Source organism: Actinacidiphila sp. bgisy145, assembly GCF_057708125.1.
This window is the reverse complement of the sequence record NZ_JBYIRL010000010.1, coordinates 1-211,372: the sequence shown is the minus strand read 5'-3', so window position 1 is coordinate 211,372 and position 211,372 is coordinate 1. Positions and strand designations below refer to the sequence as shown.

Sequence of the window (211,372 nt, the reverse complement as noted above, 5' to 3'; positions counted from 1 at the left end):
CCCCCCCCCCCCCCCTCCCCCCCCCCCCCCCCCCCCCCCGCGCCAGCTGCCGGGCTACGGCTGGATCTTCGGCCTCGGCGACGGCACCGCCAACGTGGGGCTGGGCATCCTCGACTCCTCGGCGGCTTTCCGCGAGCTGGACTGGCGCGAGGTGCTCAAGGCGTGGGTCGGCTCCATGCCGGAGGACTGGGGGTTCACCCCGGAGAACATGACCGGGCCGATCCGCGGTGCCGCGCTGCCGATGGCCTTCAACCGCCAGCCGCATTACACCCGCGGTCTGCTGCTGGTCGGCGACGCGGGCGGGCTGGTCAATCCGTTCAACGGCGAGGGCATCGCCTATGCGATGGAATCCGGCCAGCTCGCCGCTGACGTGATCACCCAGGCGCACGCCCGGGCCGGCGCCGCGCAGCGCGAACTGGCGCTCGCCGCCTACCCGCGCATCCTGAAGGACACCTACGGCGGCTACTACAACCTCGGCCGCGCCTTCGTGAAGCTCATCGGCAACCCCAAGGTGCTCCAGCTGTGCACCCAGCGCGGCCTGACCCACCCGATGCTGATGCGCTTCTGCCTCAAGCTGCTGGCCAACCTCACCGACCCGACCGGCGGCGACGCGATGGACCGCATCATCAACGGCCTCACCAAGATCACCCCGCGTGCCTGAGGACGAACGCGACAACTGCATACGAATCAGCGGGAGGTGGTCCGCGTCGGCCCGGAAGAGGGCGTGACGGGGCCGCCTCCCGCTGTTCGCGGGGGAGCGGGGGTGCTCAGAGGACGTTGACCGCCCAGTCGGGCTCGTAGTCCGCGAGCTGGTGGATGGCGACCGGCGTGGAGGAGTTGGCCGCGTCGAGGTACTGGCCGTTCCCGATGAAGACGCCGACGTGGTAGGCGCTGCCCTCGCCGCCCCAGAAGATGAGGTCGCCGGGCTGGAGGGCGGAGAGCGAGACGGGCGTGCCGGCGGTCGACTGCTCCTGCGAGGTGCGCGGGATGTCGATGCCGATGGAGGCGAACGCCGCCTGGGTCAGGCCGGAGCAGTCGTACGAGTCGGGGCCGGTGGCGCCGTAGACGTAGGGCTTGCCGAGCTGGGACTTCAGGAAGGCGATCAGCTGGTCGGCCTTGCTGGACGAGGCCGCGGTGGCGGTGGTGCCCGACGTGGTGGCCGCGGTGGTGGCGGCGGTGGTCGAGCTCTGCCCGGCGGAGCCGGTCGAGGCCGTGGCGGCGCTCTGTGCGGCGGCCTTGGCGGCGGCTTCGGCCTTGGCGGCCTTCGCCTTCGCGGCGGCGGCGGCCTTGCGCAGCGCGGCCTTGTGGGCCTTGGCCGCGGACTTCGCCGCGTCGGCGGCGGCCTTCTCCTGGTCGGCGGCGAGCGAGGCGGCCAGCGCCTCCCGCTCCAGCGCGGCAACGGCCTGCTGAGCGGAGGCCGTCGTGGAGAACGTCGCACTGCGGGCCTCGAGCCCGGCCCGTGACGGGGCGGCGGCGGTGGTGGTGGTGTGCGTGGACTCGGCCATGGCCGGAGCGGCCGCGCCGCACAGGGCGAACGCGCTGACGACACCGCCGACGAGTCCGGCCCGGCGAACCCACTTCGGGTCGCGGGGCGCCGCGTGCCGTCGGCGGCCGCTATGGGGATGCGTATCGGACACCTGTGTCCGGGTTGTGTTCGGGGACATGCGTCTCTGGCTATCAGGAACGAATGGTTCCGTTCAATAAAGGTGGGATGCGCCACAGTTGACGTGGCCACGGCCCAATTGCCCGATTATCGATCTTGCTTGACGGGGGCTTTGGTCCGTTTTCATGGCTCAGGTTCGTTATGTACTCGTGCACGCGTTCACGCGCGTCATTCCCGGGTTCCACGGGTCACTCGGGCGAGTTGGGTGGCGCTACCACGCTGTCAAGTCCAGGGCCAATTTGCCTGTAAGGGCCATCGTCTGGTAGTGGAATCGACGCTCTGACCAGCGAGAACACCCTCGGATGTAACGTCCGGTGATCATTTGGGTGCCATCTGGCGCAACATTGGCGTTCATCCGACCTGATGATCGACTGTCAGGTGGTGGAGATCACAAAGTCGGTGCTGACCCCCGTGTCGCAGATCACAGACCGGGAGGCATAGTATGCAGGCGGCTTGGGCTTGTGAACTGCCTCACATGGCCGCGATCTTCGCGATTCTGTGACGGCGTGCGCCGACCCGGGCACGGTCCGTACATCAGTCACAGTCGACTGGAAGGAGCGGGGGACGGTGAACGCCTACGCGCCCATCCTCGTGCTGGGCGGCCTCGCGGCCGGCTTCGCGATCTTCTCCGTTTTCATGGCCTCGATCATCGGGCCGAAACGGTACAACCGGGCCAAGTTGGAGGCGTACGAGTGCGGCATCGAGCCCACTCCGCAGCCGGCCGGTGGTGGCCGCTTTCCGATCAAGTACTACCTGACGGCGATGCTCTTCATCGTCTTCGACATCGAAATCGTCTTCCTCTATCCCTGGGCGGTCACCTTCGACCGGCTGGGGATGTTCGGGCTCGTCGAGATGCTCCTCTTCGTGCTCACCGTCTTCGTCGCCTACGCCTACGTCTGGCGGCGCGGCGGCCTGGAGTGGGACTAGAGCCCGGCGAGTTCCGGCAACTGACGGCGACCAGGGGACCGAGGAGACCAGGAGCAACCCATGGGTATCGAAGAGAAACTGCCGAGCGGATTCCTGCTGACGACGGTGGAGACGGCGGCGGGCTGGGTGCGTAAGGCGTCGGTCTTCCCGGCCACCTTCGGCCTGGCCTGCTGCGCCATCGAGATGATGACGACCGGCGCCGGGCGGTACGACATGGCCCGGTTCGGCATGGAGGTCTTCCGCGGCTCACCGCGCCAGGCCGACCTGATGATCGTGGCCGGCCGGGTGAGCCAGAAGATGGCGCCGGTGCTGCGCCAGGTCTACGACCAGATGCCGAACCCCAAGTGGGTGATCTCGATGGGCGTGTGCGCCTCCAGCGGCGGCATGTTCAACAACTACGCGATCGTGCAGGGCGTCGACCACGTGGTGCCCGTCGACATCTACCTGCCCGGCTGCCCGCCGCGCCCCGAGATGCTCCTCGACGCGATCCTCAAGCTCCACGAGAAGATCCAGCACGGCAAGCTCGGCGTGAACCGCGAGGCCGCCGCCCGCGAGGCGGAGGAAGCGGCACGCAAGGCGCTCCCGACGATCGAGATGAAGGGGCTGCTGCGATGACGGCCACCCCCAACCCGCCCGAGCTGCCCGAGGAAGCGGGCGAGGGCGCGGTACCCGCGCAGCGGCACGACGCCGGCGAGGTGATCGGCGTCCGCACCGGGATGTTCGGCTCCTCCGGCGGCGGTGACACCAGCGGCTACGGCGGCCTGGTGCGCACCGTGCGGCTGCCCGGCGCCGCCCACCGCCCCTACGGCGACCCCTTCGACGAGATCGCCGACGAACTGGAAGGCGCCCTGGAGGAGCAGGGGCTGCCGCCGGCCGAGGCGATCGAGAAGACCGTCGTCGACCGCGGCGAACTCACCTTCCACATCGCCCGCGAGCACCTGGTCCGGGTCGCCCGCACGCTGCGCGACGACCCCGCGCTCCGCTTCGAGCTGTGCACCGGCGTCAGCGGCGTGCACTACCCCGGCGACACGGGCCGCGAGCTGCACGCGGTGTACCACCTGCGCTCGCTCACCCACGGCCGCCGGCTGCGGATCGAGACCAGCGCGCCCGACGCCGACCCGCACGTCCCCTCGCTGGTCGCGGTCTACCCGACCAACGACTGGCACGAGCGCGAGACCTACGACTTCTTCGGCCTCGTCTTCGACGGCCACCCCGCGCTCACCCGGATCATGATGCCGGACGACTGGCCCGGCCACCCGCAGCGCAAGGACTACCCGCTCGGCGGCATCCCCGTCGAGTACAAGGGCGCCCAGATCCCGGCTCCCGACCAGCGGAGGTCGTACTCATGAGTTACGGATACACCGCCCCGCAACCCGCCGACGAGCGGGAGACCACCGAGGGCCGGGTGTTCACCGTCACCGGCGGGGACTGGGACGAACTCGCCGAGACCGTCGGCAAGGCCGACGACGAGCGGATCATCGTCAACATGGGCCCCCAGCACCCGTCCACCCACGGCGTGCTCCGGCTCATCCTGGAGATCGACGGCGAGACGGTCACCGAAGCCCGCTCCGGCATCGGCTACCTGCACACCGGCATCGAGAAGAACATGGAGTTCCGGACGTGGACCCAGGGGTCCACCTTCGTGACGCGCATGGACTACCTCACGCCGCTGTTCAACGAGACCGCCTACTGCCTCGCGGTGGAGAAGCTGCTCGGCATCACCGACCAGATCCCGGACCGGGCCAGCGTCATCCGGGTGCTGCTGATGGAGCTCAACCGGATCGCCTCCCACCTGGTGTGCATCGCCACCGGCGGCATGGAGCTGGGCGCCACCACCATCATGATCTACGGCTTCCGCGACCGCGAGTACATCCTCGACATCTTCGAGCTGGTCACCGGCCTGCGGATGAACCACGCCTACGTCCGCCCCGGCGGCCTCGCCCAGGACCTGCCGCCCGGCGCGGTGGACCAGATCCGCGAGTTCGTGAAGAAGTTCCGGAAGAACCTGCCGGAGTACGACAAGCTCGCCACCGGCAACCCGATCTTCAAGGGCCGGATGCAGGGCGTCGGCTACCTGGACCTGACCGGCTGCATGGCGCTCGGCGCCACCGGCCCGATCCTGCGCGCCGCCGGCCTGCCGCACGACCTGCGCAAGGCCGAGCCGTACTGCGGCTACGAGAACTACGAGTTCGACGTGCCGACCACCGACACCTGCGACTCCTACGGCCGGTTCCGGGTCCGCCTGGAGGAGATGCACCAGAGCCTGCGGATCGTCGAGCAGTGCCTGGACCGGCTCGCCCCCGGGCCGGTGATGGTCGAGGACAAGAAGATCGCCTGGCCCGCGCAACTCGCGCTCGGCCCGGACGGCATGGGCAACTCCCTGGACCACATCAAGAAGATCATGGGCACCTCCATGGAGGCCCTGATCCACCACTTCAAGCTCGTCACCGAGGGCTTCCGGGTGCCGCCGGGACAGGCGTACTCCTCCGTCGAGTCGGCCAAGGGCGAGCTGGGCGTGCACGCCGTCAGCGACGGCGGCACCCGCCCGTACCGGGTGCACTTCCGCGACCCGTCCTTCACCAACCTGCAGACCATGGCCGCGATGTGCGAGGGCGGCCAGGTCGCCGACGTCATCGTGGCGGTGGCGTCCATCGACCCCGTGATGGGAGGTGTCGACCGATGACCGAGCCCGCACCGGCAACCGGCGCGCAGGCGGTGTCCCTGGGCATCCCCGAGATGCCCGCCCCCGACTACCCGGCCGACGTCCGGGCCCGGCTGGAGCGCGACGCCGCGGAGGTGATCGCCCGCTACCCCGGCTCGCGCAGCGCGCTGCTGCCGCTGCTGCACCTGGTGCAGTCCGAGGAGGGGTACGTCACCCGCACCGGCGTCCGGTTCTGCGCCGAGCAGTTGGGCCTGACCACCGCCGAGGTCACCGCGGTCGCCACCTTCTACACGATGTACCGGCGCAAGCCGTCCGGCGAGTACCAGGTCGGCGTCTGCACCAACACGCTGTGCGCCGTGATGGGCGGCGACGCGATCTTCGAGGAGCTGCAGCGCCACCTCGGCGTCGGCAACGACGAGACCACCGAGGACGGCAAGGTCACCCTCGAGCACATCGAGTGCAACGCGGCCTGCGACTTCGCACCCGTGGTGATGGTCAACTGGGAGTTCTTCGACGACCAGACGCCCGAGTCGGCCAAGCAGCTCGTCGACGACCTGATCGCCGGCCGCGAGGTCCGCCCCACCCGCGGTGCGCCGCTGTGCACCTACCGGCAGACCGCCCGCATCCTGGCCGGCTTCCCCGACGAGCGCGCGGGCGCCGTCGAGGCGACCGGCGGCGCCGGGCCCGCCTCCCTGGCCGGCCTGCGGCTGCACCGCGGCGAGTTGCACGCACCGAAGGTGGTCGGCCAGCGCGAGGCCTCGCCGCGCGACGACGCGGGGACGTACGACACCGCCACCTCGCCGTCGCCGGCGCAGCACCCCAGCTCGCACGACGCACCCGCGCAGACCGCGCAGTCCGACCCGGCGCACCCGTCGGACCCGGTCGCGGACCACGTGGACGACCACGCCACCGAGGAGGAGGGCGAGTGATGACCGTGGAACCGGCCGAGAAGCTGCTCGCGCCCGTACTGTCGGCGTTCTGGGACGACCCGCGGTCGTGGACGCTGGAGACCTACCGGCGGCACGAGGGGTACGAAGCGCTCACCAAGGCGCTCGCGATGGCCCCGGACGACCTGATCGCCTACGTCAAGGACTCCGGCCTGCGCGGCCGCGGCGGCGCGGGCTTCCCCACCGGCATGAAGTGGCAGTTCATCCCGCAGGGCGACGGCAAACCCCACTACCTGGTGGTCAACGCCGACGAGTCCGAGCCCGGGACCTGCAAGGACATCCCGCTGCTCTTCGCCAACCCGCACTCCCTGATCGAGGGCATCGTGATCGCCTGCTACGCGATCCGCTCGCACCACGCCTTCATCTACCTGCGCGGCGAGGTGGTCCCCGTGCTGCGCCGCCTGCACGAGGCGGTCCGCGAGGCGTACGCCGCCGGCTACCTCGGCAAGGACATCAAGGGCACCGGCTTCGACCTCGAACTCACCGTGCACGCCGGGGCCGGCGCGTACATCTGCGGCGAGGAGACCGCGCTGCTGGACTCCCTGGAGGGGCGCCGCGGCCAGCCCCGGCTGCGCCCGCCGTTCCCCGCCGTCGAGGGCCTGTACGCCTGCCCGACCGTGGTGAACAACGTGGAGTCGATCGCCTCGGTGCCCGCGATCATCCAGCGCGGCAAGGAGTGGTTCCGGTCGATGGGCAGCGAGAAGTCCCCGGGCTTCACGCTCTACTCGCTCTCCGGCCACGTCGCCCGCCCCGGCCAGTACGAGGGGCCGCTCGGCATCACGCTGCGCCAGCTCCTCGACATGGGCGGCGGGATGCGGCCCGGCCACCGGCTGAAGTTCTGGACCCCCGGCGGCTCCTCCACCCCGATGTTCACCGACGAGCACCTCGACGTGCCGCTGGACTACGAGGGCGTCGGCGCGGCCGGCTCCATGCTCGGCACCAAGGCGCTCCAGTGCTTCGACGAGACCACCTGCGTGGTGCGGGCCGTCACCCGCTGGACGGAGTTCTACGCCCACGAGTCCTGCGGAAAGTGCACGCCCTGCCGCGAAGGGACGTACTGGCTGGTCCAGTTGCTGCGCGACATCGAGGCCGGCAAGGGCCGGCCGGAAGATCTCGACAAGCTCCAGGACATCGCCGACAACATCAACGGCAAGTCCTTCTGCGCCCTCGGCGACGGCGCCGCCGCCCCGATCTTCTCCTCGCTGAAGTACTTCCGCGCGGAGTACGAGGAGCACATCGAGCGCGGAGGCTGCCCCTTCGACCCGGCCCGCTCCACCGCCTGGGCCGACACGTCCCGTACGGAGGCCCACGCGTGACCATCATGACAAACGCACCCTCCGGGGGGCAGCCGGCGCCGCCCCCCGAGGACCTGGTCTCGGTCACCATCGACGGCATCCCGATCTCGGTGGCCAAGGGCACCCTGGTGATCCGCGCCGCCGAGCAACTCGGCATCGAGATCCCGCGGTTCTGCGACCACCCGCTGCTCGACCCGGCCGGCGCCTGCCGCCAGTGCATCGTGGAGATCGAGGGCCAGCGCAAGCCGGTCGCCTCCTGCACCATCACCTGCACCGACGGCATGGTGATCACCACCCAGCTCACCTCGCCGGTCGCCGAGAAGGCGCAGCGCGGCGTGATGGAGCTGCTGCTGATCAACCACCCGCTGGACTGCCCGGTCTGCGACAAGGGCGGCGAGTGCCCGCTGCAGAACCAGGCGATGTCGGTGGGCGACCCCGACTCCCGCTTCGAGGGCCGCAAGCGCACCTACGACAAGCCCGTGCCGATCTCCGCGCAGGTGCTGCTGGACCGCGAGCGGTGCGTGCTGTGCGCGCGCTGCACCCGCTTCAGCCAGCAGATCGCCGGCGACCCGATGATCGAACTCCTCGAGCGCGGCGCGCTCCAGCAGGTCGGGATCGGCGAGGGCGACCCGTTCGAGTCGTACTTCTCCGGCAACACCATCCAGATCTGCCCGGTCGGCGCGCTCACCTCCGCCGCCTACCGGTTCCGCTCCCGCCCCTTCGACCTGGTCTCCTCGCCGTCGGTGTGCGAGCACTGCGCGGGCGGCTGCGCCACCCGCACCGACCACCGGCGCGGCAAGGTCATGCGGCGGCTGGCCGCCAACGACCCGGAGGTCAACGAGGAGTGGCTGTGCGACAAGGGCCGCTTCGGCTTCCGCTACGCGCAGCGCCCCGAGCGCCTCACCCACCCGCTGGTGCGCGGCGCCGACGGTGAACTCGCCCCCGCCAGCTGGCCGGAGGCGCTGGCCGCGGCCGCCGCGGGGCTGACCGCCGCGCACGGCCGGGCCGCGGTGCTGCCCGGCGGCCGGCTCACCGTCGAGGACGCCTACGCGTACGGCAAGTTCGCCCGGGTGGTGCTGGGCACCAACGACGTGGACTTCCGGGCCCGCCCGCACTCCGAGGAGGAGGCCGACTTCCTCGCCGCCCACGTCGCCGGGCGCGGTGTCGACGTCGGGGGCGACGCCGGGGTGACCAACCTGGCGCTGGAGCAGGCGCCGACGGTGCTGCTGGCCGGGCTCGAGGCCGAGGAGGAGGCGCCCGGCGTCTTCCTGCGGCTGCGCAAGGCGCACCGCAAGAGCAAGCAGCAGACGTTCGCGCTGGCCACCCACGCCTCGCGCGGCCTGGAGAAGGCCGGCGGCGTGCTGCTGCCGGCCGCCCCGGGCACCGAACCGGACTGGCTGGACGCGCTGGCCGGTGGGGTCGGCCTGGACGAGGCCGGCCGGCTGGCCGCCGACGCGCTGCGCGCGCCGGGTTCGGTGATCCTTGTCGGGGAGCGGCTGGCGGCCGTGCCGGGCGGGCTGACCGGGGTGCTGCGGCTGGCCGCGGCGACCGGCGCGCGCACCGCGTGGATTCCGCGCCGGGCCGGGGAGCGCGGCGCGGTCGAGGCGGGGGCGCTGCCCGGGCTGCTGCCCGGCGGGCGCCCGCTCACCGACCCGCGCGGCCGCGACGAGGTCGCCCGGGTGTGGGGCCTGCCGGCCCTGCCGACCGGGTTCGGCCGCGACACCGGGCAGATCCTGGCGGCCGCGGCCGCCGGCGAGGTGGCCGCGCTGGTGGTCGGCGGCGTCGAGGTCGCGGACCTGCCCGACCCGGCGCGGGCCAGGGCCGCGTTCGGCAACGTCGGGTTCCTGGTCAGCCTGGAGCAGCGGCCGAGCGAGGTCACCGAGCGCGCCGACGTGGTGCTGCCGGTCGCCGCGGTCGCCGAGAAGTCCGGCACCTTCCTCAACTGGGAGGGCCGGGTGCGGATGTTCGAGACCGCGATCAAGCCCGACCAGGCCACCACCCGGCACCAGCTCAGCGACGCCCGGGTGCTGACGATGCTCGCCGACGCGCTCGACGTGGCCCTGGGCCTGTCGGACGTGCGGGCCGCCCGCCGCGAGATCGACCGCCTGACCGGGTGGTCCGGGCCCCGCGCGCAGGCGCCCGCCGCCGTGTCGGTGCCGCTGCCCCGGCCCGCGGCCGGGCAGGCGGTGCTCGCCGGGCACCGGCTGCTGCTCGACCAGGGCCGGCTCCAGGACGGCGACGACGCGCTGGCCGCCACCCGGCACGCGGCCGTCGCCCGGCTGTCGGCCGCGACGGCCGAGGAGGTCGGGGTGGCCGACGGCGACATCCTCACCGTGACCGGCCCGGCCGGCAGCGTGGCGCTGCCGCTGGCGGTCACCCCGATGCCGGACCGGGTGGTGTGGGTGCCGCTCAACTCCGCCGGCGGCGGCGTCGCCTCGGACACCGGCGCCGGCCCGGGACAGGTCGTCACGCTCGGCGCGCAGCTCACCGCGGAGGTCCAGTCATGACCGCCCTTGCCCCCGGCGGCGTCCGACTCGCCGCCACCACCACGGAGAACCTCTCCTTCTTCGGCACCGACCCGTGGTGGCTGATCGTCGTCAAGGCGGTGTTCTGCTTCGCCTTCGCGATGCTGACCGTGCTCTTCTCCATCGTGTGGGAGCGCAAGGTCGTCGCCTGGATGCAGCTGCGGATCGGCCCGAACCGGCACGGCCCGTGGGGCATGCTCCAGTCGCTCGCCGACGGCGTGAAGCTGATGCTGAAGGAGGACCTCACCGTCAAGCGCGCGGACAAGGTGGTCTTCGTCCTCGCGCCGATCGTGGCCGCGATCCCCGCGTTCATGTCGTTCGCGGTGATCCCCTTCGGCCCGGCCGACAACGAGGTGTCCGTCTTCGGCCACCGCACCGCGATGCAGCTCACCGACCTGCCGATCGGCATCCTCTACATCCTGGCCACGGCGTCCGTCGGCATCTACGGCATCGTGCTCGCCGGCTGGTCGTCCGGCTCGACCTACCCGCTGCTCGGCGGCCTGCGCGCATCCGCGCAGATGATCTCCTACGAGATCGCGATGGGCCTGTCCTTCGCGGCGGTCTTCCTCTACTCCGGGTCGATGTCCACCTCGACCATCGTCGAGGCGCAGCACGGCCGCTGGTACATCATCCTGCTGCCGGTGTCGTTCCTGGTGTACATCTGCACGATGATCGGCGAGACCAACCGGGCGCCGTTCGACATGCCGGAGTCCGAGGGCGACCTGGTCGGCGGCTTCAACACCGAGTACAGCTCGATCAAGTTCGCGCTGTTCATGCTCGCCGAGTACGTCAACATGGTGACGGTCTCCGCGGTCGCCACCACCCTCTTCCTCGGCGGCTGGCGGGCCCCCTGGCCGATCAGCACTTTCTGGGCCGGCGCCAACCACGGCTGGTGGCCGCTGCTGTGGTTCGTCATCAAGGTGCAGCTGCTGCTCTTCTTCTTCATCTGGCTGCGCGGCACCCTGCCCCGGGTCCGGTACGACCAGCTGATGAAGCTCGGCTGGAAGGTGCTCATCCCGGTCTCCATGGTCTGGCTGATGCTGGTGGCCGCGGTGAAGGCGATGCGCAACGAGAACTACGACTTCACCAAGATCGTGCTCTACGTCGGCGGCGCGGTCGTGGCGCTGCTGCTGGTCTCGCTCGTGATCGACGTGCTGCGCGAGCGCGAGGAGAAACGCAAGGAGCCCGCGACCGGCGGGGCGCTCGGCCCGCAGCAGCGGTTCGACCCGATGGCGGGCGGCTACCCGGTGCCGCCGCTTCCGGGCCAGCAGGCCGAGCCGGCGCCGCGGCGGCCCAGCCGCGCGCAGGCCCAACTCGTAGGCGCATCCAGTGCGTCCGGCGCGCCCGGTGCGGACGCCGCGCAGACGGAGAACACGGAGGACGGCGATGCCTGAGTTCCTGGACCCGGTCGCGGGCTTCGGCGTGACCTTCAAGGCCATGTTCAAGAAGCGCCTGACCGAGCAGTACCCCGAGTACAAGAAGCCGACCGCGCCGCGGTTCCACGGCCGCCACCAGCTCAACCGGCACCCCGACGGCCTGGAGAAGTGCGTCGGCTGCGAGCTGTGCGCCTGGGCCTGCCCGGCCGACGCGATCTACGTGGAGGGCGCGGACAACACCGACGAGGAGCGCTACTCCCCGGGCGAGCGCTACGGCCGCGTCTACCAGATCAACTACGCCCGCTGCATCCTGTGCGGGCTGTGCATCGAGGCGTGCCCGACCCGCGCGCTGACCATGACCAACGAGTACGAACTCGCCGACCGCACCCGCGAGTCGCTGATCTTCACCAAGGAGCAGCTGCTCGCCGGGCTGGAGGAGGGCATGGTCGAGTCGCCGCACTCGATCTTCCCCGGCATGGACGAGGGCGACTACTACCGCGGCGCGGTCACCGAGGCGGCGCCCGGCACCGTACGGCAGGTCGCCGTCTCCAAGGGCGAGAAGCCCGAGGAGTCGGTGCCCGTCGAGAACCCGTACACCGGTGAGCCGGAGGCGGCCGAGACCGTCGCGCCCGGCGGCACCGCCCCGGCCGGAACGGGGGAGGAAGCATGACCGGCTCGTTGCAGTCGCTGCCGCTGGCCGCGGCCGCCTACCACACGTCCACCGGCGAGGCCGTGCAGTTCTGGGTGCTGGGGACCGTCGCGGTGCTCGGCGCGCTCGGCACCGTCCTGATGAAGAAGTCCGTGCACAGCGCGCTGTCGCTGGCCGGCACCATGATCGTGCTGGCGGTGTTTTACCTCGCCCAGGGCGCGTACTTCCTCGGCGTGGTGCAGATCGTCGTCTACACCGGCGCGATCATGATGCTCTTCCTCTTCGTCGTCATGCTGGTCGGCATCACCGCCGCCGACTCGCTGAAGGAGACGCTGAAAGGCCAGCGCTGGATGGCCGCGCTGTGCGGCCTCGGCTTCGGCATCCTGCTGATCGCGGGCATCGCCAACGCCTCCCTGGACACCTTCGCCGGCACCGGCGCGGCCAACGCGGTGGACGGCGGCAACGTGCCGGGCCTGGCCCACCTGGTGTTCACCAGGTACGTGTGGGCGTTCGAGATCACCGGCGCGCTGCTGATCACCGCGGCGATCGGCGCGATGGTGCTCACCCACCGCGAGCGGACCGAGGAGCGGCGCACCCAGCGGGAGCTGGCCGAGGCCCGGGTCCGCGAGGGCCGCCAGGTCACCCCGCTGCCGGCGCCGGGCACCTACGCCCGGCACAACGCGGTCGACGTGCCGGCGCTGCTGCCGGACGGCTCGGTCGCCGAACTGTCGGTCAGCTCCACGCTGCGCGACCGCGGCCAGATCCGCGACGTGTCGCGGGACGCCATGCGGCGGCTGGCCGCACTCGACCAGCGCTCCGACGAGTGGCTGGAACGCGCCCCCGAACAGGCCCCGGAACACCCCGAGTTGGCGCAGGACGGCGAGCGGGACACCGAGCCCGCGCAGGAGGGGGCGAAATGAACCCGGTGAACTACCTCTACCTGGCGGCGCTGCTGTTCACCATCGGCGCGGCCGGCGTCCTGATCCGGCGCAACGCGATCGTGGTGTTCATGTGCGTGGAGCTGATGCTGAACGCCTGCAACCTGGCGTTCGTCACCTTCTCCCGGCTGCACGGCAACCTCGACGGGCAGGTCATCGCGTTCTTCACGATGGTCGTCGCGGCCGCCGAGGTCGTGGTCGGCCTGGCGATCATCGTGTCGATCTACCGAACCCGCCACTCGGCCTCGGTCGACGACGCGAACCTGATGAAGCTGTAAGGGGCTGCGAGACGTGGAAACCCTGATCGGACTGCTCGTCGCGGCGCCGCTGCTGGGCGCGGGCATCCTGCTCACCGGCGGCCGCCGGCTCGACCGTGGCGGCCACCTGCTGGGCACCGTGTTCGCGCTGCTGTCCTTCGTGCTCGGCGTGGTGCTCTTCGTCAACATGCTCGGCAAGAGCGCCGACCACCGCGCCCTGCACTCCCACCTGTTCACCTGGGTGCCGGTGGAGGGCTTCCAGGCCCAGGTCGGCTTCCAGCTCGACCAGCTGTCGATGACGTTCGTGCTGCTGATCACCGGTGTGGGCACCCTGATCCACATCTACTCGATCGGCTACATGGAGCACGACGAGCGCCGCCGCCGCTTCTTCGGCTACCTCAACCTCTTCCTCGCGGCGATGCTGCTGCTGGTGCTCGCCGACAACTACCTCCTGCTGTACGCCGGCTGGGAGGGCGTCGGCCTGGCGTCCTACCTGCTGATCGGCTTCTGGCAGCACAAGCCCAGCGCGGCCACCGCGGCGAAGAAGGCGTTCCTGGTCAACCGGGTCGGCGACATGGGGCTGTCCATCGGCATCATGCTGATGTTCACCACGTTCGGCTCGTTCGCCTTCGCCGACGTGCTGCCGGCCGCGGCCGGGGCGTCGGCCACCCAGCACGCCACGGTCACCGGCATCGGCTTCATGCTGCTGCTCGCCGCGTGCGGCAAGTCCGCGCAGGTGCCGCTCCAGTCCTGGCTCGGCGACGCGATGGAGGGCCCGACCCCGGTCTCGGCCCTGATCCACGCCGCGACCATGGTGACCGCGGGCGTCTACCTGATCGTCCGCTCCGGGACGATCTTCAACGCGGCGCCGGACGCGCAGACCGCGGTGGTCACCGTCGGCGCGGTCACGCTGCTCTTCGGTGCGATCGTCGGTTGCGCCAAGGACGACATCAAGAAGGCGCTGGCCGGCTCCACGATGTCGCAGATCGGCTACATGATCATGGCGGCCGGGCTCGGCCCGATCGGCTACGTCTTCGCGATCATGCACCTGGTCACGCACGGCTTCTTCAAGGCGGGGCTGTTCCTCGGCGCCGGCTCGGTGATGCACGGCATGAACGACGAGGTGGACATGCGCCGCTACGGCGGCCTGCGCAGGTACATGCCGATCACCTTCGTCACCTTCGGCCTGGGCTACCTGGCGATCATCGGCTTCCCGGGGCTGTCCGGCTTCTTCTCCAAGGACAAGATCATCGAGGCGGCGTACGCCAAGGGCGGCACCGAGGGCTGGATTCTCGGCAGCGCGGCCCTGTTGGGCGCCGCGGTCACCGCTTTCTACATGACGCGCGTGATGCTGATGACGTTCTTCGGCGAGAAGCGGTGGGTGCCGGACGCCGAAGGGCGGGAGCCCCACCCGCACGAGTCGCCGGCCTCCATGACGGTTCCCATGATCATCCTCGCGTTCGGGTCGGTGTTCGCCGGCGCGGCGTTCAGCATCAACTCCTCGTTCCTGAAGTGGCTGGAGCCGGTCACCGGGCACAGCGAGGGCGACTCGCCGCTGAGCACCGGCACCGTCACCGCCGCCACCATGGTCTGCCTGGTGGTCGGCGTCGGCATCGCCTGGCTGATGTACGGGCGCAGGACCGTGCCCGCGGTCGCGCCGCGCGGCAGCCTGGCCACCCGGGCGGCCCGCCGCGACCTGCTCCAGGACGACTTCAACCACGTGGTGCTGGTCCGGGGCGGCGAGCACCTGACCCGCTCGCTGGTCTACCTCGACCACACCCTGGTCGACGGCGCCGTCAACGGTACGGCCGCCTCCGTCGGCGGGCTGTCCGGACGGCTGCGCCGGCTCCAGAACGGCTACGTCAGGTCGTACGCCGTCTCCATGCTCGGCGGTACCGCGGTGGTGGTCGCCGCGACCCTTCTCATGAGGGCGGTCTGATAGCTCATGTCGTTTCCTCTGCTGACCACCACCGCGGCGCTGCCCGCGGTCGGCGCCGTCGTCACCGCCGCGGTGCCCGCCGCGCGCCGCCTCGCCGCCAAGTACACGGCGCTGGCGTTCTCGCTGGGCACGCTGGTGCTGGCGATCGTGGCGCTGGTGCGGTTCGACCCGCACGGCGACCGCTACCAGCTCACCGAGTCGCACACCTGGGTCAAGAGCTTCGGGCTCCACTACGACCTGGGCGTGGACGGCATCGCGGTCGTCATGGTCGCGCTGACCGCGGTGCTGATCCCGTTCGTGATGCTCGCCGGCTGGCACGACGCCGACCCGCTGGAGGGGCCCGACCCCAACCGGCGCTGGCGGCCCACCCAGGGCTTCTTCGCGCTGATCCTGCTGGTCGAGGCGATGGTGGTGCTCTCCTTCGAGGCCACCGACGTCTTCCTCTTCTACATCTTCTTCGAAGCGATGCTGATCCCGATGTACTTCCTCATCGGCGGCTTCGGCGACCGGGCGCACGCCTCCGGCGAGGAGGAGGCGGCCCGCCAGCGTTCGTACGCGGCGGTGAAGTTCCTGCTGTACAACCTGGTCGGCGGGCTGATCATGCTGGCCGCGGTGATCGGGCTGTACGCCGCGACCGCGGACCAACTGGGCACCGGCACCTTCTCGTTGCAGGAGATCCTCACCGCCCGCGCCGCCGGGCACCTGGACCTGTCCACCACCACCGAGCGCTGGCTCTTCCTCGGCTTCTTCTTCGCCTTCGCGGTGAAGGCGCCGCTGTGGCCGCTGCACACCTGGCTGCCGAACGCGATGGGCGAGTCCACCGCGCCGGTCGCGGTGCTGATCACCGCGGTGGTGGACAAGGTCGGCACGTTCGCGATGCTGCGCTTCTGCCTCCAGCTCTTCCCGGACGCCTCGAAGTGGGCGACCCCGGTGATCCTGGTGCTCGCGGTGATCAGCATCATCTACGGCGCGCTGCTCGCGGTCGGCCAGCGCGACATCAAGCGGCTGATCGCCTACGCGTCGGTGTCGCACTTCGGCTTCATCATCCTGGGCATCTTCGCGATGACCAGCCAGGGCCAGTCCGGCGCGACGCTCTACATGGTCAACCACGGCATCTCCACCGCCGCGTTGATGCTGGTCGCCGGGTTCCTGATCACCCGGCGCGGGTCGCGGTTGATCGACGACTTCGGCGGGGTGCAGAAGGTCGCGCCGGTACTCGCCGGCACCTTCATGGTCGGCGGCCTGGCCACGCTGTCGCTGCCGGGGCTCGCGCCGTTCGTCAGCGAGTTCCTGGTGCTGGTCGGCACCTTCAGCCGGCACCCGGTGCTCGGCATCGTCGCCACGCTGGGCATCGTGCTCGCCGCGCTGTACGTGCTGGTGCTCTACCAGCGCACCATGACCGGCCCGGTGAAGGCCGGCATCGAGGGCATGGCCGACCTGAAAGCACGTGAACTGCTGGTGGTCGCACCGCTGATCGCGCTGCTGCTCTTCCTCGGCGTGTACCCCAAGCCGGTGGCGGACATCGTCAACCCGTCGGTCCAGCACACGCTCTCCGACGTGCACAAGACCGACCCCAAGCCCGCGCTGGAGGCGAAGAAGTGAGCGCCGCACTGCATACGGGACCCGCCGTCCACACCCTGTGGACGAGCGCCGCGTCCACCACGGACCGCTTCCCCACCCCGCACATCGAGTACGCGCAGCTGTCCCCGGTGCTGATCGTCTTCGGCGTGGCGATGGTGGGGGTGCTCGCCGAGGCGTTCGTGCCCCGCCGGTCCCGCTACACCACCCAGGTGGTGCTGGCCGTGGTCGGCCTGGCCGCCGCGTTCGCCGCCGTGGTGGCACTCGCCGAGAAGGGCTACGGCACCACGAAGGCGCACATCGCGGCGATGGGCGCGGTGGCCGTGGACGGCCCGGCGCTCTTCCTCCAGGGCACCATCCTGCTGGTGTCGCTGGTCGCGGTGTTCACCTTCGCCGAGCGACGACTCGACCCGAAGGCCCACGGCCGGCACGTCGACTCCTTCGCCGCACAGGGCTCCGCGGTGCCCGGCGGCGACCAGGAGAAGGCCGCGGTCCGCGCCGGGTTCACCACCACCGAGGTCTTCCCGCTGCTGCTCTTCGCCGTCGGCGGGATGCTGGTCTTCCCGGCGGCGAACGACCTGCTGACGCTCTTCGTGGCGCTGGAGGTCTTCTCCCTGCCGCTGTACATCCTGTGCGCGCTCGCCCGCCGCAACCGGCTGATGTCGCAGGAGGCCGCGGTCAAGTACTTCCTGCTCGGCGCCTTCTCGTCGGCGTTCCTGCTCTTCGGCATCGCGCTGCTGTACGGCTACGCGGGCACCGTGTCGTACTCCGGGATCTCCTCGGTGGTCGACGGCACCGCGAAGATCACCCCGGCGCTCGCCGACACCACCGGGAACGACGCGCTGCTGCTGATCGGGCTGGCGATGGTCGCGGTCGGGCTGCTGTTCAAGGTCGGCGCGGTGCCGTTCCACATGTGGACGCCGGACGTCTACCAGGGCGCGCCGACCCCGGTCACCGGGTTCATGGCCGCGGCCACCAAGGTCGCCGCGTTCGGCGCGCTGCTGCGGCTGCTGTACGTGGTGCTGCCGGGGATGCGCTGGGACTGGCGGCCGGTGATGTGGGGCGTGGCGATCGCCACGATGGTCATCGGCGCGGTGATCGCGGTCACCCAGACCGATGTGAAGCGGCTGCTGGCCTACTCGTCCGTCGCGCACGCCGGGTTCATCCTGGCCGGCGTGATCGCCACCGACAAGGCGGGCGTGTCGTCGGTGCTGTTCTACCTGGCCGCGTACTCCTTCGTGACCCTCGGCGCGTTCGCGGTGGTCACCCTGGTGCGCGACGCGGGCGGCGAGGCCACCCACCTGTCGCGCTGGGCGGGCCTGGGCCGCCGCTCGCCGCTGGTCGCCGCGGTCTTCGCGGTGTTCCTGCTGGCGTTCGCCGGCATCCCGCTGACCTCCGGGTTCGCGGGGAAGTTCGCGGTCTTCAAGGCCGCGGCGCAGGGCGGGGCGATGCCGCTGGTCATCGTGGGTGTGATCTCCTCGGCGATCGCGGCGTTCTTCTACATCCGGGTGATCGTGCTGATGTTCTTCAGCGAGCCCAAGGCCGACGGCCCCTCCGTCGCCGTGCCCTCCCCGCTCACCTCGACCGCGATCGCCCTCGGCGTCGCCGTCACGGTCGTCCTGGGCCTGGCCCCCCAGTATTTCCTGGACCTCGCCGACAAGGCCGGCGTCTTCGTCCGCTGACCCACCACCCCACCCTTGGTGCGCAGGGGGCCCGGCATCCCGGGCCCCCTTCGCCGTTTCCCCGTACGGGATGTCAACTCAGATGAACGGATGGTGGTTTGTTATTCACATCAGTTGACCGGTGGGCGGGGGGTGGGGAATGCTGAACGCCGTCGCCGGCCACGGCGCGACCGCACTGCCGCTCCTCGGCCGGGCGAAGCGGGCCCGCCTCGGGTGGGGCCCGAACGTGACGGCGGCCGGCCCTCAGCGGGCGGCCTCGACCGAAGGAGAACCCCCGTGTCCCCTCTTGCCGCGAAGGCGAACGACAGCACCGAGCTGGCGGCCGTGCCGCTGCGGGCCACCGACGTGCAGCGGCTGGCGAGCACCGAGGTGCAGCCCATCCTGTCCGTCGTACTGGTGACCTGCTCCGTCAGCGTGTCGATCAGCGTCAGCGGCGGCACCCTGCCCGACGCGTAAGGCCCGCCTGCTCGCCCTCCCTCCCACCCCGGCCCGGCGGCGGGAGGGAGGGCGCCCCACGAGCGCCTGCCGACGAACCCGCCAGGAAGGGGAAGACCCGTGCCGAGACTCCAGCGCATACTGCGTGCCGCGGTGGCACCGCCCACGGTGGACCGCGGGACGGCCCTGACCGCGATGGAACGCCTCGGCGCGGTCAACCACCTGGTGGCGAGCCTGGAGTACCTGGCCACCCCCGGCGACCGCCGCCCCGGCGGCCTCAACGACTGGCAGGTCGCCCGCGGGCAGTTCGCGCGCTGGCCGCGCCCGGCCCGCGCCGCGCTCGACGCCGTGGGCCGGCCCGCCGTGACCCGCACCCTGCACGCCGCCCGCGTCGCCGCGGCCGGCGCCCTGCTCCTGCCGCTGCCCCGCCGCGGCCGCCTCGCCGCCGACGCGGTGCTCTGCGCCGCCTCCCTCGCCCTCTACCCGCGCAACCACTACGGCACCGACGGCGCCGACCAGGCCGCGTTCGTCGCCCAGACCGCCGCCGCCATCGCCCGGGCGGCCGAGCAGCGCCGGCCCGCCACGGTCGACGCCTGTCTGTGGTTCGCCGGCCTCCAGTCGGTGCTGTCCTACACCGCGTCCGGCTGGGTCAAGGCGTCCAGCCGGACCTGGCGCAGCGGCCGCGCCCTGTCCGGGGTGCTGCGCACCGTCTCCTACGGCCAGGAGCACGCCTGGCGGCTGGCCCACGACCACCCGCGCGCCGCCAAAGCGGTCTGCACCTGCGTGGTGGCCCTCGAATCGGCCTTCCCCGCGGTCCACCTGGCCCGCGGCCGCCCCGCCGTCCCCCTGGTCGCCGCCGCCGCGGGCTTCCACCTCGCCAACGCCGGCGTGATGGGCCTGGGCCGCTTCCTCACCGGCTTCTGCGCCCTGCACCCGGCGGTGCTCTACGTCACCGGGCCGCGCGAACGCCCCCTGCCCGGAGGGCTGGTGCAGCGCCGCGACGACACCTTCCCGCTCGCCGCGGGCGCCGCCCTGACCGCCGCGCTGACCGCCGGCGCCGTCGTACGCGCCCGCGACCGCCGTACGGTGCTGCGCGGCCGCGGCGACGAGCAGCGCTTCGTCACCACCGCCGGCACCCTCCTCGTCCACCGCCGCGCCACCGCGCTCGGCACGCACCGCCGCAAGAGCACCGCCGCGGCACCGGTCGTGGTGCTCAGCGGGGCGCTGGCCGAGTCGCCCGAGCGCGCGGAGTGGCTGGTGCGGGAACTGGCCGAGCGGTACGAGGTGGTGACCTACCACCGGGCCGGGCAGGCCGGGAGCGGGGCGCGGGAGAGACCCCGGCCGGGCGGCGGGCCGGCGGGCGCCGCGGCGGACCTCGCGGAGCTGGTGGACCACGTCGCGGACGGGCAGCCCGCGGTCCTCGTCGGCCACGGCGTCGGCGGAGCGGTCGCCGCGGCCGCCGCGAGCCGCCTGGAGGACCGCCTCGCGGGCCTGGCCCTGGTGGACCCCTACCACCCGGGCGTGCAGGACGCGGAACCGGAGCACCACCGCGAAGTCACCGCGCTGCTCGACCAGATGACCGTCTCCCTGCGGCTGGGCCTGGGCCAGCTGCTGCGCGACCCGGACTGGCTGCGCCTGCTCCCACCGGACGTACGGGGCCTGGCCCGCGCGCACTACCGCGACGCCGCCGGGTGGCGCGCGGCCCGCGACGAGTGGCGGGCGCTGCGCGGCACCGCCGGCGTCCCGGCCGCGGCCGTCCCCACCTGCCTGGTGCTGTGCGAGCCCGGCGGCCCGCCGCCGGAGGACCGGCGGGCCCGCCAGGAGCAGTACCTGCGGCGCGCCCCGCACACGCAGGTGCACACCGTGGACGCCCCCCGCGAGCATGTGCTCGCCGCCCGCGGCTCCGCCCGGGCCGTCGCCGAACTGGTCGCGGGCTTCACCGCGGGCACCACCGCCGAGCGGGGGAGGGCCGCCGATGTCCCCGCTTAGCGGCCGGCCCGCACCGGGCGGCGCCGACGCGGTCGGCGCGCTGGCGCTCGCGGCGCTCGCCACCTGGTTCGCGGCCACCGTCCTGAGCCAGCACCCGCGCCCGGAGTTCAACCGGCTCGCGGCCCTGGACGGCACCGGCGCCCTCATCCCCAACTGGCGCTTCTTCGCGCCCGAACCGGCCCGCCACGACTTCCACGTCCTGTTCCGGACCGAGGAGGCCGACGGCCGCGCCACCCCCTGGCAGGAGGGCTCCGCGATCACCCCGCGCCGCCCGCTGCACACCGTGTGGTTCCCGAACCGCCGCCGGGAGAAGGCGCTCTACGACCTGTGCCACGAACTCGTCGCCGTCATGCGGCAGTTCGACGGCGACCTCACCCAGGCCCCCGCCTACCGCATGCTGCGCAACTCCGTGGCCCGCACGGTCGCCGAACGGCCCGGACCGCCGCCCCGCGGCTTCCAGTTCGTGGTCGCCCGCCACACCGGCCACGACCCGGCGCACGACCCGGACTACCTGTTCGTCTCGCCGTACATCCCGTTCACCCCGGCCGCACCGTACGCCTGAGCCGGGCCGCCTGAGTCGTACGCCCTGCCCCCGTACGGGCGTCAGGACGTGGTCGCCCAGGCCAGGAGCGCGGAGTGCGGCAGGGACAGCGCACCGTCGGCGGTGCGGAACTGAGCCGCCAACTCGTCGTAGTGGCGCCGTACTTCCGCCACAGCCCCCGGGGGGAGGGAGTGCAGGATCTGGCCGGACGTGGCGATCCCGGCGGCCGGTCCCGACCACCACACCTCGGGGTCGACCACGTGGTCCCAGCTCAGTGTGGTGCAACGCGCCCCGGTCAGCCCGGCTCCCGTCAGCAGCCCGGCCAGGCCCTCCTCGGTACGGGGGAAGTTGTCCTCTTCGGCGATCAGGGGGATGGACGGGGGCCGGGTGGCACCGGCCGCTTCCAGGGCCCGGCCCACCAGCGCCTGCCCCGGCGCGGGCGGCGCGGACCAGATCGTGACCGCGACCCGGCCGCCGGGCCCGGCCACCCGGCGCAGCTCGGCGAGCGCGGCCGCGGGCCGACCCACGTGGTTGACCACGAAGTTCGCCACGACCGCGTCGAACTCGCCGTCGGCGAAGGGGAGTTCGGGCAGCAGCGCGTGCTGGACCCGCGCCTCGGGCACCGCCCGCGCCGCGCGCTCGACCATGCTCGGCTCCGCGTCCACCGCGAAGACCTCCGCGCCCCGGCGCACCGCCAGCGCCGCCGCGGTGCCCGGCCCGGTGCCGACGTCCAGTACCCGCACGCCCGCGCCCACCCCGGCGGCGTCGAGCAGCATGGGCACGGTGTGCGCGCACAGCAGCCCGAAGCTCCGCGCGTACGCCTCCGCCCGTCCGGCCCACGCCTCGCGCTCGAACGCGTCGAAGTCGCCCACCGCACACCTCCGTGCCGTACCCGAATCCGTGCCGTACCCGAACTGTTCGCCCAACGGCTGTAGTCGATCACTCTAGAGGAGAGAAACGACACCTTCCGCCATGTCGGCCGGGCCCCCGATCCGCTTGCCCGATACGTCCAACTCACGCACGTCGCCCCGGTGTTCGCGTCGGTGGACGCGAGCCCCGGGGCGGCTGTGGGCGGGCGGCCGGGATCAGTTCGGCACGGCCAGCAGGAGCGCGAACCGGGCGGCGTCGTCGGTCCACCAGTGGCGGACGGTGAAGCCGCCCGCGTGCAGCTCGGCGGTCAGCGACTCGCGGCGGAACTTGCAGGACAGCTCGGTGCGCAGGTCCTCCCCGGCCGCGAGGTCCACCGACAGGTCGAGGTCGGGGATCTTGACGGTCTGGGCGACCCGTGCGCGCAGGTGCATCTCCATCCGCTCGTCCTCGGCGTTCCAGACGGCGACGTGCTCGAAGGCGTCCGGGTCGAAGTCCGCGCCGAGTTCGCGGTTCAGGACGTGCAGCACGTTCTTGTCGAACTCGGCGGTGACACCGGCCGCGTCGTCGTAGGCACGGATCAGCACCTGCGGGTCCTTCACCAGGTCCGCGCCGAGCAGCAGCATGTCGTCGCTGCTCAGCGAGCGGGTCAGGGTGCGGTAGAAGGCGGCGCGCTGCGGGCCGTCGAAGTTGCCGATGGTGCTGCCGAGGAAGGCGAGCAGCCGCGGCCCCGGCTCGTCGGACAGCGGGATGCCGCCCTCGAAGTCGGCGACGGTGGCGGCGACTTCGAGCCCGGGGTAGTCGGCGCAGATCGCCCGCCCGGCCGCCTCGAGCGCGGACGCGCTGACGTCCAGGGGCGCGTAGCGGCGCAGCGTGCCGCCCGCGGTGAGGGCGTCCAGCAGCAGCCGGGTCTTGCGCGAGGAGCCCGAGCCCAGCTCGATCAGGGTGGCCGCGCGGGTGGCCGCGGCGATCTCCGGGGCCCGGCGGACCAGGATCTCCTGCTCGGCCCGGGTCGGGTAGTACTCGGGCAGTTTCGTGATCTGCTCGAACAGGTCGCTGCCGCGCTTGTCGTAGAACCACTTGGGCGGCAGGGTGCGCGGCGCGGCGGTCAGACCGCCGGCCACGTCGGCGTGCAGGGTGTCGGTGAAGTACCCGGCGGGCAGCCGGTCGTCGAGGGTGAAGCGGCTCTGGTTCTCGTCGCTCATGAGGGTGGTGTCCTTGCGTTCGGGGCGCAGCGCGATGACGCGGACGCCTTCCGTGGTGGCCAGGAGCAGGGAACGGTCGGGGACCTCGCGCCACTCGCCGAGCGCGGCCCCGACCGCGTCGTCGGGTTCTGACGCGACGACCACCGCGCCCGGGCGGACCCGGTACCAGAGCGTGTCGCCCCACGCGCTGGCGGCGATGGTACGGCCGTCGGTGAGCAGGAAGTTGAGCCGCGCGGTCGGCCGGGCGGCGGCGACCTCGCGGACCACGGCGGCCAGCGCGCCGCCCGGCGGCTCGCCCCGGCGCAGCCGGCCGGCGAGCATCGCCCACAGCAGCGCGGAGTCCGACCGCGCCTCCAGGGCGAGCAGTTCGGCCGCGGCGAGCCCGGTGGGCAGCCGGGTCCAGTCCGGTATGGCGCCGTTGTGGCTGAACAGCCAGCGCCCGTCCCGGAAGGGCGCGGCCGCCGCCTCGTCGGGCGCGGTGCCCTCGGTGGCCGAGCGCACCGCGGCCAGCACGGCACCGCTGCGGATCACCCGGGCCAGCTCGGTGAAGTTGGGGTCGGCCCATATCGGCAGCGCGCGGCGGTAGCGGGCGGGCACCGGCACGCCCGCGTCGCCGGGCAGTTCCGCACTGACGCCAACGCCAACGCCAACGCCACCGCCGACGCCCGCACCGTCCGCCGCCGCCGGCGCCTGGGGCGCGTCGGCTGCGTCGGCCGATGTCTCCGCCAGCGGATACCAGCCCACCCCGAAACCGTCGGCGTTCACCGTGCCGTGCCGCTGCCGCCGCGGCTGCCAGGACTGCTCGTACAGGCCCCGCGGCGGCGCCACGAGCAGGTGCGCCAGCGGCAACGGCGGTCCCACGTACGCGAGATGGCGGCACATCAGGCGCTCCCACCGCCCGCCGCCCCCGACGTTCCCGCTGCCCGCGCCGCCCCGGTGCCCGCCTCCGCCTCCGTCAGGTCCCGCGCGGTGCGGAACCCGGCGAAGATCTGCCGGCGGATCGGGTAGTCCCAGTTCCGGAAGGTGCCGCGGCAGGCCACCGGGTCCACCCCGAACGCGCCGCCGCGCAGCACCTTGTACTCCGGCCCGAAGAACAACTCGGAGTACTCCTTGTACGGGAAGGCGGCGAAGCCCGGGTAGGGGGCGAAGTCCGAGGACGTCCACTCCCACACGTCGCCGATCAGCTGGCGGGCCCCGCTGGGCGCCGCGCCCGCGGGGTAGCTGCCCGCGGGCGCCGGCCGCAGGTGCCGCTGCCCGAGGTTGGCGTGCTCCGGCCCCGGGTCGGCGTCGCCCCACGGGTAGCGGCGCGAGCGGCCGGACGCCGGGTCGTGCCGCGCCGCCTTCTCCCACTCCGCCTCGGTCGGCAGCCGCCGGCCGGCCCAGCGGGCGTAGGCGTCGGCCTCGTACCAGCAGACGTGCACCACCGGCTCGTCGGCGGGCACCGCCTCCACATGGCCGAACCTGCGCCGAATCCAGCGGTCCCCGTCGCGGGACCAGAACAGCGGCGCGATGAGCCCGGCGTCCTGCACGTGCCGCCAGCCCGCGGGCGTCCACCAGCGCGGGTCGCGGTAGCCGCCGGCGTCGATGAAGTCGGCGTACCGACCATTGGTGACCGGCACCGTGTCCAGCCAGAAAGGCGCCACCGGCACCTCGTGCGCGGGCAGTTCGTTGTCCAGCGCCCACGGCTCGGTGCTGGTGCCCATGGTGAACGGGCCGCCGGGGACGAGGACCTCACGCGGCAGCGCGGCCGCGTCGGCGGGCGCGGGCGGCGGCGCGGGGGCGTCCAGGACGGCCGGGCCCGAGCGCAGCTGGTGGGTGGCGAGCATCGTCTCGCCGTGCTGCGCCTCGTGCTGGGCGAGCATCCCGAAGACGAAGCCGCCCGCCAGCAGCCGTTCGGGGTGGCCGGGGTCGGTGTCCGCCCCGGCCAGCACGTCCAGGGACTCCTGGCGCACCTCGGCGACGTACGCGCGCGCCTGCGCCGGGCCGAGCAGCGGCAGCGCGGGGCGGTCGGCGCGGGGGTGCCGGAACGCGTCGTAGAGGTGGTCGAGGTCGGGGCGCAGCCCGCCGCGCCGGCCGGCCTCGCGGACCAGCCACAGCTCCTCCTGGTTGCCGATGTGCGCGAGGTCCCACACCAGCGGGGACATCAGCCGGGAGTGCTGGGCGACCAGGTCGTCGTCCGTGACGGAGTCGGTGAGCACGCCGGTGCGGTGCCGGGCGGCCCGCAGCGCGGCCCGGGCCCGGTCGGCGGGGTCAGCCGGGTCACCGGGGTGGCCGGGCCCACCGGGGTGGCCGGGCGGGGCCGTCGGGGCGCCGCCGGCCGAAGCCGCGGGTGCGACGCGGGGGGCCGAAGGTGCCGGAGCGGCTGAAGGGGTCGGCGGGGCCTGGTTCTCGGCAGCGCCGTGGTACGGAGTACGGGGGTCTGTCACGACTAGCCTTCCGGTGGGTCAGGCGCGGCTCAACGCGTCCAACTGGTCGTGGGCCGGACATCGGCCGCGTTCGGGGTAGCGCTCGGCGAAGTCGGAGAGGGCCTGCCGCAGGGCCGGGGAAGCGCCGGCGCGCGACAGCGCGCTCTCGGCGGCGGCGAAACAGGCGCGGGCCGCTCGGGCCAGTTCCGGATCGGCCAGGCCGGTCCGGGCGGCGCGGCGCCAGACGAGATCGGAGGGGAGCAGGTCACCGTCCGTGGCGAACGGTTCGGTGGCGGCGTAGGCGCACTCCGCGGCGACCGGATCGTCCAGGAGGGTTGCCGCGAGCACCGTCGGCACGATCCACTGGTCGCCGTCCTGCGCGTCGGTCATCCGGAGCTCCAGCCAGCCGCGCGGGCGGACCGGGGGGAAGAGAGTGCTGAGGTGGTAGTCGAGGTCGTCGGCGGTGGGCCGCCGCACGCCCGGCGCGCCCCGCACCCACTGGCGGAAGGTGAGCCCATGGGGAGCGGACCAGTCGTCGCGGCGAGCGTGATCCGTGCCGGCGGGGGAGCCCGCCGCAGGGCCGCCGGCCGGGCCCGCACCTGGGCCCGCGGCGGCGACGGCCGCCTGCGCCGCGGGGGCGCCCGCCGGCGCGCCCTCCTGCCGGATGCACAGCACCCGGGCGTCCAGGGCGTACCGGGCCCATGCCGCACGCGGGTCCTCGTCCCGCCCGTCGTGCCGCGGCTGCCGGGTCCGACCGGGGTCCATCAGCGCCCAGTTCGCCTGCCGGGTGGAGACCCAGCCGGTCGGGCGGCCGTCCCGGAAGGGCGAGTTCGCGAAGGCGGCGACCATCACCGGGCCGATCCGGTGGGCCAGCGCCCACCGGCTGCGGTATCCGGTGATGCCCGCGCTGTCGTCGCCGCTGTCCAGGTTGACCTGCAAGGACGCGGTGCGGCGCATCATCGTGCGGCCCCAGGGGCCCTCGCGGTCGAAGAAGCGCTCCATCGCCCGGTAGCGGGGATGGTCCAGGACGCGGGGCGGTTCGCGGTGGGGATCGAGTCCGGAGCCGACGAGCACCAGCCCGGCGCGTTCGACGGCTTCCCGGAGGGCGGCGAGGTCTTCGGCCATCGCCGTGACGCACCCGCTGAGCGAGGGTGCGGGCGGGGAGCTCAGCTCCACCTGGCCACCCGGTTCGCGGGTGAGCCTGCTGCCCCGGGGCAGTGCCCCTGGGGCCTCGACCGGCGCGAGCGCCGCATCGAGCCGTTCGACGGATATCAGTTCGCGCGGATCGGAGCGGTCCTGGACCAGCCACTCCAGCTCCACGCCGGTCCGTTCGGGCGGTCCGGTCTTGAAGCACACGCCGCGTATGTGGGCTTCCGCCTCCTCCTCGGTGAGGTCTTCACCCAGGTCGGCACGGTAGGGGCCCATCGATCCACCTCCTCAGTTCTTCTGTCGGGTGTTCATCCGAAGCGAGGACATGTCACATGGTGCTGCCGAGAGTGTAGTTCGGCATGGTGCGTGGCGATCCTGCCTCTCCTCCGGAACGGCCGCCCGTTCAAGCATTCGATATCGGCCGAGTATTCCCCTGTTCGCGCACTTCACTCTTTCGAGTGGGTCGTATATGAATAAACCCGGGTGATCAGGATTATACGGGCGGTGATCGTCCGTAGCTCGTCGCAGGGCCATGCCCCGGCGGTGATCAACACCTGACCGGCTACCCTGCCGGTAGGAGCAGTCGCAGGTCCCCGTCCCCGGACGGTCTCGTGCGGCGGTTCCCCGCAGTAGCCGCAGCAAGCCGCCAGCCGCCCCGGGACAGACCCGCCAGATGCCAGACCAGCGACAGGAGTACCCCTCGTGACCGTCGTCGGGCCCTTCGGGCTGAGCGTGTGGGACGAGAACCTCGATGCCGACGTCCAGGCCGGTCTCGCAGCCGTGGAGGAAGGGCTGCTGGAGGCGACCAAGAGCGACGTCCCCTTCATCACCGACACCGCGCGGCACCTGCTGCGGGCCGGCGGCAAGCGCTTCCGGCCACTGCTGGTGATGCTCGGGGCGCAGTTCGGCGACCCGCACGCGCCCGGGGTGGTGCCCGCGGCCGTCGTCGTGGAGCTGACCCACCTCGCCACCCTCTACCACGACGACGTCATGGACGAGGCGGACGTGCGCCGCGGGGTGCCGAGCGCCAACTCCCGCTGGGACAACTCGGTGGCCGTGCTCACCGGCGACTTCCTCTTCTCCCGCGCCTCCCACATCCTCGCGGACCTCGGGCCCGAGGCGGTGCGGGTGCAGGCCGAGGCGTTCGAACGCCTGGTCACCGGGCAGATCATGGAGACCGTCGGCCCGCGTGACGGGCGCGACCCGCTCGACCACTACCTGGACGTCATCGCGGGCAAGACCAGCTCGCTGATGGCCGTCTCCGGGCGGTTCGGGGCGATGATGTCCGGCGCCGACGAGTCGGTGGTCCACGTCCTGACGCAGTACGGCGAGCGGATCGGCGTCGCGTTCCAACTCGCCGACGACGTCCTGGACATCGCCAGCGACAGCCACGAGTCGGGCAAGACGCCCGGCACGGACCTGCGCGAGGGCATCCCGACGCTGCCGGTGCTGCACCTGCGCCGGTGGCGGGCGCAGGGGAGCGGCCCGCAGACCCCGCAGGACCGCCGGCTGAACGAACTCCTCGACGGCGACCTGACGGACGACGCGCTGCACGCCGAGGCGCTGCACCTGCTGCGCGCGCACCCCGCGCTCGAACAGGCCCGCCGCGACACCGTCCGCTACGCCGACGAGGCCCGCGCGGCGCTCGCCCCGCTGCCCGAACTCCCCGCGAAGGCGTCCCTCGCCGCGCTCTGCGACGCCGTCGTCCACCGCGCCGGCTGACCGCTCCCCGGATCTGCGCGGCTCTTCCGGCAGCGACCGCAGCGGCCCCAGGGACTCCGGAGTGACCTAAGGGGGTGTCATACCCCAGGGGGACGGGAAGGGCAGCCCGTGGGGGGACTCGGTCGGGGCGCGGCGGGAGGAGAATGGGGCCTGGGAGAGGGTCCGCTGCGAGCAGACCGCCGCTGACGACGGAGGCAGACGCAATGGCACTGACCGAACGGATCGGACGGCCCGAGCCGGAGGAGCCGGAGCAACCGCGGGGCCGCGGCCGGAAGATCGCGCGCTACGCCGTACCCGTGGCGGTGGCGGGAGTGGCGGCCGCGACCATCACGCTGGTCCCGGCGCTCGCCGACGCGGGCACCCCGTCGCTGCCGAAGATCACCGCGCAGCAGCTGCTGACGAAGATCGCGGCCTCGCACACCCGCACCCTGGACGGCACCGTGAAGGTGAGCACCGACCTGGGCCTGCCCGACGCGCTCTCGGGGGGCGCGGCCGACGGCCTGCTGTCGGGCGCGGGCCAGGGCGGCGGCAACGGCGGCAGCGGCAGCGGCTCGTCCGCGGCGCCGCAGACGCAGCTCGTCCAGCTGCTGGCCGGCACCCACCAGTTGCACGTGTCGGTGGACGGCCCGGACCGGCAGAAGGTCTCGGTCATCGAGCCGACCGCCGAGTACAGCGTCATCCACAACGGCACCCAACTGTGGGCGTACGACAGCGCGTCGAACCAGGCGTACCACGCGACGCTGCCCGCGGCGGACGGTGCGGACGGCGCGGGCGCGGACGGGGCCGCGGGCGTGCCCACCACCCCGCAGGCCGCCGCCGAGCAGGTGCTCGCCGCGGCGCGGGGCACCGCCTCGATCACGGTCGACGGCACCGCCCGGGTGGCCGGCCGCAGCGCCTACGAGCTGGTGGTGACCCCCGAGCACGCCGACCGCACCACGGTCGGCTCCGTGCGCATCGCGGTCGACTCCGGCACCGGGGTGCCGCTGAAGTTCACCCTGCTCCCGAAGGGCGGCGGCAAGGCCGTCTTCGACATCGGCTTCACCAAGGTCGGCTTCGGCCGCCCGGCCGCGAGCACCTTCGCGTTCAGCGCGCCCAAGGGCGCCGAGGTGACCGAGGGCAAGGCGTCCGGCGCGTCCGGCGGCTCCGGCTCCGGCGCCCTGTCCGCCCTGGCCGCGCCCACCGTCCTGGGCACCGGCTGGGACTCCATCGCGGTCATCGACACCGGCGGCGCGGGCACGGCAGCCACCAAGGGCTCCGGCGGCCAGGGCGGCGCCGACGCGCAGTCCCTGCTCGACAGTTACGGCACCAAGGTCACCGGCTCCTTCGGCACCGGCACCGTCTTCCACACCCGCCTGGTGAACGTGCTCCTCACCGACAAGGGCACGCTCTACGCCGGCGCGGTCACGCAGTCCGCGCTGACCCAGGCGGCCGCCGACGGCGCGAAGTAGCCGGCCCGTCGCGGGAAGCGCCCGCGCGGCCGCGTGGCCGCAGGACCCCGCCCTGACGACCGGACGACCGGCGACCCCGACGACCCGAGACCGTGAAGGAGTGCGATGGCGGAGCCGGCCCTGGCGGCAGCGCCCGGCGAGGCCGTGATCGAGACCCGCGGCCTCGCCAAGCGCTACCGCGGCACCCTCGCGGTCGACGGCCTCGACCTGCGGGTGCCGCGCGGCAGCGTCTTCGGCTTCCTCGGCCCGAACGGCTCCGGCAAGACCACCACCATCCGCATGCTGATGGGCCTGGTCGAGCCGACCGCCGGGTCCGCCCGGGTGCTCGGCCACCCGATGCCGCGCGCGGCCCGCACGGTGCTGCCCCGGGTCGGCGCCCTCATCGAGGGCCCGGCGCTGTACGGCTTCCTGTCCGGCCGCGACAACCTGCTGCGCTACGACGCGGCCGACCCGACCGCCGACCCGCGCACCCGGCGGGCCCGGGTCGGCGCGGCCCTGGACCGGGTGGGGTTGGCCGCGGCCGCCCAGAAGCGGGCGCGGCAGTACTCGCTCGGCATGAAGCAGCGCCTCGGCCTGGCCGCGGCCCTGCTCCAGCCGCGGGACCTGCTGGTGCTCGACGAGCCGACGAACGGCCTCGACCCGCAGGGCATGCGGGAGATCCGCACCCTGGTACGGGAGTTGGCAGCCGACGGCACGACCGTCTTCCTCTCCTCGCACCTGCTGGACGAGATCGAGCAGGTCTGCACGCACGCCGCCGTGATGGCCCGCGGCCGGCTGCTCACCCAGGGGCCGGTCGCCGAACTGTCGGCCGGCGGCCGGGGGCGGCTGGCCGTCACCACCCCGGACCCGGCCGACGCGGTCCGGGTGCTGGCCGGGTGCGGGGTGACCGCTCTGACCACCGACGGGCAGCGCGTCACCGGCGAGTTGCCGGCGCCGCCGCCGGACCTCGCCGAGCTGAACGCGGCGCTGGTCACCGGCGGGGTCCGGGTGCGCGGCTTCGGCCTGGAACGCGGCACGCTGGAGGACGCGTTCGTGGCGCTGACCGGGGAGGGCTTCGATGTCGCGGGCTGAGACGGCGGCGGACCGCACCGACGGGGCACCGCAGCGGACCGGCACGGCGCCGGGCCCGGCCGCCGCACGGGCGGCGCGGCTGCGGTGGACGCTCGGGCTGTTCCGCTCCGAGCTGCTGCTCGTCTTCCGGCGCTGGCGGACCCTCGCGCTGTTCGGGGTGCTGGTGGGCGTCCCGGTGCTGGTCGGTGTCGCGGTCCGGATCGAGACCCGCGACGGCGGGACCCTCGGCGGCGGCGCACACAGCGACAACGGACCGGCGTTCATCCAGCAGGTGAGCAACAACGGCCTGTTCCTGGTCTTCACCGCGCTCGCCGCGACCCTGCCGTTCTTCCTGCCGATGGCGGTCGGCGTGGTGGCGGGTGACGCGATCGCGGGCGAGGCGAGCGGCGGCACCCTGCGCTACCTGCTGGTCGCCCCGGCCGGGCGGACCCGCCTGCTGCTGGCCAAGTACGCCTCGGTGCTGGCCTTCTGCCTCGCCGCGACCCTGGTCGTGGCCGGGTCCGGCCTGGTCGTCGGGTGCGTGCTCTTCCCGGTCGGGGATGTGACGACCCTGTCGGGCACCACGATCCCGCTCTCCCAGGGCATGCTGCGGGCCCTGCTGATCGCGGTGCTGGTGGCCGGGTCGCTGGTGGGCGTGGCCGCCGTCGGGCTGTTCGTCTCGACCCTGACCGACAGCGGGATCGGCGCCATGGCGGCCACGGTCGGCGTGCTGATCACCGTGCAGATCGTGGACTCCATCCCGCAGTTGCACGCGGTCCAGCCGTATCTTTTCCCGCACTACTGGCTGAGCTTCGCCGACGTGCTGCGCGACCCCGTGCAGTGGAGCGCGACGGGGAGGAACCTGGGCCTCCAGGCGCTGTACGCGGCCGTGTTCGGGTCGGCCGCGTGGGCGCGGTTCACCTCGCGCGACATCACCGCGTAGTGCTGCCCGCGGCGGCCCGGCCGGGCGCGGCGCCGGCCCCGGCCGCGGCGAGCGCGAGCCGGCCCCGGCGGGCGGTGCGCAGCGCGTCCCAGGTGAGCACCACCAGCGCGGCCCAGACCAGGAAGAACCCGGCCCACCGGTCGGGCGGCATCGTCTCGTGGAAGTGGAGCACCCCGATCAGGAACTGCGAGACCGGGGTGAGGTACTGCATCAGGCCGATGGTGGACAGCGGCAGCCGGGTCGCGGCCATCCCGAAGAAGATCAGCGGTATCGCGGTGACCAGGCCGCAGGCGGCGAGCAGCGAGGCGTGGCCGGGCCCGTGGTGGGTGAAGGTGGAGTCGCCGCTCGCGCCCAGCACGATCAGGTAGCCGAGCGCGGGCAGGAACTGCACGCTCGCCTCGGCGGCGAGCGACTCCAGGCCGCCCATCGCCACCTTCTTCTTGATCAGCCCGTAGCCGCCGAAGGAGAAGGCCAGCGTGAGCGCGATCCACGGCAGCCGCCCGTAACCGACGGTCAGCACCACCACGGACACGCAGCCGATGCCGACGGCCACCCACTGCACCGGCCGCAGCCGCTCGTGCAGCACCAGCACGCCGAGGCCGATGGTCACCAGCGGGTTGATGAAGTAGCCGAGCGCCGCCTCGACCACGTGGCCGGCGTTCACCGCCCAGATGTACACGCCCCAGTTCACGGTGACCGCGGTCGCCGCGGCCGCGACCAGCGCCATCCGCCGCGGCTGGCGGGCCAGTTCGGCGATCCACGCCCAGCGGCGCAGCACCAGCAGGATGACCGCGGCCACCCCGAGCGACCACACCATGCGGTGCGCCAGGATCTCCAGGGCGCCGGCCGGTTCCAGCAGCGGCCAGTAGAGCGGGAAGAGCCCCCACAGCCCGTAGGCCGCGAAGCCGTAGCCCAGTCCCACCCGCTGCTCGCCCATGCGCCCGCCCCTCGTGATGCCGTACGGCTCCTCGACCGTAGCGGCCGCGCCGCGGCCTGTCATGGCCATATCGCACTGTGGTCATGACAGGCGGCAGGGGCGGGTCCGGGTCAGCCCTCGAGCTGCCGTACGGCGGCGGCCACCGACTCCGGCATCGGCGTGGTCGGGCGGCCGATCAGCCGGGACAGCTCGCCGCTGGTGCCCGCGAGCAGGCCGCGGCCGATGCCGCGGTCCACGTCGACCAGCACCTCGGCCAGGCCCGCGGGCAGGCCCGCGCCCACCAGCACCTCCAGGTACTGCTCGGAGGAGACGTTCTGGTAGCGGATCTCCCGCCCGCTGGCCCGCGAGACCTCCGCCGCGTACTCCGCGAAGCTCCACGCGGTGTCGCCGCTCAGCTCGTACGCCTTGCCCTCGTGGCCCTCGCCGGTGAGCACCACGGCCGCGGCGGCCGCGTAGTCCGCGCGCGCGGCCGAGGCCACCCGGCCCTCGCCCGCGCTGGCGACCACGGCGCCGTGCTCCAGCACCGTGCCCAGGTTCTGCGTGTACACCTCGGTGTACCAGCCGTTGCGCAGGAAGGTGTACGGCAGCCCGGAGTCGAGGATCAGCCGCTCGGTGAGCTTGTGCTCCTCGGCGAGCGCGATGTCGGCCTCGGGGCCGCCGAGGATGCCCGTGTACGCCAGCAGGCCGACGCCCGCCGCGCGCGCGGCGTCGACGACCGCGGTGTGCTGCGGCAGCCGCCGCCCGACCTCGCTGCCGGACACGAACAGCACCCGCTCGCCCGCCTTGAACGCGCCCTTCAGGCTCTGCGGGTCGTCGTACGTCGCGACGCGCACCTGCACGCCCTGGGCGGCCAGGTCGGCCACCTTGCCCTCATCCCGGACGACCGCCGCGATGTCCCCCGCCCCCACCCCGCGTGCCAGCAGGTCCGCGACGACGAGCCGGCCCAGGTGGCCGCTTGCCCCGGTGACGACGATGCTCATGCTGTGTGCTCCCGTTCTGCGGTGGTATGCGGATCTCTCCGACCTCTCCGCCACCGTAACCCGGGCGCTAACCAGAGGAAAGTACCGACCTTGGCGTACGGTACATACATGAAGGTAAGTGAGATGGGCGCCGTGAAGGGCTGCCCGGAGCGGGCCGTCATGGAACACGTCACCAGCACCTGGGGCGTCCTGGTCCTGCTCGACCTGGCCGACGCGGGCACCCTGCGCTTCAGCGAACTGCGCCGCCGGATCGGCGGGGTGAGCGAGAAGATGCTCACCCAGACCCTGCGCACCCTGGAGCGGGACGGCTTCGTACGCCGCCTGGCCCATCCGGTCATCCCGCCCCACGTCGACTACGACCTGACCCCGCTGGGCGCCCAGGCCGCCGAGATGGTCGGCGCGCTGGCCCGCTGGACCGCCGACAACGTCGCCGCGGTCGCCGCCGCCCAGCAGGCGTACGACGCGGCCCGGTGACGCGCCCGCCCCGCCGCGCCGGGGTGCCGGCGGGACGGGGCGGAGGCAGGACGGTCCGGAGGCGGCGGGCCGGTGCGGCGGTCAGCCGGTGACCGTCCAGGTGTCCTTCCCGGCGAGGAGGGCGGCCAGGTCGCCGGGGCCCTGCCGGGTGGTGGCCGCCTTGAGCTGGTCGGCCATGTCGGTGTCGTAGACGGGGCGGGTGGTGTCGCGGAAGACGCCGATCGGGGTGGCGGTGCCCGGGCCGAAGGCGGTGCCGTCGGTGAGCCGGGAGAGGGCGAAGGCGTTGGTGGGGGAGGGGGAGTGGGCGTCGTGCACCAGGACGCTCGCCTCGTTGCCGGCGGTGACGTCCACGATCTCCAGGTCGCCGGTGCGCGCGTCGCGGACCACGCCGCGCGCGCCGTCCGGGCCGAAGCGGACCGGCGCGCCGTGCTCCAGCCGGATCAGGGCGCTCTCGGCGGTGTCCTTGTCCTTGAGGACGTCGAAGGCGCCGTCGTTGAAGATGTTGCAGTTCTGGTAGATCTCCACCAGCGCGGTGCCCTCGTGGGCGGCGGCGGCGCGCAGCACCGACTGGAGGTGCTTGCGGTCGGAGTCGATGGTGCGGGCGACGAAGGAGGCTTCGGCGCCGATCGCCAGCGACAGCGGGTTGAAGGGCGCGTCGAGGGAGCCCATCGGCGTGGACTTGGTGATCTTCCCCGCCTCGGAGGTGGGGGAGTACTGGCCCTTGGTGAGGCCGTAGATCCGGTTGTTGAAGAGCAGGATCTTCAGGTTGACGTTGCGGCGCAGCGCGTGGATGAGGTGGTTGCCGCCAATGGACAGCGCGTCGCCGTCGCCGGTGACCACCCACACGCTCAGGTCGCGGCGGGAGGTGGCCAGCCCGGTGGCGATGGCCGGGGCGCGGCCGTGGATGGAGTGCATCCCGTAGGTGTTCATGTAGTACGGGAAGCGGGAGGAGCAGCCGATGCCGGAGACGAAGACGACGTTCTCCCGGGCCAGGCCGAGCTCCGGCATGAAGGACTGGACGGCGGCGAGGATGGCGTAGTCGCCGCAGCCGGGGCACCAGCGCACTTCCTGGTCGGACTTGAAGTCCTTGGTGCTCTGCGGGCCTGCTGCCTTGGGCACCAGCGACAGCGAGGTGGCGCCGGCGAGCGGGCCGATGCCGGTACCGGTGCCGCCGAGTACGGGGGTCTCAGACATCCGCGTTCTCCTTCGCGATGGCCTGCGCCAACTGCTCGGCCTTGAACGGCAGTCCGGTCACCTGGGTGTAGGAGCGGGCGTCCACCAGGTACGTGGCCCGGATCAGGTGGGCGAGCTGCCCGAGGTTCATCTCCGGCACCAGCACCTTGTCGTAGCGGGCCAGCACCGCGCCGAGGTTGGCCGGGAAGGGGTTGAGGTGGCGCAGGTGGGCCTGCGCGACCCGGCCGCCCTCGCGCCGCAGCCGGCGGACCGCGGCGGTGATCGGCCCGTACGTCGAGCCCCAGCCCAGCACCAGGGTGCGGGCGGTGCCGTCGGGGTCGTCGACCTCCAGCCGCGGCACCTCGATGCCGTCGATCTTCGCCTGGCGGGTGCGGACCATGAAGTCGTGGTTGGCCGGGTCGTAGGAGATGTTGCCGGTGCCGTCCTGCTTCTCGATGCCGCCGATCCGGTGCTCCAGCCCCGGGGTGCCGGGCACCGCCCAGGGCCGGGCGAGGGTCTTCGGGTCGCGCAGGTAGGGCCGGAAACTCTGCGTGCCGTCGGGGGCGGTGTAGTTGGGGCCGGTCGCGAACTCCACCCGCAGGTCCGGCAGTTCGCCGACGTCGGGGATGCGCCAGGGCTCGGAGCCGTTGGCGAGGTACCCGTCGGACAGCAGCATGACCGGGGTGCGGTAGGCCAGCGCGATCCGGGCGGCCTCCAGCGCGGCGTCGAAGCAGTCCGCGGGGGTGGCCGGGGCGACCACCGGCACCGGCGCCTCGCCGTTGCGCCCGTACATCGCCTGGAGCAGGTCGGCCTGCTCGGTCTTGGTCGGCAGCCCGGTGGACGGCCCGCCGCGCTGGATGTCCACCACCAGCAGCGGCAGCTCCAGCGAGACGGCCAGCCCGATGGTCTCGGACTTCAGCGCCACCCCCGGCCCGGAGGTGGTGGTGACCGCCAGCGACCCGCCGAACGCGGCGCCCAGCGCGGCGCCGATCGCGGCGATCTCGTCCTCGGCCTGGAAGGTCCGCACGCCGAAGTTCTTGTGCCGGCTCAGCTCGTGCAGGATGTCCGAGGCCGGGGTGATCGGGTAGGAGCCCAGGAACAGCGGCAGCCCGCTGCGCTCGGACGAGGCGACCAGGCCGTAGGCGAGCGCGAGGTTCCCGGAGATGTTGCGGTAGGTGCCGGCCGGGAAGGCGCTGGCGGCCGGCTGCACCTCGTACGAGACGGCGAAGTCCTCGGTGGTCTCGCCGAAGTTCCAGCCGGCTCGGAAGGCGGTGACGTTCGCCTCGGCGACGTCCGGCTTCTTCGCGAACTTCTGGCGCAGGAAGGACTCGGTGCCCTCGGTCGGGCGGTGGTACATCCACGACAGCAGGCCGAGCGCGAACATGTTCTTCGCCCGCTCCGCGTCCTTGCGGGCCAGCCCGCTGTCCTTGAGCGCCTCCAGCGTCAGCGTGGTCAGCGGCACCGGGTGCACCGCGTACGCCGCCAGCGAGCCGTCCTCCAGGGGGTTCGCGGCGTACCCGACCTTCGCCATCGCCCGCTTGGTGAACTCGTCGGTGTTGACGATGACCTCCGCGCCCCGCGGCAGGTCGGCGAGGTTCGCCTTCAGCGCGGCCGGGTTCATCGCCACCAGCACGTCCGGCGCGTCGCCCGGGGTGAGGATGTCGTGGTCGGCGAAGTGCAGCTGGAAGGACGAGACCCCGGGCAGGGTGCCCGCGGGGGCCCGGATCTCGGCGGGGAAGTTCGGCAGCGTCGACAGGTCGTTGCCGAAGGACGCGGTCTCGGAGGTGAACCGGTCGCCGGTGAGCTGCATCCCGTCACCGGAGTCACCGGCGAACCGGATGATCACCCGGTCCAGCCGGCGGGTCTCCTTGCCTGAGGGGGGCGGGCCGCCGGGGCCGCCGGGCTCGGGGAGTCCGGCGGCCCGGGCGAGGGCCCCGAGGGCACCGACCTCCGCGGCCGGGGAGCCGAGCACGGTCCCCGAGCCCTCGTGCTCCTCGTTGATGGGGCTGCTGACCTGGCTGGTCACTGAACGGACCTCCTTCGCGGCGGCACTGCTCATCACCGGTCATCGTACGTCGGTAAGGCTTCCCTTCCCGGGACGTTCCGGCAACGGGAACCAAGCCCGGAAAACCCTCCGACAACGACCGCCGGCACCCTTGTGAGACAGCGTGTCAGCAACTCACGAGTTGAGATAGGTCAGTACCGCCAGCACCCGGCGGTGATCTCCCTCACTCGGCGCCAGCCCGAGCTTCAGGAAGATGTTGCTGACGTGCTTCTCCACCGCGCCGTCGCTCACCACCAGCTGCTTGGCCACCGCCGAGTTCGTCCGGCCCTCGGCCATCAGCCCCAGCACCTCGCGCTCGCGCGGGGTCAGCCCGGCCAGCACGTCCTGCTTGCGGCTGCGGCCCAGCAGCTGCGCGACCACCTCCGGGTCCAGCGCGGTGCCGCCCTGCGCCACCCGGACCACCGCGTCCACGAACTCGCGGACCTCGGCCACCCGGTCCTTGAGCAGATAGCCCACCCCGCGGCTGCTGCCGGCCAGCAGCTCCGTCGCGTACTGCTCCTCGACGTACTGCGACAGCACCAGCACGCCTACGCCCGGGTGCTCCTTGCGCAATTGCACCGCGGCGCGCACCCCTTCGTCGGTGTGCGTCGGGGGCATCCGCACATCGGCCACCACCACGTCCGGCGGCACGCCCTGCCCGGCCAGCTCGCGCACCGCCTTGATCAGGCCCTCGGCGTCGCCGACCCCCGCGACCACCTCGTGGCCGCGGTCCGTGAGCAGCCGGGTCAGCCCCTCCCTGAGCAGTACCGAATCCTCGGCGATCACGACCCGCACGCGTTCCTCCACCGTCTCCCACTCCCCCCGTCCGGACTGACTCCCCCAGCATCCCAGCATCGGCGGCCCGATGAGGAATACGGTTCGGGGTGGGCAAGGTTGCGCCCGTCGATCAGCGGCGGCCGCCCGTACAGGCGGCGCCCGGGGAGAGGAGAACGTGTGCGCGCGGTCGGTTTCGACGTCATAGGCGGTCCCGAGGTGCTCAAGGCCGTGGAGCTGCCCGCGCCCGTGCCCGGGCCCGGCCAGCTCCTGGTCAAGGTCGCCTACGCCGGCGTCAACCACGACGAGATGCGGCACCGGCGGGGGGACTACGGCGCCCCGCGGCACACGACCGTGCCCGGCTACGAGGTCTCCGGCGAGGTCGCCGCGGTCGGCCCGGGCGTCACCGGCCTCACCGTCGGCGAGCAGGTCGCCGCCTACCTCCCCGACGGCGGCGGCTACGCCGAGTTCGCGCTCGCGCCCGCGGACTTCGCCTTCCCGCTCGACGGGATCTCGCTGCGCGACGGCGGCGGCGCCGGCCTCACGCTCACCGCCGCCTACGGCATCCTCGCCGGCGCCGCCCGGCTCACCGCGGGCGACACCGTGCTGATCCACGCCGCCGCCGGCGGCATCGGCTCGGCCGCCGCCCAGATCGCCCGCGCGCTGGGCGCCGCCGCGGTCTACGGCACCGTCGGCTCCCCGGCCAAGGCCGAGTACGCCAAGCGGTTCGGCTACGACGCGATCCACCCGCGCGACGCGTTCGCCGAGGCGGTCCGCGAGGTCGACGTGGTGCTCGATCCGATCGGCGGGCCCACCCGGCTCGCGTCCCTGCCGCTGCTGGCCCCCTTCGGCCGCCTCGCGCTGTACGGCGAGGCCGCCCGCCACCCGGACCTGTCGCTGCCGCTGCTGCCGCTGTGGCAGCACAACCGCTCACTGACCGGCTACCACATCGCCGACCTCGCCCGCCGCGCGCCGACCGCCGTACGCTCGCACGCCCTGTCCGCGCTGTCGCTGCTGGCCTCGGGCGCGATCCGGCTGGACGTGACCGCGGAACTGCCGCTGGCGCGGGCGGCCGAGGCCCACGAGGCCATGGCGGCCGGCCGCAGCACCGGCAAGGTTCTCCTGCGGGTCGCCTGAGCGCACCGCGGCGAAGCCGCCCCGGAGCCGCCCGGCCCCGCCCGAGGCCCGGTCAGCCCACCCGGCCGGGGTGCGAGCTGGGCAGGGGGTGTTCGTGCTGCCCGTCCGGCCGCGATGTCTGGTTCGGGACCGAGCGGCCGGCCGGCCGAGGCTCGGTTCGCGATCTGCTGGGGATGGTCCGGCGGGGTGCCGACCCGCGACTCGTTCGGCTCCACGCGCCGCCGGCTGCGGGGCCGGCCCGGCATGGAAGGCGCCCCGGGCCCTCCCCGGGCCCTGCTCCGCCCTCCCCGGGGATCGGTCGGGATCTGCCGGGGCCCTACCCGGGGACCTGCTCGGGCCCTGCCCGGGGCCTTGCCCGGGGATCGCTCGGGCCCTGCTAGAGATCTGCCGGACCCCGCCGGGCGACCTGCTCGGTCCTCGCCAGGGGGCTTGCTCGGGATCGGCCGGGACCTGCCGGGGCGTTGCCCAGGGATCGGGCGGGCCCTGCCCGGGACCTGCTGGAGCTCTGTCCGGGGATCGCTCGGACCCCGCCGGGGGCCCTGCTCGGGATCGGCCCGGACTTGCTCGGGATCGGTCGGGCCCCGCCCGGGATATGCCGGGGCCCTACCCGGGGGCTTGCTCGGGCCCCGCCGGGGGACCTGCTCGGACCCCGCCGGGCGACCTGCTCGGGCCCCGCCGGGGGGCCTGCTCGGGCTCCGACGGGGAATCCTCAGGACTGGGCGATCGCGTCCAGCAGGGACATCGCCTCGATGATCGTGCGCCGCTGCTCCTCGGTGCAGCGGGTCTGCAACTCCCGGGCCAGCCACTCCTGGCGCGAGCGGCGGTCGCCCAGGCGCCGCTGCACGCCCTGCTCGGTCAGTGCCAGCAGCTGGCGGCGGCCGTCGTCCGGGTCGGGGCGCCGGGAGACGAGCCCGGCCTCCTCCAGGCCCGCCACGGTCTTCGCCATCGACTGCGGGCGCACCCGTTCCACCGCGGCGAGTTCGCTGACCGAGGCGGCCTCGCCCCTGGCCAGCCGGACCAGCACCGACGACTGGGCCGGCGTCAGACCGTCCCCGCTCACCTCCCGCAGCCGGCGCCGCAGCCGCCCGACGACGACCCGCACCTCCTCGGCCGCCCGCACCGCGGAGCCGCCGACCGCTCCGCCCGCCCCGTCGCCGCTGCCGTCCAAGGCCTTCGCGTCCATGGCCTTACGGTAGGGCCTCGCCGCGGCCCGTCCGCCGCCGCGGTCAGGACCGCCAGGGCAGTTCGGCCGTGATCCGGGTCGGGCCGCCCTGCGGCGAGTCCACCACCAGCACCCCGTCGACGGAGTCCAGCCGCTCGGCCAGCCCGGCCAGGCCCGAGCCGGCGTCCACCGCGGCGCCGCCGCGCCCGTCGTCGGACACGTGCAGCATCAGCCGGTCCTCGGTCTGCCAGACGTCCACGGCGGCGCGGGCGGCGCCGCTGTGCTTGCTGACGTTCTGGAGCAGCTCGGAGACCGTGAAGTAGGCGATGCCCTCGATCGCGGGCACCGGCCGGGCCGGCAGGTCCACGGTGACCGCGACCGGCACGGTGCAGCGCGCCGCGACCGCCGACAGGGCCGGGCCGAGCCCGCGGTCGGTGAGGATCGCCGGGTGGATGCCGCGGGCAAGGTCGCGCAGCTCCTGGAGCGCCACCTTCACCTCGCCGTGCGCGTCCTCGACCATCGCCGCGCCCACCGCCGGGTCCTGGAGCAGCTTCTCCTTGGCCATCCCCAGGTCCATGGCCAGCGCCACCAGCCGGGCCTGGGCGCCGTCGTGCAGGTCCCGCTCGATCCGGCGCAGGTCGGCGGCCGCGGTGTCCACCACGGCGCCGCGGTCCGACTCCAGCTCACTGACCCGGTCGGCCAGCCGGGACGGGCCGAGCAGCCCGCTGACCAGCATCCGGTCCACGTGCGCCATACCCCGCACCGTCCACGGCAGCGCCAGCACCAGCGCCCCGCCGACGGCCACGCACAGCACCATGTCCGCGGGGGTGTGCAGCCACCAGCCGCCGCCGTGCCCGTCACCGTAGAGCTGGAGGCCGTCCTGGCCGAAGTAGACCGGGAACACCCAGCGCCACAGCGGGTAGGTCAGCAGGCCCCAGCCGTAGGTGAAGAAGCTGATCGACACGGAGAAGGTGAACACCCCCCACGGGAAGTGCAGCAGGCCGTAGATCGCGTGCCGCCAGTTCACGCCGCTGCCCAGCTGGCCGCCCAGCCACGGGAAGAAGCCGCGCTCGCGGGTGCGGACCGGGCCGGGCTCGGCGACGTCGAGCCACAGCAGAGAGCGGGCCCGCGCCCGCTCGGCGTACCCGATCGCGCGGCAGCCGCCCAGCGCCAGCACCAGCACCGGCAGCCCGACGAAGGTGATCAGCAGCCCGGCGCCCAGCGACAGCATCGTCACCGTCCACACGAAGCCGACGACGCCCATCGGCAGGTTCAGCAGCAGGTAGGCCAGCTCCCGCCAGGTACGCGCCTCCACGGGGGCGCGCAGCGCGGTGGGCAGCCGGTGCGCTCGCTCGGCGGGATGGATGCCGTACGCCATGGTCGGGACCGTCCTTTCGGTACTGCTGGTCATACCGACCACCCTGCTCCGGTCCGGCCCGGCCGCCCATGGTGCGGATCGGCGTCTTCGGGGTGGGGATTTCCCTACCCCGGCCGCGGCCCCATCCCCAAACCTGGCCCCGCCCCCGGACCTAGCTCCGGCCCCGGGCCTGGCCGCGGGGTGCCGCGGGGCGGCGGAAGTCCCGGTCCCGCCACGGCAGTTCCGCGGTCACCACGGTCGGCCCGCCCACCGGCGAGGCCACCACGAACAGCCCGTCCACGGAGTCCAGCCGCTCGGTGAGCCCGGCCAGCCCCGACCCGCCGGAGACGTCCGCGCCGCCCTGCCCGTCGTCGCGCACCTGGATCATCAGCCGGTCGTCGGCGCGCCAGACCTCCACCCAGGCGCCGCGGGCCCGGCTGTGCTTGCTGACGTTCTGGAGCAGCTCGGAGACGGTGAAGTAGGCGATGCCCTCGATCGCCTCGGCCGGCCGGGCCGGCAGGTCCACGGTGACCGCGACCGGCACGGTGCAGCGGGTCGCGACCGACGACAGCGCGGCGTCCAGGCCGCGGTCGGTGAGGATCGCCGGGTGGATGCCGCGGGCGAGGTCGCGCAGCTCCTGGAGCGCCACCTTCACCTCGCCGTGCGCCTCGCCGACCATCTTCGCCGCCGCCTCGGGGTCCTCCAGCAGCTTCTCCTTGGCCAGGCCGAGGTCCATGGCCAGGGCCACCAGCCGGGCCTGGGCGCCGTCGTGCAGGTCCCGCTCGATCCGGCGCAGGTCGGCGGCCGCGGTGTCGACGACCACCCCGCGGTCGGACTCCAGCTCCGCGATCCGCCGCTCCAGCTCGTCGGAGGGCTGGAGCAGCCCGCGGGCCAGCGCCCGGTCCACCGTCGACATGCCGCGGGCCAGGAACGGCAGCAGCGGCCACAGCACGAACAGCGAGACCAGCGTCACCGTGAAGGTGAGGATGCCCCACGGCAGCCGGATCGCCAGGTACAGCGCGTGCCGCCAGGCCACCGGGTCCTTCAGCGACGCCCACAGCCAGGGCAGGAAGCCGCCCATCGTCCGGGTGCGCAGCGGCCGCGGCTCCTCGATCCGCACCCCGAGCAGCGAGCGCGCCCGGGCCCGCTCCAGCCGCCCCAGCACCCGGCAGCCGCCCAGGCCGAAGGCGAGCAGCGGCAACCCGACCACCGTCACGGACAGCCCGGCGCCCAGCGACAGCGTCACCACCACGTAGACGAAGCCGAGCAGCGCCATCGGGAAGTTCAGCAGCAGGTTCGCGATCTCCCGCCACGTCACGGGGTCGAAGGCGAAGCGGGGCGGGGGCAGCGGCTGCGGCGCCGATGGCGCCGACGACGCGGGGGAGGTGTCCATGGGTCCAGCCTGCCGTCCCGCCGGGGGCCCGCGCCATGGGGTGCGCGCTCCGGTGGCCGGTGGGGTTATCCCCCCGGCCCCACCGCCCGCGGGCCGCCATCGGTGGACGGCTTCCTCCGCCGCTGAGGCCAGGGCCTAGACTCCCTCCGTATAAATCGTCTAAAGATCCATCCGGATCGCTGGACATCGCTGGTCAACGAGTGAACGAGGGGCGGACGGACGTGGCCTACTTCCACGGCTACTCGGTCGTCGGTCTGGTCGCGGTCGTCGGCGTGCTGTTCGTGACGGTCTCGTTCACGGCCGGGCGGCTGCTGCGACCGGACGTGCCGACCCGCGAGAAACTGCTCAGCTACGAGTGCGGCGTCGACCCGGTCGGCGAGGACTGGGCGCACACCCAGATCCGCTACTACGTGTACGCGTTCCTCTACGTGATCTTCGCGGTGGACGCGATCTTCCTCTTCCCGTGGGCGACGGTCTTCGCCGCCCACGGCTTCGGCGGTACCACGCTCGTCGAGATGTTCGTCTTCCTCGGCTTCCTCGCGGTCGGGCTGCTCTACGCGTGGAAGAAGGGCGTGCTGGAATGGACGTGACCCTGCCCGACCCGGCGCAGCCGCAGCCGGAACCGGCCGGGACGCTGCTGCCCGAGCCGCGCCGGCTCGGCCCGCTCGCCCGGCTGGCGCCCGAGCCGATGAAGGTCGTGCTCAACTGGGGCCGCCGCTACAGCCTGTGGGTCTTCAACTTCGGCCTGGCCTGCTGCGCGATCGAGTTCATCGCCGCGTCGATGGCCCGGCACGACTTCATCCGGCTCGGGGTGATCCCGTTCGCGCCCGGCCCGCGCCAGGCCGACCTGATGGTGGTCTCCGGCACGGTCACCGACAAGATGGCGCCGGCGGTGAAGCGGCTCTACGAGCAGATGCCCGAACCGAAGTACGTCATCTCCTTCGGCGCCTGCTCCAACTGCGGCGGCCCGTACTGGGACTCGTACTCCGTGACGAAGGGCGTCGACCAGATCATCCCGGTCGACGTCTACGTGCCCGGCTGCCCGCCGCGCCCCGAGGCGCTGCTCCAGGGCATCCTCAAGCTCCAGGAGAAGATCGCCCGCGAGTCGCTCGGCGAGCGGTACGGGCGCCGAGCCGGCCGCGGGCAGCCCTCGACCGCCGCGCTGACCAGCTCACTGGTGGCCCCGCCGCCGGCGGAGGCGGAGGAGCGGTGAGCCACTTCGAGCAGCTTCCCCAGGCCGCGGCCGAGGTCTTCGGCGAGGGCGCGACCGCCGAGGAGTCGTACGACCTGCTGACCGTCGACGTCCCGCCCGCCGGATGGGTGGCGGCGCTGACCGCGGCCCGGGACGTGCTCGGCTGCACCTTCTTCGACTGGCTCAGCGCGGTGGACGAGCCGGGCACCGGCTTCCGGGTCTGCGCCCACCTCGTCCGGCTGGAAGGCGGTCTCGGGCGGCTGCTGGTGCGCACCACGGTGCCCCATGACGCGGCCGAGCTGGCGAGCGCCACCGGCGTCTTCGCGGGCGCGGGCTGGCACGAGCGCGAGACGCACGAGATGTTCGGCGTCGCCTTCACCGGGCACCCCGGGATGGCACCGCTGCTGCTGCCCGACGAGTTCGAGGGGCACCCGCTGCGCAAGGACTTCGTGCTGGCCGCACGGGTGGCCAAGGCGTGGCCGGGCGCGAAGGAGCCGGGCGAGTCGCACGACGGCGGCCCGAAGCGGCGCCAGATGCTGCCGCCCGGGGTGCCGGACCCGAACGACTGGGGCCCGTTGAAGGGCCAGTTGCCGCCCGCGCCGGCGCGTCCGGCGCGCCGCGCGGGAGCGGGCGGCGCCGCGGGGGAGCGGCCGGCCCGCCGGACGCGGACGGCGGGGGAGGGTTCGGCGAGCCAGTCCGGCGCGGCGGGCGGCGCGGCTGGTGGCACGGGGGGCGGCGGTACGGAGCGCCCGGCCCGGCCGGCCCGGACGCCGCGCCCGGCCGGCCCGGACGCGCCCTGGCAGCAGCCGGCCGGGCAGCCGCCCGCGGAGCCCTCGAAACCGGTGGAGCAGCCGCCGGCGGAACCGGAGCCGGCCGAGCCGTCGAAACCCGCCGAGCCGTCGAAACCCGCCGAGCCCCCGCGGTCCGAGCCGCCTCAGGCCGACCGGCCGCAGGAGGAGCCGAAACCCGCGCCGCCCGCACGTGACGAACCGCCCACCGGCGAAGGAGAAGGAGGCCGTACCCCGTGAACGACACGCTCCATGTCGTCCTGCGGCTGGTCGCCGTCCTCGTCGCGTTCCTGGTCCTGCCGCTGGCGGTCGGGCAGACCGAGCACAAGGTGATGGCCCACATGCAGGGCCGGCTCGGCCCGATGTACGCCGGCGGCTTCCACGGCTGGGCCCAACTCGTCGCCGACGGCGTGAAGTTCGCGCAGAAGGAGGACGTGGTCCCGGCCGACGCGGACCGCCGGATCTTCCAGCTCGCGCCCGCCGTCGCCCTGCTGCCCTACCTCCTGGTGCTGGTCGTGATCCCCGTCGGGCCGCACGGCTTCGTCGGGGAGGCGGTCGACGCCGGGCTGTTCTTCGTGCTGGCCGTGATGGGCGTCGGCGTCCTCGGCTCGCTGATGGCCGGGTGGGCGTCGGCGAACAAGTTCTCGCTGCTCGGCGGCCTGCGCACGGCCGCCCAGCTGATGGCGTACGAACTGCCGATGCTGCTGGCCGCGGCGTCCGTGGCGATGGCCGCGGGCACCCTGTCGCTGCCGGGGATCGTCGAGTCGTACCACTGGTGGTGGACGCTGTGGCAGCTCATGGGCGGCCTGGTGTTCTTCACCGCCGGGCTCGCCGAGCTGCAACGGCCGCCGTTCGACATGCCGGTGGCCGACTCCGAGATCATCTTCGGCGCGTACACCGAGTACACCGGGCTGCGCTTCGCGCTGTTCCTGCTCGCGGAGTACGCCGGGATCGTGGTGCTGTGCGCGCTGACCGCGGTGCTGTTCCTCGGCGGCTGGCACGGGCCCTGGTCCGGCAGCGTCGGCTGGCTGTGGACGCTGCTGAAGACCGGCGTGCTCGCCTTCGTGGTGATCTGGCTGCGGGTGAGCTACCCGCGGCTGCGCGAGGACCAGTTGATGAAGTTCGCCTGGACCGTGCTGATCCCGATTTCCCTCGTCCAGATCGCCCTGACCGGCGTCGTCAAGGTGGTGACCTCGTAAGCCATGCCGATTCCCGGCTCCGGCCTGGCCAAGGGCCTGGCCGTCACCCTGCGCACGATGACGAAGAAGACCGTCACCGCCCGCTACCCCGACGCGCAACCCGAACTCGCCCCGCGCAGCCGCGGTGTGATCGCGCTGTTCGAGGAGAACTGCACGGTGTGCATGCTGTGCGCCCGTGAGTGCCCCGACTGGTGCATCTACATCGACTCGCACAAGGAGACCGCGCCGCCCGCCGCCCCTGGTGGCCGCGAGCGCAGCCGCAACGTGCTGGACCGCTTCGCGATCGACTTCTCGCTGTGCATGTACTGCGGCATCTGCATCGAGGTGTGCCCCTTCGACGCGCTCTTCTGGTCGCCGGAGTTCGAGTACGCCGAGACCGACATCCTCGACCTGACGCACGAGCGCGACAAGTTGCGCGAGTGGATGTGGACGGTGCCGCCTCCGCCGCCGCTCGACCCTGCGGCCGAGGAGCCGAAGGAGGTCGCGGCCGCGCACAAGGCGGCGGAGAAGGCCGCGCAGGCGGCAGCTCAGGCAGCTCAGGCAGCACAGGCTGCTCAGCAGGCCGAGCAGGCCGAGCAGTCGGGGCAGGCCGAGGGTGCCTCGGAGGACGACCGGCCCGGGGAGGGCGAGGCGTGATGCACGGCAGTGTCGCCAGCCACCACGGCTTCCTCTCGCCGACCGGCGTCGAGATCACCTTCCTGCTCGTCGGCCTCGCCACCCTCGGCGCGGCCGTCGTCACCGTCACCACCCGCCAGCTCGTGCACGCGGCCCTGTGGCTGGTGGTCGCGCTCGGCGGGATCGCGGTGGAGTACCTGCTGCTGACCGCCGAGTTCATCGCCTGGGTGCAGGTGCTGATCTACGTCGGCTCGGTGGTGGTCCTGCTGCTGTTCGGCCTGATGCTCACCAGGGCGCCGATCGGCCACTCGCCCGACGCGGACTCCGAGAACCGCTGGGTGGCCCTGGCGGTGGCGGTGGCGGCCGCGGCCACGCTGGTGTGGGTGGTGGTGGACGCCTTCCGCAGCACCTGGATCGACGTGCACCGCACCGCCGGGGTCAGCGCCACCAAGGTCACCGGCAGCAGCCTCTTCCGGTTCTGGGTGCTGCCCTTCGAGGCACTGTCGGTGCTGCTGCTGGCCGCGCTGGTCGGCGCGATCGTGCTGTCCCGGCGCAGGGCGGGCACCGGAGCCGCCGCCCTGCCCGCCGCCGGGTCCGGCGGCCTTTCCGCCCCGAACGGCAAGGACCGCTGATGCACCTCGTCTACCCCGCCGTGCTGGCCGCCCTGCTCTTCTGCGTCGGCCTGTACGGGGTGCTCGCCCGGCGCAACGCGATCCTCGTCCTGATGTCCGTCGAGCTGATGCTCAACGCCGTCAACCTCAACCTGGTCGCCTTCGACACCTGGCTCGGCGACCGCCTGCACTCCGGGCAGGCCCTCACCCTGTTCACCATCACCGTCGCCGCCGCGGAGATCGGGCTCGGGCTGGCGATCGTGCTGCTGGTCTACCGCAACCGCGGCACCTCCGACATCGACCGCCTCGCCGACCTGGCCGACCCCGGACGGCCGCTCGGCGCGCCCGCGCCCCCGGACGCCGCCGACCCGGACGCCGGTCCGGGTGCGGCCGCCGGCCCCGACGAGAAGGCAGAGGCCACCGCGTGACCCTGACCGCCCTTGCCGCGCTCGTCCCCGCACTGCCCTTCCTGGGCGCGGCCGCCGGACTCCTGCTCGGCCGGCGCGCACCCGGCTTCGTCCGGCCGCTGGCGGTGCTGCCCACCGCCGCGGCCTTCGTGCTCGCCGCCGTCGTCGCCGCCCGCCAGGGCACCGGGCAGGCCACCGACGCCGCCCACCGGCTGACCGCGACCGGCTCGGTGCCGATCGACCTCGCGCTGCACCTGGACGGCTTCTCCGTCCTGATCGCGCTGCTCGTCGGCCTGGTCGCCACCTGCGTGCAGGTCTACTCCGTCTCCTACCTGCGGGACGACCCGCGATACCCGTCCTACGCGGCGCTGGTCTCGCTGTTCACCGCCGCGATGCTGCTCGTCGTCTACTCCGGCGACCTGATGGTGCTGCTGGTCGGCTGGGAGGTCATGGGCATCTGCTCCTACTTCCTGGTCGGCCACTACTGGGAGACCGAGGCGGCCCGCTCCGCGTCGATCAAGGCGTTCCTGGTCACCAAGCTCGGCGACGTGCCGTTCCTGATCGGCGTGTTCGCGCTGGCCGCGGACGCCGGCACCTTCCGGATCAGCGGCATCCTGGCCGCCGCCGCCGACGGGCGCCTGCACCACCCCACGGTGACCGCGCTGCTGCTGCTCGCCGGGGTCGCCGGCAAGTCCGCGCAGTTCCCGCTGCACACCTGGCTGCCCGACGCGATGGCCGGCCCCACCCCGATCTCCGCGCTGATCCACGCCGCGACCATGGTGGCCGCGGGCATCTACCTGGTCGCCAGGCTGCTGCCGGTGTTCACCGCGTCCGCCGCCGCGCTTGCGGTGCTGGCCGCGATGGCCGCGATCACCATGGTCGGCTCCGGCCTGGCCGCGCTCGCCCAGGACGACATCAAACGGGTGCTCGCCTACTCCACCATCGGCCAACTCGGCTACATGGCCGGCGCGCTGGCCGTCGGCGACCGCGACGCCGCCGTCTTCCACCTCCTGTCGCACGCCGCGTTCAAGGCGCTGCTCTTCCTGGGCGCGGGCGTGGTGATCCACGCGGCCGGCACCAACTCGCTGACCGCGATGTCCCGCATGGGCGGGCTGCGCAGGCGGGTGCCCGACGCGATGTGGACCATGGGCCTGGGCCTGGCCGCGCTGGCCGCGCTCCCGCCGCTGTCCGGCTTCTTCTCCAAGGAGTCGGTGCTGCGCGCCGCGGAGCACGCCGCCGGCGGCGACACCGCGCACGTGCCGTCGGCGGTCGGCTGGACGGTGCTGGTGGCCGGGCTGGCCACCGCTGTGCTCACCGGCGCCTACGCCACCCGGCTGTTCCTGCTCGCCTTCCTCGGCAACGGCCCGGCCGTCCCCGACCACGGCCGCCAGCCGCTGCCGATGACCGCGGTGCTGTGGGTGCTGGCCATCCCCACCGTCGCCTTCGGCGGGCTCGCCTACCGCGAACTGCCCGACTGGTTCGGCGGCAGCCCGCTCGGCCCGACCCTGGTCACCGCCCTGCTGGGCACCGGGCTCGCGCTGGTCGGCGTACTGCTCGCCTACGGCGCCTGGCGCGCGGTGGCCGCCAGCCGCCGGGCCGTGCCGATCGGCGCGCTCGCCGCCGAACCGCCGGACACCGCGGGCGCGCTCACCGACCACCTCGACGCGGACTCCGAACCCGCCCTGATCGAGGCCGAGGCCGAAGAGCACCACAAGGAGGTCTACGGCGACGTCGCCGCCGCCCGCGACCCCGGCGACCCGGGCCGGCTGCTGCTCGGCCCGCTGCACACCGCCGCCGCGCACGGCTTCCACCTCGACGCCCTGTACACCGCGCTGTTCGTCCGGCCGGTGCTGGCCGCCGCGTCCCTGGTCCGCTTCCTGGACCGGGACGTGGTGGAGACCTGGGTACGCGGCGCCGCGGGCACCCCGAACCTGCTCGGCGCGGCCGTCCGCAAGGCCCAGACCGGAAACGTCCAGACCTACCTCAGCGCGCTGCTGGCCGGTGCGGTCGTCCTCGCCGTCCTCGTCGCCGTCGGAGGCTGAGCCCGAAGTGAACGACACCGCCCTTCAGTACATCCTCGCGGCGATCCTGGTGCTGCCGCTGCTCGGCGCGCTCGGCGCCCTGCTGCCGGCGCCGCCCGGTCTGCGCGGCCGCGGCCCGGACCAGGCGGTGCTGCGGCACGGCGTGACCGTCACCGGCGCGGTGCTGGTCCTCGCGGTGGTGCTCGCCGCCGGCTTCGACCACTCCCACCCGGCCAGGATGCAGGCCACCACCGACCTGGACTGGATTCCCGCGCTGCGCATCCACCTCCACCTCGGGGTGGACGGCATCTCGCTGCCGCTGCTGGTGCTGACCGCGCTGCTGACCTTCCTGTGCGCGCTGTACTCGTACTTCAAGATGCCGGACGGGCCCCGGCCGCGCGCCTTCGTCGCCCTGCTGCTGCTGCTTGAGGGCGGCACGCTGGCCAGCTTCGCGGTGCTCGACCTGATCCTGTTCTTCCTCGCCTTCGAGACCGTGCTGGTCCCGATGTACTTCCTCATCGCGCGCTGGGGCGGCGCGAACCGGGAACGCTCGGCGCTGCGCTTCATCGTGTACACCCTCCTCGGCTCCGTGGTCATGCTGCTCGGCCTGCTCCTCATCGGCGTGAAAGCGGGCACCTTCGACATGGTGGCACTCGCCACTGACAACGGGTCACACCTCAGTCACACCACGCAACTGGTCGCGGTCCTCGCGATCGGCCTCGGCCTGGCCGTGAAGGCCCCGATGTGGCCGCTGCACAGCTGGCTGCCGGACGCGCACACCGCCGCACCCACCGCCGGATCGGTCCTGCTCGCCGGGGTGCTGCTGAAGATGGGCACCTACGGCCTGGTCCGGGTGGTGCTGCCGATCGCGCCCGGCGGGATGCACACCTTCGCCCCGTACCTGGCCGCCTTCGCGGTCGTCGGCATCGTCTACGGCTCGCTCGCCTGCCTCGCGCTGGCCCGGCAGGGCAACGGCGGCGACCTCAAACGGCTCATCGCCTACTCCTCGGTCGGCCACATGGGCTTCGTGCTCCTCGGCATCGCCTCCATGACCCGCACCGGCGTCAACGGCGCCCTGTTCGCCAACGTCGCCCACGGCCTCATCACCGGCCTGCTCTTCTTCCTCGTCGGCGCCCTGAAGGACCGCTACGGCACCAGCGACCTCGACCGGCTCGCGGGCAGCGGCGGCGCCGCCCTCTACGGCCGCGCGCCGCGCCTGGGCGGGCTGCTGGCCTTCGGCGCCGTCGCTTCGCTCGGCCTGCCGGGCCTGGCCGGGTTCTGGGGCGAGATGCTCGCGATGTTCGGCTCCTTCACCCCCGGCGCCGGCCTCAGCCGCCCCGCCTACGTCACCTTCACCGCGATCGCCGCCTTCGGCACCCTGCTCACGGCCGCCTACCTGCTCGTCGTGGTCCGCCGGATCTGCATGGGCGACCGCGACACCGCCCGGGCCCAGCCGGCCCTCGCCGACGTGCAGGGCTACGAGTTCGCCGCCTGGACGCCGCTCGCCGCCCTCACCGTGCTGGCCGGACTGTGGCCCGCGCTGCTGCTCGGCCTCACCGAACCGGCCGTACGCTCCCTGCTCGGAGGAAGCTGATGACCTCCCTCGGCGCGCTGACCGCGTCCGTCGACTGGACCGCGATCGCCCCGGCCGCGATCCCCGCCGCCCTGGCCGTCCTCCTGCTGGTCGCCGACCTCTTCCTGCCGCCGCGGCACAAGCGGCTGCTGGCCTGGGCGACCGTGGCCGGGCTCGCCCTGGCGCTGCTCTCCCTGATCCCGCTGCGGGCCGGGCACCACGCCACGTTCTGCGGCACCGACCCCGCCGCCGGCTGCTCGTACACCGCGGACCGCTTCGCGCTCGTGGTGCAGGTGCTCGTACTCGGCGGGGCGCTGCTCACCGCGCTGCTGTCCGCGCCCGCCGTCGAGGAGGAGCTGCCGGCCGGCGAGTTCTGGTTCCTGCTGCTGGCCTCCGCGGCCGGCGCCACCCTGCTGCCCGCCTCCCGGGACCTGGCCACCCTCGTCGTGGCGCTGGAGGTCACCACGCTGCCGTCGTTCGCCCTGGTCGGGCTGCGCCGCGGCGACCGGCTGAGCAGCGAGGCCGCGCTGAAGTTCTTCCTCACCTCGGTGACCGCCACCGCTGTGTCGCTGCTCGGCGTCAGCTTCCTGTACGCCACCACCGGCACCCTCTACCTCGACCGGATCGGCCGCACCCTCGGCCACGAACCGGCCCAGCTGCACACCCTCGGCAAGGCCGGCGCCGCCCTGACGCTGGTCGGCTTCGCCTTCAAGCTGGCGGTGGCGCCCTTCCACTTCTGGGTGCCCGACACCTACGCCGGCGCGCCGCTGCCGGTCGCCGCCTACCTGTCGGTGGTCGGCAAGGCGGCCGGCTTCTCCGGCCTGATCCTGATCACCACGCTCGCCCTGCACCCGTACGCCGACACCTGGGGCCCGGCGATGGGCGTGCTGGCCGCGCTGACCATGACCGTCGGCAACGTCGGCGCCCTGCGGCAGCGGCCCGGCGCCGAGCGCGGCGCCGTACGCCTGCTCGCCTGGTCCTCGATCGGGCAGGCCGGCTACCTGCTGGTGCCGCTCGCCGCCGAGTCCTCGGGCCACCCCGCCGGCTACCACGTCGGCACCACCGTGGCGTACGCCCTGATGTACGCGGTGGTGAACCTCGGCGCGTTCGCCGTCGCGGCCCTGGTCGGCCGCAGCGCGCCGCACGGGCGGCTGACGGACTACCGCGGCCTGTACGCGGCCCGGCCCGCGGCCGCCCTCGCGCTCGCCTTCTTCCTGCTCTGCCTGGCCGGACTGCCGCCCGGCCTGATCGGCCTGTTCGCGAAGGTGGCGGTCTTCTCCACGGCGGTCGACGCCCAGCACGGCTGGCTCGCGGTGATCATGGCCGTCAACGTGGCGATCGCGCTCGTGTACTACCTGCGGTGGACGGCGCTGCTCTTCGCCGCGGCAGGCGGGACGAAGGCCGCGGCGGCCGCTCCCGAGCTCTCCGCGGACGGCGGGGGCACGCCGGCGGCCGGTGCGGTCGCCGCGCGGACCCCCTTCGCGCTGGGCGCGGCCATCGCGCTCGCCGCGGCGGCGGGCGTGGTGCTGTCCGGCGCGCCGCAGATCGTGCTGCGCTACGCGGCCGGCGTGCTGCTGTGAGTACCCGCCGCCGACCCGGCCCCGCGGCGGCGAACCGGTCCGCCACGGCCGCGCCGCAGGTGGGGCGGCACGAGGCGCGGACCCGGCCGGTTCCGGCCTCGTTCGCACGGTAGCGCTGCGTACGCACACGGGAACCAACGGCGCCCGACTCGCGTTGACCAGTGCAGGAGGTTTTCCTGAGGGGGAGGTCCCCGCCGCACACCTTGGAGGGCGCACGTGCACCGCCGGCACAACGGGTTGAAGACCGCCGTACTCCTCGGCGGCCTGTCCGCACTCATCCTGGTCATCGGCAGCTTCTTCGGCCGGACCGGGCTCATCGTGGCGCTCGTCATCGCCCTGGGCACGAACGCGTACGCGTACTGGAACAGCGACAAGATGGCGCTGCGGGCCATGCGGGCCCGCCCGGTCAGCGAGTTCGAGGCGCCCGAGATCTACCGGATCGTCCGCGAGCTGTCCACGGCGGCCCGGCAGCCCATGCCGCGGCTGTACATATCGCCCACCGAGGCGCCGAACGCCTTCGCCACCGGCCGCAACCCGCGCAACGCGGCGGTCTGCTGCACCGAGGGCATCCTCCAGATCCTCGACGAGCGGGAGCTGCGCGGCGTGCTCGGCCACGAGCTGAGCCACGTCTACAACCGGGACATCCTGATCTCCTCGGTGGCCGGCGCGCTCGCCTCGGTCATCGTCTTCCTGGCGAACTTCGCCTGGCTGATCCCGGTCGGCCGCTCCGACGACGACGACGGCCCCGGCATCCTCGGCATGCTCCTGCTGATGATCCTCGGCCCGGTGGCCGCCTCCCTGATCCAGCTGGCCGTCTCCCGCTCCCGGGAGTACGAAGCGGACGCCTCCGGCGCCCGCCTCACCGGCGACCCGCTCGCCCTCGCCTCGGCGCTGCGCAAACTCGACACGGGCACGAGGCAGCGTCCGCTCGCGGCCGAGCCTAGGCTGGAGACGACGAGTCATCTGATGATCGCCAACCCGTTCCGGCCGGGTGACGCCTCCAAGCTGTTCTCGACGCACCCGCCGATGGCCGAGCGCATCGCGCGCCTGGAAGAGATGGCAGGTCGCAACCGATGAAAACGATCCTCAACATAATCTGGCTCATCCTGTGCGGGCTGTGGATGTGCCTGGGCTACTTCCTGGCCGGGCTGCTGCTGTGCATCACCATCATCGGTATCCCGTTCGGTATCGCGGCCTTCCGCATCGGCGTCTACGCCCTGTGGCCCTTCGGCTACACCACCGTCGAACGCCGTGACGCCGGCGCCGGCTCCCTCGTCGGCAACGTCCTGTGGCTGATCCTCGCCGGCTGGTGGCTGGCGCTCGGCCACATCGTCACCGGGATCGCGCTGTGCGTCACCATCATCGGCATCCCCTTCGGCATCGCGAACTTCAAGCTGATTCCGCTGTCGCTGATGCCGCTGGGCCGGGAGATCGTGCCGACGGATCAGCCGTTCGCCACCCGCTGAGCGGTTCCGGGCCCCGACGGAGAAGGCGCGCGTCACCTGACGCGCGCCTCGCGCTTTTCCGGCCCCTCCCCGCCCCCGCCGGCCGCCCGTACGCTCTACTCCGGCCGTTACCGACCGTACCGAGGAGATCGCGATGACCCTGCAAGTCGGCGACAAGGCACCGGACTTCACCCTCCCCGACCAGAACGGGGCACCGGTGGCGCTCAGCGAGCGGCTGGCGCGCAACACCGTCGTCCTGTACTTCTACCCCAAGGACAACACCCGCGGCTGCACCGCCGAGGCGTGCAGTTTCCGCGACGGCTACGAGAGCTTCACCGACGCCGGCGCCGAGGTGATCGGCGTCAGCTCCGACAGCGTCGCCTCACACGACAAGTTCGCCGGGCGCCACGAACTCCCCTTCACCCTGCTCTCCGACGCAGACCGCGCCGTCCGCAAGCAGTACGGCGCCACCACCCTCGGCGTCGTCCCCGCCCGGATCACCTTCGTCATCGACCAGGCCGGCACGATCCGCCACGCCTTCTCCTCGATGAGCAACGTCGGCGCCCACGTGGACGACGCGCTGGCGGTGGTCAAGCAACTCAAGGGCGACGACGCGGCCCCCGCCGACCCGCCCGCGAGCGACCAGTAACCCGAGTCCGGCAACCCCCGTCCCCGCCTCCTGCCCCCGCCCCCGCTGCAACGCCCGAGGCCGGCGGGCCGCCCCCCCGGGCACCCGCCGGCCTCGTACCGCGTGCTGCTCGTTCCCCCGTCCGCGGGCCCGCGGAGCTCAGCGGTAGTTGACGAACTGGAGCGCGAAGTCCAGGTCCTTGCCCTTGAGCAGGGCCTGCACGGACTGGAGGTCGTCACGGCTCTTGGAGCTGACCCGCAGCTCGTCGCCCTGGACCTGCGCCTTGACGCCCTTCGGGCCCTCGTCCCGGATGATCTTCGCGACCTTCTTGGCGTTCTCCTGGGAGATGCCCTCCTCGATCGACGCGAAGATCTTGTACTCCTTGCCGGACAGCTGCGGCTCGCCCGCGTCCAGCGCCTTCAGCGAGATCCCCCGCTTGACCAGCTTGCTCTCGAAGACGTCCAGGATCGCCTTCACGCGCTCCTCGGAGTTCGCCTCCAGCAGGATCTTCTCCCCGGACCACGAGATCGACGCGCCGACATTCTTGAAGTCGTAGCGCTGCGAGATCTCCTTGGCGGCCTGGTTGAGGGCGTTGTCGACCTCCTGCCGCTCGACCTTCGAGACGATGTCGAAACTGGAGTCGGCCATCTTCAGTGGGCTCCTTGACTGTGTTCATCGGTACGTCGGTTCCATCACATCGGCGGCGGCCCGACCGGGCACCGCCACCGGCCCAGCCTAGCCATCCCCGCCGCCGATGCCCTGATCAATCCGGTGGCGAACCACCCCTCTGCATCAGGTATCGTTTACCCCGTCGCCACGACCCCCGGCCCACCAGGCCGGCCCGCGGCGCCATCCCATGGCGGTATGCCCGAGTGGCCAATGGGAGCGGACTGTAAATCCGTCGGCTTAGCCTACCGTGGTTCGAATCCACGTGCCGCCACACCCCGAAGAGGGCCCCCGACCTGCATCTGCGCGGGTCGGGGGCCCTCTTTGCGTGTGCGGGGCGGATCGGTCGGTTATGCGGGCTCGCTGGGGTTGTCCACAGGGGTGTGGATAACGGGGGCGGGGGCGGTGGCGCGGATGAGGGTTTTGCCGGTGGTGCGGCCGTGGAGCATCGCGAGGAAGGCGGTCACGATGTGGTCGAAACCGGTGACGACGGTCTCGTCGGGGGTGAGGCGGCCGGACCGGAGGTGGGGGACCGCGAAGTCGTACAGCTCCTGCTGGAGTTCGAGGTGGTGGGTGACGAGGAAGCCCTCCATCCGCAGGCTCTTCTCCACCAGGTCGGCGTGGTTGAAGCTGGGCGGCGGCGCGTCGGGGGCGTTGTACTGGCTGATCGTGCCGACCCGCGCGATCCGGCCGAACGGGCGCAGCGCGCCGATCGCGGCGGCGAGCTGCGGGCCGCCGACGTTGTCGACGAAGACGTCGAAGCCGTCGGGGGCCGCGGTGGCGAGCAGTTCGGAGGCGGGGCCGTCGTGGTAGTCGAAGGCCGCGTCGTAGCCGACCTCCCGCGTGAGGTACGCGGCCTTGTCCGCCGAGCCCGTGCTGCCCACGAGGCGTCCGGCGCCCAGCAGCCGGGCGAACCGTCCGGCGGCCGTGCCGACGCCGCCCGCGGCGGCGGAGACGAACAGGTCGTCGCCGGGCCGGAGCCGGGCGATCCGGGTCAGGGCCACGTAGGCGGTCAGACCGGTGCCGCCGAGGATGCCCAGGTAGGCGCTCAGCGGCACCCCGTCGTAGCGGGGCAGGCGCCGGACCTGCCCCGGCGCGACAACCGCGTGCGTACGCCAGCCCTGCCGGTGGAACACGACCTCGCCCTCGGCCAGTTGCGGCGTGCGCGAGGCGACGACCCGTCCGAGGGCGCGGCCTTCCAGGGGCGCGCCGAGCGCGAAACCGCCGGGCCCGCCGTCCATCATCTCGCGGTGGTACGGGTCGACGGACCAGTAGAGGTTCTCCACCAGCGCGGTGCCGGCGGCGGGGGAGGGGAGCGCGGACTCGACGAAGGCGAAGTGCTCGGGGCCGGGGAAGCCGTGCGGGCGGGCGGTCTGGTGCACGGTGAGCGCGGTGTCGTCCATGGCCGGACCGTACGGCGGGAATGGGGCCGGCCGGCAGCGGGTTGGGCTCATGTGACGGGCGGTTCCATGAGCACTATTCATACGTCGAGGTGATCGCCGGTGGCCCGGACGGCCGACTCCGATCTCGCGCCGCACGAACTGCGCGTGCTGGTCGCGGTCGCGGACGGCGCGGGCTTCTCGGCCGCGGCCGCGGCGCTCGGGCTGACCCAGTCCGCGGTGTCCCACTCGGTGCGCGGCAGCGAACGCAAGGTCGGCGCGGTGCTGTTCGTACGGGGCCGGACCGGCGCCCGCCCGACCCCCGCCGGTGAGCGGGCCGTCGCGCACGCCCGCCGCATCCTGCGGATGCTGGACGTGCTGGCCGCCGAGGCGCGCGGCGCCGCCTCGCCGGACCCGGCGCGGGGGGAGCTGCGGGTCGCGGCGTTCCGCAGCGCGGCCCTGCACCTGCTGCCCGCGGCCCTGAGGCGGCTGCGCGACCGGCACCCCGGGATCGAGCCGCGGGTGCGGATCGTCCGCGAGGTGGGCCGCGGCGCGGCGGGCGAAGTCGCCGACGGGAAGGCCGATCTGGCCGTCGCGACGCTGGGCGGCAGCGCGCCGCTGCCCTCCGGCCTCGTCGTCGGCGGGCTGTTCGAGGAGCCGTACGTCCTGGTGCACCCGCCCGGTCACCGGGCCGCTCCAGGTGCGCTGCCGCTGGTCGACTGGGCCGAGAACTGCGGGTCGTACACCCGCTCCTGGTGGGCCGCGCAGGACTGGATACCGCCGGCGACGGTCGAGGCCGAGGACGACGGAGCGGTCCTGGCGCTGGTCGGCGCCGGCCACGGCATGGCGATCATGCCCGCGCTCTCCCTGACCGCCGCCCCGGCCGCGCTGCGCACCACCGACCTCGGCCCGGACCGCCCCACCCGCCGCGTCGGCTACGTCACCACACCCGAGCTGGCCGCCACGACCGCGGTCCGCGCACTCATCCGCGAGTTGCGGGCCGACCTTCCGCACGGGACCCTGCCGGCGCGGGGTTGACCGCGGGAACGGCAGCGCCGCGGACGGTGAGCCCGGCCGGAGCGTGAGCATCGGCACCGGCCGTACCGGGACGGCATCGCCGGCGCGCGGTCAGACCCCGGGGATGCCGTCCTGCTCGACCTCGAACCGCCCAGGGCGGCGGACCGCCCTGTCACCGCCCAGCTTGCGCCGGCAGTTCTCGCCGAGCCCCCACGCCCTGCTCTCCGCGTCGGACAGCGGCTGCCCGCACATCCCGCACCGCACCACCCGCCGCCCCGCGGCGAGTTCCTCGTCCGTGGCCAGCCCGGGCAGCGGCGCGTCACCCTTCATGCCCCCAGTGTGCGCCACCGCGACGGGCCGCCCCCGCGCCGGAAGCGCGCCCCGCCGTTCCCGCACCGGAAGCGCGCCGCCCCCGCCCCGGAAGCGCGGCCCCGCCTCACACCGGCGTGCCGCCACCGGTGGCGACGGTGTGGCGGACCTTGGTGACGGCCTTCTGGTAGAGGCTGCTGGCCAGTTGGGGCGAGGTGTCGGAGATCTGGAAGAACATGTAGCCGACGAGGACCTGCCCGACGCGCCCGAAGGCGAGGTAGCCGTTGACGGGTACGCCGCTGAGCTGCCCGTCCATCCGGGTCGCGGTGGTCTGCGCGCCGGAGGCGGTGACCAGGTGCGTCGGCGTCAGCCTGAGGGCGAGCTTGGTGCCGTCGGAGGTGAGGGTGAGGTCGCGGCAGGAGGTGAGCGCGGCCTTCTCCTGGGCGTACACGCCCGCGACCCGGCCCGCGGACCCGGTGGTCAGCTGCTCGCTGAGCAGCGGTCCGGACTGCCCGCCGGTGAAGTCCGCCTCCTGGGTGCCCGGGCCCGGCGCGGCCCGGAGCACCTTCACCAGCGCGGCGCAGCCGGAGACCCCGTCGCCGCCGACCCCGCCCCCGGCGGCCGACTGCGCACCGGTCATACCGGTGTCCGACGGGCTCAGCAGCGCCGACTTCAGTACGGCCGGGCCGGGCGTCGCCGCCGCCGCGGTACCGGTCAGCGCGGTACCCCCGGCGACGGCGAGCGCGGTGGCCGCCGCGGCCGTACCGACCAGGCGGGCCCTGCGCTCCGTGTACCGGCGACACGTCCTCAGCATGGCGGCTCCCTAGGGCTCGGCTCCGGTCCGCATCTCCCGGCCAGTGTGCGCCGGGCCCCGCCGCGCCGCATTGTCAGCGGCCGCACCCCACCCCAGAGGGTGACCGTGTGCAGCCGCCCGCTCGCGCACAGGTCGGTCCGAGCCCGCCCGGGGGCCAGGACACGTACGTGCCCGCTGGCAGGTCAGGACGCGTACGTGCCCGCCCGCGGGTCACGACGAGGACGTGTCCTGCGCCGCCTTCTGGACGTACGCGTCGGTGTACGTCTTCGCCAGGTCGATCGTGTGGCCCTTGACGGCCGGGTCGACCGCGTCCAGCACCCGCAGCACGGTCTGCGGCGCGTCCGCCGGCATCTGGCCGGTGGGGTTGTACATGCCCATCTCGTTCGCCAGCGCCTGGATGTACTGGTCCTTGCCGCTGCCGGAGTAGAAGTCCGCCGGGACCTGCGCGGTGATCTGCGCGGCCGAGTGCGACTCCATCCACTGGAGCGTCTGGTAGATCGCGTTGACCATCTTCTGCGTGGTCGCCTTGTGGCTGTTCGCCCACGCCGTCTGCACGGTCAGCGCGGTCCCGGGGTACGGCCCGCCGAGCGCGGCCTTGGTGCCGGCGAGCGTGCGCATGTCGGCGACGATCGTGCCGAGGTGCTTCTTCAGCAGCGTGGAGATCGTCGGTTCGGTGGTGACGCCGGCGTCGACCCGGTCGTGCTGGAAGGCCGCGACGAAGGTGGGGCCGGCGGCCACGGCCACCAGGTGGGTCTGGGCGAGCGGGATGTTGTTGTGGATCGCCAGGTAGGAGCCGATGGTGGAGCTGGCCGAACCGAGCGAGGTCACCCCGACGGTCTTGCCGCGCAGGTCCGCTGGGGACTTCAGCGACGACTCGTTCGCCCGGGTCATCTCGACCATGCCGGGCGCCTGGAGCAGCTGCACGACCGCCTCGGTGCTCTTGCCCTTGGCCTGGAGGTCGAGGTTGTGGTCGAAGAAGCCGATCATGCCCTGGACGTCGCCCTTGAGGAGCGCGTCGGAGACCTGCGGGGTGCCCTGGAGGTTGTCGATCTTCACATCCAGGCCCTGCTTGGTGAAGAAGCCCATCCGCTGCGCCAGGATGAGCGGCAGGTAACTCTGGTTCGCCTGGTTCGACAGCGCGATCGTCACCTTCGTCGCGGAGCCGTCACCGGCCGCGCCGGAGCTGCCGGACGAGCTGTCCGAGCAGGCCGTCAGCCCCGTAGCCAGGAACGTCGTCGCGGCTGTGAGAACGATCTTCTTGTGCCACATGAGCCTTGCCTTCTCCTCGGGAGCGGGCGCGCCACCGGCCGTCTTCGGCCGTGCCGCGGTCCGCCGGTCAATGCGGGGCGGGCGTTCGTCGGGAGGTGCCGCACGGGGGCCGCCGGGGTCACGCGCCGGCGTCGGACCGCTGCGGGCGCGGCTGCCACCGCAGCAGGCGCCGTTCCAGCAGCGTGATCAGGCCCTCCGCGGCCAGCGCGTACGCGGCGGTGATGACCAGCCCCGCGTACACGCCGTCGGGGTCGAAGTTGGCCTGCGCCTGGAAGATGAGCAGCCCGAGGCCCTGCTGCGCGCCGAGCAGCTCCCCGACGATCGAGCCGGTGACGGCGAAGCCGAACGCCACGTGCAGGCTGGTGGTGATCCAGCTCAGCGCGGAGGGGATGACGACGTGCAGCGTCACCTGGGCGTTCCCGGCGCCGAGGATGCGGGCGTTGGCGATCAGGTTGCGGTCCACCTCGCGGGCGCCCTGGAAGGCGTTGAAGAACACGCCGAAGAAGACCAGCACCGCCGACAGCGTCACCTTGGAGCTGATGCCGAGGCCGAACCAGATCGCGAACACCGACCCGAACAGGATGCGCGGGATGGAGTTCAGCGTCTTGATGAAGGGGGAGAAGACGTCGGCGAGGAAGCGCAGCCGGCCCAGCAGGATGCCGAGGACGACACCGCCCAGCACACCGATGCCGAAGCCCATCAGCGTCTCTTCGAGCGTCACCCACACCTGGTCCCACAAGGAGCCCTGCGAGGTGCCGTGGCGCACCCAGTCCCACAACTTCGAGCAGATGCCGGAGGGTTCGCCGAAGTAGAAGCGGTCGATGGTCTCCGACGACGCGAGCACCTGCCACAGGCCGACGAACAGCACGAGGAGGGCGGCCCTGGTGAGGTTGACCAGCACCCGGCGCCGTATCCGCGCCCGCCGTACGGCCTGCCCGCGCAGTTCCTTGGCCGACGGGGACTTGGCCAACGGGTTCATGCCGCGGTCCCGGGCGTCGCGGTCGCCGTACGGCGGTGGGCGACCTGCACCTCGTCCCGCAGGGACTCCCAGATCCGCTCGTGGAGCCGGACGAACTCCGGGGTGTGCCGGATCTCCCGCGGGTTCCGGGGCCGCGGCAGGTCGATCGGGAAGGTCTCCTTGACGGTGGCGGGGCCCGCGGTCATGACGACGACCGTGTCGGCGAGCGAGATCGCCTCCTCCAGGTCGTGGGTCACGAACACCACCGACGGCCGGGTCAGGTCCCACAGCGCGAGCAGCTCGTCGGACATGATCTGGCGGGTCTGCACGTCCAGCCCGGCGAACGGCTCGTCCATGAGCAGCACCCGCGGCTGGTTGATCATCGTCTGCGCGAGGGCGACCCGCTTGCGCATGCCGCCGGAGAGCTGGTGCGGGTGGTAGCGCTCGAACCCCGCCAGGCCCACCCGGCGTATCCAGTCGGCGGCCAGCGCGTGCGCGTCCTTCCGCGACGCGCCGCGGAAGCGCGGTCCTGCGGCCACGTTGCCCAGCACGGTCTTCCAGGGGAACACCGCGTCGGTCTGGAAGACGAAGCCCACGTCCCGGGCCGTGCCGTCGACCGGGCGACCGTCGAGCAGCACCTCGCCGGTGTCCGGCCGGGCCATGCCGCTGATCAGCGAGAGCGTGGTGGACTTCCCGCAGCCGGTCGGCCCGACCACCGCGGTGAACTCGCCGGCCGCCACCGAGAAATCGACGTCGTGCAGGACATCGTGATTGCCGCCCTGGGGCGTGCTGAAGGATTTCGTCACATTGCGCATCACGATTGGAGGCGTCTTGGGAGGCGTCGTCGGTTGCGGCGATGTGACCGACCCATTGGGTTCACGCGGGGATTCGCTCGTCACGCCGGTGAGGCTGCCAGAACCCGGCGCGGGAGAACAACCTTGCCCATCCGGAGCGCACTGACTTAAGCGCGGAAGCGGCCGGAAAACCGTCGCCGCGCCGTGTCGCCGCCTCTCCCGTGTCCGGAGAAAAACGCCGATGTTCGGCTTCTGCGGATTGTTGGAGGCGGTTAGACGTGATGCGTTCTTCGGGGGTAACTTCTGGTTGGTGACATTCCGTTATCCCGACATACCCGTCGAAATCGCGCTTCCGGATCGGTTGGCGCTGCGCATGCTCGTCCGTACTTTCCGGCCGGAGTTGATGGACCGGCTGGTGGACCGGGCTGAGCGGCGGGAGCGGCGCCGACGGCTGCTGCCCGCGCAATTGATGATGTATTTCGCCCTCGCCATGTGGCTCTTCGGGACTTCCTCGTACGAGGAGGTGCTCGCCAAACTGACCGGCGGGCTGCCCGAGTTGTTCGACGACGTCGGCAACGTGGCCACCGCCGCCGCCATCGCCCGGGCCCGGATGCGGCTTGGCGTCGAACCGCTCAAGGGGCTGTGCGCGCACGTCGCGGCGTCCGCCGCGCAGCCGGGCGCCGAGCGGGTGTTCGTCCTGGAGAGCGTTGCCATGGAGGCGCCGGACACCCCCGCGAACCGGGGGGCGTACGAGGCGTTCGGCGCCGCGTACGGGGAGGGCGCCGCGGGCCGCCAGGTGGTCGAGCGAACGGCGCGGGGGCGCGCGCTCGACGTCTGGCTGGTCTCCCTCACCGAGTGCCGGCTGCGCCTGTCCGCGGCCGCGGCCGTCGCCGCCGGCCCGCAGGCGGGCATCGACAGCATCGTCGCCGACTGGCAGCACGACCTCCTCGGCGCGGGGGCGCTGGTGGTCGGCGAGCAGGACGCGGTGCCGCTGGCGATGTGGGACGTGCTGGCCGCGGCCGGCGCCCAGCAGATCTGGCGGGTGGGCGGCCGCGGCGGGGCCGGCCGGGTGCTGCCGGTGCTGCGCGAACTGCCCGACGGCTCCTACCTGTCGGTCCTGCCGCAGGACGGCGGCACAGGCGGCACGGGCGGCACGGGCGGCATGGACGGCACGGGCAGCACAGACGGCGTGGGAGCCCCGGAAGGCACAGGCGGCCAGGTCGGCCAGAGCGCCGAAGGCGCGGCCGGGCGGCTCGTCCGGGTGGTGCCGTGCCGGTCGGCCCCGGAAACGGCGGTGCTGGTCACCTCGTTCCTCGACGAAGCGGTGACCGCGGCGGAGATCGCCGCCCGCCATCGAAATGTGGCGGAGATGTGCAGAAGCGGTGTCGGTGCCTTTGTGGCGCAGCTCGCCGGTATGCGGGTGGCGCTGCGCTCGAAAAGCCCGGAACTTGTTCAGCAGGAAATATATGCGATGCTCTGCATGTATCACGTCGTGGGCCATCTGATGACCCCGGCATATTCAGCGGACGGTATTGCGGCCGAAGCGGGCGATGCGGTCCTGTGACCGGGCCGATCGCCTTAAGTCAGTAGCGGAACCCTTTGCTCCGGTGGGCTTGCGTGTGCTGAAATGTGGTTCCCCGACCGGTGCGCGGGAGCGGGCGGAAGTACGGCGGCAATGTCTTTGCAGCCGGAAAGCGCGTGCGACGTGGTGTACCTGAGCCGACTGGTGTGCGCCCGGATCGGGCACTCGTTGTGGTGGACCGAATAACCGGGCGTCGCCGCGTCATGCCTGCGACGTTATCGAGGGTTGAGGGTTGGCAAATGGCAGACCAGGGGTCCCGCGAAGCCGGAAATCCGCCGACGGGCGGGGACCGCTTGGAGCGTCACCGTGTGGTGGTGCTGTGACCGCGGCACGCAGGTCCCGTTCGGCTCGCGCACCCCGGCGCGGCGCCGCCGTACCCGGCAAGGTCCTCGCCCTGCTGCGCGTCAAGCACCTGGGCGACTGGCGGCTGCGGAGCCGCATGATGCTCCTGGTGCTGGTCCCGCTGGTCGCGATCATCCCGCTGGTCGGCGTACGCGTCGTCTCCGAGGTCGGCAACCTGCACTCCGCGGCCCGCGTCCAGGGCCAGGCGCAGCTCGCCCGCCAGATATCCACCCTGGTCAGCGCCCTGGACGACGAACGCGACCGCACCGAGGTCGCGCTGCGCGGCCCGGGCGCGGCGAAGGACCAGGACCTGGCGGCGGCGCAGAAGGCGACCGACGTCCAGGTACGGGAGTTCGGCGCGAGCCTGCGCGGTCACCAGGACAGCGTCGACGCCCTGCCGGCCGCGGTACGGCAGCTCGGCGCGCGCGGCGAGGCGCGGCTCGGCGATCTGAGCCCGCTGCGAGCCTCCGCACGCGGCCTCGCCGCCGGCGCCGGCACCCCGACCTTCAGCGCGTACAGCACGATCATCGACGACCTGCTGGACTTCAGCGAGCAACTCGCCGCCGTCACCTCCGACCACGCCCTCGGCAGCCTGGTCGCCACGCTCGCCTCGATCGAGCAGATCGAGCAGCAGACGTCCAGCGAGCGCGGCTACCTCGTCGACGTGCTGGACAGCGGCGACTTCACGCTGGAGCAGAAGGAGGACATCGAGCAGGCGCAGTTCGAGACGGCCGCCGAGTCCCTTGCCAACAACGCCCCGACCTCGCTGCTGAACCTCTACCAGTCCACGGTCAGCGGCGACAAGGTCGGCGCCGCCGACGGCACCGTCCAGGAGGTCTCCACCGCCGCCCAGGAGGACATCCCCCTGGCGGACCTCGGCATCGGCAAGGCCACCGCGTTCCGGCAGCTCACCGACAAGCTCGACGCGGTGCGGACCGTGGAGCGCCAGGCCGTCGCGGACATGAACCGGCGCGCCTCCGATCTGCTGTCCGCGGTGCGCACCCAGCTCTACGAGAACATCGCGATCATCGTCGTGGTGGTCGCGCTGTCCTTCCTCGGCGCCCTGGTGCTCGCCCGCTCCGTGGTGCGGCCGCTGCGCCGGCTGCGCGCCTCCGCGCTGGACGTCGCCGACCACCGGCTGCCCGCCGCCGTCCGCCGGCTGCGCGACCTGGCGCCCTCGGACACCGACGAACCGGTGCGGGTCGAGCCGATCGAGGTGCGGACCGAGGACGAGGTCGGCCAGGTCGCGCGCGCCTTCGACCGCGTCCACGTCGAGGCGGTCCGGCTCGCCACCGAGCAGGCGCGGATGCGCAGCAACGTCAACGCGATCTTCACCAACCTCTCCCGCCGCAGCGAGAGCCTGGTGCTGCGGCAGCTCCAGCTCATCGACGACCTGGAGAACAGCGAGCAGAACCCGAGCCAGCTGGCGAGCCTGTTCCAGCTCGACCACCTCGCGACCCGGATGCGCCGCAACAACGAGAACCTGCTGGTGCTGGCCGGTGAGGAGCAGGGCCGCCGCTGGCACGAGCCGGTGTCGCTGATCGACCTGGTCCGCGCCGCCACCGCCGAGGTCGAGCAGTACGAACGCGTGGTGCTCTACGAGCTGCCGGACGTCGCGGTGGCCGGCCACGCCGCGACCGACGTCGTCCACCTGCTCGCCGAACTCATCGAGAACGCCACCTCGTTCTCCGGCCCCGAGACCCAGGTGCTGGTCGGCGCGAAGTTCCTCACCTCCGGCGACGTCGTCCTGGACGTCGCGGACGCGGGCATCGGCATACGCCCGGAGGAACTGGACCGGATCAACCGCCGGCTCGCCGAGCCGCCCCTGCTCGACGTGGCGACCTCCCGCCGGATGGGCCTGTTCGTCGTCGGGCGGCTGGCCGCCAAGTACGGCATCCAGGTACGGCTGACCAGCTCCGGCCGGACCGGCCTCAACGCCCTCATCCGGGTGCCGCCCGCCCTGCTGGTCTCCCCGGACCAGGGGGGCGCCGACGCGGCACCGGCGTTCGGCCGGCCGGCGCCGCAGCCCGGCAGGCAGGACGACCCCCGCGAACCCGTCGGCGCGTACCGCTCCGCGGCGGCGGGGCCGGCCGGCGGTTCGGGCTTCGGAGCGGACTTCGGCCCTGACTTCGGCCCGGGGCCGATGACGGCGCCCGGTACGGGCCAGGGCCGGCCCCGCGGCGCAAGCGACCCGCACTACGACCAGGCACCCGCCGGACGCCACTCCGGCCCGCCCGACGGCGGCTTCCCCTGGTTCAACGACCCGGAGCCGGCCCCCGGGCAGCCCGGCCACGCGTTCTCCTGGTTCGCCCAGCAACTCGACGAGCACCCGCCGCCGGACCCGCCCCACCCCGCGCAGCCGCAGGCACGCCCCCACCCCCAGCCGCCGGCCGCGCCCCAGCCCCTGCCCCCGCGGGACGCCCACCAGGCGCCCTCCTGGGCGCGCCCCGACCGCGCCCCGCACGCCGCTCCGGGCGGGCCGGGCGACCCGGGCCGCCAGCCGAGCGCGGGACCGACCGCCCAGGGCCTGCCCCGGCGCGTGCCGTTCGGCAACCTCGCCCCCGGCACGGCCGCCGACCCCCGCCCCGCACCCGGGAGCCCGGCCCCCCACGTCCCGGCCCCCCACGTCCCGGCCGCGCCCCGCCAGGCCGACCTGATGCGGGAGCGGCTGTCGAGCTTCCGCCAGGGCGTCCGGCGCGGCAAGGACGGGACGGAACGCGGCGGCGGACCGGGCCGGTCACCGGGCGGAACGGGTCCGGTATGAGCCGGACGCCCGCCCCTCCGCCCGCGGCCGCGCCGCACGACGCCCCCAGCAGCATAGGAAGCAGCCCCAGCCATGAGCGATCCGAGCACCGAAGTACGGAACCTGAACTGGCTCATCGCCAACTTCGTCAAGCAGGTGCCGGGAGTCGCCCACGCCGTGGTCGTCTCCTCGGACGGCGTCCAGCTCCTCGCCTCGGCCTCCATGCCCAAGGACCGCGGCGACCAACTCGCCGCCATGGCCTCGGGCCTGGCCAGCCTCACGCAGGGCGCGGCCCAGCTCTTCGACGCCGGCGCGGTCACCCAGACCGTGGTGGACATGCTGAACGGCTTCCTCTTCCTCACGTCGATCAGCGACGGCTCGATCCTGGCGGTGCTCGCCGCGCCCACCTGCGACATGAAGGTCGTCGGTTACGAGATGACGCTGCTGGTCGAACGGGCCGGCGACGTGCTCACCCCCGACGTGCGCCGGGAGTTGCAGAGCGCGCTGGCCGGCTGAGGCCCCGCGCGGCCCGCCGGCCGACCCACCCCCGGAAGGACGTGTGCTCGTGAGCGAGGACCGCAGGCGCAACTCGTCGCCCTTCGTACGGCCCTACGCCGTCACCCGCGGGCGTACGGCGGCCCGGACCGACTTCGCGCTGGAGGCGCTGGTCGGCACCACCGCGCACGCCTGGGAGAGGGGGGTACGGCTCTTCCCCGAGCAGCAGGCGATCTGCCGGCTGTGCGTGAACCTGACGTCGGTGGCCGAGATCTCCGCGCTGCTGAACATCCCGCTCGGCGTCACCCGTGTGCTCGTCGGCGACCTGGCCGAGGGCGGCTTCGTCATCGTCCAGCAGCCGGGCTACGCGGGCGGCCGGCCGGACGTCACCCTGCTGGAACGGGTGCTCACGGGGCTGCGCGGCCTGTGAACCGCCGCCCGGCGGCAACCGGGTGAGCGCCCGCCTGTCCCCCCGACCCGCGTCCCCCCACAACCCACGGAAGTGCCATGACCGACCAGCCCGGCCTCGCGGTGTCCTTCGGCGCCGCGGCACAGGACTACGACCGCTACCGCATGGGCCCGCCCGCTCAGGCGCTGGACTGGCTGCTGCCCGCCGGCCGCCCCGACGTGCTCGACCTGGGCGCCGGCACCGGCCTGCTGACCCGTCAACTCGCCGACCGCGCCGGGCGGGTGGTCGCGGTCGAACCCGACGCCCGGATGCGCGAGGTGCTGGCCGGGAACTGCCCGGGCGCGGACGTCCTCGACGGGACCGGCGAGCACATCCCGCTGCCCGCCGCCCACGTCGACGCCGTCACCGTCTCCGCGGCCTGGCACTGGATGGACCCGGCCGCCGCCCTCCCGGAGATCGCCCGGGTGCTCAGGCCGGGCGGCACCTTCGGCATCCTCTACACCCGGCGCGACCGGCGGGTGCCCTGGCTCGACGCCCTCGACGGGTACGTCCACGACGAGATGGGCACCGACGACCGGATCGGGGACCTCATCACGCGGATGAACAGCGGACCCTGGCTGCCCGTCGGCGCGCCCTTCACCGAGCCGCGCACCCGCACCGTCACCTGGACCGCCGAGGCGACCACCGAGGAGGTCGCCGCCATGTTCGCCACCTACAGCAGGTTCATCGCGCTGCCCGCCGACCGCAGACGCGAACTCACCGCCCGGATCGAGGCGAAGGTCCGCGCCACCGCGGAGTTCCGGGACGGCCGCGTCCGCCTGCCCATGGCCTGCTACCTCTGGCGCGCGCGGCGCGCCGGCTGACCCGTCCCGGCCCGGGACCCTCGACGCCCCGGGCCGGGCCCGGCACCTCACACGCGCCAGGCGAGGAGGGGACCTACGAAGCCGCCGCCCGCACCGCCGAAGCCACCGGGTCGCGCCCCGCGACCAGCTCCAGCGTCAGCCCGGCCGTCTCCGGCGCCGTCAGCAACTCCGCCAGCACCGCCGCCACGTCGTCCCGCGGCACCGAACCCCGCCCGGTCGAAGGCGCGAGGTGCACCTTCCCCGTGCCACTGTCGTTCGTCAGGGCACCCGGGCGCAGGATCGTCCACGCCAGCGCGTCCCGCGCCCGCACCGCGTCGTCCGCCTCGCCCTTCGCCCGCAGATACGCCGTGAAGACCGGGTCCCGCCCCTCCGCCGCCGCGTCCGCGCCCATCGACGAGACCACCAGGAAGCGCCGTACCCCGGCCCGTTCGGCCGCGTCCGCGAGCAGCACCGCCGCGCCCCGGTCCACGGTCTGCTTGCGCGCAGCCCCCGAACCGGCGCCCGCGCCCGCCGCGAACACCGCCGCGTCGGCGCCCGCCAGCACCTCCGCCACCTGCTCCACCGTCGCCGACTCCAGGTCCAGCACGACCGGTTCGGCACCCGCCGCCCGCAGGTCGTCCGCCTGGGCGGGGTCGCGGATCAGCCCCACCGCGCTGTCCCCGCGCCCGCTCAGCAGCTTCTCCAGCCGCAGCGCGATCTGTCCGTGTCCACCAGCGATCACCGTACGCATGCCCCGACGCTACGCCTGGCGGTGCGCCTGGCGCGGGAGGTCGAAGGCCGCGTCGCCCGCCGAGTCGCAGTACTCGCGCACCGCGCTGGTCCGCGAGACCACCCGGCCGCGGTGGATCACGATCCGGCTGTAGGCCAGCGAGAGCACCCCGGCCAGGCTCTCCCCGCGCACCGCGAGCAACTCCGCCGGGAAACCCGCCTCGACGCGCACCTCCGGCAGCCCGAGCACCGCCCGCGCCTCCGCGCTGACCAGGTCGTAGGCGAGCAGGGGAGCGCACTCGCCGTGCGAGGCCAGCAGGAACGCCGCCTCCAACGGGTCGCCGCGGCCGACCGGGTTGGCCAGGTCGCACAGCGCGCCACTGCCCGCGGTCACCCGCACCCCGGCCGCGCGCAGCGCGCGTACCGCGGTCAGCGGCGCCAGCGGGCGGACGGCGGCGGCCGCGTAGGCCGCGGGGGAGGCCGGCGCGGGCGAGCCGCGGTCCAGCGCGCCGCAGCCGCCCTGGGGGAGCGCGACCACCGAGACGCCCGCCGAGGCCAGCCGGTCCGCGGTGCGCGCGACCCCGTCCGGGCCCTGCACGGCCAGCCGGTGGCAGGGGCCGAGGGTGACCCCGGGCCGCAGCCCGCCGGCCATCGCGGCGAGCCGGGCCATCCGCGCCGGGTCGTCGGCTGCGGTGTGCAGGTCCACCGGCAGCCCGAACTCGGCGGCCAGCGTGAGCACCGCCTCGATGTAGCCGCTCGGGTCCGGATCGAGGTCGGGGCAGCCGCCCACCGCCGAGGCGCCCATCTTCAGCGCGTCCCGCAGCATCGCCAGGCCGTCCGCGCCCGCCGCCCCGGTGAGCACCCGCGGCACGGCCACCGCCTGCACCTCCAGCAGCCCGCGCAGCGACTGCCGCGCCTGGAGCACCGCCTCCAGCGAGCGCAGCCCGCGTACGTCGCCGATCCGTACGTGGCTGCGCACCGCGGTGGCGCCGTGGCCGAGTTGGAGGAGCGCGGCCTCGGTGGCGCGGCGCTGCACGTCCTCGGTGTCGCCCGCGGGCGGGCCGCCGGCGGTGAGCGCGAAGTCCAGGTGCGCGTGCGGTTCGGCGGGAGCGGGCAGCAGGAGGTAGCCGCGCAGGTCGATCCGGGTACCGCGATCGGCACGGTCGGTCCGGCCGGCCCGCTCGCGGTCGACCGGGCCCGCGGTCCGTTCGCCGCCGCCCCCGCGGTCCGCGGGCAGCGCGAGGCTTCCCGCGGTGCCCACCGCCTCGATCCGCGCGCCGCTCAACCGGACGTCGACGGCCCGGCCGTCGGTGAGGCGGGCGCCGCACAGCAGCAGGGTGGCGGTCTCCGCGGTGGTGCCGCGAGAGCTGTCGGTCATCGCGCTCCTCCGGTACGGGCTCTACGGACGGTGGGAGGCAGGATCACGGGACAGGAACAGGATCACGGGACAGGAAGCAGGAGAAGCACGGCGCCCGGAGGCGGACGGCCACCCGTGGTTCACCAGGGGCGCGCACGGTGGATGGCCGGAAGCGGGACGTACGGCGCGATCACGCGGTTCAGAGCCTAGGGCGCCCGGTGCCGAGGTCCCGGGAGGAGCGCATTAGTCGTACCGGCAGGGGTCGCGGCGGGGCCGTGGCGGACCCGCGGCGCCCTTGGGTACGGGCCGGCCCACGCGGCGCCGACAGGCCCCGGGGGAGCCGCGGTTCGGGTGTCCGCCAGGTCCGATGTGCCCCGCCGGATACGGATTTCACGTATCGCTGCGGAGCGTGTAATGTCTTCCTCGCTCGCCCCAATAGCTCAGTCGGTAGAGCGTCTCCATGGTAAGGAGAAGGTCTACGGTTCGATTCCGTATTGGGGCTCTGATGGATCGGTCCCCCGTCGCCACGACGGGGGTCAGTCCGTCGAGGCGGCGTAGCTCAGTCGGTAGAGCAAGCGGCTCATAATCGCTGTGTCACCGGTTCAAGTCCGGTCGCCGCTACTCTCCGTAGCCGATTGCGGGTTCGGTCCCTCGATCGGCTACTCTTTCTGTGTTCATCACACCCGTTCGTCAAGGAGCACTCACGTGGCCGCCACCGACGTCCGCCCTAAGATCACGCTGGCCTGCGTGGAGTGCAAGGAGCGGAACTACATCACCAAGAAGAACCGGCGCAACGACCCGGACCGTCTTGAGATGAAGAAGCACTGCCCCCGCTGCAACGCGCACACCGCGCACCGCGAGACCCGCTGACGCTGTCGGCGGCCCCGCGTGCCGCCCGGCCGGGACCGTACCCGACGCAACGCCGGAGCCCCAGGGTTCCGGCGCACTGCGGCGCCGTGTCCCGCGTCGGCAGCTGACCGGACTGTGCCGGCACCGTCCGGCTGAAGCCCTACCGTGAGGCCGCTCCCGTACCCCGGGGGCGGCCTCATCGCATGTCCGAGCCGCGCGGTCCGCGCCGGCCCGCCCGCACCCGGAGGTTCACGATGGCCCTCGACCCGTCCTTCGTCGGGCGGAGCTATCCGCCCGGCAGCGCCTACGAGGTCGGCCGGGAGAAGATCCGCGAGTTCGCCGAGGCGATCGGCGACCCGAACCCGGTGTACGTCGACGCCGACGCGGCCAAGGCGCTCGGGTACCCCGACGTGATCGCGCCGCCGACCTTCCCCTTCGCGATCAGCTACAAGGCGGCCGGCCTGGTGATCCAGGACCCCGAACTGGGCCTCGACTACAGCCGGGTGGTCCACGGCGACCAGCGCTTCACCTACACCCGCCCGGTGCGGGCCGGCGACCGCCTCACGGTCACCTCCACGATCGACTCGATCAAGTCCCTCGCGGGCAACGAGGTGCTGGAGATCCGCGGGGAGATCCACGACGAGTCCGGCGAGCACGTGGTCACCGCGCTGACCAAGCTGGTGGCCCGCCCGATCGAGGCGGCCGACGCGGGTGACGCGAAGAGCCCCGCCGGTGACGCAAAGGCCGCTGCCGGCGCCGCGAGCAGCAACGACACGAGCGGGGACGGCCGATGACCGCGGCAATCGCGTACGACGACGTCGAGGTCGGCACCGAGCTGCCCGCACAGGAGTTCCCGGTCGACCGGGCCACCCTCGTGCAGTACGCCGGCGCCTCGGGCGACTTCAACCCGATCCACTGGAACGAGCGGTTCGCCCGCGAGGTCGGCCTGCCCGACGTCATCGCGCACGGCATGTTCACGATGGCGGTCGCCATCCGCGTGGTCACCGACTGGACGGTGGACCCCGCAGCCGTCGAGGAGTACGGCGTCCGCTTCACCCGGCCCGTCGTGGTGCCCGACGACGGCGTCGGCGCCACCGTGCACGTCTCCGCGAAGGTCGCCGCCAAGCTCGACGACCACCGCGTGCGGGTGGACCTCCTCGCCACCAGCCAGGGCCAGAAGGTGCTGGGCATGTCCCGCGCCGTCGTCAGGCTCGCCTGAGTCCGGGTCCGGGTCCGAGTCCGCCGCGAGTCTCCTGTTCTCCCTTTCGACGGGGCGCGGGGGCCCTCGTGCCGACCGCTCGCCGCCCCGGGCTGCCCCCGGCTGCCCGCCCGGCCCGGCGGGCAGCCAGTCGGCACCGCTGCGGCGGAGACGGTCCAGCCCTCCCGCTTGACCACGTAAGTAATTGACCACTAACTTGACGCCATGGCAAGGATGAGCGCCGAGGAGCGACGCGCCAGCGTCATCACCGTGGCCATGAGCGAGTTCGCCCAGGGCGGCTACAACGGCACGTCCACGGAGGCGATCGCCCGGCGCGTGGGCGTCTCCCAGCCGTACCTGTTCCGCCTCTTCCCCAACAAGCAGGCCATGTTCGTCGCGGCCTGCGAACGCAGCCTCGTCGAGGCCCGCGCGGTCTTCGCCCGGGCCGTCGAGGGCGTGCCCGTCGAGGAGCGCCTGGAAGCGATGGCGTCGGCCTACCAGCGGCTGCTGCGGGAGGAACCGGAGAAGCTGCTGCTCCAGATGCAGATGTACGCGGCGGTCGCGGCCGCCGAGGCCGGCGGGGACCACGAGTTCGGCGCCCCGCTCCGGGTCGCGTGGCAGGAGATGTGGGACGAGGCCCGCGCCGCACTGGGCACGGACGTCGACGAGACGACGGAGTTCTTCGCGTACGGGATGCTGATCAACACCCTGGTCTCCATGGGCTTTCCGGCGTCCCACCGGAGTTGGGAGGGCTTCCATGCGGCCGCCTGCCCCGAGTGACCCGGGGCCGACCCGGCCCGGTGGTCCGCCCCGAGCGGCCTCTTTTTTTGGGGTCGAAACTTAGTGACTGATAACTCACCGAGGTGCCGGCCAGCACCACGAACCAGCAGGGGGTAGTACCGATGAGTACCGAACAGCGGCCACCACGGGACCGGATACCGGCGCCGGCGACGGCGTTCGAGGGGAAGCGGAAGGGACCGGGCGTGGGCTGGGCCCTGGTCATCACGAGCGTGGCGGGTTTCATGGCGGCCCTGGACAACCTGGTGGTCACGACCGCGCTGCCGTCCATCCGCGAGAGCCTGGGCGGCGCCCTGTCGGACCTGGAGTGGACGGTCAGCGCCTACACCCTCACCTTCGCGGTGCTGCTGATGTTCGGCGCGGCGCTCGGTGACCGCTTCGGCCGCCGCCGGCTCTTCCTCGTGGGCATCAGCGTCTTCACCGCCGCGTCGGCCGCGGCCGCGCTCTCCTCCGGCATCGGCGAGCTGATCGCCGCGCGGGCCCTGCAGGGCGTCGGCGGCGCGATCATGATGCCGCTCACCCTGACCCTGCTGACCGCGGCGGTGCCCAAGGAGAAGCGGGGCATGGCGTACGGGATCTGGGGCGCGGCCAACGGCCTCGCGGTCGCCTGCGGCCCACTGATCGGCGGCAGCCTCACCCAGCACATCTCGTGGCACTGGATCTTCTGGCTCAACGTGCCGATCGGCCTGGCGCTGCTGCCGCTGGCCCGGCTGAAGCTGCGCGAGTCCTCCGCGCCCGACGCCCGGCTGGACTTCCGCGGCACCGCCCTGATCAGCCTCGGCCTGTTCGGCGTCGTCTACGCCCTGGTCAGTGCGACCGACCACGGCTGGAGCAGCGTCCGGGTGCTGTCCGGACTGATCGGCGGCGGCGTTCTGGTGGCGGCGTTCGTCCGGCACGGCTTCACCGCCGCGCGCCCCATGGTGCCGATGCGGATGTTCGCCAACCGGGGCTTCGCGGCGACCAACGCGACCAGCATGCTGATGTTCGTCGGCATGTTCGGCTCGGTCTTCCTGCTCAGCCAGTACCTGCAGACCGTGGTCGGCTACAGCCCCACCGAGGCGGGGCTGCGGATGCTGCCCTGGACCGGTATGCCGATGATCGTGTCGCCGGTCGCCGGCTACCTGTCCGACCGTATCGGCGGCCGGCTCGTGGTCGCCGCCGGGCTGGGCTGCCAGGCCGTCGGGCTCGGCTGGTACGCGGCGCTGATCTCCACCGACCTGTCCTACACCGCGCAGCTGCCCGCGCTGATCATCAGCGGGGTCGGCATGGCGCTGTTCTTCGCCCCGGCCACCAACTTGCTGATGGGCTCGGTGCCGGAGTCGCAGCAGGGCATCGCCTCGGGCACGAACAACGCGTTGCGCGAGGTCGGCGGGGCGCTGGGCATCGCGCTGCTCGGCACCATCTTCTCCTCGCACGGCGGATACCAGTCCCCGGCCGCCTTCGTGGACGGCCTCACCCCGGCGCTGTGGGTGGGCGCGTCGATCCTGGTGGTCGGGATGGTCGCGGCGCTGTGCAACCCGACGCGGCGCGCCCAGGCCGCGCGGCAGGAGGCGGTGGCGGGGCAGCCGCGGGCGGCCGACGGCGCGCTGGAGACCAGTGCGCGGTAGCGCCCGGGACGGTGGTCCGCCGGGCCGGCGCGTTCCCCGGCCCCCTCGCGGGCGCGGGGAACGTAGGCTTTCCGCGTGGATGTGACCGAGAACGCCGAACTTGCGCCGCTGACCACCTTCCGGCTGGGAGGCCCGGCCCGGCGGCTGGTGACCGCCCGCACCGACGCGGACGTGGTCGCCGCGGTGCGCGCGGCGGACACGCGCGGCGAGCCGGTGCTGCTGGTCGGCGGCGGCAGCAACCTGGTGATCGCCGACGAGGGCTTCGACGGCACCGCCGTCCGCATCGCCACCGGCGGGGTCGCGCTGCACGGCAGGACACTGGAGCTGGCGGCCGGCGAGGTCTGGTCCGACGCGGTGGCCCGCACCGTCGAGGCGGGGCTGGCCGGGGTCGAGTGCCTGGCCGGCATCCCCGGCTCGGCCGGCGCCACCCCGATCCAGAACGTCGGGGCGTACGGCCAGGAGGTGTCCGCCACGGTCAGCGAGGTGGTCGCCTACGACCGCGGTCGCGACGAGGTCGTCACCCTGCCGAACGCCGAGTGCGGCTTCGCCTACCGCCACAGCCGGTTCAAGGCCGAACCCGACCGGCACGTGGTGCTGCGGGTGCGGTTCGAGCTGGAGGACGCGGGCGGGCTGTCGGCGCCCCTGAAGTACCCCGAGACGGCCCGGGCACTCGGTGTCGAGGCCGGCGACCGGGTGCCGCTCGCCGAGGCCCGTACGGCGGTGCTCGCGCTGCGCGCCGGCAAGGGCATGGTGCTGGACGCCGCGGACCACGACACCTGGTCCGCCGGGTCGTTCTTCACCAACCCGGTGCTCAGCGCCGCCGAGCACGCGCGGTTCCTGGTCCGGGTGAAGGAGCACCTCGGCCCGGAGGTCATCCCGCCCGCCTACCCGGCCGACACCGACCACGTGAAGACCTCCGCGGCCTGGCTGATCGACAAGGCCGGCTTCACCAAGGGCTACGGTTCCGGGCCCGCCCGCATCTCCACGAAGCACACCCTCGCCCTGACCAACCGCGGCACCGCCACCACCGCCGACCTCCTCGCCCTCGCCCGCGAGGTCCGCGACGGCGTCCACGCCGCCTTCGGCGTCACCCTCGTCAACGAACCGGTCTTCGTGGGCACGGCCCTGTAGCTAGGGCGCCGCCCAGGCGGTGATGTCGGCGAGGAGGCGGTCGCGGACCTCCTTGGGGGCGCGGGAGGCGCGGACGGACTGCCTGGCCAGCTCCGCCAGTTCGAGGTCGGAGAACCCGTGGGCGTCCCGCGCGATCTCGTACTGGGCGGCCAGCCGCGCGCCGAACAGCAGCGGGTCGTCGGCGCCGAGCGCCATCGGCACCCCGGCGTCCCACAGCGTCCGCAGCGGCACGTCCTCGGGTTTGTCGTAGACGCCGAGCGCGACGTTCGACGCCGGGCAGACCTCGCAGGTGACCTCGGAGTCCGCCAGGCGCCGCAGCAGGTAGGGGTCCTCGGCAGCGCGCACCCCGTGCCCGACCCGCTGGGCGTGCAGGTCGTCCAGGCAGTCGCGGACGCTCGACGGCCCGGCCAGCTCCCCGCCGTGCGGGGCCGCGAGCAGCCCGCCCTCGCGGGCGATCGCGAACGCCCGGTCGAAGTCCCGCGCCAGCCCGCGCCGTTCGTCGTTGGACAGCCCGAAGCCGATCACCCCCTGGTCGGCGTACCGGACCGCGAGCCGGGCCAGGGTACGGGCGTCCAGCGGGTGCTTCATCCGGTTCGCGGCCACGATCACGGCCATGCCCACGCCGGTGTCGCGCGAGGCGCTGCGCACCGCGTCGAGGATGATCTCCAGCGTGGGAATCAGCCCGCCCAGCCGGGGCGCGTACGAGGTCGGGTCGACCTGGATCTCCAGCCAGCCGGAGCCGTCGGCGGCGTCCTCCTCGGCGGCCTCCCGGACCAGCCGCTGGATGTCCTCGGGGGTGCGCAGGCACGAGCGGGCGATGTCGTAGAGCCGCTGGAAGCGGAACCAGCCGCGCTCGTCGGTGGCACGCAGTTTCGGGGGCTCACCCGAGGTCAGCGCCTCGGGCAGCCGCACCCCGTGCCTGTCGGCCAGTTCCAGCAGAGTCGCGGGCCGCATGGACCCGGTGAAGTGCAGATGCAGATGTGCTTTGGGCAGCTCGCGGATCTCGCGCGCCGTCGTCCCTACCTCGCGTGCCATCTATAGATCCTGCTACAGGTCGGCCCCCGCCCGGTACCACTTTCACCGAACGGGGGCTTGCCCGAAAGGGCGGTCGGCCGTACAAGGCGGCCGGAGCGTCCTAGGCGGTGGCCTCCGCGAGCAGCTTCTGGAGCCGCGAGACGCCCTCGACCAGGTCCTCGTCGCCCAGCGCGTAGCTCAGCCGCAGGTAGCCGGGTGTGCCGAACGCCTCACCGGGCACCACCGCGACCTCGGCCTCGTCGAGGATGAGCGCGGCCAGCTCGACCGAGTTCTGCGGGCGCTTGCCGCGGATCTCCCTGCCCAGCAGCGCCTTCACCGACGGGTAGACGTAGAACGCGCCCTCGGGGACCGGGCAGACCACGCCGTCGATCTCGTTGAGCATGCGGACGATCGTCTGCCGGCGGCGGTCGAAGGCGGCGCGCATCTCCGCGACCGCGGACAGGTCGCCGCTGACCGCGGCGAGCGCGGCCGCCTGCGCCACGTTGTTGACGTTGGAGGTGGCGTGCGACTGGAGGTTGGTGGCCGCCTTGACGATGTCCTTGGGGCCGATGATCCACCCGACCCGCCAGCCGGTCATCGCGTAGGTCTTCGCGACGCCGTTGACCACCAGGCACTTGTCGCGCAGCTCGGGCACGACCGCGGGCAGCGAGGTGAAGGCCGCGTCGCCGTAGACCAGGTGCTCGTAGATCTCGTCGGTGAGCACCCACAGGCCGTGCTCGACCGCCCAGCGGCCGATCGCCTCGGTCTCGGCCGGGCCGTAGACCGCGCCGGTCGGGTTGGACGGGGAGACGAAGAGCACCACCTTGGTGCGCTCGGTGCGGGCCGCCTCCAGCTGCTCGACCGACACCCGGTAGCCGGTGGTCTCGTCGGCGACGACCTCGACCGGCACGCCGCCGGCGAGCCGGATCGACTCCGGGTAGGTGGTCCAGTAGGGCGCGGGCACGATGACCTCGTCGCCCGGGTCGAGGACCGCGGCGAACGCCTCGTAGATCGCCTGCTTCCCGCCGTTGGTGACCAGGACCTGCGAGGCGTCCACCTCGTAGCCGGAGTCGCGGAGCGTCTTGGCGGCGATGGCGGCCTTCAGCTCGGGCAGGCCGCCGGCCGGCGTGTAGCGGTGGAACTTCGGGTTCCGGCAGGCTTCCACGGCCGCGTCGACGATGTAGTCGGGGGTGGGGAAGTCGGGCTCGCCGGCACCGAAGCCGATCACCGGGCGCCCGGCCGCCTTGAGGGCCTTGGCCTTGGCGTCCACGGCCAGCGTCGCGGACTCGGAGATCGCCCCGATACGGGCCGATACCCGCCGGTCGGTAGCAGACTGTGCGGAGGGAGTGGCTGCGCTCATGGGTGCATCGTCCCATTCCCCGGGCGGCCCCGGCACCCGAGTTCACCGGGCCGGTTTTGATCTTTCGCGTGCAAGGCGTTCGACGGGGCGGCCCGGACCACGTACACTCATCGGTCGTGGCCCTCCTGTCGTACCGTTGCGGTACGTTGGGGGTGTCTACGTAGGGTCGTAGCTCAATTGGCAGAGCACTGGTCTCCAAAACCAGGGGTTGTGGGTTCGAGTCCCTCCGACCCTGCTCCACACGTCCGACGGTGGGCGTGGGCGCAGGTAGCAGACAGAAGCACTCGCCGTACCGCGCGACGGGCGCGGCATGGCCACGACCCGGAGTCAGGTGAGGACGAGTGACTGAGATCACGGACTCCGTTGAGGTCCCTGCTGAGGACGACAAGGAGACCGGCAAGAAGCCCCGCCGCGGTGGTAAGCGCGGCAAGAAGGGCCCGCTCGGTCGTCTCGCGCTCTTCTACCGTCAGATCGTCGCCGAACTGCGCAAGGTCGTCTGGCCGAGCCGCAATGACCTGTCGACGTACACCACTGTGGTGATTGTGTTCGTTGTCGTCGTCATCGCGTTCGTCAGCGTGGTTGACTACGGTTTCGAGAAGCTTGTCTCGTACGTCTTCGGATGAGCCTTCGCTCGAACCCACGGCCCGCGCCGGTGTCCTCGGCGGCGAGCCGTATGTCCCACCCTTTGAGAAGTCAGGAAGAGCAGTCACGTGTCTGACCCCAACGCGCACGATGCCGACGTCACCGACGAGTCCGCGGCGGACGAGGAGTCCGCGCTCGACATCGTCGACGCTGCTGACGGCGACATCGACGAGGCCGAGGCTGCGGACCTGGCCGAGGGGGAGCCGGCGGAGCAGGAAGCCGTGCACACCGAGGACGCCGACGGCGCCGACAGCGCCGACAGCGCCGACGACGTAGCGGACACCGACGAGGCCGCGGACGAGGAAGCCGCTGACGACGAGGCGGCGGACGAGACCGCGGGCGACGAGGCCGCGGAGGACGCCGACGAGGCCGATGAGGCCGAGGCCCCGGCCGCCGAGCCGGTCGACGCGGTCGCCGCGTTCCGCGAGGAGCTGCGCACCCTGCCCGGCGAGTGGTACGTCATCCACACCTACGCCGGCTACGAGAACCGCGTGAAGTCCAACCTGGAGCAGCGCGCCGTCTCGCTCAACGTCGAGGAGTACATCTACCAGGCCGAAGTGCCCCAGGAAGAAGTAGTCCAGATCAAGAACGGCGACCGGAAGACCATCCGGCAGAACAAGCTCCCGGGCTATGTGCTGGTCCGCATGGACCTCACCAACGAGTCCTGGGGCGTCGTCCGCAACACCCCGGGTGTCACCGGCTTCGTCGGCAACGCCTACGACCCCTACCCGCTGACGCTGGACGAGATCGTCAAGATGCTCGCCCCCGAGGTGGAGGCCGCGGCCGAGGCCGCCGCGATCGCCGAGGGCACGGCCCAGCCGCGCAAGGTCGAGGTCCAGGTGCTCGACTTCGAGGTCGGCGACTCGGTCACCGTCACCGACGGCCCCTTCGCCACCCTCCAGGCGACGATCAACGAGATCAACCCGGACTCCAAGAAGGTCAAGGGCCTGGTGGAGATCTTCGGCCGCGAGACCCCGGTCGAGCTGAGCTTCGACCAGATCCAGAAGAACTAGGTTCCACGGGGACGCGGTTCCCCGGCTTCCCAAGAAGCCCCCGGTCGGCGGTTCTCCCGTCGGCCGGGGGCTCTTGCGTGTGCTGGGGGTGCGGGTCAGGACGCGTCGGTCGTCAGGACCGGCAGGTAGCCCTTGGAGTGGCCGGTGGCGGTGGGGTGGTAGGACTCCCAGGTCGGGCTGATGACCAGGGAGTGCAGGTAGTCGTCGCCGGAGCACAGCTCGTGGCCGCTGAACGTGGTGCGCACGTCGCCGAAGGTGAAGCCGTGCGCGGAGGCGCGGGCCGAGATGACCGAGTCGATCAGGTCGGCGGCCTCGTTGAGCTTGTTGTGCTTGGTCGAACTGAGGCCGAGGCAGAGCGTGTTGAGCTTGTACAGGTGCGGGTAGTCCAGCACGACGACCTTCGCGGAGGGCGCCTTGGAGTGGACCGCGTTGTACACCGCGTCCAGCCGGGCCGGAAGGGTGTTCGTGATGTACGACTCGGCGGTGTTGACCCGGCTGACGCAGGTGTCGTCGGAGCCGGTGACGCAGGTGGTGATCACGTCGGAGAAGCCCGCGTCGTCGCCGCCGACGGTGAGGCTCACCAGGCCGGTGGACGAGTTCAGCGCGCTGAGCTGGTTGTTGATCACGTCCGTGGTCACCGCGCCGGAGCACGCGGCGAACGTGAACGAGGAGGGGCTGTGCGCGCTGGCCCACAGGGCCGGGTACGCGCTGTTGCTGCGGTGGCAGTCACCGCTGGAACTGATGTAGTTGCCGGCCCCGTTGCCGGCTGCGTACGAGTCGCCCAGCGCGACGTACGCCGGCCCGGCGGCTTGTGCCGGAGCCGCCAGCAACATCGCTGTCACCAGGGCGAACCCCGTGGCGGCAAGAGCGGTAAGGGACTTTGTGAGTCTCACGAAACCTCCAAGGGCGGGATCGCTGCGTCACCTTGGTACCGCGCGGTAGCTTCCCTTGGGAAGTGTCCATGCCAAGAATTCTCCACGCGTAGACCTGAGTGTCAGTCAGTGGTACCCAGGAATCAGGTGTGTTGGACAGCGACACGTGAGACACCCCGGGGCGCACTGGCGTGCCGAGGGGTTGTGCGGGGGTGAACGGCCGTCCGGCCACGGCGTGGAGCCGTCGTTCAGCCGCAACGGGTGAGTTCCAGGACGAGTTGGGAGGCCAGGAACCAGGGCGCCGCCTCCCGGTCGCCGTACGGCATGTACGTGTCCGCGGAGTTGACCAGGCCGCCGGTGGGGGAGGGCGTGACGAACCCGCCGAACACGCCCCAGACGCGGGGCTTGCGGGAGTGCACGAAGAGCGGTGCCGCGAGGTGCGGGCAGTGCCGTACGGCAACCTTGGCGCAGGGGCCGCAGACCGGCGGCTTCGTGGTCAACGTCCCCTCCAGATCCTCCGTTTCGCCTCCACCCGGCATCAGGAAGAGCCAGCCCTTGGCGCTGCGGTCGGCCGGCTTCCCGCACACCTGGCACAACTTGCAGAGTGCGGCGACGCGTTGGCGGTGTGAGCTCATGGCCCGGTAGTCGGGCCGCCCGACCCCCACCGCCTCGCCCATCCGGGCCCACAGCACCCCGTGCCCGTCCCGGTCCGCCGCCACCTCGTCCTCGACGGTTCCTTCGCGGAGTGCGGACTGTCCGTTAAACGCTCGGGGCTCTCGCGTCGAGCTCGTAGACTCGGTACACGGGGAGGCAGACTCATGGCGGCACCGACCGGACCCACTGTTCGGCGCATGCAACTCGGCTCGGAGCTCCGCAGGTTGCGCGAGAAGGCGGGGTTCACCCTCGCCGAGGCGGTCAGTGAGCTGGACCTCTCCATCACCAAGCTCTACCGGGTGGAGAACGGCCTGACGGCCCTCAAGTCCACCACCGAGCTACGGGTTCTCCTGGAGCGGTACGGAGTCGGGAGCCAGGAGGACATCGACTTCCTCGCGGAGATCCACCGGGACTCCCTCAACCGCGGTTGGTGGTCGCAGTACCGCAGCGTGATGCCGTCCGGCATGGCGATGTACGTCGGGCTGGAGACGGGCGCCCGCGCGATCCGTGCGTGGCAGCCGAACGTCGTGTTCTCACTTCTCCAGACCGAGCGCTACGTCCGCGAGATGCTCCAGGTCGCGAAGCCCGTTGAGGAGCACACCACGGAGTTTGTCGAGCGCAACATCCAGCTGCGTATGGAGCGGAAGGAACGCCTCACGGGCAGGGAAGGTCCGCTGGAACTGTGGTGCATCCTCGATGAGGCTGCGCTCCGGCGGACGATCGGCGGCCCGGATGTCATGCGGGAGCAGTACGAAGAGATCATCCGGTTGACGAAGCTCGATAATGTGACCGTCCAGATCCTGCCGCTGGATATCGCTACGTACCGCTCCAGCACGAACTTCACCTTGCTGGAGCTGGAGGCGCCGAAGCTCACGGTCGTCCAGTCCGACATGCCCGACAGCTCCAATGTCAGCGACAAGGACACCACCATCTGGGCGTTCAACCGCAAGTTCGACGCCCTCAGCGCGGGCGCACTCGCCCCCGGCGAGACGCCGACCTTCTTGCACCGACTAGCCGGAGAGATCTGATCCACATGACGCACCGCACGGCTCCACACCTTGTGGCCGAAGACGCCTGGTTCAAGTCGTCGTACAGCCAGGAGAACGGCACCAATTGCGTCGAGGTCGCCGATCTGACCCCCACCGGGCAGGTGGCCGTGCGGGACTCGAAGGACAAGGCCGGTCCGGCGCTGGTGTTCCCGGCGGACTCGTTCGCCCAATTCGTGGCGGCTGTGCGCGGGGGCCGTTTCGACGGGTGAGCGGCTACTTCCGGGACGGGGCGGCGAACCTCTCGCGGGCGGCTGCCGTGACCGGGGTGAAGAGGTTGACGAGGGTGCCGTCGGGGTCGCGGAGCAGCAGGGAGCGGTTGCCCCAGGGCATCGTGGTGGGCTCGTTGACGAAGTCCGAACCGGCGAGGTCGCGGTAGGCGGCGTCCACGTCGGGCACGAGGAACTCGATGATCGCGCTGTGGTTGGCGGCGGGCCGGGCGGAGCCGGGTGCGAAGAGGGGGACCGTGCGGGTGCTGCCGATCGCCAGGGTCGCCCCCGGGGTGCGGATCTCCGCGAAGTCCTCGGTGGCCCAGTCGGCCCGTACGCCGGTCACGCGCTCGTAGAAGCCGACGAGGCGGGCCACGTCGTCGGTGATGATGCGGGTCGAGGCGAACTCCATGGGGTGCTCCGTACGTCGTCGGGTGCTGTTCTCTCCACCGCACGTTAGGACGGATACCGGGCAGAACCCGCCCGGTATCCGAGGCAGAATCGCAGGTATGTCCCGCCCCACCGCCCGCGTGCTCACCCTGCTGGAACTCCTCCAGTCCGGCGGCACCCGCACCGTCGCCGAACTCGCCGACCGGCTCGGCGTGGACGAGCGCACGGTGCGGCGGTACGCCGACCACCTCCTCGACCTCGACGTGCCGGTCGAGTCGGTCCGCGGCCGCTACGGCGGCTACCGGCTCGCCCCCGGCTACCGCCTGCCCCCGCTGATGCTCAGCGACGACGAGGCCCTCGCCGTGCTCCTCGGCCTGGTCGCGGGCCGGCGCCTCGGCCTGGCCACGGAAGCGGCCACCGCCGGCGAGACCGCGGCGGCCAAGATCCGCCGGGTGCTGCCCGCGCGGCTGCGCGCCCGGCTCGACACCGTGCTGGACACCCTCGCCCTCACCGCCCCGGGCGGCGCGGAACCCGCCGCGCCGGACAGCGCCGTGCTGCTCACGCTCGCCGACGCGGTGCGCCACCACCGCCCGGTCGCCTTCCGCCACACCGCCGCCGGCGGCCGCGCCACCGTACGGACGCTGCACCCGTACGGCCTGGTGGTCCACTCCGGCCGCTGGTACGTCACGGGCGCGCTGGTGCCCGGCGGCGAGGACCGTACGTTCCGGCTCGACCGCGTCGCGGAGGCGCGCACCCTGCCGGGCTCGTTCTCCCCGCCCGCCGGCGTCGACCCGGCCGAGCGCGTGCTGACCGGGTTCGCCACCGCGCGCTACCGGTACGAGGTGGTGCTGCGGATCGCCGGTAGCGTGGAGGAGGTCCGCACCCGCCTGCCGGCGTCCGTCGCGGTCGTGACGAAGCCCCCGGCCGCCCGGGACGGCGAGCCCACCGACCCGGACGACCCCGCCGGCTGGCTCCACGTGGAACTGCATGTGGAGCGCCTGGACTGGCTGCCCGGCGTCCTGGCCGCGCTCGACCTGCCGTTCGCCGTCGAGCGCCCCGCCGAGCTCCGCGACCTGGTCGCCGCTCTCGCCGGCCGCCTGCACCGGTCGGCGCTGCGCGACCCGTGGTGACCTCGCGATTTCAGGGCGCGGCCCCGTACCCGTTATCGTGGTGCGGTATGCCTGCTCGCAGGCATGAACACTCTCAACAAGACCCGGAGAGAGCAATGCCTCCCAAGAAGAAGAAGGTCACGGGGCTGATCAAGCTCCAGATCAACGCCGGTGCGGCCAACCCGGCGCCGCCGGTCGGCCCCGCGCTGGGCCAGCACGGCGTGAACATCATGGAGTTCTGCAAGGCCTACAACGCGGCCACCGAGTCGCAGCGCGGCATGGTGATCCCGGTGGAGATCACGGTCTACGAGGACCGTACCTTCACGTTCATCACCAAGACCCCGCCGGCCGCGAAGCTCATCCTGAAGGCCGCGGGCGTGGACAAGGGCTCCGGCGAGCCCCACGTCAAGAAGGTCGCCTCGCTCAGCCGTGAGCAGGTGCGGGAGATCGCCACCACGAAGCTCCCCGACCTGAACGCGAACGACCTGGACGCCGCGGAGAAGATCATCGCGGGTACCGCCCGTTCCATGGGCATCACGGTCCAGGGCTGAACCGCCGACCTGGCCACACCCGGCAGTGAGTGGAAGGGCCTGCTCGGCTCGGACCACGACTCCAAGACAACGTAGGAGCAGCAAGTGAGCAAGCGCAGCAAGTCTCTCCGCGCTGCGGACGCCAAGATCGACCGGGAGCGCGTGTACGCGCCCCTGGAGGCCGTCCGTCTCGCGAAGGAGACCGCGACCACCAAGTTCGACTCGACCGTCGAGGTCGCCTTCCGCCTGGGTGTCGACCCGCGCAAGGCCGACCAGATGGTCCGCGGCACCGTGAACCTTCCGCACGGCACCGGCAAGACCGCCCGGGTCCTGGTCTTCGCGACCGGTGACCGTGCTGCGGCCGCGGAAGCCGCGGGAGCCGACATCGTCGGCTCCGACGAACTGATCGACGAGGTGTCGAAGGGCCGGCTCGACTTCGACGCCGTCGTCGCCACCCCGGACCTGATGGGCAAGGTCGGCCGGCTGGGCCGCGTGCTCGGCCCGCGCGGTCTGATGCCGAACCCGAAGACCGGCACGGTCACCCCGGACGTGGCGAAGGCGGTCACGGACATCAAGGGCGGCAAGATCGAGTTCCGCGTCGACAAGCACTCGAACCTGCACTTCATCATCGGCAAGGTCTCCTTCGACGAGACCAAGCTGGTGGAGAACTACGCGGCGGCGCTGGACGAGGTCCTGCGGCTCAAGCCGTCCGCGGCCAAGGGCCGTTACATCAAGAAGGCCGCCGTCTCCACCACGATGGGCCCGGGCATCCCGCTCGACTCCAACCGCACCCGCAACCTCCTCACCGAGGAGGACCCCGCCGCCCTCTGACGGCGGTGCGGCCGGCAGTACGACGGCACGACAGCACCACGGCGCCCCGCTCCCCCCGGCACCCCCGGACGGTCGCGGGGCGCCCGCTTTTCCCGTGCCGGGGCCCGGGAAAACCTTCCTTTCGGGAAGGATTTGCCCTCCGGGCCTCGGGTCCCGTACTCTCAACGCGAAGCCAAAGACCGCAGGTTGTCGCCGTGCCCGGGAACGGGTGGGGCGGCCGAAGGATTCCGCTCGGTGCGGACGGCCCGCGTAGGTGATCGGATGAAGATCTCCGGGAGTGCTGACGCCCTCTCGTCGAGTTCCGCCCCGTGCGCCTGCGCCCGGGGCGTTTGTGTTGCTCGCGCCAGTCACGTCCCCTTCGTCAACCGGGCGGTCCGCAATCACCCGGAAGGAGGCCGAGACTCATGGCGAGGCCCGACAAGTCTGCCGCGGTTGCCGAGTTGACGGACAAGTTCCGCAGCTCGAACGCCGCAGTGCTGACCGAGTACCGCGGTCTCACCGTGGCGCAGCTCAAGACGCTGCGCCGTTCGCTCGGTGAGAACGCCACGTACGCCGTGGTGAAGAACACGCTGACCAAGATCGCGGCCAACGAGGCCGGGATCAACACGCTCGACGACCTGTTCGCGGGTCCGTCGGCCGTCGCCTTCGTGACCGGTGACCCGGTCGAGGCGGCGAAGGGTCTGCGCGACTTCGCCAAGGACAACCCCGCTCTCGTCATCAAGGGCGGTGTCCTTGACGGCAAGGCGCTGTCCGCCGACGAGATCAAGAAGCTTGCGGACCTCGAGTCCCGCGAGGTTCTGCTCGCCAAGCTGGCGGGTGCCATGAAGGCCAAGCAGTCCCAGGCTGCCGCGCTCTTCCAGGCGCTCCCGTCGAAGTTCGTCCGCACCGCGGAGGCGCTTCGGGCCAAGAAGGCCGAGGCCGAGGCAGAGCAGGGCGGTGCCGAGTAACTCGGCTCGCACATTGACCGCCGCCTGACCCGGCGGGGCGCCCGGTACCCGTACCGGTCGCCCGCGGAGCGGGAGCGGTCGCCGCGGGCCCGACGTACGCCCGCCGACATGTACACCACGGCACCAGCCGAATGAATGGAAGGACGCCAATCATGGCGAAGCTGACCCAGGACGAACTGCTCGCCCAGTTCGAGAGCCTGACCCTCATCGAGCTCTCCGAGTTCGTGAAGGCGTTCGAGGAGAAGTTCGACGTCACCGCCGCCGCTCCGGTCGCGGTCGCCGCCGCCGGCGGTGCCCCGGGCGCCCCGGCCGAGGCCGTCGAGGAGAAGGACGAGTTCGACGTCATCCTCACCGGCGCCGGTGACAAGAAGATCCAGGTCATCAAGGTCGTGCGTGAGCTGACCTCGCTGGGCCTGAAGGAGGCCAAGGACCTCGTGGACGGCGCCCCGAAGCCCGTCCTGGAGAAGGCCACCAAGGAAGCCGCGGACAAGGCGAAGGAGTCCCTCGAGGGCGCCGGCGCTTCGGTCGAGGTCAAGTAACACCTCGCTCCGCAGCTGCTCCACCCGCCGTAGGGCGGCCACCCGAACGGGTGGCCGCCCTCGGTCGTTTTCGATCTCCGCGAGGCTTGGGCCTTGACGGATGGCACGCGGCGCGCAATTCTCAGGACGCGCCGCCACCCGCGGTCACCCGGTCCGGTGCCCGCCGGCCCCACACTTCGTCAGGGGCCGGATGCATGGATCGCCGGCGAAGCGGGAATGGATGCGTTGGTGGTCGGGTGGACCCGCTTGCGGTGGTCCGCGTGGCAGGCAGGACATGATGGATGACGGACGCGGGACCCGGGCTCCGAGGGCCGGGCGGACGCGGCCGTGAGACGGGCGGAGGGGGCGACGATTCGGTACTCCGAATCTCAGCCTGGACATCAGTGGGCCAAGTGGCTACACTGACCCTTTGCGCTGCCTGTTAGCTGCTGCCTGGCCCGTCACCAGGGGTATGCCCGTGTCCGAGCACTCGTGAGGAAGCCTGTCATCAGGGCTTTTCTCGTCAGCTCGGGTTCGGTCCGGTACGCGCGTAGTGAGTCCGAGCCCTCGGAAGGACCCCCTCTTGGCCGCCTCGCGCAACGCCTCGACCACCCATTCGAACAACGGCGCAAGCACCGCCCCGCTGCGCATCTCTTTCGCGAAGATCCGTGAACCGCTCGAAGTTCCGAACCTCCTCGCGCTCCAGACCGAGAGCTTTGACTGGCTGCTCGGCAACGCGGCATGGAAGGCCCGGGTCGAGGCGGCCCTGGACAGTGGGCAGGACGTCCCCAGGAAGTCCGGTCTGGAGGAGATCTTCGAGGAGATCTCCCCGATCGAGGACTTCTCCGGGTCGATGTCCCTCACGTTCCGTGACCACCGCTTCGAGCCGCCGAAGAACTCGCTCGACGAGTGCAAGGAGCGCGACTTCACCTACGGCGCCCCGCTCTTCGTCACCGCCGAGTTCACCAACAACGAGACCGGCGAGATCAAGTCCCAGACCGTCTTCATGGGCGACTTCCCCCTGATGACGAGCAAGGGCACCTTCTGCATCAACGGCACCGAGCGTGTCGTCGTCTCGCAGCTGGTCCGCTCGCCGGGTGTGTACTTCGACAGCTCCATCGACAAGACGTCCGACAAGGACATCTTCTCCGCCAAGATCATCCCGTCCCGGGGTGCCTGGCTGGAGATGGAGATCGACAAGCGCGACATGGTCGGCGTGCGCATCGACCGCAAGCGCAAGCAGTCGGTGACCGTGCTGCTCAAGGCGCTCGGCTGGACCACCGAGCAGATCCTCGAGGAGTTCGGCGAGTACGAGTCGATGCGCGCCACCCTGGAGAAGGACCACACCCAGGGCCAGGACGACGCGCTGCTGGACATCTACCGCAAGCTGCGCCCGGGCGAGCCGCCGACGAAGGAGGCCGCCCAGACCCTGCTGGAGAACCTCTACTTCAACCCGAAGCGCTACGACCTGGCCAAGGTCGGCCGCTACAAGGTGAACAAGAAGCTCGGCAGCGACGCGCCGCTGGACGCCGGCGTGCTCACCACCGAGGACATCCTCGCCACCATCAAGTACCTGGTGAAGCTGCACGCGGGCGAGACCGAGACCGTGGGCGACTCCGGCCGGTCGATCATCGTCGAGACCGACGACATCGACCACTTCGGCAACCGCCGCATCCGCAACGTCGGCGAGCTGATCCAGAACCAGGTCCGTACCGGCCTGGCCCGTATGGAGCGCGTGGTCCGGGAGCGGATGACCACCCAGGACGTCGAGGCGATCACGCCGCAGACCCTGATCAACATCCGGCCGGTCGTCGCCTCCATCAAGGAGTTCTTCGGCACCAGCCAGCTCTCCCAGTTCATGGACCAGACGAACCCGCTGTCGGGCCTGACGCACAAGCGCCGGCTCAACGCGCTCGGCCCCGGCGGCCTGTCCCGTGAGCGGGCCGGCTTCGAGGTCCGCGACGTGCACCCGTCGCACTACGGCCGGATGTGCCCGATCGAGACCCCCGAAGGCCCGAACATCGGCCTGATCGGCTCGCTCGCCTCCTACGGCCGGGTCAACGCGTTCGGCTTCATCGAGACGCCGTACCGCAAGGTCACCGACGGCCAGGTCACCGACCACGTCGACTACCTGACCGCCGACGAGGAGGACCGCTTCGTCATCGCGCAGGCCAACGCGCCGCTCACCGACGAGCTGCGGTTCGCCGAGTCCCGCGTGCTGGTCCGCCGCCGTGGCGGCGAGATCGACTACATCCCCGGCGACGACGTCGACTACATGGACGTCTCGCCGCGCCAGATGGTGTCGGTCGCGACCGCGATGATCCCGTTCCTGGAGCACGACGACGCCAACCGCGCCCTGATGGGCGCGAACATGATGCGCCAGGCCGTGCCGCTGATCAAGGCCGAGGCGCCGCTGGTCGGCACCGGCATGGAGTACCGCTGCGCGGTCGACGCCGGCGACGTGATCAAGGCCGAGAAGGACGGCGTGGTCCAGGAGGTCTCCGCCGACTACGTCACGGTCACCAACGACGACGGCACCTACACCACCTACCGGGTCGCCAAGTTCTCCCGCTCCAACCAGGGCACCTCCTTCAACCAGAAGGTCGTCGTGGACGAGGGCGCCCGCGTGGTGGCCGGCCAGGTGCTCGCCGACGGACCGTCCACGGACGAGGGCGAGATGGCCCTCGGCAAGAACCTGCTGGTCGCGTTCATGCCGTGGGAAGGCCACAACTACGAGGACGCGATCATCCTGTCGCAGCGCCTCGTGCAGGACGACGTCCTGTCCTCGATCCACATCGAGGAGCACGAGGTCGACGCCCGCGACACCAAGCTGGGCCCGGAGGAGATCACCCGGGACATCCCGAACGTCTCCGAGGAGGTCCTCGCCGACCTCGACGAGCGCGGCATCATCCGGATCGGCGCCGACGTGGTCGCCGGCGACATCCTGGTCGGCAAGGTCACCCCCAAGGGCGAGACCGAGCTGACTCCGGAGGAGCGGCTGCTGCGCGCGATCTTCGGCGAGAAGGCCCGCGAGGTCCGCGACACCTCCCTGAAGGTGCCGCACGGCGAGGTCGGCAAGGTCATCGGCGTGCGCGTCTTCGACCGCGAGGAGGGCGACGAGCTGCCGCCCGGCGTCAACCAGCTGGTGCGGGTCTACGTCGCCCAGAAGCGCAAGATCACCGACGGCGACAAGCTCGCCGGCCGGCACGGCAACAAGGGCGTCATCTCCAAGATCCTGCCGGTCGAGGACATGCCGTTCACCGAGGACGGCACCCCGGTCGACATCATCCTCAACCCGCTCGGCGTCCCGTCCCGGATGAACCCCGGCCAGGTACTGGAGATCCACCTCGGCTGGCTCGCCAAGCAGGGCTGGGACGTCTCCGGCATCGCCGAGGAGTGGGCCCAGCGGCTGGACGGCATCGGCGCCGGCCGGGTCGAGCCGGGCACCAACGTGGCCACGCCGGTCTTCGACGGCGCCCGCGAGGACGAGATCGTCGGTCTCTTCGAGGCCACGATCCCCAACCGCGACGGCGACCGGATGGTGCGGCCCTCCGGCAAGGCGCGGCTGTTCGACGGCCGCTCCGGCGAGCCGTTCCCGGAGCCGATCTCCATCGGCTACATGTACATCCTCAAGCTGCACCACCTGGTGGACGACAAGCTGCACGCCCGCTCCACCGGCCCGTACTCGATGATCACCCAGCAGCCGCTGGGTGGTAAGGCGCAGTTCGGCGGGCAGCGGTTCGGCGAGATGGAGGTGTGGGCGCTGGAGGCGTACGGCGCCGCCTACGCGCTCCAGGAGCTGCTGACCATCAAGTCCGACGACGTGCTCGGCCGCGTGAAGGTCTACGAGGCCATCGTCAAGGGCGAGAACATCCCCGAGCCCGGCATCCCCGAGTCCTTCAAGGTGCTCATCAAGGAGATGCAGTCGCTCTGCCTCAACGTGGAGGTGCTGTCCAAGGACGGCATGTCCATCGAGATGCGGGACACCGACGAGGACGTGTTCCGTGCGGCGGAGGAGCTCGGCATCGACCTGTCCCGGCGCGAGCCGAGCAGCGTCGAAGAGGTCTGACGGGCCGGCCCGTCCGGTCTCCCACCGGACGGGCTCTCCCGCGACCCGTTCAGACCATTTGAGAATCAACCCTGAGAGGGATTGACGACACAGTGCTCGACGTCAACTTCTTCGACGAGCTGCGGATCGGCCTGGCCACCGCGGACGACATCCGGACCTGGTCGCACGGCGAGGTCAAGAAGCCCGAGACCATCAACTACCGCACCCTCAAGCCGGAAAAGGACGGGCTCTTCTGCGAGAAGATCTTCGGCCCCACCCGGGACTGGGAGTGCTACTGCGGCAAGTACAAGCGTGTCCGCTTCAAGGGCATCATCTGCGAGCGCTGCGGCGTCGAGGTCACCCGCGCCAAGGTGCGGCGTGAGCGGATGGGCCACATCGAGCTGGCCGCCCCGGTCACCCACATCTGGTACTTCAAGGGCGTGCCCTCGCGCCTGGGGTACCTGCTCGACCTCGCCCCGAAGGACCTGGAGAAGGTCATCTACTTCGCGGCGTACATGATCACCTGGGTGGACGACGAGCGCCGCACCCGCGACCTGCCCTCCCTGGAGGCCCAGGTCTCCGTGGAGCGCCAGCAGGTCGAGCAGCGCCGCGACGCCGATGTCGAGGCCCGGCAGAAGAAGCTGGAGGCCGACCTCGGCGAGCTGGAGAACGAGGGCGCCAAGGCCGACGTCCGCCGCAAGGTGCGCGAGGGCGCCGAGCGCGAGATGAAGCAGCTGCGCGACCGCGCCCAGCGCGAGCTGGACCGGCTCGACGAGGTGTGGGCCCGCTTCAAGAACCTCAAGGTCCAGGACCTGGAGGGCGACGAGCTGCTCTACCGCGAGCTGCGCGACCGCTTCGGCACGTACTTCCAGGGCTCGATGGGTGCCGCGGCGCTGCAGAAGCGCCTGGAGTCCTTCGACCTGGAGGAGGAGGCCGAGCGCCTCCGCGAGATCATCCGCACCGGCAAGGGCCAGAAGAAGACCCGCGCCCTGAAGCGGCTCAAGGTGGTCTCCGCGTTCCTCCAGACCACCAACAAGCCCGGCGGCATGGTGCTGGACTGCGTCCCGGTGATCCCGCCGGACCTGCGTCCGATGGTCCAGCTCGACGGTGGCCGCTTCGCCACCTCCGACCTGAACGACCTGTACCGCCGCGTGATCAACCGCAACAACCGCCTGAAGCGCCTGCTCGACCTCGGTGCGCCCGAGATCATCGTGAACAACGAGAAGCGGATGCTCCAGGAGGCCGTCGACGCGCTCTTCGACAACGGCCGCCGCGGCCGCCCGGTGACGGGCCCCGGCAACCGTCCGCTGAAGTCGCTCTCCGACATGCTCAAGGGCAAGCAGGGCCGGTTCCGCCAGAACCTGCTCGGCAAGCGCGTGGACTACTCCGCCCGCTCGGTGATCGTCGTCGGCCCGCAGCTCAAGCTGCACCAGTGCGGCCTGCCCAAGGCCATGGCGCTGGAGCTCTTCAAGCCGTTCGTGATGAAGCGCCTGGTGGACCTCAACCACGCGCAGAACATCAAGTCGGCCAAGCGCATGGTCGAGCGCGGCCGCACGGTCGTGTACGACGTGCTGGAAGAGGTCATCGCCGAGCACCCGGTGCTGCTCAACCGCGCGCCGACCCTGCACCGGCTGGGCATCCAGGCGTTCGAGCCGCAGCTCGTCGAGGGCAAGGCCATCCAGATCCACCCGCTGGTCTGCACCGCGTTCAACGCGGACTTCGACGGCGACCAGATGGCCGTGCACCTGCCGCTGTCCGCGGAGGCGCAGGCCGAGGCCCGCATCCTGATGCTGTCCTCGAACAACATCCTCAAGCCCGCCGACGGCCGCCCGGTCACCATGCCGACCCAGGACATGGTGCTCGGCCTGTTCTTCCTGACCACGGACTCCGAGGAGCGCGAGGTCATCGGCGAGGGCCGGGCGTTCGGCGCGACCGCCGAGGCGATCATGGCCTTCGACGCGCGCGAGCTGTCCATGCAGGCCAAGGTGGACATCCGCTTCCCGGTGGGCACCGTCCCGCCGCGCGGCTGGACCCCGCCGGAGCCGGTGGAGGGCGAGGAGCCGTACCAGGTCGGTGACAGCTTCCGGCTGCGCACCACCCTGGGCCGGGCGCTCTTCAACGAGCTGCTGCCCGAGGACTACCCGTTCGTGGACTACGCGGTCGGCAAGAAGCAGCTCTCCGAGATCGTCAACGACCTCGCCGAGCGGTACCCGAAGGTGATCGTGGCGGCGACGCTCGACAACCTGAAGGCGGCCGGCTTCCACTGGGCGACTCGTTCGGGCGTCACCGTGGCCGTCACCGACATCGTGGTGCCCGAGGCGAAGAAGGGCCTGATCGCCTCCTACGAGGCGCTCGACGAGAAGGTCCAGAAGCAGTACGAGCGCGGCCTGATCACCAAGCAGGAGCGCTCGGACGAGCTGATCAACATCTGGACCAAGGCGACCAACGAGGTCGCCCAGGCGATGAACGCCAACTTCCCGAAGACCAACCCGATCTTCATGATGGTCGACTCGGGTGCCCGCGGAAACATGATGCAGATGCGTCAGATCGCGGGTATGCGCGGCCTGGTGTCGAACGCCAAGAACGAGACGATCCCGCGTCCGATCAAGGCGTCCTTCCGCGAGGGCCTGTCCGTGCTGGAGTACTTCATCTCCACCCACGGTGCCCGTAAGGGTCTGGCCGACACCGCGCTGCGCACCGCCGACTCGGGTTACCTGACCCGTCGTCTGGTGGACGTCTCGCAGGACGTGATCATCCGCGAGGAGGACTGCGGCACCGACCGCGGTCTGAAGCTGCGGATCGCCGAGCGCGCCGAGGACGGTTCGCTGCGCAAGGCCGAGGACGTCGAGACCAGCGTGTACGCGCGGATGCTCGCCGAGGACGTCGTGGTGGACGGCAAGGTCATCGCCCCCGCCAACGTCGACCTGGGCGACGTCCTCATCGACCAGCTGCTGCGGCACGGCGTCGAGGAGGTCAAGACCCGCTCGATCCTCACCTGCGAGTCGGCGGTGGGCACCTGCGCCTACTGCTACGGGCGTTCGCTGGCCACCGGCAAGCTGGTGGACATCGGCGAGGCGGTCGGCATCATCGCCGCCCAGTCGATCGGTGAGCCCGGCACCCAGCTGACGATGCGTACCTTCCACACCGGTGGTGTGGCCGGTGACGACATCACGCAGGGTCTGCCGCGTGTGGTCGAGCTCTTCGAGGCGCGCGTGCCCAAGGGTGTCGCGCCGATCTCCGAGGCGGCCGGCCGGGTCCGGATCGAGGAGACCGAGAAGACCAAGAAGATCATCGTCACCCCGGACGACGGTGCCGACGAGATCGCCTACCCGATCTCCAAGCGCGTCAAGCTCCAGGTCGGCGAGGGCGACCACGTCGAGGTGGGCCAGAAGCTCACCTACGGCGCGACCAACCCGCACGACGTGCTGCGCATCCTCGGCCAGCGCCAGGTCCAGATCCACCTGGTGCAGGAAGTGCAGAAGGTCTACAACTCGCAGGGCGTGTCGATCCACGACAAGCACATCGAGATCATCATCCGGCAGATGCTGCGCCGGGTGACGATCATCGAGTCCGGCGACGCGGAGCTGCTGCCGGGCGAGCTGGTCGAGCGCGGCCGGTTCGAGACCGAGAACCGCCGCGTGGTCTCCGAGGGCGGTCACCCGGCCTCGGGCCGCCCGCAGCTGATGGGTATCACCAAGGCCTCGCTGGCCACCGAGTCCTGGCTGTCGGCCGCCTCCTTCCAGGAGACGACCCGGGTGCTGACGGACGCGGCGATCCACGCGAAGTCGGACTCGCTGCTGGGTCTGAAGGAGAACGTCATCATCGGCAAGCTCATCCCGGCCGGTACGGGCCTGTCCCGCTACCGCAACATCCGGGTGGAGCCGACCGAGGAGGCCAAGGCCGCGATGTACTCGGCCGTCGGCTACGACGACATCGACTACAGCCCGTTCGGCACCGGCTCCGGCCAGGCGGTGCCGCTGGAGGACTACGACTACGGCCCGTACAACGGCTGAGGCGTGGGCCTGACGGCCTGAGCGGTCATGGAGGGCGGCCGCCCCGGGGTTCCGGGGCGGCCGCCCTTTCGCGTGCGCGCCCGGGGCCGCCCGCCCGGCCCCGTTCGGGGCCGAGATAGTTGCGTGATACCGTTATCTCCAGTTGTCATCATCTGATGACATCACCGGGTGACATCGCCCGGTGACATCCGAACCCGGGGAGAGCGGCGGCACCGTGTCCAGCAGCGCACACATAACAGGCGGGGCCACCGGCCCCGGGGCCCTACCGAGCGGGCTGCGGCTGCGGCTGCTCGGGCCGACCCTGATCATCGTCGGCTCGCTGATGTCGGTCGTCTCCAGCCTGGGCGCCCCGCTGATCCCCACCATCGCCGACGCCGACGGGGTCTCGCTGAGCACCGCGGAGTGGCTGCTGACCATCACGCTGATGACCGGCGCCCTCGCCACCCCGCTGATGGGCCGGCTCTCCGACGGGCCCCGGCAGCGCGACGTGATCCTCGCCGCGCTCGGCTCGGTGGTCGCCGGCTGCGTGGTCGCCGCCCTGTCCAACGGCTTCGCGATGCTGATCGTCGGGCGCGGCCTGCAAGGGGTCGGCCTCGGACTGCTGCCGGTGGCGATGGCCGTCGCCCGGCGCAACCTCACCCCCGAGAAGTCACGGCAGGCGATCGCCACGCTCTCGGTGACCGCCGCGATCGGCGCCGGCCTCGGCTACCCGGTCACCGCGCTGATCGCCGAGACCTTCGACTACCGGGGCGCGTACTGGTTCGGCGCGATCACCGTCGGCGCCGCCTTCCTGCTCGCCGCGTTCGTGCTGCCCGGCCGGGCGGACGTCCCCTCGCGGCGGTTCGACACGGTGGGCGCGACCCTGATCAGCCTGGTCGTCGTCGGGCTCTCGGTGGCGCTCAGCGAAGCCGGCGGCTGGGGGTGGACCTCGGCCCGCACCCTGGGCATCTTCGCCGCCAGCCTGGTGCTGCTCGCGGCCTGGATTCCGTACGAGCTGCGCACCACCGACCCGCTGATCGACCTGCGCCAGGTGAAGAACCGCTCGGTGCTCACCGCCGACACCGGCGGCTTCCTGATCAGCGTGGCGATGTACCTGCTGCTGCCGGTGGTGGTCGAGTTCGTCCAGGTCCCGACGGACCGGGGCTACGGCTTCGGCGCCTCGCTCGTCGTCTCCGGCCTGGTGCTGATGCCCTACGCGGCGGCGAACTTCGTGGCCAGCCGCTTTCTCGGGATCTACGAGCGGCGGTTCGGCACCCGCAGCATGATCCCGCTGGGCTCGCTGATCTTCGCCTTCGGCACCGGCTTCTTCGCGCTGGAGCACTCCCACCTGTGGGAGGCGTTCGTGGTCACCGGGATCGCCGGCTTCGGGATGGGCTTCACCTACGCGGCGATGCCCGGCTTCATCGTGCGCGCGGTGCCGGCCAGTGAGACCGGCAGCGCGACCGGCTTCTACCAGGTGCTGCGCAGCATCGGCCTGACGCTGGGCAGCGCGCTGTCGGCCGCGGTGCTGATGGCGCACACTCCGGCGGGCAGCGCCCTGCCGAAGGTGTCCGGCTTCGAGACGGCACTGCTCTTCGCGTCGGCGCTGGCCGTGGCCACGGCCGTGATCAGCTTCGTGCTGCCCGGGCTGGGCGGCGGCAGCCGGGTGCGGGCGAAGGCCGAGGAGGCCGCGGCGGTCGTCCCTATGATGGAGGAGGAGGCCGAACTCGCCGGCTCCGGCTTCATGACCGTCGACGACCGGGCTTCGGACACCCGCTGAGGAGGACCACGGTGGGCGTCGCGCAGACGGGGCCCGGGCGCCCCCGCGATGCGGCCGCCAGCAGGCAGGCACTGCTGCGGGCCGCCCAGGAGCTGTTCGGGCAGAAGGGCTTCGAGCGGACCACGATCCGGGAGATCGGCGAACGCGCGGGCGTGGACGCCGCGTTGATCGCCCGCTACTTCGGCAACAAGGCGGAGCTGTATGTCGCCGCGGTGGTCGCCGAGGACGCCGCGGTCAGCGGGCCGGCCGAGTTCAGCGGGCTGGCGCAGATCGCGGAGACCCTGGTCCGGCGGTCTGACGAGCGCGGACCCGGGCCCATCATGCAGGCCCTGATCCGGTCCGACACCTCGCCGGAGATCCGGGTGGCCGCCCGCGACCGCCTCGCCCGCCGCGTCGTGGAGCCCTTGGCCGAGGACATCGCCGGCCAGCACGTCGACCGGCCCCGGCTGCGCGCGGAGATCGCGGTCTCCGCGCTCTACGGCATCACCCTCAGCCGCTCGCTCGGCTGGTTCGAGGACATCCGGTCCGTCCCCCGCGCCGAACTGGCTGCCCTGGTCACCGAGGTCCTCACCCACCTCACCGCGACGCCACCCGGCACCGACGGCGAACAGGCGTAGCCGCGCCGCTGTGTCACAACTTCTCGACACCGCACGGCAGTCGCGGCTGATCGGCGCCTGCCGGGGCATGCATCAACGCATGCTGGCGAGCGACGGGGACCGTGAGCGCGCGGTGGACATCCTCAAGGAGGCGTACACCCAGGGCCGGTTGCGGCCCGAGGAGTACGACGAGCGGGTCGGCCGGGCCTACCAGGCCCGCACCTACGACGACCTCGACCGGATCACCGCGGACATCCCCCACCCCGCCGCGCCGCCCTACCCGCTGCCGCCCTTCCCCCCGGCGCCCCCGCCCCCAGCCCCGGTCTTCGTCGCCGCGGTCCGGCGCACCAACACCGCGGCCACCGCCTCCCTCGTCTGCGGCGTCCTGGCCGCCTTCACCCTGGGCGCCACCGCGATCCCGGCGGTCATCTGCGGGCACGTCGCCAAGACCCAGATCCGCCGCACCGGCGAGTCCGGCGACGGCCAGGCCACCGCCGGCCTGGTCCTCGGCTACGCCTGCCTCGCCGTCATCACCGCCTTCATCGCCCTGGTCGCCGCCTTCATCGCCACCGCCCCGGGCCCCTGAGGCCCCTCGACACATCGGACCGCACCGGGAGCGCCGGGCCGCCGCCCCCCTCCTGCGGCTGCCCGGCGCCGTTCATCGGGCCGGCTCCAGGTAAGGCCGCAGGTGGTGGAGCCGGGTGTGGTAGTCCGGGTGAGAGGAAAGCAGCTTGCCGGGCAGGCCGCCGTGCGCCGTCGCGGCCGTAGTGCCGTGCGCTGTCAGCGCGAGACCCGCGGTGCGGGGGTCGGCCCACTGCTGCGACTGCATGACGTGCAGGACCTGGGCGAGCATCGGCGCGAAGCCCAGGGCGGCCGCGTGCCGGTCCGCCCGCAGCTCGGCTCGGCGACTGACGGCGGCCAGCAGGTACGGCGCAGCCAGGAGCGGTACGACGACGAACCAGTACGCGAGCGCGAGCGCTGCCACCGCACCGACCACCGCGATCAGCAGGAGGAAGGTGAGACAACTGCTGAACCGTCGGCAGAAGCGGGTCACGGCGCGGACCACGGCCCACGCCAGCCGTCCGGGGGCCGCGTACCAGGAGCCGAGCAGGGACGACCAGGCGTGACCGTCGGTGTGATGGCCGAGTTCGTGCGCCAGCACAGCGGCGAGCTGGTCCTCGGGCAGGGTGAGCGCGAAGCGCGTGATTCCGACGATGTGGCCCGCTGCCGAAAGGGCGTTGAGGTCGTCGCTGTCCTCGACCCAGAGCCGGTAGGCGCGCCCTTCCACACCGGCCCGCGCGGTCACCTTCCGCCACTGCGGCTCCAGGCGGGCCGACTCCCACGGGGTCGGGTAGCGCAGTCGCAGCAGGTAGCGGGCGATGAAGTCCTCGGATGGCGGGTGGAAGGCGAAAGCCCCCGAGGCGAGCCAGGCCACCACGACGACCCAGCCCTCGTGGGGGAGCACCGCCTGCGCGAGACCGGCGACGAGAACCAGGCTGACCACGAAGCTCGGCAGGTAGAACACCAACTGGCCGATCGCGGTGGCGTCCAGCCCGCGCTGCCGTTTGGCGATGTGCACCCGGCCCGGCGCATCGCCCGTCATCCGTTGCCGTGGAAACGGTGCCGAGTCCTGCGCAGGAGGGGGAGGAGGTGCGGTCTTGGTGGGGCCCGGCGCGGGGCGCGGCGGTCCGCCGCCGGGGTAGTCCGGCGGTACCGATCGGGAGGAGGTGGGGTATCGCGGTGGTGCCGGCTCCGCGGCGGTGGGGTACTGCGGCGGGACCTTGGCCGGGCCGCGGCTGTCGGCCGGGCCCTCGCCGGCAGCGTCGGACGGGGTGGTCATGCGGTTATGCCTTCCGGTGGGGCGTCGTGGGCGTCGTCAGCTCAGGAGCAGGGCGCTGGGTAGCAGTACCGCGCCCGCGGCGTAGGCGATCAGCCCTACGCGTATCCAGGCGTGCTTGGTGCCGACGATGCGGCTCGTGGCGGAGAGCGCGTCGATCAGACCCGCGTTCGGGGCGGCGTCGGTGTCCGCCAGCGCGCGGGCCAGCACGTCCTGGGCGACGGCACGCCGGATGTCGTCGAAGTAGGTCAGTGGGCGGCCGAGGGTCCAGAAGGCCCTGCCGTACCGGGGGGCGATCGCAAGGAGAAGGGACAGCAGACAGCCGCCGAGTGAGGCGACACCGGCCCACCACACGCATTGGGCCGCGGTCGGGAGACGTTCCGGCGTCCAGCCGTGTGCGGCGAGCAGCGCGCCGACCAGACCCGCCGTCATGCTCAACGCACCGAGCAGCACAGACGCCTTGTTGTCAGCGTGCGCGATCTCCGCGCGCAGCTCCGCGAGTAATCGGTGGCCGGCGACGGACGCGGTCACGGCTCGTCCGTCTTCGGCGGGGTCGGACCGTCGGGCGGTTCGTCCTGGGACCCGGCCCACGGCAGGGTGCCCGGTGCGGGAGAAACCCAGGTGGCGCCCGGCAGGTTGCGGGTGAACATGTCCTCGAAGAACTTGAGCGACTGCTTGGTCACGCCCTCACGTTGGTACTCCTCCAGACTCGGGCCTTTCAGAACCTCCATGGCGACCTGAGCCTGGCTCTGGATGAGGGCGATCTGGTCCTTGCGCAGGTTCTCCATCACCAGGCGGGAGTCCTCCGGGTGCTGGGCGAGGTGGAACGCCCAGGACGCCACACCCTCCTGTTCGAGGTAGTACTGGTAGTACTTGATCTTCTCGGCTTCCAGGCTCTGGCGTTCGATCTCGCCGCGTGCCTTGAGCATCGCCAGGTCGTGTTCCTGCTCGGCCTGAGCCGTCATGCGGTCCGCCTGGAGCCGGTCCTCACGCATGGCGAGCGCGTGCGAGACGCTGAGCTGCTCGTCGGCGTAGCGCTTCTGCCGAAGGCCACGCTGGTGCTCCAGGGCTTCGTCGTCCACGTGCAGGCGCAGGACCGAGTGCACCCGCAGTCCGGTCTCGCCGCCGAGCGGTCCCGCTGTCTCGACCGCGCGCCGCACAGCTTCCTCCGCGGCCGAGGCGCGGTCCACCGCGAACAGCCGGGTGTGCGGGCGGGCGAGTTCCTCGACCCGGCGGGTCAGCAGTGCCGGCACATCGCGTTCGCCACTGGAGACGAACAGGTCAGGACGGACGACCTGCCAGCTCAGCTCGGCTTCCGCCGTGAAGTGAAAGGCGTCGTTGTCGCTCGGCAGGCGCAGCGACGTCGCGCAGCGGTGAACACCGATGTCGACCTCGTACACGGCGGAGTACCGCTTCGTCGCCAGGTCCGAGCGGCTCGGCCGACGCGGCGGCATGAAGACGTCGTAGCCGCCCTTGCTGGTGGTGAACACCAGGGCGTCGTCGATCCGGGTGTACAGCTTGCGGTACTCGAAGCGCGCGAGCTGGCGCACCCGCAGCACGGGGTCGGGCACGTCGCTGTGCCGGTCGGCGCCCTGGTCCCAGTCCGGCGGGCGGGAGAAGTCCGCCATGGTCGTCACTCCAATTGGTCGCGGGGTGGATGGGGAGGTGCTGCGCTCTTTCCGCACGCGTGGATCGTGGTGCGGACATCTCGTGCGGATGAGCCGGCCTACAGTGCGGCGAGCAGCCGGCCGGCCGCCTGCGGCGGCTGTTCGCCGGGCGAGGACGGCAGGGTGCGCAGCAGATGGCTGAGACGTTTGCGGTCGTCGGCGGTCACCGCGATCGACGGCAGCAGGCACAGGAGGGCGGACTCGACGGTGGGGTCGGTGTCCGCCTGCCGCACCCACCGGCGAAGCGCCTGCAAGGCGCCCCCGGTGTGTTCCAGGTCGCCGAGAACCGCTCGCCACAGCGCCGCCAGGTGCCGGTCGTCCGCGGTACCGCTCGACGCTGCCGCTGCGGCGTGCCAGCGCAGCAGCAACAGGTTGTCGTCCGTGTGCTCGCAGGCCAGGACGAACGCACGGAGCACCACACGTCGGACCGGCGGCTTGTCGTGGACCAGGCCGGCCAGATCGGACAGTACCTGGCTGCGGGCCTCGGCGGCGGGCCCCGTGAGCAGCAGCGCCATGGACTCGGCGATCGGGCCGGCGGCCTCGTCATCGCCCTCGGCCCGGGCGGCGTCGCTCAGTGCTTCCACCGCTGCTTCCGGCATCTCCGCGCCGACGAGCCCGTATGCCCGGATCGCCGTCCAGCGCAGCCACTTGTCCGGCTGCGACGGATCGCACCAGGCGCGCAGGATGCTGGGGATGTTCGGAGCGCCCAATCCATGTGCAAGTGCAAGCGTGTTGGCGGCGACCAGGCAGCGGCGGTACCGCTTGGCACCGGCCCAGCCCTGTACGACGAGCGCCATGGCCGAGGGCAGGTCGGCGTATGTCAGCACCGCCGCGGTCGCCGCCGCACGGGTGCGGACCAGCGGCCGGCCGTCGTCGGCGAGTCGACGCAGCCAGCGGATCAGCGCGGGCCGGGCCGAGGGATAGCCGGTCCACACCTCGCGCAGCATGACCAGAGCGGCCAGCGGCTCACAGAAGCGGGCCTTGTACTGGCGGACCTCGCCCCACTCGGTGTACTCGACCTCCTCGTACCCCTGCGCGCGGGCCAGTTGCAGCCGCTTGTCGATGGAGGTGCCGAAGACCGGGATCACCGGTCGGACCGCGGGGTGCTCGGTCTGCTGGAGGGCGGCGTACAGCTCGTCGCTCAGCTCGGCGGCCAGGGCGTACGGGGCCTCGTTGAAGGCGGCGAGGGCGATCAGGAACGCCTTGTCCCGCAGCGGCGTCTCCTCGTCGCCGAACCACTCCTGTACCTGGTCGGTCACGGCCGCAGCCTGGAACGAGCCGAGCTTCTGCTCGGTCAACTCGCCCCGGGCGTAGGCCGCCAGCGCCTCCGCGAACCTCGCGGCCTCGCGAAGCTGGTGGTGGGCGTGGGCGACGAACTCCCGGACCGGCGCCATCCCGAGCAGCAACCGCTCGCGCTGAGCGTCACCGACCCGTCGGGCCAGATGGGACCGCAGGACGGCATCGGGCGCCGGCGGCTTCCACTCCGTGGGCCGTACGCCGGACAGCGACGCGGCCAGACCCACGGTGACGACGAGGTAGGCGTTCTCCTCCGTCAGCTTCTCCCGCAGGCCCAGGAGGTCGATGTCCCGCAGCGGATGGTCCCGGTCGGTGATCAGGTCGCAGATCAGGTAGCCGCGGGCGCCTGCGCCGAGTTCGTCCTTCAGCGCCGTGGGGCGGGTTTTCGGGTCGAGTTCGCGCACCGGAGCCGCGCCCAACGTGTGCAGCAACATGAGCGCGGCGCTGCGGCGGCCGGTGTAGGGAGCGCCGGACAGCACCAGCACACGGTCTTCGCGCAACCGGGCCAGGGCGGTGTCGACACGGTCGGCGTCCGCGACGAAGACCTCGGCCAGCTCGGCCAGTTCGGCGGGCGGGAGCAGCCCCGAGGTGTGGGTGGCGGACCCGTACCGGAAGTGGTTCTCCACCTTGCTGCCCATGATCAGGTCGCCGTGCACCCGGCCGCCGGACATTCCGATCTGGTCGCCCGCGGTCAGTCCTCCGCCGAACGCGCTCGGGGCGTGGAAGTACAGCTCGCGGCGGGCGACCCAGGGGTCCTGGGGGAGGTCGTCCTCGATCTCCTGTTGTTCCTCGCCGGCTTCCTGCCCGTCGGCCGAAGCGTCCTCCGCCTGCTGCTCCTCGGTCTGGTCCTGCCGACCGTCCGGGTCGCTCATCGGTGATCACCTTCCGGGTCCCGCCGGATGCCGCCCATGATCACGTCGCCGGTGACCTGGCCACCGCTCACCCCGATCTGGTCGCCCGCGACCTGACTGCCGCCAAAGGTCTGGGAGCCGCCGTTGAAGGTGAACTGGACGCTTCGGCCGGCAGCGTCCTGCGGGCGTGCCGTGCCCTGCGCAGGCGCCGGCACCGGCTCGGTCGAAGGCGTGGGACCCTCCGCCGCGCCGCCGGCGTCGACCGGTGCGCTGTGACGGCTCCCGGGCATGTCGGGCACCGGTCCGTGCAGCCAGGCGGTCAGCCGGTCCTCCTTCACCGCCACGGCGACCCGGTGGAACTCCTCCTTGTCCAGACCGCGGTGGCCGTGCCGGACCACGCCCTCGTAGACGGACGTCGACACGCACAACACGCAGTCGGCTGACTCCCGCTGCTGGAGCGCCGCGCGCAGTACGTCGGCGTCGAGCAGCCGGCACGCCTGGTTGAGGTCGTGTCCGACAAGGCCGCCGACCGTGCTGCCCTGCGGGTCGTGCGCGACCTCACCGGCCGCCAGGACGACGCGCAGCCGCATCTGGGTGCTGCTGGCGGCGAAGCGGTTGTACGCGTGAAGCGCGTCCGGCGTGGTCGTCAGCAGCGCGCGGAGCAACCGGGCTTTCGAGACGTCGCCGCTGATGAGGATGATCAGCCCGTCGCCGCGGTCCTCGCGGTACTGCTGGGTGCGCTCCACACCGGCCGCGGCGAGGCTGTCCTCCACGACGGTGTCGAGACCCCGCCGTAGGAACGCCTGCTCCACGTCGTCGCGCCGGCTGAAGCGCTCGATGTCGAAGAGCAGGATGGTGCGGTTCACTGGTTCCGTCATGGCCGCCTCTCAAGGACTCATCCGTGCCGCCTGACTCTCCCGCACCGCACTGACAATCGGGAGGGCCGCTGGCACAGACGGTCTGTGACCGAATGCACACAACGGGGTGCCGCTGCGCGGCAGTCCCGACCGCTACTCGCCGCGCCCGATCCGGCGCAGCTGCTCCGGCCGCACGATGACCAGGCTGCGACGGCTGGTACGGACGATGTCCCGTTCGCGAAGTTCCTTCAGCAGCCGCGCGACTGCTTCCCGCGAGGCCCCCACCGACCCGGCCAGGTCGTGCTGGCTCAGCCCGGTGGTGAGCCGCAGTCCCTCGGGCACCTGCGTGCCGTGGGTACGGGCCAGTTCCAGCAGGAGGATGGCTAGCCGTTCCCGTACGCCGAGCGCGCCGAACTCCACCCGTCGGCGGTCGCTGGCCCGGGTGCGGTCAGCCGTGAGCCCCAGGAGTTTCAGCGCGGTGGCAGGAGAGGAGGCCAACTGGGCCAGAAACCGTTCGCGTTCGATGGCCACGGCCTTGACCGCCTCCAACGCGGTCACCGTCGCCGAGCGCGGCCGCCCGCTGACCGCGGACGCCTCCCCGACGATGTCGCCCGGGCCGCGGAGCGCGAGCAGTGCCTCGTATCCGTTGACCGCGGAGTGCGTGACCTTGGTCCAGCCGCTGAGGATCAGCAGGACATGCGCGGGAGGCTCGTCCTGGTAGACGAGGGTCGCTCGTGGCGGGTAGACCAGCGGACGGCCGAGGGCGAGCAAGGCGACCCGGTCGTCGTGTTCCAGACGCGCGAGGAAGGGAATCCGGTCGTCCAGCGTGTTCGGCGGTTCGGGCCGGCCGGGCGGGCCGCTTCGATCGGTGGCACCAGTGACCGTCATGAGCGAAGCTCCCCCTCGATTCGCTGCGGTACGAGGCCGCATCACCTTAGTGCAGCGGCCCGCCGAGGGGGCCGGAACGGCCGCGCCGACCATGCGGTGCCAGCCACCCGTCCACGGGTCAAGGGGCCCGGCGCATTTGTTTTGACCGTAGCCGATGCGGTAGGTACGCTCTCATCTGTGCCTGGGGTGTGCCCGGGTCCTTGTGCGTGCCGTGTGACCGGACGAGGACATCGAGGCCGCGGCGCCCGACCATACGCGCTTTCCGATCTTCTGGACGCGGATGCGTGTGGGGTCCGCGACACACCCGACCGCGTGGGTCGGGTCCCAGGTTAGATTTATCGAGATCGGCACACAGAAACCGGAGAAACGGTGCCTACGATCCAGCAGCTGGTCCGAAAGGGCCGGCAGGACAAGGTCGAGAAGAACAAGACGCCCGCGCTGAAGGGTTCGCCCCAGCGCCGCGGCGTCTGCACGCGTGTCTACACGACCACCCCGAAGAAGCCGAACTCGGCCCTCCGTAAGGTCGCGCGTGTCCGTCTGACCAGCGGTATCGAGGTCACTGCCTACATCCCGGGCGAGGGCCACAACCTTCAGGAGCACTCCATCGTGCTCGTGCGCGGCGGCCGTGTGAAGGACCTGCCGGGTGTTCGCTACAAGATCATCCGCGGTTCGCTCGACACGCAGGGCGTGAAGAACCGTAAGCAGGCCCGCAGCCGCTACGGCGCCAAGAAGGAGAAGTAAGCATGCCTCGTAAGGGCCCCGCCCCGAAGCGCCCGGTCATCATCGACCCGGTTTACGGCTCCCCGCTGGTGACCTCGCTGGTCAACAAGATCCTCCTGCACGGCAAGCGCTCCACCGCCGAGCGCATCGTCTACGGCGCCCTGGAGGGCCTGCGCGAGAAGGCCGGCGCCGACCCGGTGATCACCCTCAAGCGCGCGCTGGAGAACATCAAGCCGACCCTCGAGGTCAAGTCCCGCCGCGTCGGCGGTGCGACCTACCAAGTGCCGGTCGAGGTCCGTCCGGGCCGCCAGAACACCCTGGCGCTGCGCTGGCTGGTCGGGTACTCCCGCGCCCGTCGCGAGAAGACCATGACCGAGCGGCTGATGAACGAGATCCTCGACGCCAGCAACGGCCTGGGCGCCTCCGTGAAGCGCCGCGAGGACACGCACAAGATGGCCGAGTCCAACAAGGCCTTCGCGCACTACCGCTGGTAGTCACCACCCCCATCGAGACCGAGAGAAGACTGAGCCACATGGCCACCACTTCGCTTGACCTGGCCAAGGTCCGCAACATCGGGATCATGGCCCACATCGACGCGGGCAAGACGACGACCACCGAGCGGATTCTGTTCTACACCGGTGTCTCCTACAAGATCGGTGAAGTCCACGACGGCGCTGCCACCATGGACTGGATGGAGCAGGAGCAGGAGCGCGGCATCACCATCACGTCGGCCGCGACGACCTGTCACTGGCCGCTCGACAACGTCGACCACACCATCAACATCATCGACACCCCCGGTCACGTCGACTTCACCGTCGAGGTGGAGCGTTCGCTCCGCGTCCTCGACGGCGCCGTGACCGTGTTCGACGGTGTCGCCGGTGTGGAGCCGCAGTCCGAGACGGTCTGGCGCCAGGCCGACCGCTACGGCGTGCCCCGTATCTGCTTCGTCAACAAGCTGGACCGCACCGGCGCGGAGTTCCACCGCTGCGTCGACATGATCGTGGACCGCCTCGGTGCGGTGCCGCTGGTCATGCAGCTGCCGATCGGTGCCGAGGCCGACTTCAAGGGCGTGGTCGACCTCGTCCAGATGAAGGCCCTGGTCTGGTCGCTCGAAGCGACCAAGGGCGAGATGTACGACACCGTCGACATCCCGGACACCCACGTCGAGGCGGCCGAGGAGTGGCGCGGCAAGCTGCTCGAGGCCGTCGCCGAGCACGACGACGAGATGATGGAGCTCTTCCTGGAGGGCCAGGAGCCCACCCAGGAGCAGCTGATCGCGGCCATCCGCCGGATCACGCTCGCCTCCAAGGGCGGCGCCGGCTCGGTCACCGTCACCCCCGTGTTCTGCGGCACCGCGTTCAAGAACAAGGGCGTGCAGCCCCTGCTCGACGCGGTCGTGCGCTACCTCCCGTCGCCGCTGGACGTCGAGGCCATCGAGGGCCACGCCGTCGGCAACGCGGACGAGGTCATCAAGCGCAAGCCGTCGGACGACGAGCCGTTCTCCGGTCTCGCGTTCAAGATCATGAGCGACCCGCACCTGGGCAAGCTCACCTTCGTCCGGATCTACTCCGGTCGCCTGGAGTCGGGTTCGGCCGTGCTGAACTCCGTGAAGGGCAAGAAGGAGCGCATCGGCAAGATCTACCGCATGCACGCGAACAAGCGTGAGGAGATCGAGTCGGTGGGCGCCGGCGACATCATCGCCGTGATGGGGCTCAAGCAGACCACCACCGGTGAGACGCTGTGCGACGACAAGAACCCGGTGATCCTGGAGTCGATGGACTTCCCGGCGCCGGTGATCGAGGTCGCGATCGAGCCCAAGTCCAAGGGCGACCAGGAGAAGCTGGGTGTCGCCATCCAGCGCCTCTCGGAGGAGGACCCCTCCTTCCAGGTCCACTCGGACGAGGAGACCGGCCAGACCATCATCGGCGGCATGGGCGAACTGCACCTCGAGGTGCTGGTCGACCGGATGCGGCGCGAGTTCCGGGTCGAGGCCAACGTCGGCAAGCCGCAGGTCGCGTACCGCGAGACCATCCGCAAGACGGTCGAGCGCATCGACTACACCCACAAGAAGCAGACCGGTGGCACCGGTCAGTTCGCCAAGGTGCAGATCATGCTGGAGCCGCTGGAAGGCGGCGACGCGACCTACGAGTTCGTCAACAAGGTCACCGGTGGCCGCATCCCCCGTGAGTACATCCCCTCGGTGGACGCGGGTGCGCAGGAGGCCATGAAGTTCGGCATCCTGGCCGGCTACGAGATGGTGGGCGTCCGCGTCACCCTGATCGACGGCGGCTACCACGAGGTCGACTCCTCCGAGCTGGCGTTCAAGATCGCCGGTTCGCAGGCGTTCAAGGAGGGTGCCCGCAAGGCGAGCCCCGTGCTCCTCGAACCGATGATGGCCGTCGAGGTCACCACGCCCGAGGACTACATGGGCGATGTCATCGGCGACCTCAACTCCCGCCGTGGCCAGATCCAGGCCATGGAGGAGCGTCACAGCGCCCGGGTCGTCAAGGGCCTGGTCCCGCTGTCGGAGATGTTCGGCTACGTCGGTGACCTGCGGTCCAAGACCTCGGGCCGGGCCAGCTACTCCATGCAGTTCGACTCCTACGCCGAGGTTCCGCGGAACGTCGCAGAGGAGATCATCGCGAAGGCCAAGGGCGAGTAGTACCCCCCGGTACCTCGTCTAGGCTTGACAGCAGGCTTTCGGGGCGTTTCCGGCACAACGGGCCGGAAACGCCCCCGGGTCGGCATTCCAGCAAAGATCACCTGGCGCCGATGAAGCAAGGCGTACAGATCCACTCCCAGGAGGACCCCAGTGGCGAAGGCGAAGTTCGAGCGGACTAAGCCGCACGTCAACATCGGCACCATCGGTCACATCGACCACGGTAAGACCACCCTTACCGCGGCGATCACCAAGGTGCTGCACGACGCGTACCCGGAACTGAACGAGGCCTCGGCCTTCGACCAGATCGACAAGGCTCCTGAGGAGCGCCAGCGCGGTATCACCATCTCCATCGCGCACGTCGAGTACCAGACCGAGTCGCGTCACTACGCGCACGTCGACTGCCCCGGTCACGCGGACTACATCAAGAACATGATCACCGGTGCCGCGCAGATGGACGGCGCGATCCTGGTGGTCGCCGCGACCGACGGCCCGATGCCGCAGACCAAGGAGCACGTGCTCCTGGCCCGCCAGGTCGGCGTGCCGTACATCGTGGTGGCCCTGAACAAGGCCGACATGGTGGACGACGAGGAGATCCTGGAGCTCGTCGAGCTCGAGGTGCGCGAGCTGCTCTCCGAGTACGAGTTCCCGGGCGACGACCTGCCGGTCGTGCGGGTGTCCGCGCTCAAGGCCCTCGAGGGCGACAAGGAGTGGGGCGAGAAGCTGCTCGGCCTGATGAAGGCCGTGGACGAGTCGATCCCCACCCCCGAGCGCGACGTCGACAAGCCGTTCCTGATGCCGATCGAGGATGTCTTCACGATCACCGGTCGTGGCACCGTCGTCACCGGCCGTATCGAGCGTGGTGTCCTGAAGGTCAACGAGACCGTTGACATCATCGGCATCAAGCAGGAGAAGACCTCCACCACGGTCACCGGCATCGAGATGTTCCGCAAGCTGCTCGACGAGGGCCAGGCCGGTGAGAACGTCGGTCTGCTGCTCCGCGGCATCAAGCGCGAGGACGTCGAGCGCGGCCAGGTCATCATCAAGCCGGGTTCGGTCACCCCGCACACCGAGTTCGAGGCGCAGGCGTACATCCTGTCCAAGGACGAGGGCGGCCGCCACACGCCGTTCTTCAACAACTACCGCCCGCAGTTCTACTTCCGTACCACGGACGTGACCGGCGTGGTGACCCTCCCCGAGGGCACCGAGATGGTCATGCCGGGCGACAACACCTCCATGACGGTCTCGCTGATCCAGCCGGTCGCCATGGAGGAGGGCCTGAAGTTCGCCATCCGTGAGGGTGGTCGTACGGTGGGCGCCGGCCAGGTCACCAAGATCAACAAGTAAGCCCTGCGGGCTCGTTGAGCCGTAGGTAGGTGCCCCACTCCGCTTGGAGTGGGGCACCTTTTGCATGGGGCGGGTCAGCCGGTGGCGTCCTCACCGCGCTGTTTCAGCGCAGGAGCCGGTCGGCGGAGCGGGCAGCCGCGTAGCCGAGAGCGGCGGTCAGAAGGGCCGTGGCGGCGACGACGCCGGCCGGGGCCGCGGTGGACAGGGTGACGGCCAGCACGGTCACCGCGACCAGCGGCCCCGCCGCGTACCAGGCGAGGTAGATCAGGGGCCCGGGGGAGCCGACGGGGGAGCCGCCCCCCAGGAACATCAACTGGGTGCGGGCCGGCCCGCGGCAGGCGCCGTAGAGCGCGGCCGCGGTGAACGGGAAGGCGCACAGCGGCAGGTAGAGCAGGGCGACCGGCGCGCCCCGCAGAGCGAAGGGGACCGCGGCCAGCAGCCCGAGGACGGCGCCGCCCAGCGCCGGCACGGTGCCGTGCTGGAGCATCAGGCTGCGCAGCCGGTACGGCGACCAGGCCGCGCGCCGCAGGTCGTCGGTCTCGACCCGGGCGGACTCCGCGAGCGCGCCCACCGCGAGGTAGCCGCAGACCAGGCCGATCACCAGGCCCACCGGGCGCCGCTCACCGCCCAGGTCGGCGCCGAGCCCGGCGGCGGCCGCCGCGGCCGCCGTCCACAGCACCGCGCGCCCCACCCTCCCGGGGGCGCGCAGCAGCGTCAGGGCGTCGCGCCAGGCGACCGCCAGGTAGCGCGCCGCCCGGCCGCGCGGCGGCGGCAGCCGGACCGTACGGGTGGCGTCGCCGCCGGCGGCGGAGAGCAACGCGAGCTTCGCGGCGCGCAGTTCGAGCGACCAGGCCACCGAGGCGACGGTGGTGGCGGTCGCGGACCTCGCGCGCAACTGCGCGGTCGGTACGGCCGCGGCCTCGCGGTGCGCGCCCGCCACGGCCGCGGCGGTGGCGGCGAGCAGCAGGGCGGCCGCGGCCGGCCAGCCGGGCGCGGCGCCGCCGCAGGCGCTGACCACCGGCTGCGCGGCCCAGCCCCAGGGGCCCGACCACAGCTCCACCCACTCCAGCGGCCGGCACCGGTGCCCGGCCCCGGCCAGCGCGGTCTGCGCGGCCAGCGCGGCGAGCAGCGCGGCGGCCGGCGCGGTCCAGCGCCGTACGTCCCGGGCGCGCTCCGGGCGGCGCTCCACCGCCATGCCGACGGCCGTCGCGAGCAGCGGCAGGCACAGCGCGGCGGGCAGCACCGCAAGCAGCGCGCTGCCGAGCGGTGCCTGCCCGGTCACGCGCAGCGCGACCGCGCCGGCCAGCCCGCCGAACACGCCGGGCAGCAGCGCCAGGCCCGCGGACAGCCGGAACCAGGGCCGCAGCACCGCCGCCCGCCGGACCGGCTGCGCCAGCAGCCAGCCCACCGCCGGACCGGGCAGCACCACGGGCCCGCGCCACAGCGCGTCCCGCGCGGCGACCAGGAACAGCAGCAGGCCGAGCCCGGTGAACAGCGCGGGCAGGCCGCGGGTCAGCCCGGCGCCGAAGCCGCCGTAGTCCGCGCCTTCGCTGAGGCCGTGCAGGAAGTGGTAGGCCAGCCCGCTGCCGTAGCCGGCCACGGCCAGCAGCACCGAGTACAGCAGGACGGCCAGGTCCCGGCCCTGCTGCCGCCGGTGCGCCTTGCGCTTGGCGCGCAGCCACGCCAGCGTCTCCGCTGTCCGGTCGTCGTCGGCCTCGCTCCAGCCGCCGGAGGCGGTCTCCTCGGCCGGATCGGGGGCGTCGGCGGTGTCGGCGGTGCCGGTGGGGCCCGTCGCGCCTTCAGGGCCGTGGGGCTGCGCGGCCGCGGGCGGGGCGGTCATGCGGACGTGCCCAGGTGGGGGAGGACCTCGGCGGGCGGGCCCTGCGCGGCCACCTGGCCGTCCTCCAGGGCGACCAGGTGGTCGGCGACGGCCGCGGCCAACTCGGGCTGGTGGGTGGCGAGCAGGACCGCCACGCCGCTCTCCTTCTCGGCGACCAGCAGCTCCGCCAGGCGGCGGCGGGCGCTCGGGTCCAGCCGCTGCTCGGGCTCGTCGAGGACCAGCAGGTCCCGCGGCCGGACCAGGGCGGCGGCCAGCAGCAGGGACTGCATCTGCCCGGAGGACAGCGCGCCCGGCAGCGCGTCGGCGTGGTCGGCGAGCCGGCGGTCGGCCAGCACCTGGTCGATCCAGCCGGCGGCGTCGTCGACGGCGTGCGCGACGGTCACCAGCTCCAGGTGCTCGCGCACGGTCAGGTCCGGGTAGCAGGCCACGGTGTCGCCGACCACGGCGACCCGGGCGCGCACCTCCGGGTCGTCCTCGCTGATCGGCCGCCCGGCGAACAGGGCCTGGCCGGTGCTGGGGGTGTCGCGGCCGGACGCGATCCGCAGCAGCGTCGACTTGCCGGAGCCGTTGTGCCCGAACAGCGCGGTGCACGTCCCGGCGGCCACGTCCAGGTCCAGCGGCCACAGGGCCCGCCGCTGCCCGTAGCTGCGGCCGACCTTCCGCAGCCGCAGCAGCGCACCCGAACCGTGGGCCTTCACCGCCATCACGTGCCTCCCTGCACTAGGTGGGTCCCCGTGACCCTAGTACGGCCGGCCGCGCAGGCGGCGGGGCGTGTCGGGTTGGCGACCGCCCGCCCCGGTGCGGAGTGCAGGACCCGACGCACGCCGCACGTCGCCGGACCTTTCCCACCCTCACGGTTTGGCCCGGACCCACTTCTGGTTGGAGGTGCCGGCGCAGTCCGCCAGCTGCAGCTTGGTCCCGTTGCCGGTTCCCTGGTTGACCGCGGCCACGCACTTGTTGGCGAGGATGCTCACCAGATCGCCGCCCGCGGTGGTGTTGAGGGTCCACACCTGGGCCGGGCCGCCGTTGCAGTTGGCCAGTTGGACCGTGGTGCCCGCGGCCGTGTCCGCGTTGGCAACGTCCATGCACAGTCCCAGCGAGTGGATGGTGCCGCGGTAGTCGGACGACCCGTCCAGGACGAAGGTCCACTGCTGCCAGGCGGCGCCGCTGCAGTCCCACAGCTCCAGCGGCTTGCCGTCCTTGCCCCCCGGCGCGACGCCGTCGGTCACCGTGATGCACCGGTGGGAGCCCCGGCCGACCAGCTCGACGGCCGAACTCCCGGTGGCGGGCGGCGTCGTGTGCGTGGTGCCGCCCCCGCCTCCGCCGCTGCTTCCGCCGTGGGTGGCGCCGCCTCCACGGGTCGCGGTGTCCTGCGGTGTGGTGGGCACCGCCGCACTCGGGGTGGTGGTGGCCGGCTGTGGCTGCACAGGTGCGGAACTCGGGCTGGGGAGCACGCTCGCGGTGCTCTGCTGGACGAGTGGCGTGGCCCGGCTGCTGAGGGCGGGCGCATGGGTGAACCAGAGCGCGACGCCGGCGATGATGAGCCCCAGGCAGATGGTGAGGACGGTCAGGAGCCAGCGGGGCAGGACGCCGCGCTGGACGTAGGAGCCGTCCACGTTCAGCGGGCTGACCCCCGAGCGGGACACCGACAGCCGGTACGGCCGGTTCTGCTTGGGGCCGATCCAGATGATCTGGCGGGGCTTCAACGTGGCGGCGAGGAAAGCCGCTCGGCCCGGCTCGATACGGACGTTGGACGGGACGATCTCGTAGCCGAGTTGGTCGCCGTTGTCCTCGCCGGTCACGACGGCGGTGAGGGCGGTGTTGCCGAGGTTGTCGACCGCCAGCCTGGGCCGTCCCCGGAAGCGCCCCTTGACGGTGTGCGGGACGAGCTCGGCGCGCACCTCGATGAACGGCGTCACCGTGATGTTGCCCTCCGGGACGGTGGTCGCCTCGGGCTGCTCGGACGGGGTGATCTGGACGGCGTAGGGGTGCGGCCCGGCGGTGGCGTCGGGGGTACGGGGCGGCGCGACGGTGAGCTCGACCGTGCCCGTGGTGCCCGGGTAGAGCCGGAGGGTGGCTGGTTCGGCGGTGATGTAGGGCGCGAGGTCACCGACGACGGTGAAGCGGTACTCGTCGACGACGTCGCCGGTGTTGCGGATGCGGAGGCGTACGGCCACAGTGCTGCCCGCGTCGACGGTCGTGGACGCGGGCTCCAGGGAACTCCATAGGCTCACCTTGGAAAGTTACAGGGGCGGGCGGGTGCCGGGGCAGAGCGCCAACGGGCCACCTTCCGCGCCCCACAGCGCCTGCCGCGCCGTCCTCGGCCATCGCGACATGTCCGGACTCGCCCCGCCAGGGTTTGGGTGTCCCGGACCACGGGGTAAGCTACCCGGCTCGATTGGCGTCCGGTGCGTCCGGTATGGCAGACTACCCAAGTTGCTCGGTCGAGCGCCGATGCTGCGCGCCTCCCGTCGGGGGGACCGGAAGCGAGTCCCACAGTACTCGTCGTCCATATCTGCCCTCCGGGCAGCGCTGGGGCGGACGTACGGGAATCTTCCGGGAAGCGTCAGTGCGGCTCCGGCCAGGCATCCGGTGGGTGGTATCTCCCACGCACATCCCTGGCGCAGGGCCTGTTCCGCATGCGGAAAGCCATGTGCGAGAGAAGCGACACGCCCGACCGCGTGGGTCGGACAAGCGGATGCCAGAGCGTAAACAGAGACAAGGACTACGGAGTAGCCATGGCGGGACAGAAGATCCGCATCCGGCTCAAGGCCTACGACCACGAGGTCATCGACTCCTCGGCGAAGAAGATCGTCGAGACGGTGACCCGTACTGGTGCGCAGGTCGCGGGCCCGGTGCCGCTGCCCACTGAGAAGAACGTGTACTGCGTCATCAAGTCGCCGCACAAGTACAAGGACTCGCGCGAGCACTTCGAGATGCGCACGCACAAGCGCCTGATCGACATCCTCGACCCGACGCCCAAGACCGTTGACTCGTTGATGCGCCTGGACCTGCCGGCCGGCGTCGACATCGAGATCAAGCTCTGAGAGGCGCGGAGAAGATGACCAAGCAGATCAAGGGCATCCTGGGCGAGAAGCTCGGCATGACCCAGGTCTGGGACGAGAACAACCGTGTCGTCCCGGTGACCGTGGTCAAGGCCGGCCCGAACGTCGTGACCCAGGTGCGTACCAACGACGCCGACGGCTACGAGTCGGTCCAGCTCGCCTTCGGCGAGATCGACCCGCGCAAGGTGAACAAGCCCCTCAAGGGCCACTTCGCCAAGGCCGACGTCACCCCGCGCCGCCACCTCGTGGAGCTGCGCACCGCCGACGCCGCCGAGTACACCCTGGGCCAGGAGATCACCGCCGAGGTGTTCGAGGCCGGTGTCAAGGTCGACGTGACCGGCAAGAGCAAGGGCAAGGGCTTCGCCGGTGTCATGAAGCGCCACAACTTCAAGGGCCTCGGCGCCGGCCACGGTGTCCAGCGCAAGCACCGCTCGCCCGGCTCCATCGGCGGCTGCGCCACCCCGGGCCGCGTGTTCAAGGGTCTGCGCATGGCGGGCCGCATGGGCAACGAGCGGGTCACCACCCAGAACCTGACCGTCCACGCCGTTGACGCGGAGAAGGGCCTGCTGCTCATCAAGGGCGCGGTTCCCGGTCCGAACGGCGGCCTCGTCCTGGTCCGCAGCGCGGCCAAGGGGGCCTGAAGGATATGAGCACCAGCATCGACATCCTGTCGCCCGCGGGCGACACCACCGGGACCGTAGAGCTCCCGGCCGAGATCTTCGACGCCAAGGTCAGCATCCCGCTGATCCACCAGGTCGTCGTCGCGCAGCTGGCCGCTGCCCGCCAGGGCACGCACAAGGTCAAGACGCGTGGCGAGGTCCGCGGTGGTGGCAAGAAGCCGTACCGCCAGAAGGGCACCGGCCGCGCCCGCCAGGGCTCGACCCGCGCGCCGCAGTTCGCCGGCGGTGGCGTCGTGCACGGCCCCGTGCCGCGCGACTACTCGCAGCGCACGCCCAAGAAGATGATCAAGGCCGCCCTGCGTGGCGCCCTGACCGACCGCGCCCGGCACAGCCGCATCCACGTGGTGAGCGACCTGGTCGAGGGCAGCACGCCGTCGACGAAGGCCGCGAAGACGCTGCTGGGCAAGATCAGCGAGCGCAAGAACGTGCTGCTCGTCGTCGAGCGGTCCGACGAGGCCGGGTGGCTGTCCGCCCGCAACCTCCCCCAGGTGCACATCCTGGAGGCGGGCCAGCTCAACACGTACGACGTGCTCGTCTCCGACGACGTGGTCTTCACCAAGGCCGCCTTCGACCGCTTCATCGGTAACGGCGCCGCCGAGACCGAAGGGAGCGACGCCTGATGGCCGAGCAGACCGCACAGACCGAGGCCGCCGACCAGGTGCCGGCCGCCGAGATCACCAGCAAGACCTTCACGGACCCGCGCGACCTGCTGATCAAGCCGGTCGTCTCCGAGAAGAGCTACGCGCTGCTGGACGACAACAAGTACACCTTCGTCGTCGACCCGCGCGCCAACAAGACCCAGATCAAGCAGGCCGTCGAGACGGTCTTCCAGGTCAAGGTCACCGGGGTCAACACGATCAACCGGCAGGGCAAGCGCAAGCGCACCCGCACCGGTTTCGGCAAGCGCGCGAACACCAAGCGCGCCATCGTGACCCTTGCCGAGGGCGACCGCATCGACATCTTCGGCGGCCCGGTCTCCTGACGGAGATCGGATCGAGTCGAAGTCCGGAATATTCCGAGGACTAAGAATGGGTATCCGCAAGTACAAGCCGACGACCCCGGGCCGTCGTGGCTCCAGCGTCGCCGACTTCGTCGAGATCACGCGGTCCACGCCGGAGAAGTCGCTGGTCCGCCCGCTGCACAGCAAGGGCGGCCGTAACAACGCCGGTCGAGTGACCGTTCGTCACCAGGGCGGTGGCCACAAGCGCGCCTACCGGGTGATCGACTTCCGCCGGCACGACAAGGACGGCGTGCCCGCGAAGGTCGCGCACATCGAGTACGACCCCAACCGCACCGCGCGCATCGCGCTGCTGCACTACGCGGACGGCGAGAAGCGCTACATCCTCGCCCCCGCCCGCCTGCAGCAGGGCGACCGGATCGAGAACGGCCCCGCGGCCGACATCAAGCCGGGCAACAACCTGCCGCTGCGCAACATCCCGGTCGGTACCACGATCCACGCGATCGAGCTGCGGCCCGGTGGCGGCGCCAAGATCTCCCGCTCCGCGGGCGCCTCGGTGCAGCTGCTGGCGAAGGAAGGCAACATGGCCACCCTTCGCATGCCGTCCGGCGAGGTCCGGATGGTCGACGTCCGCTGCCGCGCCACCATCGGTGAGGTCGGCAACGCCGAGCAGTCGAACATCAACTGGGGCAAGGCCGGCCGCATGCGGTGGAAGGGCGTCCGCCCGACCGTCCGCGGTGTCGCCATGAACCCGGTGGACCACCCGCACGGTGGTGGTGAGGGCAAGACCTCCGGTGGTCGCCACCCGGTCTCCCCCTGGGGTCAGAAGGAGGGTCGTACTCGTTCTCCCAAGAAGGCGAGCAACAAGTACATCGTCCGCCGCCGCAAGACGAACAAGAAGCGCTAGGAGCGGGTTTAGATGCCGCGGAGTCTCAAGAAGGGGCCCTTCGTCGACGACCACCTGATCAAGAAGGTGGATGTCCAGAACGAAGCCGGCACCAAGAACGTCATCAAGACCTGGTCCCGCCGCTCGATGATCGTCCCGGCCATGCTGGGCCACACGATCGCGGTGCACGACGGCCGTAAGCACGTCCCGGTGTTTGTCACTGAGTCGATGGTCGGCCACAAGCTCGGCGAGTTCGCGCCGACCCGTACCTTCCGCGGTCACGAGAAGGACGACCGCAAGGCGCGGCGTCGCTGATCCAGCGGCGAGAAGCGACCGACCATGACAGACACTGAAGGGACAACCATGGAAGCCAGGGCCCAGGCGCGGTACATCCGCGTCACGCCCATGAAGGCCCGCCGCGTGGTGGACCTCATCCGTGGCATGAACGCCACGGAGGCTCAGGCGGTCCTGCGTTTCACGCCGCAGGCCGCGAGCGAGCCGGTGGGCAAGGTGCTGGACAGCGCCATCGCCAACGCCGCGCACAACTACGACCACACGGACGCCGAGTCGCTGTACATCAGCGAGGCGTACGTGGACGAGGGTCCGACCCTGAAGCGGTTCCGGCCGCGCGCCCAGGGCCGCGCCTACCGCATCCGCAAGCGGACGAGTCACATCACCGTGGTCGTTGCCAGCAAGGAAGGGACCCGGTAATGGGCCAGAAGGTTAACCCTTACGGGTTCCGGCTCGGCGTCACCACGGACTTCAAGTCCCGGTGGTACGCCGACAAGCTCTACAAGGACTACGTCAAGGAAGACGTCGCCATCCGCCGGATGATGACGCAGGGCATGGAGCGGGCCGGCATCTCCAAGGTGGAGATCGAGCGCACCCGCGACCGCGTCCGCGTCGACATCCACACCGCCCGGCCGGGCATCGTCATCGGCCGCCGCGGCGCGGAGGCCGACCGTATCCGCGGCGACCTGGAGAAGCTGACCGGCAAGCAGGTCCAGCTCAACATCCTCGAGGTGAAGAACCCCGAGATGGACGCGCAGCTCGTGGCCCAGGCGGTCGCCGAGCAGCTGTCCTCCCGGGTCTCCTTCCGCCGTGCCATGCGCAAGAGCATGCAGGGCACGCTGAAGGCCGGCGCCAAGGGCATCAAGATCCAGTGCGGCGGCCGCCTCGGCGGCGCCGAGATGTCCCGCTCCGAGTTCTACCGCGAGGGCCGGGTGCCCCTGCACACCCTGCGGGCGAACGTGGACTACGGCTTCTTCGAGGCCAAGACCACCTTCGGCCGGATCGGTGTGAAGGTGTGGATCTACAAGGGCGACGTGAAGAACATCGCCGAGGTCCGCGCCGAGAACGCCGCTGCCCGCGCCGGCAACCGCCCGGCCCGCGGCGGCGGCAACGAGCGTCCGCAGCGCCGCGGTGGCGAGCGCGGCGGCCGTGGCCGTCGTCCCCAGACGGACGGAGCCCCGACGGCCGCCAAGGCCGAGGCGCCCGCTCCCGTCGACGCGGCCCCGGCTGCTGAGACCCCCGGAACGGAAGGCTAAGTACCATGCTGATCCCCCGTAGGGTCAAGCACCGCAAGCAGCACCACCCCACCCGGCGCGGTATGGCCAAGGGCGGCACGGAGCTGGCGTTCGGCGAGTACGGCCTGCAGGCCATCACGCCCGCCTACGTGACCAACCGGCAGATCGAGTCCGCTCGTATCTCCATCACCCGGCACATCAAGCGTGGCGGCAAGGTCTGGATCAACATCTACCCGGACCGCCCGCTGACGAAGAAGCCGGCTGAGACCCGCATGGGTTCCGGTAAGGGTTCGCCGGAGTGGTGGATCGCGAACGTCAAGCCCGGTCGGGTGATGTTCGAGCTGTCCTTCCCGAATGAGAAGGTTGCGCGCGAGGCGCTGACCCGCGCCGCGCACAAGCTTCCGATGAAGTGCCGCATCGTGCGGCGCGAGGCAGGTGAGTCGTGATGGCGGCCGGTACCAAGGCGACCGAGCTGCGCCAGCTTGGCGACGAGGACCTCGTCGGCAAGCTGCGTGAGGCCAAGGAGGAGCTGTTCAACCTCCGCTTCCAGGCGGCCACCGGACAGCTTGAGAACAACTCCCGGCTCAAGACCGTCCGCAAGGACATCGCCCGGATCTACACCCTCATGCGTGAGCGTGAGCTCGGCATCGAGACGGTGGAGAGCGCCTGATGAGCGAGAAGAATGTGACTGAAACCAACGCGCGCGGCTTCCGCAAGACCCGTGAGGGCCTCGTGGTCAGCGACAAGATGGACAAGACCGTAGTGGTCGCGGTCGAGGACCGCGTGAAGCACGCGCTCTACGGCAAGGTCATTCGCCGCACCAACAAGCTCAAGGCCCACGACGAGCAGAACGCCGCCGGCATCGGCGACCGCGTGCTGCTGATGGAGACCCGCCCGCAGTCCGCGACCAAGCGGTGGCGTGTGGTGGAGATCCTCGAGAAGGCCAAGTAGCCCAGTAATTCCTGCGGGGAGTCCCTCGCAGGACGGTTCCGCCAGGCTCGGCGGGTGCCGCGCGGGTCACCCCGTGCGGCACCCGCCGGGAACCGGCAGACAAACAGGAGATAGACGTGATCCAGCAGGAGTCGCGACTTCGTGTCGCCGACAACACTGGTGCCAAGGAGATCCTTTGCATCCGTGTTCTCGGTGGTTCGGGTCGCCGCTACGCGGGCATCGGTGACGTCATCGTCGCCACCGTCAAGGACGCGATCCCCGGTGGCAACGTGAAGAAGGGCGAGGTCGTCAAGGCTGTCGTCGTGCGCACCGTCAAGGAGCGCCGCCGTGCCGACGGCTCGTACATCCGCTTCGACGAGAACGCGGCGGTCATCCTCAAGAACGACGGTGACCCGCGCGGCACCCGCATCTTCGGCCCGGTCGGCCGTGAGCTGCGCGAGAAGAGGTTCATGAAGATCGTCTCGCTCGCGCCGGAGGTGCTGTAACCGATGAAGATCAAGAAGGGCGACCTGGTTCAGGTCATCACCGGCAAGGACAAGGGCAAGCAGGGCAAGGTCATCGTGGCCTACCCCCGCGAGGACCGGGTCCTGGTCGAGGGTGTCAACCGGGTCAAGAAGCACACCAAGGCCGGCCAGACCGACCGCGGTTCGAAGACCGGCGGGATCATCACCACCGAGGCGCCGATCCACGTCAGCAACGTGCAGCTGGTCGTGGAGAAGGACGGCAAGAAGGTCGTGACCCGCGTCGGCTACCGCTTCGACGACGAGGGCACCAAGATCCGCGTTGCCAAGCGGACCGGTGAGGACATCTGAGATGACTACTGCAACTTCAGGTGCCGCTGCCACCAGCACCGCTCCGCGCCTCAAGGCGCGCTACCGCGCCGAGATCGCGGGCAAGCTGCACGAGCAGTTCGGCTACGAGAACGTCATGCAGATCCCCGGTCTGACCAAGATCGTGGTCAACATGGGTGTGGGCGACGCCGCCCGCGACTCCAAGCTGATCGAGGGCGCCATCCGCGACCTCGCCACGATCACCGGTCAGAAGCCGCAGGTCACCAAGGCCCGTAAGTCCATCGCGCAGTTCAAGCTGCGTGAGGGTCAGCCGATCGGTGCGCACGTCACGCTGCGCGGTGACCGGATGTGGGAGTTCCTGGACCGCCTGCTGTCGCTGGCGCTGCCGCGTATCCGCGACTTCCGCGGCCTGTCGCCGAAGCAGTTCGACGGCCGGGGCAACTACACCTTCGGTCTCACGGAGCAGGTCATGTTCCACGAGATCGACCAGGACAAGATCGACCGGGTCCGGGGCATGGACATCACCGTGGTCACCACGGCGACCAACGACGACGAGGGTCGTGCCCTCCTTCGTCACCTCGGCTTCCCGTTCAAGGAGAACTGACCGTGGCGAAGAAGGCTCTGATCGCTAAGTCGGCTCGCAAGCCCAAGTTCGCTGTGCGCGCGTACAACCGCTGCCAGCGCTGTGGCCGGCCGCACTCCGTCTACCGCAAGTTCGGCCTGTGCCGCGTGTGCCTCCGTGAGATGGCGCACCGTGGCGAGCTGCCGGGCGTGACCAAGAGCTCCTGGTAGTCCCCTTCCGGACACCAGGACCCGATCCACTACGCCGTAGGTCCCCGCTCCACACCCGCTCCCGGCTCCGGCCGGGGGAGAGGGACGGAGCAGACAGGAAACCCCGGCGAGAGAGGCCCAGGGCCAACTCATGACCATGACCGACCCCATCGCAGACATGCTGACCCGTCTGCGCAACGCGAACTCGGCGTACCACGACGAGGTTGCGATGCCGTTCAGCAAGATCAAGTCGCACATCGCGGAGATCCTCCAGCAGGAGGGCTACATCACCGGCTGGAAGGTCGAGGAGGCCGAGGTCGGCAAGAACCTCATCCTCGAGCTGAAGTTCGGCCCGAACCGCGAGCGCTCGATCGCCGGCATCAAGCGGATCAGCAAGCCGGGTCTTCGGGTCTACGCAAAGTCCACCAACCTGCCTCGGGTGCTGGGCGGCCTCGGCGTGGCGATCATCTCCACGTCGCACGGACTGCTCACCGGCCAGCAGGCGCAGAAGAAGGGCGTGGGTGGGGAAGTCCTCGCCTACGTCTGGTAACCGGGAAAGAGAGGTAGAGCAATGTCGCGCATCGGCAAGCTGCCCATCTCGGTTCCCGCCGGAGTGGACGTCACCATCGATGGCCGCACGGTCGCGGTGAAGGGCCCCAAGGGCTCGCTCACCCACACCGTCGCCGCGCCGATCGAGATCGCAAAGGGCGAGGACGGCGTGCTGCTGGTCACCCGCCCCAACGACGAGCGTGTCTCGAAGGCCCTGCACGGCCTGTCCCGCACGCTGGTGGCGAACATGATCACCGGCGTGACCGCGGGCTACAGCAAGTCCCTTGAGATCAGCGGCGTCGGGTACCGCGTCCAGGCGAAGGGCTCCAACCTGGAGTTCTCGCTCGGCTACAGCCACCCGATCCTCGTCGAGGCCCCCGAGGGCATCTCCTTCAAGGTCGAGTCCCCGGTGAAGTTCTCCGTCGAGGGCATCGACAAGCAGAAGGTCGGCGAAGTGGCCGCCAACATCCGCAAGTTGCGGAAGCCTGACCCGTACAAGGCGAAGGGCGTCAAGTACGCCGGCGAGGTCATCCGCCGCAAGGTCGGAAAGGCTGGTAAGTAGCCATGGCATACGGTGTGAAGATCGCCAAGGGCAAGGCGTACAAGGGTGCGGCGCTCAAGCGGCGCCACATCCGGGTGCGCAAGCGCGTCAACGGTACGTCCGAGCGCCCGCGCCTGGTGGTGACGCGGTCCAACCGCGGCATCGTGGCGCAGGTCATCGACGACCTCGCGGGCCACACGCTCGCGTCGGCGTCGACCCTGGACGCGTCCATCCGCGGCGGCGAGGGCGACAAGAGCGCCAAGGCGAAGCAGGTCGGCCAGCTCGTGGCCGAGCGTGCGAAGGCCAAGGGCGTCGAAGCTGTCGTCTTCGACCGTGGCGGCAACCAGTACGCTGGGCGGATCGCCGCCCTGGCGGACGCCGCCCGCGAAGCCGGCCTGAAGTTCTGAGCCCGGTTCCGTTAGCTAGCGGAGAAACGCTAAAAGGATCGAGAGGTAATTCCAATGGCTGGACCCCAGCGCCGCGGAAGCGGTGCCGGTGGCGGCGAGCGACGGGACCGTAAGGACCGGCGGGACGGCGGCCAGCAGGCCGAGAAGACCGCCTATGTCGAGCGGGTCGTCGCGATCAACCGCGTCGCCAAGGTTGTGAAGGGTGGTCGTCGCTTCAGCTTCACCGCGCTGGTCGTGGTGGGCGACGGTGACGGCACCGTCGGTGTCGGCTACGGCAAGGCCAAGGAGGTGCCGGCCGCCATCGCCAAGGGTGTGGAGGAGGCCAAGAAGCACTTCTTCAAGGTCCCCCGTATCCAGGGCACCATCCCGCACCCGATCCAGGGTGAGAAGGCCGCGGGCGTCGTCCTGCTCAAGCCGGCTTCCCCCGGTACCGGTGTGATCGCCGGTGGCCCGGTGCGTGCCGTGCTGGAGTGCGCGGGCATCCACGACGTGCTGTCCAAGAGCCTCGGCTCGGACAACGCGATCAACATCGTGCACGCCACGGTGGCCGCGCTCCAGGGCCTTCAGCGGCCCGAGGAGATCGCCGCCCGCCGCGGTCTGCCGATCGAGGACGTCGCGCCGGCCGCGCTGCTGCGCGCCCGGGCCGGGGTTGGTGTGTGATGGCGCGCCTGAAGGTCACGCAGACCAAGTCCTACATCGGCAGCAAGCAGAACCACCGTGACACCCTGCGTTCGCTCGGGCTCAAGCGCCTGCACGACGTCGTGGTCAAGGAGGACCGCCCGGAGATCCGCGGCATGGTCCACACCGTCCGCCACCTCGTCACGGTCGAGGAGGTCGACTGATCATGGGTGACAACCCGATCAAGGTGCACAACCTCCGTCCGGCTCCGGGCGCCAAGACCGCCAAGACCCGCGTGGGTCGTGGTGAGGCGTCCAAGGGCAAGACGGCCGGTCGCGGCACCAAGGGCACCAAGGCCCGCTACCAGGTTCCGGAGCGCTTCGAGGGCGGGCAGATGCCCCTCCACATGCGGCTCCCGAAGCTCAAGGGCTTCAAGAACCCGTTCCGTACCGAGTACCAGGTGGTCAACCTGGACAAGCTCGCGGCCCTCTACCCCGAGGGTGGCGAGGTCACCGTTGCCGACCTGGTCGCCAAGGGTGCGGTGCGGAAGAACCAGCTCGTCAAGGTGCTCGGCACCGGCGACGTCTCCGTGGCCCTGCAGGTGACCGTGGACGCGGTCTCCGGCTCCGCCAAGGAGAAGATCACCGCCGCCGGCGGCACCGTCACCGAGCTCGTCTGAGCCGGATGTGCAACCCGACCGGGGACGCCCAGTACCTCAGGGCGTCCCCGGTCGTTCATTTCTGTGAATTTTCCCTGGCCGATGGGTCATTCCTACCGGGGGCACGTCGCCGGTAAGGTGGCCGAGCCCCTATCCGTCAGAAATCTCACCAGAGACCGTCCTTCCGCCGTGGCGCGGGGGGTGCAGGAGGCACCGTGCTCACCGCGTTCGCCCGGGCGTTCAGGACGCCCGACCTGCGCAAGAAGCTGCTCTTCACGCTCGCCATCATCGTGGTGTACCGGCTGGGCGCCCATGTGCCGGTGCCGGGGATCGACTTCGGCGTGGTCAACGACTGCGTGAAGCAGACGAAGGGCAACAACAGCCTCTTCGGCCTGGTCAACATGTTCAGTGGCGGAGCGCTGCTCCAGCTCACCATCTTCGCGCTGGGGATCATGCCGTACATCACGGCGAGCATCATCCTGCAGCTGCTGACCGTGGTGATCCCGCGGCTGGAAGCCCTGAAGAAGGAGGGGCAGGCCGGAACCACCAAGATCACCCAGTACACCCGGTACCTGACGGTCGCGCTCGCGATCCTCCAGGGCACCGGCCTGGTGGCGACCGCCCGCTCCGGCAACCTCTTCTCGACCTGCACCCAGGGCAACGACATCGTCCCGAACCAGTCGATCTTCACCACCGTCACCATGGTCACGTGCATGACCGCGGGCACCGTGATGATCATGTGGCTGGGCGAGCTGATCACCGACCGCGGTATCGGCAACGGCATGTCGATCCTGATGTTCGTCTCGATCGCGGCCGGCTTCCCCGGCTCGCTGTGGGGCATCAAGGTCTCCGGCACCATCGCCGGCGGCTGGGTCGAGTTCATCTCGGTGATCCTGATCGGCCTGGTCATGGTCGGCCTGGTGGTCTTCGTCGAGCAGGCGCAGCGCCGCATCCCGGTGCAGTACGCCAAGCGCATGATCGGCCGCCGGTCCTACGGCGGCACCTCCACGTACATCCCGCTCAAGGTGAACCAGGCCGGTGTGATCCCGGTCATCTTCGCCTCGTCGCTGCTCTACATCCCGGCGCTGGTGGTGCAGTTCTCCGGGTCGACGGCCGGCTGGGCGCAGTGGATCAGCCGCAACTTCACCAAGGGCGACCACCCGGCGTACATGGCCGCGTACTTCCTGCTGATCGTCTTCTTCGCCTTCTTCTACGTCGCCATCTCCTTCAACCCCGAAGAAGTGGCCGACAATATGAAGAAGTATGGTGGGTTCATCCCGGGTATCCGGGCCGGTCGCCCCACCGCTGAATACCTGAGTTACGTGCTCAACCGCATCACGTGGCCCGGCTCGCTGTACCTGGGTCTGATCGCCCTCGTTCCGACGGTCGCCATCGCGATCTTCAACGGGAGCAACGGCAACTTCCCTCTGGGTGGCACCAGCATCCTCATCATCGTCGGTGTGGGTCTGGAGACCGTGAAGCAGATCGAAAGCCAGCTCCAGCAGCGTAACTACGAAGGGTTCCTCCGCTGATGCGTATCGTCCTGGTCGGGCCCCCCGGCGCAGGCAAGGGGACGCAGGCCGCGTTCCTCGCCAAGAACCTCTCGATCCCGCACATCTCCACGGGCGACCTGTTCCGCGCCAACATCAGTCAGGGCACCGACCTGGGCAAGCAGGCGAAGGCGTACATGGACGCCGGCGACCTGGTGCCCGACGAGGTCACGATCGGCATGGCCGAGGACCGGCTGGAGCAGCCGGACGCGACCGGCGGGTTCCTGCTGGACGGCTTCCCGCGCAACGAGCAGCAGGCGCGGGCGCTGGACGCCTACCTGGCGCGGCACGAGATCGCGCTGGACGGCGTGCTGGACCTGGAGGTCCCGGAGGACGAGGTGGTCAAGCGGATCGCCGGCCGCCGGATCTGCCGCAACAACGGCGCGCACGTCTTCCACGTCGAGTACAAGCAGCCGAAGGCCGAGGGGGTCTGCGACGAGTGCGGCGGCGAGCTGTACCGGCGTGACGACGACGCCCCGGACAAGGTGCGCAACCGGCTGGAGATCTACCACCGCGAGACCGAGCCGATCATCGACTACTACAAGAAGCAGGGTCTGGTGGTCACCATCTCGGCGCTCGGCGCGGTGTCCGAGGTGACCGCGCGCGCCATGACGGCGCTCGGCGCGGAGGCCGGCGAGCCGACCGCGTAGCCCGGTAGCCCGCCCCGCGCCGGCCCTCGCCGGTGCATGTGCATGCCACGGCCGTGGTGCCCCCAGGGGCGCCACGGCCGTATGGTTGTGGGTGGCCCGCGCCCGGGCCCGACCCGGGATCGGCGGGCGCACGGCAGCGGTGCACGGCAGTGGTGCACAGCAGTGATGCAAGGCAGTACGGACCCAAGGCAGCAAGGAAGGCGTCGGCCGCGATGGTGGAGCTGAAGACCGCGGAGCAGATCGCGAAGATGCGGGAGGCCGGTCTGGTCGTCGCGGCGATCCACGAGGCGACCCGGGCGGCGGCGGTGCCCGGCGCCACCACCAAGGACCTGGACGAGGTCGCCGCGAAGGTGCTCGCCGACCACGGGGCGAAGCCCAACTTCCTCGGCTACGGCGGCTTTCCGGGCAACATCTGCACGTCGGTGAACGACGTGGTGGTGCACGGCATCCCCGACGCGGTGACGGTGCTCAAGGACGGCGACATCCTCGCGGTGGACGCGGGCGCGATCGTGGACGGCTGGCACGGCGACGCGGCCTTCACCTGCCTGGTGGGCACCGGGCACGCCCCGGAGCTGGCCGAGCTGAGCCGGGTCACCGAGGAGTCCATGTGGGCGGGCATCGCCGCCTTCCGCAAGGGCAACCGGCTGGACGACATCTCGCAGGCGGTCGAGTCGTACATCCGCCGCCAGCCGCGGCCTTCGTCGGGCAAGTACGGCATCGTGGAGGGGTACGGCGGGCACGGCATCGGCAGCCAGATGCACATGGACCCGCACGTGCTCAACTACGTCACCAAGAAGCGCGGCCGCGGCATGCGGCTGGTGCCGGGGCTGTGCCTGGCGATCGAGCCGATGGTGACGCTCGGCACCCCGCACACCCATGTGCTGGAGGACGAGTGGACCGTCAAGTCCGACGACGGTTCCTGGTCGGCGCACTGGGAGCACAGCATCGCGCTGACCGAGCAGGGCCCGCTGGTGCTCACCGCCCCTGACGGCGGCCGGGCGAAGCTCGCCGAGTACGGCGTGACGGCCGCCCCCGACCCGCTCGCGTAGCGCCCCGCGGGGCCGCGAGCCGGTGCCGCGGCGGAGCCGCCGGCCCACCGGCGTAACGATCACGCTGCGTGGGCATACTTCTGGATTCGTCTTTCGTCGGCCGTTGCCGTAGACTCATATGTCGGCCCCGCGTGTCTTCCGGCATGTCCGGAGCCGACCCCGGTAGCCGATCCCGAAAGCAGGACATGGCCAAAAAGCAAGGCGCCATCGAGATCGAGGGCACCGTGATCGAGTCTCTGCCGAACGCGATGTTCAAGGTGGAGCTCCAGAACGGTCACAAGGTCCTCGCGCACATCAGCGGCAAGATGCGGATGCACTACATCCGTATCCTCCCGGATGACCGGGTCGTGGTGGAGTTGTCTCCCTACGACCTGACGCGCGGACGGATCGTCTACCGATACAAGTAACCCGCTTGTAGATCTCAGCACACGACCCGGAGAACCTCAGTCCCATGAAGGTCAAGCCGAGCGTCAAGAAGATCTGCGACAAGTGCAAGGTGATCCGCCGCCACGGCCGGGTCATGGTCATCTGCGACAACCTGCGCCACAAGCAGCGCCAGGGCTGACGCCCAGCCGACCACCCCTGCACCAGCAGAACTTCGCGCGACGCAGCACGCGTACATACGCAGTTCCCATCCCCGTCCCGGACGGGGATGACACCCCCGGAGGAGGCCGGGGACCTGTTCGTACCTGGTACGGCGGACAGGAACCGGAACTGCGGAAGACCTCCGAGAACACCAGGAGCCAAGCACATGGCACGCCTTTCAGGCGTTGACCTCCCGCGTGAGAAGCGCGTCGAGATCGCCCTCACCTACGTCTTCGGCATCGGGCGCTCGCGCGCCCAGGAGATCCTGAAGAGCACCGGTGTGAACCCCGACACCCGCGTCCGCGACCTTGCCGAGGAAGACCTCGTCAAGATCGGCAAGTGGGTCGACGACAACTACACGACCGAGGGTGACCTCCGCCGTGAGATCCAGGCCGACATCCGCCGCAAGGTCGAGATCGGCTGCTACCAGGGTCTGCGCCACCGTCGCGGCCTCCCGGTCCACGGCCAGCGCACTCACACCAACGCCCGTACCCGCAAGGGTCCGCGTCGCGCCATCGCCGGTAAGAAGAAGCCGGGCAAGAAGTAGTCCGACAGCCAGACCCCATCAGCGGTCTTCGCTGTAGGACCGATCACCTCCACCGGGAGTATTGACACATGCCTCCTAAGGGCCGTCAGGGCGCAGCCAAGAAGGTGCGCCGCAAGGAAAAGAAGAACGTCGCTCACGGGCACGCCCACATCAAGAGCACGTTCAACAACACCATCGTCTCGATCACCGACCCCGCCGGGAACGTGATCTCCTGGGCCTCCGCCGGTCACGTCGGCTTCAAGGGCTCGCGCAAGTCCACCCCCTTCGCCGCGCAGATGGCCGCCGAGTCGGCCGCCCGCCGCGCGCAGGAGCACGGCATGCGCAAGGTGGACGTCTTCGTCAAGGGTCCCGGCTCCGGCCGTGAGACCGCGATCCGCTCGCTCCAGGCCACCGGCCTGGAGGTGGGTTCGATCCAGGACGTCACCCCGACCCCGCACAACGGCTGCCGCCCGCCGAAGCGCCGCCGCGTCTGACCAGCTGAAACAGGAGAACTAGACAATGGCGCGTTACACCGGGGCCGACTGCAAGCGTTGCCGTCGGGAGAAGCAGAAGCTCTTCCTCAAGGGAGCTAAGTGCGAGAGCGCGAAGTGCCCGATCGAGATCCGTCCTTACCCCCCGGGTGAGCACGGACGCGGGCGCACCAAGGACAGCGAGTACCTCCTCCAGCTTCGTGAGAAGCAGAAGTGCGCGCGTATCTACGGTGTCCTCGAGAAGCAGTTCGTGAACTACTACAAGGAAGCGAACCAGAAGACCGGCAAGACCGGTGAGAACCTTCTGCGCATCCTCGAGACCCGCCTCGACAACGTGGTGTACCGGGCCGGCTTCGCCAAGTCCCGCGACCACGCCCGTCAGCTGGTCCGGCACGGACACATCACCGTCAACGGCCGCAAGACCGACATCCCGTCGGCCCGCGTGTCCGTCAACGACATCGTCGAGGTCCGCGAGCGGTCCCGTAACCTGACCCCGTTCGCGGTGGCGCAGGGCGAGGCCGGCGACCGGACGGTGCCCGCGTGGCTGGAGGCGAACGCCGGCAAGCTGCGGATTCTGGTGCACAGCCTGCCCGAGCGCCAGGTGATCGACACCCAGGTGCAGGAGCAGCTCATCGTCGAGCTCTACTCGAAGTAGTAGTCGGGTAGGAGTTCGCAGGTCACGGGCGGTGCGGCCGCCGTCGTACGACGGTTTCGCCGCGCCGCCCGTACCCTCGTAGTACAGGGGGCGTCAAATAGCGGGCGCCCACGACTGAAGGACCGAACACATGCTGATCGCTCAGCGTCCCTCGTTGACCGAAGAGGTCGTCGACGAGTTCCGCTCCCGGTTCGTGATCGAGCCGCTGGAGCCGGGCTTCGGCTACACCCTCGGCAACTCCCTGCGCCGTACGCTCCTGTCGTCGATCCCGGGTGCGGCTGTCACCTCGATCCGGATCGACGGGGTCCTGCACGAGTTCGCCACCGTGCCGGGCGTCAAGGAAGACGTCATCGACCTCATCCTCAACATCAAGCAGCTCGTCGTCTCCTCGGAGCACGACGAGCCGGTCGTGATGTACCTGCGCAAGCAGGGCCCGGGTGTGGTCACCGCCGCCGACATCGCGCCGCCGGCCGGTGTCGAGGTGCACAACCCCGACCTGGTGCTGGCCACGCTCAACGCCAAGGGCAAGCTGGAGATGGAGCTGACCGTCGAGCGCGGTCGCGGCTACGTCTCCGCGGTCCAGAACAAGCAGCAGGGCCAGGAGATCGGCCGCATCCCGGTCGACTCCATCTACAGCCCGGTGCTCAAGGTCACCTACAAGGTCGAGGCGACCCGTGTCGAGCAGCGCACCGACTTCGACAAGCTGATCGTCGACGTCGAGACCAAGCAGGCCATGCGGCCGCGTGACGCCATGGCGTCGGCCGGCAAGACCCTGGTCGAGCTGTTCGGCCTGGCCCGCGAGCTGAACGTCGACGCCGAGGGCATCGACATGGGCCCGTCCCCGACGGACGCCGCCCTGGCCGCGGACCTGGCGCTGCCGATCGAGGAGCTGGAACTCACCGTCCGCTCCTACAACTGCCTCAAGCGCGAGGGCATCCACTCGGTGGGCGAGCTGGTGGCCCGCTCCGAGGCGGACCTGCTCGACATCCGCAACTTCGGTGCGAAGTCGATCGACGAGGTCAAGGCGAAGCTCGCCGGGATGGGCCTGGCCCTCAAGGACAGCCCGCCCGGATTCGACCCGACCGCCGCCGCCGACGCCTTCGGCGCCGACGACGACGTGGACGCGGGCTTCGTGGAGACCGAGCAGTACTAGCCCCTGCGGGGCACGCGCCCCTGGTGGTTGCCCCTCGGGGCAGAACGGAACCTCCCGGGGCCCAGCCCCGGGAATTCCGGGGCTCGGCCCCGGGACACACGAGCCGGCAGCCGCCGGTTCGCACTGACATCGGTACCTGACACGGCCGGTGCAGCGTAGAAGGAGAAGGACCATGCCCCAGCCCGCTAAGGGAGCCCGTCTGGGCGGGAGCGCCGCGCACGAGAAGCTGCTGCTCGCGAACCTCGCGAAGTCGCTCTTCGAGCACGGCCGGATCACCACCACCGAGGCCAAGGCGCGCCGGCTGCGCCCGGTCGCGGAGCGGCTGATCACGAAGGCGAAGAAGGGCGACATCCACAACCGTCGCCAGGTGCTGCAGCAGATCACCGACAAGGGCGTCGTGCACACGCTCTTCACGGAGATCGCGCCGCGGTACGAGAACCGCCCGGGTGGCTACACCCGCATCACCAAGGTCGGTCCCCGTCGCGGCGACAACGCCCCGATGGCGGTCATCGAGCTGGTCGAGGCCCTGACCGTGCAGCAGAACGCGGTCGGCGAGGCCGAGGCCGCCACCAAGCGCTCCGCGAAGGACCGCGCCGGTGACGAGGCCCTGGCCGAGGCCAAGAAGGACGACGCCCCGGTCGAGGACGCCGCTCCGGCGGACGCCGAGCCCGAGGACGCCGCTCCGGCGGACGAGGAGTCCAAGGACGCCTGAGCGTCCTGACGGTTCCGGAACACAGCCAGCGGGCCCGCCCCCTCCGGGGGTGCGGGCCCGCTGGCCGTATGGCGGTGCGGCGTGGTGGTTCGAGGCGCGGAGGAGCGACGGGTGAGCGAGCAGCCGGCGGATGGGCTGGTGCGGGTGCGGTTGGACCTGGGGTACGACGGGGCGGACTTCTCCGGGTGGGCGAAGCAGCGCAGCCGGCGGACGGTGCAGGGGGAGTTGGAGTCCGCGATCGCGACGGTGCTGCGGCTGCCGGAGCCGGTCGAGCTGACGGTGGCGGGGCGGACCGACGCGGGGGTACACGCGCGGGGGCAGGTGGCGCACGTGGACCTGCCCGCGGAGGTGTGGGAGCGGGAGAGCGGGAAGCTGCGGCGCCGGCTGGCCGGGCGGCTGCCGTGGGACGTACGGGTGTGGGGGGTGGCGCAGGCGCCGCCCGGTTTCGACGCCCGGTTCTCGGCGGTGTGGCGCCGGTACGCCTACCGGATCGGCGACCACCCGGGCGGGGTGGACCCGCTGCTGCGCGGCCATGTGCTGTGGCACGACCGGCCGGTGGACGTGGAGCTGATGAACGAGGCCGCGCGCCTGATGCTCGGGGAGCACGACTTCGCCGCCTACTGCAAGAAGCGGGAGGGCGCGACGACCATCCGGACCCTGCTGGACCTGTCGTGGGAGCGCAGCGCCGACGGGCTGGCGGTGGCGACCGTACGGGCCGACGCGTTCTGCCACAACATGGTGCGGGCGCTGGTCGGCGCGATGATCCTGGTCGGCGACGGGCACCGGCCGGTCGGCTTCCCCGCGGAGGTGCTGGCCGGGCGGGAGCGGCACTCGGCGGTCAACGTGGTGCGGCCGCACGGGCTGACGCTGGAGGAGGTCGGCTACCCGGCGGACGAACTGCTGGCCGCGCGCAGCCGGGAGGCCCGCAACATGCGGACGCTGCCCGGCTGCCGGTAAGGACCGCTCTCCTGGGAGGGCGGCCCTTACCCGCTGCCTTACCCGCCGCCTTACTGGCTGTTCGCCTGGGCCTGGGCCGCGTCCCGGCCGCGCTGGACGATCCGCTGGAAGGCGAAGTCCGAGGCGTCGTTGGCGGCCTGGGCGCCGGTGGTGTTGGACGCGGTGAGGGTCTTGCCGTTCTTGAAGCCGGAGATCGCGAAGTAGGCGTAGCGGCCGACCGAGTTCGACGTCATCTGGCAGGCCACGGCGTGGCAGAAGTCGGCGATGCCGCCGCCGTTGAGCGGCCGGACGTACTGGGCGACGCTGTGCACCTTGGTGGCGTGCGCCTTGTCGGCGAAGACCGCGACGCCGACGGTGACGGCGATGGCGCCGTTGGTGTAGGTGGCGCGCAGCATCTTGGTGCAGCCGTTGGCGGCGAGCGAGCCGGAGAGCTGGCCGCCGGCGGCCGCCGCGCACGAGGAGGTGCTGGCGATGTTGGTCTTGGTGTAGGTGCGCCCGGCCAGCACGAACGTCTTGCCCGGGAAGAGCGACGCCGCGCTGAGGGGCGCCTTGTCCTTCGCCGCGGAGGAGATGAAGTCCAGCGGGTTCTCCGGCGAGGGCGGGGCGACGGAGGAGAAGGACGGCTCGGGCGGCAGCGACTGCCGGCCGGTGCTGCCCGTCGACCCGCTCGGGTCGGCGATCGGGTGGTCGGAGTGGTGGCCGGACACCACCACGGCCGTGGCCACGCCGCCCGCTATCACCGCGACGGCCACGGCCCCGCCGACCAGCATCATCACCTTGCGGCGGCGCTGGGCGCCGCTGGCCTGCTCCTCGGCGAGCGCGCTCCAGTCGGGGGTCCCGGGTGCGTCGGCGCCCGCCGCCGGCCCGTTCGCCGGGGGAGCCGCGGGGCCCGCGCCCGGGCCGCCGGTCTGCTGCGGCCGGGGGAAGCCGTAGCCGCCCTGGGCGGCGCCGGGAGCGGCGCCGGGCGGCTGCTGTTGCGGGAAGCCGTAGCCGCCCTGCTGCGGGGTGCCGGGGGCGGCAGGGCCCTGGCCGGCTGCGGGCGCCTGCGGCTGGGGCTGCGGCTGGGGCTGCGCGGGCTGCTGCTGGGGGAAGCCGTAGCCGCCTCCTTGCGGCCCCGGCGCGGCCGGTCCGCCCTGGGACGCGGCGGGCGCGGCGGGCGCGGCAGGCCCGGCTGGCCCGGCGCCCTGGAAGCCCTGGCCGCCTTGGCCCCCCGGGCCGGTCTGGCCCCCGGAGCCGGGCGCACCAGCCGCACCGGCCGCACCGGCCGCACCGGGCGCACCCGGCCGGAAGCTGTACGGGCTCTCGGGGGCGCCGCCCCCGGCCGCGGGCGGCTGCGCGCCCTGTGCGCCCTGTGCGCCCTGCTCCTGCGGGGACCGCTCCTGCTGCGGCGGCCCGGCGAAGCCGCGCCGGGGGTCTGACGTGCGGGAGGGAATGACGCGTCCCTCCAGGACCTCGCGGGGGCCGTCGGAGGCTTGGTTACGGGGTTCCTGCGGGGGCTGCTGCCCCGGCCCTTCACTCATGTGGCGCATCATATGGCCGCAGCGGCCGCGGAAAAGGACTTGGGGCGGGTCCACAGGGACAGGGAGAATCCGGACCATGGGTCACGTCGAAGCCGCGCACATCGAGTACTACCTCCCGGACGGACGGGCGCTGCTCGGCGACGTCTCGTTCCGGGTCGGGGAGGGCGCCGCGGTGGCCCTGGTGGGGCCGAACGGAGCGGGCAAGACCACACTGCTGCGGCTGATCTCCGGCGAGCTGAAACCGCACGGCGGCGGTGTCACCGTCAGCGGCGGCCTCGGCGTGATGCGCCAGTTCGTGGGCAGCGTCCGCGACGACCGCACCGTGCGCGACCTGCTGGTGTCGGTGGCGCACCCCCGTATCCAGGCCGCGGCCAAGGCCGTCGACGCCGCCGAGCTGGCGATCATGGCGCAGGACGACGAGCCGGCGCAGATGGCGTACGCCACGGCGCTGAGCGAGTGGGCCGAGGCGCGCGGCTATGAGGCGGAGACGCTGTGGGACATGTGCACCATGGCCGCGCTCGGGGTGCCGTACGACCGGGCGCAGTGGCGCGAGGTGAAGACGCTCTCGGGCGGCGAGCAGAAGCGGCTGGTGCTGGAGGCGCTGCTGCGCGGCCCGGACGAGGTGCTGCTGCTGGACGAGCCGGACAACTACCTGGACGTGCCGGGCAAGTGCTGGCTGGAGGAGCAGATCGCGCTGACCCGCAAGACGGTGCTGTTCGTCAGCCACGACCGCGAGCTGCTGTCGCGCACCGCGGAGAAGATCGTCAGTGTGGAGACCGGTCCTGCCGGGTCCACCGCGTGGGTGCACGGCGGCGGGTTCGACACCTTCCACGAGGCCCGCAAGGAGCGCTTCGCGCGGTTCGAGGAGCTGCGCCGCCGCTGGGACGAGGAGCACGCCAAGCTCAGGGCGATGGTGCTGCGGCTGCGGCAGCAGGCGGCCAACAGCCCGGACATGGCCTCGCGCTACCACGCGGCGCAGACCCGGCTGCGGCGGTTCGAGGAGGCGGGGGCGCCCCAGGAGCCGCCGCGCGAGCAGGACATCCGGATGCGGTTGCAGGGCGGCCGGACCGGGGTGCGGGCGGTCACCTGCGAGCAGCTCGAACTGACCGGCCTGATGCGGCCGTTCGACCTGGAGGTGTTCTACGGCGAGCGGGTCGCGGTGCTGGGGTCCAACGGTTCGGGCAAGTCGCACTTCCTGCGGCTGCTGGCCGGGGACTCCTCGGTCGCGCACAGCGGGACGTACAAGCTGGGCGCCCGGGTGGTGCCCGGGCACTTCGCGCAGACCCACGCCCACCCCGAGCTGGCCGGCCGCACCCTGGTGGACATCCTGTGGGCCGAGCACTCCCGCGACCGCGGCCGGGCGATGTCGGTGCTGCGGCGGTACGAACTGGAGCGGCAGGGCGACCAGACCTTCGACAAGCTCTCCGGCGGGCAGCAGGCCCGCTTCCAGATCCTGCTGATGGAACTCCAGGGCACCACCGCGCTGCTGCTGGACGAGCCGACGGACAACCTCGACCTGGAGAGCGCGGAGGCCCTCCAGGACGGTCTGGAGGCCTACGACGGCACGGTCCTCGCGGTCACCCACGACCGCTGGTTCGCCCGCAGCTTCGACCGCTACCTCGTCTTCGGCTCCGACGGCCTGGTCCGCGAGACCCCGGCCCCCGTGTGGGACGAGCGCCGTGTCGAAAGGCCCCGCTGACCGTCGGCCGGCGCGGGCCGCAAGGTCCCGCAACCGGCGGGACGGCCGGCCCCGGAGGGTCCGTCCGCACCCCCGGAGGGACGCGTTTTGACCCGGCAGGGACCACCCGGGTATTCTGCGATGTCGTTATGCGTATTGGCTTGCTCTATCTCACGTGAGAGGCCCTTACGCCGGTCCACCGGGCCGATGACCAGCGGTAGGCCCATGGGTTGCGTCCCCTTGTGCCACCAGGGCTGTCGTGATCGCCGGGTGGCCTTGTCAGGACCAACTCACCGAAGATAGCGAAGGCTAACGACCGTGCGTACGTACAGCCCCAAGCCCGGCGACGTTCAGCGCCAGTGGCATGTCATCGACGCGCAGGACGTCGTCCTGGGTCGCCTGGCCACCCAGGCCGCGACCCTCCTGCGGGGCAAGCACAAGCCCATCTACGCGCCCCACGTCGACACCGGTGACTTCGTCATCATCATCAACGCCGACAAGGTGCACCTGTCCGGGAACAAGAAGACCCAGAAGATGGCCTACCGCCACTCCGGGTACCCCGGCGGTCTGCGCTCCGTGCGCTACGACGAGCTGCTGGCCAAGAGCCCGGAGAAGGCCGTCGAGAAGGCCGTCAAGGGCATGCTCCCCAAGAACACCCTGGGCCGCCAGATGCTCACCAAGCTGAAGGTCTACTCGGGCGACCAGCACCCGCACGCTGCGCAGCAGCCGGTGCCGTTCGAGATCACCCAGGTCGCGCAGTAGTCCCGGCCACCTGCTACCAGAAAGAACCTGAGGAGAATCGTGGCTGAGACCACCGCCGAGACCCCCGTCGAGGGCGAAGAGTCCTACGACGAGATCACGACCTTCGAGTCCGAGGCCGTCGAGGGTGAGTACACCTCCGAGTCCCTGGCCTCCCGCTTCGGCGACCCGCAGCCGGCCGCCGGCACCGGCCGCCGCAAGCGCTCCATCGCCCGCGTCCGGATCATCCCCGGCAGCGGCAAGTGGAAGATCAACGGCCGCACCCTCGAGGGCTACTTCCCCAACAAGGTGCACCAGCAGGAAGTCAACGAGCCGTTCAAGGTGCTGGAGCTCGACGGTCGTTACGACGTCGTCGCCCGTATCTCCGGCGGCGGCATCTCCGGCCAGGCCGGTGCGCTGCGCCTGGGTGTCGCCCGTGCGCTCAACGAGGCGGACGTCGACAACAACCGCGGCCCGCTCAAGAAGGCCGGCTTCCTCACCCGTGACGACCGCGCGGTCGAGCGGAAGAAGGCCGGTCTGAAGAAGGCGCGCAAGGCGCCGCAGTTCAGCAAGCGCTAGTCGTCCCGGCGGGGGAGCCGGGCGGTCCGCCCCCACCCCCGCTCGACGCGCGACGCAACGCCCCGGAGGCACATCGGTGCCTCCGGGGCGTTCGCATGATGAGCTAGGGGCGTATATGTGTGCTTGTACGACCCGGCAGGTTCGTGGCACACGCAAGCAGAGCCGCCGCATCGCATCGGAGGAAACACTGTGGGACGACTCTTCGGCACCGACGGGGTGCGGGGCATCGCCAACGTCGACCTGACCGCGGAGCTGGCGCTCGGCCTGTCGGTCGCGGCGGCACACGTACTGGCCGAGGCGGGCAGCTTCGCCGGGCACCGGCCGGTGGCCGTGGTCGGGCGCGATCCACGGGCCTCGGGCGAGTTTTTGGAGGCCGCCGTGGTGGCGGGCCTGGCCAGCGCGGGCGTGGACGTCCTGCGCGTCGGTGTGCTGCCCACTCCCGCGGTGGCGTATCTCACCGGCGCGCTGGGCGCCGACCTCGGCGTGATGCTCTCCGCCAGCCACAACGCGATGCCGGACAACGGCGTCAAGTTCCTCGCCCGCGGCGGCCACAAGCTCGACGACGAGCTGGAGGACCGGATCGAGGCGGTCTACGAGGAGCACCGCACCGGCGCCCCCTGGGTGCGCCCGACCGGCGCCGGCGTCGGCCGGGTCCGGGACTACGACGAGGGCTTCGACCGGTACGTCGCCCACCTCGTCGCGGTGCTGCCCAACCGGCTGGACGGCCTGAAGATCGTCCTCGACGAGGCGCACGGCGCCGCCTCCCGGGTGTCGCCCGAGGCGTTCTCCCGGGCCGGCGCCGAGGTCGTCACCATCGGCGCCCAGCCCGACGGCCTCAACATCAACGACGGCTGCGGCTCCACCCACCTGGACCTGCTCAAGGCCGCCGTGGTCGAGCACGGCGCGGACCTGGGCATCGCGCACGACGGCGACGCCGACCGCTGCCTGGCCGTGGACGCCTCCGGCGAGGAGATCGACGGCGACCAGATCCTCGCGGTGCTGGCGCTGGCGCTGCGCGAGCAGGGCGCGCTGCGGGAGAACACCGTCGTCGCCACGGTCATGTCCAACCTCGGCTTCAAGCTGGCGATGGAGCGCGAGGGCATCAACCTGGTGCAGACCGCGGTCGGCGACCGCTACGTCCTGGAGTCGATGAAGGAGCACGGCTACGCGCTCGGCGGCGAGCAGTCCGGGCATGTCATCGTGCTGGACCACGCCACCACCGGGGACGGCACCCTGACCGGGCTGCTGCTGGCCGCCCGGGTCGCGGCCACCGGCCGGCCACTGGCGGACCTGGCCGGCGTCATGCGGCGGCTGCCGCAGGTGCTGGTCAACGTGCCCGACGTGGACAAGGAGCGGATGCCGCGCACCCCCGAACTGGCCGTGGCCGTCAGCCAGGCCGAGGCCGAACTCGGCGCCACCGGCCGGGTGCTGCTGCGCCCCTCGGGCACCGAGCCGCTGGTGAGAGTGATGGTCGAGGCCGCCGACATCGACCACGCGCGCACGGTGGCCGGGCGGCTGGCCGACCTGGTCAAGGCGACGCTGGGCTGAGGACGGCGGGCGCGGCGCGGCGGCCGTACGGGCCCCGCGCCGCGCCCGGCACCTTCGTACCGGGCGGCCGGCCCTCAGAGCTTGCGCAGCCGCAGCCGCTGCACCTTGTGCCCGGCGCCCTTGCGCAGCACCAGCGTGGCGCGGCCGCGGGTGGGCAGCACGTTCTCCTCCAGGTTGGGCAGGTTGACCGTCCGCCAGACCATGCGGGCGTAGGCCAGCGCCTCGTCCTCGGGCACCTGGGTGTACTTGCGGAAGTAGGAGTCCGGGTCCTGGAAGGCGGTGTCGCGCAGCTTGCGGAACCGGCCGAGGTACCACTGCTCGATGTCCTCGGTGCGCGCGTCGACGTACACGCTGAAGTCGAAGTGGTCGGCGAGGCCGATCCGGGTGCGGCCGTCCGTGCCGGGCAGGGCGGGCTGGAGGACGTTGAGCCCCTCGACGATCAGGATGTCCGGGCGGCGCACGGTCAGCCGCTCGCCGGGCACGATGTCGTAGCTGAGGTGCGAGTAGACCGGCGCGGTCACCTCGGGGCGGCCGGACTTCACGTCGGCGACGAAGCGGACCAGCGCACGGCGGTCGTAGGACTCGGGGAAGCCCTTGCGGGCCATCAGCCCGCGCCGCTCCAACTCGGCGTTGGGCAGCAGGAACCCGTCGGTGGTGACCAGTTCGACCTTCGGGTGTTCCGGCCAGCGGGCGAGCAGTTCGCGCAGCACCCGGGCGGTGGTGGACTTGCCGACCGCGACGCTGCCGGCGACGCCGATCACGAACGGCGTGCCGGGCTGGGCGCCGGCCCGGCCCGCGGCCGACCCGAGGAAGGTGTTGAGCGCGCCGCGCAGCCCGCTGTGCGCGGCGATGTACAGGTTCAGCAGGCGGGACAGCGGCAGGTAGACGTCCTCGACCTCCTCCAGGTCGACGACGTCGCCGAGCCCGCGCAGCCGCTCCACCTCCTCTGCGGTGAGCGGCAGCGGGGTGCGGTCGCGCAGGGCGCTCCACTGGGCGCGGGTCAGGTCGACGTAGGGACTCGTGGCGGCGGCGGGCGGCGGCGTGGTCGGCACCGGAACATTGTCCAGCGCGCGCTGGGCGCCTCTAAGCTGACCCCCATGGACGCCCACCCACCGCAGGACGAGCACACCGCTGCGACGGCGGGCGCGGCATGATCGTCGGGGTCGGCATCGACGTCGCCGAGATCGAGCGCTTCGAGGCGGCCCTCGCGCGCACCCCGTCGATGGCCGCGCGCCTGTTCACCCCCACCGAGCTGCTGCTGCCCTCCGGCGCGCCCCGCGGCTCCGCCTCCCTGGCGGCCCGCTTCGCGGCGAAGGAGGCCCTGGCCAAGGCGCTCGGCGCCCCCGCCGGCCTCCAGTGGCTCGACGCCGAGATCACCACGTCGCCCACCGGACAGCCCCACCTCGCCGTCCAGGGCACCGTCGCCGCCCGCGCCGCGGCCCTCGGCGTCCGCAGCTGGCACGTCTCCCTCTCCCACGACGCCGGCATCGCCTCCGCGGTGGTCATCGCCGAGAGCTGAGGTCAGCCCTCGTAGTGGTAACGGCAGGCGGCGATCCGGACCTCGTCCTCGACCACCTTGTAGACGAGGCGGTGTTCGTCGGTGATGCGGCGGGACCAGTAGCCCTGGAAGCCGTGCTTCAGCGGCTCCGGCTTGCCGATGCCCTCATTGCCGTTGCGCTCGATGTCCTTGATCAAGGCGTTGATGCGCTTGAGCACTTTGCGGTCCTGGGTCTGCCACCAGACGTAGTCGTCCCAGGGCGCATCGTCGAAGACGATCTTCACTCGTCGTCGACCAGTTCACGGGGGGCGCCGGCGCCGCTCTCCAGCCGGTCGATCGACGCGAGGAGTCGGCGCGCATTGGCCGGGCTGCGGAGCAGGTACGCGGTCTCGCGAAGTGATTCGTACTCGTCCAGCGAGATGATCACCACCGGGTCGTGGCCGGCGCGAGTGATGACGACCTCTTCGCGGTCGCTGTTCACCGAGTCCAGCACCTCGGCGTACCGGGCACGAGACTCGGAGTACGTCATGGTCTTCATGGCACCTCCTTGTTGTACGGAAAATTGTACAACACGCGCGGCCCGGGGTGGCGTGGCGAGGAGTTGGAGGGGTCCGTAGGCTCGGGTGGGGCGCCGAGGGGAAGGTTGCTGATGAGGTACGGGCACAGTGTGGAGAGCGTGCGGCGGGCCGAGGCGGCGCTGATGGCGCGGGTGCCGGAAGGCGCGCTGATGCAGCGGGCGGCCGCCGGGCTGGCCGGCGCGGGCGCGGACCTGCTCGGGCGGGTGTACGGCGCGCGGCTGGCGGTGCTGGTCGGCAGCGGCGCCAACGGCGGGGACGCGCTCTTCGCGGCGGCCCGGCTGCTGCGCCGGGGCGCGGCGGCGACGGCGGTGCTGCTGGCCCCGGAACGGGCCTACGCCGAGGGCCTGTCGGCGTTCCGGTCGGCCGGCGGCCGGGTGGCCGCCGCGGAGGAGGGCGCGCGGGTCGTCGCGCGCGCGGACCTGGTGCTGGACGGCGTCACCGGCATCGGCGGCCGGGGCGGGCTGCGCCCGCAGGCGGCCGAACTGGCGGCGGCCGCGGCGGACGGTCCGGCCGCGGTGCTCGCCGTGGACCTGCCCAGCGGGGTGGACGCCGACACCGGCGAGGTGCACGGCCCGGCGGTCCGCGCGGACGCGACCGTCACGTTCGGCACGTACAAGCCCGCGCTGCTGATCGACCCGGCGGCGCAGTACGCCGGGGCGCTGCGGCTGGTGGACATCGGCCTCGGCGGCGACCTCGGGGCGCCCGAACTCGAAGCGCTCCAGCACGCCGACGCCGCGGCGCTGCTGCCGCGGCCGACCGGGGAGAGCGACAAGTACCGGCGGGGCGTGGTCGGGGTGGCCGCCGGCTCCGAGCGGTACCCGGGCGCGGCGGTGCTCGCGGTGTCCGGGGCGCTGCGCGGCGGCGCCGGCGCGGTGCGGTATGCCGGGCCCGGCGGCACCGCGGTGCTGGCCCGGCACCCCGAGACGCTGGTCTCACCCGGTTCGCCGCGCTCCGCGGGGCGGGTGCAGGCGTGGGTGGTCGGGCCCGGGCTCGGCGACACCTCGGACGCGCGCACCGCCGTGGACGACGCGCTGGCCTCGGACGTGCCGATCCTCGTGGACGCCGACGGGCTGCGCCTGCTCACCCCCGAGGCGGTCAAGCGGCGTACGGCGGCCACCGTGCTGACCCCGCACGCCGGTGAGGCGGCCGCGCTGCTCGGATGGGCCCGCGAGGACGTCGAGGGGCGCCGGCTGCACGCCGTACGGGAGTTGGCCGCGCGCTTCGGGGCGACCGTGCTCCTCAAGGGCTCCACGACCCTCGTCGCCGACCCCGACCCGGGCCGCCCGGTCCGCGTCAACCCCACCGGCACCGCCTGGCTCGCCACCGCCGGCAGCGGCGACGTCCTCTCCGGCCTCACCGGCTCCCTCCTCGCCGCCGGCCTCGCCCCCCAGGACGCCGCCTCCCTCGGCGCCTACCTCCACGGCCTCTCCGCCCGCCTCACCCCCACCCCCCTCACCGCCCTCGACCTCGCCGACTCCCTCCCCTCCGCCTGGCACAACCTCCTCCCCTGAGCATCACGGCAAACTGCCCAGAGGGTGCCCTTCGGTGCCGCGGCAACCTCCGGCGAACCGTAGCGGCGGAGGGTGCCGTTCGGGGGCGCGGGGAACTGCGCGCTCAGCCGGCCACCGGCGAGTTGTCGGCGACGATCGCGGAACCGTAGCGGCGGGTTGCCGCCCTGGCGGGCGGAGGGTGCCGTTCGGGGGCGCGGGGAACTGCGCGCTCAGCCGGCCACCGGCGAGTTGTCGGCGACGATCGCGCAGCCGTAGCGCCGGGTTGCCGCCCTGGCGGGGCGGAGGGTGCCCTTCGGGGGCGCGGGGAACTGCGCGCCCAGCCGGCCACCGGCGAGCTGTCGGCGACGATCGCGGAACCGTACCGGCGGGTTGCCGCCCTGGCGGGCGGAGGGTGCCGTTCGGGGGCGCGGGGAACTGCGCGCCCAGCCGGCCACCGGCGAGCTGTCGGCGACGTCCGGGAAGCCGTACCGGCGGGTTGCCGTACTCCACAGACGTCGGGCAGCCGGCGACGCCCGGAAAACCGCAGCGGCGGGTCGCCGCCCCCCGCCCGGCCACAAACCCTCGCACCGACCAGGTCCAGGCCCCCGAGCCCGCAGCCTGCGACACTTACAGACGAAACCGAACCGACCCGAACCCGCCCCCGCAAAAAGCCCCCTGCAAGGACCCGCAAGGACCTGCCACCATGCCCACCCCCTCGCCCCTCCCCCCCGCGCTGCGCGCCACCGCCCTGATCGACCTCGCCGCGCTCCGCTCGAACGTCGCGGCCCTGCGCGCGCACGCGCCCACCGCCGCGTTCATGGCGGTGGTGAAGGCCGACGCGTACGGCCACGGCATGGTGGCGTGCGCGCGCGCCGCACAGCAGGCGGGCGCGCAGTGGCTGGGCGCGGCCACCCCGCAGGAAGCGCTGGCCCTGCGCGCGGCCGGCCTCACCGGTCGCGTCCTGTGCTGGCTGTGGACCCCCGGCGGGCCCTGGCAGGAGTGCGTCGAGGCCGACATCGACGTGACGGTCAGCGCCCGTTGGGCCCTGGACGAGGTGGTCGCCGCGGCCCGCGCGGCCCAGCGCACCGCCCGCGTCCAGCTGAAGATCGACACCGGGCTGGGCCGCAACGGCGCGCAACCCGCGGACTGGCCGGACCTGACCCGCGCCGCCCGCGCCGCGGAGCGCGAGGGCACCATCCGCGTCACCGGGGTGTGGTCGCACTTCTCCTGCGCCGACGAACCCGACCACCCCTCGATCGCCCGCGAACTCGCCGCGTTCCGCACCGCGCTGGCCCAGGCCGCGGACGCCGGGCTCGACCCGGAGGTGCGGCACCTGGCGAACTCGCCCGGCACCCTCACCCTCCCCGAGGCGCACTTCGACCTGGTGCGGCCCGGCGTCGCGATGTACGGGATCTCCCCGGTGCCCCAGCTCGGCGCCCCCGCGGACTTCGGGCTGCGCCCGGTGATGACGCTGGCCGCCCGGCTCGCCTCGGTCAAGCGCGTCCCCGGCGGGCACGGCGTCAGCTACGGCCACCGCTACGTCACCCCGGGTGAGACCACGCTTGCGCTGGTGCCCCTGGGGTATGCAGACGGTGTGCCGCGACACGCGTCGGGCACCGGCCCGGTACTGGTGGCCGGCAAATGGCGCACGGTGGCGGGACGGGTGGCGATGGACCAGTTCGTGGTGGACCTCGGCGGTGACAGCGCGGCGCCGGGCGACGAGGCGGTGCTCTTCGGCCCGGGCGACGCGGGCGAGCCGACCGCCGAGGACTGGGCGCGCGCCTGCGGCACCATCGCCTACGAGATCGTCACCCGGATCGGCGCCCGGGTGCCGCGGCTGTACGTCGGCGAGCCGGCATGAGTACCTGCGCCCCCGTCCGCGCGCGAGCCTGTGTCCTCGTCCCCGCCGCGCCGGTGCGCGGCCGCCCGCGGGGACCGTACGGCCGGAGCGGCTGACCGATGGCGGAGGGAGCGGGGATGAAGTGGGAGCGGGCCGGGCTGGTCGGTGCCGCGATCGGCGTGGTGGCGGCGGGCGCGGCCGCGGGCGTGGCGATCGAGCGGGCCACCGTGGGCCGCGGGGTGCGCCGCCGCGCACAGCTCGCCCTCGACGCCGCCGGCCCGTACGGCAGCCTGCGCGGCACCCCCGGCATCGCCGTCGCCGAGGACGGCACCGAGCTGTACTACGAGGTCGACGAGGCGCCGCCCGCGCCGCGGTCCGAGACCGAGCCGGAGCCGGTGCGCCCGCCGCGGGCCGCCAGGCGCGGCTGGCTGCGCGGGCGCGGCGCGGACCCGGGGCCGGAGGCGGGCAAGGGCGCCGGTGCGGGCGGGCCGCGGCCGCCGCTCACCGTGGTCTTCTCCCACGGCTACTGCCTCAGCCAGGACTCCTGGCACTTCCAGCGGGCGCTGCTGCGCGGCGTGGTGCGCTCGGTCTACTGGGACCAGCGCAGCCACGGCCGCAGCGAGCGCGGCCGGGACCAGCTCGCGGGGGAGCCCGCCACCATCGACCAGTTGGGCCGCGACCTGAAGGCGGTGCTGGACGCGGTGGCGCCGGAGGGCCCGGTGGTGCTGGTCGGGCACTCCATGGGCGGCATGACGGTGATGGCCTTCGCCGACCAGTACCCGCGGTACGTCCGCGAGCGCGTCGCCGGGGTCGCGCTGATCTCCACCGCGTCGGGCAAGCTCGCCGCGGACACGCTCGGGCTGCCCGCGGTCGGGGCGCGGGCGTTCCGCGCGGTCGCGCCCGGGCTGCTGCGGGTGATGGGCCGGCAGGCGGAACTGGTGGAGCGCGGCCGGCGGGCCACCGCCGAGCTGTTCGGGGGCGTCATCAAGCGCTACAGCTTCGGTTCGAAGGACGTCGACCCGGCCGTGGCCCGGTTCGCCGAGCGGCTGATCGAGGCCACCCCGATCGACGTGGTGGCCGAGTTCTACCCGGCGTTCACCGCACACGAGAAGAGCGAGGCGCTGGCCGCGTTCGACGGTCTGCCCGCGCTGGTGCTGGCCGGGAGCGCGGACCTGCTGCTGCCGAGCGCGCACAGCGCGGAGATGGCGGCGCAGCTGCCGGCCGCCGAGCTGGTGGTGGTGCCCGGCGCCGGCCACCTGGTGCTGTTCGAGCGGCCCGAGCTGGTCGGGCCGGCGCTGGCGGCACTGGTCGCCCGGGCCGCGGAGGGCGCGCGCGTGCCCGTACCGCCGCGGCTGCGCGAGCTGACGGCCGCGCTCGACGCGTAGCATTCGCCACCATGGGCAATCCGCACGACCCTTATCCCGCGGGCGCGGGCACCGCCGAGGACGCGCACGCGGTCCGGATCACCGTACACACCGCGGAAGACATGCGTGAGCTGGGCAGACGGCTCGCCGCGCTGCTGCTTCCCGGCGACCTGGTGCTGCTCACCGGCGAGCTTGGCGCGGGCAAGACCACGCTCACCCGGGGACTGGGCGAGGCGCTCGGCGTGCGCGGGGCGGTGACCTCGCCGACGTTCGTCATCGCCCGGGTGCACCCCTCGCTCACCGGCGGTCCCGCGCTGGTCCACGTGGACGCCTACCGGCTGGGCGGCGGGCTGGACGAGATGGAGGACCTGGACCTCGACGTCTCGCTGCCGGAGTCCGTGGTGGTGGTGGAGTGGGGCGAGGGCAAGGTCGAGGACCTGTCCGACGCGCGGCTCCAGGTGGTGATCGGCCGCACGCTCGGCGAGGAGCGCGGCCGCGCGAAGGGCGGCGCACACGGCACGGAGGGAGCCGCGGCCGGAGCGGATGCCGGGCCCGGCGCGGAGCCGGCGGAGGGCGACGACACCCGTGAGGTGACCGTGATCGGGATCGGGCCGCGCTGGGCCGGTCAGGACCTGGCGCCGCTGGTCCTCTGAGCGGCCCGCGCGGGCCGCAGGTTCGCGCCGACACTCTGTCGGGAAGATGTTGCGCGGGAGCGGGTGGCCGTGGTGTGCTGGTAGCGGCCGCCCTCTTAGGGTTGCCTAACTTCTCTCCCCGGGGAGGCGCGCATGACGTCCCACGGCGACGCTGCCGCACAGGCTCCGGCACCGACGGCGCCAGCGGAGCCCGTGGTGCCCGCAGGACCCGAAACGCCCATGGCGCGCGAAACACCCGCAGCGCCCGACACAGCCGACGCGCCCGCCGGGCCGGTGGAACCCGGTGCCGCCGGGGCCGGCCCCGAGCCCGCCTGCGCGGTGCCCTCGGTGCGGGACCTCCTCGTGGCCTGCGCGGCCGCCCGTACGGTCTCCACCCCGCCCTCCTGCGACGAGGACGAGGAGCGGCGCGCCGCCCCGGAGCACCCGGAGCGCCGTACGGCGTAAGGGCCGCCCTCCATGCGGCCGGGGATTACGGCACCACGGCCACGAGGGAGCCCGTGGGCGCGTGCTGCCAGAGCACGGCCGCGTCGTCGGGCGCCTCGCGGATCACGGCGCCGGAGGCCCCCGCGCTCGCGGCGGGCGCGAATCCGACGTTCACTCCATCGGTGGATGCGAAGAGCACGACCTGCCCGCGCTCGCGGGCGAAGACGCGGTGCGTGCCGCGCGCCGGGGCGATCCGGCCCGCGCGCACTTCGTAGGTACGCAGCACCCCGCCCCGCTCGTCGACCAGCCACACCCGGTGCCGGCCGAGGCTGTAGACGACCCGGGCGCCGTGCCCGCCGGCGGAGGGGAGCGCGGTCGGCGCGGCGGACGCGGGGGAGCCGGACGCCGTGGCCGGCGGGGCGGGCGTGCCGCTCGCGCCCCCGTGCGCGCCGCCCGCGGGGTGGCGGGGCGGCGCGTCCACCGCGGCCGCCGTGAGCACCCCCACCACCGCGATCGCCGTCGCGAGGAACCCGGCCACCGCGACCCCCGAACCGATCCGCACCACGGCCGCCGTCCTCCCGCCGGGTCGGCCCACCGCCGCACCGGCTGTCATATATGCCGAATAAGGCTTTTGTCTGAATTGAACGTAGCAGTCAGGCCGGCTGCGCCCCTGGCGCCCCGCCGCGCCGCCCGCGCGCCGTAGGCTTGGGGCGTGCTGCTGCTTGCCTTCGACACCGCCACACCCGCCGTGACCGCCGCCCTGCACGACGGGGAGCAGGTGCTCGCCGAGTCCACCGTGATCGACGCGCGCCGGCACGGCGAACTGCTGGTGCCCGCCGTCGACCGGGTGCTGGCCGCCGCCGGCCGCGCCCTCGCCGACGTCACCGGCGTCGTGGTCGGCACCGGCCCCGGCCCGTACACCGGGCTGCGGGTGGGCCTGGTCACCGCCGCGTCCTTCGGCGACGCGCTCGGCGTGCCCGTGCACGGCGTCTGCACGCTCGACGGGCTGGCCTGGGCGGCCGGTGAGGCCGGGCTCGACGGCCCGTTCGCGGTGGCCACCGACGCCCGCCGCAAGGAGGTCTACTGGGCGCGCTACGACGGCCCGCTGCACCGCGCCGGCGAGCCCGCCGTGGACCGCCCGGCCGACATCGCCGCCGCGGTCGCCGGCCTGCCCGCGGTCGGCGCGGGCGCCGCGCTCTACCCGGAGGTCTTCACCGACCACCGCCCCGACCCGGCGCACCAGTCGGCCGGCGCGCTCGCGGCGCTCGCCGCCCACCGGCTGGCCGCGGGCGAGGAGTTCGGGCCCGCCCGGCCGCTGTACCTGCGCCGCCCCGACGCCCAGGTGCCGGCCGGCTACAAGGCGGTCCTGCCGAAGTGACCGAGCACACCGGCGCGGCCCCCGCGGGCGGAGCCACCCTGCGGGCCATGCGCTGGTGGGACCTGGACGCCGTGACCGCCCTCGAACAGGACCTCTTCCCCGAGGACGCCTGGTCGCGCGGCATGTTCTGGTCCGAACTCGCCGACGCCCGGCACCCGGCCGCCACCCGCACCTACCTGGTCGCCGAGCAGCAGGACGGGCCCGCCCCGCGGATCGTCGGCTACGCCGGCTTCGCGGCCGTGGCCGGCACCGGCGACGTGCAGACCATCGCCACCGCCCGCGACCAGTGGGGCAGCGGCCTCGGCGGCCGCCTGCTCACCGAACTGCTGCGCGCGGCGACCGCCGCCGAGTGCCACGAGGTCCTGCTGGAGGTGCGGGTGGACAACCCCCGCGCCCAGCGCCTCTACCAGCGCTTCGGCTTCGAGCCCATCGGCGTGCGCCGCGGCTACTACCAGCCCGGCAACGTGGACGCGCTCGTGATGCGGCTGTCCGACCCGGCGCGCACCTTCGCCGTTGACCTTGAGGAACCGAGGATCTGAGGAAGTAATGGCAGACGAACCCCTGGTCCTGGGGATCGAGACCTCCTGCGACGAGACCGGCGTCGGCGTCGTCCGCGGTCACACCCTGCTCGCCGACGCCGTCGCCTCCAGCGTCGACGAGCACGCCCGGTACGGCGGCGTGGTGCCCGAAGTCGCCAGCCGCGCGCACCTGGAGGCGATGGTCCCGACCGTCCAGCGCGCCCTGAAGGAGGCCGGGGTCAGCGCCCACGACCTGGACGGCATCGCCGTCACCGCGGGCCCGGGCCTGGCCGGTGCGCTGCTGGTCGGCGTCTCGGCCGCCAAGGCGTACGCGTACGCGCTCGGCAAGCCGCTGTACGGCGTCAACCACCTCGCCTCGCACATCTGCGTCGACCAGCTCGAACACGGCGCGCTGCCCGAGCCGACGATGGCGCTGCTGGTCTCCGGCGGCCACTCCTCGCTGCTGCTGGCCCCCGACATCACCAGCGACGTCCGCCCGCTCGGCGCGACCATCGACGACGCGGCCGGTGAGGCGTTCGACAAGGTCGCCCGGGTGCTCGGCCTCGGCTTCCCCGGCGGCCCGGTGATCGACCGCTACGCCCGCGACGGCGACCCGCGGGCGATCGCCTTCCCGCGCGGCCTGACCGGCGGCCGCGACCCGCGCTACGACTTCTCCTTCTCCGGCCTGAAGACCGCCGTCGCCCGCTGGGTCGAGGCCCGCCGCCGGGACGGCCAGGACGTGCCGGTCGCCGACGTGGCGGCGTCCTTCCAGGAGGCCGTGGTCGACGTGCTGACCCGCAAGGCCGTCCGCGCCTGCAAGGACAACGGCGTCGACCACCTGATGATCGGCGGGGGAGTGGCGGCCAACTCCCGGCTGCGCGCGCTCGCCCAGCAGCGCTGCGAGGACGCGGGCATCCGGCTGCGGGTGCCCCGCCCCGGGCTGTGCACGGACAACGGCGCGATGGTCGCCGCGCTCGGCGCCGAGATGGTCGCCCGCGGCCGCTCGGCCTCCACGCTCGACCTGCCCGCGGACTCCTCGCTGCCGGTCACCGAGATCTCGGTGCCCGGCCACACCCACGGCCCCGATCACGGCCCCGAGCACGGCCACACCCACAGCCACGCCCATGACCACGACCATGTGCACGAGTTGAGCAAGGACAACCTGTACGGATGACCGTCACGCTGATGTGGGAGGCGGCCGCGGCCGACGAGCGCGGCGCCGAACTCCTTGACTGGGCGCGGCAGCAGGAGCTGGCCGGGCAGCCCCAGCGGGTGGAGTACCTGACCGCGCCCGGCGACCGGGTGCTCGTCATCAGCTGGTGGGACGCGCCCTACGGCGCCGAGCTGCCCGAACTGCCGGACCCGCCGCCGGAACTGGTCCGCCGCCAGGTGCACCGCTGGCGGTTCGTGTCGGTCGCGGTCAGGCCCTGAGCCGCCCGTCCCACGCCGCCGGCGCGCCGATCAGCATCGCCGGCTCGCCCGCCACCCGGGTCAGGAACACCGTCGCCTCGTGCGGCCCCTGCGGCCGCACCCGGCGCCGTACCTCCTCCGGCTCCATGGCGAACCCGCGCTTCTTCACCGTCAGCCGCCCCACCTCGCGTTCGCGCAGCAGCGCCTTGAGCCGCTTGAGGCCGAAGGGCAGCGCGTCCCGGATCTCGTACGCGGCCGCGTACGGCGTCGGGTGCGGGTCGTCGCCGGTGACGTAGGCGATGGTCGGGTCGATCAGCCCGCCGCCCACCTCGCTCGCGACCAGGGCGACCAGGTGCGCGCGGATGACCGCGCCGTCCGGCTCGTACAGGTACCGCCCCACCGGCCGCACCGGCGGGGCCGGCGGCGGGCCGGGCGCGGTCAGCTCCGCCCCGCCCGGCAGCAGCGTGGCGCGGACGGTGCCGGGCCCGGTGCCGAACCACAGCGCCGCCTCCTTCACCTCGCCCCGGTCCGAGACCCACTCCGCCTCCGCGTCGGCGGGCACCGCCTCGTGCGGCACCCCGGGCGCCACCTTCACCGCCGCGTACGGCACCGTGCGGGCCGCGGCCAGCGCCCAGGACAGCGGCGGGGAGTACGCCTCCGGGTCGAAGGTGCGGCCCCGCCCCGAACGGCGCGCCGGGTCCACGAACACCGCGTCGCAGCCGGCGGTGTCCGCGTCCGCCACGTCCGCGCAGCGCACCTCGATCCGGTCGGCCAGGCCCAGCGCCCGCGCGTTGGCCCGGGCGACCGCGCAGGTGAGCGGGTCCCGGTCGACCGCGAGCACCTCGATGCCCGCGCGGGCCAGCGCGACCGCGTCGCCGCCGATGCCGCCGCACAGGTCGGCCAGCCGCCGCACGCCCAACGCGCGGAAGCGGGCGGCCCGGTGGGCGGCGACGGCGGCGCGGGTGGCCTGCTCGACGCCGTTGGGCGTGAAGTACATCCGCGCGGCGTCATCGGCGGCGAACTTCGCGGCGGCGCGCTGCCGCAGCCGGGCCTGTCCGAGCGCCGCGGAGACCAGCTCCGGCGGGTGGGTGCGCCGCAGCCGGGTGGCCGCGGCCAGCTCGTCGGCCGGGTCGTGGTCGCGCAACTCGCGCAGCAGTTCCTGCCCTTCGGGTGCGAGCAGGGCATCGAGGTCCTCGGGTGTCACCCGCCCCATTGTGCGCGCTGCCGCGGCGGCCCCGGCGCGCGGGCGCCGCCGGTCGCCGACCCCCTTCGGGGCATCCGTTGGCACTCCGCTTGACCGAGTGCTAAGTGCGTCCTAGTCTCGGTTCTGGCACTCGGCACCGCTGAGTGCCAGAACTCAGCGACGGGCAGGTCCGGCACCCGCGACGACGGGCCTACCAGGTCGCCGACCCAGACAGACACTCCCGTGAGCCCTTTGAAGGGGGAGGTCGGATCGTGACGACCGCCAGCACCAAGGTTGCCATCAAGCCGCTCGAGGACCGCATCGTGGTCCAGCCGCTCGATGCCGAGCAGACCACGGCCTCGGGCCTGGTCATCCCGGACACCGCCAAGGAGAAGCCCCAGGAGGGCGTCGTCCTGGCCGTGGGCCCGGGCCGCTTCGAGGACGGCAACCGCCTGCCGCTCGACGTCGCCGTCGGCGACGTCGTGCTCTACAGCAAGTACGGCGGCACCGAGGTGAAGTACAACGGCGAGGAGTACCTCGTCCTCTCGGCGCGCGACGTTCTCGCGATCATCGAGAAGTAGTCTTCCGGCCCACCACAGCCGTGATCCCGCCCCGGGACTCCGCGCCCTCTTCTGGCCGGGGCCGGGGCGGTTTCGTTGACCGTCCTCACTGACTGACGACGACATACGAGTAGATGAGGTAGTTCGCAGGCATGGCCAAGATCCTGAAGTTCGACGAGGACGCCCGTCGCGCCCTTGAGCGCGGCGTCAACAAGCTCGCCGACACCGTGAAGGTGACCATCGGCCCCAAGGGCCGCAACGTCGTCATCGACAAGAAGTTCGGCGCCCCGACCATCACCAACGACGGCGTGACCATCGCCCGCGAGGTGGAGATCGAGGACCCGTACGAGAACCTGGGCGCCCAGCTCGTCAAGGAGGTGGCGACCAAGACCAACGACATCGCGGGTGACGGCACCACCACCGCGACCGTGCTCGCGCAGGCGCTGGTCCGCGAGGGCCTGCGCAACGTCGCCGCCGGCGCCTCCCCCGCCGCCCTGAAGAAGGGCATCGACGCGGCCGTCAAGGCGGTCTCGGACGACCTGATCGCCACCGCCCGCGCGATCGAGGGCAAGGAGGACATCGCCGCCGTCGCCGCGCTGTCCGCGCAGGACAAGCAGGTCGGCGACCTGATCGCCGAGGCGATGGACAAGGTCGGCAAGGACGGCGTCATCACCGTCGAGGAGTCCAACACCTTCGGTCTGGAGCTGGACTTCACCGAGGGCATGGCGTTCGACAAGGGCTACCTGTCGCCGTACTTCGTCACCGACCAGGAGCGGATGGAGGCCGTCCTCGACGACCCGTACATCCTCATCCACCAGGGCAAGATCTCCTCGATCCAGGACCTGCTGCCGCTGCTGGAGAAGGTCATCCAGGCCAACTCCAGCAAGCCGCTGCTGATCATCGCCGAGGACGTCGAGGGCGAGGCCCTGTCGACCCTGGTGGTCAACAAGATCCGCGGCACCTTCAACGCGGTCGCGGTCAAGGCGCCGGGCTTCGGCGACCGCCGCAAGGCCATGCTGGGCGACATCGCCACGCTGACCGGCGCCACCGTCATCGCCGAGGAGGTCGGCCTCAAGCTCGACCAGGCCGGTCTGGACCTGCTGGGCTCCGCCCGCCGGGTCACCGTCACCAAGGACGAGACCACCATCGTCGACGGTGCCGGCGACAAGGCCGAGATCGAGGGCCGGGTCGGCCAGATCAAGGCCGAGATCGCCACCACCGACTCCGACTGGGACCGCGAGAAGCTCCAGGAGCGTCTGGCGAAGCTGGCCGGCGGCGTCTGCGTGATCAAGGTCGGCGCGGCCACCGAGGTCGAGCTGAAGGAGAAGAAGCACCGCCTGGAGGACGCGATCTCCGCGACCCGCGCGGCCGTCGAGGAGGGCATCGTCTCCGGCGGTGGCTCCGCGCTCGTGCACGCGGTCAAGGTGCTCGGCGACAACCTCGGCAAGTCCGGTGACGAGGCGACCGGTGTCGCCGTCGTGCGCCGCGCCGCCGTCGAGCCGCTGCGCTGGATCGCCGAGAACGCCGGCCTGGAGGGCTACGTCATCACCTCCAAGGTCGCCGAGCTCGACAAGGGCCACGGCTTCAACGCCGCCACCGGCGAGTACGGCGACCTGGTCAAGGCCGGCGTCATCGACCCGGTGAAGGTCACCCGCTCCGCGCTGGAGAACGCGGCGTCCATCGCCTCCCTGCTGCTCACGACCGAGACCCTGGTCGTCGAGAAGAAGGAAGAGGAGCCGGAGGCCGCCGCCGGCGGTCACGGGCACAGCCACTGACGCGTTCCCCGCGTCGCAGGCCCCTCCGCGGCCTTGCGGGCCCGCCACCTCGGTCACGGGGTGGCGGGCCCGGTCGTTTTCCTGGCGGGCCCGGTCGTTTTCCGCCCGCCGCTCCGGCTCAGCCCCGGGTGCCGCGCAGCTTCGGGTCGAACCGGCCGGCCCGGCCCGCGGCGGCGCCGAACAGGGCCGGGGGCACATGGCGGGCGAGCGAGACCGCCACCTTGTAGCGGGCCGAGGGGACACTGACCGTGCGGCCCCGGGCCAGGTCGCGCAGCGCGGCCGCCACCACCTCGTCCGCGTCGAGCCACGCCCACGGCGGCAGCCCGGAGGAGTCCATACCGGCCCGCGCGTGGAACTCGGTCCGCACGAACCCCGGGCACAGGGCGAGGAACCGCACACCCGAGCCGCGCAGTTCGCTCGCCACGCCCTCGGTGAACCGCACCGCCCACGCCTTGCTCGCCGCATAGGTGCCGCGCGGCAGGTAGGCGGCGACCGAGGCGACGTTCACCACGAAGCCGCGGCGCCGCTCGCGCATGCCCGGCACCGCGGCCGTGGTCAGCCGCAGCACCGCCTCGCAGTGCACTTTCAGCATCCGCAGCTCGTCCTCGACCGGCGCGTCGAGGAAGGCCCCGCGGTTGCCGAACCCGGCGTTGTTCACCAGCACGTCCACCGGCCGGCCGGGCGCGCTCAGCCGCTCCTCGACCGCCGCGATCCCGGCGTCCGTCGCGAGGTCCGCGGCAAGCACCTCCACCTCGACGCCATACCGCTCGCGCAGGTCCGCCGCGGACCGCTCCAGCCGCTCGGCGTCGCGCGCCACCAGCACCAGCCCGTGCCCGTCAGAGGCGAGCCGCCGCGCGAACGCCGCCCCCAGCCCCGCGGTCGCCCCGGTCACTACAGAAGTCGTCATACCGCCACCCTAGAAGCGCACCGACCCCCCGCGACACGGTGCAACGCAGCCGGCAGAAGCGGGCCGCGGCCCGTAACGTTCGGCGCTGCGGGCGGCCAGCAGTCCGGTCAGCGGTCCAGGCGGCGGCGGATCGCGGCGCGTTCGACGGCGGGGAAGGCAGGCAGGTCGACCAGCAGCGGCAGCAGCCCGGGCTCGGTGGTCAGCGCGCGGAAGGACCGCGCGACCGTCACCTCGTGGTCGGGCCGTGCCACCACGTGCACCGCGTCGCCGACGCACACCTCGCCCGGCTCGACCACCCGCAGATACGGCCCCGGCACCGCCGCCGCGGTGAACCGCCGGGTCCACCCGGCCTGCTGGAGCCATCCGGCGAAGGTGGCACACGGAATGCGCGGGCAGGACACCTCCAGCAGCGCCGAACCGATCCGCCAGCGCTCCCCGATCAGCGCGGAGTTGACGTCGATCCCGACCGTCGTCAGGTTCTCCCCGAAACAGCCGTCGGGCAGCGGCCGGCCCAACTCGCGCTGCCAGCGGTCCAGATCCTCCCGGGCGTAGGCGTAGACCGCCTGGTCGTCCCCGCCGTGGTGCTTCACGTCGTACGCCCGGTCACCCGCCAGCCCGACCGCGCCGGTCCCCTTCGGGCCCGGTGCCGCCACGGCCACCGGGCCCCGCACCGGGCGCTTGTCGATGCCCGTGGCGGGGAGCCGCTTCCACGGGTTCGGCCGCGGGCGGGCGATGTTGACGGACTGTATGTTCACTGGTCGGCTGACGGCAGGACGTAGGGCGTGGTGACGGCCAGGGGGGCGAAGCCGAGGCGTTCGAGGATGGGGCGGCTCTGGTCCGAGGCGTCCACCTGGAGGTAGCGGCAGCCGCGCGCGGCGGCCGTGCGGGCGCGGTGTGCGACCAGGGCCCGGTAGATGCCGCGCCCGCGCCACTCCGGGACGGTGCCCCCGCCCCAGAGGCTCGCGAACTGGGTGCCCGGGTGGAACTCCACGCGGGCGCCGCACACCGGCCGCCCGCCGGCCGTCGCCAGCGTCATGCCGACGTCCGGGTCCCCGAGTTGGTCGAGCAGCCGGTCCCGCAGCCGCCCGGAGTCCGTGCCGAACGCCTCGTCGTGCACCTTCGCCATCAGGTCCACCCCGGCCGCGTCCCGCACCTCCGCGAAGCGGACGCCCTCGGGCACCGGCGTGTCCTGCGCCAGCTCCGCGACCTCCGCGACCATCAGCGTCTCTGGCGGCTCCGCGGTGAACCCGGCCGCGGTGAGCCGCTGCGGCAGGTCCGCCGGCAGGTCGTACGAGTACAGCTTCCACTCGTACTCCCGCCCGGCCCCCTCCGCGGACCCCAGCCACGCCCGCTCCGCCGCGATCGCCGCGTCCGCCCGCGCACCGTCGTGCGCCGCGAACCCCGACCACACCACCCCGGCCCACCCGGCCGCCCCCTCGCCTTCCACCAGCCGCACCACCCCCTCCGGCGTGACCACTCCCGCGCCCCGCCTGACCTGCGCGTCGAACGTCTCCCGCACCACCGTGATGTCCATCCGGGCACCCTAGACCGCGCCCTGAGCAGCCACCTCCCATTTACCCCCGGGGCGGGGGCTCGCCCCGGAGCACCCGGCCGGGCCGTGCAGGCCATAAAATCGGCCTGTGCTCGAGCCACGCCATCTCCGGGTCCTGCGCGCGGTGGCGCGCACGGGCTCCTTCTCCGCCGCCGCCCGCGACCTCGGCTGCACCCAGCCCGCGGTGAGCCAGCAGATGAAGGCCCTGGAGAACGCCGTCGGCACCCCGCTGCTGGTCCGCGGCGCCCGCGAGATGCGGCTGACCGAGGCCGGCGACGCGCTGGTGCGCCACGCCGCGGGGGTCCTCGCCGGGCTGACCGCCGCCGAGGAGGAGGTCGCGGCGATCGCGGGCCTGCGCGCCGGACGGGTCCGGCTCGCCTCCTTCCCCTCGGGCAGCTCCACCCTCGTGCCGGCCGCGGTGGCCGCGCTGCGCGCCCGCCATCCGGACACCCGGGTCTCGCTGGTCGAGTCGGAGCCGCCCGCCTCGGTGGAGATGCTGCGCGCGGGCGACTGCGACATCACGCTCGCGTTCCGCTACGTGGACCTGCCGACCCCGTCCGAGGAGTCCTGGTCGGACCTGGTGGTGCGCCCGCTGCTCACCGACCGGCTGGTGGGGCTCGTCCCGCAGCAGCACCGGCTCGCCGCCGCGGGCCCGCGGCGCTCACCCGAGACGGCGCCGCCTGTGCCGTACGAGGAGCTGGCCGCCGAGCAGTGGATCGCCGGGTGCCCGCGCTGCCGCCGGCACCTGGTCGAGGTGTGTGAGCGGTCCGGGTTCACCCCCCGGATCGACTTCGCCACCGACGACTCGCCGGCGGTGGTGGGCCTGGTCGCGGCCGGTCTGGGCGTGGCGGTACTGCCCGAACTCGCCCTGGCGGCGGTGCGGACCGACGGGGTGGCGGTGCTGGAGCTGGCCCCCGCGGTGGAGCGCGAGGTCGTGGCGCTCACCCTCCCCGACCTCGCCCGCGTACCCGCGGTGGACATGATGCTCACCTGGCTGAGCCGGGCGGCGGTGCGGCCGTAGAGCAGCCGCCCGCGGCCGTGCCGGGTGCGCCGGGTGTGCAGAATCGATTCTTCGGTGCCGGTCGCGGGGCGCCGGACGTCAGTAGATGCGCAGCGGTTGGCCGTCCCGATCCGGCTCCAGGTCCAGGTCGCCGTCCCCGTCGTACGGGTCGTAGTCGTCGTGTCGGCCGTGCGGGCCGTCGTCGTCCATCGCGGCCGCGTCCGCCTCGTCGGCGGCGTCGGTGTCGGCGTCGTCGAGGTCCGTGCCGGCGTAGCGGTCGTACCGCTTGCGCTCGCGGTCCCGCTCGCGTTCGCGCTCCCGCTCGTCGTCGTCCCGGTCGGGGGTGGCGCGGTGGCGGGAGCGGCCCATCATGGCCTCGCGCTCGTCCTCGGTCAGGCCGCCCCACACGCCGTACGGCTCGCGTACCGCCAGGGCGTGGGTGGCGCACTCCGCGCGGACCGGGCAGCGCATGCACACCTCCTTGGCGGCGGCCTCCCGCGCGCTGCGGGCGGCGCCGCGCTCACCTTCGGGGTGGAAGAACAGCGAGCTGTCGACGCCGCGGCAGGCGGCGACCAGCTGCCAGTCCCATAGGTCCGCGTTGGGGCCGGGAAGGCGGGAGAAGTCTGCCATTGCTCATCCCCTCGAAACGTGGGTGACGGCCTGGGAGCTCGGCTTCGCTCAGCCGCACGTCCGACCGTACATCTACTGTCGTAGTAGATGTAAATATGACTCTTCGCCAATCTAGCGACGATTACCCCACGCACCAGGAAAGAGCCGCCAAACAGTGCAAAATCCGTCCTAAGACCCGTTTGGCATAATTCGCGACCGCGCGTGATGCGCCGCGCGAGTGGCGCGGTACCCCTCGCGCGGATGAATCGGACCGCCCGCCGCCTCGGAAAACACGGCCGCCTCGCCCATCTGACCTGCGACATGGTCGATCCGTACACGCATGATCACGTAGAGTGCACACGACTGCGATCCGACGTCGTAACTCTTTCGGGTGAGGGTCGTTGAGTGTGGCGGAAGCGGTTGGCGGAATCACGTGATTCGGGCAGATGCCCGAGCCGTCAGCCCCAACGGTGAAGATTCGTACTTCGTACAGCCTGGAGGCACAAGTGACGCGGTTCAGCTGCGGGGGGCGGTCATGACTTCCGTCCTCGTCTGCGACGACTCCCCGCTCGCCCGAGAGGCCCTGCGCCGCGCGGTGGCCACCGTGCCCGGCGTCGAGCGCGTGACCACCGCGGCCAACGGCGAGGAGGTCCTCCGCCGCTGGGGTGCCGACCGCTCGGACCTCATCCTGATGGATGTCCGCATGCCCGGCCTCGGCGGCGTGGAGACGGTGCGGCGGCTGCTGTCCGCCGACCCCGGCGCCCGCATCATCATGCTCACCGTCGCCGAGGACCTCGACGGGGTGGCGCTCGCCGTCGCCGCCGGTGCGCGCGGCTACCTGCACAAGGACGCCTCGCGCGCCGAACTGCGGGCCACCGTCACGCAGGCGCTCGCCGACCCGACCTGGCGGCTGGCCCCGCGCCGGCTGCGCTCGGCCGAGATGGGCGCCGCGCCCACCCTGACCGCCCGCGAGATCCAGGTGCTCGAAGGGATGAGCCACGGCCGCTCCAACGCGGAGATCGGCCGTGAGCTGTTCCTGTCCGAGGACACCGTCAAGACGCACGCCCGGCGGCTGTTCAAGAAGCTCGGCGCCTCCGACCGCGCGCACGCGGTGGCGCTCGGCTTCCGCTGGGGTCTGGTCCGCTGACCGCCCGCCGACCGGCGGCACGCCGCGGGCCGGCAGCCGTACGCACCCGGCCGGACCCCCGGCGACCTCGGCGAACTCCCGTGGCACAGCCGCGGGAACGCCGGGTGCCCACCGGCGGGTCCCCGGTTTCCCGGCGGAGGACGCATGCTTGACGTATGGACTTCCTCGGGGATCGGCGGGGGCCGGGTATGGCGGAGATGACTGCGGCGGGCCCGCGGGCGCAGTCGTCCGTGCTCGCGGCCGATGTGAACGGCGGGCGGGAGAGCGCGCGCGGCGCGCGGGCCGGGTCCGTCCCGGCCCAGGCGCCAACAGGGCCCGGAAGCAGGGCCGATGCCGCGGCGGGCACCGCGCCCGACACCGCTTCGGGCGGTGTCGACGGCACCGTTCCCGCGGCCGCGGCGGGCGCCCCGGCGGACGGACCGCATAACGCTTCGGTGCAGAAGTCCGGACGCGATGCGGCGAATCGTCCGGCGGCGAGGCACCATGGGTGGATGCGTGACGACGACCCCCCGGCCATCGGTGCCCTCGTTCGTCGCGCTGTCGACGGGGACCAGCGGGCCACGCACGACCTGCTCGCCGCCGTCCACCCCCTCGCCGAGCGGTACTGCCGCACCCGGTTGTCCCGTCTGCCGGGCGACGCGCGGCACTTCGTGGACGACCTCGCCCAGGAGGTGTGCCTGGCGGTGCTGTGCGCGCTGCCCCGCTACCGCGACCTGGGCCGGCCGTTCGAGGCGTTCGTGGTGTCGATCGCCTCGCACAAGATCGCCGACCTGCAACGGGCCGCGATGCGCGGTCCCGGTGCGCCGGTGCCCGCCGACGAGATGCCGGAGAAGCCGGACGACTCGCTCGGGCCCGAGGAGCGCGCGCTGCTCAACAGCGACGCCGCCTGGGCCCGTACGCTGCTCGCCCGCCTCCCCGACCACCTGCGCGAGCTGGTGCTGCTGCGGGTCGCGGTGGGCCTGAGCGCGGAGGAGACCGGTCAGGTGCTGGGCATGTCGCCCGGCGCGGTCCGGGTCGCCCAGCACCGCGCGCTCAGCCGGCTGCGGGCCATCGCGGAGGAGTCCGGCGCGGTGTCGGCGGCCGAACCGGACGCGCCCGGGCTGAGCGCGTAGCCGGGAGCGGCGGGACCGGCGGGCCGCGGTTCCGGCGGCCCGGGGCGGGCGGTGGAGGCGGGCCGTGGAGGCGCGCGCTGAAGGTGTCGCCGAAGGTGGCGAACCCGACAGACCGGACGGCTCCGGGCGGTCAGGGGAATAGCGGCGCAGCCACTACCATTGAACAACTCGCCGGGCAAGACCATTCGGGAAGGTGTCATGTCGCTGAACGCCGACGGAGTAGCCGAGAAGTTCGCCACGCTCGGACTCACCTACGACGATGTGCTGCTGCTCCCGGGGGCCTCGTCGGTGCTGCCCAACGAGGTGGACACCTCCTCGCTCATCTCGCGGAACGTCCGGGTGAACATCCCGCTGCTCTCCGCCGCCATGGACAAGGTCACCGAGGCGCGGATGGCGATCGCGATGGCCCGCCAGGGCGGCGTCGGCGTGCTGCACCGCAACCTCTCGATCGAGGACCAGGTCAGCCAGGTCGACCTGGTCAAGCGCTCCGAGGCCGGCATGGTCAGCGACCCGATCACGGTCCGGCCGGAGGCCACCCTCGGCGAGGCCGACGCGCTGTGCGCCCGGTTCCGGATCAGCGGTGTGCCGGTCACCGACGAGGCGGGCCGGCTGCTCGGCATCGTCACCAACCGCGACATGGCTTTCGAGTCCGACCGCTCCCGCCAGGTGCGCGAGGTCATGACCCCGATGCCGCTGGTCACCGGCAAGGTCGGCATCTCCGGTGCCGACGCGATGGAGCTGCTGCGCCGCCACAAGATCGAGAAGCTGCCGCTGGTGGACGAAGAGGGCCTGCTCAAGGGCCTGATCACCGTCAAGGACTTCGTGAAGGCCGAGCAGTACCCGAGCGCGGCCAAGGACGCCGACGGCCGGCTGCTGGTCGGCGCGGCCGTGGGCGCCAGCCCTGAGGCGCTGGACCGGGCCCAGGCGCTGGCCGGCGCGGGCGTGGACTTCCTGGTGGTCGACACCTCCCACGGCCACAACAGCAACGCGCTGGACTGGATGGCCAAGATCAAGTCCAGCGTCCAGGTCGACGTGGTCGGCGGCAACATCGCCACCCGCGACGGCGCCAAGGCCCTGCTGGACGCGGGCGTCGACGGCGTCAAGGTCGGCGTCGGGCCCGGCTCCATCTGCACCACCCGGGTGGTCGCCGGCATCGGCGTCCCCCAGGTCACGGCGATCTACGAGGCGGCGCAGGTCTGCCTCGACGCCGGGGTGCCGGTGATCGGCGACGGCGGCCTCCAGTACAGCGGCGACATCGGCAAGGCGCTGGCCGCGGGCGCGAGCAGCGTCATGCTCGGCAGCCTGCTCGCCGGGTGCGAGGAGTCGCCCGGGGAACTGCTGTTCATCAACGGCAAGCAGTTCAAGTCCTACCGCGGGATGGGCTCGCTCGGCGCGATGCAGTCGCGCGGGCAGGGCCGCTCGTACTCCAAGGACCGCTACTTCCAGGCCGAGGTCTCCTCCGACGACAAGCTTGTCCCCGAGGGCGTCGAGGGGCAGGTGCCCTACCGCGGCCCGCTCTCGGCGGTGCTGCACCAACTGGTCGGCGGACTGCGCCAGACCATGGGGTACGTCGGCGCGGCGGGCATCGCGGAGATGGAGTCCAAGGGGCGCTTCGTGCGGATCACCGCCGCCGGGCTCAAGGAGTCCCACCCGCACGACATCCAGATGACCGTCGAGGCCCCCAACTACCACGGCTGATCCGGGGGTGGTCCCCCCGGGCCGCCCCGTCCTGCGGCGCCGGGGGGACGCGGTCCGCCGCGCGAGCGGCCGTCCACGGGCAGGTGGTCCTCGGACGGGCGGAAGCGCCCGCTTCGGGGGGACCCGCCATACTGGGGACCGCAGGACGGACAGAGAGGCGTAGGACGTGACTGAGATCGAGATCGGGCGGGGCAAGCGGGGCCGCAGGGCATACGCGTTCGATGACATCGCCGTGGTGCCCAGCCGGCGGACCCGGGACCCCAAGGAGGTCTCGATCGCGTGGCAGATCGACGCGTACCGCTTCGAGCTGCCGTTCCTGGCCGCGCCGATGGACTCGGTGGTCTCCCCGGAGTCGGCGATCCGGATCGGCAACCTCGGCGGCCTGGGGGTGCTGAACCTCGAAGGGCTCTGGACGCGGTACGAGGACCCGGAGCCGCTGCTCGCGGAGATCGCCGAGCTGGACGACTCGCGGGCCACCGCGCGCCTCCAGGAGATCTACGCCGCCCCGATCCGCGAGGAGCTGATCGGGCAGCGGATCAAGGAGGTGCGGGACGCCGGGGTGACCACGGCGGCCGCCCTCTCCCCGCAGCGCACCGCGCAGTTCTCCAAGGCCGTGGTGGACGCGGGCGTCGACCTGTTCGTGATCCGCGGCACCACGGTCTCGGCCGAGCACGTCAGCGGGTCGCACGAGCCGCTGAACCTCAAGCAGTTCATCTACGAGCTGGACGTGCCGGTGATCGTCGGCGGCTGCGCCACGTACACCGCGGCGCTGCACCTGATGCGCACCGGTGCGGCGGGCGTGCTGGTCGGCTTCGGCGGCGGCGCCGCGCACACCACGCGGAACGTGCTGGGCATCCAGGTGCCGATGGCCACCGCCGTCGCGGATGTCGCGGCCGCCCGCCGCGACTACATGGACGAGTCCGGCGGCCGGTACGTCCACGTCATCGCGGACGGCGGCTTCGGCGCCAGCGGCGACCTGCCGAAGGCGATCGCGTGCGGCGCGGACGCGGTGATGATGGGCTCCCCGCTGGCCCGCGCCACCGACGCGCCCGGCCGCGGCTTCCACTGGGGCATGGAGGCGGTCAACACCGAACTGCCGCGCGGCAAGCGGATGAACCTCGGCACCGCGGGGAACACCCAGGAGATCCTGCTCGGCCCCTCGCACGCCCCCGACGGCTCGATGAACTTCTTCGGCGCGCTGCGCCGCTCGATGGCCACCACCGGCTACTCGGACCTGAAGGAGTTCCAGCGGGTCGAGGTCACGGTCTCGCCCACGCACCACCGCTGAGCCCGCCGGCACCGGCGTCCGCGGTTTGCGCCGCACCGACGGGAGGGCCCGCACCGCGGCTGCGCGGTACGGGCCCTCCCGTCATGCCGCCGGCGCGGCGGCGGGGTGGCTCAGTTCTCGCCCATCCGCTTGGCCAGGCCCGCGGCCGCGACCCCGGCGAAGATCAGGAAGAAGGCGCGCATCGCGCCGAAGTCCGACTTCCACGCCTTGAACAGGTCGCCGAAGTGGTGGAAGAGCAGGGTGGACACGGAGATGCTGCCGCCGTGCTCGCTGGCGTAGTGGCTGATGATCAGCGCGCCGCCGAAGATCTCACCGAAGATCACGGCGGCGATCGCGAGCAGGGCGCCCAGGATCGGCAGGGCGATGTTGCGGCCGCCGAGCTTGCCCATGGCGACGCCGATCAGCGCGCCGACCGCGAGCGCGGCGTACCGGAACTCGACGGTGGTGCCGTCGCTCTTGGCCAGGGCGCGCAGCAGGCCGCCGTAGGCGAGCGCCGCGACGATGGCGACCACGACGCCGACCGCGATGCCGAGGCCGGTGTTGTCGTTCTGCCGGGCCGCGACCGGCGGCGGGTACGCGTTCGGGTTGAAGGCGGGCGCGGCCTGCGGCGCGCCGTACGGGCTGCCGGCCGGCGGCGGGCCGTAGGGGTTGCCCCCCTGCGGGCCGGCCGCGTACGGGTTCTGGCCGGAAGGCTGCTGTGGAGGCGGGTAGTTGGCGCTCACGAAAGGTTCCCCCGGGGACGGAAGCGGGTAGCGCACAGGGTTGCGCCCCCGTGCGAAACAGTGATGCCGAAATCTAGCAGTGGGCGCAGACAATCGGACAAGACGATTCATCCGGTCGTTACAGGACCACGACAAGCCCGCACAACCTCCGCCCCACGAAGCGCTGTTGTCCCACGTCAGGCAGGTCAGGCAGGTCAGACGCGGCAGGCGCCGCCTAGAGGCGGGCCGCAGCGCCCGCCGGGGTCGCGCCCCTGGTGTCGAGCAGCAGTTGGGCCTTGACCGCCAGCCCCTGGAGGTCGTACGTGCGGTGGTGCTGGAGCAGCAGCGTCAGGTCGGCGTCGGCCGCGGCCTCCCACAGCGAGTCCGCGCGCGGCACCGGATGGTCGAGAACGCGCCACTGCGGCACGTAAGGGTCGTGGTAGCACAGCTGCGCGCCCAGCTCCATCAGCCGGGTGCCGATCTCCCGGGCCGGGGCGCCCTGCTGATCGGCGAGGTCGGCCTTGTAGGTGACGCCGAGCAGCAGCACCCGGGCGCCGCGCAGGGACTTGCCGTGCTCGTTGAGCAGGGCCGCGGCGCGCTGGACGACGTAGCGCGGCATGCGCCCGTTGACCTCCTGGGCGAGTTCGACCATGCGCAGGGGGTGGCCGGGGGTGCGCGGGCGGCCGGTGCCGGTGGCGAAGTGGGGCGCGGCGTTGGGGTCGAGGGGGGCGGCGTGGCCGCCGACGCCGGGGCCGGGGCGGAAGGCCTGGAAGCCGAACGGCTTGGTCTCCGCGCAGCGGATCACGTCCCACAGGTCGACGCCGATGTCGTGGCAGTAGACGGCCATCTCGTTGGCGAAGGCGATGTTGACGTGCCGGTAGTTGGTCTCCAGGAGCTTGACCGCCTCGGCCTCGCGCGGGCCGCGGGCGCGCACCACCCGCTCGCTGAGCCGGCTGTAGAACGCGGCGGCGGCCTCGGTGCAGGCGGGGGTGAGGCCGCCGACCACCTTGGGGATGTGGGTGAGCGGGAAGGCGCGGTTGCCCGGGTCGAGCCGGCTGGGGGAGTAGGCGAGGTGGAAGTCGCGGCCGGCCCGCAGCCCGCCGGCCTCGATCAGCGGCCGCAGGTACTGCTCGGTGGTGCCGGGGTGCACCGCGGACTCCAGCACCACCGTGGTGTGCGGGCGCAGGTGGCCGGCGAGCGCGCGGGCGGCCGCGGTGAGCGCGGTCAGGTCCGGGGCGTGGTCCTCGCCGAGCGGGGTGGGCGCGCAGATCACGGCGGTCCGCACCCGGCCCAGCGCGGCGGGGTCGCTGGTGGCGCGGAAGCCGCCGGCCAGCATCCGGCGCAGTTCGGCCGCGGCCAGGGTGCCCGGCGGCACCCGGCCGGCGTTGACGTCGGCGGCCACGGCCGGATCGGGGTCGTACCCGATGGTGCCGATGCCGGCCGCGGCGGCCGCCTGCGCGAGGGGGAGACCGGTGTGGCCCAGTCCGAGTACGGCGAGGTCTGCGGGCATGGTTTCCGGTCCTCTCCCTGGAGCCGCCCTCTGGCGAGACGCACGAACGGACTCACAAAGGACTCTAAAGCAGGCTAACCAGACAAATGACTGATATGACCACGCGGCGCGCCGGGGCGGCACCGGTGCGGCGCCCGGCAGCGCTGGCCGGGCAGCGCGGTGGCGGTCACTATCGAAGGAGCGGGTAGGTACCCCACGGCCGTCACCGGCCCGGACGAGGGCGGCTCACCGAGCGGTACACGGCTCACCGAGCGGTACGGCGACTCACCGAGCGGCACCGCAGCGACGCAGTCACGGAGGCACGGATGCGTACGACATCACTCGGCCCGGCGGAACGGGCCCAGGCTCTCGCCCGGATGGCCGAACACGAACTGGACATCCTGGTCGTGGGCGGTGGCGTGGTCGGCGCGGGCACGGCGCTGGACGCCGCCACGCGCGGCCTGTCGGTGGGCCTGGTCGAGGCGCGCGACTGGGCGTCCGGCACGTCGAGCCGGTCGAGCAAGCTCATCCACGGCGGGCTGCGCTATCTGGAGATGCTGGACTTCGCCCTGGTCAGGGAGGCGCTGAAGGAGCGCGGGCTGCTGCTGGAGCGGCTGGCCCCGCACCTGGTCCGGCCGGTGCCCTTCCTCTACCCGCTCCAGCACAAGGGGTGGGAGCGGCTCTACGCCGGCTCGGGCGTGGCGCTCTACGACGCGATGTCGATCTCCTCAGGACACGGCCGCGGCCTGCCCGTCCACCGCCACCTCAGCCGCCGCCACGCCCTGCGGGTGGCGCCCGCGCTGCGCAAGGACGCCCTGGTCGGCGCCTTGCAGTACTACGACGCGCAGGTCGACGACGCCCGCCTGGTGGTGACGCTGGTGCGCACCGCGGCCTCCTACGGCGCGGTGGTGGCCAACCAGGCCCGGGTGGTGGGCTTCCTGCGCGAGGGCGAGCGGGTGGTGGGCGCCCGGGTGGAGGACCTGGAGGCGGGTGGCACCTACGAGGTCAGGGCCCGTCAGGTGGTCAACGCCACCGGGGTGTTCACCGACGACACGCAGGCCCTGATCGGCGAGCGCGGCCAGTTCCACGTCCGCGCCTCCAAGGGCATCCACCTGGTGGTGCCCAAGGACCGCATCCACTCCACCACCGGGCTGATCCTGCGCACCGAGAAGAGCGTGCTGTTCGTCATCCCCTGGGGCCGGCACTGGATCGTGGGCACCACCGACACCGACTGGGACCTGGACAAGTCGCACCCGGCGGCCTCCAGCGCCGACATCGACTACCTGCTCGAACACGTCAACTCGGTGCTCTCCACCCCGCTGACCAGGGACGACGTCCAGGGTGTCTACGCCGGGCTGCGGCCGCTGCTGGCCGGCGAGTCCGACGCCACCAGCAAGCTGTCCCGCGAGCACACCGTCGCCCACCCGCTGCCGGGCCTGGTGGTGGTGGCCGGCGGCAAGTACACCACCTACCGGGTGATGGCCAAGGACGCGGTGGACGAGGCGGTGCACGGCCTGGACCGCAAGGTCGCCGGCTGCTGCACCGAGGACGTGCCGCTGCTCGGCGCCGAGGGCTACCGGGCCGGATGGAACAGCCGGGCCCGCACCGCCGCCCGCACCGGGCTGCACGTCGCCCGGGTCGAGCACCTGCTCAACCGCTACGGCACCCTCACCGACGAGGTGCTGGCGCTGATCGCCGACGACCCGTCACTGGGCGAACCGCTGCCCGCCGCCGACGACTACCTGCGCGCCGAGATCGTCTACGCCGCCCGCAGCGAGGGCGCCCGCCACCTGGAGGACGTGCTGACCCGCAGAACGCGTATCTCCATCGAGACCTTCGACCGCGGCACCGGCAGCGCCCGCCCCGCCGCGGAGTTGATCGCGCCCGTCCTGGGCTGGGACCAGGCGCAGATCGACAAGGAAGTGGCGTACTACGAGAAGCGGGTCGAGGCCGAGCGGGAGTCCCAACTCCAGCCCGACGACCAGACCGCGGACGCCGCGCGGCTGGGCGCGCCCGATATCGTGCCCCTCTAGGCGCGGAGTTCGCCTGGGCGCGAGCCGGGAGCGCCCGCGGGGAGGGCACGACATGAATGGGTCCGGACACGGCGACGAGGGGCGGCTCGTCGCGGGCCGCTACCGGCTGCTCGAACGCGTCGGCCGGGGCGGGATGGGCACGGTGTGGCTGGCCGAGGACGAACTCCTCGGCCGCCGGGTCGCGGTGAAGAAACTGCACCCGCCTCAGCCGCACATGGACGACGAGGAGTTGGCGACGCTCTTCGAGCGCACCCGGCGGGAGGCCCGCGCCGCCGCGCGGATCAGCCACCCCAACGTGGTGGTGGTCCACGACGTGGTCGACGACGCGGGCCTGCCGTCGATCGTGATGGAGTACGTCCCCTCCGTCACCCTGGGCGAACGCCTCAAGGAGCAGGGCCCGTTGGCGCCGGCCGAGGCCGCCCGGGTCGGCCGCGGAATGGTCGCCGCGCTGCGCGCCGCCCACCGCGCGGGGGTGCTGCACCGCGACGTCAAACCCGGCAACGTGCTGCTCGGCGAGGACTCCAGGATCGTCCTGACCGACTTCGGTATCGCCCAGGCGTCCGGCACCTCCACCCTGACCCGCACCGGTGAACTCATCGGCTCCATCGACTTCCTGAGCCCGGAACGGATACGCGGCGCCCTGCCCGGGCCGGAGTCGGACCTGTGGGCGCTGGGCGCGACCCTGTACCAGGCGGTCGAGGGCGACTCGCCCTTCCACCGCCCCACCGCGATCGAGACCGCGTACGCCATCGCCGAGGAGCCGGTACGGCAGCCGGCGAAGGCCGGGGTCCTCACCGAGGTCATCACCGGGCTGCTCGCCAAGGAACCCGACAAGCGGCTGTCGGCCGAAGCGGCCGAGCAGATGCTGCGGGTACCGGCCGCCGAGTCGGACACCGCGCAGGTGGACCGGCTCCGCTTCGAGTCGCCGCCCGGCCAGACCACCACCACCCGGATGTCCCCCTACGCCCCGTCCGCCGCCGTCCCGGTGCCGCCTTCCTCACCGCAGCCGGGGCAGGCGCCGCAGGCCGCCGCCCCCGGCGCGTTCGGGCCGCCCCCGCCGCCGGTCCCGTCCCCGGTCCCAGCTCCGGTCCCGGCCCCGGCCCCGGCCTCGTCCCCGGCGCCGGACCCGTCCCCCGTGACGCGGCGCCGCCGCCGCGCCCTGCCGTGGATCGCCGCCGTCGTCGCGGCCGCCGTGGTGGTCGGCGGCGCGCTGTACGCCGTCCACCGCTCCCAGCACCCCGCCGCCGGCGGCCGTGCGAAGAGCAGCGGCTCGGCGAGCCCGACCGGCCCGGCCACCACCGACCTGGCGGGCGCCGACCCGACGGCGGCGCAGACCACGCCGGCGCCGCCGCTCCCGGCCGGCTACCGGCTCGCCGACGAGGACCACGACGGCTACCACTACACGGTGCCGGTGCCCGAGGGCTGGAAGCGCACCACCCCCAACGGCACCGACGAGGTCGACTGGGTCACTCCCGACGGGCTGGTCGGGCTGAAGATCGACGCGCTGCCGTTCGCCAGCACCGACCCGCTGGAGCACTTCCAGCAGATCGAGCCGCAGACCGAGCAGGCGGTGGGTGACACCTATCACCGCGAGCGGATGGACCGCACCGTGCACCTCGGCCAGAAGGCCGCGCTGTGGGAGTTCACCTTCAAGGGCAAGGTCCGCGACTGGCACGCCATCGACCTCGGCTTCGGGCAGCCCGGCGCCACCGAGTACGCCATCTACCTGTCGGCCCCGGACGCCCAGTGGCAGCAGTGGCTGCCGGTCTTCAACAACGCCGTCGCCGGATTCCGGGCCGCCGACTGACCTGCCGGGTTCGCAACCACCGCGCCCGTTCGGGGATGATGGGGAGCCGAACCGCCCGACAACCGCCGCCGGTGCCGCAGTTGGCGGCTGCCCCGCCGCACCGCGCGCGCAGCCGGACCCGGCGGGCGCCGCCCGCCCCGGCCCGGCACCCGCCCGGAGCCGCGGCGCAGGGGGCCACCGCACCGGTACGACACGACAGAGGGAAGCCATGAGCGAGGACGAAGTCACCGACGGACGCGTGCTCGCCGACCGGTACCGTCTCGGCGGTGTGCTCGGCAGGGGCGGCATGGGCACCGTGTGGCGCGCGGTCGACGAGACGCTCGGCCGCAGCGTCGCGGTGAAGGAGCTGCGCTTCCCCGGCAACGTGGACGACGACGAGAAGCGCCGGCTGGTCACCCGCACCCTGCGCGAGGCGAAGGCCACCGCGCGCATCCGCAACACCGGCGCCATCACGGTCTTCGACGTCGTCAAGGAGGACGACCGGCCGTGGATCGTCATGGAGCTGGTCGAGGGCCGCTCGCTCGCCGACGCGATCCGCGAGGACGGGCCGCTCAGCCCCCGACGCACCGCCGAGATCGGGCTGGTGCTGCTCGACGTGCTCAAGGCGGCGCACGCCGAGGGCATCCTGCACCGCGACGTGAAGCCGTCCAACGTGCTGCTCGCGGAGACCGGCGACGACGAGGAAGGCCGCGCCTCGGGCGCCGGGCGGGTGGTGCTCGGCGACTTCGGCATCGCCCTGATCGACGGCGACCCCTCGGTGACGTCCACCGGCATGCTGGTCGGCGCGCCCTCCTACATCTCGCCCGAGCGGGCCCGCGGCCAGAAGCCCGGCCCGCCCGCCGACCTGTGGTCGCTCGGCGCGCTGCTGTACGCCACCGTCGAGGGTCACCCGCCGTACGACAAGGGCTCCGCGATCGCCACCCTCACCGCGGTGATGACCGAACCGGTCGGGCCGATGCGCAACGCCGGGCCGCTCGCCGAGGTGATCTCCGGGCTGCTGGTGAAGGACCCGGACCGGCGGCTGGACGACGCGGGCGCGCGCCGGCTGCTCAACGCGGTGATCAACGCCCCCGACGAGCCGGCCGTGCCGCCCGCCGAGGCCACCCGCACCATGGCCCTGCCGGCCGCCCCCGCCGCCCCGCCCGGCGGCGCCACCGACCCGCAGCCGGTGCCCACCGACGCGCCGCCCGCCGCACGCAAGGCCGCGCTCGACCAGGCCAGGGCGCGCGAGGCGCTGCGCTCGCTGCGCAAGGCCGCCGACCGCAAGGTGCCGGCCGGGCCCGGCGCGGCGGTGCCGGCCGGCCCGGCCCGCGCGCCGCTGAGCGACGTGGTGCCGCGCCGCACCATGGTGATCGTGGTCGCGTTGGTGGTGCTGGCGCTGCTGGGCACCGTGATCGGCGTCGCGATAGCCAACTCCGGCGGCGGCGACGGCAAGAGCGGCTCGAAGACGCCCGGCGCCACCCCCAGCACCGCCGCCCAGGGGAGCGGGAAGAACGCCGCCGACCAGTCCGGCCAGGCCCAGGACCCCGACGGCAGCACCGGGCAGCCCACGACCGCGGCCACCACCCCCGCGACCACCGCCTCGACCACCGCGTCCGGCACCTCCTCGGACCTGCCCAAGGGCTGGCACGTCTTCAAGGACTCCGAGGGCTTCTCCATCGCCCTGCCCGCCGGATGGAAGCGGGTCGGCGACGACGGGTACGGCGCCGGCTCGCGCTTCAAGGGCAGCGGCGGCGAGAACCTGCTCGTGGACTGGACCCACAAGCCCGGCAAGAGCGCGCTGGGCGACTGGCAGACCTCGTCGGCCGCCGCCCAGAGCACGATGAAGGACTACCACAAGATCAAGGTCGTCTCGGTGGACTACCGCGACTACGACGCGGCCGACTGGGAATACACCCGGCAGCAGCAGGGTAAGGCCGTACATGTCCTGAACCGCGGCATGGTGACGGACAGCAAGCACGGCTACGCCCTGATGTTCACCACGCCCAGCGGGGCGTGGGGCAGTGCCGTGAACAAGGAGCGGCTCCAGACCTTCTTCAGTACCTTCAAACCGGCGAAGTAAGCGGGCCGAAGCACGTAAGGTGAATACGTGTGGACTGTCCGCAGCCGGAAACCGACCGACTCGCCGTCGGAGGTGCCCGGACCTGAACAGGCCTGACCGCTACGGGGGTTCGGCCTGACGAGCGGGCGGATGAGCGGACGGGCGGACCGGAAGGGGGGCGCCGTGGAGGAGTACGCAGGCCGGGTGCTCGCTGAACGCTACCGGCTGCCCCGGCCACCCGCCGACGGGTTCGAACTCGTCGAGAGCCGCGCCTTCGACACCTACAGCGGCCAGGAGGTCCTGGTCCACCAGGTGCTGCTGCCCGAGGTGGTCGGCGTCGACGACGGCCCCGACGGGCCCGACGGCGACGGGCTGGACGAGAGCTCCCGGCGCGCCCTGGCGGCAGCCCGCAGCGCGGCCGCCATCCCCGACCATCCGCGGCTGGTCCAGGTCTTCGACATCTTCGTCGAGGGCGGCAGCCTGTGGATCGCGAGCGAACTGGTGTCCGCACGCCCGCTGGCCGCCCTGCTCGCCGAGCGGCCGCTCGACGCCTACCGCGCCGCCGAGGTCGCCTCCGACGTGCTGACCGCGCTGCGCGCGCTGCACGCCACCGGCTGGACCCACCGCAATGTCACCGCGAGCACCGTCCTGGTCTGCGACGACGGCCGGGCCATGCTCGCCGGGCTGGCCGCGGGCGCCGCCCAGGAAGCGCTGTGCGGCTACGACCCGGTGCCCGAGCAGGTGCTCGCCGGCGGCGGCGAGGACGAGGAGGCCGGCGACTGGCACGGCCCGCGCTCCGCGCTCGAACAGGAGCGGGCCCGGCAGAACCGGATCACCGTGGTCGGCGCCGTCACCGAGCGCTGGGCGCCGGAGCAGGCGCACGCCGTGCACGAGAACTGGCGGCTGTCGCCGCCGGTCGGCCCGGCCGCCGACCTGTGGGCGCTCGGCTCGCTGCTGTTCCGCAGCGTCCAGGGCCACCCGCCCTTCCCCGAGGAGAGCGCCGCCGAACTCGTCCAGCTGGTCTGCGCGGAGCCGCCGGCCTTCGCCGAGGAGTGCGGCCCGCTGCGGCCGGTCGTGGAGTCGCTGCTGCGCCAGGACCCCGAGGAGCGGCCGGAGGCCGAGGAACTGGGCGGCTGGCTGCGCTCGCTGATCCGGTCCGCGCCCGAGCCCGACATCGGGGTGAGCGCCGTGCAGGTGCCCACCGACCCGGCGAAGCTGCCGGTCAAGCGGCGCCGCGGCGAACTGGTGCGGCGGCGCCGGAAGAAGGCGGCCGCCGAGGCGGCGGCCGGCACCCAGCACCGGCGGCACGCGCGCGGCAAGCAGGCCAGGACCGGCCGGCCCCCGAAGCTGCCCAAGCCCGGCAAGGCCGCCGGGCCGGCCAACGCGCTGGGCATGTCCGGCCTGGGACCGGCCGGCCCCGCCGCCACCGCGCCGATGGAGGCCGCCCGCCCGGCCGCGCCGCCCCGGCAGCCGCGCCCGTCCGCCCCGGCCCGCCCGGCCGCGGCCCGCGGCGGCCCGCACGTCACGGCCCGCCCGCCCATCCATGAGGAGGACGTCGTCTACCGGCGTCCCGACGGCAGCGACGACGCGCCGCGCCGGCTCGGGATGCGGCTGCTGATCGCGGTGCTGGTGATCCTCGCGGCCGCGGTCGCCTACGCGCTGCTGCTCATGCCGCACCGCGGCGACGGCTCCGGCGACGGGGCGAAGGCCGACCGCACCGTCCAGGCCGGGATGCCGAAGCCCGGCAGCGGCAAGAGCGACGGCAAGGGCGGCGCCAGCACCGCCCCGGCCACGTCGGCGCCCGCCACCACGCCCCCGGCGAAGGCCACCACCTCGGCGCCGGCCTCGCCCTCCGGACCCGCGCTCGGCCCGGACTACGCGCTGCGGCACGACAGTGCGGGCTTCTCCGTCGCGGTGCACACCGGCTGGCAGCGCTCGGGCCCCAACGGCCAGGACGAGGTCACCTACGCCGGCAACGACCTCCAGCTGACGGTGGTGCCCGGCCGCGACAGCTCCTCCGCGCGCGGCACCGACCCGGTCGCCTACCAGCTCAACGAACCGGAGCTGGCCGACTTCCGCGCCTCCTCCTGGTCCTCCGCCTCGGGCCTTCAGTCCCTGACGCTGGACGGACACCCGGCCGCGGAGGGCGAGTACACCTACCGCAACTCCAGCGGCCAGGGCGTGTACGCGCGCAACCTCGCCCTGCTGATCGACGGCAAGTACCACGTGGTGCTGGTGACCGGGCTCGACAGCCAGCGCGCGGCGGTCCAGCAGGCGTTCGACAAGGCCGTCGAGACGTACACCGCGCACTGAGCCCGGCGCGTCGCGGCTCCCCTCCCCACCGCCCCTGCCCCAGCCCCGCGCGGCCCTTCTGAGCTGCGAAGATCATTACGATGCCATCACATACTGGCGTGGTTGTGGAAGTCGCGGAGAAAAAAGCTACTGATGGGTACCCAGGGCGTCCCGGCCGCCGTACCCTCACCGGCATGACGGATTCGCCGGAAAGCGTGGCCCGCACTGCATCCCCCGACTTCGGCAGCACCGACGGCAGCGCCGACAACCCCGTCGCGCCCCGGCCCGCCGTCGCGCGCGGCCCGCGGGACGTCGTCACCCCCGACCTGGTCGCCCGGCTGACCGCGGGCGTGCTCGGCTCGGGCCGGACCGTCGGCCACACCCCGCTGACCGGCGAGCAGCTCGCCGAACTGCCCGAGGCCACCCCGGACGACGTCGCCGAGGCCTACCGCCGGGCCCGCGCCGCCCAGGCCGCCTGGGCGGCGACCCCGGTCCGCGAGCGGGCCCGGGTGCTGCTGCGCTTCCACGACCTGGTGCTCGCCCGGCAGGCCGAGGTGCTGGACCTGATCCAGCTGGAGACCGGCAAGGCGCGGCTGCACGCCCACGAAGAGGTCCAGGTGGTCGCGATGTCCGCCCGGCACTACGGCTTCAAAGCGCCCGCCTACCTGCGGCCCAGGCGGCACACCGGCGCCGTGCCCACCCTCACCAAGGCGCTCGAACTGCGCCAGCCGCGCGGGGTGGTGGGCCAGATCTCGCCCTGGAACTACCCGCTGGAGCTGTCCGTCGGCGACGCGCTGCCCGCCTTCGCGGCCGGCAACGCGGTGGTGATGAAGCCCGACACCGAGACCGCACTGACCGCGCTGTGGGCCCGCCGGCAGCTCATCGAGGCCGGGCTGCCCGAGGACGTGTGGCAGATCGTCATCGGGGACGGACCGGTGGTCGGCCCCGCAGTCGTGGAGCACGCCGACTACGTCTCCTTCACCGGCTCCACCCGCACCGGCCGCGAGGTCGCCCAGCGCGCCGCGGCCCGGCTGGTCGGCGCCTCGCTGGAACTCGGCGGCAAGAACGCCCTGCTGGTGCTGCGCGACGCCGACCTGGACCGGGCCGCCGCGGGCGCGGTCCGCGCCTGCTTCGCCTCTGCCGGCCAACTGTGCATCTCCATCGAGCGGTTGTTCGTGCACGAGTCGGTCGCCGACGCCTTCACCGCGAAGTTCGTCGAGCTGACCCGGTCGCTGAAGCTCGGCACCGCGCTGGCCTACGGCGCGGGCATGGGCTCGCTGGTCGGGCAGCGGCAGCTCGACGTGGTCAGCCGGCACGTGGACGAGGCCCGGGAGAAGGGCGCCAGGGTGCTCACCGGCGGCCGCCCGCGCCCCGACATCGGCCCGTACGTCTACGAGCCGACGGTGCTCGCCGACGTCGAGGCGCCGATGGCGGTGTGCGCGGAGGAGACCTTCGGCCCGGTGGTCTCCGTCTACCGCTTCCGCGACGAGGACGAGGCGGTCGCGCGGGTCAACGCGAGCGAGTACGGCCTCAACTCCAGCGTGTGGACCCGCGACATCCGCCGCGGCACCGCGCTCGCCGCCCGGCTGCGCTCCGGCACGGTCAACGTCAACGAGGCGTACGCGGCGGCCTACGGCAGCGTGCGGGCGCCGATGGGCGGCATGAAGGACTCCGGGCTGGGCCGCCGGCACGGCTCGGAGGGCATCGTGAAGTACACCGAGGCGCAGACCGTGGCCGTGCAGCGGCTGATGCCGATGGGCCCGGCGTTCGGCATGGACGACGAGAAGTACGCGGCGCTGCTGAACGTCTCGCTGCGGCTGATGAAGGCGCTGCGCCTGCGCTGAACTGAACGTCCGCACCCGCCGCACCTCGTACGCCCGCGCCGCGCCCCGCCGGCAAAGGCGCCCGCCGGCCGCGGCGCGACCGACCGACCCCTCCGGAGGACCAGGTGGCACAGGAAGACGGCAACGGCGACGGCTACGACTTCGACGTCATCGTGGTCGGGTCGGGTTTCGGCGGCGCGGTCTCCGCGCTGCGGCTGACCGAGAAGGGCTACCGGGTCGGCGTGCTGGAGGCCGGCCGCCGCTTCGCCCGCGACGAGCTGCCGAAGAACTCCTGGGACGTGCGCAACTACCTGTGGGCGCCCGCCCTGGGCCTGTACGGCATCCAGCGCATCCACGTACTGGGCAAGGTGCTGGTGCTGGCCGGCGCGGGCGTCGGCGGCGGCTCGCTGAACTACGCCAACACCCTCTACGTGCCGCCCGCCGCCTTCTTCCAGGACCGGCAGTGGGGCGCGATCACCGACTGGCAGCAGGAGCTGGCGCCGTACTACGACCAGGCCCGGCGGATGCTCGGGGTGCGGCTGAACCCGACGATGACTCCGTCCGACGTCCATCTCAGGGACGCCGCCGAGAAGATGGGCGTGGGGGACACCTTCCACCTGGCGCCGGTCGGGGTGTTCTTCGGCGACGGGCGGGACGCCTGCGGTGAGGGCGAGGGCGCCGGCGGGCCGAGCGCGGCGCCCGGCGAGGAGGTCGCGGACCCGTACTTCGGCGGCGCCGGGCCGCGGCGGCGGGCCTGCACCGAGTGCGGCGAGTGCATGACCGGCTGCCGGCACGGCGCGAAGAACACCCTGAACGAGAACTACCTGCACCTCGCGGAGCGGGCCGGCGCCCAGATCCGGGCGATGACGACGGTCGTGGAGCTGGCCGAGGACCCGGCCGGCGGCTACCTGGTCACCACGGTGCCGACCGACCGGCGCCGGAAGGGCACCCGGCAGGTGCTGCGGGCCCGGCAGGTGGTGGTCGCGGCCGGCACCTACGGCACCCAGACGCTGCTGCACGCCATGCGGGACAGCGGGCGGCTGCCGCGGATCTCCGCGCGGCTGGGCGAGCTGACCCGGACCAACTCCGAGGCGCTGGTGGGCGCGCAGACCTCCGCGGGGCGCTACCGCAAGCGCTACCCGGACCGGCCGCTGGACTTCACCCGGGGCGTGGCCATCACCTCCTCGGTGCACCCGAACGACCACACCCACATCGAGCCGGTCCGCTACGGCCGCGGCTCCAACGCGATGGGCAACCTGTCGATCATGGCGGCGCCCTACCGCGGGAAGCTGCCGCGCTGGGCGGAGTTCGCGGTGAACTACCTGCGGCACCCGGCGGTCGCCTTCCGCTCGCTGTCGAACTTCCGGTGGTCGGAGCGGACGATCATCGGACTGGTGATGCAGACCAGCGACAACTCGCTGACCACCTACCGCAAGGACAAGGGCCTGGGGAAGGGGCTGCTGACCGCCCGTCAGGGCCACGGCGCCCCCAACCCGGTGCACATCCCCGAGGGCGCGCGGGCGGCCGAGCTGATCGCCGAGGAGATCAACGGCTTCGCCGGCAGCAACGTCGGCGAGGCCACCGACCGGCCGATGACCGCGCACTTCCTGGGCGGCTGCCCGATCGGCGCGGACGCCGAGCAGGGCGTCATCGACCCCTACCACCGGCTGTTCGGGCATCCGGGCATCCATGTGGTCGACGGCGCCGCGGTCTCGGCGAACCTCGGGGTGAACCCGTCGCTGACCATCACCGCGCAGGCCGAGCGGGCGATGTCGCTGTGGCCGAACAAGGGCATGCCGGACCCGCGGCCCGCCCAGGGCGAGCCGTACCGCAGGATCGCCGCGGTGGAACCGCTCGCCCCGGCCGTGCCGGCGGACGCTTTCGGCGCGCTGCGGCTGCCGCTGCTGCCGGTGCCCCGGGTACCGCGGGCGGAAGAAGCGCCGCGGCTGCCCAAAACGCCCTGAACACGCTGTAATGTGGTGGTCGCAGAGCGGTCGGCCCCGGGCGTCCCCGAGAACCGACCGCCTCTTTTCCAGTCGCGACCGGGCTGCTGTCCCCTGCCGTCCGGTCACTTCGACCGATGCGAGGTCCCACGGCGGCCGCGTTGCCGCAGCCGCCTCATCGCACCGGCTCACACCCCGCCCAGCTGCGTCTGGGCGGTGTCCATATCCACGCGTGGTGTTGGGTTACCGCCCCTGGCTGGCACGGACACCACCTCCAACGAAGGGGCCGTCGGCCGGTCACGTGCCGTTCGGGTGATCCCCCTCGAAAGGGGAACTGCGCGGGTCGCGGTCATATGGTCATACCTTGCCGCGGCCCAGTTCCAGCAGGGTCATCGCCAGCGCGGTGCCGGGGCGGCCGAGCGCGTCGCCGTACACCCGCAGCACCTCCATCTCGCGGGCCAGGTGCAGCCGGCGGCCGCCGGCGCCCATCCGGGCCGCCTGCACCTCCTGCGAGACCCCGACGCGCTGCCGGACCAGCTCGATGATCCGCAGGTCGAGATCGTCGATGCGCTGCCGGGCCTCGGTGATGGTCTGCTCGGCGTCGGGGGGAAGGGTGTCGGTCACGGTCTGCTCCTCGGGTCGTGGGCGTCTTCGTCACGACCCGGGCCGCGGTCCGGGGAAGCGACAGGCGCCCCGGGCCGAGTGGCCCGGGGCGCCTGGAGGTCGCTTGGTTGTCAGCTCACGCGACGCGACCATGGCAGCCGGACCGGCCGGTGCCATAGGTAAACGCGAAGGTGTACGTGAGCATGGCGCCAGTATGGACCACGGCCCCCGGTCCGGCGCAAGGCGGGTCCGGCGTGCGCGTCCGGCCGGCGGGCCCGGCGGGGTGCCCGGCAGGGGGCGGCAGGCGCCGTCCGGGGAGCACTCCGGCGCTGGGTAGACTGGGTGCCACTCTCCCGTACTCTCGCCGGAAGGCCGCCCGTGTCCTCAGCGACCCCAGCCGACCCCGCTCCCGACGGCGCCGCCGCCACCGACACCACCACCGACACCGTCCTGGTCGTGGACTTCGGCGCGCAGTACGCCCAGCTCATCGCGCGCCGGGTGCGCGAGGCGCGGGTCTACAGCGAGATCGTGCCCTCGTCGATGCCGGTCGCCGAGATGCTGGCCAAGCGGCCGCGGGCGATCATCCTGTCCGGCGGCCCCTCCTCGGTCTACGAGCCGGGCGCGCCCCGCCTGGACCGCGAGCTGTTCGACGCCGGGGTCCCGGTCTTCGGCATGTGCTACGGCTTCCAGCTGATGGCCACGGTGCTCGGCGGCACCGTCGACAACACCGGCGCCCGGGAGTACGGCCGTACCGCCCTGGAGGTCGCCAAGCCCGGCTCCACCCTCTTCGAGGGCACCCCGGACCAGCAGTCGGTGTGGATGTCGCACGGCGACGCCTGCTCGGCCGCGCCCGCGGGCTTCACCGTCACCGCCAGCACCGACGTGGTGCCGGTCGCCGCCTTCGAGAACGACGAGAAGCGGCTGTACGGCGTGCAGTACCACCCCGAGGTGATGCACTCCACGCACGGCCAGCAGATCCTGGAGCACTTCCTCTACCGCGGCGCCGGCATCACCCCGGAGTGGACCACCACCAATGTCGTCGAGGAGCAGGTCGCCGCGATCCGCGCCCAGGTCGGCGACCGGCGGGCGATCTGCGGGCTGTCCGGCGGCGTGGACTCCGCGGTCGCCGCGGCCCTGGTGCAGCGCGCCATCGGCGACCGGCTGACCTGCGTCTACGTCGACCACGGCCTGATGCGCAAGGGCGAGACCGAGCAGGTCGAGAAGGACTTCGTGGCCGCGACCGGGGTGCGGCTGAAGATCGTCGACGCCTCCCAGCGGTTCCTCGACGCGCTGGCCGGGGTCGCCGACCCGGAGCAGAAGCGCAAGATCATCGGCCGGGAGTTCATCCGGGTCTTCGAGCAGGCGCAGGCCGAGATCGTCGCCGAGGCGCCGGACGACCAGCCGGTGGAGTTCCTGGTGCAGGGCACCCTCTACCCGGACGTGGTGGAGTCCGGCGGCGGCACCGGCACCGCCAACATCAAGTCGCACCACAACGTCGGCGGACTCCCCGAGGACCTGGAGTTCGCCCTCGTCGAGCCGCTGCGCAAGCTCTTCAAGGACGAGGTGCGGATGGTCGGGCAGGAGCTCGGCCTGCCCGAGGAGATCGTCCAGCGGCAGCCGTTCCCCGGCCCGGGCCTGGGCATCCGCATCGTCGGCGAGGTCACCCGCGAGCGCCTGGACCTGCTGCGCGAAGCCGACGCCATCGCCCGCGAGGAGCTGACCGCGGCCGGTCTGGACCGCGACATCTGGCAGTGCCCGGTGGTGCTGCTCGCCGACGTCCGCTCGGTCGGCGTCCAGGGCGACGGCCGCACCTACGGCCACCCGATCGTGCTGCGCCCGGTCTCCTCCGAGGACGCGATGACCGCCGACTGGTCCCGGCTGCCGTACGAGGTGCTGGCCCGGATCTCCACCCGGATCACCAACGAGGTCGCCGACGTCAACCGGGTCGTGCTCGACGTCACCAGCAAGCCGCCGGGCACCATCGAGTGGGAGTGAGCGGGCTTTTCGTGCCGGGCCGCCCGGCACGAAGCCCGGTCCGGGACATCACGAAGCCCGGTCCGGGAAAAGTCGCGGCCTGTTGAGTCGCGGCGCCCCGGTCTACGTATCACCTCCTGACGCCGCTGCAACGGAAGACGACTTCCACCCCACCAACTGCGGCGGGAGAGGCGGAAGAAGATGCTGGAGATGTGGCGGGAGACCGCGCGCCGGTACGCGCTGCTGCCCTTGCGGATCTTCCTCGGAGTGACCTTCGCCTACGCCGGGCTCGACAAGCTGACCAGCGACACCTTCTTCACCGACTCGGCGAACGGCTCGCTGCTCCAGACCCTGCACGGCGTGCGGGACTCCGCGGCGATCCCGGGCCTGGTCGACCTCGCGCTCAAGGCCCCGCACGGTTTCGGCTACGCGATCGCGCTCGGCGAACTGGCGGTCGGCCTCGGTGTGCTCTTCGGGCTGCTCGGCCGGGTCGCCGCGCTCGGCGGCGCGCTGATCTCGCTGAGCCTGTGGCTGACGGTCAGCTGGGCCACCACGCCCTACTACTACGGCAACGACCTGATCTACCTGATGGCCTGGCTGCCGCTGCTGCTCGCCGGCACCCCGTACCTGTCGCTCGACCTGCTGATCAGGAAGTGGCGCACCGGGACGGGCGGCGGCGCGGAAGGCGGCACCGGTCCGGCTACCGCTGAGGCGAGCGCCGCCGCCGCAGGGCCAGTACGGTCCGCACCCCCTGCGTGACGACCGACGTCGCGACGACCAGGCCGAGACCCGCCCCCGCGAGCGCACTCGTGAGGCGCGGGTCCGACAGGTCCCACACGCCGAGCACGTCGAGCAGGAAGAACACCGCCAGCGTGACCAGGACCAGGCCCGTCACCAGGGCCGCCGGTTCGAAGCGGTGCCGCCTCACCGGACCACCCGCACGTCCCCGACGGCGACGTCGACCCGCACCTCCACGGTCCCGGCCGACGCCGTACCCGGCCTGGCCGCGTACACCTTCGTGTCATGGGCTCCGGTCTTGATGTCCACTCCGCTGTGGTCCTCTCCGGGCAGCAGCACCTCACCGGCGCCGATGTGGTAGCTGAGCACCACGGTGGCGTCCTTCGGGAGCCGCACCAGCGCCTCGCCGGCCCGCACCCTCAGCCGCGTGGTGACGGTACGGCCGTGCGCGGCGGCGTTCGTCAGGTCCAGCACGCCGTGGCCGACCCCGCGTTCGTACCCGGGCCGGACCGCGGCCGCACTCGCCGGTGCCCAGGTGGTGCCCCACCCCGGCTGGTCCTTCGGCAGCCAGGCCGCGCCGACCAGCCCGGCCACGGTCAGCAGCGTCCAGAACGCGGTCAGCCCGCGCGGCCGGCCCGCGAAGGACGCCACGAGATAGGCGGCGCCGAACACGAACAGCGCCGACAGCAGCCCGATCTCCAGGCTGCTGCCCACCGACGTCCGCGGCAGCGACACCGAGGTGCCCACCACCGCGGCGGTGGCCGCCACCAGGAACGCCGCCAGCCCGAACGGCCAGTTCCGCTCCTTGCGCTCCGCCCTGCGCCGCTCCCGCCACGGCTGCTGGTCCGGCCCCTCGTAGGGCCCGTCGTCCGGGCCCCACAGGTAGGGCGGCGCCTTCGTCAGCGGGTCGCGCCACCAGGAGGGGGCGCTGCCCGGCCCGGGCGGCGCCTGGGCGGCGGGCGGCGCGTCCGCGACGGAACCCGCCGCCGTGAGCGGGCCCTCACCGGCCGCCCGCAGCCGGGACCGCTGCTGCGACCAGTACAGCGCGGCGACGGTGGAACCCAGCAGGATCAGCGAGAACGCCTGGTTGGCGGCGTTGCCCAGCAGCGAGGCGTACAGCCCGCAGCCGACCAGTGCCATCAGCACGGCGACCAGCGGCGCGCCCTCGATCCGGCCGGACAGCAGCCGGTGCGCCTCGCTCTCCTGCTCGTCCTCCTGCGGCACGACCAGCCAGCCCAGCCCGTAGATGATCAGGCCGATGCCGCCGGTCAGGGCGAGCACCGCGAGGACGATCCGGATGATGACCGGGTCGACGTCGAAGTAGCGGCCCGCGCCGTGGCAGACACCGGCGATCACCTTGTTGTCGCCGTGGCCGCGCCGCAGGGCCGGACGGCCGTCGGCAGCGGTGGCGCCGGCAGCCGGGACGGCGGTGGCGGCAGCGTCGGCGGCAGCGGCGTCGGCCCCGGTGGCTTCGGTGCCGGCCGGGCCGCCGGTGGCGGTGGCCGCGTCGTCGGCGGGCTGGTCGGTCATGGACACCATGGTCGCCCGTCCGGCGCCCCGCCGGCACCCGCCCCGACCCTGGTCCGACCCTGATCCCGCCCCGGACGTCCCCTGGGGGTCCCGTTCCCGCATCAACGGGGGTTCACCCTGATGCCCCGCGGGGCGTGCCTGTGTGACGATCGGGGTATGTCAGCCAGCCCCCCGCCGCCGCCCGCAGCGCCCGGCGGCGTCTCCGGCGCGTCCTTCCTCGCGCCTCCGGAACCCGGCGCCGGCGGGGTGCGCAAGCTCTACCGCAGCTCCGAGGGCCGGATGGTCGGCGGCGTGGCGCGCGGGCTGGCCGGCCACCTCGGGCTGCCGGTGCTGTGGCTGCGGGCGCTGTTCGTGCTGCTCGCCGTCTTCAACGGCATCGGCATCCTGCTCTACGCGGTGTTCTGGTTCTTCGTGCCGCTCGGCGTCGGCGGGGTCGCCGAGGCGAAGGAGCCGCGCGACGCCCGCTCCTGGCTCGCGGGCAAGCGGCCCGACAAGGGCCAGGTGCTGGCGCTGATCGCACTGGCGATCGGCACCGGCATCCTCGTGGGCAACCTCAACCTCGGCGCGGCCAACCGCGCGGTGTGGCCGCTGCTGGTGATCGGTGTCGGCGTGGCGCTGGTGTGGCGGCAGGCCGACAACGCCCGCAAGGCGCACTGGGTCGAGATGAGCCACGGCAAGCGGTTCTGGCCGCTGGTGCGCGCCGCGGGCGGCATCGTGCTGGTGATCGCCGGGGTGACCGGCTTCATCGTGGTGCGCGGCTCGGGCGGGCACCTCGGCGGCATCCTCCAGGCCGCGCTCGCCGTGCTGGTCGGGGTGGCGCTGATCGCCGGCCCGTACCTGGTGCGGATGACGCAGGACCTGTCCGCGGAGCGGCTGATGCGCATCCGCGCCCAGGAGCGGGCCGAGGTCGCCGCCCATGTGCACGACTCGGTGCTGCACACGCTCACGCTGATCCAGCGGCACGCGGACGAGCCGCGCGAGGTGGCCCGGCTGGCCCGGGCCCAGGAGCGGGAGCTGCGCGCGTGGCTGTACCGCCCGGAGGGCACCGGCCGCGACGACGAGCCGACCACGCTGGCCGAGGCCGTACGGGCCGCCGCCGCGGAGGTGGAGGACGCGCACGGCGTGCCGGTGGAGGTGGTGTGCGTCGGCGACAGCCCGCTGGACGAGCGGCTGGTGGCGCAGATGCAGGCCGCGCGCGAGGCCATGGTCAACGGTGCGAAGTACGGTGGCGGCGGCGCGGTCCAGGTCTACGCGGAGGTCGAGGAGGCGAAGGTGTTCGTCTCGGTGCGCGACCACGGCCCCGGTTTCGACCTCGACCAGGTTCCCGGCGACCGCATGGGCGTAAGAGAATCGATCATCGGACGGATGCGGCGCAACGGCGGTGAGGCCCGGCTGCGGGCGGCGCCCGGCGGCGGCACGGAAGTCGAACTGGAGATGGAGAGGGTGGCGGCGGCATGACTACGCCCACGGGAGACGAGCGACGGGTCCGGGTGGTGCTCGTCGACGACCACCGCATGTTCCGCACCGGGGTCCAGGCGGAGATCGGGGTCACCGCGGAGACCGGGGTCGAGGTGGTCGGCGAGGCCGCCGACGTGGACCAGGCGGTCAGCGTGGTGACCGCGACCCGGCCCGAGGTGGTGCTGCTCGACGTCCACCTGCCCGGCGGCGGCGGGGTGGAGGTGCTGCGGCGGTGCGCGGCGCTCAGCGCCGACCCGGAGCGGCCGGTGCGGTTCCTGGCGCTGTCGGTGTCCGACGCGGCCGAGGACGTGATCGGGGTCATCCGCGGCGGTGCGCGCGGCTATGTCACCAAGACCATCACCGGGCCCGACCTGGTCGACTCGATCTTCCGGGTGCGCGACGGCGACGCGGTGTTCTCGCCGCGGCTGGCCGGCTTCGTGCTCGACGCGTTCGCGTCCACCGACGCGCCGCCGGTGGACGAGGACCTCGACCGGCTCACCCAGCGCGAGCGGGAGGTGCTGCGGCTGATCGCGCGCGGCTACGCCTACAAGGAGATCGCGAAGCAGCTGTTCATCTCGGTGAAGACGGTGGAGTCGCACGTCTCCGCGGTGCTGCGGAAGCTGCAGCTGTCCAACCGGCACGAGCTGACGCGGTGGGCGACCGCGCGGCGGCTGGTGTGATCCGCCGCCGGGCGCCGCACCGTCAGCCGTCCTCCTCGTCGGCGGGCCAGACCAGGGTGTAGTCGGGGGTGGGGGCGGTGCGCTGTTCCACGGGGGTGTGCAGGGAGTCCATGGGGACGTCGTCGGGCACCGCGCAGCGGCTGAGGTGGACACCGGTCAGGCAGCGCCCGCACCAGAAGGACGCGTAGCCGACGCGGTCGGCCGGCAGGCCGCAGAAGGTCAGGTTCAGCTCGGGCGCGGCGCAGTTGGGGCAGGGCATGTCGGGGGCCGCCGCGGGTAGCCGGTCGTAGCGCTGCCGGAAGGCCGCCATCCAGTCGCCCCAACTCGCCTCCAGGGCTTGCATCGGTGGTTCTCCCGTCGGGTCGGCTCATCGGGCGAACGTAGACACTACGCCGGTGGGCCGCGGCGCCGGCCTGAATGCCCGAACCGTGACCTTCTCCGGGCGCCCGATGCGGCGGTCGGTCCCGTTATGCCGGGGTGGCCGCGGTGGAGACCACGTCGGCGACCACGCAGCTGACGTTGTCCGGGCCGCCCGCGGCGTTGGCCAGCGCGATCAGTGCGGCCGTGGCGGCATCGGGTGCGGCCTCGGTGGTGAGCACCCGGCGGATCTCCTCCGCGGAGGCGGCCGCGGGCAGCCCGTCGGAGCACAGCAGGTAGCGGTCGCCGGGTCGCGGCTCGTGCAGCTTCAGGTCGGCGGAGGGCGCCGGGCTGCCGGACAGCAGGGCGCGCAGCAGCAGGGCGCGGTCGGGGTGGGAGGCGGCCTCGGCCTCGGTGAGGCGGCCGTCGTCGACCATGGACTGCACGAGCGTGTGGTCGTGGGTGATCAGGAACAGCTCGCCGTCGCGCAGCAGGTACGCGCGGCTGTCGCCGATGTGCACCAGGGCGAGGTGGGTGCCGGTCCACAGCATGGCGGTCAGGGTGGTGCCGTCGGGGATCGCGCCCTCCTCGCGCGGGCCGGGGCCGGGGCCGGTGCTGGTGCTGGTGCCGCCACCGGTGCCGCCCCCGGTACTGGCGTCGACCGCGCGGGCCGCGGCCTCCACCGCGTCCTGGAGGACGTTGAGCAGGTTGCCCGGCGGGAGCGCCCCGGCCGTCTCGAGGCCGGTGAGTGCCTCGATCGCGGCGGCGCTGGCCGGGGCGCCGGCCGGCCCGAAGCCGTCGGCGACCGCGAGCAGCCGGTCGCCGGCGTGGACCGCGTCCTGGTTTCCCGGCCGGACCAGGCCCGCGTCCGAGCGGGCGGCGTAGCGGAGGGTGAGTGTGCCGTGGGACATGGGTGGTTCCTCTCTTGACGTGGTGGGACCTGCGGTGCTCCCCGGCCCCCCGGGTGCGGGGTTCAGGTGCGCGAGCACGAACGCGGTGAGGTCGCGCCGCGCGGCCGTCTCCGCCTCCACCTGCGCCCAGTACCCGCGCACCTCCTGCGCGGCCGCCGCGTTCGTGGCGCACGCGCAGACCCGCCGGATGCGGGCCAGCGGCATGCCGATCCGCCGCAACCACGCCACCAGCCGGGCCCGTTCGAGCTGCTCGGGCGCGTAGAACCGGTATCCGGTGGCGGGGTCCACCCGGGCCGGGGTGAGCAGCCCGAGGTCGTCGTACAGCCGCAGGGCCTTCGCCGACAGCCGGGCCGCCGCGGCGAACGCCCCGATGGTCAGCAGCGGCGCTCCGCTCGTGGTCATACAGTTCTCCTTCCAGTCACCGCGCGGGGCGGGACCGGGCCGGGGACAGGGCCGCGGGTCGGCGGGGGTGGCCCGGTGGGGCCGGTGCGACCACAATGGGGGCTGTCCCAAGGGCAAGGTCAAGCAGGGGGCTTCGTCATGACCGCACACCGGATCGCGCCGGCGGAAGCCGCCTTCTACACCGCGCAGAGCGTCTTCTCCGACCCGGGCGAACTCGTCGGCTGGTACGCCGACCTGCCCCGGGACGTCGGCGAACTCGCCCGGGTGGTGCGGGAGGTGATGGTCCACCGCGTGGAGGGCGGCCAGTTCGGGGTGCCGATCGCCGAGGACCGGATGCGGGACGACGCGGAGACCCGCTACGTGGACGACATCCTGCGGCTGGTGGTCAGCCGGGACGGGGCGCCGCTGCGCAAGGGGCGCGACCTGGCCGACCGGTTCGTGGGGATCTGCCGGGACTTCACGCTGCTGCACGTGTCGCTGCTGCGCCACGTCGGCATTCCGGCGCGGCTGCGCTCCGGGTTCGCCGACTACTTCGGCACCGACGGCTTCCACTTCGACCACGTCGTCACCGAGTACTGGGACGACGAGCGCGGCTGGCTGCTGGCCGACGCGCAGATCGCCGACCCCGCGTGGTACCCGATGCCGTTCGAGGCGACCGACGTGCCGCGGGACCGCTTCCTCGTCGCGGGCGAGGCGTGGCGGCAGATCCGCGCCGGGACCGCGGACCCGCTGTCCTTCGGGCTCCACCTGCCGCAGGGGCCGATGGTGGGGGAGCGGTTCGTGGCGGGCGACATCCGGCTCGACCTGGCCGCCCTCAACAAGGTGGAGACCCTGCTGTGGGACGTGTGGGGCCCCGGCTCTGAGGCCGACCCGGAGTGCGCCGGCGGCACCGGACTGCCCGCCGGGCTCCGCGACCTGTACGACATCGCGGCCCGCGTCACCAGCGGCGAGGTGTCCTTCGCCGAGGTCCGCGCGCTCTTCGCCGACCACGACGGCCTGCGTACCCCGGCGACCGTGCTGTCCCTGGCCCCCTTCAACGGCCCCAGCCGGGTCACCCTGCGCTGAGCCGGACCACCCCCTGCGTCGCGCCGAGCCGAGCCGCGCCGGGCCGGGCGCCGCCGCTCCTTCGTCGAGGAGGCCCGGCAGCACCGCGCACGGGGGGACGCGGCGCCGCCGGGCTCGGCGGAGGTGGCCGCGCCGCGGGCGGACCGACGGCGATGGGAACCGACCACCTGCCGACGACGCTAAGCCTTCACCCGGCCCCGCCCCGCCCCGCTGTCCGGGACTGCCCGCAATTCGTCGCGGCCGACCGGATGCGGCCCGGTTGCGACGGGCGCGCTGCCCGCATCCCGGCGCCCGGCGACCGAACCCCGCCATCGGGCACCCCGCCCGCCGCCGGCTGCTATGCGCGCCGTAGGGTCCGGCGCATGGACACCCTCATCAATGTCTTCGTCGGGCTGCACATCATCGGCATCGCGGCGCTGCTGGGCGGCTTCCTCACCCAACTCAAGGTGCTGGGCCCCGGCCGCGCCGAGCCGCGCTTCGTGCCCGGCATGCTCTACGGCGCGTGCACGATGCTGGTGACCGGCGTCGCCCTGGTCGGTCTGGCGCACGCCGATGACCGGCACATCAGCAACGTCAAGATCGGCGTCAAGCTGGCCGTGCTGCTGGTGATCCTCGCGCTGGTCTACGTCAAGCGCGACGACGAGAAGGTGGAGACGGCCCTGTTCGGCGCGGTCGGCGGCCTGACCGTCGTCAACATCTTCATCGCGGTGCTCTGGACCTGAGCACCGCGACGAAGACGGGGGTGAACGGGCTCGGGGCGCGTCAGACGATGCGGCGGGCCGTGGCGAACGGCATCCAGCTCAGCGGGGCGACCTCGACCGTGGCGCCCGTGTGCGGGGCGTGCACGATGTTGCCGTTGCCGATGTAGATCCCGACGTGGCTGAGGCCGGAGTAGAAGAACACCAGGTCGCCCGGGCGCAGATCGGCCTCGGAGACCGCGGTGCCCTGCTTGGCCTGGTCCCAGGTGGTGCGCCCGAGGCTGATCCCGGCGGCCTTGTAGGCGGCCTGGGTCAGGCCCGAGCAGTCGTACGAACCGGGGCCGGTGGCTCCGTAGACGTACGGCTTGCCCTGCTGCGCCAGCGCGAACTGGATCGCGGTGGCGGCGCGGCCGGTCGCGGTGCCGGTGTACGTGGGGGTGGTGCTGGAGGACGACGAGGACGACGACGAGGAGGAAGTCGTCGTCTTCGGCTGCTGGAGCGCGGCGAGCTTCTTCTTCTGCTCCGCGGTGAGGCTGTTGAGCAGCTTCTGCGCGGCGGCCAGCTTCGTCTGCACGCTCTTCTTCTGCGTGGCGAGCGTGGTCTGCGAGGACGTCAGCTTCTTCAGGCTCGCGGTGGCCTGGGCGCGCTGGACCGACGCCTGCTCCTGCTGGATCTTGAACTTCTGGAGCGCCTGCTCCTGCGTGGCGGTCAGCCGGTCCAGCAGGTGGTTCTGCGACAGGAAGCTCTCCGGGTCGTCGGAGAAGAGCAGCTGCGTGGTGGCACCGAAGCCGCCGGTGCGGTACTGCTCGGCGGCGAACTGCCCCAGCACGCGCCGGGACTCGTTCATCTGCTCGGTCTTGTCGGCGACCTGGGCCAGCAGTTGGTTGGTCTTGGCGCGCTGGGTCGCCGTCTGCTCCTTGGCCTGGTCGTACTTCTGCGTGGCGACCTCGGCCTGCTGGTTGAGCGTGTCGACCTGCTTCTTGACCTGGCTGATCGACGGCTGCGAGGGCTTCGCGGGGGCCGCGCTCGCCGTCTCGCTCAGGAGGGTGACCGATGCGATGGCCGCGGTGGTGAGACCGACGGCGGCCCGGGTGCCGGTCGACGCGAGGAGCGGGGTACGCGGCTTGCGGTGCGACGCCAAGGAGGCGACTCCTTCCGTGGACCGCCGACCGGGTTAGCTGACGGGTTCGGGCGGGGAAGGTCGCCCTACGGTGCGGACGCGGGTCGCGTCTGCCCCGATTCACCCCAAAGTGCCTCTGGGTCCCCGGTTCCGGCGCCGGCCGGATTAGGCGGAGGTGATGCGCTGCCGGACCTTCGCCGACGGGAGGCGGACCACCTAGCGGGTTACCGTAGTCAACTTCAGCGGATCTCGGGGAGTTTGGATCGCAATGTGACCGAAATCGCTCTGTGACCTTGGGTTTTGCGGACTTGCTGATCGGACATCCGGGTCATGCGGTGGCGACCCGGACGAGACGGCCGACGCGCCCCTATTACGGGCGGACGGCCGCATAGAAGGTCATCTCGGTGATGGGCGCGATCTTCACCACGGTGCCGGTGTGCGGGGCGTGGATCATCTCGCCGCCGCCGATGTAGAGCCCGACGTGCTCGTCGTCGTCGAAGAAGACCAGGTCGCCGGGTTGGAGGTCGGACTCCGAGACCCGGGTGCCCACGTTCACCTGGTCGTAGGTGGTGCGCGGCAGGGTGACGCCCGCGGCCTTGTAGGCGGCCTGGGTCAACCCCGAGCAGTCGTAGGAGTCCGGGCCGGTGGCGCCCCACACGTACGGCTTGCCGAGCTGCTTGCGGGCGAAGGCGATGGCCTGCTCGGCGGCCGTCGAGGAGGACGTGGACGTGGACGTGGTGGCGGACGCGGTGGCGGCGGCCTTCGCGGCCTGCGCCTGCTTCGCCTTCTCCTGGGCGGCGATCTGCTCCGCCTTCTTCTTCGCCTCGGCCTCCTGCTTCGCCTGGAGCTCCGCCAGCCGCTTCTTCTCCTGCGCGGTGAGGCTGTTGAGCAGCTTCTGCGCCGCGCCGAGCTTCGTCTGCACCTCCTGCTTGGCGGACTTCAGCTCGCTCTGCTTGGCCGTCAGCGTGGCCAGGCTCTTGGCCGCCTCGACCCGCTGCTGGGTGACGGCGACCTGCTGGGTCTGGTAGGAGACGACCGCGGCCCGCTCGCGCTTGCCCATCACGTCCGTGAGGTGGATCTCGGCGGCGAGGTCCTGCGGGTTGTCCGACAGCAGGTAGCGGCTGGTGCTCATGTCGCCGCCGCTGCGGTACTGCGCCGCCGCGAACTCGCCCAGCACGCGCCGCGAGTCGTTGAGCTTCTGCGTCTTCTGGGCGACCTGCGCGAGCAGCTTGTTGACCTTCGCGTTCTGCGAGGTGGTCTGCTCCTGCGCCTGGTCGTACTTCTGGGTCGCCGCCTCCGCCTGCTGGTTGAGGGCGTCGACCTGCTTCTTGACCTCGCTGATCGACGGCTGCGCGGGCTTCGCGGGCGCGGGGGTGGCGCTCGCGCTCTCGCTGAGCAGCGTGACGGTGGCCAGCGCGGCGGTGGTGATCCCCACGGCCGCGCGCGGGCCGGGGGTGCTCAGGAGCGCGGTACGGGCCTTACGGTGCGTCGCCATGGCGGACGGACTCCTCTCGGACGCTGCCGGTTCCGGCTGGTGCGGCACGCTAGCCAAAGCCCGGCACGGCTGGGAAGGGCGATGTCCGATAAGGGTCGATACCTTTTCGTAATCTTTTGCCGAAGCCTCGCCGGCGTCACCCAGCGTGGCGAGCGGGCTACCCGGGCGAGGAGTTTCCTGTGCGTACGGCCTGCATTCGCTGTGCGCCTGCGGTGTGGTGGGGCCGCGCTGAGGCTGAGCCGGGGGAGTCCGCGCGGCGACTTCCGCGGACCGGCCTGAGCTGTCGGCGGTCGGCCCTAGACTCGGGAGGCGATGAGCAGCCTCTTTGACGACAGCTTCCTGGACGGTCTGGACGCGGCCCACGGGCCCGCCGACAGCGAGCAGCCCCCGCCACCGGACGACGGCCCCGGCGGCGAGGAGGTCCCGCACGACCTGTTCCAGGGGCGGTACGACGACCCGCCGGCACACGACGCGCACTACCGCAACGGCGCGCCGCGCCCCGTGCTCGACCCCGCGCAGCTCGTCGCGGGGCTCAACGAACAGCAGCGGGCGGCCGTGGAGCACCACGGCGGGCCGCTGCTCATCGTCGCCGGCGCCGGCTCCGGCAAGACCCGCGTGCTCACCCACCGCATCGCCCACCTGCTCGCCGCCCGCGACGTGCACCCCGGCTCCATCCTCGCCATCACCTTCACCAACAAGGCCGCGGGCGAGATGAAGGAGCGGGTCGAGGAGCTGGTCGGGCCGCGCGCAAACGCGATGTGGGTCTCGACCTTCCACAGCGCCTGCGTGCGCATCCTGCGCCGCGAGTCCAAGACCCTCGGCTTCACCTCGTCGTTCTCGATCTACGACGCCACCGACGCGCGCCGGCTGATGGCCCTGGTCTGCCGGGACCTGGACCTCGACCCCAAGCAGTTCCCGCCCAAGTCGTTCAGCGCCCAGGTCTCCAACCTGAAGAACGAACTGGTCGACCACGAGACGTTCGCCGCGCGCGCCGAGAATCCCTTCGAGCGCAAGCTCGCCGAGGCGTACGCGATGTACCAGGCCAGGCTGCGCGACGCGAACGCGCTGGACTTCGACGACATCATCATGACCACCGTCAACCTGCTCCAGGCGTTCCCCGACGTCGCCGAGCACTACCGGCGGCGCTTCCGGCATGTCCTCGTCGACGAGTACCAGGACACCAACCACGCCCAGTACACCCTGGTCCGCGAACTCGTCGGCACCGGCGCCGAGCCCGCGGACGGCGCCCCCGCCACGCCCATGGCCGAGCTGTGCGTCGTCGGCGACGCCGACCAGTCGATCTACGCCTTCCGCGGCGCCACGATCCGCAACATCCTCCAGTTCGAGGAGGACTACCCGCAGGCCCGCACCATCCTGCTGGAGCAGAACTACCGCTCCACCCAGAACATCCTCAGCGCGGCCAACGCCGTCATCGAGCGCAACGCCGGGCGCCGCGCGAAGAACCTGTGGACGCAGTCCGGCGAGGGCCCCGTCATCACCGGCTACGTCGCCGACCAGGAGCACGACGAGGCGCAGTACGTCGCCGAGGAGATCGACCGGCTCACCGACGCCGGCGACGCCCGCCCCGGCGACGTCGCCGTCTTCTACCGCACCAACGCCCAGTCCCGGGTCTTCGAGGAGGTCTTCATCCGGGTCGGCCTGCCCTACAAGGTCGTCGGCGGCGTCCGCTTCTACGAGCGCCGCGAGGTCCGCGACGTGCTGGCCTACCTGCGGGTGCTCGCCAACCCCGAGGACGCCGTGCCGCTGCGCCGCATCCTCAACGTGCCCAAGCGCGGCATCGGCGAGCGCGCCGAGGCGATGATCGACGCGCTCGGCCGACGCGAGGGCATCTCCTTCCCGCAGGCGCTGCGGCGCGTCGACGAGGCGTACGGCATGGCCGCGCGCTCGGCCAACGCGGTCAAGCGGTTCAACACGCTCATGGACGAGCTGCGCACCGTCGTGGAGTCCGGGGCGGGCCCGGCCGTCGTCCTGGAAGCGGTGCTGGAACGCACCGGCTACCTCGCCGAGTTGCAGGCGTCCACCGACCCGCAGGACGAGACCCGGGTGGAGAACCTCCAGGAGCTCGCCGCCGTCGCCCTGGAGTTCGAGCAGGAGCGGGAGGGCGAGGAGAGCGGGTCGCTCGCCGAGTTCCTGGAGCGCGTCGCGCTCGTCGCCGACTCCGACCAGATCCCCGACTCGCCCGACGGTGAGGAGGACACCGGCGGCGTGATCACCCTGATGACGCTGCACACCGCCAAGGGCCTGGAGTTCCCGGTGGTGTTCCTGACCGGCATGGAGGACGGGGTCTTCCCGCACATGCGCGCCCTCGGGCAGGTCAAGGAGCTGGAGGAGGAGCGGCGGCTGGCCTATGTCGGCATCACCCGCGCCCGCAACCGGCTCTACGTCACCCGGTCGATGATGCGCAGCGCCTGGGGGCAGCCCTCCTACAACCCGCCCTCCCGCTTCCTGGAGGAGATCCCCGACGCGCTCATAGAGTGGAAGCGCACTGGGCGGCCCCAGTCCGCCGGCTCGGGCGGCGGCAGCGGCTCCAGGGCGGCGGCGTCCGCCGCGTCCTCCGTCACCGCCCGCGGGCGCTCGGGCACCGGCGGCTTCGCCACGCGCCGCTCCGCCGGCGACCGCCCGGTGATCTCCCTGTCGGTCGGCGACCGCGTCACCCACGACCAGTTCGGGCTCGGCACCGTCATCGCCGTGACCGGGCGCCCCGGCGACGAGAAGGCCACCATCGACTTCGGCGACGAGCGGCCCAAGCAGCTCCTGCTGCGCTACGCCCCGGTCGAGAAGCTGTAGCGGGTCGCCCCGGCGGACCAGGCCGGGGGCCGGGGGCGCGCGGCTACCGCGGGTCGAGGCCGTGGGAGAGCAGCCAGGGCAGCGGGTCGATCGGGGACCCGCCGCCCGGCCGGACCTCCAGGTGGAGGTGCGGCCCGGTGGTGTTGCCGGTGTTGCCCGAGTAGGCGATCACCGTCCCGGCCTTGACCTTGCCGGACCGGATCTTCGTGCTGCTCAGGTGGCAGTACCAGGTCTCGGTGCCGTCCGGCGCGGTGACGATCGCCATGTTGCCGTAGGAGCTGTTCCACTGGGTGCGCACGGTGCCGTCGGTCACGGCCATCACCGGCGTGCCGACCTGCACCGGGAAGTCGATGCCGGTGTGCAGCGCCATCCAGTGCTCGCCGGACTGCCCGAAGTAGGCGCTCAGGCCCTTCTGCTTGACCGGCAGCACGTACTTCGGCCGCAGCGCCTCCTTGCGGGCGGCCGCCTCCTCCGCGGCCTTCTTCGCCGCCGCCTGCCGGTCCGCGAGGTCCACCCGCTCCTGGGAGCGGCTGGCGCGGGTGGCGAAGTCGTCGGCGTCCCGGCTCACCCCGCTCAACTGCCGGTCCAGCTGGGTGGTCGGCGCCTTGCCGGTGGCCGCGTCGGCGGTCGTCTTCGACGCGTCGTGGCCCACGCCGACCCCGCCGTACGCCGCCGCGCCGACCGCCGCGACGCCCATCACGGCCACCGACGGCACCCCGACGGTCAGCAGCGCCGAGCGGCGGGCCGGCTTGCGGCGGCGGCTGCGGGCGGTGGGCACCTCGTCGGCGGTGAAGTCGTGCCGTACCGGCGCCTCGTCGGCGGGCAGGTCGAACGCGAGGTCCGCGCCGAGCAGTTCGGTGTCGTCGGGGGCCGGGGCAGCGCTGCTGACCGTCGGGGTGCCGCGGGTAGCCGTCATGGTGGTGGTCGCGCCCACGGCCGCGGTGGCGGCGGCCGAACCGGGCGCGGCGGCAGGCGCGTCGAAGCCGGTGCCGTAGCCGCCGGCGGTGGGGCCGGCGGGCGCCTCGTACGCCTCGGGGGCCTCGGGGGCCGCGAAGGGCGCGGTCACCTGCTCGTAGATCCCGGTGTCGCCGCCGCTGTCGTAGCCGTAGCCGTAGCCGTCGTGGACCGGGTAGGCCCCGGAGTCCCACTCCTGCTGCTGCGGGTAGGCCGGCTGCTGGGCGGTCTGCCAGGCGGTGGTGTCGTAGCTGCCCGTGTCGTAGTAGGCGGTGCCGGTGGCCGGGGCGGCGTACGGGTCGTAGACCGGGTGGGCGCCGGTGTCGTAGCCGCCGACGGCGTAGGTCCCGGTGTCGTACCCGTTCGGGTCGTAGCCGCTGTGGCCGTTGTAGCCGTACGCGTACGGGTCGTAGCCGCCGGAGGGGGCCTGCTGCGCCGCGTCCGGGTCGTAGCCGTAGGCGTACTGCTGGTCGTACGGCGCGGCCTGCTGCGGGATGGGGGCGTAGCTGTAGCTGTCGGTCGTGTCATCCGCGTATGTGGTGCCGACAGTCGGGTAGGAACCCGAGGAGTAGGCGTCGTACGCGTGGGCGTCGTGGCCGGAGTCGTACTCCGACGGAGGACGTGGGTTCACCGCCAGCTTCTCTTTCGCCTAGGCAGCAGGAGAATTAGCGGCGACTGTAGCCCTCCGCACCGGCCGCGGACAATCTTCCGGCCCGACCTGGCGCCCGCCTTGCCCGGTGTTCGGTTGGTATTCGACCGTTATGTGTCCGTTATGCGGCGTCGATGGCGGCGGGCAGCGGGCCCGGTCCGGACAGGGCCCGCCTGACCTCCGCGGCCACCGAGCCGTGCACCGGCAGGGCCAGATGGCCGATCCCGCGGACCTGGATGTTGTCCACGGACAGGTCCGGGTGTTCGAGGCGCGCCGACTCGACGGGGATCATGAACTCGTCGAGGTCGCTCCAGAACGCCGCGAACCGGGTCCGGCAGCCCGGCGCGGGGGCCGCCAGCTCCGCCAGCACGGGCGAGCCGGGCCGCATCTGGCGGGCCAGCGGGTGGGGCGCCAAGGCGGGCACCGCGCGGGTGCCGGAGTGCGGGGTGCCCATGGTGACCAGGGTCCGCACCCGGGCGTCGCCGCCCAGCCGCTGGATGTAGTAGCGGGCGACCAGGCCGCCCAGGCTGTGGCCCACGATGTCCACCCGCTCGTGCCCGTTCTCCGCGCAGACCCGCTCGATGTGCGGGCCGAGCATCGCGGCCGCGGTGCGGATGTCGCCGGTCAGCGGGGAGTAGTTGAGCGCCTGGACCCGGGTCCAGCCGTGCCGCAGCAGCGAGCGGCGCAGCAGGGCGAAGGCCGAGCGGTTGTCCACGAAGCCGTGCAGCAGCAGGACCGGGGGCTGCCCGTGCCCCTCGCGCTCCGCGGGCGGGGCGCCCTGCGCGGCGCGCTCGGGGAGCATCCCGGTGGGATAGAGCAGCAGGTGCCCGGCGAACAGGGCGAGGTCGATGGCGGCGACCTTGGCCAGCTCGGCGCCGTGCCGTCCCCACAGCGCGTGACCGGGGATACGGTCCCGCCGGCCGTCGTCCGGGGCGTCGCGGGGTGTCGGCCCCGGGTCCGGCTCGCTTTCCGAGGACTGGGCGGCCATGGCCCACCTCCCGTCGCGGCGCCCGGGTCGTCGTCGAACCGGGTGCCCTCAGCGGGAGCCGGAGCGGGCGCCGTGCCGCCGCGCCCTGCGGCTCGACACGCGGCGGCACGACACCCTGGCTGCGGCTCCCGAAGGACGAGCCGGGCGTCCCCCCGGCTCCCGGCGTGTCCCTCGCCGGCCACCGCGGGCAGCCCCGGCCCTGGTCGTGAATGTGTCCCACTGTGTGATTTCCCCCTCGCCGCCTCCCGTAAAACTGTCGGGCGCGGCGCGCGGGCGCTAACGTTCGTTTACGCGGTACGGCCCGCGTCCCATGGTGAGGGAGGCAGCGAATGGGAGTGTCCGGACAGATCCGCGTGGTGGTCGCCAAGCCCGGGCTCGACGGGCATGACCGCGGCGCCAAGGTGATCGCGCGTGCCCTGCGCGACGCGGGCATGGAGGTCATCTACACCGGGCTGCACCAGACGCCCGAGCAGGTGGTGGACACCGCGATCCAGGAGGATGCCGACGCGATCGGGCTCTCCATCCTCTCCGGCGCCCACATGACGCTCTTCGCCAGGGTGGTCGAGCTGCTGCGCGAGCGCGACGCGGCCGACATCAAGGTCTTCGGCGGCGGCATCATCCCCGACGCCGACATCCCGCCGCTCACCGAACTCGGCGTGGCCGCGATCTTCACCCCCGGCACCTCCACGGGCGAGGTCGTCGACTGGGTCCGCGCCAACATCGGCCAACCCGCCTGACGTGCAGGGTCACTCCGCCCGCAGCAGCCCCGGGTCCGGCCGCCGCCCGGTCATCAGCAGCGCCGAGGGCGCCGCGGCAAGCATGCCCGCGACCGCGACGCCCCCCAGCACCAGCAGCGCGGCCGGGTGCGCCCCGACGTGGCCCGTGGTGATCCGGTCGAAGGCCGCGTTCAGCAGGAGGTCCACCCCGACCGCCAGCCCGCACCCGAGAGCCATCGGCAGGTTCAGGTACCACAGCTGCGCGCGCCTCAGCACGGCGGTGTCCGCGCCCGTCACCACCAACGCCGCCGTTGCCCGGCGTCGCCCCACCGCTGCATCACACCCGGTGACCACGAGAGTGACCAGCAACAGCACCCCGATCACCGCGGCCACCGCCAGCGTGACGATGCGGTACGGCGCCAAGCCCGCTTTCGATGCGGCGAGTTGGGCCGCCGTGCTGTCCAGCGACGCGGCGGGGTCGGCGGCCAGCACCCGCGATCGTACGGCTGCCTCCGTGGCCGACCCGCCGTCGGTGAGGACGAGCGTCGCGGCAGGGCGCGGCAGGGGCAGCCCGGCGAGGGCGGGACTGCCGGGTGGGACCACCACGTCGGCGGTGAAGGCCGCCGCACCGTCCACGTCGGGAAGCACCAGGGTCCGCGCGGGAACTGTCAGCGTCACCCGCGGCCCGGCCGCGGCGGGATCGGCCGCGTAGAGCATGGTGACGCGCTGCCCGGCGGCCGCGAGCGACGGGCGGTCCGGTGCGGCCAGCCGGAACGGACCGCTCGGGCAGTGCCGCAGTGCGTCCGGCCAGATCACTTTCAACTGGGCACAGTCGGCCACCAGTACGGAGACAGGTGACGGGACCTCACCCGGTCCGGCGGCCGGTTCCTGGTAGGTACGTAGCGGCACCGCACCGCGCACGCCGGGCAGCGAACCGAAGGGCAGCCGTGCCACTGCCGCAGACGGCTGCTCCACCGTCACGGCCTTCCCCGCCGGAGTGCGCAGCGTCCGGACCAGGAAATCGGTGGCCGCGTGGTCGTACGTCGACAGCAGCAGCCCGGCGGTGGACAGAGCCACCATCCCCACCACGAGAGCCGCGGAGGCCCGCGCGGTGTCGCCGAAGCCGCGCTCAAGTCGGCGGCCCGCCAGTTGGAGCGACAACCGGCGGGTGCGGCGGCCCCGCGTCGATGCCACCCCCCGTACCGCGAGGGGCAGCGCCAGTGGCACTCCGAGCAGGCTCAACACCATGCTGAGATAGAGCAGCGCGAGCGGCAGTGTCTGGTCGCCACCGGAACCGCCCTGGTGATGGAGCGTCAACCCGACAAGGATGAGCAGCCCGCCGACCAGCGGCAGTGCGGCACGCCATCGCAAGGGCCGCGGTTCGGCGGCGCGCCGGACCGCGTACGGGGCCGCCACCGCCCGGGCCGCGCCGCGTCGCGCGATGCCCACGCCGACCAATGGCAGCAGCAGGGTCGCAGCGATGCCGAACGCTCCCGGCCGCGCGTCGTGCGGGAAGAAGCTCAGCCATGGAACGGGCAGGAGTCGGGCCGGGAGGAAGAACAGCCACCCGGCCGCGACGCCCAGGGCGCACACGAACAGCACCTCGCCGGTGAGTACGGCACCGGCCTGTCTGCGGGTCGCACCACTGAGGCGCAGCGCGGCGATCCGTCGGTGCCGCCGTTCCGAGGAGACCCGCACACAGGCGCTCACCAGGATGGCGAGCGGGACGCAGACCAGGGCGGTCACCGCAGCCGTGGTGGTGTAGACCGTCTGCACCCGGGAGTCCGCGACCCTCCCGCCGACCGCGTCGTCACCGAACCCGAAGGCGCGCACCGCACCTTCACGTCCCTGGAGCGGGCTGTAGCCGACCCAGGCGGTCAGTTCGTCCGGACTGCCCAGTCCGGCGTCACCGATCAGTGTGTGATGCCCGCCGCAGTAGCGGCGGCGCAGTTGGTCGGCGCCCGGCGTTTCCATCAGCCGCGCGAGGGCGGGCGACACGACGCAGTCGGAAGGTGAAGGCAGCCGGCCCATGCCCGGCGGAGGTATCACGCGTCCGCCCCCTGGGGTGGTGCGATCCACCAGCACACGGCGGATTCGCGATCCCTGCCAAAGGTCGGTGTCCTGACGGGTCCATACGTATGGCTCGGCCGCCGTGCCTTCGCGTGTCGGCGCCATGGCCGCGGTGCGGTCGATCCGGGTGACGGCGATGTGCGCCGCGGCGCCTGTGCACAGCAGGGCGAACATGGCCACTGCCACGCCGAAAGCGGCGAGGCCGGTGCGCAGCCACGTCTCCTTGTCACCTCGCACTGCGTGCCGTACGCCGAGGCCGAGACCGTTCAACGGGTGCTCGTCTCCTCGGCGGTGACCTGGCCGTCCGCTACGTGCACGACGCGGTCGGCCGACTCGGCCACCCGCATGTCGTGGGTGACCAGGAGGACCGCGCTGCCCTGGCCGCGTGACAGCTCCCGCAGAGCGGTCAGTACGGTTCGGCTGCTGTGGCTGTCCAGTGCGCCGGTGGGTTCGTCGGCGAACACCACGCTGGGTCGGTGCACGAGCGCTCGGGCCACCGCCGCACGTTGCATCTGCCCGCCGGACACCTGCCCGGGGCGGCGGCCGCCCAGCGCGGCGATGCCAAGGGACTCCAGCATCGCCGCGGCCCGGCGTTCGGCTGCTCTGCGTCCCACGCCCGCGAAGCGCAACGGCAAGGAGACATTCTCCAACAGGCTCAACTCCGCGACCAGTTCACCGAACTGGAAGACGAACCCGAACTTCGTCTGGCGCAGTGCGCTGAGCTGGTCGTCGTCGGCCCGGTCGATCCGGAAACCGTCCAGGTCGACCGTGCCCTTGTCGGGCCGGACGATACCCGCGAGGCAGTGCAGCAGTGTGGACTTCCCGGAACCGCTGCTCCCCACCACGGCGACCATCTCGCCGTCCCGCACGTTCAGTGAGGCACCGGACAGCGCACGGTCGTCGCCGTAGGCGACATACAGCGAGTCTGCACGCAACACGGGCGGCTCCAAGGACGTTCATCGCGGGCGGTCACGCCGGGCACCCGCTGACCGAGCCCCCGAAACTCCGGACCCGGCGAGCATATGTCCGCCGGGTCCGGAGTGCTATCAGGGGATGTTCCAGTGGTATGTCGACGAGCAGTTGTCCGGTTCGAGCTGGACATCTCGGCAGACGCGGAAGTAGAGGTCTTCGAACGACCCGTCTCCGTTCTGTCGAGCATCGACCACCGATATGGTACTACCGTTGCCCTTGCTGTTCCGCAGGTGCACATGGCCGAACCCGTCCTGCCACCAGTCGACGTACACCGAGTGGCTGTCTCCGGAAGTGTCGGAGAGCGAGCAATTTATCTGTGCGTGATCATCGTGGATGAGCACCTTCCACGTGTAGAACGAACACGTGGCCCGTGCTCCGGTGGTGCTGCGCGTGACCGCTGAGGATTGTGCCGCGGACGCCTCGGTGACGGTGAGAGCCATCACCCCTGCGGTCAGAGCCGCTGCGAGCGCAAGGCGACGAATCATCTATTCCCCCCTGGCATAGTTCGTCCCATGGGTTGCCGGAGTTCTGTGGCTCCTGCCGCCCATGTGCCGATCAGATTCGGAATGACATTATCCGTGCCCCGTTTTCTGCGCAAGCAAATAGCGATTTCGTCAGGAGGTGCGGGCTGGGCGTCGGGAGGGGGCTTCCGCTCCTGTCAAGCGTTCTTTCGGGCGACGCTGGCCGGATTTTCGCCAATCCGATGGCCCGGAGGGTCGGATTCCGCGCGCAGGCCGTCCGGATGGAACCATTCCGCTGCTCCGAATTGAGAAAAAGCGGAATGGTGGACTGTTTCTTCGGGCATCGAACCGGAATCGCTCGCGTGCGGTTTTTTCGCCGGTCGACGGCAAATCGGTTACTGGAGTGAGAGGAGTTCCTCGGCCATCAGGGCGCGCAGGCGGAGGGTGGCGGTGAGGCGCTGGAAGGCTTCGGACCAGTAGGCGCCGGCGCCGGGGGAGCCGTTGGGGGACTCCTCGGCGGCGGCGCTGAGCAGGGCGACCTGTTCGGCGCAGCCGGGGTCGAGGCAGCGCTCGGCCAGGCCCATCACGCCGCTGAAGCTCCACGGGTAGCTGCCACCGTCGCGGGCGATGTCGAGCGCGTCGACGACCGCGCGGCCGAGCGGGGCGCTCCACGGCACCGCGCACACCCCGAGCATCTGGAACGCCTCGGACAGGCCGTGCGCGGCGACGAACCGCGCCACCCAGGCGGCCCGTTCGTCCGCCGGGAGGATCGCGAGCAGCTTCGCGGGATCACCGATCGCCGCGACCGGGCCGCCCCGGGCGGAGGGTGCGCCGAGCAGGGCCCGCGCCCAGGCGGTGTCGCGCTGGCGGACCGTCGCCCGGCACCACGCCGCGTGCAGGTCGGGCTGCCAGTCGTCGAGCACCGGGAGGGCGACGATCTGCTCGGGGGTGCGCCCGCCGAACCGCTCGGGCCAGGTCGCCAGCGGTGCGGCCTCCACCAACTGGCCGAGCCACCAGGCGCGTTCGCCCCTGCCGTTGGGCGGCTTCGCGGTCACCCCGTCCCGCTCCATGGCCGCGTCGCACGCGTACGGCGCCTCGACGGTGATGCCCTCGGGGGCGAGCGACACGCAACTGCGGGAGCGCTCCGCCATCCGCCCGGCCAGCGCGGAGGCGGGCAGCGCGGAGAGCAACTCGGCGGCCGTGGCCCGTACGTTGCGGCTGCGGTCGGTCAATGCCGCTTCCAGGAACGGTTCGTCGGCCGCGGACAGCCCGGTCCGCAGCGCGTCCATGAACATCAGCCGGTCCTCGGCGCGTTCACCCCGCCAGGTGGCGGCGAGCAGCGCCAGCGCCCCGGCCGGGTCCGCCTGGCGCAGCCGGGTGAGCAGGGCCACCCGCTCGGCGAACAGGCCCTCCTCCCACAGCTGTGCGCGGGCGGCGGAGCCGGCGACGGCGGTGCCGGCACCCACCGCGCCGCCGCCGGCCCGCAGCGCGAACCTCCACTCGGGGTTCAGCTCGGCCAGCCACAGCGCGCGCGGCCCGGCGAAGGCCAGGGCGTCCGCCCGCAGGTCCGTACGCGCCCGGGCGATGTCCAGCAGCGCGGGCAGCAGGGCGGGCGGCGCCGCGTAGCCGCGGGCGCGGGCCGCCGCGAGCCACTGCGGCAGCAGCTCCAGCAGATTGGGCGCCGCGTTCTGCCGGCTGCGGCCGCCGCCGGTCAGCATCGACTCCAGCCGGCGCCGGGCGGCGTCGGGCAGGCGCGGGCGCGGGTCGGCCGCCACGGCCTTCGGCCGCGGCCCCGCGGTGCCCGGCCGCAGCCCGGCCCGGCGCCGCACCACGCCCACCGCGGCGGCGTCCAGCAGGCCGACGGCCGCCTCCTGCGCGTCCCCCACCACGCCCGCGGGCCGCCGCCGCTCGGTGCCGAGCAGCGCGCTGCCCACCAGGTCCTCCCACGTCCCACCCATCGGGTCCCCCTTCTTTCCGCTTCCTCTGCTGCCGTTCTGCCGGGTGCCCGCCCGCGTTTCGAAGGGGCGGCGCCGCGGCCTGTCGGGTCTGGTCGGTCGGATCTGGTCGGTCTGGCCTGGTCTGGTCCGGTCGGTCGTGTCTCGTCGGTCGGCCGGTGCGGCCGGGGCCGGTCGGGCCGGCTGGTGCGGTGCGGTCGTGCGCGGTCCGGACGTGTGCGGGTGGTCAGGGCAGCACGGGGGTCGGCGCAGGCGTGTCGGCCGACCACGCTGTGAGCGGCTTCGCCCCCGCAGGCGTCAGCTCGGCGAAGACGGTGAGCGGGTGGCCGCCGGACAGCGCCGCCAGGCGCCAGGGCGCGGGGCCGGCCAGCGGTACGGCGTCGGTGCCCGCCGTGTCGGCGAGCTGCCAGCGGTCGGGCCCGGGTATGGGCACGACGCCGGAGAGCAGGACCGGCCAGGCGTCCATCCAGGGGTCGTCGGCGAGCGCGGCGCCGTACGCGTCGAGCGCCGGGCCGATCGCGGTGCCGGCCGGGACGGCCGCCGGGGAAGCGGTGGTGGTGCGGTGCGGGCCGAGGGCGGCGCGCAGCGGAACCGCCGACGGGTGGTAGGCGAGCTCCGCCTCCAGCACGACGCCGACCGGGAAGGCGAGTTGGGGTGAGCGGCCGGCCGCGCCGAAGGACAGCACCAGGGCGAACCGCCCCGAGGCACCGTCCCGCAGCCAGATCCGGCGGGTCGTCAGGTCGTCGGTCGTGTCGTACTGCGCGAGGACCAGCCACCGGCCGGGCACGGTCGGCCCGGCGAGCAGCTCCGCGCTGTCGACGGTGAACCCGACCCGCGCCCGCAGGGTATCCACCAGCGGCCCCGGCAGCCCCTCGCGGCCGAGGAACCCGCGCGCGAGCAGGTGCAGCAGCGCGGTCTCCTCCAGCATCCGCGACGGCCAGTCGCCGCCCGACGCCGGTATGGTGCCCAACTCCCGCACCCGAGAGGCCAGTCCGGGCGCCTGGGCGTCCACCATGCGGGCCGCTGTCTCCTCGAACGCGCGGTGCCCGGCGCGGTCCGCCCCCGCGAGCCCGCCGCGCAGCAGGTCGGCGAGCCGCTGCTCCAGCTCCGCGGCGCCGCCCTCGACCCGCACCGCCCGCCGGTCGGCGCGCCGGCGGGCCGCCTCCGGGGCCGCTGGTCCGGCGGCACGGGCCGCGCCGGCAGCCGCCGCCGCGGCCTCCTCCTTCTTGCGCCGCGCGGACACCCACTGCTCCACCCACTCAGGCTCGGTGCCCGCCGCGCCGGCCGCGGCTATCGGCCCCTCCGCACCGCCGGCCCACAGGATCAGCAGCGCCAGCGCGTGCTTGCACGGGAACTTCCGGCTCGGGCAGGTGCAGCGGTACGCCGGACCGCGGGTGTCCACCGCCGTCTGGTACGGCTTGCTGCCGCTGCCCCTGCACAGGCCCCACACCGCTGTGCCCGCCGCCCCCGTGCCGGACCACGGCGCGGGCGACGCGAGCTTCGCGCCGGCCTTCCGTGATGCGGCGTCAGGCGCCAGCGCGAGCACCTGATCCACCGTCCACCGCGTTTCCGTCTCCATGTCACAGACCGTAGATCCCCCCTCTGACAATCGCCATGACCTGTGGAAATAGCGCTGGGTGACCGATTGTCAGAGGTCGGGTGCACAGTGGGAAGCACACCGAACGAGCACGCGGCGGGCAGGCCGCCGTGCAAGCGAGTGGGGGAGAACCGTGTCGCTCTTGTCCGAAACCAGCAGCACCACCAGCAGCACCACCGGCGGCGCCGCGCCCGGCACCGAGCAGGCCCTGCGGCCCCACGCGGAGGACTCGTTCGCCGACGAGCTGGCCGCGCTCGCCGCCGCCGACGACCGCATCCGCCCGGCCCGGTGGAAGCTGTCCCCGTGGGCCGTCGCCACCTACCTGCTCGGCGGCACCCTCCCCGACGGCACCGTGATCACCCCGAAGTACGTCGGCCCGCGCCGCGTCGTCGAGGTCGCCGTCACCACCCTCGCCACCGACCGCGCGCTGCTCCTGCTCGGCGTGCCCGGCACCGCCAAGACCTGGGTCTCCGAACACCTCGCCGCCGCGATCAGCGGCGACTCCACCCTGCTGGTCCAGGGCACCGCGGGCACCCCCGAGGAGGCGATCCGCTACGGGTGGAACTACGCACAGCTGCTCACCCACGGCCCCACGCCCGCCGCCCTCGTGCACAGCCCGGTGATGCGCGCCATGGCCGAGGGCCGCATCGCACGGATCGAGGAGCTGACCCGCATCCCGGCCGACGTGCAGGACACCCTCATCACGATCCTCTCCGAGAAGACGCTGCCCATACCGGAGTTGGGCACCGAGACCCAGGCCGTGCGCGGCTTCAACATGATCGCGACCGCCAACGACCGCGACCGCGGGGTCAATGAGCTCTCCAGCGCGCTGCGCCGCAGGTTCAACACCGTGGTGCTGCCGCTGCCGGCCACCGCGGAGGAGGAGGTGGACATCGTCTCCCGCCGCGTCGAGCAGCTCGGCCGGGGCCTGGACCTGCCCGCCGCCCCGCGCGGCGCCGACGAGATCCGCCGCGTGGTCACCGTCTTCCGCGAGCTGCGCGGCGGCGTCACCGAGGACGGCCGCACCAAGGTCAAGTCGCCCTCCGGCACGCTCTCCACGGCCGAGGCGATCTCCGTGGTCACCGGCGGGCTCGCGCTCGCCGCCCACTTCGGCGACGGGGTGCTGCGCGCGGGCGACGTCGCCGCCGGCATCCTCGGGGCGGTGGTCCGCGACCCGGCCGCGGACCGCCAGGTCTGGCAGGAATACCTGGAGACGGTCGTCCGCGGGCGCGACGGCTGGAAGGACTTCTACCGGGCCTGCCGCGAGGTGTCGGCGTGACGGCCCCGGCCGGCGCGGCGATCGGGACGGACGCGAAGCCGCCCGGCGCCTCGCCCGATCCCTCGCCCGCGGCAGGGCCGGCGCCCCGCCGCGGCCGGTCCGCCCGCACCGCCGACGACGTGCTGCTGCTCGGGGTACGGCACCACGGTCCCGGTTCGGCCCGCGCGGTGCGGGCCGCGCTGGACGCCTACCGCCCGGAGGCCGTGCTGATCGAAGGGCCCCCGGAGGCCGACGCGTTGACCGCGCTGGCCGCCGACCCGGCGATGCGGCCGCCGGTCGCGCTGCTGGCCCATGTGACCGACGACCCGGCGCGCGCCGCGTTCTGGCCGTTCGCCGAGTTCTCCCCCGAGTGGGTGGCGATGCGGTGGGCGGCCGAGGCGGGCGCGGCCGTGCGGTTCATCGACCTGCCGGCCGCGCACACCCTCGCGATGCGCGCCCCCGAGCCGCCCAAGGACCCGGGCTCCGGCGAAGATCCCGGCCCGGGCCAGGGCGCAGCTACGGACGGCAGCGCGGACACCGGCACGGACGCGGCACCCGACGGCAGCACGGACACGCCGTCCGCCGCCGAGCCACCCGCCGCCGAGCCGCCCGCCGCCGTACGGGTCGACCCGCTCGCCGTGCTCGCCGAGACCGCCGGGTACGACGACCCGGAGCGCTGGTGGGAGGACGCGGTGGAGCACCGGGACAGCGCGGAGGGCGCCGACCCCCTGGTGCCGTTCGCCGCGGTCGCCGAGGCGATGACCGCGATCCGCGCCACGTACGGGGACGGCGGGGACGACCGCGACCCGTTGCGCGAGGCGCACATGCGGCTGCGGCTGCGCGAGGCCCGCCGGACCTACGCGCGCACCGCCGTGGTGTGCGGCGCCTGGCACGTCCCCGCGCTCGCCGGGCCCGCCACCGCCGCTGCCGACCGGCAAGTGCTCAAGGGCCTGCCGAAGGCGAAGGTCGAGACCACCTGGGTGCCGTGGACCCACCGCAGGCTCGCCCGGGCCGGCGGTTACGGCGCGGGCATCGACTCCCCCGGCTGGTACCAGCACCTGTTCACCGCGCCCGACCGGCCCGTCACCCGGTGGATGACCAGGATCGCCGGCCTGCTGCGCGAGGAGGACCTGCCGGTCTCCTCCGCCCACGTCATCGAGTCGGTGCGGCTGGCCGACACGCTCGCCGCGATGCGCGGCCGCCCGCTGGCCGGCCTCGGTGAGACGGTCGACGCGGTGCGCGCGGTGATGTGCGACGGCTCCGAGGTGCCGCTCGCCCTCATCCACGACCGCCTCGTGGTCGGCGACGCGCTCGGCGAGGTCCCGCCGGACGCGCCCGCGGTGCCGCTCGCCCGCGACCTCGCCCGCGAGCAGCGCCGGCTGCGGCTCAAGCCCGAGGCGCTGGAACGCGAACTCGACCTCGACCTGCGCAAGGAGACCGACGCCGGCCGCAGCCGCCTGCTGCACCGGCTGCGCCTGCTCGGCATCGACTGGGGTGAGCCGGGCAGCGCGCGCGGCGGCAAGGGCACCTTCCGGGAGAGCTGGAAGCTGCGCTGGGAGCCGGAGTTGGCGATCCGCGTCGCCGAGGCGGGGATCTGGGGGACCACCGTCGAGGCCGCGGCCGGCACCCGCGCCCAGGAAGCAGCGGTCGCCGGGGCGACCCTCGCCGATGTCACCTCCACCGCCGAGCGGTGCCTGCTGGCGGGGCTGTCCGGCGCCCTGCCCACGGTCATGCGCGTACTCGCCGACCGCGCGGCCCTCGACGCCGATGTCGCCCACCTTGCCGCGGCCCTGCCCGCACTCGTCCGCGCGGTCCGGTACGGAGACGTCCGCGGCACCGACTCCGCCGCCCTCACCCGCGTCGCGGCCGGCCTCGCCGAACGCGTCCGCATCGGCTTCCCGCCGGCCTGCGCCAACCTCGACCGCGACGCCGCCACCGCGCTGCGCGCCCACCTGGACGAGGCGCACCGCGCTGTCGCCCTCCTCCCCGCGCCCGACACCGAGTCCCCCGGCGCCGAGTCCCCCGACGCCGAGCCGGACACCGTGCCCGCCGACGCGGCCCCCGACGTCGCCGGACTGCGGGAGCGCTGGGCCGGGATGCTCCGGACCCTCGCCGAACGGGACGAGTCGGTGCCGGGGCTGCTGCGGGGCGCCGCGGCGCGGCTGCTGCTCGACGAGGGCCGGCTGGAGGAAGGGGAGGCGGCGCGGCTGATGGGGCTGGCGCTGTCGCCGGGCACCGCACCGGCCGAGGCGGCCGGCTGGGTCGAGGGGTTCCTCGCCGGCGGCGGCATGCTCCTGCTGCACGACGAACGGCTGCTCGGGCTGGTGGACGGCTGGCTCGCCGGGGTACCGCAGGAGGCGTTCACGGACGTGCTGCCGCTGCTGCGGCGGACGTTCGCGGAGTTCGAACCGGGCGTGCGCCGCTCGGTGGGCGAACTGGTGCGGCGCGGACCGGCTGCCGCGCACCGGCCGCGGGCGGCGGGCTCCACCGGGGAGGCGGGCCTGCCCGGCTTCGGCGCGGAGCTGGACCGGGCCCGCGCGAACAGGGCGGCCAGGACCGTACGGCTGCTGCTCGGCCGCGGCGGCACCACCGGCCCGGCCGAACTCGATGAACCCGATGAACCCGATGAACTCGAAGCACCGGACGGAACAGGCGACGCGCAGACGCGGACGCAGCCGGCCACCCGACAGGGAGCACCCGCATGACCGACACGACCGCGCCCGCCACCGCGCCCGTCGCCGCGCCCGCCACCGCGGCCCCCGCCGGCACCGCCGACGCCGAGGAGCGGCTGCGCCGCTGGCGGCTCGTCCTCGGCGGCGGCCCGGCCGAGGGCACCGGCTGCGAGCTCAGCGGCCGCGACGCCGCGATGGACCGCACCCTCGGCGCGCTCTACGGGAGCGGCCGACCCGGCCAGGGCGAGAGCGGGGGAGCTGAGCGCTCCGCCGGGCTCGGCGGTTCGGCGCCCCGGGTGGCCCGCTGGCTGGGCGACATCCGCACGTACTTCCCGAGTTCGGTGGTCTCGGTGATGCAGCGCGACGCGATCGACCGGCTCGGCCTGTCGGCGCTGCTGCTGGAGCCGGAGATGCTGGAGGCCGTCGAGGCGGACGTCCACCTGGTCGGCACCCTGCTCTCCCTGAACCGGGCGATGCCGGAGACCACCAAGGAGACCGCCCGCGCGGTGGTCCGCAAGGTGGTCGCCGACCTGGAGAAGCGGCTCGCGAGCCGGACCCGGGCCACCCTGACCGGCGCGCTGGACCGCTCGGCGAAGACGTACCGGCCGCGCCACCGCGACATCGACTGGGACCGCACCATCCGCGCCAACCTCCGGCACTACCTGCCCGAACACGGCACCGTGGTGCCCGAACGGCTGGTCGGCCACGGCCGCGCGGACCAGGCGGTGAAGAAGGACGTCGTGCTGTGCATCGACCAGTCCGGCTCGATGGCCGCGTCCGTGGTGTTCGCCTCCGTGTTCGGCGCCGTCCTGGCGTCAATGCGCTCCATCGCCACCCGGCTGGTGGTCTTCGACACCGCCGTCGTCGACCTCACCGACGCGCTCGACGACCCCGTGGACGTGCTCTTCGGCACCCAGCTCGGCGGCGGCACCGACATCAACCGCGCCCTGGCGTACTGCCAGTCGTTGATCACCCGTCCGGCCGAAACCGTCGTGGTGCTGATCAGCGACCTGTACGAGGGCGGCATCCGCGACGAGATGCTGCGCCGGGTGGCCGCGATGAAGGCGTCCGGTGTGCAGTTCGTGGCGCTGCTCGCGCTGTCCGACGAGGGCGCGCCGGCCTACGACCGCGAGCACGCCGCGGCGCTCGCCGCCCTGGGCGCACCTGCGTTCGCCTGTACCCCCGACCTGTTCCCGGAGATCATGGCCGCCGCGATAGAGAAGCGCCCGCTGCCCATACCCGAGCCCTGACCGGCGGCCCGCCTGTGCCCGCCTGTGCCCGCCGGCGCCCGTCGGTGCGCGCCCGTACGCGCCCGTACGCGCCCGTGCCCGGACCGTGCCCGGACCGTGCCCGGAGGGGCCCGGACGTGCCCGGAACGGTCAGCTCCGGGCACGCCCCGCCCGACCGTTCGGCCCGCTCGTCCCGGGCCGCCCGGGCCCGCCCGGTCCGCGGAAAGTTGTGACCGTTCTCACCGCGTCCATGTGAGGCACGATTTAGGACGCCACGGCCCGCGGCGATAACCTGCAAGACGGACATGCCGCGTACTCGGTCACCGTGTGCGCTTCCCTTGTGACTGCGCACAGTCGCCCTGCCCGTTGCGGCACGCCCAGCCGATCAGGCGGCGCTGCACTTTTGGCGGCAGCCGCCTGCGAGACGCTGAATTCCGGGCGATGCCCGAGGAATCCAGAAGACCAAAAGGGAGACGGACGCGCGTGGACCTGTTCGAGTACCAGGCGAGGGACCTCTTCGCCAAGCACGGTGTACCGGTGCTGGCCGGTGAAGTCATCGACACGCCTGAGGCGGCGCGCGAGGTGGCGGAGCGGCTGGGCGGCCGGGCGGTCGTCAAGGCACAAGTCAAGGTCGGCGGCCGCGGCAAGGCCGGCGGTGTGAAGCTCGCCGCCGACCCGGCCGACGCGGTGGCGAAGGCCGAAGCGATCCTCGGCATGGACATCAAGGGCCACACGGTCCACAAGGTCATGCTCGCCCAGACCGCGGACATCAAGGAGGAGTACTACGTCTCCTTCCTGCTCGACCGCACCAACCGCACCTTCCTCGCCATGGCGTCCGTCGAGGGCGGTGTCGAGATCGAGGTCGTCGCCGAGGAGAACCCCGACGCGCTGGCGAAGGTCGCGGTGGACGCGCTGGAGGGCGTGACCCCGGAGAAGGCCGCCGAGATCGTGGCCGCCGCGAAGTTCCCCGCCGACATCGCCGACCAGGTCGCGGACGTGCTCCAGCAGCTGTGGACCGTCTTCGTCAAGGAAGACGCCCTGCTGGTCGAGGTCAACCCGCTGGTGAAGACCGGCGAGGGCAGGATCGTCGCGCTCGACGGCAAGGTCTCGCTCGACGAGAACGCCGCCTTCCGGCAGCCCGAGCACGAGGCGCTGGAGGACAAGGCCGCCGCCAACCCGCTGGAGGCCGCCGCCAAGGCCAAGGGCCTGAACTACGTCAAGCTCGACGGCCAGGTCGGCATCATCGGCAACGGCGCGGGCCTGGTCATGTCCACCCTGGACGTCGTCGCATACGCCGGCGAGGAGTTCGGCGGTGTGAAGCCCGCCAACTTCCTCGACATCGGCGGCGGCGCCTCCGCCGAGGTGATGGCGAACGGCCTGGAGATCATCCTCGGCGACCCGGACGTCAAGTCCGTCTTCGTCAACGTCTTCGGTGGCATCACCGCCTGCGACGAGGTCGCCAACGGCATCGTGCAGGCCCTGGAACTGCTCGCCTCCAAGGGCGAGGAGGTCACCAAGCCGCTGGTGGTCCGCCTGGACGGCAACAACGCGGAGCTGGGTCGCAAGATCCTCTCGGACGCCGACCACCCGCTGGTGCAGCGCGTCGACACGATGGACGGTGCGGCCGCCAAGGCCGCCGAGCTGGCTGCGAAGTAAGGGAAGAGGACTCAAGACACCATGGCTATCTTCCTGACCAAGGACAGCAAGGTCATCGTCCAGGGCATGACCGGCGCGACCGGCATGAAGCACACCACCCTGATGCTGGGCGACGGCACCAACATCGTCGGCGGCGTCAACCCGCGCAAGGCCGGCACTACCGTCACCTTCGAGCAGGGTGACGTCCCGGTCTTCGGCTCCGTCAAGGAGGCCATGGAGGCCACCGGCGCGGACGTCACCGTGATCTTCGTACCGGAGAAGTTCACCAAGAGCGCGGTCGTCGAGGCGATCGAGGCCGAGATCCCGCTCGCGGTCGTGATCACCGAGGGCGTGGCCGTCCACGACACCGCCTCGTTCTGGGCGCTCGCCCAGGCCAAGGGCAACAAGACCCGGATCATCGGCCCGAACTGCCCCGGCCTGATCACCCCCGGCCAGTCGAACGCGGGCATCATCCCCGGCGACATCACCAAGCCGGGCCGGATCGGCCTGGTCTCCAAGTCGGGCACGCTGACCTACCAGATGATGTACGAGCTGCGCGACATCGGCTTCTCGTCCGCGGTCGGCATCGGCGGCGACCCGATCATCGGCACCACGCACATCGACGCGCTCGCCGCGTTCGAGGCCGACCCCGACACCGACCTGATCGTCATGATCGGCGAGATCGGCGGCGACGCCGAGGAGCGGGCCGCGGCCTTCATCGAGAAGAACGTGACCAAGCCGGTCGTCGGCTACGTCGCGGGCTTCACCGCGCCCGAGGGCAAGACCATGGGCCACGCCGGCGCCATCGTCTCCGGCTCCTCCGGCACCGCGCAGGCGAAGAAGGAGGCCCTGGAGGCCGCGGGCGTCAAGGTCGGCAAGACGCCGTCCGAGACCGCGCGGCTGGCCCGGGCGATCCTGGCGGGCTGACCCCGCCCGACCGCACGACCCGGCTCAGCGGCCGGTGGCGGGGGGGGGGGGGGGCGGGGGAGG

Annotated in this window: 200 protein-coding genes, 4 tRNA genes, 2 pseudogenes and 1 riboswitch; of the genes and pseudogenes, 143 read left to right on the top strand and 63 right to left on the bottom strand. The window is 72.5% G+C overall.

Translation table 11 applies throughout. The annotated features are described in order from the left end of the window. A partial coding sequence (locus AC3ERT_RS12115; RefSeq protein ID WP_488180729.1) for a geranylgeranyl reductase family protein occupies window positions 1–661 on the top strand: 661 nt, incomplete at its 5' end. A gap of 106 nt (window positions 662–767) precedes the next feature. Here the strand turns inward: AC3ERT_RS12115 and AC3ERT_RS12110 are convergent. Continuing rightward, the gene (locus AC3ERT_RS12110; RefSeq protein WP_435173942.1) at window positions 768–1,505 is read right to left on the bottom strand and encodes a C40 family peptidase; all 738 of its coding nucleotides are present in this window, start codon (window positions 1,503–1,505) and stop codon (window positions 768–770) included. 725 nt (window positions 1,506–2,230) lie between these two features. Between AC3ERT_RS12110 and AC3ERT_RS12105 the strand changes: the two genes are divergently transcribed. The 17 genes from AC3ERT_RS12105 (at window position 2,231) to AC3ERT_RS12025 (ending at window position 21,424) form a co-directional block, all read left to right on the top strand. Beyond that, window positions 2,231–2,590: an NADH-quinone oxidoreductase subunit A gene (locus tag AC3ERT_RS12105; RefSeq protein WP_103887024.1), complete on the top strand. Its 360-nt coding sequence runs from the start codon at window positions 2,231–2,233 to the stop codon at window positions 2,588–2,590. A gap of 60 nt (window positions 2,591–2,650) precedes the next feature. Next, the gene (locus tag AC3ERT_RS12100) at window positions 2,651–3,205 is read left to right on the top strand and encodes a NuoB/complex I 20 kDa subunit family protein (protein WP_093785987.1); all 555 of its coding nucleotides are present in this window, start codon (window positions 2,651–2,653) and stop codon (window positions 3,203–3,205) included. Next, window positions 3,202–3,939, top strand: coding sequence for an NADH-quinone oxidoreductase subunit C (locus AC3ERT_RS12095; protein WP_335978418.1), 738 nt, complete (start codon window positions 3,202–3,204; stop codon window positions 3,937–3,939). The genes AC3ERT_RS12100 and AC3ERT_RS12095 overlap by 4 nt, the downstream gene beginning before the upstream one ends. Next, window positions 3,936–5,273 carry an NADH-quinone oxidoreductase subunit D gene (locus AC3ERT_RS12090; protein WP_435125415.1) on the top strand — a complete coding sequence of 446 codons (1,338 nt, stop codon included), beginning with the start codon at window positions 3,936–3,938 and terminating at the stop codon, window positions 5,271–5,273. The genes AC3ERT_RS12095 and AC3ERT_RS12090 overlap by 4 nt, the downstream gene beginning before the upstream one ends. After that, window positions 5,270–6,181, top strand: a complete 912-nt coding sequence (gene nuoE / locus AC3ERT_RS12085; protein WP_335978413.1) for an NADH-quinone oxidoreductase subunit NuoE — start codon at window positions 5,270–5,272, stop codon at window positions 6,179–6,181. The genes AC3ERT_RS12090 and nuoE overlap by 4 nt, the downstream gene beginning before the upstream one ends. Continuing rightward, the gene (gene nuoF / locus AC3ERT_RS12080) at window positions 6,181–7,515 is read left to right on the top strand and encodes an NADH-quinone oxidoreductase subunit NuoF (protein WP_335978411.1); all 1,335 of its coding nucleotides are present in this window, start codon (window positions 6,181–6,183) and stop codon (window positions 7,513–7,515) included. Before nuoE ends, nuoF begins: the two co-directional genes overlap by 1 nt. After that, the gene (locus AC3ERT_RS12075) at window positions 7,512–10,001 is read left to right on the top strand and encodes an NADH-quinone oxidoreductase subunit G (protein ID WP_435125411.1); all 2,490 of its coding nucleotides are present in this window, start codon (window positions 7,512–7,514) and stop codon (window positions 9,999–10,001) included. Before nuoF ends, AC3ERT_RS12075 begins: the two co-directional genes overlap by 4 nt. Beyond that, window positions 9,998–11,413, top strand: coding sequence for an NADH-quinone oxidoreductase subunit NuoH (gene nuoH / locus AC3ERT_RS12070; RefSeq protein ID WP_435125408.1), 1,416 nt, complete (start codon window positions 9,998–10,000; stop codon window positions 11,411–11,413). Before AC3ERT_RS12075 ends, nuoH (AC3ERT_RS12070) begins: the two co-directional genes overlap by 4 nt. Then, the gene (gene nuoI / locus AC3ERT_RS12065; protein ID WP_335978407.1) at window positions 11,406–12,065 is read left to right on the top strand and encodes an NADH-quinone oxidoreductase subunit NuoI; all 660 of its coding nucleotides are present in this window, start codon (window positions 11,406–11,408) and stop codon (window positions 12,063–12,065) included. The genes nuoH (AC3ERT_RS12070) and nuoI overlap by 8 nt, the downstream gene beginning before the upstream one ends. Continuing rightward, window positions 12,062–12,964: an NADH-quinone oxidoreductase subunit J gene (locus AC3ERT_RS12060; protein WP_435173940.1), complete on the top strand. Its 903-nt coding sequence runs from the start codon at window positions 12,062–12,064 to the stop codon at window positions 12,962–12,964. Before nuoI ends, AC3ERT_RS12060 begins: the two co-directional genes overlap by 4 nt. After that, on the top strand, window positions 12,961–13,260 hold the full coding sequence (gene nuoK / locus AC3ERT_RS12055; protein ID WP_335978405.1) for an NADH-quinone oxidoreductase subunit NuoK: 300 nt from the start codon (window positions 12,961–12,963) through the stop codon (window positions 13,258–13,260). Before AC3ERT_RS12060 ends, nuoK (AC3ERT_RS12055) begins: the two co-directional genes overlap by 4 nt. 13 nt (window positions 13,261–13,273) lie before the next feature. Next, entirely contained in the window at window positions 13,274–15,178 is a 1,905-nt protein-coding gene (gene nuoL, locus AC3ERT_RS12050; RefSeq protein ID WP_335978403.1) for an NADH-quinone oxidoreductase subunit L, read from the top strand. Window positions 15,179–15,184: 6 nt separating this feature from the next. Then, window positions 15,185–16,780 carry an NADH-quinone oxidoreductase subunit M gene (locus tag AC3ERT_RS12045; protein WP_435125400.1) on the top strand — a complete coding sequence of 532 codons (1,596 nt, stop codon included), beginning with the start codon at window positions 15,185–15,187 and terminating at the stop codon, window positions 16,778–16,780. Beyond that, window positions 16,777–18,438, top strand: a complete 1,662-nt coding sequence (nuoN, locus tag AC3ERT_RS12040) for an NADH-quinone oxidoreductase subunit NuoN (RefSeq protein WP_435125397.1) — start codon at window positions 16,777–16,779, stop codon at window positions 18,436–18,438. Before AC3ERT_RS12045 ends, nuoN begins: the two co-directional genes overlap by 4 nt. A 276-nt stretch (window positions 18,439–18,714) precedes the next feature. Continuing rightward, entirely contained in the window at window positions 18,715–18,894 is a 180-nt protein-coding gene (locus AC3ERT_RS12035) for a hypothetical protein (protein ID WP_335978401.1), read from the top strand. A 99-nt stretch (window positions 18,895–18,993) separates the two neighbouring features. Next, window positions 18,994–20,862, top strand: a complete 1,869-nt coding sequence (locus AC3ERT_RS12030; protein WP_435173937.1) for an alpha/beta fold hydrolase — start codon at window positions 18,994–18,996, stop codon at window positions 20,860–20,862. After that, complete coding sequence (locus AC3ERT_RS12025) at window positions 20,849–21,424, top strand: hypothetical protein (protein ID WP_435125388.1); 576 nt, start codon at window positions 20,849–20,851, stop codon at window positions 21,422–21,424. Before AC3ERT_RS12030 ends, AC3ERT_RS12025 begins: the two co-directional genes overlap by 14 nt. A 41-nt stretch (window positions 21,425–21,465) precedes the next feature. On the opposite strand, the gene AC3ERT_RS12020 is transcribed toward AC3ERT_RS12025, so the two are convergent. The 5 genes and pseudogenes from AC3ERT_RS12020 to egtA all read right to left on the bottom strand — a co-directional run bounded on the left by AC3ERT_RS12020 (window position 21,466) and on the right by egtA (window position 27,305). Then, entirely contained in the window at window positions 21,466–22,275 is an 810-nt protein-coding gene (locus AC3ERT_RS12020) for a class I SAM-dependent methyltransferase (RefSeq protein ID WP_435125385.1), read from the bottom strand. 213 nt (window positions 22,276–22,488) lie between these two features. Then, window positions 22,489–23,475, bottom strand: coding sequence for an L-histidine N(alpha)-methyltransferase (gene egtD, locus AC3ERT_RS12015; RefSeq protein WP_435125602.1), 987 nt, complete (start codon window positions 23,473–23,475; stop codon window positions 22,489–22,491). Between the two features lie 111 nt (window positions 23,476–23,586). Continuing rightward, window positions 23,587–24,357: pseudogene (locus AC3ERT_RS12010) on the bottom strand (class II glutamine amidotransferase); the annotation flags it as partial. Then, window positions 24,357–25,673, bottom strand: a complete 1,317-nt coding sequence (gene egtB / locus AC3ERT_RS12005; protein WP_435125382.1) for an ergothioneine biosynthesis protein EgtB — start codon at window positions 25,671–25,673, stop codon at window positions 24,357–24,359. The gene egtB and the pseudogene AC3ERT_RS12010, both read right to left, overlap by 1 nt. A gap of 246 nt (window positions 25,674–25,919) precedes the next feature. Next, complete coding sequence (egtA, locus tag AC3ERT_RS12000) at window positions 25,920–27,305, bottom strand: ergothioneine biosynthesis glutamate--cysteine ligase EgtA (protein WP_435125379.1); 1,386 nt, start codon at window positions 27,303–27,305, stop codon at window positions 25,920–25,922. A 426-nt stretch (window positions 27,306–27,731) separates the two neighbouring features. On the opposite strand from egtA, the gene AC3ERT_RS11995 reads away from it, so the two are divergent. The 4 genes from AC3ERT_RS11995 to AC3ERT_RS11980 all read left to right on the top strand — a co-directional run bounded on the left by AC3ERT_RS11995 (window position 27,732) and on the right by AC3ERT_RS11980 (window position 32,192). Then, window positions 27,732–28,751 (top strand): polyprenyl synthetase family protein, encoded by a 1,020-nt coding sequence (locus tag AC3ERT_RS11995; protein WP_335978394.1) that lies wholly within the window; start codon window positions 27,732–27,734, stop codon window positions 28,749–28,751. A 203-nt stretch (window positions 28,752–28,954) separates the two neighbouring features. Continuing rightward, the gene (locus AC3ERT_RS11990) at window positions 28,955–30,199 is read left to right on the top strand and encodes a LolA family protein (protein WP_435173935.1); all 1,245 of its coding nucleotides are present in this window, start codon (window positions 28,955–28,957) and stop codon (window positions 30,197–30,199) included. A gap of 105 nt (window positions 30,200–30,304) precedes the next feature. After that, complete coding sequence (locus tag AC3ERT_RS11985) at window positions 30,305–31,270, top strand: ABC transporter ATP-binding protein (RefSeq protein WP_435125372.1); 966 nt, start codon at window positions 30,305–30,307, stop codon at window positions 31,268–31,270. Beyond that, window positions 31,257–32,192: an ABC transporter permease gene (locus tag AC3ERT_RS11980; protein ID WP_435173934.1), complete on the top strand. Its 936-nt coding sequence runs from the start codon at window positions 31,257–31,259 to the stop codon at window positions 32,190–32,192. The genes AC3ERT_RS11985 and AC3ERT_RS11980 overlap by 14 nt, the downstream gene beginning before the upstream one ends. Here AC3ERT_RS11980 and rarD read toward each other — a convergent pair. Together rarD and AC3ERT_RS11970 are read right to left on the bottom strand one after the other, a co-directional pair. Further along, window positions 32,182–33,129, bottom strand: a complete 948-nt coding sequence (rarD, locus tag AC3ERT_RS11975) for an EamA family transporter RarD (protein WP_435173948.1) — start codon at window positions 33,127–33,129, stop codon at window positions 32,182–32,184. The genes AC3ERT_RS11980 and rarD overlap by 11 nt on opposite strands. A 110-nt stretch (window positions 33,130–33,239) precedes the next feature. Continuing rightward, window positions 33,240–34,109, bottom strand: coding sequence for an SDR family oxidoreductase (locus AC3ERT_RS11970; RefSeq protein WP_435173933.1), 870 nt, complete (start codon window positions 34,107–34,109; stop codon window positions 33,240–33,242). A gap of 108 nt (window positions 34,110–34,217) precedes the next feature. Here AC3ERT_RS11970 and AC3ERT_RS11965 point away from each other — a divergent pair, with 108 nt between their 5' ends. Then, on the top strand, window positions 34,218–34,583 hold the full coding sequence (locus AC3ERT_RS11965) for a winged helix-turn-helix transcriptional regulator (RefSeq protein WP_435173931.1): 366 nt from the start codon (window positions 34,218–34,220) through the stop codon (window positions 34,581–34,583). 81 nt (window positions 34,584–34,664) lie between these two features. On the opposite strand, the gene AC3ERT_RS11960 is transcribed toward AC3ERT_RS11965, so the two are convergent. The 3 genes from AC3ERT_RS11960 to AC3ERT_RS11950 form a co-directional block, all read right to left on the bottom strand. Then, complete coding sequence (locus AC3ERT_RS11960; protein WP_435173929.1) at window positions 34,665–35,777, bottom strand: 2-oxoacid:ferredoxin oxidoreductase subunit beta; 1,113 nt, start codon at window positions 35,775–35,777, stop codon at window positions 34,665–34,667. After that, a complete protein-coding gene (locus AC3ERT_RS11955; RefSeq protein ID WP_435173947.1) occupies window positions 35,770–37,782 on the bottom strand; it encodes a 2-oxoacid:acceptor oxidoreductase subunit alpha in 2,013 nt (670 codons plus the stop codon). The genes AC3ERT_RS11960 and AC3ERT_RS11955 overlap by 8 nt, the downstream gene beginning before the upstream one ends. 153 nt (window positions 37,783–37,935) lie before the next feature. After that, complete coding sequence (locus tag AC3ERT_RS11950; protein WP_335978537.1) at window positions 37,936–38,595, bottom strand: response regulator; 660 nt, start codon at window positions 38,593–38,595, stop codon at window positions 37,936–37,938. Window positions 38,596–38,754: 159 nt separating this feature from the next. On the opposite strand from AC3ERT_RS11950, the gene AC3ERT_RS11945 reads away from it, so the two are divergent. Beyond that, window positions 38,755–39,711, top strand: a complete 957-nt coding sequence (locus AC3ERT_RS11945) for a quinone oxidoreductase family protein (protein ID WP_335978380.1) — start codon at window positions 38,755–38,757, stop codon at window positions 39,709–39,711. Between the two features lie 709 nt (window positions 39,712–40,420). On the opposite strand, the gene AC3ERT_RS11940 is transcribed toward AC3ERT_RS11945, so the two are convergent. The 3 genes from AC3ERT_RS11940 to AC3ERT_RS11930 all read right to left on the bottom strand — a co-directional run bounded on the left by AC3ERT_RS11940 (window position 40,421) and on the right by AC3ERT_RS11930 (window position 43,623). Further along, the gene (locus tag AC3ERT_RS11940) at window positions 40,421–40,894 is read right to left on the bottom strand and encodes a MarR family winged helix-turn-helix transcriptional regulator (RefSeq protein ID WP_335978378.1); all 474 of its coding nucleotides are present in this window, start codon (window positions 40,892–40,894) and stop codon (window positions 40,421–40,423) included. A gap of 43 nt (window positions 40,895–40,937) precedes the next feature. Further along, window positions 40,938–42,284, bottom strand: a complete 1,347-nt coding sequence (locus tag AC3ERT_RS11935; protein WP_435173927.1) for a sensor histidine kinase — start codon at window positions 42,282–42,284, stop codon at window positions 40,938–40,940. 118 nt (window positions 42,285–42,402) lie between these two features. Beyond that, entirely contained in the window at window positions 42,403–43,623 is a 1,221-nt protein-coding gene (locus AC3ERT_RS11930; RefSeq protein WP_335978376.1) for a sensor histidine kinase, read from the bottom strand. A 200-nt stretch (window positions 43,624–43,823) separates the two neighbouring features. Between AC3ERT_RS11930 and AC3ERT_RS11925 the strand changes: the two genes are divergently transcribed. The 13 genes from AC3ERT_RS11925 to AC3ERT_RS11865 all read left to right on the top strand — a co-directional run bounded on the left by AC3ERT_RS11925 (window position 43,824) and on the right by AC3ERT_RS11865 (window position 55,703). Beyond that, on the top strand, window positions 43,824–44,213 hold the full coding sequence (locus tag AC3ERT_RS11925; RefSeq protein WP_435173925.1) for an NADH-quinone oxidoreductase subunit A: 390 nt from the start codon (window positions 43,824–43,826) through the stop codon (window positions 44,211–44,213). Next, a complete protein-coding gene (locus AC3ERT_RS11920; RefSeq protein ID WP_335978372.1) occupies window positions 44,204–44,836 on the top strand; it encodes an NADH-quinone oxidoreductase subunit B in 633 nt (210 codons plus the stop codon). Before AC3ERT_RS11925 ends, AC3ERT_RS11920 begins: the two co-directional genes overlap by 10 nt. Next, the gene (locus AC3ERT_RS11915; protein ID WP_435173924.1) at window positions 44,833–45,843 is read left to right on the top strand and encodes an NADH-quinone oxidoreductase subunit C; all 1,011 of its coding nucleotides are present in this window, start codon (window positions 44,833–44,835) and stop codon (window positions 45,841–45,843) included. Before AC3ERT_RS11920 ends, AC3ERT_RS11915 begins: the two co-directional genes overlap by 4 nt. Next, the gene (gene nuoH, locus AC3ERT_RS11910; RefSeq protein WP_335978368.1) at window positions 45,840–46,802 is read left to right on the top strand and encodes an NADH-quinone oxidoreductase subunit NuoH; all 963 of its coding nucleotides are present in this window, start codon (window positions 45,840–45,842) and stop codon (window positions 46,800–46,802) included. Before AC3ERT_RS11915 ends, nuoH (AC3ERT_RS11910) begins: the two co-directional genes overlap by 4 nt. A gap of 3 nt (window positions 46,803–46,805) precedes the next feature. Then, a complete protein-coding gene (locus AC3ERT_RS11905) occupies window positions 46,806–47,438 on the top strand; it encodes a NuoI/complex I 23 kDa subunit family protein (RefSeq protein ID WP_435125345.1) in 633 nt (210 codons plus the stop codon). Beyond that, window positions 47,438–48,049 carry an NADH-quinone oxidoreductase subunit J family protein gene (locus AC3ERT_RS11900; protein ID WP_435125341.1) on the top strand — a complete coding sequence of 204 codons (612 nt, stop codon included), beginning with the start codon at window positions 47,438–47,440 and terminating at the stop codon, window positions 48,047–48,049. The genes AC3ERT_RS11905 and AC3ERT_RS11900 overlap by 1 nt, the downstream gene beginning before the upstream one ends. Beyond that, window positions 48,049–48,456: an NADH-quinone oxidoreductase subunit NuoK gene (gene nuoK / locus AC3ERT_RS11895; protein WP_435125339.1), complete on the top strand. Its 408-nt coding sequence runs from the start codon at window positions 48,049–48,051 to the stop codon at window positions 48,454–48,456. Before AC3ERT_RS11900 ends, nuoK (AC3ERT_RS11895) begins: the two co-directional genes overlap by 1 nt. Beyond that, window positions 48,453–50,477, top strand: a complete 2,025-nt coding sequence (locus AC3ERT_RS11890; RefSeq protein ID WP_435125336.1) for an NADH-quinone oxidoreductase subunit 5 family protein — start codon at window positions 48,453–48,455, stop codon at window positions 50,475–50,477. Before nuoK (AC3ERT_RS11895) ends, AC3ERT_RS11890 begins: the two co-directional genes overlap by 4 nt. Before the next feature lie 7 nt (window positions 50,478–50,484). Next, a complete protein-coding gene (locus AC3ERT_RS11885; RefSeq protein WP_435173922.1) occupies window positions 50,485–52,050 on the top strand; it encodes a complex I subunit 4 family protein in 1,566 nt (521 codons plus the stop codon). Then, window positions 52,050–53,609: an NADH-quinone oxidoreductase subunit N gene (locus tag AC3ERT_RS11880; RefSeq protein WP_435173921.1), complete on the top strand. Its 1,560-nt coding sequence runs from the start codon at window positions 52,050–52,052 to the stop codon at window positions 53,607–53,609. The genes AC3ERT_RS11885 and AC3ERT_RS11880 overlap by 1 nt, the downstream gene beginning before the upstream one ends. 216 nt (window positions 53,610–53,825) lie before the next feature. Then, the gene (gene htpX, locus AC3ERT_RS11875; RefSeq protein WP_335978354.1) at window positions 53,826–54,686 is read left to right on the top strand and encodes a zinc metalloprotease HtpX; all 861 of its coding nucleotides are present in this window, start codon (window positions 53,826–53,828) and stop codon (window positions 54,684–54,686) included. Next, window positions 54,683–55,075, top strand: a complete 393-nt coding sequence (locus tag AC3ERT_RS11870) for a YccF domain-containing protein (RefSeq protein WP_335978352.1) — start codon at window positions 54,683–54,685, stop codon at window positions 55,073–55,075. Before htpX ends, AC3ERT_RS11870 begins: the two co-directional genes overlap by 4 nt. Before the next feature lie 133 nt (window positions 55,076–55,208). Next, complete coding sequence (locus tag AC3ERT_RS11865) at window positions 55,209–55,703, top strand: peroxiredoxin (protein ID WP_435125322.1); 495 nt, start codon at window positions 55,209–55,211, stop codon at window positions 55,701–55,703. Between the two features lie 138 nt (window positions 55,704–55,841). Here the strand turns inward: AC3ERT_RS11865 and AC3ERT_RS11860 are convergent, their stop codons facing one another. Continuing rightward, complete coding sequence (locus AC3ERT_RS11860) at window positions 55,842–56,330, bottom strand: YajQ family cyclic di-GMP-binding protein (RefSeq protein ID WP_335978348.1); 489 nt, start codon at window positions 56,328–56,330, stop codon at window positions 55,842–55,844. 210 nt (window positions 56,331–56,540) lie between these two features. On the opposite strand from AC3ERT_RS11860, the gene AC3ERT_RS11855 reads away from it, so the two are divergent. Beyond that, window positions 56,541–56,622: transfer RNA gene (locus AC3ERT_RS11855), tRNA-Tyr, on the top strand. Window positions 56,623–56,698: 76 nt separating this feature from the next. Here AC3ERT_RS11855 and AC3ERT_RS11850 read toward each other — a convergent pair. Continuing rightward, on the bottom strand, window positions 56,699–57,751 hold the full coding sequence (locus tag AC3ERT_RS11850) for a zinc-binding dehydrogenase (protein ID WP_435173920.1): 1,053 nt from the start codon (window positions 57,749–57,751) through the stop codon (window positions 56,699–56,701). A 99-nt stretch (window positions 57,752–57,850) separates the two neighbouring features. On the opposite strand from AC3ERT_RS11850, the gene AC3ERT_RS11845 reads away from it, so the two are divergent. Then, window positions 57,851–58,765: a LysR family transcriptional regulator gene (locus AC3ERT_RS11845; protein WP_435173919.1), complete on the top strand. Its 915-nt coding sequence runs from the start codon at window positions 57,851–57,853 to the stop codon at window positions 58,763–58,765. Between the two features lie 90 nt (window positions 58,766–58,855). On the opposite strand, the gene AC3ERT_RS11840 is transcribed toward AC3ERT_RS11845, so the two are convergent. From AC3ERT_RS11840 to AC3ERT_RS11820, 5 genes are all read right to left on the bottom strand, one after another. Continuing rightward, window positions 58,856–59,074 (bottom strand): DUF6011 domain-containing protein, encoded by a 219-nt coding sequence (locus AC3ERT_RS11840; RefSeq protein WP_335978341.1) that lies wholly within the window; start codon window positions 59,072–59,074, stop codon window positions 58,856–58,858. A gap of 106 nt (window positions 59,075–59,180) precedes the next feature. Then, window positions 59,181–59,867, bottom strand: a complete 687-nt coding sequence (locus tag AC3ERT_RS11835) for a hypothetical protein (protein ID WP_435125244.1) — start codon at window positions 59,865–59,867, stop codon at window positions 59,181–59,183. A 210-nt stretch (window positions 59,868–60,077) separates the two neighbouring features. Beyond that, on the bottom strand, window positions 60,078–61,136 hold the full coding sequence (locus tag AC3ERT_RS11830; RefSeq protein WP_435125242.1) for an ABC transporter substrate-binding protein: 1,059 nt from the start codon (window positions 61,134–61,136) through the stop codon (window positions 60,078–60,080). A gap of 118 nt (window positions 61,137–61,254) precedes the next feature. Beyond that, entirely contained in the window at window positions 61,255–62,115 is an 861-nt protein-coding gene (locus tag AC3ERT_RS11825; RefSeq protein WP_435173917.1) for an ABC transporter permease, read from the bottom strand. Beyond that, window positions 62,112–62,909 (bottom strand): ABC transporter ATP-binding protein, encoded by a 798-nt coding sequence (locus AC3ERT_RS11820; protein WP_435125237.1) that lies wholly within the window; start codon window positions 62,907–62,909, stop codon window positions 62,112–62,114. Before AC3ERT_RS11820 ends, AC3ERT_RS11825 begins: the two co-directional genes overlap by 4 nt. A gap of 220 nt (window positions 62,910–63,129) precedes the next feature. Here AC3ERT_RS11820 and AC3ERT_RS11815 point away from each other — a divergent pair, with 220 nt between their 5' ends. From AC3ERT_RS11815 to AC3ERT_RS11795, 5 genes are all read left to right on the top strand, one after another. Then, window positions 63,130–64,452 carry a transposase domain-containing protein gene (locus AC3ERT_RS11815; RefSeq protein ID WP_435173915.1) on the top strand — a complete coding sequence of 441 codons (1,323 nt, stop codon included), beginning with the start codon at window positions 63,130–63,132 and terminating at the stop codon, window positions 64,450–64,452. A gap of 337 nt (window positions 64,453–64,789) precedes the next feature. Continuing rightward, the gene (locus tag AC3ERT_RS11810) at window positions 64,790–67,576 is read left to right on the top strand and encodes a sensor histidine kinase (protein WP_435173913.1); all 2,787 of its coding nucleotides are present in this window, start codon (window positions 64,790–64,792) and stop codon (window positions 67,574–67,576) included. Window positions 67,577–67,648: 72 nt separating this feature from the next. After that, window positions 67,649–68,071: a roadblock/LC7 domain-containing protein gene (locus AC3ERT_RS11805; protein WP_335978327.1), complete on the top strand. Its 423-nt coding sequence runs from the start codon at window positions 67,649–67,651 to the stop codon at window positions 68,069–68,071. Window positions 68,072–68,120: 49 nt separating this feature from the next. Continuing rightward, window positions 68,121–68,480, top strand: a complete 360-nt coding sequence (locus tag AC3ERT_RS11800) for a DUF742 domain-containing protein (RefSeq protein ID WP_335978325.1) — start codon at window positions 68,121–68,123, stop codon at window positions 68,478–68,480. A 77-nt stretch (window positions 68,481–68,557) separates the two neighbouring features. Then, window positions 68,558–69,322, top strand: coding sequence for a class I SAM-dependent methyltransferase (locus AC3ERT_RS11795; protein ID WP_435173912.1), 765 nt, complete (start codon window positions 68,558–68,560; stop codon window positions 69,320–69,322). A 73-nt stretch (window positions 69,323–69,395) separates the two neighbouring features. On the opposite strand, the gene AC3ERT_RS11790 is transcribed toward AC3ERT_RS11795, so the two are convergent. After that, window positions 69,396–70,052, bottom strand: a complete 657-nt coding sequence (locus AC3ERT_RS11790) for an NAD(P)H-binding protein (protein ID WP_335978322.1) — start codon at window positions 70,050–70,052, stop codon at window positions 69,396–69,398. 9 nt (window positions 70,053–70,061) lie between these two features. Further along, window positions 70,062–71,408, bottom strand: a complete 1,347-nt coding sequence (locus AC3ERT_RS11785; RefSeq protein ID WP_435173911.1) for an amidohydrolase family protein — start codon at window positions 71,406–71,408, stop codon at window positions 70,062–70,064. 408 nt (window positions 71,409–71,816) lie between these two features. Here AC3ERT_RS11785 and AC3ERT_RS11780 point away from each other — a divergent pair. The 8 genes from AC3ERT_RS11780 to AC3ERT_RS11745 all read left to right on the top strand — a co-directional run bounded on the left by AC3ERT_RS11780 (window position 71,817) and on the right by AC3ERT_RS11745 (window position 76,970). Next, window positions 71,817–71,889: transfer RNA gene (locus tag AC3ERT_RS11780), tRNA-Thr, on the top strand. Between the two features lie 46 nt (window positions 71,890–71,935). Continuing rightward, window positions 71,936–72,008: transfer RNA gene (locus AC3ERT_RS11775), tRNA-Met, on the top strand. Between the two features lie 84 nt (window positions 72,009–72,092). Beyond that, on the top strand, window positions 72,093–72,257 hold the full coding sequence (gene rpmG, locus AC3ERT_RS11770) for a 50S ribosomal protein L33 (RefSeq protein WP_004571794.1): 165 nt from the start codon (window positions 72,093–72,095) through the stop codon (window positions 72,255–72,257). A gap of 233 nt (window positions 72,258–72,490) precedes the next feature. Then, complete coding sequence (locus AC3ERT_RS11765) at window positions 72,491–73,030, top strand: MaoC family dehydratase N-terminal domain-containing protein (protein WP_435125221.1); 540 nt, start codon at window positions 72,491–72,493, stop codon at window positions 73,028–73,030. Continuing rightward, window positions 73,027–73,455 (top strand): MaoC family dehydratase, encoded by a 429-nt coding sequence (locus AC3ERT_RS11760; protein ID WP_335978316.1) that lies wholly within the window; start codon window positions 73,027–73,029, stop codon window positions 73,453–73,455. The genes AC3ERT_RS11765 and AC3ERT_RS11760 overlap by 4 nt, the downstream gene beginning before the upstream one ends. A gap of 213 nt (window positions 73,456–73,668) precedes the next feature. Next, window positions 73,669–74,214 (top strand): TetR/AcrR family transcriptional regulator, encoded by a 546-nt coding sequence (locus tag AC3ERT_RS11755; protein WP_435125588.1) that lies wholly within the window; start codon window positions 73,669–73,671, stop codon window positions 74,212–74,214. Window positions 74,215–74,456: 242 nt separating this feature from the next. Next, window positions 74,457–75,839 carry a DHA2 family efflux MFS transporter permease subunit gene (locus tag AC3ERT_RS11750; RefSeq protein WP_435173945.1) on the top strand — a complete coding sequence of 461 codons (1,383 nt, stop codon included), beginning with the start codon at window positions 74,457–74,459 and terminating at the stop codon, window positions 75,837–75,839. Window positions 75,840–75,914: 75 nt separating this feature from the next. Then, complete coding sequence (locus AC3ERT_RS11745; protein WP_435173909.1) at window positions 75,915–76,970, top strand: UDP-N-acetylmuramate dehydrogenase; 1,056 nt, start codon at window positions 75,915–75,917, stop codon at window positions 76,968–76,970. On the opposite strand, the gene AC3ERT_RS11740 is transcribed toward AC3ERT_RS11745, so the two are convergent. Continuing rightward, a complete protein-coding gene (locus tag AC3ERT_RS11740; RefSeq protein ID WP_335978310.1) occupies window positions 76,971–78,005 on the bottom strand; it encodes an adenosine deaminase in 1,035 nt (344 codons plus the stop codon). It lies immediately after the preceding gene. A gap of 100 nt (window positions 78,006–78,105) precedes the next feature. Continuing rightward, window positions 78,106–79,344: a pyridoxal phosphate-dependent aminotransferase gene (locus tag AC3ERT_RS11735; protein WP_435173907.1), complete on the bottom strand. Its 1,239-nt coding sequence runs from the start codon at window positions 79,342–79,344 to the stop codon at window positions 78,106–78,108. Window positions 79,345–79,506: 162 nt separating this feature from the next. Here AC3ERT_RS11735 and AC3ERT_RS11730 point away from each other — a divergent pair. The 3 genes from AC3ERT_RS11730 (at window position 79,507) to nusG (ending at window position 80,999) form a co-directional block, all read left to right on the top strand. Then, window positions 79,507–79,579 (top strand) — tRNA-Trp (locus tag AC3ERT_RS11730). Between the two features lie 106 nt (window positions 79,580–79,685). Continuing rightward, complete coding sequence (secE, locus tag AC3ERT_RS11725; protein WP_335978306.1) at window positions 79,686–79,967, top strand: preprotein translocase subunit SecE; 282 nt, start codon at window positions 79,686–79,688, stop codon at window positions 79,965–79,967. Between the two features lie 87 nt (window positions 79,968–80,054). Then, window positions 80,055–80,999, top strand: a complete 945-nt coding sequence (nusG, locus tag AC3ERT_RS11720; protein WP_435173905.1) for a transcription termination/antitermination protein NusG — start codon at window positions 80,055–80,057, stop codon at window positions 80,997–80,999. Window positions 81,000–81,094: 95 nt separating this feature from the next. Here the strand turns inward: nusG and AC3ERT_RS11715 are convergent, their stop codons facing one another. Continuing rightward, window positions 81,095–81,832, bottom strand: a complete 738-nt coding sequence (locus tag AC3ERT_RS11715; protein ID WP_335978531.1) for an SGNH/GDSL hydrolase family protein — start codon at window positions 81,830–81,832, stop codon at window positions 81,095–81,097. A 287-nt stretch (window positions 81,833–82,119) separates the two neighbouring features. Further along, window positions 82,120–82,590 carry a hypothetical protein gene (locus AC3ERT_RS11710; RefSeq protein WP_435173903.1) on the bottom strand — a complete coding sequence of 157 codons (471 nt, stop codon included), beginning with the start codon at window positions 82,588–82,590 and terminating at the stop codon, window positions 82,120–82,122. Window positions 82,591–82,722: 132 nt separating this feature from the next. Here AC3ERT_RS11710 and AC3ERT_RS11705 point away from each other — a divergent pair, with 132 nt between their 5' ends. Then, the gene (locus AC3ERT_RS11705; protein ID WP_435173901.1) at window positions 82,723–83,553 is read left to right on the top strand and encodes a helix-turn-helix domain-containing protein; all 831 of its coding nucleotides are present in this window, start codon (window positions 82,723–82,725) and stop codon (window positions 83,551–83,553) included. A 5-nt stretch (window positions 83,554–83,558) separates the two neighbouring features. Then, a complete protein-coding gene (locus AC3ERT_RS11700) occupies window positions 83,559–83,783 on the top strand; it encodes a DUF397 domain-containing protein (RefSeq protein ID WP_435173899.1) in 225 nt (74 codons plus the stop codon). Window positions 83,784–83,787: 4 nt separating this feature from the next. Here AC3ERT_RS11700 and AC3ERT_RS11695 read toward each other — a convergent pair whose 3' ends face one another. Further along, window positions 83,788–84,192 carry a VOC family protein gene (locus tag AC3ERT_RS11695; RefSeq protein WP_435173898.1) on the bottom strand — a complete coding sequence of 135 codons (405 nt, stop codon included), beginning with the start codon at window positions 84,190–84,192 and terminating at the stop codon, window positions 83,788–83,790. Window positions 84,193–84,289: 97 nt separating this feature from the next. Between AC3ERT_RS11695 and AC3ERT_RS11690 the strand changes: the two genes are divergently transcribed. From AC3ERT_RS11690 to AC3ERT_RS11645, 10 genes are all read left to right on the top strand, one after another. After that, complete coding sequence (locus AC3ERT_RS11690; protein WP_435173896.1) at window positions 84,290–85,300, top strand: helix-turn-helix transcriptional regulator; 1,011 nt, start codon at window positions 84,290–84,292, stop codon at window positions 85,298–85,300. Window positions 85,301–85,395: 95 nt separating this feature from the next. Next, complete coding sequence (gene rplK, locus AC3ERT_RS11685) at window positions 85,396–85,830, top strand: 50S ribosomal protein L11 (protein ID WP_202235499.1); 435 nt, start codon at window positions 85,396–85,398, stop codon at window positions 85,828–85,830. Window positions 85,831–85,914: 84 nt separating this feature from the next. Next, window positions 85,915–86,640: a 50S ribosomal protein L1 gene (rplA, locus tag AC3ERT_RS11680; protein ID WP_335978291.1), complete on the top strand. Its 726-nt coding sequence runs from the start codon at window positions 85,915–85,917 to the stop codon at window positions 86,638–86,640. A gap of 404 nt (window positions 86,641–87,044) precedes the next feature. Continuing rightward, entirely contained in the window at window positions 87,045–87,587 is a 543-nt protein-coding gene (rplJ, locus tag AC3ERT_RS11675; RefSeq protein ID WP_335978287.1) for a 50S ribosomal protein L10, read from the top strand. Window positions 87,588–87,739: 152 nt separating this feature from the next. After that, window positions 87,740–88,126: a 50S ribosomal protein L7/L12 gene (rplL, locus tag AC3ERT_RS11670; RefSeq protein WP_335978286.1), complete on the top strand. Its 387-nt coding sequence runs from the start codon at window positions 87,740–87,742 to the stop codon at window positions 88,124–88,126. Between the two features lie 562 nt (window positions 88,127–88,688). Then, entirely contained in the window at window positions 88,689–92,174 is a 3,486-nt protein-coding gene (gene rpoB, locus AC3ERT_RS11665; protein ID WP_335978284.1) for a DNA-directed RNA polymerase subunit beta, read from the top strand. Between the two features lie 92 nt (window positions 92,175–92,266). After that, on the top strand, window positions 92,267–96,166 hold the full coding sequence (locus AC3ERT_RS11660) for a DNA-directed RNA polymerase subunit beta' (protein ID WP_335978282.1): 3,900 nt from the start codon (window positions 92,267–92,269) through the stop codon (window positions 96,164–96,166). Between the two features lie 181 nt (window positions 96,167–96,347). Continuing rightward, complete coding sequence (locus tag AC3ERT_RS11655) at window positions 96,348–97,925, top strand: MFS transporter (protein ID WP_335978280.1); 1,578 nt, start codon at window positions 96,348–96,350, stop codon at window positions 97,923–97,925. 11 nt (window positions 97,926–97,936) lie between these two features. After that, a complete protein-coding gene (locus tag AC3ERT_RS11650; RefSeq protein ID WP_435173895.1) occupies window positions 97,937–98,542 on the top strand; it encodes a TetR/AcrR family transcriptional regulator in 606 nt (201 codons plus the stop codon). Window positions 98,543–98,621: 79 nt separating this feature from the next. Further along, window positions 98,622–99,107: a DUF1707 and DUF4190 domain-containing protein gene (locus AC3ERT_RS11645; protein WP_435173894.1), complete on the top strand. Its 486-nt coding sequence runs from the start codon at window positions 98,622–98,624 to the stop codon at window positions 99,105–99,107. A gap of 72 nt (window positions 99,108–99,179) precedes the next feature. On the opposite strand, the gene AC3ERT_RS11640 is transcribed toward AC3ERT_RS11645, so the two are convergent. The 6 genes from AC3ERT_RS11640 to AC3ERT_RS11615 form a co-directional block, all read right to left on the bottom strand. After that, window positions 99,180–100,124 (bottom strand): M48 family metalloprotease, encoded by a 945-nt coding sequence (locus AC3ERT_RS11640; RefSeq protein ID WP_435173892.1) that lies wholly within the window; start codon window positions 100,122–100,124, stop codon window positions 99,180–99,182. 273 nt (window positions 100,125–100,397) lie between these two features. Next, window positions 100,398–100,889: a Pycsar system effector family protein gene (locus tag AC3ERT_RS11635; protein ID WP_335978271.1), complete on the bottom strand. Its 492-nt coding sequence runs from the start codon at window positions 100,887–100,889 to the stop codon at window positions 100,398–100,400. Next, on the bottom strand, window positions 100,886–101,986 hold the full coding sequence (locus AC3ERT_RS11630; RefSeq protein WP_435125177.1) for a PE-PGRS family protein: 1,101 nt from the start codon (window positions 101,984–101,986) through the stop codon (window positions 100,886–100,888). Before AC3ERT_RS11630 ends, AC3ERT_RS11635 begins: the two co-directional genes overlap by 4 nt. A gap of 98 nt (window positions 101,987–102,084) precedes the next feature. Continuing rightward, window positions 102,085–104,193 (bottom strand): hypothetical protein, encoded by a 2,109-nt coding sequence (locus AC3ERT_RS11625; RefSeq protein ID WP_435125175.1) that lies wholly within the window; start codon window positions 104,191–104,193, stop codon window positions 102,085–102,087. Beyond that, window positions 104,190–105,050: a hypothetical protein gene (locus AC3ERT_RS11620; RefSeq protein WP_435125172.1), complete on the bottom strand. Its 861-nt coding sequence runs from the start codon at window positions 105,048–105,050 to the stop codon at window positions 104,190–104,192. Before AC3ERT_RS11620 ends, AC3ERT_RS11625 begins: the two co-directional genes overlap by 4 nt. Before the next feature lie 132 nt (window positions 105,051–105,182). Continuing rightward, complete coding sequence (locus tag AC3ERT_RS11615; protein WP_335978263.1) at window positions 105,183–105,917, bottom strand: Crp/Fnr family transcriptional regulator; 735 nt, start codon at window positions 105,915–105,917, stop codon at window positions 105,183–105,185. A 369-nt stretch (window positions 105,918–106,286) separates the two neighbouring features. On the opposite strand from AC3ERT_RS11615, the gene rpsL reads away from it, so the two are divergent. The 4 genes from rpsL to tuf all read left to right on the top strand — a co-directional run bounded on the left by rpsL (window position 106,287) and on the right by tuf (window position 110,643). Next, window positions 106,287–106,658, top strand: a complete 372-nt coding sequence (gene rpsL / locus AC3ERT_RS11610; RefSeq protein WP_014144289.1) for a 30S ribosomal protein S12 — start codon at window positions 106,287–106,289, stop codon at window positions 106,656–106,658. 2 nt (window positions 106,659–106,660) lie between these two features. Further along, window positions 106,661–107,131 (top strand): 30S ribosomal protein S7, encoded by a 471-nt coding sequence (rpsG, locus tag AC3ERT_RS11605; RefSeq protein WP_033177779.1) that lies wholly within the window; start codon window positions 106,661–106,663, stop codon window positions 107,129–107,131. A gap of 38 nt (window positions 107,132–107,169) precedes the next feature. After that, window positions 107,170–109,299: an elongation factor G gene (fusA, locus tag AC3ERT_RS11600; protein WP_335978257.1), complete on the top strand. Its 2,130-nt coding sequence runs from the start codon at window positions 107,170–107,172 to the stop codon at window positions 109,297–109,299. Between the two features lie 150 nt (window positions 109,300–109,449). Further along, a complete protein-coding gene (gene tuf / locus AC3ERT_RS11595) occupies window positions 109,450–110,643 on the top strand; it encodes an elongation factor Tu (RefSeq protein ID WP_335978256.1) in 1,194 nt (397 codons plus the stop codon). Window positions 110,644–110,746: 103 nt separating this feature from the next. On the opposite strand, the gene AC3ERT_RS11590 is transcribed toward tuf, so the two are convergent. The 3 genes from AC3ERT_RS11590 to AC3ERT_RS11580 form a co-directional block, all read right to left on the bottom strand. Then, a complete protein-coding gene (locus tag AC3ERT_RS11590; RefSeq protein WP_435173890.1) occupies window positions 110,747–112,483 on the bottom strand; it encodes a hypothetical protein in 1,737 nt (578 codons plus the stop codon). Further along, on the bottom strand, window positions 112,480–113,187 hold the full coding sequence (locus tag AC3ERT_RS11585; protein WP_435173888.1) for an ABC transporter ATP-binding protein: 708 nt from the start codon (window positions 113,185–113,187) through the stop codon (window positions 112,480–112,482). Before AC3ERT_RS11585 ends, AC3ERT_RS11590 begins: the two co-directional genes overlap by 4 nt. A gap of 147 nt (window positions 113,188–113,334) precedes the next feature. Next, window positions 113,335–114,717 carry a ricin-type beta-trefoil lectin domain protein gene (locus tag AC3ERT_RS11580; RefSeq protein WP_435173886.1) on the bottom strand — a complete coding sequence of 461 codons (1,383 nt, stop codon included), beginning with the start codon at window positions 114,715–114,717 and terminating at the stop codon, window positions 113,335–113,337. 504 nt (window positions 114,718–115,221) lie between these two features. On the opposite strand from AC3ERT_RS11580, the gene rpsJ reads away from it, so the two are divergent. The 32 genes from rpsJ to truA all read left to right on the top strand — a co-directional run bounded on the left by rpsJ (window position 115,222) and on the right by truA (window position 133,212). Then, window positions 115,222–115,530, top strand: coding sequence for a 30S ribosomal protein S10 (rpsJ, locus tag AC3ERT_RS11575; RefSeq protein WP_014144312.1), 309 nt, complete (start codon window positions 115,222–115,224; stop codon window positions 115,528–115,530). Between the two features lie 14 nt (window positions 115,531–115,544). Then, on the top strand, window positions 115,545–116,189 hold the full coding sequence (gene rplC, locus AC3ERT_RS11570; RefSeq protein ID WP_103886919.1) for a 50S ribosomal protein L3: 645 nt from the start codon (window positions 115,545–115,547) through the stop codon (window positions 116,187–116,189). A 5-nt stretch (window positions 116,190–116,194) separates the two neighbouring features. Beyond that, window positions 116,195–116,848 (top strand): 50S ribosomal protein L4, encoded by a 654-nt coding sequence (rplD, locus tag AC3ERT_RS11565; RefSeq protein ID WP_335978249.1) that lies wholly within the window; start codon window positions 116,195–116,197, stop codon window positions 116,846–116,848. Next, on the top strand, window positions 116,848–117,210 hold the full coding sequence (gene rplW / locus AC3ERT_RS11560; protein WP_335978247.1) for a 50S ribosomal protein L23: 363 nt from the start codon (window positions 116,848–116,850) through the stop codon (window positions 117,208–117,210). Before rplD ends, rplW begins: the two co-directional genes overlap by 1 nt. A 46-nt stretch (window positions 117,211–117,256) precedes the next feature. Next, the gene (rplB, locus tag AC3ERT_RS11555) at window positions 117,257–118,093 is read left to right on the top strand and encodes a 50S ribosomal protein L2 (protein WP_335978245.1); all 837 of its coding nucleotides are present in this window, start codon (window positions 117,257–117,259) and stop codon (window positions 118,091–118,093) included. Window positions 118,094–118,105: 12 nt separating this feature from the next. Then, window positions 118,106–118,387 carry a 30S ribosomal protein S19 gene (rpsS, locus tag AC3ERT_RS11550; RefSeq protein ID WP_202235517.1) on the top strand — a complete coding sequence of 94 codons (282 nt, stop codon included), beginning with the start codon at window positions 118,106–118,108 and terminating at the stop codon, window positions 118,385–118,387. A 48-nt stretch (window positions 118,388–118,435) separates the two neighbouring features. Then, window positions 118,436–118,783, top strand: a complete 348-nt coding sequence (gene rplV, locus AC3ERT_RS11545; protein ID WP_073492408.1) for a 50S ribosomal protein L22 — start codon at window positions 118,436–118,438, stop codon at window positions 118,781–118,783. Continuing rightward, on the top strand, window positions 118,783–119,619 hold the full coding sequence (gene rpsC / locus AC3ERT_RS11540; RefSeq protein ID WP_335978243.1) for a 30S ribosomal protein S3: 837 nt from the start codon (window positions 118,783–118,785) through the stop codon (window positions 119,617–119,619). The genes rplV and rpsC overlap by 1 nt, the downstream gene beginning before the upstream one ends. A gap of 5 nt (window positions 119,620–119,624) precedes the next feature. Further along, on the top strand, window positions 119,625–120,044 hold the full coding sequence (rplP, locus tag AC3ERT_RS11535; RefSeq protein ID WP_335978241.1) for a 50S ribosomal protein L16: 420 nt from the start codon (window positions 119,625–119,627) through the stop codon (window positions 120,042–120,044). Continuing rightward, on the top strand, window positions 120,044–120,268 hold the full coding sequence (gene rpmC, locus AC3ERT_RS11530) for a 50S ribosomal protein L29 (protein ID WP_202235520.1): 225 nt from the start codon (window positions 120,044–120,046) through the stop codon (window positions 120,266–120,268). The genes rplP and rpmC overlap by 1 nt, the downstream gene beginning before the upstream one ends. Further along, window positions 120,268–120,549: a 30S ribosomal protein S17 gene (rpsQ, locus tag AC3ERT_RS11525; RefSeq protein WP_202235521.1), complete on the top strand. Its 282-nt coding sequence runs from the start codon at window positions 120,268–120,270 to the stop codon at window positions 120,547–120,549. The genes rpmC and rpsQ overlap by 1 nt, the downstream gene beginning before the upstream one ends. A gap of 116 nt (window positions 120,550–120,665) precedes the next feature. Next, window positions 120,666–121,034 (top strand): 50S ribosomal protein L14, encoded by a 369-nt coding sequence (rplN, locus tag AC3ERT_RS11520; protein ID WP_037912379.1) that lies wholly within the window; start codon window positions 120,666–120,668, stop codon window positions 121,032–121,034. Between the two features lie 3 nt (window positions 121,035–121,037). Further along, window positions 121,038–121,361: a 50S ribosomal protein L24 gene (gene rplX, locus AC3ERT_RS11515; RefSeq protein WP_202235522.1), complete on the top strand. Its 324-nt coding sequence runs from the start codon at window positions 121,038–121,040 to the stop codon at window positions 121,359–121,361. A 1-nt stretch (window position 121,362) separates the two neighbouring features. Next, window positions 121,363–121,944 carry a 50S ribosomal protein L5 gene (rplE, locus tag AC3ERT_RS11510; RefSeq protein WP_335978237.1) on the top strand — a complete coding sequence of 194 codons (582 nt, stop codon included), beginning with the start codon at window positions 121,363–121,365 and terminating at the stop codon, window positions 121,942–121,944. A 2-nt stretch (window positions 121,945–121,946) separates the two neighbouring features. Continuing rightward, the gene (locus tag AC3ERT_RS11505; protein ID WP_093713218.1) at window positions 121,947–122,132 is read left to right on the top strand and encodes a type Z 30S ribosomal protein S14; all 186 of its coding nucleotides are present in this window, start codon (window positions 121,947–121,949) and stop codon (window positions 122,130–122,132) included. 130 nt (window positions 122,133–122,262) lie between these two features. Next, a complete protein-coding gene (gene rpsH, locus AC3ERT_RS11500) occupies window positions 122,263–122,661 on the top strand; it encodes a 30S ribosomal protein S8 (RefSeq protein WP_335978232.1) in 399 nt (132 codons plus the stop codon). 21 nt (window positions 122,662–122,682) lie between these two features. Beyond that, a complete protein-coding gene (gene rplF, locus AC3ERT_RS11495; RefSeq protein ID WP_335978231.1) occupies window positions 122,683–123,222 on the top strand; it encodes a 50S ribosomal protein L6 in 540 nt (179 codons plus the stop codon). A 2-nt stretch (window positions 123,223–123,224) separates the two neighbouring features. Further along, window positions 123,225–123,608, top strand: coding sequence for a 50S ribosomal protein L18 (gene rplR, locus AC3ERT_RS11490; RefSeq protein WP_103886906.1), 384 nt, complete (start codon window positions 123,225–123,227; stop codon window positions 123,606–123,608). Window positions 123,609–123,662: 54 nt separating this feature from the next. Continuing rightward, window positions 123,663–124,268: a 30S ribosomal protein S5 gene (gene rpsE / locus AC3ERT_RS11485; protein ID WP_031524774.1), complete on the top strand. Its 606-nt coding sequence runs from the start codon at window positions 123,663–123,665 to the stop codon at window positions 124,266–124,268. Further along, window positions 124,268–124,450, top strand: coding sequence for a 50S ribosomal protein L30 (gene rpmD / locus AC3ERT_RS11480; protein WP_031524772.1), 183 nt, complete (start codon window positions 124,268–124,270; stop codon window positions 124,448–124,450). Before rpsE ends, rpmD begins: the two co-directional genes overlap by 1 nt. 2 nt (window positions 124,451–124,452) lie before the next feature. Next, complete coding sequence (gene rplO, locus AC3ERT_RS11475; protein ID WP_430393162.1) at window positions 124,453–124,905, top strand: 50S ribosomal protein L15; 453 nt, start codon at window positions 124,453–124,455, stop codon at window positions 124,903–124,905. Window positions 124,906–125,099: 194 nt separating this feature from the next. Continuing rightward, window positions 125,100–126,416, top strand: a complete 1,317-nt coding sequence (gene secY / locus AC3ERT_RS11470) for a preprotein translocase subunit SecY (protein ID WP_335978226.1) — start codon at window positions 125,100–125,102, stop codon at window positions 126,414–126,416. Beyond that, entirely contained in the window at window positions 126,416–127,084 is a 669-nt protein-coding gene (locus AC3ERT_RS11465) for an adenylate kinase (RefSeq protein WP_335978224.1), read from the top strand. The genes secY and AC3ERT_RS11465 overlap by 1 nt, the downstream gene beginning before the upstream one ends. 212 nt (window positions 127,085–127,296) lie before the next feature. Continuing rightward, a complete protein-coding gene (map, locus tag AC3ERT_RS11460; RefSeq protein ID WP_335978222.1) occupies window positions 127,297–128,133 on the top strand; it encodes a type I methionyl aminopeptidase in 837 nt (278 codons plus the stop codon). A 185-nt stretch (window positions 128,134–128,318) separates the two neighbouring features. Continuing rightward, on the top strand, window positions 128,319–128,540 hold the full coding sequence (gene infA, locus AC3ERT_RS11455; protein ID WP_003956442.1) for a translation initiation factor IF-1: 222 nt from the start codon (window positions 128,319–128,321) through the stop codon (window positions 128,538–128,540). A gap of 44 nt (window positions 128,541–128,584) precedes the next feature. Further along, complete coding sequence (rpmJ, locus tag AC3ERT_RS11450) at window positions 128,585–128,698, top strand: 50S ribosomal protein L36 (protein WP_003956441.1); 114 nt, start codon at window positions 128,585–128,587, stop codon at window positions 128,696–128,698. A 186-nt stretch (window positions 128,699–128,884) separates the two neighbouring features. Continuing rightward, complete coding sequence (gene rpsM, locus AC3ERT_RS11445; protein ID WP_335978219.1) at window positions 128,885–129,265, top strand: 30S ribosomal protein S13; 381 nt, start codon at window positions 128,885–128,887, stop codon at window positions 129,263–129,265. A gap of 68 nt (window positions 129,266–129,333) precedes the next feature. Continuing rightward, a complete protein-coding gene (gene rpsK, locus AC3ERT_RS11440; RefSeq protein ID WP_006376016.1) occupies window positions 129,334–129,738 on the top strand; it encodes a 30S ribosomal protein S11 in 405 nt (134 codons plus the stop codon). A gap of 25 nt (window positions 129,739–129,763) precedes the next feature. After that, window positions 129,764–130,390, top strand: coding sequence for a 30S ribosomal protein S4 (gene rpsD, locus AC3ERT_RS11435; protein WP_202235531.1), 627 nt, complete (start codon window positions 129,764–129,766; stop codon window positions 130,388–130,390). A gap of 130 nt (window positions 130,391–130,520) precedes the next feature. Continuing rightward, entirely contained in the window at window positions 130,521–131,543 is a 1,023-nt protein-coding gene (locus AC3ERT_RS11430) for a DNA-directed RNA polymerase subunit alpha (RefSeq protein ID WP_335978215.1), read from the top strand. Window positions 131,544–131,715: 172 nt separating this feature from the next. Beyond that, entirely contained in the window at window positions 131,716–132,255 is a 540-nt protein-coding gene (rplQ, locus tag AC3ERT_RS11425) for a 50S ribosomal protein L17 (protein WP_335978213.1), read from the top strand. 111 nt (window positions 132,256–132,366) lie between these two features. Next, complete coding sequence (truA, locus tag AC3ERT_RS11420; protein ID WP_435173884.1) at window positions 132,367–133,212, top strand: tRNA pseudouridine(38-40) synthase TruA; 846 nt, start codon at window positions 132,367–132,369, stop codon at window positions 133,210–133,212. A 50-nt stretch (window positions 133,213–133,262) separates the two neighbouring features. Here the strand turns inward: truA and AC3ERT_RS11415 are convergent, their stop codons facing one another. Continuing rightward, complete coding sequence (locus AC3ERT_RS11415; RefSeq protein ID WP_435173882.1) at window positions 133,263–134,732, bottom strand: hypothetical protein; 1,470 nt, start codon at window positions 134,730–134,732, stop codon at window positions 133,263–133,265. 76 nt (window positions 134,733–134,808) lie between these two features. Here AC3ERT_RS11415 and AC3ERT_RS11410 point away from each other — a divergent pair, with 76 nt between their 5' ends. From AC3ERT_RS11410 to glmM, 4 genes are all read left to right on the top strand, one after another. After that, a complete protein-coding gene (locus tag AC3ERT_RS11410) occupies window positions 134,809–136,431 on the top strand; it encodes an ABC-F family ATP-binding cassette domain-containing protein (RefSeq protein WP_435173880.1) in 1,623 nt (540 codons plus the stop codon). Window positions 136,432–136,728: 297 nt separating this feature from the next. Further along, entirely contained in the window at window positions 136,729–137,172 is a 444-nt protein-coding gene (rplM, locus tag AC3ERT_RS11405; RefSeq protein WP_103886886.1) for a 50S ribosomal protein L13, read from the top strand. A 39-nt stretch (window positions 137,173–137,211) separates the two neighbouring features. Beyond that, window positions 137,212–137,727 (top strand): 30S ribosomal protein S9, encoded by a 516-nt coding sequence (gene rpsI / locus AC3ERT_RS11400; RefSeq protein ID WP_202235538.1) that lies wholly within the window; start codon window positions 137,212–137,214, stop codon window positions 137,725–137,727. A 189-nt stretch (window positions 137,728–137,916) separates the two neighbouring features. Then, the gene (glmM, locus tag AC3ERT_RS11395; RefSeq protein ID WP_335978208.1) at window positions 137,917–139,275 is read left to right on the top strand and encodes a phosphoglucosamine mutase; all 1,359 of its coding nucleotides are present in this window, start codon (window positions 137,917–137,919) and stop codon (window positions 139,273–139,275) included. 74 nt (window positions 139,276–139,349) lie between these two features. Here the strand turns inward: glmM and coaA are convergent, their stop codons facing one another. Further along, window positions 139,350–140,327 carry a type I pantothenate kinase gene (coaA, locus tag AC3ERT_RS11390; RefSeq protein WP_335978207.1) on the bottom strand — a complete coding sequence of 326 codons (978 nt, stop codon included), beginning with the start codon at window positions 140,325–140,327 and terminating at the stop codon, window positions 139,350–139,352. 98 nt (window positions 140,328–140,425) lie between these two features. Here coaA and AC3ERT_RS11385 point away from each other — a divergent pair, with 98 nt between their 5' ends. Beyond that, window positions 140,426–140,794 carry a holo-ACP synthase gene (locus tag AC3ERT_RS11385; protein WP_435173878.1) on the top strand — a complete coding sequence of 123 codons (369 nt, stop codon included), beginning with the start codon at window positions 140,426–140,428 and terminating at the stop codon, window positions 140,792–140,794. Window positions 140,795–140,796: 2 nt separating this feature from the next. On the opposite strand, the gene AC3ERT_RS11380 is transcribed toward AC3ERT_RS11385, so the two are convergent. Then, window positions 140,797–141,057: a Txe/YoeB family addiction module toxin gene (locus tag AC3ERT_RS11380; protein WP_435173876.1), complete on the bottom strand. Its 261-nt coding sequence runs from the start codon at window positions 141,055–141,057 to the stop codon at window positions 140,797–140,799. Beyond that, window positions 141,054–141,311, bottom strand: a complete 258-nt coding sequence (locus AC3ERT_RS11375) for a type II toxin-antitoxin system Phd/YefM family antitoxin (protein ID WP_335978201.1) — start codon at window positions 141,309–141,311, stop codon at window positions 141,054–141,056. The genes AC3ERT_RS11380 and AC3ERT_RS11375 overlap by 4 nt, the downstream gene beginning before the upstream one ends. 111 nt (window positions 141,312–141,422) lie before the next feature. Here AC3ERT_RS11375 and AC3ERT_RS11370 point away from each other — a divergent pair, with 111 nt between their 5' ends. The 5 genes from AC3ERT_RS11370 (at window position 141,423) to AC3ERT_RS11350 (ending at window position 147,142) form a co-directional block, all read left to right on the top strand. After that, complete coding sequence (locus AC3ERT_RS11370) at window positions 141,423–142,862, top strand: NAD(P)H-hydrate dehydratase (RefSeq protein ID WP_435173874.1); 1,440 nt, start codon at window positions 141,423–141,425, stop codon at window positions 142,860–142,862. A 682-nt stretch (window positions 142,863–143,544) separates the two neighbouring features. Then, a complete protein-coding gene (alr, locus tag AC3ERT_RS11365; protein ID WP_435125111.1) occupies window positions 143,545–144,702 on the top strand; it encodes an alanine racemase in 1,158 nt (385 codons plus the stop codon). A 116-nt stretch (window positions 144,703–144,818) separates the two neighbouring features. Further along, window positions 144,819–146,066, top strand: a complete 1,248-nt coding sequence (locus AC3ERT_RS11360) for an alpha/beta fold hydrolase (protein ID WP_435173872.1) — start codon at window positions 144,819–144,821, stop codon at window positions 146,064–146,066. 11 nt (window positions 146,067–146,077) lie between these two features. Beyond that, on the top strand, window positions 146,078–146,698 hold the full coding sequence (gene tsaE / locus AC3ERT_RS11355) for a tRNA (adenosine(37)-N6)-threonylcarbamoyltransferase complex ATPase subunit type 1 TsaE (RefSeq protein ID WP_435173870.1): 621 nt from the start codon (window positions 146,078–146,080) through the stop codon (window positions 146,696–146,698). A gap of 219 nt (window positions 146,699–146,917) precedes the next feature. Further along, window positions 146,918–147,142 carry a hypothetical protein gene (locus AC3ERT_RS11350; RefSeq protein ID WP_435125102.1) on the top strand — a complete coding sequence of 75 codons (225 nt, stop codon included), beginning with the start codon at window positions 146,918–146,920 and terminating at the stop codon, window positions 147,140–147,142. A 25-nt stretch (window positions 147,143–147,167) separates the two neighbouring features. On the opposite strand, the gene AC3ERT_RS11345 is transcribed toward AC3ERT_RS11350, so the two are convergent. Next, complete coding sequence (locus AC3ERT_RS11345) at window positions 147,168–147,734, bottom strand: hypothetical protein (RefSeq protein WP_435173869.1); 567 nt, start codon at window positions 147,732–147,734, stop codon at window positions 147,168–147,170. Window positions 147,735–147,833: 99 nt separating this feature from the next. Here AC3ERT_RS11345 and tsaB point away from each other — a divergent pair, with 99 nt between their 5' ends. Genes tsaB through AC3ERT_RS11325 form a run of 4 tightly spaced genes read left to right on the top strand, consistent with a single transcriptional unit; the run spans window position 147,834 to window position 150,448 of the window. After that, the gene (gene tsaB, locus AC3ERT_RS11340; RefSeq protein ID WP_335978187.1) at window positions 147,834–148,499 is read left to right on the top strand and encodes a tRNA (adenosine(37)-N6)-threonylcarbamoyltransferase complex dimerization subunit type 1 TsaB; all 666 of its coding nucleotides are present in this window, start codon (window positions 147,834–147,836) and stop codon (window positions 148,497–148,499) included. Window positions 148,500–148,546: 47 nt separating this feature from the next. Beyond that, on the top strand, window positions 148,547–149,038 hold the full coding sequence (gene rimI, locus AC3ERT_RS11335; protein ID WP_335978527.1) for a ribosomal protein S18-alanine N-acetyltransferase: 492 nt from the start codon (window positions 148,547–148,549) through the stop codon (window positions 149,036–149,038). A gap of 7 nt (window positions 149,039–149,045) precedes the next feature. Next, on the top strand, window positions 149,046–150,191 hold the full coding sequence (gene tsaD / locus AC3ERT_RS11330) for a tRNA (adenosine(37)-N6)-threonylcarbamoyltransferase complex transferase subunit TsaD (protein WP_435173867.1): 1,146 nt from the start codon (window positions 149,046–149,048) through the stop codon (window positions 150,189–150,191). Beyond that, window positions 150,188–150,448, top strand: coding sequence for a hypothetical protein (locus tag AC3ERT_RS11325; protein ID WP_335978185.1), 261 nt, complete (start codon window positions 150,188–150,190; stop codon window positions 150,446–150,448). Before tsaD ends, AC3ERT_RS11325 begins: the two co-directional genes overlap by 4 nt. Here AC3ERT_RS11325 and AC3ERT_RS11320 read toward each other — a convergent pair. Beyond that, a complete protein-coding gene (locus tag AC3ERT_RS11320) occupies window positions 150,438–151,640 on the bottom strand; it encodes a class I SAM-dependent methyltransferase (RefSeq protein ID WP_335978183.1) in 1,203 nt (400 codons plus the stop codon). The two genes, AC3ERT_RS11325 and AC3ERT_RS11320, sit on opposite strands and share 11 nt — an antisense overlap. Window positions 151,641–151,882: 242 nt before the next feature. Here AC3ERT_RS11320 and groES point away from each other — a divergent pair, with 242 nt between their 5' ends. Together groES and groL are read left to right on the top strand one after the other, a co-directional pair. Beyond that, the gene (gene groES, locus AC3ERT_RS11315) at window positions 151,883–152,191 is read left to right on the top strand and encodes a co-chaperone GroES (protein WP_033177833.1); all 309 of its coding nucleotides are present in this window, start codon (window positions 151,883–151,885) and stop codon (window positions 152,189–152,191) included. Window positions 152,192–152,322: 131 nt separating this feature from the next. Beyond that, window positions 152,323–153,945 (top strand): chaperonin GroEL, encoded by a 1,623-nt coding sequence (gene groL, locus AC3ERT_RS11310; protein WP_335978180.1) that lies wholly within the window; start codon window positions 152,323–152,325, stop codon window positions 153,943–153,945. A gap of 118 nt (window positions 153,946–154,063) precedes the next feature. Here groL and AC3ERT_RS11305 read toward each other — a convergent pair whose 3' ends face one another. The 3 genes from AC3ERT_RS11305 to AC3ERT_RS11295 form a co-directional block, all read right to left on the bottom strand. Continuing rightward, on the bottom strand, window positions 154,064–154,852 hold the full coding sequence (locus AC3ERT_RS11305; RefSeq protein ID WP_435173864.1) for an SDR family NAD(P)-dependent oxidoreductase: 789 nt from the start codon (window positions 154,850–154,852) through the stop codon (window positions 154,064–154,066). 107 nt (window positions 154,853–154,959) lie between these two features. Beyond that, entirely contained in the window at window positions 154,960–155,607 is a 648-nt protein-coding gene (locus tag AC3ERT_RS11300) for an MOSC domain-containing protein (RefSeq protein ID WP_435173862.1), read from the bottom strand. After that, window positions 155,604–156,386 (bottom strand): GNAT family N-acetyltransferase, encoded by a 783-nt coding sequence (locus AC3ERT_RS11295; protein WP_335978178.1) that lies wholly within the window; start codon window positions 156,384–156,386, stop codon window positions 155,604–155,606. The genes AC3ERT_RS11300 and AC3ERT_RS11295 overlap by 4 nt, the downstream gene beginning before the upstream one ends. A gap of 106 nt (window positions 156,387–156,492) precedes the next feature. Between AC3ERT_RS11295 and AC3ERT_RS11290 the strand changes: the two genes are divergently transcribed. Further along, on the top strand, window positions 156,493–157,425 hold the full coding sequence (locus AC3ERT_RS11290; RefSeq protein ID WP_335978177.1) for a LysR family transcriptional regulator: 933 nt from the start codon (window positions 156,493–156,495) through the stop codon (window positions 157,423–157,425). A gap of 318 nt (window positions 157,426–157,743) precedes the next feature. Here the strand turns inward: AC3ERT_RS11290 and AC3ERT_RS11285 are convergent. Continuing rightward, a pseudogene (locus tag AC3ERT_RS11285) lies at window positions 157,744–158,034 on the bottom strand (WhiB family transcriptional regulator); the annotation flags it as partial. A 514-nt stretch (window positions 158,035–158,548) separates the two neighbouring features. Here AC3ERT_RS11285 and AC3ERT_RS11280 point away from each other — a divergent pair. From AC3ERT_RS11280 to AC3ERT_RS11265, 4 genes are all read left to right on the top strand, one after another. Then, window positions 158,549–159,160: a response regulator transcription factor gene (locus AC3ERT_RS11280; protein WP_003948568.1), complete on the top strand. Its 612-nt coding sequence runs from the start codon at window positions 158,549–158,551 to the stop codon at window positions 159,158–159,160. Window positions 159,161–159,651: 491 nt separating this feature from the next. Beyond that, window positions 159,652–160,272: an RNA polymerase sigma factor ShbA gene (gene shbA, locus AC3ERT_RS11275; protein WP_335978176.1), complete on the top strand. Its 621-nt coding sequence runs from the start codon at window positions 159,652–159,654 to the stop codon at window positions 160,270–160,272. A 198-nt stretch (window positions 160,273–160,470) separates the two neighbouring features. Further along, window positions 160,471–161,970: an IMP dehydrogenase gene (gene guaB, locus AC3ERT_RS11270; protein ID WP_435125074.1), complete on the top strand. Its 1,500-nt coding sequence runs from the start codon at window positions 160,471–160,473 to the stop codon at window positions 161,968–161,970. Window positions 161,971–162,136: 166 nt separating this feature from the next. Continuing rightward, on the top strand, window positions 162,137–163,258 hold the full coding sequence (locus AC3ERT_RS11265; protein WP_335978174.1) for a GuaB3 family IMP dehydrogenase-related protein: 1,122 nt from the start codon (window positions 162,137–162,139) through the stop codon (window positions 163,256–163,258). A gap of 110 nt (window positions 163,259–163,368) precedes the next feature. On the opposite strand, the gene AC3ERT_RS11260 is transcribed toward AC3ERT_RS11265, so the two are convergent. Together AC3ERT_RS11260 and AC3ERT_RS11255 are read right to left on the bottom strand one after the other, a co-directional pair. Continuing rightward, a complete protein-coding gene (locus AC3ERT_RS11260; RefSeq protein ID WP_335978173.1) occupies window positions 163,369–163,980 on the bottom strand; it encodes a DUF3824 domain-containing protein in 612 nt (203 codons plus the stop codon). 214 nt (window positions 163,981–164,194) lie between these two features. Then, window positions 164,195–165,469: a nucleotide sugar dehydrogenase gene (locus AC3ERT_RS11255; protein WP_435173860.1), complete on the bottom strand. Its 1,275-nt coding sequence runs from the start codon at window positions 165,467–165,469 to the stop codon at window positions 164,195–164,197. A 305-nt stretch (window positions 165,470–165,774) separates the two neighbouring features. On the opposite strand from AC3ERT_RS11255, the gene AC3ERT_RS11250 reads away from it, so the two are divergent. From AC3ERT_RS11250 to AC3ERT_RS11225, 6 genes are all read left to right on the top strand, one after another. After that, a complete protein-coding gene (locus tag AC3ERT_RS11250; protein ID WP_335978171.1) occupies window positions 165,775–167,481 on the top strand; it encodes a glycerol-3-phosphate dehydrogenase/oxidase in 1,707 nt (568 codons plus the stop codon). Window positions 167,482–167,533: 52 nt separating this feature from the next. Further along, window positions 167,534–169,288 (top strand): serine/threonine-protein kinase, encoded by a 1,755-nt coding sequence (locus AC3ERT_RS11245; protein ID WP_435173858.1) that lies wholly within the window; start codon window positions 167,534–167,536, stop codon window positions 169,286–169,288. A gap of 208 nt (window positions 169,289–169,496) precedes the next feature. Then, window positions 169,497–171,350, top strand: coding sequence for a serine/threonine-protein kinase (locus AC3ERT_RS11240; RefSeq protein WP_435125061.1), 1,854 nt, complete (start codon window positions 169,497–169,499; stop codon window positions 171,348–171,350). Between the two features lie 162 nt (window positions 171,351–171,512). Next, window positions 171,513–173,642, top strand: coding sequence for a protein kinase family protein (locus tag AC3ERT_RS11235; RefSeq protein WP_435173856.1), 2,130 nt, complete (start codon window positions 171,513–171,515; stop codon window positions 173,640–173,642). Between the two features lie 173 nt (window positions 173,643–173,815). Continuing rightward, window positions 173,816–175,465, top strand: coding sequence for a succinic semialdehyde dehydrogenase (locus tag AC3ERT_RS11230; protein WP_435173854.1), 1,650 nt, complete (start codon window positions 173,816–173,818; stop codon window positions 175,463–175,465). A 104-nt stretch (window positions 175,466–175,569) separates the two neighbouring features. Beyond that, the gene (locus AC3ERT_RS11225) at window positions 175,570–177,408 is read left to right on the top strand and encodes a GMC family oxidoreductase N-terminal domain-containing protein (RefSeq protein ID WP_435173852.1); all 1,839 of its coding nucleotides are present in this window, start codon (window positions 175,570–175,572) and stop codon (window positions 177,406–177,408) included. 336 nt (window positions 177,409–177,744) lie between these two features. On the opposite strand, the gene AC3ERT_RS11220 is transcribed toward AC3ERT_RS11225, so the two are convergent. Further along, the gene (locus tag AC3ERT_RS11220; protein WP_335978165.1) at window positions 177,745–178,011 is read right to left on the bottom strand and encodes a chorismate mutase; all 267 of its coding nucleotides are present in this window, start codon (window positions 178,009–178,011) and stop codon (window positions 177,745–177,747) included. 357 nt (window positions 178,012–178,368) lie between these two features. Between AC3ERT_RS11220 and guaA the strand changes: the two genes are divergently transcribed. After that, window positions 178,369–179,985 carry a glutamine-hydrolyzing GMP synthase gene (gene guaA, locus AC3ERT_RS11215; protein WP_435125048.1) on the top strand — a complete coding sequence of 539 codons (1,617 nt, stop codon included), beginning with the start codon at window positions 178,369–178,371 and terminating at the stop codon, window positions 179,983–179,985. Between the two features lie 180 nt (window positions 179,986–180,165). Next, a complete protein-coding gene (locus tag AC3ERT_RS11210) occupies window positions 180,166–180,723 on the top strand; it encodes a DoxX family membrane protein (RefSeq protein WP_435125045.1) in 558 nt (185 codons plus the stop codon). Here AC3ERT_RS11210 and AC3ERT_RS11205 read toward each other — a convergent pair. Both AC3ERT_RS11205 and AC3ERT_RS11200 read right to left on the bottom strand, forming a co-directional pair. After that, window positions 180,665–180,892 (bottom strand): hypothetical protein, encoded by a 228-nt coding sequence (locus AC3ERT_RS11205; RefSeq protein ID WP_335978163.1) that lies wholly within the window; start codon window positions 180,890–180,892, stop codon window positions 180,665–180,667. The genes AC3ERT_RS11210 and AC3ERT_RS11205 overlap by 59 nt on opposite strands. Then, window positions 180,889–182,232, bottom strand: coding sequence for a PspC domain-containing protein (locus tag AC3ERT_RS11200; protein ID WP_435173850.1), 1,344 nt, complete (start codon window positions 182,230–182,232; stop codon window positions 180,889–180,891). Before AC3ERT_RS11200 ends, AC3ERT_RS11205 begins: the two co-directional genes overlap by 4 nt. A gap of 156 nt (window positions 182,233–182,388) precedes the next feature. Between AC3ERT_RS11200 and AC3ERT_RS11195 the strand changes: the two genes are divergently transcribed. Next, complete coding sequence (locus tag AC3ERT_RS11195) at window positions 182,389–183,690, top strand: ATP-binding protein (RefSeq protein ID WP_335978161.1); 1,302 nt, start codon at window positions 182,389–182,391, stop codon at window positions 183,688–183,690. Continuing rightward, window positions 183,687–184,370, top strand: coding sequence for a LuxR C-terminal-related transcriptional regulator (locus tag AC3ERT_RS11190; protein WP_335978160.1), 684 nt, complete (start codon window positions 183,687–183,689; stop codon window positions 184,368–184,370). Before AC3ERT_RS11195 ends, AC3ERT_RS11190 begins: the two co-directional genes overlap by 4 nt. A 22-nt stretch (window positions 184,371–184,392) precedes the next feature. On the opposite strand, the gene AC3ERT_RS11185 is transcribed toward AC3ERT_RS11190, so the two are convergent. Both AC3ERT_RS11185 and AC3ERT_RS11180 read right to left on the bottom strand, forming a co-directional pair. Beyond that, a complete protein-coding gene (locus AC3ERT_RS11185) occupies window positions 184,393–184,713 on the bottom strand; it encodes a hypothetical protein (RefSeq protein WP_335978159.1) in 321 nt (106 codons plus the stop codon). Window positions 184,714–184,837: 124 nt separating this feature from the next. Then, entirely contained in the window at window positions 184,838–186,040 is a 1,203-nt protein-coding gene (locus AC3ERT_RS11180; protein WP_435173848.1) for a MerR family transcriptional regulator, read from the bottom strand. 138 nt (window positions 186,041–186,178) lie between these two features. Here AC3ERT_RS11180 and AC3ERT_RS11175 point away from each other — a divergent pair, with 138 nt between their 5' ends. Further along, on the top strand, window positions 186,179–187,105 hold the full coding sequence (locus AC3ERT_RS11175; RefSeq protein WP_435125034.1) for a transglutaminase-like domain-containing protein: 927 nt from the start codon (window positions 186,179–186,181) through the stop codon (window positions 187,103–187,105). Between the two features lie 362 nt (window positions 187,106–187,467). Next, a complete protein-coding gene (locus AC3ERT_RS11170; protein WP_435125031.1) occupies window positions 187,468–187,827 on the top strand; it encodes a hypothetical protein in 360 nt (119 codons plus the stop codon). A 40-nt stretch (window positions 187,828–187,867) separates the two neighbouring features. Here AC3ERT_RS11170 and AC3ERT_RS11165 read toward each other — a convergent pair whose 3' ends face one another. Together AC3ERT_RS11165 and AC3ERT_RS11160 are read right to left on the bottom strand one after the other, a co-directional pair. Continuing rightward, complete coding sequence (locus AC3ERT_RS11165; protein ID WP_435173846.1) at window positions 187,868–188,944, bottom strand: C40 family peptidase; 1,077 nt, start codon at window positions 188,942–188,944, stop codon at window positions 187,868–187,870. A 7-nt stretch (window positions 188,945–188,951) separates the two neighbouring features. Then, a riboswitch (cyclic di-AMP (ydaO/yuaA leader) is annotated at window positions 188,952–189,105 on the bottom strand. A 188-nt stretch (window positions 189,106–189,293) separates the two neighbouring features. Next, window positions 189,294–190,418 carry a C40 family peptidase gene (locus AC3ERT_RS11160; protein WP_435125026.1) on the bottom strand — a complete coding sequence of 375 codons (1,125 nt, stop codon included), beginning with the start codon at window positions 190,416–190,418 and terminating at the stop codon, window positions 189,294–189,296. Between the two features lie 312 nt (window positions 190,419–190,730). Here AC3ERT_RS11160 and pcrA point away from each other — a divergent pair, with 312 nt between their 5' ends. Beyond that, complete coding sequence (gene pcrA, locus AC3ERT_RS11155; protein WP_335978153.1) at window positions 190,731–193,226, top strand: DNA helicase PcrA; 2,496 nt, start codon at window positions 190,731–190,733, stop codon at window positions 193,224–193,226. A gap of 43 nt (window positions 193,227–193,269) precedes the next feature. On the opposite strand, the gene AC3ERT_RS11150 is transcribed toward pcrA, so the two are convergent. Both AC3ERT_RS11150 and AC3ERT_RS11145 read right to left on the bottom strand, forming a co-directional pair. Continuing rightward, on the bottom strand, window positions 193,270–194,811 hold the full coding sequence (locus tag AC3ERT_RS11150; protein WP_435173845.1) for a M23 family metallopeptidase: 1,542 nt from the start codon (window positions 194,809–194,811) through the stop codon (window positions 193,270–193,272). A 139-nt stretch (window positions 194,812–194,950) separates the two neighbouring features. Then, window positions 194,951–195,817: an esterase/lipase family protein gene (locus tag AC3ERT_RS11145; protein WP_435173843.1), complete on the bottom strand. Its 867-nt coding sequence runs from the start codon at window positions 195,815–195,817 to the stop codon at window positions 194,951–194,953. A 329-nt stretch (window positions 195,818–196,146) separates the two neighbouring features. On the opposite strand from AC3ERT_RS11145, the gene icmB reads away from it, so the two are divergent. Beyond that, window positions 196,147–196,554, top strand: coding sequence for a coenzyme B12-dependent isobutyryl CoA mutase small subunit (gene icmB / locus AC3ERT_RS11140; RefSeq protein ID WP_435125017.1), 408 nt, complete (start codon window positions 196,147–196,149; stop codon window positions 196,552–196,554). A gap of 9 nt (window positions 196,555–196,563) precedes the next feature. On the opposite strand, the gene AC3ERT_RS11135 is transcribed toward icmB, so the two are convergent. The 5 genes from AC3ERT_RS11135 to AC3ERT_RS11115 form a co-directional block, all read right to left on the bottom strand. After that, a complete protein-coding gene (locus AC3ERT_RS11135; RefSeq protein WP_435173841.1) occupies window positions 196,564–198,531 on the bottom strand; it encodes an FtsX-like permease family protein in 1,968 nt (655 codons plus the stop codon). 338 nt (window positions 198,532–198,869) lie between these two features. Then, on the bottom strand, window positions 198,870–199,541 hold the full coding sequence (locus AC3ERT_RS11130; RefSeq protein ID WP_435125011.1) for an ABC transporter ATP-binding protein: 672 nt from the start codon (window positions 199,539–199,541) through the stop codon (window positions 198,870–198,872). A gap of 108 nt (window positions 199,542–199,649) precedes the next feature. Further along, window positions 199,650–200,015: a hypothetical protein gene (locus tag AC3ERT_RS11125; RefSeq protein ID WP_435173839.1), complete on the bottom strand. Its 366-nt coding sequence runs from the start codon at window positions 200,013–200,015 to the stop codon at window positions 199,650–199,652. A gap of 416 nt (window positions 200,016–200,431) precedes the next feature. Beyond that, window positions 200,432–201,994 (bottom strand): DUF5691 domain-containing protein, encoded by a 1,563-nt coding sequence (locus AC3ERT_RS11120; RefSeq protein WP_435173838.1) that lies wholly within the window; start codon window positions 201,992–201,994, stop codon window positions 200,432–200,434. 223 nt (window positions 201,995–202,217) lie between these two features. Next, window positions 202,218–203,570 (bottom strand): SWIM zinc finger family protein, encoded by a 1,353-nt coding sequence (locus AC3ERT_RS11115; protein WP_435173836.1) that lies wholly within the window; start codon window positions 203,568–203,570, stop codon window positions 202,218–202,220. A 160-nt stretch (window positions 203,571–203,730) separates the two neighbouring features. Here AC3ERT_RS11115 and AC3ERT_RS11110 point away from each other — a divergent pair, with 160 nt between their 5' ends. From AC3ERT_RS11110 to sucD, 5 genes are all read left to right on the top strand, one after another. Further along, window positions 203,731–204,867, top strand: a complete 1,137-nt coding sequence (locus AC3ERT_RS11110; protein ID WP_435125000.1) for an ATP-binding protein — start codon at window positions 203,731–203,733, stop codon at window positions 204,865–204,867. A gap of 122 nt (window positions 204,868–204,989) precedes the next feature. Beyond that, a complete protein-coding gene (locus tag AC3ERT_RS11105; protein ID WP_435173943.1) occupies window positions 204,990–207,551 on the top strand; it encodes a DUF5682 family protein in 2,562 nt (853 codons plus the stop codon). Next, window positions 207,548–208,768: a VWA domain-containing protein gene (locus tag AC3ERT_RS11100; protein ID WP_435124997.1), complete on the top strand. Its 1,221-nt coding sequence runs from the start codon at window positions 207,548–207,550 to the stop codon at window positions 208,766–208,768. The genes AC3ERT_RS11105 and AC3ERT_RS11100 overlap by 4 nt, the downstream gene beginning before the upstream one ends. A gap of 462 nt (window positions 208,769–209,230) precedes the next feature. After that, a complete protein-coding gene (gene sucC, locus AC3ERT_RS11095; protein ID WP_335978141.1) occupies window positions 209,231–210,403 on the top strand; it encodes an ADP-forming succinate--CoA ligase subunit beta in 1,173 nt (390 codons plus the stop codon). Window positions 210,404–210,424: 21 nt separating this feature from the next. After that, on the top strand, window positions 210,425–211,309 hold the full coding sequence (sucD, locus tag AC3ERT_RS11090; protein WP_335978139.1) for a succinate--CoA ligase subunit alpha: 885 nt from the start codon (window positions 210,425–210,427) through the stop codon (window positions 211,307–211,309). Window positions 211,310–211,372 lie beyond the last annotated feature (63 nt).

What these genes read in the sequence shown, in the direction of transcription:
- AC3ERT_RS11160 (WP_435125026.1), bottom strand. Translation starts at nt 190,418, where the DNA reads ATGGCGACGCACCGTAAGGCCCGTACCGCGCTCCTGAGCACCCCCGGC.
- AC3ERT_RS11795 (WP_435173912.1), top strand. Translation starts at nt 68,558, where the DNA reads ATGACCGACCAGCCCGGCCTCGCGGTGTCCTTCGGCGCCGCGGCACAG.
- rplD (WP_335978249.1), top strand. Translation starts at nt 116,195, where the DNA reads ATGAGCACCAGCATCGACATCCTGTCGCCCGCGGGCGACACCACCGGG.
- alr (WP_435125111.1), top strand. Translation starts at nt 143,545, where the DNA reads ATGCCCACCCCCTCGCCCCTCCCCCCCGCGCTGCGCGCCACCGCCCTG.
- AC3ERT_RS11295 (WP_335978178.1), bottom strand. Translation starts at nt 156,386, where the DNA reads ATGGACATCACGGTGGTGCGGGAGACGTTCGACGCGCAGGTCAGGCGG.
- AC3ERT_RS11320 (WP_335978183.1), bottom strand. Translation starts at nt 151,640, where the DNA reads ATGGGGCGGGTGACACCCGAGGACCTCGATGCCCTGCTCGCACCCGAA.
- rplO (WP_430393162.1), top strand. Translation starts at nt 124,453, where the DNA reads ATGGGTGACAACCCGATCAAGGTGCACAACCTCCGTCCGGCTCCGGGC.
- AC3ERT_RS11695 (WP_435173898.1), bottom strand. Translation starts at nt 84,192, where the DNA reads ATGGAGTTCGCCTCGACCCGCATCATCACCGACGACGTGGCCCGCCTC.
- nuoK (WP_435125339.1), top strand. Translation starts at nt 48,049, where the DNA reads ATGCACCTCGTCTACCCCGCCGTGCTGGCCGCCCTGCTCTTCTGCGTC.
- AC3ERT_RS11705 (WP_435173901.1), top strand. Translation starts at nt 82,723, where the DNA reads ATGCAACTCGGCTCGGAGCTCCGCAGGTTGCGCGAGAAGGCGGGGTTC.
- AC3ERT_RS11245 (WP_435173858.1), top strand. Translation starts at nt 167,534, where the DNA reads ATGAATGGGTCCGGACACGGCGACGAGGGGCGGCTCGTCGCGGGCCGC.
- AC3ERT_RS11815 (WP_435173915.1), top strand. Translation starts at nt 63,130, where the DNA reads ATGTTCGGCTTCTGCGGATTGTTGGAGGCGGTTAGACGTGATGCGTTC.
- rplL (WP_335978286.1), top strand. Translation starts at nt 87,740, where the DNA reads ATGGCGAAGCTGACCCAGGACGAACTGCTCGCCCAGTTCGAGAGCCTG.
- AC3ERT_RS12110 (WP_435173942.1), bottom strand. Translation starts at nt 1,505, where the DNA reads ATGGCCGAGTCCACGCACACCACCACCACCGCCGCCGCCCCGTCACGG.
- AC3ERT_RS11840 (WP_335978341.1), bottom strand. Translation starts at nt 59,074, where the DNA reads ATGAAGGGTGACGCGCCGCTGCCCGGGCTGGCCACGGACGAGGAACTC.
- AC3ERT_RS11790 (WP_335978322.1), bottom strand. Translation starts at nt 70,052, where the DNA reads ATGCGTACGGTGATCGCTGGTGGACACGGACAGATCGCGCTGCGGCTG.
- AC3ERT_RS11880 (WP_435173921.1), top strand. Translation starts at nt 52,050, where the DNA reads ATGACCTCCCTCGGCGCGCTGACCGCGTCCGTCGACTGGACCGCGATC.
- AC3ERT_RS11200 (WP_435173850.1), bottom strand. Translation starts at nt 182,232, where the DNA reads ATGACCGACCAGCCCGCCGACGACGCGGCCACCGCCACCGGCGGCCCG.
- rplP (WP_335978241.1), top strand. Translation starts at nt 119,625, where the DNA reads ATGCTGATCCCCCGTAGGGTCAAGCACCGCAAGCAGCACCACCCCACC.
- rplW (WP_335978247.1), top strand. Translation starts at nt 116,848, where the DNA reads ATGGCCGAGCAGACCGCACAGACCGAGGCCGCCGACCAGGTGCCGGCC.
- AC3ERT_RS11210 (WP_435125045.1), top strand. Translation starts at nt 180,166, where the DNA reads ATGCTGGAGATGTGGCGGGAGACCGCGCGCCGGTACGCGCTGCTGCCC.
- AC3ERT_RS12100 (WP_093785987.1), top strand. Translation starts at nt 2,651, where the DNA reads ATGGGTATCGAAGAGAAACTGCCGAGCGGATTCCTGCTGACGACGGTG.
- AC3ERT_RS11280 (WP_003948568.1), top strand. Translation starts at nt 158,549, where the DNA reads ATGACTTCCGTCCTCGTCTGCGACGACTCCCCGCTCGCCCGAGAGGCC.
- AC3ERT_RS11385 (WP_435173878.1), top strand. Translation starts at nt 140,426, where the DNA reads ATGATCGTCGGGGTCGGCATCGACGTCGCCGAGATCGAGCGCTTCGAG.
- AC3ERT_RS11410 (WP_435173880.1), top strand. Translation starts at nt 134,809, where the DNA reads ATGGGTCACGTCGAAGCCGCGCACATCGAGTACTACCTCCCGGACGGA.
- AC3ERT_RS11750 (WP_435173945.1), top strand. Translation starts at nt 74,457, where the DNA reads ATGGCGGCCCTGGACAACCTGGTGGTCACGACCGCGCTGCCGTCCATC.
- AC3ERT_RS11250 (WP_335978171.1), top strand. Translation starts at nt 165,775, where the DNA reads ATGCGTACGACATCACTCGGCCCGGCGGAACGGGCCCAGGCTCTCGCC.
- AC3ERT_RS11785 (WP_435173911.1), bottom strand. Translation starts at nt 71,408, where the DNA reads ATGACCGACAGCTCTCGCGGCACCACCGCGGAGACCGCCACCCTGCTG.
- AC3ERT_RS11990 (WP_435173935.1), top strand. Translation starts at nt 28,955, where the DNA reads ATGGCACTGACCGAACGGATCGGACGGCCCGAGCCGGAGGAGCCGGAG.
- AC3ERT_RS11115 (WP_435173836.1), bottom strand. Translation starts at nt 203,570, where the DNA reads ATGGAGACGGAAACGCGGTGGACGGTGGATCAGGTGCTCGCGCTGGCG.
- AC3ERT_RS11820 (WP_435125237.1), bottom strand. Translation starts at nt 62,909, where the DNA reads ATGCGCAATGTGACGAAATCCTTCAGCACGCCCCAGGGCGGCAATCAC.
- AC3ERT_RS11175 (WP_435125034.1), top strand. Translation starts at nt 186,179, where the DNA reads ATGACCGCACACCGGATCGCGCCGGCGGAAGCCGCCTTCTACACCGCG.
- AC3ERT_RS12025 (WP_435125388.1), top strand. Translation starts at nt 20,849, where the DNA reads ATGTCCCCGCTTAGCGGCCGGCCCGCACCGGGCGGCGCCGACGCGGTC.
- AC3ERT_RS11415 (WP_435173882.1), bottom strand. Translation starts at nt 134,732, where the DNA reads ATGAGTGAAGGGCCGGGGCAGCAGCCCCCGCAGGAACCCCGTAACCAA.
- guaB (WP_435125074.1), top strand. Translation starts at nt 160,471, where the DNA reads ATGTCGCTGAACGCCGACGGAGTAGCCGAGAAGTTCGCCACGCTCGGA.
- AC3ERT_RS11630 (WP_435125177.1), bottom strand. Translation starts at nt 101,986, where the DNA reads ATGGCGGACTTCTCCCGCCCGCCGGACTGGGACCAGGGCGCCGACCGG.
- pcrA (WP_335978153.1), top strand. Translation starts at nt 190,731, where the DNA reads ATGAGCAGCCTCTTTGACGACAGCTTCCTGGACGGTCTGGACGCGGCC.
- AC3ERT_RS11645 (WP_435173894.1), top strand. Translation starts at nt 98,622, where the DNA reads ATGCTGGCGAGCGACGGGGACCGTGAGCGCGCGGTGGACATCCTCAAG.
- AC3ERT_RS11700 (WP_435173899.1), top strand. Translation starts at nt 83,559, where the DNA reads ATGACGCACCGCACGGCTCCACACCTTGTGGCCGAAGACGCCTGGTTC.
- AC3ERT_RS11985 (WP_435125372.1), top strand. Translation starts at nt 30,305, where the DNA reads ATGGCGGAGCCGGCCCTGGCGGCAGCGCCCGGCGAGGCCGTGATCGAG.
- rplR (WP_103886906.1), top strand. Translation starts at nt 123,225, where the DNA reads ATGGCATACGGTGTGAAGATCGCCAAGGGCAAGGCGTACAAGGGTGCG.
- AC3ERT_RS11370 (WP_435173874.1), top strand. Translation starts at nt 141,423, where the DNA reads ATGAGGTACGGGCACAGTGTGGAGAGCGTGCGGCGGGCCGAGGCGGCG.
- nuoI (WP_335978407.1), top strand. Translation starts at nt 11,406, where the DNA reads ATGCCTGAGTTCCTGGACCCGGTCGCGGGCTTCGGCGTGACCTTCAAG.
- AC3ERT_RS11195 (WP_335978161.1), top strand. Translation starts at nt 182,389, where the DNA reads ATGTCAGCCAGCCCCCCGCCGCCGCCCGCAGCGCCCGGCGGCGTCTCC.
- tsaE (WP_435173870.1), top strand. Translation starts at nt 146,078, where the DNA reads ATGGGCAATCCGCACGACCCTTATCCCGCGGGCGCGGGCACCGCCGAG.
- AC3ERT_RS11905 (WP_435125345.1), top strand. Translation starts at nt 46,806, where the DNA reads ATGCCGATTCCCGGCTCCGGCCTGGCCAAGGGCCTGGCCGTCACCCTG.
- AC3ERT_RS11625 (WP_435125175.1), bottom strand. Translation starts at nt 104,193, where the DNA reads ATGAGCGACCCGGACGGTCGGCAGGACCAGACCGAGGAGCAGCAGGCG.
- nuoE (WP_335978413.1), top strand. Translation starts at nt 5,270, where the DNA reads ATGACCGAGCCCGCACCGGCAACCGGCGCGCAGGCGGTGTCCCTGGGC.
- AC3ERT_RS11930 (WP_335978376.1), bottom strand. Translation starts at nt 43,623, where the DNA reads ATGGACACCTCCCCCGCGTCGTCGGCGCCATCGGCGCCGCAGCCGCTG.
- AC3ERT_RS11240 (WP_435125061.1), top strand. Translation starts at nt 169,497, where the DNA reads ATGAGCGAGGACGAAGTCACCGACGGACGCGTGCTCGCCGACCGGTAC.
- rpsD (WP_202235531.1), top strand. Translation starts at nt 129,764, where the DNA reads ATGGCGCGTTACACCGGGGCCGACTGCAAGCGTTGCCGTCGGGAGAAG.
- AC3ERT_RS11970 (WP_435173933.1), bottom strand. Translation starts at nt 34,109, where the DNA reads ATGAGCATCGTCGTCACCGGGGCAAGCGGCCACCTGGGCCGGCTCGTC.
- rplC (WP_103886919.1), top strand. Translation starts at nt 115,545, where the DNA reads ATGACCAAGCAGATCAAGGGCATCCTGGGCGAGAAGCTCGGCATGACC.
- groL (WP_335978180.1), top strand. Translation starts at nt 152,323, where the DNA reads ATGGCCAAGATCCTGAAGTTCGACGAGGACGCCCGTCGCGCCCTTGAG.
- AC3ERT_RS11585 (WP_435173888.1), bottom strand. Translation starts at nt 113,187, where the DNA reads ATGGCGGTGAAGGCCCACGGTTCGGGTGCGCTGCTGCGGCTGCGGAAG.
- AC3ERT_RS11465 (WP_335978224.1), top strand. Translation starts at nt 126,416, where the DNA reads ATGCGTATCGTCCTGGTCGGGCCCCCCGGCGCAGGCAAGGGGACGCAG.
- AC3ERT_RS11735 (WP_435173907.1), bottom strand. Translation starts at nt 79,344, where the DNA reads ATGAGCGCAGCCACTCCCTCCGCACAGTCTGCTACCGACCGGCGGGTA.
- AC3ERT_RS11935 (WP_435173927.1), bottom strand. Translation starts at nt 42,284, where the DNA reads ATGACCAGCAGTACCGAAAGGACGGTCCCGACCATGGCGTACGGCATC.
- AC3ERT_RS11870 (WP_335978352.1), top strand. Translation starts at nt 54,683, where the DNA reads ATGAAAACGATCCTCAACATAATCTGGCTCATCCTGTGCGGGCTGTGG.
- egtA (WP_435125379.1), bottom strand. Translation starts at nt 27,305, where the DNA reads ATGGGCCCCTACCGTGCCGACCTGGGTGAAGACCTCACCGAGGAGGAG.
- AC3ERT_RS11620 (WP_435125172.1), bottom strand. Translation starts at nt 105,050, where the DNA reads ATGACGGAACCAGTGAACCGCACCATCCTGCTCTTCGACATCGAGCGC.
- nuoH (WP_435125408.1), top strand. Translation starts at nt 9,998, where the DNA reads ATGACCGCCCTTGCCCCCGGCGGCGTCCGACTCGCCGCCACCACCACG.
- rpsJ (WP_014144312.1), top strand. Translation starts at nt 115,222, where the DNA reads ATGGCGGGACAGAAGATCCGCATCCGGCTCAAGGCCTACGACCACGAG.
- AC3ERT_RS11305 (WP_435173864.1), bottom strand. Translation starts at nt 154,852, where the DNA reads ATGACGACTTCTGTAGTGACCGGGGCGACCGCGGGGCTGGGGGCGGCG.
- AC3ERT_RS11740 (WP_335978310.1), bottom strand. Translation starts at nt 78,005, where the DNA reads ATGGCACGCGAGGTAGGGACGACGGCGCGCGAGATCCGCGAGCTGCCC.
- AC3ERT_RS11185 (WP_335978159.1), bottom strand. Translation starts at nt 184,713, where the DNA reads ATGCAAGCCCTGGAGGCGAGTTGGGGCGACTGGATGGCGGCCTTCCGG.
- AC3ERT_RS11375 (WP_335978201.1), bottom strand. Translation starts at nt 141,311, where the DNA reads ATGAAGACCATGACGTACTCCGAGTCTCGTGCCCGGTACGCCGAGGTG.
- fusA (WP_335978257.1), top strand. Translation starts at nt 107,170, where the DNA reads ATGGCCACCACTTCGCTTGACCTGGCCAAGGTCCGCAACATCGGGATC.
- AC3ERT_RS11765 (WP_435125221.1), top strand. Translation starts at nt 72,491, where the DNA reads ATGGCCCTCGACCCGTCCTTCGTCGGGCGGAGCTATCCGCCCGGCAGC.
- AC3ERT_RS11640 (WP_435173892.1), bottom strand. Translation starts at nt 100,124, where the DNA reads ATGACGGGCGATGCGCCGGGCCGGGTGCACATCGCCAAACGGCAGCGC.
- AC3ERT_RS11180 (WP_435173848.1), bottom strand. Translation starts at nt 186,040, where the DNA reads ATGACCACGAGCGGAGCGCCGCTGCTGACCATCGGGGCGTTCGCCGCG.
- rplE (WP_335978237.1), top strand. Translation starts at nt 121,363, where the DNA reads ATGACTACTGCAACTTCAGGTGCCGCTGCCACCAGCACCGCTCCGCGC.
- rarD (WP_435173948.1), bottom strand. Translation starts at nt 33,129, where the DNA reads ATGGGCGAGCAGCGGGTGGGACTGGGCTACGGCTTCGCGGCCTACGGG.
- rplK (WP_202235499.1), top strand. Translation starts at nt 85,396, where the DNA reads ATGCCTCCCAAGAAGAAGAAGGTCACGGGGCTGATCAAGCTCCAGATC.
- rpsM (WP_335978219.1), top strand. Translation starts at nt 128,885, where the DNA reads ATGGCACGCCTTTCAGGCGTTGACCTCCCGCGTGAGAAGCGCGTCGAG.
- AC3ERT_RS11345 (WP_435173869.1), bottom strand. Translation starts at nt 147,734, where the DNA reads ATGACAGCCGGTGCGGCGGTGGGCCGACCCGGCGGGAGGACGGCGGCC.
- AC3ERT_RS11255 (WP_435173860.1), bottom strand. Translation starts at nt 165,469, where the DNA reads ATGCCCGCAGACCTCGCCGTACTCGGACTGGGCCACACCGGTCTCCCC.
- rpsG (WP_033177779.1), top strand. Translation starts at nt 106,661, where the DNA reads ATGCCTCGTAAGGGCCCCGCCCCGAAGCGCCCGGTCATCATCGACCCG.
- rpsK (WP_006376016.1), top strand. Translation starts at nt 129,334, where the DNA reads ATGCCTCCTAAGGGCCGTCAGGGCGCAGCCAAGAAGGTGCGCCGCAAG.
- AC3ERT_RS12095 (WP_335978418.1), top strand. Translation starts at nt 3,202, where the DNA reads ATGACGGCCACCCCCAACCCGCCCGAGCTGCCCGAGGAAGCGGGCGAG.
- AC3ERT_RS11125 (WP_435173839.1), bottom strand. Translation starts at nt 200,015, where the DNA reads ATGGCTCTCACCGTCACCGAGGCGTCCGCGGCACAATCCTCAGCGGTC.
- AC3ERT_RS11690 (WP_435173896.1), top strand. Translation starts at nt 84,290, where the DNA reads ATGTCCCGCCCCACCGCCCGCGTGCTCACCCTGCTGGAACTCCTCCAG.
- rplV (WP_073492408.1), top strand. Translation starts at nt 118,436, where the DNA reads ATGGAAGCCAGGGCCCAGGCGCGGTACATCCGCGTCACGCCCATGAAG.
- rplB (WP_335978245.1), top strand. Translation starts at nt 117,257, where the DNA reads ATGGGTATCCGCAAGTACAAGCCGACGACCCCGGGCCGTCGTGGCTCC.
- AC3ERT_RS11590 (WP_435173890.1), bottom strand. Translation starts at nt 112,483, where the DNA reads ATGACCGCCCCGCCCGCGGCCGCGCAGCCCCACGGCCCTGAAGGCGCG.
- AC3ERT_RS11920 (WP_335978372.1), top strand. Translation starts at nt 44,204, where the DNA reads ATGGACGTGACCCTGCCCGACCCGGCGCAGCCGCAGCCGGAACCGGCC.
- rpmC (WP_202235520.1), top strand. Translation starts at nt 120,044, where the DNA reads ATGGCGGCCGGTACCAAGGCGACCGAGCTGCGCCAGCTTGGCGACGAG.
- rplJ (WP_335978287.1), top strand. Translation starts at nt 87,045, where the DNA reads ATGGCGAGGCCCGACAAGTCTGCCGCGGTTGCCGAGTTGACGGACAAG.
- AC3ERT_RS12090 (WP_435125415.1), top strand. Translation starts at nt 3,936, where the DNA reads ATGAGTTACGGATACACCGCCCCGCAACCCGCCGACGAGCGGGAGACC.
- AC3ERT_RS11760 (WP_335978316.1), top strand. Translation starts at nt 73,027, where the DNA reads ATGACCGCGGCAATCGCGTACGACGACGTCGAGGTCGGCACCGAGCTG.
- AC3ERT_RS11170 (WP_435125031.1), top strand. Translation starts at nt 187,468, where the DNA reads ATGGACACCCTCATCAATGTCTTCGTCGGGCTGCACATCATCGGCATC.
- AC3ERT_RS11965 (WP_435173931.1), top strand. Translation starts at nt 34,218, where the DNA reads ATGAAGGTAAGTGAGATGGGCGCCGTGAAGGGCTGCCCGGAGCGGGCC.
- AC3ERT_RS11755 (WP_435125588.1), top strand. Translation starts at nt 73,669, where the DNA reads ATGAGCGCCGAGGAGCGACGCGCCAGCGTCATCACCGTGGCCATGAGC.
- nuoF (WP_335978411.1), top strand. Translation starts at nt 6,181, where the DNA reads ATGACCGTGGAACCGGCCGAGAAGCTGCTCGCGCCCGTACTGTCGGCG.
- AC3ERT_RS11100 (WP_435124997.1), top strand. Translation starts at nt 207,548, where the DNA reads ATGACCGACACGACCGCGCCCGCCACCGCGCCCGTCGCCGCGCCCGCC.
- rpsC (WP_335978243.1), top strand. Translation starts at nt 118,783, where the DNA reads ATGGGCCAGAAGGTTAACCCTTACGGGTTCCGGCTCGGCGTCACCACG.
- AC3ERT_RS11960 (WP_435173929.1), bottom strand. Translation starts at nt 35,777, where the DNA reads ATGTCTGAGACCCCCGTACTCGGCGGCACCGGTACCGGCATCGGCCCG.
- rpsQ (WP_202235521.1), top strand. Translation starts at nt 120,268, where the DNA reads ATGAGCGAGAAGAATGTGACTGAAACCAACGCGCGCGGCTTCCGCAAG.
- AC3ERT_RS11830 (WP_435125242.1), bottom strand. Translation starts at nt 61,136, where the DNA reads ATGTGGCACAAGAAGATCGTTCTCACAGCCGCGACGACGTTCCTGGCT.
- AC3ERT_RS12060 (WP_435173940.1), top strand. Translation starts at nt 12,062, where the DNA reads ATGACCGGCTCGTTGCAGTCGCTGCCGCTGGCCGCGGCCGCCTACCAC.
- AC3ERT_RS11940 (WP_335978378.1), bottom strand. Translation starts at nt 40,894, where the DNA reads ATGGACGCGAAGGCCTTGGACGGCAGCGGCGACGGGGCGGGCGGAGCG.
- AC3ERT_RS11190 (WP_335978160.1), top strand. Translation starts at nt 183,687, where the DNA reads ATGACTACGCCCACGGGAGACGAGCGACGGGTCCGGGTGGTGCTCGTC.
- rpmJ (WP_003956441.1), top strand. Translation starts at nt 128,585, where the DNA reads ATGAAGGTCAAGCCGAGCGTCAAGAAGATCTGCGACAAGTGCAAGGTG.
- AC3ERT_RS11805 (WP_335978327.1), top strand. Translation starts at nt 67,649, where the DNA reads ATGAGCGATCCGAGCACCGAAGTACGGAACCTGAACTGGCTCATCGCC.
- rpsS (WP_202235517.1), top strand. Translation starts at nt 118,106, where the DNA reads ATGCCGCGGAGTCTCAAGAAGGGGCCCTTCGTCGACGACCACCTGATC.
- AC3ERT_RS11430 (WP_335978215.1), top strand. Translation starts at nt 130,521, where the DNA reads ATGCTGATCGCTCAGCGTCCCTCGTTGACCGAAGAGGTCGTCGACGAG.
- AC3ERT_RS11360 (WP_435173872.1), top strand. Translation starts at nt 144,819, where the DNA reads ATGAAGTGGGAGCGGGCCGGGCTGGTCGGTGCCGCGATCGGCGTGGTG.
- rpsE (WP_031524774.1), top strand. Translation starts at nt 123,663, where the DNA reads ATGGCTGGACCCCAGCGCCGCGGAAGCGGTGCCGGTGGCGGCGAGCGA.
- map (WP_335978222.1), top strand. Translation starts at nt 127,297, where the DNA reads ATGGTGGAGCTGAAGACCGCGGAGCAGATCGCGAAGATGCGGGAGGCC.
- egtD (WP_435125602.1), bottom strand. Translation starts at nt 23,475, where the DNA reads ATGAGCGACGAGAACCAGAGCCGCTTCACCCTCGACGACCGGCTGCCC.
- AC3ERT_RS11825 (WP_435173917.1), bottom strand. Translation starts at nt 62,115, where the DNA reads ATGAACCCGTTGGCCAAGTCCCCGTCGGCCAAGGAACTGCGCGGGCAG.
- rimI (WP_335978527.1), top strand. Translation starts at nt 148,547, where the DNA reads ATGCGCTGGTGGGACCTGGACGCCGTGACCGCCCTCGAACAGGACCTC.
- AC3ERT_RS11325 (WP_335978185.1), top strand. Translation starts at nt 150,188, where the DNA reads ATGACCGTCACGCTGATGTGGGAGGCGGCCGCGGCCGACGAGCGCGGC.
- AC3ERT_RS11230 (WP_435173854.1), top strand. Translation starts at nt 173,816, where the DNA reads ATGACGGATTCGCCGGAAAGCGTGGCCCGCACTGCATCCCCCGACTTC.
- AC3ERT_RS11980 (WP_435173934.1), top strand. Translation starts at nt 31,257, where the DNA reads ATGTCGCGGGCTGAGACGGCGGCGGACCGCACCGACGGGGCACCGCAG.
- infA (WP_003956442.1), top strand. Translation starts at nt 128,319, where the DNA reads ATGGCCAAAAAGCAAGGCGCCATCGAGATCGAGGGCACCGTGATCGAG.
- AC3ERT_RS12045 (WP_435125400.1), top strand. Translation starts at nt 15,185, where the DNA reads ATGTCGTTTCCTCTGCTGACCACCACCGCGGCGCTGCCCGCGGTCGGC.
- AC3ERT_RS11865 (WP_435125322.1), top strand. Translation starts at nt 55,209, where the DNA reads ATGACCCTGCAAGTCGGCGACAAGGCACCGGACTTCACCCTCCCCGAC.
- rplF (WP_335978231.1), top strand. Translation starts at nt 122,683, where the DNA reads ATGTCGCGCATCGGCAAGCTGCCCATCTCGGTTCCCGCCGGAGTGGAC.
- AC3ERT_RS11860 (WP_335978348.1), bottom strand. Translation starts at nt 56,330, where the DNA reads ATGGCCGACTCCAGTTTCGACATCGTCTCGAAGGTCGAGCGGCAGGAG.
- sucD (WP_335978139.1), top strand. Translation starts at nt 210,425, where the DNA reads ATGGCTATCTTCCTGACCAAGGACAGCAAGGTCATCGTCCAGGGCATG.
- AC3ERT_RS11835 (WP_435125244.1), bottom strand. Translation starts at nt 59,867, where the DNA reads ATGCTGAGGACGTGTCGCCGGTACACGGAGCGCAGGGCCCGCCTGGTC.
- rpsH (WP_335978232.1), top strand. Translation starts at nt 122,263, where the DNA reads ATGACCATGACCGACCCCATCGCAGACATGCTGACCCGTCTGCGCAAC.
- rplQ (WP_335978213.1), top strand. Translation starts at nt 131,716, where the DNA reads ATGCCCCAGCCCGCTAAGGGAGCCCGTCTGGGCGGGAGCGCCGCGCAC.
- AC3ERT_RS11145 (WP_435173843.1), bottom strand. Translation starts at nt 195,817, where the DNA reads ATGGCCGCCCAGTCCTCGGAAAGCGAGCCGGACCCGGGGCCGACACCC.
- AC3ERT_RS11350 (WP_435125102.1), top strand. Translation starts at nt 146,918, where the DNA reads ATGGCGCGCGAAACACCCGCAGCGCCCGACACAGCCGACGCGCCCGCC.
- shbA (WP_335978176.1), top strand. Translation starts at nt 159,652, where the DNA reads ATGCGTGACGACGACCCCCCGGCCATCGGTGCCCTCGTTCGTCGCGCT.
- AC3ERT_RS11615 (WP_335978263.1), bottom strand. Translation starts at nt 105,917, where the DNA reads ATGACGGTCACTGGTGCCACCGATCGAAGCGGCCCGCCCGGCCGGCCC.
- rpmD (WP_031524772.1), top strand. Translation starts at nt 124,268, where the DNA reads ATGGCGCGCCTGAAGGTCACGCAGACCAAGTCCTACATCGGCAGCAAG.
- AC3ERT_RS11900 (WP_435125341.1), top strand. Translation starts at nt 47,438, where the DNA reads ATGCACGGCAGTGTCGCCAGCCACCACGGCTTCCTCTCGCCGACCGGC.
- AC3ERT_RS11715 (WP_335978531.1), bottom strand. Translation starts at nt 81,832, where the DNA reads ATGTTGCTGGCGGCTCCGGCACAAGCCGCCGGGCCGGCGTACGTCGCG.
- tsaD (WP_435173867.1), top strand. Translation starts at nt 149,046, where the DNA reads ATGGCAGACGAACCCCTGGTCCTGGGGATCGAGACCTCCTGCGACGAG.
- AC3ERT_RS11120 (WP_435173838.1), bottom strand. Translation starts at nt 201,994, where the DNA reads ATGGGTGGGACGTGGGAGGACCTGGTGGGCAGCGCGCTGCTCGGCACC.
- nuoK (WP_335978405.1), top strand. Translation starts at nt 12,961, where the DNA reads ATGAACCCGGTGAACTACCTCTACCTGGCGGCGCTGCTGTTCACCATC.
- rplX (WP_202235522.1), top strand. Translation starts at nt 121,038, where the DNA reads ATGAAGATCAAGAAGGGCGACCTGGTTCAGGTCATCACCGGCAAGGAC.
- AC3ERT_RS11850 (WP_435173920.1), bottom strand. Translation starts at nt 57,751, where the DNA reads ATGGACGACACCGCGCTCACCGTGCACCAGACCGCCCGCCCGCACGGC.
- icmB (WP_435125017.1), top strand. Translation starts at nt 196,147, where the DNA reads ATGGGAGTGTCCGGACAGATCCGCGTGGTGGTCGCCAAGCCCGGGCTC.